The 230,686-nt window shown below is 65.6% G+C and carries 210 protein-coding genes, 6 tRNA genes, 1 pseudogene and 1 riboswitch (2 of these 218 cut by a window edge); of the genes and pseudogenes, 135 read left to right on the top strand and 82 right to left on the bottom strand.

The window, feature by feature from the left end; all coding sequences use genetic code 11:
- The 3 genes from uvrC to FB461_RS04935 form a co-directional block, all read left to right on the top strand.
- Window positions 1–1,855 carry the 3' portion of an excinuclease ABC subunit UvrC gene (gene uvrC, locus FB461_RS04945; protein ID WP_142119508.1) on the top strand. Its footprint begins 161 nt before the window's first position, so only the last 1,855 of its 2,016 coding nucleotides appear in the window; its start codon lies off the left edge, out of view; the stop codon is at window positions 1,853–1,855.
- 67 nt (window positions 1,856–1,922) lie between these two features.
- Complete coding sequence (gene rapZ / locus FB461_RS04940) at window positions 1,923–2,858, top strand: RNase adapter RapZ (protein ID WP_142119507.1); 936 nt, start codon at window positions 1,923–1,925, stop codon at window positions 2,856–2,858.
- A gap of 2 nt (window positions 2,859–2,860) precedes the next feature.
- Window positions 2,861–3,892: a gluconeogenesis factor YvcK family protein gene (locus tag FB461_RS04935; RefSeq protein WP_142119505.1), complete on the top strand. Its 1,032-nt coding sequence runs from the start codon at window positions 2,861–2,863 to the stop codon at window positions 3,890–3,892.
- Window positions 3,893–4,056: 164 nt separating this feature from the next.
- Here the strand turns inward: FB461_RS04935 and whiA are convergent, their stop codons facing one another.
- Window positions 4,057–5,037 carry a DNA-binding protein WhiA gene (gene whiA / locus FB461_RS04930; RefSeq protein ID WP_142119503.1) on the bottom strand — a complete coding sequence of 327 codons (981 nt, stop codon included), beginning with the start codon at window positions 5,035–5,037 and terminating at the stop codon, window positions 4,057–4,059.
- Between the two features lie 436 nt (window positions 5,038–5,473).
- Here whiA and gap point away from each other — a divergent pair, with 436 nt between their 5' ends.
- The 4 genes from gap to secG all read left to right on the top strand — a co-directional run bounded on the left by gap (window position 5,474) and on the right by secG (window position 9,077).
- Entirely contained in the window at window positions 5,474–6,481 is a 1,008-nt protein-coding gene (gap, locus tag FB461_RS04925; protein WP_142119501.1) for a type I glyceraldehyde-3-phosphate dehydrogenase, read from the top strand.
- Window positions 6,482–6,687: 206 nt separating this feature from the next.
- Entirely contained in the window at window positions 6,688–7,893 is a 1,206-nt protein-coding gene (locus FB461_RS04920) for a phosphoglycerate kinase (RefSeq protein WP_142119499.1), read from the top strand.
- Window positions 7,894–7,937: 44 nt separating this feature from the next.
- Window positions 7,938–8,723: a triose-phosphate isomerase gene (tpiA, locus tag FB461_RS04915; protein WP_142119497.1), complete on the top strand. Its 786-nt coding sequence runs from the start codon at window positions 7,938–7,940 to the stop codon at window positions 8,721–8,723.
- A 111-nt stretch (window positions 8,724–8,834) separates the two neighbouring features.
- A complete protein-coding gene (gene secG, locus FB461_RS04910) occupies window positions 8,835–9,077 on the top strand; it encodes a preprotein translocase subunit SecG (RefSeq protein ID WP_142119494.1) in 243 nt (80 codons plus the stop codon).
- A gap of 244 nt (window positions 9,078–9,321) precedes the next feature.
- On the opposite strand, the gene pgl is transcribed toward secG, so the two are convergent.
- The 5 genes from pgl to tkt form a co-directional block, all read right to left on the bottom strand.
- Window positions 9,322–10,068 (bottom strand): 6-phosphogluconolactonase, encoded by a 747-nt coding sequence (gene pgl, locus FB461_RS04905; RefSeq protein WP_142119492.1) that lies wholly within the window; start codon window positions 10,066–10,068, stop codon window positions 9,322–9,324.
- Window positions 10,068–11,015, bottom strand: a complete 948-nt coding sequence (locus tag FB461_RS04900; RefSeq protein ID WP_142119490.1) for a glucose-6-phosphate dehydrogenase assembly protein OpcA — start codon at window positions 11,013–11,015, stop codon at window positions 10,068–10,070. Before FB461_RS04900 ends, pgl begins: the two co-directional genes overlap by 1 nt.
- Window positions 11,012–11,158: a hypothetical protein gene (locus tag FB461_RS11970; RefSeq protein WP_170222616.1), complete on the bottom strand. Its 147-nt coding sequence runs from the start codon at window positions 11,156–11,158 to the stop codon at window positions 11,012–11,014. The genes FB461_RS04900 and FB461_RS11970 overlap by 4 nt, the downstream gene beginning before the upstream one ends.
- Window positions 11,155–12,693: a glucose-6-phosphate dehydrogenase gene (gene zwf, locus FB461_RS04895; protein WP_142119488.1), complete on the bottom strand. Its 1,539-nt coding sequence runs from the start codon at window positions 12,691–12,693 to the stop codon at window positions 11,155–11,157. The genes FB461_RS11970 and zwf overlap by 4 nt, the downstream gene beginning before the upstream one ends.
- Window positions 12,694–12,756: 63 nt before the next feature.
- Window positions 12,757–14,865, bottom strand: a complete 2,109-nt coding sequence (tkt, locus tag FB461_RS04890; protein WP_142119486.1) for a transketolase — start codon at window positions 14,863–14,865, stop codon at window positions 12,757–12,759.
- Window positions 14,866–15,313: 448 nt separating this feature from the next.
- Here tkt and FB461_RS04885 point away from each other — a divergent pair, with 448 nt between their 5' ends.
- The 13 genes from FB461_RS04885 (at window position 15,314) to FB461_RS04825 (ending at window position 26,303) form a co-directional block, all read left to right on the top strand.
- Window positions 15,314–16,273: a heme o synthase gene (locus tag FB461_RS04885; protein ID WP_142119484.1), complete on the top strand. Its 960-nt coding sequence runs from the start codon at window positions 15,314–15,316 to the stop codon at window positions 16,271–16,273.
- A complete protein-coding gene (gene xerD / locus FB461_RS04880; protein WP_142119482.1) occupies window positions 16,267–17,217 on the top strand; it encodes a site-specific tyrosine recombinase XerD in 951 nt (316 codons plus the stop codon). Before FB461_RS04885 ends, xerD begins: the two co-directional genes overlap by 7 nt.
- A gap of 101 nt (window positions 17,218–17,318) precedes the next feature.
- Entirely contained in the window at window positions 17,319–18,134 is an 816-nt protein-coding gene (locus tag FB461_RS04875) for a ParA family protein (protein ID WP_142120777.1), read from the top strand.
- Complete coding sequence (locus tag FB461_RS04870; RefSeq protein WP_142119480.1) at window positions 18,118–19,068, top strand: segregation and condensation protein A; 951 nt, start codon at window positions 18,118–18,120, stop codon at window positions 19,066–19,068. The genes FB461_RS04875 and FB461_RS04870 overlap by 17 nt, the downstream gene beginning before the upstream one ends.
- Window positions 19,065–19,763, top strand: a complete 699-nt coding sequence (scpB, locus tag FB461_RS04865) for an SMC-Scp complex subunit ScpB (RefSeq protein ID WP_142119478.1) — start codon at window positions 19,065–19,067, stop codon at window positions 19,761–19,763. The genes FB461_RS04870 and scpB overlap by 4 nt, the downstream gene beginning before the upstream one ends.
- Window positions 19,764–20,669 (top strand): pseudouridine synthase, encoded by a 906-nt coding sequence (locus FB461_RS04860; RefSeq protein ID WP_142119476.1) that lies wholly within the window; start codon window positions 19,764–19,766, stop codon window positions 20,667–20,669.
- 15 nt (window positions 20,670–20,684) lie between these two features.
- Window positions 20,685–21,047 carry a chorismate mutase gene (gene aroH / locus FB461_RS04855; RefSeq protein ID WP_142119475.1) on the top strand — a complete coding sequence of 121 codons (363 nt, stop codon included), beginning with the start codon at window positions 20,685–20,687 and terminating at the stop codon, window positions 21,045–21,047.
- A gap of 13 nt (window positions 21,048–21,060) precedes the next feature.
- Window positions 21,061–21,810: a (d)CMP kinase gene (cmk, locus tag FB461_RS04850; protein ID WP_246046019.1), complete on the top strand. Its 750-nt coding sequence runs from the start codon at window positions 21,061–21,063 to the stop codon at window positions 21,808–21,810.
- Window positions 21,807–22,514, top strand: coding sequence for a lysophospholipid acyltransferase family protein (locus FB461_RS04845; protein WP_246046018.1), 708 nt, complete (start codon window positions 21,807–21,809; stop codon window positions 22,512–22,514). Before cmk ends, FB461_RS04845 begins: the two co-directional genes overlap by 4 nt.
- Window positions 22,515–22,881: 367 nt before the next feature.
- Window positions 22,882–24,420 (top strand): ribosome biogenesis GTPase Der, encoded by a 1,539-nt coding sequence (gene der / locus FB461_RS04840; protein WP_142119471.1) that lies wholly within the window; start codon window positions 22,882–22,884, stop codon window positions 24,418–24,420.
- Between the two features lie 365 nt (window positions 24,421–24,785).
- Window positions 24,786–24,862 (top strand) — tRNA-Pro (locus tag FB461_RS04835).
- Window positions 24,863–25,038: 176 nt separating this feature from the next.
- Complete coding sequence (locus FB461_RS04830) at window positions 25,039–25,356, top strand: transposase (protein WP_142119469.1); 318 nt, start codon at window positions 25,039–25,041, stop codon at window positions 25,354–25,356.
- Complete coding sequence (locus FB461_RS04825; RefSeq protein WP_142118536.1) at window positions 25,353–26,303, top strand: integrase core domain-containing protein; 951 nt, start codon at window positions 25,353–25,355, stop codon at window positions 26,301–26,303. Before FB461_RS04830 ends, FB461_RS04825 begins: the two co-directional genes overlap by 4 nt.
- Here FB461_RS04825 and FB461_RS04820 read toward each other — a convergent pair.
- Window positions 26,296–27,225, bottom strand: coding sequence for an IS481 family transposase (locus FB461_RS04820; RefSeq protein ID WP_211349835.1), 930 nt, complete (start codon window positions 27,223–27,225; stop codon window positions 26,296–26,298). The two genes, FB461_RS04825 and FB461_RS04820, sit on opposite strands and share 8 nt — an antisense overlap.
- 346 nt (window positions 27,226–27,571) lie before the next feature.
- Between FB461_RS04820 and FB461_RS04815 the strand changes: the two genes are divergently transcribed.
- Window positions 27,572–28,138: a YdeI/OmpD-associated family protein gene (locus tag FB461_RS04815; RefSeq protein WP_142119467.1), complete on the top strand. Its 567-nt coding sequence runs from the start codon at window positions 27,572–27,574 to the stop codon at window positions 28,136–28,138.
- A 112-nt stretch (window positions 28,139–28,250) separates the two neighbouring features.
- On the opposite strand, the gene FB461_RS04810 is transcribed toward FB461_RS04815, so the two are convergent.
- Window positions 28,251–28,808 carry a hypothetical protein gene (locus FB461_RS04810; RefSeq protein WP_142119465.1) on the bottom strand — a complete coding sequence of 186 codons (558 nt, stop codon included), beginning with the start codon at window positions 28,806–28,808 and terminating at the stop codon, window positions 28,251–28,253.
- Between the two features lie 155 nt (window positions 28,809–28,963).
- Here FB461_RS04810 and FB461_RS04805 point away from each other — a divergent pair, with 155 nt between their 5' ends.
- The 26 genes from FB461_RS04805 to FB461_RS04680 all read left to right on the top strand — a co-directional run bounded on the left by FB461_RS04805 (window position 28,964) and on the right by FB461_RS04680 (window position 64,722).
- A complete protein-coding gene (locus FB461_RS04805) occupies window positions 28,964–30,340 on the top strand; it encodes a replication-associated recombination protein A (protein WP_142120774.1) in 1,377 nt (458 codons plus the stop codon).
- A 178-nt stretch (window positions 30,341–30,518) separates the two neighbouring features.
- Window positions 30,519–34,148, top strand: coding sequence for an Ig-like domain repeat protein (locus tag FB461_RS04800; RefSeq protein ID WP_142119463.1), 3,630 nt, complete (start codon window positions 30,519–30,521; stop codon window positions 34,146–34,148).
- A gap of 280 nt (window positions 34,149–34,428) precedes the next feature.
- A complete protein-coding gene (rpsD, locus tag FB461_RS04795; RefSeq protein WP_142119461.1) occupies window positions 34,429–35,055 on the top strand; it encodes a 30S ribosomal protein S4 in 627 nt (208 codons plus the stop codon).
- A 108-nt stretch (window positions 35,056–35,163) separates the two neighbouring features.
- Complete coding sequence (locus FB461_RS04790; protein WP_142119459.1) at window positions 35,164–35,535, top strand: DUF948 domain-containing protein; 372 nt, start codon at window positions 35,164–35,166, stop codon at window positions 35,533–35,535.
- The gene (locus tag FB461_RS04785; protein ID WP_142119457.1) at window positions 35,532–35,936 is read left to right on the top strand and encodes a hypothetical protein; all 405 of its coding nucleotides are present in this window, start codon (window positions 35,532–35,534) and stop codon (window positions 35,934–35,936) included. The genes FB461_RS04790 and FB461_RS04785 overlap by 4 nt, the downstream gene beginning before the upstream one ends.
- Before the next feature lie 59 nt (window positions 35,937–35,995).
- Window positions 35,996–38,683, top strand: a complete 2,688-nt coding sequence (gene alaS / locus FB461_RS04780; RefSeq protein ID WP_142119455.1) for an alanine--tRNA ligase — start codon at window positions 35,996–35,998, stop codon at window positions 38,681–38,683.
- A 115-nt stretch (window positions 38,684–38,798) separates the two neighbouring features.
- Window positions 38,799–39,320, top strand: a complete 522-nt coding sequence (gene ruvX, locus FB461_RS04775; RefSeq protein WP_246046119.1) for a Holliday junction resolvase RuvX — start codon at window positions 38,799–38,801, stop codon at window positions 39,318–39,320.
- Window positions 39,317–40,534 (top strand): endolytic transglycosylase MltG, encoded by a 1,218-nt coding sequence (gene mltG, locus FB461_RS04770; protein ID WP_142119451.1) that lies wholly within the window; start codon window positions 39,317–39,319, stop codon window positions 40,532–40,534. Before ruvX ends, mltG begins: the two co-directional genes overlap by 4 nt.
- 76 nt (window positions 40,535–40,610) lie before the next feature.
- Window positions 40,611–41,474 (top strand): shikimate dehydrogenase, encoded by an 864-nt coding sequence (locus FB461_RS04765; RefSeq protein WP_142119449.1) that lies wholly within the window; start codon window positions 40,611–40,613, stop codon window positions 41,472–41,474.
- A 71-nt stretch (window positions 41,475–41,545) separates the two neighbouring features.
- Window positions 41,546–43,219, top strand: coding sequence for a GspE/PulE family protein (locus FB461_RS04760; protein WP_142119447.1), 1,674 nt, complete (start codon window positions 41,546–41,548; stop codon window positions 43,217–43,219).
- A gap of 119 nt (window positions 43,220–43,338) precedes the next feature.
- Window positions 43,339–45,162 (top strand): PilT/PilU family type 4a pilus ATPase, encoded by a 1,824-nt coding sequence (locus FB461_RS12425; protein WP_142119445.1) that lies wholly within the window; start codon window positions 43,339–43,341, stop codon window positions 45,160–45,162.
- Window positions 45,162–46,394 carry a type II secretion system F family protein gene (locus FB461_RS04750; protein ID WP_142119443.1) on the top strand — a complete coding sequence of 411 codons (1,233 nt, stop codon included), beginning with the start codon at window positions 45,162–45,164 and terminating at the stop codon, window positions 46,392–46,394. Before FB461_RS12425 ends, FB461_RS04750 begins: the two co-directional genes overlap by 1 nt.
- 66 nt (window positions 46,395–46,460) lie before the next feature.
- The gene (locus FB461_RS04745; RefSeq protein ID WP_246046017.1) at window positions 46,461–46,961 is read left to right on the top strand and encodes a prepilin-type N-terminal cleavage/methylation domain-containing protein; all 501 of its coding nucleotides are present in this window, start codon (window positions 46,461–46,463) and stop codon (window positions 46,959–46,961) included.
- A 158-nt stretch (window positions 46,962–47,119) separates the two neighbouring features.
- Entirely contained in the window at window positions 47,120–47,566 is a 447-nt protein-coding gene (locus FB461_RS12420) for a prepilin-type N-terminal cleavage/methylation domain-containing protein (protein ID WP_142119441.1), read from the top strand.
- Window positions 47,567–47,776: 210 nt separating this feature from the next.
- Window positions 47,777–50,257, top strand: coding sequence for an Ig-like domain-containing protein (locus FB461_RS04735; protein ID WP_211349834.1), 2,481 nt, complete (start codon window positions 47,777–47,779; stop codon window positions 50,255–50,257).
- Entirely contained in the window at window positions 50,257–50,970 is a 714-nt protein-coding gene (locus FB461_RS04730) for a PulJ/GspJ family protein (protein ID WP_142119437.1), read from the top strand. The genes FB461_RS04735 and FB461_RS04730 overlap by 1 nt, the downstream gene beginning before the upstream one ends.
- Window positions 50,967–52,790: a hypothetical protein gene (locus FB461_RS04725; protein WP_142119435.1), complete on the top strand. Its 1,824-nt coding sequence runs from the start codon at window positions 50,967–50,969 to the stop codon at window positions 52,788–52,790. The genes FB461_RS04730 and FB461_RS04725 overlap by 4 nt, the downstream gene beginning before the upstream one ends.
- A complete protein-coding gene (locus FB461_RS04720) occupies window positions 52,787–53,611 on the top strand; it encodes a prepilin peptidase (RefSeq protein ID WP_246046016.1) in 825 nt (274 codons plus the stop codon). Before FB461_RS04725 ends, FB461_RS04720 begins: the two co-directional genes overlap by 4 nt.
- A 79-nt stretch (window positions 53,612–53,690) precedes the next feature.
- A complete protein-coding gene (pilM, locus tag FB461_RS04715; RefSeq protein WP_142119431.1) occupies window positions 53,691–54,752 on the top strand; it encodes a type IV pilus assembly protein PilM in 1,062 nt (353 codons plus the stop codon).
- Complete coding sequence (locus FB461_RS04710; protein ID WP_142119429.1) at window positions 54,752–55,537, top strand: PilN domain-containing protein; 786 nt, start codon at window positions 54,752–54,754, stop codon at window positions 55,535–55,537. Before pilM ends, FB461_RS04710 begins: the two co-directional genes overlap by 1 nt.
- Entirely contained in the window at window positions 55,534–56,373 is an 840-nt protein-coding gene (locus FB461_RS04705) for a hypothetical protein (RefSeq protein WP_142119427.1), read from the top strand. Before FB461_RS04710 ends, FB461_RS04705 begins: the two co-directional genes overlap by 4 nt.
- A gap of 25 nt (window positions 56,374–56,398) precedes the next feature.
- The gene (locus tag FB461_RS04700; RefSeq protein ID WP_142119425.1) at window positions 56,399–60,331 is read left to right on the top strand and encodes a fibronectin type III domain-containing protein; all 3,933 of its coding nucleotides are present in this window, start codon (window positions 56,399–56,401) and stop codon (window positions 60,329–60,331) included.
- A gap of 103 nt (window positions 60,332–60,434) precedes the next feature.
- Complete coding sequence (aroC, locus tag FB461_RS04695) at window positions 60,435–61,652, top strand: chorismate synthase (RefSeq protein WP_142119423.1); 1,218 nt, start codon at window positions 60,435–60,437, stop codon at window positions 61,650–61,652.
- Window positions 61,649–62,206 (top strand): shikimate kinase, encoded by a 558-nt coding sequence (locus FB461_RS04690; RefSeq protein ID WP_142119421.1) that lies wholly within the window; start codon window positions 61,649–61,651, stop codon window positions 62,204–62,206. The genes aroC and FB461_RS04690 overlap by 4 nt, the downstream gene beginning before the upstream one ends.
- Before the next feature lie 2 nt (window positions 62,207–62,208).
- Entirely contained in the window at window positions 62,209–63,360 is a 1,152-nt protein-coding gene (aroB, locus tag FB461_RS04685; protein WP_142119418.1) for a 3-dehydroquinate synthase, read from the top strand.
- A gap of 75 nt (window positions 63,361–63,435) precedes the next feature.
- The gene (locus FB461_RS04680) at window positions 63,436–64,722 is read left to right on the top strand and encodes a hypothetical protein (protein ID WP_142119416.1); all 1,287 of its coding nucleotides are present in this window, start codon (window positions 63,436–63,438) and stop codon (window positions 64,720–64,722) included.
- A gap of 13 nt (window positions 64,723–64,735) precedes the next feature.
- Here FB461_RS04680 and FB461_RS04675 read toward each other — a convergent pair whose 3' ends face one another.
- Together FB461_RS04675 and FB461_RS04670 are read right to left on the bottom strand one after the other, a co-directional pair.
- Complete coding sequence (locus FB461_RS04675; protein WP_142119414.1) at window positions 64,736–65,842, bottom strand: ABC transporter permease; 1,107 nt, start codon at window positions 65,840–65,842, stop codon at window positions 64,736–64,738.
- Entirely contained in the window at window positions 65,839–66,765 is a 927-nt protein-coding gene (locus tag FB461_RS04670; RefSeq protein ID WP_142119412.1) for an ABC transporter ATP-binding protein, read from the bottom strand. Before FB461_RS04670 ends, FB461_RS04675 begins: the two co-directional genes overlap by 4 nt.
- 116 nt (window positions 66,766–66,881) lie before the next feature.
- Between FB461_RS04670 and FB461_RS04665 the strand changes: the two genes are divergently transcribed.
- From FB461_RS04665 to FB461_RS04640, 6 genes are all read left to right on the top strand, one after another.
- A complete protein-coding gene (locus FB461_RS04665) occupies window positions 66,882–67,325 on the top strand; it encodes a type II 3-dehydroquinate dehydratase (protein WP_142119410.1) in 444 nt (147 codons plus the stop codon).
- Window positions 67,326–67,379: 54 nt separating this feature from the next.
- Window positions 67,380–68,099 (top strand): helix-turn-helix domain-containing protein, encoded by a 720-nt coding sequence (locus FB461_RS04660; protein ID WP_142119407.1) that lies wholly within the window; start codon window positions 67,380–67,382, stop codon window positions 68,097–68,099.
- Entirely contained in the window at window positions 68,096–68,470 is a 375-nt protein-coding gene (locus FB461_RS04655) for a hypothetical protein (RefSeq protein WP_142119405.1), read from the top strand. The genes FB461_RS04660 and FB461_RS04655 overlap by 4 nt, the downstream gene beginning before the upstream one ends.
- Window positions 68,471–68,561: 91 nt before the next feature.
- Window positions 68,562–69,125 (top strand): elongation factor P, encoded by a 564-nt coding sequence (efp, locus tag FB461_RS04650; protein WP_142119403.1) that lies wholly within the window; start codon window positions 68,562–68,564, stop codon window positions 69,123–69,125.
- Window positions 69,126–69,545, top strand: a complete 420-nt coding sequence (gene nusB, locus FB461_RS04645) for a transcription antitermination factor NusB (protein WP_142119401.1) — start codon at window positions 69,126–69,128, stop codon at window positions 69,543–69,545. It abuts the gene before it with no gap.
- A 46-nt stretch (window positions 69,546–69,591) separates the two neighbouring features.
- Window positions 69,592–71,451 (top strand): AMP-binding protein, encoded by a 1,860-nt coding sequence (locus tag FB461_RS04640; protein ID WP_142119399.1) that lies wholly within the window; start codon window positions 69,592–69,594, stop codon window positions 71,449–71,451.
- A gap of 501 nt (window positions 71,452–71,952) precedes the next feature.
- Here FB461_RS04640 and FB461_RS04635 read toward each other — a convergent pair.
- The gene (locus FB461_RS04635) at window positions 71,953–72,204 is read right to left on the bottom strand and encodes a hypothetical protein (protein ID WP_142119397.1); all 252 of its coding nucleotides are present in this window, start codon (window positions 72,202–72,204) and stop codon (window positions 71,953–71,955) included.
- A gap of 164 nt (window positions 72,205–72,368) precedes the next feature.
- Between FB461_RS04635 and pyrR the strand changes: the two genes are divergently transcribed.
- From pyrR to FB461_RS04465, 34 genes are all read left to right on the top strand, one after another.
- Entirely contained in the window at window positions 72,369–72,953 is a 585-nt protein-coding gene (pyrR, locus tag FB461_RS04630) for a bifunctional pyr operon transcriptional regulator/uracil phosphoribosyltransferase PyrR (RefSeq protein WP_142119395.1), read from the top strand.
- Window positions 72,950–73,942 carry an aspartate carbamoyltransferase catalytic subunit gene (locus FB461_RS04625; protein ID WP_142119393.1) on the top strand — a complete coding sequence of 331 codons (993 nt, stop codon included), beginning with the start codon at window positions 72,950–72,952 and terminating at the stop codon, window positions 73,940–73,942. The genes pyrR and FB461_RS04625 overlap by 4 nt, the downstream gene beginning before the upstream one ends.
- Window positions 73,943–73,983: 41 nt before the next feature.
- The gene (locus FB461_RS04620; RefSeq protein ID WP_425466903.1) at window positions 73,984–75,306 is read left to right on the top strand and encodes a dihydroorotase; all 1,323 of its coding nucleotides are present in this window, start codon (window positions 73,984–73,986) and stop codon (window positions 75,304–75,306) included.
- Window positions 75,303–75,929, top strand: coding sequence for a PH-like domain-containing protein (locus tag FB461_RS04615; RefSeq protein WP_142119391.1), 627 nt, complete (start codon window positions 75,303–75,305; stop codon window positions 75,927–75,929). Before FB461_RS04620 ends, FB461_RS04615 begins: the two co-directional genes overlap by 4 nt.
- Window positions 75,926–77,143: a glutamine-hydrolyzing carbamoyl-phosphate synthase small subunit gene (carA, locus tag FB461_RS04610; protein WP_246046014.1), complete on the top strand. Its 1,218-nt coding sequence runs from the start codon at window positions 75,926–75,928 to the stop codon at window positions 77,141–77,143. The genes FB461_RS04615 and carA overlap by 4 nt, the downstream gene beginning before the upstream one ends.
- Window positions 77,144–80,458, top strand: coding sequence for a carbamoyl-phosphate synthase large subunit (carB, locus tag FB461_RS04605; protein WP_142119389.1), 3,315 nt, complete (start codon window positions 77,144–77,146; stop codon window positions 80,456–80,458).
- Between the two features lies 1 nt (window position 80,459).
- On the top strand, window positions 80,460–81,305 hold the full coding sequence (pyrF, locus tag FB461_RS04600) for an orotidine-5'-phosphate decarboxylase (RefSeq protein ID WP_142119387.1): 846 nt from the start codon (window positions 80,460–80,462) through the stop codon (window positions 81,303–81,305).
- 128 nt (window positions 81,306–81,433) lie between these two features.
- Window positions 81,434–81,745 carry an integration host factor, actinobacterial type gene (gene mihF / locus FB461_RS04595; protein WP_142119385.1) on the top strand — a complete coding sequence of 104 codons (312 nt, stop codon included), beginning with the start codon at window positions 81,434–81,436 and terminating at the stop codon, window positions 81,743–81,745.
- Between the two features lie 11 nt (window positions 81,746–81,756).
- Window positions 81,757–82,323 carry a guanylate kinase gene (gene gmk, locus FB461_RS04590; RefSeq protein ID WP_142119383.1) on the top strand — a complete coding sequence of 189 codons (567 nt, stop codon included), beginning with the start codon at window positions 81,757–81,759 and terminating at the stop codon, window positions 82,321–82,323.
- A 56-nt stretch (window positions 82,324–82,379) separates the two neighbouring features.
- Window positions 82,380–82,736, top strand: a complete 357-nt coding sequence (gene rpoZ / locus FB461_RS04585; RefSeq protein WP_142119381.1) for a DNA-directed RNA polymerase subunit omega — start codon at window positions 82,380–82,382, stop codon at window positions 82,734–82,736.
- Window positions 82,737–82,778: 42 nt separating this feature from the next.
- On the top strand, window positions 82,779–83,984 hold the full coding sequence (gene coaBC, locus FB461_RS04580; RefSeq protein ID WP_142119379.1) for a bifunctional phosphopantothenoylcysteine decarboxylase/phosphopantothenate--cysteine ligase CoaBC: 1,206 nt from the start codon (window positions 82,779–82,781) through the stop codon (window positions 83,982–83,984).
- A 135-nt stretch (window positions 83,985–84,119) separates the two neighbouring features.
- Entirely contained in the window at window positions 84,120–85,316 is a 1,197-nt protein-coding gene (gene metK, locus FB461_RS04575; protein WP_142119377.1) for a methionine adenosyltransferase, read from the top strand.
- Window positions 85,317–85,495: 179 nt separating this feature from the next.
- A complete protein-coding gene (locus FB461_RS04570) occupies window positions 85,496–87,655 on the top strand; it encodes a primosomal protein N' family DNA-binding protein (protein WP_142119375.1) in 2,160 nt (719 codons plus the stop codon).
- A gap of 86 nt (window positions 87,656–87,741) precedes the next feature.
- Entirely contained in the window at window positions 87,742–89,385 is a 1,644-nt protein-coding gene (gene arc, locus FB461_RS04565; protein WP_142119372.1) for a proteasome ATPase, read from the top strand.
- Between the two features lie 12 nt (window positions 89,386–89,397).
- The gene (gene dop, locus FB461_RS04560) at window positions 89,398–91,041 is read left to right on the top strand and encodes a depupylase/deamidase Dop (RefSeq protein ID WP_342776109.1); all 1,644 of its coding nucleotides are present in this window, start codon (window positions 89,398–89,400) and stop codon (window positions 91,039–91,041) included.
- A 35-nt stretch (window positions 91,042–91,076) separates the two neighbouring features.
- Window positions 91,077–91,256, top strand: a complete 180-nt coding sequence (locus FB461_RS04555; RefSeq protein ID WP_142119371.1) for a ubiquitin-like protein Pup — start codon at window positions 91,077–91,079, stop codon at window positions 91,254–91,256.
- Entirely contained in the window at window positions 91,253–92,059 is an 807-nt protein-coding gene (gene prcB / locus FB461_RS04550; protein WP_142119369.1) for a proteasome subunit beta, read from the top strand. Before FB461_RS04555 ends, prcB begins: the two co-directional genes overlap by 4 nt.
- Window positions 92,056–92,733: a proteasome subunit alpha gene (gene prcA / locus FB461_RS04545; RefSeq protein WP_142119367.1), complete on the top strand. Its 678-nt coding sequence runs from the start codon at window positions 92,056–92,058 to the stop codon at window positions 92,731–92,733. Before prcB ends, prcA begins: the two co-directional genes overlap by 4 nt.
- The gene (gene pafA / locus FB461_RS04540) at window positions 92,730–94,091 is read left to right on the top strand and encodes a Pup--protein ligase (protein WP_142119365.1); all 1,362 of its coding nucleotides are present in this window, start codon (window positions 92,730–92,732) and stop codon (window positions 94,089–94,091) included. Before prcA ends, pafA begins: the two co-directional genes overlap by 4 nt.
- A complete protein-coding gene (locus FB461_RS04535) occupies window positions 94,088–95,089 on the top strand; it encodes an FKBP-type peptidyl-prolyl cis-trans isomerase (protein WP_142119363.1) in 1,002 nt (333 codons plus the stop codon). The genes pafA and FB461_RS04535 overlap by 4 nt, the downstream gene beginning before the upstream one ends.
- Complete coding sequence (hisF, locus tag FB461_RS04530; protein WP_142119361.1) at window positions 95,086–95,856, top strand: imidazole glycerol phosphate synthase subunit HisF; 771 nt, start codon at window positions 95,086–95,088, stop codon at window positions 95,854–95,856. Before FB461_RS04535 ends, hisF begins: the two co-directional genes overlap by 4 nt.
- Window positions 95,853–96,236 carry a phosphoribosyl-AMP cyclohydrolase gene (gene hisI, locus FB461_RS04525; protein WP_142119359.1) on the top strand — a complete coding sequence of 128 codons (384 nt, stop codon included), beginning with the start codon at window positions 95,853–95,855 and terminating at the stop codon, window positions 96,234–96,236. The genes hisF and hisI overlap by 4 nt, the downstream gene beginning before the upstream one ends.
- On the top strand, window positions 96,223–96,879 hold the full coding sequence (locus FB461_RS04520) for a Trp biosynthesis-associated membrane protein (RefSeq protein WP_170222614.1): 657 nt from the start codon (window positions 96,223–96,225) through the stop codon (window positions 96,877–96,879). The genes hisI and FB461_RS04520 overlap by 14 nt, the downstream gene beginning before the upstream one ends.
- Window positions 96,880–96,915: 36 nt before the next feature.
- A complete protein-coding gene (locus FB461_RS04515) occupies window positions 96,916–97,188 on the top strand; it encodes an HGxxPAAW family protein (protein ID WP_246046013.1) in 273 nt (90 codons plus the stop codon).
- A gap of 15 nt (window positions 97,189–97,203) precedes the next feature.
- Window positions 97,204–98,019, top strand: coding sequence for an indole-3-glycerol phosphate synthase TrpC (trpC, locus tag FB461_RS04510; protein ID WP_142119354.1), 816 nt, complete (start codon window positions 97,204–97,206; stop codon window positions 98,017–98,019).
- Between the two features lie 28 nt (window positions 98,020–98,047).
- Window positions 98,048–99,289, top strand: coding sequence for a tryptophan synthase subunit beta (gene trpB / locus FB461_RS04505; RefSeq protein ID WP_142119352.1), 1,242 nt, complete (start codon window positions 98,048–98,050; stop codon window positions 99,287–99,289).
- Window positions 99,290–99,291: 2 nt separating this feature from the next.
- Window positions 99,292–100,107, top strand: a complete 816-nt coding sequence (gene trpA, locus FB461_RS04500) for a tryptophan synthase subunit alpha (protein ID WP_142119350.1) — start codon at window positions 99,292–99,294, stop codon at window positions 100,105–100,107.
- A complete protein-coding gene (gene lgt, locus FB461_RS04495; protein WP_142119348.1) occupies window positions 100,104–100,940 on the top strand; it encodes a prolipoprotein diacylglyceryl transferase in 837 nt (278 codons plus the stop codon). Before trpA ends, lgt begins: the two co-directional genes overlap by 4 nt.
- A 152-nt stretch (window positions 100,941–101,092) precedes the next feature.
- Window positions 101,093–105,667 (top strand): glutamate synthase large subunit, encoded by a 4,575-nt coding sequence (gene gltB, locus FB461_RS04490; RefSeq protein WP_142119346.1) that lies wholly within the window; start codon window positions 101,093–101,095, stop codon window positions 105,665–105,667.
- On the top strand, window positions 105,660–107,126 hold the full coding sequence (locus tag FB461_RS04485) for a glutamate synthase subunit beta (RefSeq protein WP_142119344.1): 1,467 nt from the start codon (window positions 105,660–105,662) through the stop codon (window positions 107,124–107,126). The genes gltB and FB461_RS04485 overlap by 8 nt, the downstream gene beginning before the upstream one ends.
- A 132-nt stretch (window positions 107,127–107,258) precedes the next feature.
- On the top strand, window positions 107,259–108,677 hold the full coding sequence (gene pyk / locus FB461_RS04480) for a pyruvate kinase (protein ID WP_142119341.1): 1,419 nt from the start codon (window positions 107,259–107,261) through the stop codon (window positions 108,675–108,677).
- 125 nt (window positions 108,678–108,802) lie between these two features.
- Window positions 108,803–108,876: transfer RNA gene (locus FB461_RS04475), tRNA-Leu, on the top strand.
- Between the two features lie 288 nt (window positions 108,877–109,164).
- Complete coding sequence (locus FB461_RS04470) at window positions 109,165–109,863, top strand: ANTAR domain-containing response regulator (RefSeq protein WP_170222613.1); 699 nt, start codon at window positions 109,165–109,167, stop codon at window positions 109,861–109,863.
- Between the two features lie 55 nt (window positions 109,864–109,918).
- Window positions 109,919–110,533, top strand: a complete 615-nt coding sequence (locus FB461_RS04465; RefSeq protein WP_142119339.1) for a GNAT family N-acetyltransferase — start codon at window positions 109,919–109,921, stop codon at window positions 110,531–110,533.
- Window positions 110,534–110,715: 182 nt separating this feature from the next.
- On the opposite strand, the gene FB461_RS04460 is transcribed toward FB461_RS04465, so the two are convergent.
- Entirely contained in the window at window positions 110,716–111,099 is a 384-nt protein-coding gene (locus FB461_RS04460) for a PaaI family thioesterase (protein WP_142119337.1), read from the bottom strand.
- Between the two features lie 158 nt (window positions 111,100–111,257).
- On the opposite strand from FB461_RS04460, the gene FB461_RS04455 reads away from it, so the two are divergent.
- The 4 genes from FB461_RS04455 to lnt all read left to right on the top strand — a co-directional run bounded on the left by FB461_RS04455 (window position 111,258) and on the right by lnt (window position 118,876).
- Complete coding sequence (locus FB461_RS04455; RefSeq protein ID WP_142119335.1) at window positions 111,258–112,595, top strand: glycoside hydrolase family 15 protein; 1,338 nt, start codon at window positions 111,258–111,260, stop codon at window positions 112,593–112,595.
- Window positions 112,596–112,609: 14 nt separating this feature from the next.
- A complete protein-coding gene (polA, locus tag FB461_RS04450; protein WP_142119333.1) occupies window positions 112,610–115,285 on the top strand; it encodes a DNA polymerase I in 2,676 nt (891 codons plus the stop codon).
- 180 nt (window positions 115,286–115,465) lie between these two features.
- Window positions 115,466–117,025 carry an SLC13 family permease gene (locus FB461_RS04445; RefSeq protein ID WP_142119331.1) on the top strand — a complete coding sequence of 520 codons (1,560 nt, stop codon included), beginning with the start codon at window positions 115,466–115,468 and terminating at the stop codon, window positions 117,023–117,025.
- Window positions 117,026–117,067: 42 nt separating this feature from the next.
- Window positions 117,068–118,876, top strand: coding sequence for an apolipoprotein N-acyltransferase (gene lnt / locus FB461_RS04440; protein ID WP_142119329.1), 1,809 nt, complete (start codon window positions 117,068–117,070; stop codon window positions 118,874–118,876).
- A gap of 77 nt (window positions 118,877–118,953) precedes the next feature.
- Here lnt and FB461_RS04435 read toward each other — a convergent pair whose 3' ends face one another.
- Window positions 118,954–120,678: an LGFP repeat-containing protein gene (locus tag FB461_RS04435; RefSeq protein ID WP_142119327.1), complete on the bottom strand. Its 1,725-nt coding sequence runs from the start codon at window positions 120,676–120,678 to the stop codon at window positions 118,954–118,956.
- 153 nt (window positions 120,679–120,831) lie between these two features.
- On the opposite strand from FB461_RS04435, the gene FB461_RS04430 reads away from it, so the two are divergent.
- On the top strand, window positions 120,832–121,452 hold the full coding sequence (locus FB461_RS04430; protein WP_142119325.1) for an L-threonylcarbamoyladenylate synthase: 621 nt from the start codon (window positions 120,832–120,834) through the stop codon (window positions 121,450–121,452).
- Between the two features lie 132 nt (window positions 121,453–121,584).
- Here FB461_RS04430 and FB461_RS04425 read toward each other — a convergent pair whose 3' ends face one another.
- Both FB461_RS04425 and FB461_RS04420 read right to left on the bottom strand, forming a co-directional pair.
- Entirely contained in the window at window positions 121,585–124,047 is a 2,463-nt protein-coding gene (locus FB461_RS04425) for a glycogen/starch/alpha-glucan phosphorylase (RefSeq protein ID WP_142119323.1), read from the bottom strand.
- A gap of 118 nt (window positions 124,048–124,165) precedes the next feature.
- Window positions 124,166–125,248 (bottom strand): DUF3866 family protein, encoded by a 1,083-nt coding sequence (locus tag FB461_RS04420; RefSeq protein ID WP_246046011.1) that lies wholly within the window; start codon window positions 125,246–125,248, stop codon window positions 124,166–124,168.
- A 58-nt stretch (window positions 125,249–125,306) separates the two neighbouring features.
- Between FB461_RS04420 and FB461_RS04415 the strand changes: the two genes are divergently transcribed.
- The 7 genes from FB461_RS04415 to FB461_RS04385 all read left to right on the top strand — a co-directional run bounded on the left by FB461_RS04415 (window position 125,307) and on the right by FB461_RS04385 (window position 132,484).
- Window positions 125,307–126,317, top strand: a complete 1,011-nt coding sequence (locus tag FB461_RS04415; protein WP_142119319.1) for a helix-turn-helix transcriptional regulator — start codon at window positions 125,307–125,309, stop codon at window positions 126,315–126,317.
- Window positions 126,307–127,275, top strand: a complete 969-nt coding sequence (locus tag FB461_RS04410) for a helix-turn-helix transcriptional regulator (protein WP_142119317.1) — start codon at window positions 126,307–126,309, stop codon at window positions 127,273–127,275. Before FB461_RS04415 ends, FB461_RS04410 begins: the two co-directional genes overlap by 11 nt.
- A 37-nt stretch (window positions 127,276–127,312) precedes the next feature.
- The gene (locus tag FB461_RS04405; RefSeq protein WP_142119315.1) at window positions 127,313–127,624 is read left to right on the top strand and encodes a hypothetical protein; all 312 of its coding nucleotides are present in this window, start codon (window positions 127,313–127,315) and stop codon (window positions 127,622–127,624) included.
- A 73-nt stretch (window positions 127,625–127,697) separates the two neighbouring features.
- Window positions 127,698–127,892, top strand: coding sequence for a twin-arginine translocase TatA/TatE family subunit (gene tatA / locus FB461_RS04400; RefSeq protein ID WP_142119313.1), 195 nt, complete (start codon window positions 127,698–127,700; stop codon window positions 127,890–127,892).
- A 2-nt stretch (window positions 127,893–127,894) separates the two neighbouring features.
- Window positions 127,895–128,674: a twin-arginine translocase subunit TatC gene (gene tatC, locus FB461_RS04395; protein ID WP_342776108.1), complete on the top strand. Its 780-nt coding sequence runs from the start codon at window positions 127,895–127,897 to the stop codon at window positions 128,672–128,674.
- A gap of 46 nt (window positions 128,675–128,720) precedes the next feature.
- Window positions 128,721–131,576, top strand: a complete 2,856-nt coding sequence (locus FB461_RS04390; protein WP_142119311.1) for a DEAD/DEAH box helicase — start codon at window positions 128,721–128,723, stop codon at window positions 131,574–131,576.
- A 146-nt stretch (window positions 131,577–131,722) separates the two neighbouring features.
- Window positions 131,723–132,484, top strand: coding sequence for a polyprenol monophosphomannose synthase (locus FB461_RS04385; protein ID WP_142119309.1), 762 nt, complete (start codon window positions 131,723–131,725; stop codon window positions 132,482–132,484).
- A 7-nt stretch (window positions 132,485–132,491) separates the two neighbouring features.
- Here the strand turns inward: FB461_RS04385 and FB461_RS04380 are convergent, their stop codons facing one another.
- The 8 genes from FB461_RS04380 to FB461_RS04345 form a co-directional block, all read right to left on the bottom strand.
- Window positions 132,492–132,842 (bottom strand): RNA polymerase-binding protein RbpA, encoded by a 351-nt coding sequence (locus FB461_RS04380; protein ID WP_142119307.1) that lies wholly within the window; start codon window positions 132,840–132,842, stop codon window positions 132,492–132,494.
- Window positions 132,843–133,235: 393 nt separating this feature from the next.
- A complete protein-coding gene (locus tag FB461_RS04375; RefSeq protein WP_142120758.1) occupies window positions 133,236–133,775 on the bottom strand; it encodes a MerR family transcriptional regulator in 540 nt (179 codons plus the stop codon).
- A gap of 242 nt (window positions 133,776–134,017) precedes the next feature.
- Window positions 134,018–134,683 (bottom strand): transcriptional regulator FtsR, encoded by a 666-nt coding sequence (gene ftsR, locus FB461_RS04370; protein ID WP_246046009.1) that lies wholly within the window; start codon window positions 134,681–134,683, stop codon window positions 134,018–134,020.
- 116 nt (window positions 134,684–134,799) lie between these two features.
- Window positions 134,800–135,258 carry an FHA domain-containing protein gene (locus tag FB461_RS04365; RefSeq protein WP_142119303.1) on the bottom strand — a complete coding sequence of 153 codons (459 nt, stop codon included), beginning with the start codon at window positions 135,256–135,258 and terminating at the stop codon, window positions 134,800–134,802.
- Between the two features lie 81 nt (window positions 135,259–135,339).
- Complete coding sequence (locus FB461_RS04360) at window positions 135,340–136,149, bottom strand: DUF881 domain-containing protein (RefSeq protein ID WP_142119301.1); 810 nt, start codon at window positions 136,147–136,149, stop codon at window positions 135,340–135,342.
- A 3-nt stretch (window positions 136,150–136,152) separates the two neighbouring features.
- Window positions 136,153–136,485 carry a small basic family protein gene (locus FB461_RS04355; protein WP_142119299.1) on the bottom strand — a complete coding sequence of 111 codons (333 nt, stop codon included), beginning with the start codon at window positions 136,483–136,485 and terminating at the stop codon, window positions 136,153–136,155.
- A gap of 49 nt (window positions 136,486–136,534) precedes the next feature.
- Window positions 136,535–137,359: a DUF881 domain-containing protein gene (locus FB461_RS04350; RefSeq protein ID WP_170222612.1), complete on the bottom strand. Its 825-nt coding sequence runs from the start codon at window positions 137,357–137,359 to the stop codon at window positions 136,535–136,537.
- Window positions 137,360–137,368: 9 nt separating this feature from the next.
- Window positions 137,369–137,983, bottom strand: a complete 615-nt coding sequence (locus FB461_RS04345) for a CDP-alcohol phosphatidyltransferase family protein (protein WP_142119295.1) — start codon at window positions 137,981–137,983, stop codon at window positions 137,369–137,371.
- A gap of 199 nt (window positions 137,984–138,182) precedes the next feature.
- Here FB461_RS04345 and FB461_RS04340 point away from each other — a divergent pair, with 199 nt between their 5' ends.
- Window positions 138,183–140,138 (top strand): DEAD/DEAH box helicase, encoded by a 1,956-nt coding sequence (locus FB461_RS04340; RefSeq protein ID WP_246046008.1) that lies wholly within the window; start codon window positions 138,183–138,185, stop codon window positions 140,136–140,138.
- A gap of 136 nt (window positions 140,139–140,274) precedes the next feature.
- On the opposite strand, the gene hisG is transcribed toward FB461_RS04340, so the two are convergent.
- The 9 genes from hisG to fmt all read right to left on the bottom strand — a co-directional run bounded on the left by hisG (window position 140,275) and on the right by fmt (window position 148,341).
- Window positions 140,275–141,120, bottom strand: coding sequence for an ATP phosphoribosyltransferase (gene hisG, locus FB461_RS04335; protein ID WP_142119291.1), 846 nt, complete (start codon window positions 141,118–141,120; stop codon window positions 140,275–140,277).
- 9 nt (window positions 141,121–141,129) lie between these two features.
- Window positions 141,130–141,393: a phosphoribosyl-ATP diphosphatase gene (locus FB461_RS04330; RefSeq protein ID WP_142119288.1), complete on the bottom strand. Its 264-nt coding sequence runs from the start codon at window positions 141,391–141,393 to the stop codon at window positions 141,130–141,132.
- A gap of 16 nt (window positions 141,394–141,409) precedes the next feature.
- Window positions 141,410–141,892, bottom strand: a complete 483-nt coding sequence (gene ribH / locus FB461_RS04325) for a 6,7-dimethyl-8-ribityllumazine synthase (RefSeq protein ID WP_142119286.1) — start codon at window positions 141,890–141,892, stop codon at window positions 141,410–141,412.
- Window positions 141,889–143,142 carry a 3,4-dihydroxy-2-butanone-4-phosphate synthase gene (gene ribB, locus FB461_RS04320; protein WP_142119284.1) on the bottom strand — a complete coding sequence of 418 codons (1,254 nt, stop codon included), beginning with the start codon at window positions 143,140–143,142 and terminating at the stop codon, window positions 141,889–141,891. The genes ribH and ribB overlap by 4 nt, the downstream gene beginning before the upstream one ends.
- On the bottom strand, window positions 143,142–143,777 hold the full coding sequence (locus FB461_RS04315) for a riboflavin synthase (protein ID WP_142119282.1): 636 nt from the start codon (window positions 143,775–143,777) through the stop codon (window positions 143,142–143,144). The genes ribB and FB461_RS04315 overlap by 1 nt, the downstream gene beginning before the upstream one ends.
- Window positions 143,777–144,907, bottom strand: coding sequence for a bifunctional diaminohydroxyphosphoribosylaminopyrimidine deaminase/5-amino-6-(5-phosphoribosylamino)uracil reductase RibD (gene ribD / locus FB461_RS04310; protein WP_246046007.1), 1,131 nt, complete (start codon window positions 144,905–144,907; stop codon window positions 143,777–143,779). The genes FB461_RS04315 and ribD overlap by 1 nt, the downstream gene beginning before the upstream one ends.
- Window positions 144,908–144,926: 19 nt before the next feature.
- A riboswitch (FMN riboswitch) is annotated at window positions 144,927–145,051 on the bottom strand.
- Window positions 145,052–145,068: 17 nt separating this feature from the next.
- A complete protein-coding gene (rpe, locus tag FB461_RS04305) occupies window positions 145,069–145,731 on the bottom strand; it encodes a ribulose-phosphate 3-epimerase (protein ID WP_142119277.1) in 663 nt (220 codons plus the stop codon).
- A 4-nt stretch (window positions 145,732–145,735) separates the two neighbouring features.
- Window positions 145,736–147,358, bottom strand: coding sequence for an RsmB/NOP family class I SAM-dependent RNA methyltransferase (locus FB461_RS04300; RefSeq protein WP_142119275.1), 1,623 nt, complete (start codon window positions 147,356–147,358; stop codon window positions 145,736–145,738).
- Window positions 147,355–148,341, bottom strand: coding sequence for a methionyl-tRNA formyltransferase (fmt, locus tag FB461_RS04295; RefSeq protein WP_142119273.1), 987 nt, complete (start codon window positions 148,339–148,341; stop codon window positions 147,355–147,357). The genes FB461_RS04300 and fmt overlap by 4 nt, the downstream gene beginning before the upstream one ends.
- A gap of 79 nt (window positions 148,342–148,420) precedes the next feature.
- Between fmt and FB461_RS04290 the strand changes: the two genes are divergently transcribed.
- The gene (locus FB461_RS04290; protein ID WP_170222611.1) at window positions 148,421–150,196 is read left to right on the top strand and encodes an alpha/beta hydrolase; all 1,776 of its coding nucleotides are present in this window, start codon (window positions 148,421–148,423) and stop codon (window positions 150,194–150,196) included.
- Here the strand turns inward: FB461_RS04290 and FB461_RS04285 are convergent.
- The 3 genes and pseudogenes from FB461_RS04285 to FB461_RS04275 all read right to left on the bottom strand — a co-directional run.
- Window positions 150,193–150,399: pseudogene (locus FB461_RS04285) on the bottom strand (ATP-binding cassette domain-containing protein); the annotation flags it as partial. The gene FB461_RS04290 and the pseudogene FB461_RS04285 sit on opposite strands and share 4 nt — an antisense overlap.
- A gap of 43 nt (window positions 150,400–150,442) precedes the next feature.
- On the bottom strand, window positions 150,443–150,709 hold the full coding sequence (locus FB461_RS04280; RefSeq protein ID WP_142119269.1) for a DUF7218 family protein: 267 nt from the start codon (window positions 150,707–150,709) through the stop codon (window positions 150,443–150,445).
- Between the two features lie 151 nt (window positions 150,710–150,860).
- Window positions 150,861–151,976 (bottom strand): carboxylate-amine ligase, encoded by a 1,116-nt coding sequence (locus tag FB461_RS04275; protein ID WP_246046006.1) that lies wholly within the window; start codon window positions 151,974–151,976, stop codon window positions 150,861–150,863.
- A 120-nt stretch (window positions 151,977–152,096) separates the two neighbouring features.
- Here FB461_RS04275 and FB461_RS11965 point away from each other — a divergent pair, with 120 nt between their 5' ends.
- A complete protein-coding gene (locus FB461_RS11965; RefSeq protein ID WP_170222610.1) occupies window positions 152,097–152,234 on the top strand; it encodes a hypothetical protein in 138 nt (45 codons plus the stop codon).
- 107 nt (window positions 152,235–152,341) lie between these two features.
- Here the strand turns inward: FB461_RS11965 and FB461_RS04270 are convergent, their stop codons facing one another.
- Complete coding sequence (locus FB461_RS04270) at window positions 152,342–152,728, bottom strand: DUF1304 domain-containing protein (protein ID WP_142119265.1); 387 nt, start codon at window positions 152,726–152,728, stop codon at window positions 152,342–152,344.
- A 308-nt stretch (window positions 152,729–153,036) separates the two neighbouring features.
- Here FB461_RS04270 and FB461_RS04265 point away from each other — a divergent pair, with 308 nt between their 5' ends.
- On the top strand, window positions 153,037–153,951 hold the full coding sequence (locus FB461_RS04265; RefSeq protein WP_142119263.1) for a formate/nitrite transporter family protein: 915 nt from the start codon (window positions 153,037–153,039) through the stop codon (window positions 153,949–153,951).
- Window positions 153,952–154,144: 193 nt separating this feature from the next.
- On the opposite strand, the gene FB461_RS04260 is transcribed toward FB461_RS04265, so the two are convergent.
- The 4 genes from FB461_RS04260 to nirB are packed head-to-tail and all read right to left on the bottom strand — an operon-like array spanning window position 154,145 to window position 158,916.
- Window positions 154,145–154,834, bottom strand: a complete 690-nt coding sequence (locus FB461_RS04260) for a sirohydrochlorin chelatase (protein ID WP_142119261.1) — start codon at window positions 154,832–154,834, stop codon at window positions 154,145–154,147.
- Entirely contained in the window at window positions 154,831–155,964 is a 1,134-nt protein-coding gene (locus tag FB461_RS04255) for a uroporphyrinogen-III synthase (protein ID WP_425466880.1), read from the bottom strand. The genes FB461_RS04260 and FB461_RS04255 overlap by 4 nt, the downstream gene beginning before the upstream one ends.
- A gap of 46 nt (window positions 155,965–156,010) precedes the next feature.
- A complete protein-coding gene (nirD, locus tag FB461_RS04250; protein WP_142119259.1) occupies window positions 156,011–156,394 on the bottom strand; it encodes a nitrite reductase small subunit NirD in 384 nt (127 codons plus the stop codon).
- Window positions 156,391–158,916, bottom strand: a complete 2,526-nt coding sequence (gene nirB, locus FB461_RS04245; protein WP_246046113.1) for a nitrite reductase large subunit NirB — start codon at window positions 158,914–158,916, stop codon at window positions 156,391–156,393. The genes nirD and nirB overlap by 4 nt, the downstream gene beginning before the upstream one ends.
- A 313-nt stretch (window positions 158,917–159,229) precedes the next feature.
- Between nirB and FB461_RS04240 the strand changes: the two genes are divergently transcribed.
- The 5 genes from FB461_RS04240 (at window position 159,230) to FB461_RS04220 (ending at window position 162,803) form a co-directional block, all read left to right on the top strand.
- Complete coding sequence (locus FB461_RS04240; RefSeq protein ID WP_170222609.1) at window positions 159,230–159,808, top strand: TetR/AcrR family transcriptional regulator; 579 nt, start codon at window positions 159,230–159,232, stop codon at window positions 159,806–159,808.
- Entirely contained in the window at window positions 159,805–160,953 is a 1,149-nt protein-coding gene (locus FB461_RS04235) for an SGNH/GDSL hydrolase family protein (protein WP_142119255.1), read from the top strand. The genes FB461_RS04240 and FB461_RS04235 overlap by 4 nt, the downstream gene beginning before the upstream one ends.
- A gap of 99 nt (window positions 160,954–161,052) precedes the next feature.
- A complete protein-coding gene (locus tag FB461_RS04230) occupies window positions 161,053–161,580 on the top strand; it encodes a YbhB/YbcL family Raf kinase inhibitor-like protein (RefSeq protein WP_142119253.1) in 528 nt (175 codons plus the stop codon).
- A 42-nt stretch (window positions 161,581–161,622) separates the two neighbouring features.
- Window positions 161,623–162,234, top strand: a complete 612-nt coding sequence (locus FB461_RS04225) for a YbaK/EbsC family protein (protein WP_142119251.1) — start codon at window positions 161,623–161,625, stop codon at window positions 162,232–162,234.
- On the top strand, window positions 162,231–162,803 hold the full coding sequence (locus tag FB461_RS04220; RefSeq protein ID WP_170222608.1) for a GNAT family N-acetyltransferase: 573 nt from the start codon (window positions 162,231–162,233) through the stop codon (window positions 162,801–162,803). The genes FB461_RS04225 and FB461_RS04220 overlap by 4 nt, the downstream gene beginning before the upstream one ends.
- A 53-nt stretch (window positions 162,804–162,856) precedes the next feature.
- Here FB461_RS04220 and FB461_RS04215 read toward each other — a convergent pair whose 3' ends face one another.
- The 5 genes from FB461_RS04215 to glgA all read right to left on the bottom strand — a co-directional run bounded on the left by FB461_RS04215 (window position 162,857) and on the right by glgA (window position 167,620).
- The gene (locus FB461_RS04215) at window positions 162,857–163,723 is read right to left on the bottom strand and encodes a TrmH family RNA methyltransferase (RefSeq protein WP_142119247.1); all 867 of its coding nucleotides are present in this window, start codon (window positions 163,721–163,723) and stop codon (window positions 162,857–162,859) included.
- 71 nt (window positions 163,724–163,794) lie between these two features.
- Window positions 163,795–164,988: an SPFH domain-containing protein gene (locus FB461_RS04210; RefSeq protein WP_142119245.1), complete on the bottom strand. Its 1,194-nt coding sequence runs from the start codon at window positions 164,986–164,988 to the stop codon at window positions 163,795–163,797.
- 45 nt (window positions 164,989–165,033) lie between these two features.
- On the bottom strand, window positions 165,034–165,480 hold the full coding sequence (locus tag FB461_RS04205) for an NfeD family protein (RefSeq protein ID WP_142119243.1): 447 nt from the start codon (window positions 165,478–165,480) through the stop codon (window positions 165,034–165,036).
- Between the two features lie 83 nt (window positions 165,481–165,563).
- On the bottom strand, window positions 165,564–166,349 hold the full coding sequence (locus FB461_RS04200; RefSeq protein WP_142119241.1) for an ABC transporter ATP-binding protein: 786 nt from the start codon (window positions 166,347–166,349) through the stop codon (window positions 165,564–165,566).
- Between the two features lie 53 nt (window positions 166,350–166,402).
- Entirely contained in the window at window positions 166,403–167,620 is a 1,218-nt protein-coding gene (glgA, locus tag FB461_RS04195; RefSeq protein ID WP_142119238.1) for a glycogen synthase, read from the bottom strand.
- Window positions 167,621–167,762: 142 nt separating this feature from the next.
- Here glgA and glgC point away from each other — a divergent pair, with 142 nt between their 5' ends.
- Both glgC and serB read left to right on the top strand, forming a co-directional pair.
- The gene (gene glgC / locus FB461_RS04190) at window positions 167,763–169,004 is read left to right on the top strand and encodes a glucose-1-phosphate adenylyltransferase (RefSeq protein WP_142119236.1); all 1,242 of its coding nucleotides are present in this window, start codon (window positions 167,763–167,765) and stop codon (window positions 169,002–169,004) included.
- A 27-nt stretch (window positions 169,005–169,031) separates the two neighbouring features.
- Window positions 169,032–169,709, top strand: a complete 678-nt coding sequence (serB, locus tag FB461_RS04185) for a phosphoserine phosphatase SerB (protein WP_246046005.1) — start codon at window positions 169,032–169,034, stop codon at window positions 169,707–169,709.
- A gap of 122 nt (window positions 169,710–169,831) precedes the next feature.
- On the opposite strand, the gene FB461_RS04180 is transcribed toward serB, so the two are convergent.
- From FB461_RS04180 to fabG, 3 genes are all read right to left on the bottom strand, one after another.
- Window positions 169,832–170,377, bottom strand: a complete 546-nt coding sequence (locus tag FB461_RS04180) for a SixA phosphatase family protein (RefSeq protein WP_246046004.1) — start codon at window positions 170,375–170,377, stop codon at window positions 169,832–169,834.
- Window positions 170,374–171,141, bottom strand: coding sequence for an enoyl-ACP reductase FabI (gene fabI, locus FB461_RS04175; RefSeq protein WP_142119234.1), 768 nt, complete (start codon window positions 171,139–171,141; stop codon window positions 170,374–170,376). The genes FB461_RS04180 and fabI overlap by 4 nt, the downstream gene beginning before the upstream one ends.
- A gap of 145 nt (window positions 171,142–171,286) precedes the next feature.
- On the bottom strand, window positions 171,287–172,027 hold the full coding sequence (fabG, locus tag FB461_RS04170; RefSeq protein ID WP_246046003.1) for a 3-oxoacyl-ACP reductase FabG: 741 nt from the start codon (window positions 172,025–172,027) through the stop codon (window positions 171,287–171,289).
- Window positions 172,028–172,197: 170 nt separating this feature from the next.
- On the opposite strand from fabG, the gene FB461_RS04165 reads away from it, so the two are divergent.
- The 3 genes from FB461_RS04165 to FB461_RS04155 are packed head-to-tail and all read left to right on the top strand — an operon-like array spanning window position 172,198 to window position 173,661.
- Entirely contained in the window at window positions 172,198–172,572 is a 375-nt protein-coding gene (locus tag FB461_RS04165; RefSeq protein ID WP_170222607.1) for a DUF3099 domain-containing protein, read from the top strand.
- Complete coding sequence (locus FB461_RS04160) at window positions 172,569–172,784, top strand: hypothetical protein (protein ID WP_142119230.1); 216 nt, start codon at window positions 172,569–172,571, stop codon at window positions 172,782–172,784. Before FB461_RS04165 ends, FB461_RS04160 begins: the two co-directional genes overlap by 4 nt.
- The gene (locus FB461_RS04155; RefSeq protein WP_170222606.1) at window positions 172,777–173,661 is read left to right on the top strand and encodes an SURF1 family cytochrome oxidase biogenesis protein; all 885 of its coding nucleotides are present in this window, start codon (window positions 172,777–172,779) and stop codon (window positions 173,659–173,661) included. Before FB461_RS04160 ends, FB461_RS04155 begins: the two co-directional genes overlap by 8 nt.
- 54 nt (window positions 173,662–173,715) lie before the next feature.
- On the opposite strand, the gene FB461_RS04150 is transcribed toward FB461_RS04155, so the two are convergent.
- On the bottom strand, window positions 173,716–175,818 hold the full coding sequence (locus tag FB461_RS04150; protein WP_142119226.1) for a DNA gyrase/topoisomerase IV subunit B: 2,103 nt from the start codon (window positions 175,816–175,818) through the stop codon (window positions 173,716–173,718).
- Between the two features lie 141 nt (window positions 175,819–175,959).
- On the opposite strand from FB461_RS04150, the gene FB461_RS04145 reads away from it, so the two are divergent.
- Window positions 175,960–176,166: a DUF7455 domain-containing protein gene (locus tag FB461_RS04145; RefSeq protein ID WP_142119224.1), complete on the top strand. Its 207-nt coding sequence runs from the start codon at window positions 175,960–175,962 to the stop codon at window positions 176,164–176,166.
- A gap of 108 nt (window positions 176,167–176,274) precedes the next feature.
- Here FB461_RS04145 and FB461_RS04140 read toward each other — a convergent pair whose 3' ends face one another.
- Both FB461_RS04140 and FB461_RS04135 read right to left on the bottom strand, forming a co-directional pair.
- Entirely contained in the window at window positions 176,275–178,050 is a 1,776-nt protein-coding gene (locus tag FB461_RS04140) for an RNA polymerase sigma factor (protein WP_142120746.1), read from the bottom strand.
- A gap of 258 nt (window positions 178,051–178,308) precedes the next feature.
- Complete coding sequence (locus FB461_RS04135) at window positions 178,309–179,526, bottom strand: DUF4192 domain-containing protein (RefSeq protein WP_170222605.1); 1,218 nt, start codon at window positions 179,524–179,526, stop codon at window positions 178,309–178,311.
- A 110-nt stretch (window positions 179,527–179,636) separates the two neighbouring features.
- Between FB461_RS04135 and FB461_RS04130 the strand changes: the two genes are divergently transcribed.
- Window positions 179,637–180,773 (top strand): polyprenyl synthetase family protein, encoded by a 1,137-nt coding sequence (locus FB461_RS04130; RefSeq protein WP_170222604.1) that lies wholly within the window; start codon window positions 179,637–179,639, stop codon window positions 180,771–180,773.
- A 61-nt stretch (window positions 180,774–180,834) separates the two neighbouring features.
- Here FB461_RS04130 and FB461_RS04125 read toward each other — a convergent pair whose 3' ends face one another.
- Window positions 180,835–181,260: an Rv2175c family DNA-binding protein gene (locus FB461_RS04125; protein ID WP_142119217.1), complete on the bottom strand. Its 426-nt coding sequence runs from the start codon at window positions 181,258–181,260 to the stop codon at window positions 180,835–180,837.
- Between the two features lie 73 nt (window positions 181,261–181,333).
- Between FB461_RS04125 and pknB the strand changes: the two genes are divergently transcribed.
- Window positions 181,334–183,418 carry a Stk1 family PASTA domain-containing Ser/Thr kinase gene (pknB, locus tag FB461_RS04120; RefSeq protein WP_142119215.1) on the top strand — a complete coding sequence of 695 codons (2,085 nt, stop codon included), beginning with the start codon at window positions 181,334–181,336 and terminating at the stop codon, window positions 183,416–183,418.
- A gap of 188 nt (window positions 183,419–183,606) precedes the next feature.
- Here pknB and FB461_RS04115 read toward each other — a convergent pair whose 3' ends face one another.
- The 3 genes from FB461_RS04115 to FB461_RS04105 form a co-directional block, all read right to left on the bottom strand.
- On the bottom strand, window positions 183,607–184,959 hold the full coding sequence (locus FB461_RS04115; protein ID WP_142119213.1) for a class II 3-deoxy-7-phosphoheptulonate synthase: 1,353 nt from the start codon (window positions 184,957–184,959) through the stop codon (window positions 183,607–183,609).
- Between the two features lie 31 nt (window positions 184,960–184,990).
- Window positions 184,991–186,220: a pyrophosphate--fructose-6-phosphate 1-phosphotransferase gene (locus FB461_RS04110; RefSeq protein ID WP_142119211.1), complete on the bottom strand. Its 1,230-nt coding sequence runs from the start codon at window positions 186,218–186,220 to the stop codon at window positions 184,991–184,993.
- A 118-nt stretch (window positions 186,221–186,338) separates the two neighbouring features.
- Window positions 186,339–187,100 (bottom strand): lysophospholipid acyltransferase family protein, encoded by a 762-nt coding sequence (locus tag FB461_RS04105; protein WP_142119209.1) that lies wholly within the window; start codon window positions 187,098–187,100, stop codon window positions 186,339–186,341.
- A gap of 73 nt (window positions 187,101–187,173) precedes the next feature.
- Between FB461_RS04105 and FB461_RS04100 the strand changes: the two genes are divergently transcribed.
- The 3 genes from FB461_RS04100 (at window position 187,174) to FB461_RS04090 (ending at window position 191,376) form a co-directional block, all read left to right on the top strand.
- Complete coding sequence (locus FB461_RS04100) at window positions 187,174–187,725, top strand: V-type ATP synthase subunit I domain-containing protein (protein WP_142119207.1); 552 nt, start codon at window positions 187,174–187,176, stop codon at window positions 187,723–187,725.
- A gap of 104 nt (window positions 187,726–187,829) precedes the next feature.
- The gene (locus FB461_RS04095; RefSeq protein ID WP_142120744.1) at window positions 187,830–189,629 is read left to right on the top strand and encodes an AMP-dependent synthetase/ligase; all 1,800 of its coding nucleotides are present in this window, start codon (window positions 187,830–187,832) and stop codon (window positions 189,627–189,629) included.
- Window positions 189,630–189,681: 52 nt separating this feature from the next.
- Window positions 189,682–191,376, top strand: coding sequence for a DEDD exonuclease domain-containing protein (locus FB461_RS04090; RefSeq protein WP_142119205.1), 1,695 nt, complete (start codon window positions 189,682–189,684; stop codon window positions 191,374–191,376).
- A gap of 30 nt (window positions 191,377–191,406) precedes the next feature.
- On the opposite strand, the gene trpD is transcribed toward FB461_RS04090, so the two are convergent.
- Window positions 191,407–192,459, bottom strand: a complete 1,053-nt coding sequence (gene trpD / locus FB461_RS04085; RefSeq protein WP_142119203.1) for an anthranilate phosphoribosyltransferase — start codon at window positions 192,457–192,459, stop codon at window positions 191,407–191,409.
- Between the two features lie 304 nt (window positions 192,460–192,763).
- On the opposite strand from trpD, the gene ctaE reads away from it, so the two are divergent.
- The 5 genes from ctaE to FB461_RS04060 all read left to right on the top strand — a co-directional run bounded on the left by ctaE (window position 192,764) and on the right by FB461_RS04060 (window position 197,743).
- Window positions 192,764–193,405, top strand: coding sequence for an aa3-type cytochrome oxidase subunit III (gene ctaE, locus FB461_RS04080; RefSeq protein WP_246046002.1), 642 nt, complete (start codon window positions 192,764–192,766; stop codon window positions 193,403–193,405).
- 40 nt (window positions 193,406–193,445) lie between these two features.
- Window positions 193,446–194,231 (top strand): cytochrome bc1 complex diheme cytochrome c subunit, encoded by a 786-nt coding sequence (gene qcrC, locus FB461_RS04075; RefSeq protein WP_142119198.1) that lies wholly within the window; start codon window positions 193,446–193,448, stop codon window positions 194,229–194,231.
- Window positions 194,228–195,274, top strand: a complete 1,047-nt coding sequence (gene qcrA, locus FB461_RS04070) for a cytochrome bc1 complex Rieske iron-sulfur subunit (RefSeq protein ID WP_142119196.1) — start codon at window positions 194,228–194,230, stop codon at window positions 195,272–195,274. The genes qcrC and qcrA overlap by 4 nt, the downstream gene beginning before the upstream one ends.
- On the top strand, window positions 195,271–196,944 hold the full coding sequence (qcrB, locus tag FB461_RS04065; protein ID WP_246046001.1) for a cytochrome bc1 complex cytochrome b subunit: 1,674 nt from the start codon (window positions 195,271–195,273) through the stop codon (window positions 196,942–196,944). The genes qcrA and qcrB overlap by 4 nt, the downstream gene beginning before the upstream one ends.
- A gap of 175 nt (window positions 196,945–197,119) precedes the next feature.
- A complete protein-coding gene (locus FB461_RS04060; protein WP_142119194.1) occupies window positions 197,120–197,743 on the top strand; it encodes a superoxide dismutase in 624 nt (207 codons plus the stop codon).
- A gap of 422 nt (window positions 197,744–198,165) precedes the next feature.
- On the opposite strand, the gene FB461_RS04055 is transcribed toward FB461_RS04060, so the two are convergent.
- The 3 genes from FB461_RS04055 to ctaC are packed head-to-tail and all read right to left on the bottom strand — an operon-like array spanning window position 198,166 to window position 201,253.
- Window positions 198,166–198,582, bottom strand: a complete 417-nt coding sequence (locus FB461_RS04055) for a cytochrome c oxidase subunit 4 (protein WP_142119192.1) — start codon at window positions 198,580–198,582, stop codon at window positions 198,166–198,168.
- Window positions 198,582–200,336, bottom strand: a complete 1,755-nt coding sequence (gene ctaD, locus FB461_RS04050) for an aa3-type cytochrome oxidase subunit I (protein ID WP_142119190.1) — start codon at window positions 200,334–200,336, stop codon at window positions 198,582–198,584. Before ctaD ends, FB461_RS04055 begins: the two co-directional genes overlap by 1 nt.
- Window positions 200,333–201,253 (bottom strand): aa3-type cytochrome oxidase subunit II, encoded by a 921-nt coding sequence (ctaC, locus tag FB461_RS04045; protein WP_342776107.1) that lies wholly within the window; start codon window positions 201,251–201,253, stop codon window positions 200,333–200,335. The genes ctaD and ctaC overlap by 4 nt, the downstream gene beginning before the upstream one ends.
- A gap of 277 nt (window positions 201,254–201,530) precedes the next feature.
- On the opposite strand from ctaC, the gene FB461_RS04040 reads away from it, so the two are divergent.
- Entirely contained in the window at window positions 201,531–202,622 is a 1,092-nt protein-coding gene (locus FB461_RS04040; protein ID WP_170222603.1) for an aminotransferase class V-fold PLP-dependent enzyme, read from the top strand.
- Between the two features lie 14 nt (window positions 202,623–202,636).
- Here FB461_RS04040 and FB461_RS04035 read toward each other — a convergent pair whose 3' ends face one another.
- Window positions 202,637–202,987, bottom strand: coding sequence for a HesB/IscA family protein (locus tag FB461_RS04035; RefSeq protein WP_142119186.1), 351 nt, complete (start codon window positions 202,985–202,987; stop codon window positions 202,637–202,639).
- 249 nt (window positions 202,988–203,236) lie between these two features.
- Between FB461_RS04035 and rarD the strand changes: the two genes are divergently transcribed.
- Window positions 203,237–204,187 carry an EamA family transporter RarD gene (gene rarD, locus FB461_RS04030; protein ID WP_246046000.1) on the top strand — a complete coding sequence of 317 codons (951 nt, stop codon included), beginning with the start codon at window positions 203,237–203,239 and terminating at the stop codon, window positions 204,185–204,187.
- Here the strand turns inward: rarD and FB461_RS04025 are convergent.
- The 4 genes from FB461_RS04025 to FB461_RS04010 all read right to left on the bottom strand — a co-directional run bounded on the left by FB461_RS04025 (window position 204,184) and on the right by FB461_RS04010 (window position 206,944).
- Window positions 204,184–204,609, bottom strand: a complete 426-nt coding sequence (locus FB461_RS04025) for a hypothetical protein (RefSeq protein WP_142119182.1) — start codon at window positions 204,607–204,609, stop codon at window positions 204,184–204,186. The genes rarD and FB461_RS04025 overlap by 4 nt on opposite strands.
- Window positions 204,610–204,788: 179 nt before the next feature.
- A tRNA-Val gene (locus FB461_RS04020) sits at window positions 204,789–204,860 on the bottom strand.
- A 52-nt stretch (window positions 204,861–204,912) separates the two neighbouring features.
- Window positions 204,913–205,806 carry an aminotransferase class IV gene (locus FB461_RS04015; protein WP_170222602.1) on the bottom strand — a complete coding sequence of 298 codons (894 nt, stop codon included), beginning with the start codon at window positions 205,804–205,806 and terminating at the stop codon, window positions 204,913–204,915.
- A gap of 25 nt (window positions 205,807–205,831) precedes the next feature.
- The gene (locus FB461_RS04010; protein WP_142119178.1) at window positions 205,832–206,944 is read right to left on the bottom strand and encodes a chorismate-binding protein; all 1,113 of its coding nucleotides are present in this window, start codon (window positions 206,942–206,944) and stop codon (window positions 205,832–205,834) included.
- Between the two features lie 132 nt (window positions 206,945–207,076).
- On the opposite strand from FB461_RS04010, the gene FB461_RS04005 reads away from it, so the two are divergent.
- The 3 genes from FB461_RS04005 to FB461_RS03995 all read left to right on the top strand — a co-directional run bounded on the left by FB461_RS04005 (window position 207,077) and on the right by FB461_RS03995 (window position 207,357).
- Window positions 207,077–207,149 (top strand) — tRNA-Gly (locus FB461_RS04005).
- A 51-nt stretch (window positions 207,150–207,200) separates the two neighbouring features.
- Window positions 207,201–207,271: transfer RNA gene (locus FB461_RS04000), tRNA-Cys, on the top strand.
- An 11-nt stretch (window positions 207,272–207,282) separates the two neighbouring features.
- Window positions 207,283–207,357 (top strand) — tRNA-Val (locus FB461_RS03995).
- A gap of 95 nt (window positions 207,358–207,452) precedes the next feature.
- Here the strand turns inward: FB461_RS03995 and FB461_RS03990 are convergent.
- Window positions 207,453–208,184: a nucleoside/nucleotide kinase family protein gene (locus FB461_RS03990; RefSeq protein ID WP_142119176.1), complete on the bottom strand. Its 732-nt coding sequence runs from the start codon at window positions 208,182–208,184 to the stop codon at window positions 207,453–207,455.
- A 12-nt stretch (window positions 208,185–208,196) separates the two neighbouring features.
- Window positions 208,197–210,989, bottom strand: a complete 2,793-nt coding sequence (locus FB461_RS03985; protein WP_142119174.1) for a cation-translocating P-type ATPase — start codon at window positions 210,987–210,989, stop codon at window positions 208,197–208,199.
- Between the two features lie 150 nt (window positions 210,990–211,139).
- Between FB461_RS03985 and FB461_RS03980 the strand changes: the two genes are divergently transcribed.
- Window positions 211,140–211,538, top strand: a complete 399-nt coding sequence (locus FB461_RS03980; RefSeq protein WP_142119172.1) for an LbetaH domain-containing protein — start codon at window positions 211,140–211,142, stop codon at window positions 211,536–211,538.
- Window positions 211,539–211,576: 38 nt separating this feature from the next.
- Here the strand turns inward: FB461_RS03980 and FB461_RS03975 are convergent, their stop codons facing one another.
- Window positions 211,577–213,175 carry an ABC-F family ATP-binding cassette domain-containing protein gene (locus tag FB461_RS03975; RefSeq protein ID WP_142119170.1) on the bottom strand — a complete coding sequence of 533 codons (1,599 nt, stop codon included), beginning with the start codon at window positions 213,173–213,175 and terminating at the stop codon, window positions 211,577–211,579.
- A gap of 114 nt (window positions 213,176–213,289) precedes the next feature.
- Between FB461_RS03975 and FB461_RS03970 the strand changes: the two genes are divergently transcribed.
- Genes FB461_RS03970 through FB461_RS03960 form a run of 3 tightly spaced genes read left to right on the top strand, consistent with a single transcriptional unit; the run spans window position 213,290 to window position 215,341 of the window.
- The gene (locus FB461_RS03970) at window positions 213,290–213,910 is read left to right on the top strand and encodes a biotin transporter BioY (RefSeq protein WP_142119168.1); all 621 of its coding nucleotides are present in this window, start codon (window positions 213,290–213,292) and stop codon (window positions 213,908–213,910) included.
- Entirely contained in the window at window positions 213,910–214,674 is a 765-nt protein-coding gene (locus FB461_RS03965; RefSeq protein ID WP_142119165.1) for an energy-coupling factor ABC transporter ATP-binding protein, read from the top strand. Before FB461_RS03970 ends, FB461_RS03965 begins: the two co-directional genes overlap by 1 nt.
- A complete protein-coding gene (locus FB461_RS03960) occupies window positions 214,667–215,341 on the top strand; it encodes an energy-coupling factor transporter transmembrane component T family protein (protein ID WP_142119163.1) in 675 nt (224 codons plus the stop codon). Before FB461_RS03965 ends, FB461_RS03960 begins: the two co-directional genes overlap by 8 nt.
- A gap of 91 nt (window positions 215,342–215,432) precedes the next feature.
- Here FB461_RS03960 and FB461_RS03955 read toward each other — a convergent pair whose 3' ends face one another.
- From FB461_RS03955 to idi, 6 genes are read right to left on the bottom strand one after another with little or no spacing between them, the layout of a single operon-like run.
- Complete coding sequence (locus tag FB461_RS03955; protein WP_142119160.1) at window positions 215,433–216,623, bottom strand: prenyltransferase; 1,191 nt, start codon at window positions 216,621–216,623, stop codon at window positions 215,433–215,435.
- The gene (locus FB461_RS03950) at window positions 216,620–216,967 is read right to left on the bottom strand and encodes a lycopene cyclase domain-containing protein (protein WP_142119158.1); all 348 of its coding nucleotides are present in this window, start codon (window positions 216,965–216,967) and stop codon (window positions 216,620–216,622) included. Before FB461_RS03950 ends, FB461_RS03955 begins: the two co-directional genes overlap by 4 nt.
- Entirely contained in the window at window positions 216,967–218,571 is a 1,605-nt protein-coding gene (gene crtI, locus FB461_RS03945; RefSeq protein ID WP_142119156.1) for a phytoene desaturase family protein, read from the bottom strand. The genes FB461_RS03950 and crtI overlap by 1 nt, the downstream gene beginning before the upstream one ends.
- Window positions 218,568–219,479, bottom strand: a complete 912-nt coding sequence (locus FB461_RS03940; protein WP_211349832.1) for a phytoene/squalene synthase family protein — start codon at window positions 219,477–219,479, stop codon at window positions 218,568–218,570. The genes crtI and FB461_RS03940 overlap by 4 nt, the downstream gene beginning before the upstream one ends.
- Window positions 219,476–220,609 carry a polyprenyl synthetase family protein gene (locus FB461_RS03935; protein ID WP_142119154.1) on the bottom strand — a complete coding sequence of 378 codons (1,134 nt, stop codon included), beginning with the start codon at window positions 220,607–220,609 and terminating at the stop codon, window positions 219,476–219,478. The genes FB461_RS03940 and FB461_RS03935 overlap by 4 nt, the downstream gene beginning before the upstream one ends.
- The gene (gene idi / locus FB461_RS03930) at window positions 220,606–221,214 is read right to left on the bottom strand and encodes an isopentenyl-diphosphate Delta-isomerase (RefSeq protein WP_142119152.1); all 609 of its coding nucleotides are present in this window, start codon (window positions 221,212–221,214) and stop codon (window positions 220,606–220,608) included. Before idi ends, FB461_RS03935 begins: the two co-directional genes overlap by 4 nt.
- A gap of 91 nt (window positions 221,215–221,305) precedes the next feature.
- Here idi and FB461_RS03925 point away from each other — a divergent pair, with 91 nt between their 5' ends.
- Window positions 221,306–221,893: a MarR family winged helix-turn-helix transcriptional regulator gene (locus FB461_RS03925; RefSeq protein ID WP_142119150.1), complete on the top strand. Its 588-nt coding sequence runs from the start codon at window positions 221,306–221,308 to the stop codon at window positions 221,891–221,893.
- 12 nt (window positions 221,894–221,905) lie between these two features.
- On the opposite strand, the gene FB461_RS03920 is transcribed toward FB461_RS03925, so the two are convergent.
- The 9 genes from FB461_RS03920 to FB461_RS03880 form a co-directional block, all read right to left on the bottom strand.
- Window positions 221,906–222,253 carry a transposase gene (locus tag FB461_RS03920; protein WP_170222601.1) on the bottom strand — a complete coding sequence of 116 codons (348 nt, stop codon included), beginning with the start codon at window positions 222,251–222,253 and terminating at the stop codon, window positions 221,906–221,908.
- A gap of 528 nt (window positions 222,254–222,781) precedes the next feature.
- Window positions 222,782–223,123, bottom strand: coding sequence for a metal-sulfur cluster assembly factor (locus FB461_RS03915; protein WP_211349831.1), 342 nt, complete (start codon window positions 223,121–223,123; stop codon window positions 222,782–222,784).
- A complete protein-coding gene (gene sufU / locus FB461_RS03910) occupies window positions 223,113–223,598 on the bottom strand; it encodes a Fe-S cluster assembly sulfur transfer protein SufU (RefSeq protein ID WP_142119144.1) in 486 nt (161 codons plus the stop codon). Before sufU ends, FB461_RS03915 begins: the two co-directional genes overlap by 11 nt.
- The gene (locus FB461_RS03905) at window positions 223,591–224,910 is read right to left on the bottom strand and encodes a SufS family cysteine desulfurase (RefSeq protein WP_142119142.1); all 1,320 of its coding nucleotides are present in this window, start codon (window positions 224,908–224,910) and stop codon (window positions 223,591–223,593) included. The genes sufU and FB461_RS03905 overlap by 8 nt, the downstream gene beginning before the upstream one ends.
- Window positions 224,911–224,917: 7 nt before the next feature.
- Window positions 224,918–225,679, bottom strand: a complete 762-nt coding sequence (sufC, locus tag FB461_RS03900) for a Fe-S cluster assembly ATPase SufC (protein WP_142119140.1) — start codon at window positions 225,677–225,679, stop codon at window positions 224,918–224,920.
- 35 nt (window positions 225,680–225,714) lie between these two features.
- Window positions 225,715–226,047 carry a Rieske (2Fe-2S) protein gene (locus tag FB461_RS03895; protein ID WP_142119138.1) on the bottom strand — a complete coding sequence of 111 codons (333 nt, stop codon included), beginning with the start codon at window positions 226,045–226,047 and terminating at the stop codon, window positions 225,715–225,717.
- Window positions 226,044–227,261, bottom strand: a complete 1,218-nt coding sequence (gene sufD / locus FB461_RS03890; protein WP_142119136.1) for a Fe-S cluster assembly protein SufD — start codon at window positions 227,259–227,261, stop codon at window positions 226,044–226,046. Before sufD ends, FB461_RS03895 begins: the two co-directional genes overlap by 4 nt.
- A gap of 50 nt (window positions 227,262–227,311) precedes the next feature.
- Window positions 227,312–228,754: a Fe-S cluster assembly protein SufB gene (gene sufB / locus FB461_RS03885; protein ID WP_142119134.1), complete on the bottom strand. Its 1,443-nt coding sequence runs from the start codon at window positions 228,752–228,754 to the stop codon at window positions 227,312–227,314.
- Window positions 228,755–228,805: 51 nt separating this feature from the next.
- Window positions 228,806–229,486 (bottom strand): helix-turn-helix transcriptional regulator, encoded by a 681-nt coding sequence (locus FB461_RS03880; protein WP_142119132.1) that lies wholly within the window; start codon window positions 229,484–229,486, stop codon window positions 228,806–228,808.
- A gap of 247 nt (window positions 229,487–229,733) precedes the next feature.
- On the opposite strand from FB461_RS03880, the gene FB461_RS03875 reads away from it, so the two are divergent.
- Window positions 229,734–230,686, top strand: the 5' portion of a protein-coding gene (locus FB461_RS03875) for an ABC transporter ATP-binding protein (RefSeq protein WP_246045999.1). It continues 22 nt past the right edge of the window; the window shows 953 of its 975 coding nt (coding positions 1–953); its start codon is at window positions 229,734–229,736; its stop codon lies off the right edge, out of view.

Below are 230,686 nucleotides of genomic sequence, written 5' to 3'. Positions count from 1 at the left end.
CCGCCGCACCCAGCAGATGGTCACCACGGCGGCAAGCGTCGAATGGACCGTCGTGGCGACGGAGGTCGAATCACTCGCGCTGGAATACCAGTGGATCAAGGAGTACGACCCGCGATTCAACGTCAAGTATCGCGATGACAAGTCGTACCCGTACTTGGCCGTCACTATGTGGGAGAAGTTTCCTCGCGCGCAGGTGACGCGAGGAGCGAAGAAGCCGGGGACGAGGTACTTCGGTCCCTACGCGCAAGCCTGGGCCATCCGCGAAACGCTGGACCTGCTGCTCAAGCCGTTCCCCGTTCGAACGTGTTCGGCCAGCGTGTTCCGCCGGGCCGAGATGCAGGGACGCCCCTGCCTGCTGGGCTATATCGACAAGTGCTCAGCCCCGTGCATCGGCCGTATCTCGGCGGACGATCACCGCGCGCTGGCCGATGACCTGTGCGACTTCCTGGCCGGTCGCGCCTCCGGCCTCATCAGGCGCATCACCACGAAGATGAAGGACGCCGCAGCCGAACTCGACTTCGAGACGGCCGCCAGGCTGCGCGACAACCTCGAGGCGATCAACAGCGCCATGGAATCCAATGCGCTCGTCCTGTCGGACGGCACCGACGCGGACATCTACGAGATGGTCCGCGACGAACTCGAGGCGTCCGTCCAGGTCTTCTACGTCCGTGGCGGTCGAGTGCGCGGTCAGCGCGGCTGGATCGTGGAGATCCTCGAACCGCGCACCGACGCCGAACTCGTCGCCAGTTTCATCGAGCAGGCGTACGGCGAGTACGCGAGCGACGGCGAGGGCATCGAGAAACGTGACGCAGTGCCACCGGAAGTGCTCGTCCCGGAACTGCCCGCCGATCAGCGCAATCTCGAAGCATGGCTGAGTGCACTGCGGGGTGCCAGGGTCAAGATCAAGGTCCCGCAACGCGGCGAGAAGGCGCACCTCGCGCAGACTGTGAAGAAGAACGCCGACCACGCGCTGCACCTCCATAGGATGCGCCGGTCCGGCGACCTGACGACGCGAAGCCAGGCGCTCAGCGACCTGCAAGCCGCCCTCGGCATGTCTCAGGCGCCCTTGCGCATCGAGTGCTACGACGTTTCCCATACCCAGGGGAACCAGCAGATGGCCTCCATGGTCGTATTCGAGGACGGACTGCCCCGCAAGAACGAATACCGCACTTATGCCATTCGCGGCGAGGACGGCAATGGCGCACGTGACGACACCGAGGCGATCCGCGAGGTCATGCGCCGCCGGCTCGCGCGCGTCCACGAAAAGCCCGAACCAGGCGAGGCGCCTTCGCGTCGATTCGCCTACCCCCCGCAGCTCATCATCGTCGACGGCGGCGCGCCGCAGGTACGTGCGGCCTGGGAGGTGTTCGAGGAACTGGGAGTCACCGACATAGCGCTGTGCGGGCTCGCGAAGCGCCTTGAGGAAGTATGGCTGCCCGATGACGACTACCCGCTCATCCTTGAACGCAGCTCACCCGGTCTCTACCTGATGCAGCAGCTGCGCGACGAGGCACATCGCTTCGCGATCAAGGCACATCGCAAGCGCCGTTCGCAGGCCATGACCGTCTCCGCCCTGGACTCCGTCCCTGGCGTCGGTCCGGCCCGGGCCAAGGCGCTGCTCAAAGAGTTCGGGTCGGTGAAGAAGCTACGTGCGGCGAGCGTGGAGCAGATCGCGGCGGTTCCGGGCATGGGCGCGAAATCCGCCGCGGCGGTCCTGGCCTCTCTGGCTTCGCAGGCGGGCACGGGGCCCGGCACCGCCGCAGACTCGAGTGACCTCGGCGGCGACACTTCGGGGACGAGTGCTCCTGGAGCAGTCACGGTCCCGGAATCGGACGCGAAGAACTCGTCCATGTAAGTCCCGCATCGGAGACACGAACGCGCCGGACATATCCAAGGCCACCGCGACCTGGCATGCTGACATCATGAGCGAGCCACACCCCATGACCGTGCCGACCGGGATACCTGCCGTCGAGGCTGCGGCTCACCGGCCCATCGGGGACGCGGTGAACGTCCTGATTATCACCGGAATGTCGGGCGCCGGACGGACCCGCGCCGCGGCCGCCCTCGAAGACATGCAATGGTTCGTCGTGGACAACCTGCCGCCGAACCTACTGCCACCGCTCGTCGAACTCGTATCGAAAACCGGATCGTCGGTCACTCGCCTGGCAGTCGTCCTCGATGTGCGCGGCAAGGAGTTCTTCAACGATCTCGCCGGCATCGTGGAGCAGTTGCGCAACTCATCGGTGCGCTTCCAGGTGCTGTTCCTCGATGCCTCGGATGCCGCGCTGGTCAGGCGCTTCGAGCAGGTCCGCCGTCCTCATCCGCTATCGCCCGAGGGTCGCATCCTCGATGGAATCGCCGCGGAACGAAAACTGCTGGCGCCGATCAAGAGCCGCTCCGACGCGGTCATCGACACCTCCGACCTGTCCGTGAACGAGCTGGCCAGGACCGTCCGCGCCGCGGTGCAATCGGAGATCCCCACCGAACTGAACATCGTCATTGTCTCCTTCGGCTTCAAACACGGGCTTCCGCTCGACGCCGATCACGTGGCCGACGTCCGCTTCCTCGCCAATCCGTACTGGATCACTGAGTTGCGTCACCTAAACGGCAACGACATCCCCGTGCGGGACTACGTGCTCTCGCAACCCGGAGCACTGGAGTTCGTTGACCGATATGCGAACGCGCTCGAACCTGTGCTGGCCGGCTACGAGCGCGAGGAGAAGCGCCACACCACTATCGCGATCGGCTGCACGGGCGGGCAGCACCGCTCGGTGGCGATCTCGAACGCGCTGGCACGGCGATTGCGCGAGGCCGGCCACCACGTGGTCGTGACGGCGCGCGACCTGGGGAGGGAATGACGATGGATCTGCCCGCCGAGAAGGCGCTACGGCCAGCGACGGGGTCGATTCCCGCCGTATCGGCAGCCATCCCCGATCCTGCTCCTCGGCACGTCGAGGTGCGTCCCGAGGTTGTCGCCTTCGGGGGTGGTCACGGTCTTGCCGCCACGCTCGCGTCGCTGCGATTGGTGACCGACCGGATCACGGCCGTAGTGACGGTCGCCGACGACGGCGGCTCCTCGGGACGATTGCGGCAGGAGTTCGGTGCCCTACCGCCCGGCGACCTGCGCATGGCCTTGTCGGCGCTCTGCGATGACTCCGAGTGGGGGCAGACCTGGCGCGATGTCCTGCAGTACCGCTTCGACACGGCCGGGCCGCTCGACCAGCATGCGGTGGGCAACCTGCTGATCGTGGCGCTGTGGGAGCTACTGGGGGACACCGTGGGCGGGCTGGACTGGATCGCTCGCCTCCTCGGGGCGCGTGGACGAGTCCTCCCGATGGCCGCGGTACCGCTCGAGATCGAGGCCGACGTCGATCTGGGCGGAACCATGACGTCCGTCGTGGGGCAGTCGCACGTGGCGCTGGCGGCTGGCCGCATCGGGCAGATTCGCCTGACGCCGTCGGATCCGCCCGTCGCGGATGAGGTTCTCGACGCGGTCGCCAACTCCGACTGGCTCGTGTTCGGTCCCGGTTCCTGGTTCTCATCGGTCATGCCGCACCTCGTGGTTCCCCGGCTGCAGCAGGCCATCATCGAGTCGAAGGCGCACCGGTTGCTGACCCTGAACATCTCCACCGGCGACGACGAGTCCTTCGGTATGACGGCCGCCGACCAACTCGACGCACTGCACGCGCACGCGCCCGACGTGCGCTTCGATGTCATCCTCGCCGATCCGTCGCAGTTCAACTCGCCGCGCAAGATGCGCGCCGCCGCAGCGCGCCTCGGTGCGCGTCTGGTCGTCTCGGACCTGCGACGTGCCGACGGCACTGCTCGCCACGAGCGCTTCCGGCTAGCCGCGGCCTACCGCGAGATATTCGGACTCGACGAGGCCGACTAGCCCCGCCCTCCTGCGCGAGAGCACCGGTTAGGGTTGCTGAGCGCGCCGTATAGCGGGTGCTCAGCAACCACAACCGGTGTTCCCGGTGCGTAGATCCTGATTGCCGGTAGATCGTGCCCCGGCGCAGGCCCAGGCCCCGGCCCGTCGCACCCGGCCCCGACTACTCAGAGGTCGATCAGGTCGGGGGAGAGGCCCGACTCCGTGTCACCGATCCCAAGTTCCGCCGCCCGGCGATCTGCTGTCGACAGCAGTCGCCGGATGCGCCCCGCAACGGCGTCCTTGGTGAGAGGCGGATCTGCATGCTGCCCGAGTTCCTCGAGCGACGCCTCCCGGTATGCGAGCCGGAGTTCCCCGGCCTGCCGCAGATGGTCCGGCACGTTCGGCCCAAGGATCTCGAAGGCCCGCTCGACGCGGGCGCTGGCCGCGACAGCGGCCCGCGCGGATCGGCGCAGGTTCGCGTCGTCGAAGTTCGCGAGCCGGTTGGCGGTGCCGCGAGTCTCCCGATGTATCCGGCGCTCCTGCCAGGTCTTGAGGGACGAGGAAGCTCCCATCCGGCGCAGGAGTTCGGCGATGGAATCACCGTCGCGGATGACGACGCGATCGACGCCTCGAACTTCGCGGGCTTTGGCGGCGATCCCGAGCCGCCGTGCTGCACCAACGAGGGCCATGGCCGCTTCGGCTCCGGGGCACGTGACCTCGAGCGCAGTCGATCGGCCCGGTTCCGTGAGTGAGCCGTGTGCCAGGAAGGCGCCACGCCACGCAGCCTCGATGTCAGGCGTGGAACCCGTCACGACCTGCGGCGGCAGTCCTCGGACGGGCCGTCCGCGCACGTCGAGGAGTCCCGTCTGACGGGCCAGCGTTTCACCGTCGCGTACCACGCGAACGACGTAGCGTGCGGTTTTTCGGATGCCGCCGCTGGAGACGATGATCATCTCCGACGGGTGGCCGAATACCTCGGCGATCGCGTCGCGCAGACGCTGCGCCGCCCGCTCCGAATCTAACTCGGCTTCAATGACTATGCGGCCGGAGATGATGTGCAATCCACCCGAGAACCGCAACGTGGACGAGATCTCCGCCTTCCGACAGGAAACCCGATCTACGCGGATGCTTGCGAGTTCTTCCTTCACGTCTGCCGTCAAAGCCATGTGGACAATCATGACACCGACACGCCGGAGTATCGACTCGCCGGGAAGATAGGCGCACCTTCTGCGGAATGCAGTGCCTGCGATCGCCCGTCGGCCCAGTACCGTCCGGACCCGGGGTAACCATGCTGCCAGCGAGACGCAACGCGAACGAGACCGAATTGCACCATTTGATTGCGGTGCGACTAAAGTAGTGGTTGTGGCATGTTCGTCGCATATCCCAGCAGTCTTGGACGTTGGTCCCGGTGACCGATTCCGCTGCCGGTATACGCTCGAAAGCGTCATGGACACAAGGGTTGGAGACCGTAACGACATGGTCTGCGATGCTGGTCACGAGGCCTGCATGCCCTGAGTTCGACACGTCAGTGCGTGTCCTTCGCGCGCTGCTACAGATCAACCGCAAGCGTCGGTGAATCCGGCGCTCCCTGAGGAGGGCATAGTGACAGTTCGCGTCGGTATCAACGGCTTTGGCCGCATCGGCCGTAACTTCTTCCGCGCAATTGTTGCGTCGGGCGCAGACATCGAGATCGTCGGTGTCAACGACCTGACCGACAACAAGACGCTGGCGCACCTGCTGAAGTACGACACCGTACTCGGTCGGTTCCCGCTGTCTGTGGACTTCGACGACGACAACATCATCGTCGACGGCAAGAAGATCCGCGCGCTCGCTGAGCGCAACCCGGCAGACCTGCCCTGGGGTGAGCTCGGCGCCGAGATCGTCATCGAGTCGACCGGTTTCTTCACCGACGCGACCAAGGCGAAGGCCCACATCGAAGCCGGTGCCAAGAAGGTCATCATCTCCGCACCCGCGAAGAACGAGGACGGCACCTTCGTCGTCGGCGTGAACCACACCGACTACGACCCGGCAACGCAGCACGTCATCTCGAACGCATCCTGCACCACCAACTGCCTGGCTCCCGTCGCCAAGGCCCTCAACGACGCCATCGGCATCGAGAAGGGCCTCATGACCACGATCCACGCTTACACCGGTGACCAGAACCTGCAGGACGGCCCGCACCGCGACCTCCGCCGCGCCCGCGCCGCCGCGCAGAACATCGTTCCGACCTCGACCGGTGCCGCGAAGGCAGTCTCGCTGGTCCTTCCGGAGCTCAAGGGCAAGCTGGACGGCTTCGCTCTGCGCGTTCCCGTCATCACCGGCTCGGCCACGGACCTGACCTTCGAGGCCAGCAAGGACGTCACCGTCGAAGAGGTCAACGCCGCTGTCAAGGCCGCCTCCGAGGGTGCACTCAAGGGCACGCTGGAGTACACCGAGGACGAGATCGTCTCCTCGGACATCGTCTCCAACCCCCACCAGTCGATCTTCGACGCGAAGCTGACCCGTGTTTCCAACGGCAACCTCGTCAAGATCGTCTCCTGGTACGACAACGAGTGGGGCTACTCGAACAGCCTCGTCAAGCTCACCTCGTACGTGGCAGACCGCCTCTGAGCTGACTTACCGGTTTCGGTAATTCACTCGTGACAAGCACAGCGTCCGCGTGCGCCTGCGGCTAATTAGGCCAGCAGCGTATGCGGGCGCTGTGCTGTCTAGCACCACACAAAAAGATGTAACCCCGAGGGGGCGCTGGGCAAGCGCCCCTGCAAGTCTCGTCCGTGCCCCGCACTCCTGGGGCACTGCTTCGCTAGGAGAAGGCAGTGGCAGTAAAGACCATTGAATCGCTGGGTGACCTGCGCGGAAAGCGCGTGCTGGTCCGTTCTGACTTCAACGTCCCGCTTGACGGCTCGACCATCACCGACGACGGCCGTATCCGCGCGGCCTTGCCCACGATCAAGACCCTGATCGACGGCGGCGCAAAGGTCATTCTGGTCGCCCACCTGGGTCGCCCGAAGGGCGAGCCGGACCCCAAGTTCTCGCTGGCACCCGTCGCCGCACGCCTATCCGAACTGCTCGGCAAGAACGTCGCACTCGCGACCGACCTCGTAGGAGACTCGGCCAAGTCGACCGTCGCCGCGCTGGGCGATGGCGATGTAGCTCTGCTCGAGAACGTCCGGTTCGACGCCCGCGAGACGTCGAAGGTCGACTCCGAGCGTGAGGAGCTCGCGGCTGAGCTCGCGGCGCTCGCCGACGCGTACGTGTCGGACGGGTTCGGGGTTGTGCACCGCAAGCAGGCGTCCGTGTACGACATCGCGAAGCAGCTCCCTTCCGCCACCGGGCTACTCGTCCTCAAGGAAGTCGAGTCCCTGCGCAAGGCCACGGACAACCCCGCCCGCCCCTACGTCGTCGTCCTCGGCGGGTCAAAGGTCTCGGACAAGCTCGGCGTCATCTCGAACCTGCTCGACAAGGCAGACCGCCTCCTGATCGGCGGCGGAATGGCGTTCACGTTCCTCGCAGCTCAGGGCCACTCGGTCGGCAAGTCGCTGCTCGAGGCCGACCAGATCGACACCGTCAAGGGCTACCTGGAGACGGCCGCCGCGAAGGGCGTCGAGATCGTCCTGCCGGTCGACGTGGTCGTGGCCCCCGAATTCAAGGCTGACGCTCCCGCGACGGTAGTCGCCGCGGACGCCATCCCCGACGACCAGATGGGCCTGGACATCGGCCCGGACTCGCAGAAGTTGTTCGCCGAGAAGCTCTCCGACGCGAAGACGATCGTGTGGAACGGCCCCGCCGGCGTGTTCGAGTTCGACGCCTTCGCCGGCGGCACCCGCGCGATTGCCCAGGGCATCATCGACGCCACGAAGAACGGCGGATTCTCTGTCGTCGGCGGTGGGGACTCGGCGGCAGCCGTGCGCATCCTGGGCTTTGACGAGGCCGGGTTCTCCCACATCTCCACCGGCGGCGGCGCCAGCCTTGAGTTCCTTGAAGGTAAGGAACTCCCGGGTATCGCGGTCCTCGAATCCTGATCTTTTCCTCAACCGACCACCTCACAAGCAAGGAGGCCACCGCTGTGGCTACCCGTACTCCGCTCATCGCGGGCAACTGGAAGTTGAACCTCGACCACCTCGAGGCAGTTCACCAGGTCCAGAAGCTCGACTTCACCCTCAAGGACGCGAAGCACGACTACGAGGCCGTCGAGGTCGCCGTGCTCGCCCCGTTCACCGATCTGCGTTCGATCCAGACCGTGGTCGAGGCCGATGGCCTCGGCATCAAGTACGGATCCCAGGACATCTCGCAGCACATCTCGGGTGCCTACACAGGCGAGATCTCGCCCGTGTTCCTCAAGAAGCTCGGCGTGACCTACGCGGCCGTGGGACACTCGGAGCGCCGCCAGTACCACGGTGAGACCGACGAACTCGTCGCCGCCAAGTCCAAGGCCGCGCTCGACCACGGCATCGTCCCGATCATCTGCGTCGGGGAGGGGCTCGACATCCGCAAGGCGGGAAACCACGTCGAGTACACGCTCGCCCAGGTCGACGGCGCGTTCGCGGGCCTGACCGCCGACGAAGCGGCCAAGACCGTCGTCGCGTACGAGCCCGTCTGGGCCATCGGTACGGGCGAGGTTGCAACCCCGGCCGACGCGCAGGAAGTCATCGGCGCGATCCGTGGCCGCCTCGCGGAACTGTACTCGGCGGAGGTCGCCGACGCGGTTCGCGTGCTGTACGGCGGCTCGGTCAAGTCGAGCTCGATCGTCGAACTCATGGCGGAGAAGGACATCGACGGCGGGCTCGTCGGCGGTGCCAGCCTCGACGCCGACGAGTTCGCGCGCATCGCGAGCTTCTACAAGGTGGCGTGAAGCGACACGCGGTGCACGGCATCTCGTTTGATGCCGTAGACTGTATGGCGTTGTCCAACCCCGAGATCGACGCCTGATCCGGGACGAATCCAGACGAGAGTAGTTGAAACAGTGGGAATTCTGCTGATTGTGCTGCAGGTGATCTTGCTCCTCACGAGCGCATTCCTGGTGCTGCTCATCCTGATGCACAAGGGTAAGGGCGGTGGCCTCGCCGACATGTTCGGCGGCGGTATCGCGCAGTCCGCTGGTTCATCCGGCGTTGCGGAGCGAAACCTCAACCGCATCACGATCGGCTTCTCGATCGTCTGGTTCGTGTCGATCGTACTGATCGGGCTGTTGCAGAAGTACAACTGAGCGACGACACCACATTCACGAAGGAAGGGCCCCGGCACTGCGCCGGGGCCCTTCCGCTTTGCATTCCACGGGCGTGCGTTGGTTCGCACCCACATATTTCAGTCGGGGGTACGGAATACGTAGGGGTGAACTGAAATATCACGTAGTTAACGGAGGCGAGCACCCTGCGCAGAGTGTGAGGCACGGGTACCCGGCACTCGCGCCGGCCAACAGCCACTGAGCCGCGGCGGCGCGCCCGGGCAGGCTACCTGCCGACAGCGGCGGCATCCACGAGCCACAACGTGCGCTCGGTGCCGTGCACGTGGCCCGCAGGGGCCTCTTCGACCGGCGCGCCGCCCAGGGAGCGAGAGACCGCGTCCGCCTTGGCCTCGCCGGAGGCGATCAGCCACACCTCCCGAGCCGAGTTGATCGCATCGAACGTGAGCGTCACCCGCAGGGGTGGCGGCTTGGGTGAGTTCTCGATCCCCGCTGTCGTTCCCAAGGCAGACAATCCCGCGTGGTCAGGGAACAACGAAGCCACGTGCGCATCGGGACCGACCCCGAGCATCAGCACCTCGAAGCTGGGCAGCGTGCCGCCCGGAGGCGCGAATCGCGCCAGTTCGTCGGCGTACGCGGCGGCCGCCTGGTGGACGCTCACGCCGTGGGCGGCCGGGGGCGCGACGTGCAGGTTCTCGGCTGGCAGGCCCAGCGACGCAACCAGCCGATCCAGGAGCACCTCGCGCGCCTGCAGTTCATTCCGGTCGGCGTCCCCATCGGCGACGTAGCGCTCGTCCCCCCACCAGAAGTGAACGGCGGACCAGTCGATCGCGCCGACCAGAGGCGACGCGGCGACCGAGGCAAGCGAGGCGATGCCGAGCGTGCCGCCGGTGAGCACCACATGCACGGGCGTGCGCACGCTCTGAACGTCGAGGAGGCGCGTCAACAACCTCGCGGCGACCGCGTCGGACAGCACCTCGGCGGTGGGATGAACCACGACAAGTGGCGCGGACATCAGTGGTTCCCCCTCGTCGAAACCGCGTTCCAGCCGTCCAGACGGGCGAGGCCCTTGGTGAGGACCTCGGCGTACACCTCGTCGGGGTCGAGTCGACGCAGTTCCTCCGCGAGGCATTCTCGTAGCGTGCGCACCGGCAGGGAGATCGTGTGGACCGGCTGGTTCGGCTGGTGGAGCGTGGCGACGGCGCCGCTCGGCCGCGAGATCTCGATATCACCGTCGGCGCGGGTCAGTACTACTCGCGTCACGGCTTGAGCACCCTCCACGCGGCGAATCTCGACGGGGCAGCGCAGCGACTGCGCCAGCCACGCGGCCACGAGGTCGAGCGACGGGTGATCCGAGTCGCCCTCGACGATGGCGCTGGTGACCGATTCGTAGGGCGGCTGATCCAGCGTCGCGGCGAGCAGGCCGCGCCAGACGGTCGCCCGCGTCCATGCGAGGTCGGTGTGCTGCGGGCGGTGATTCTCCCGCAGTTTCTGCAGCGTCCCGAGGGGATCTGCGGATTCCACCGTGTCGGTAATGATGGCCTGCGCCAGGTCCACGATCGCCTTCTCGGCGGGAGACGTGGGGAGCTCGCGCGGCCACCACGCGACGATGGGGGTGTCGGGCAGGAGCAGCGGGATGACGAGGTTGTCGATGTGTGTCACCAGTTCGCCGTACGCGCGCAGCACCACGACCTCGGATGCTCCCGCGTCGCCGCCGACCCGGATCTGCGCATCCAGGCGAGTGTCGGTGTCGCCTTCCTCGGCGGAAAGCACGAGCACGCGGCACGGGTGCTCGCGGCTAGCAGCGTTCGCCGCCTCCACAGACGTCTCGATGTCCTCCGGGGCTGCCACGATCACGAGGGTGAGGACGCGGCCGAGCGCGACTGCGCCGCCCTCGTCGCGCAGTTTCACCAGGCGCTTGGCAATGGCCGGTGACGTTGTGTTGGCCAGGTCGACGATCATGCTGCTCTCCTGAGGGGACTTGCGGACGAGCCCTCCGCGGGCTCGAGGTTCGGCAGGCTCGCCTGGGCACTGGGCTGGTCGTCCCGGGCGGGCTCGACGCACGAGGCGTTGGCCGAGTCCGACGAGGGCGACTCGGCGCTCACGGCCGGCGCCACGAGCGGCCATCCCGGGCGAGCATCTCATCGGCGCTCTTTGGCCCCCACGTACCTGCGCGATACGGTTCCGGCTTGCCACGCGCGGCCCAGTGCTGCTCGATCGGGTCGAGGATCTCCCACGAGCGTTCCACCTCCTCGTGGCGGGGGAACAGCGGCGGATCCCCGAGCAGCACGTCCAGGATCAGGCGCTCGTAAGCCTCGGGTGAGGCCTCGGTGAAGGCGTGCCCGTAGCCGAAGTCCATCGTGACGTCGCGGACCTCCATCGCGGTCCCCGGCACCTTGGAGCCGAACTTGATCGTGACGCCCTCGTCTGGCTGCACTCGGATGACGATCGCGTTCTCGCCGAGTTCCGAGGTCGTCTCGAACGGTAGGTGCGGTGCCCGCTTGAACACGACCGCGATTTCCGTGACGCGGCGGCCGAGGCGCTTGCCGGCACGCAGGTAGAACGGAACCCCGGCCCAGCGCCGGGTGTCGATGTCCAGGCGGATGGCGGCGAAGGTCTCGGTCGTCGATTCGGGATCGATGCCCTGCTCCTCGAGGTAGCCCAGTACCTCCTCGCCGCCCTGCCAGCCTCCCTCGTACTGACCACGCGACGTGTGACGCGAGAGGTCGCGGGGGAGGCGGACAGCCGACAGCACCTTGAGCTTCTCGGCCACGAGCGCCTCGGCCGAGAAGGACACCGGCTCCTCCATCGCCGTCAGGGCGAGCAGTTGGAGCAGGTGGTTCTGGATCACGTCGCGGGCTGCGCCGATGCCGTCGTAGTAGCCGGCGCGGCCACCGATTCCGATGTCCTCGGCCATCGTGATCTGCACGTGGTCGACGTAGTGCGCGTTCCAGATGGGCTCGTACAACTGGTTGGCGAAGCGCAGGGCCAGGATGTTCTGGACCGTCTCTTTGCCGAGGTAGTGGTCGATGCGGAACACCGAGTTCGGATCGAAGACCTCGGACACGACGTCGTTGAGCTCGCGCGACGAATCGAGGTCGTGGCCGAACGGCTTCTCGATGATCACTCGGCGCCACGCGTCGCCGGTTGACTTGGAGAGCCCGGAGGCCGCGAGCTGGCGGCACACGAGAGGGAACGATGCGGGCGGCACGGAGAGGTAGAACGCGTGATTGCCGCGCGTTCCGCGGTCGCGGTCAAGTTCCTGGACCGTTTCACTGAGCCGCTCGAAGGCCGCGGGATCATCGAAGGTGCCCTGCACGAACCGGATGCCCTCTGAAAGCTGGCGCCACGTAGACTCGCGGAAGGGCGTGCGCGAATGCGCCTTGACGGCATCGTGCACGACTTCGGCGAAGTCCTGGTCCTCCCAATCGCGGCGCGCGAAGCCGGTGAGGGCGAAGCCGGGCGGCAGGAGGCCGCGATTGGCCAGGTCGTAGACCGCCGGCATGAGCTTCTTGCGGGCGAGGTCGCCCGTCACTCCGAAGATCACCAGCCCGCTCGGTCCCGCAATCCGCGGTAGGCGCAGGTCGCGAGGATCGCGCAACGGGTTGTGATCCGCACTAACTTTCACTGGCTTAGCCACCGGTGAGTACCAATCCTTACGTCATCGTGGGCGACGGCTCGGCTTCGAGTGCGCCCGCCGGGGTCAGGCGCGGGCTGCGTCGATCGACTCGCGGGCGGCGTTCGCCACGGCGTCCGCCGTGATGCCGAACTCCTCGTACAGCTTTTCGGCGGACGCGGATGCGCCATAGTGCTCGATGCTGACGGGACGGCCGTTCACGCCAAGGTACTTGTACCAGTTCTGCGCGATGCCCGCCTCGACGCTCACGCGCGCGGTGACCGCGGGCGGCAGCACCTCGTTACGGTAGTCCTCGTCCTGCTCGTCGAACCACTCGAGGCACGGAGCTGACACGACGCGGGTGCCGATGCCGGCGGCCTCGAGTTCCTCGCGGGCGGCGACGGCCAGCTGAACCTCGGAGCCGGTGCCGATCAGGATCACGTCGGGCGTTTCCGTGGACGCTTCCAGCAGGATGTACGCGCCGCGGTCCAGACCACTGGCGGGTGCGAAGCCGTCCTCACCGCGCGGGAACGTGGGCACGTTCTGCCGGGTCAGGATCAGGCCGACCGGGCCGGAGTCGCGCTTGAGGATGGACTTCCATGCCTCGGCGGTCTCGTTCGCGTCTGCGGGGCGGAGGATCGACAGTCCGGGGATGGCGCGCGTCGCCGCGAGGTGCTCGATGGGCTGGTGGGTCGGGCCGTCCTCGCCGAGCCCGATCGAGTCGTGCGTCCACACGTAGATGGCCGGGATGTTCATGAGCGAGGCCAGGCGAACGGCCCCGCGCATGTAGTCGGAGAACTGGAAGAACGTGCCGCCGTACGCGCGGGTGAGTCCGGAGAGCGTGATGCCCGACAGGATCGCGCCCATGCCGTGCTCACGGATGCCGAAGTGCAGCGTACGGCCGTACTCGGTGCCCTGGAACTCCTGCGTGGAGTAGTGCTCGGGAATGAACGACGGCTCGCCGGTCATGGTCGTGTTGTTCGAGCCTGCGAGGTCGGCGGAGCCGCCCCAGAGTTCGGGCAGCACGGGTGCAAGAGCGGTGAGGATCTTCCCCGATGCGGCGCGCGTGGCGATGGACGTCCCTGCCTCGAAGGTCGGCACGGCCTCGTCCCAGCCCTCGGGCAGGTCTCGCGCCGCGAGGCGGTCGAACAGCGCCGATTCTGCCGGGTGGGCGGAGCGCCACGCGGCGAGCTTCTCGTCCCACTCGGCGTGGGCCGCGGCGCCGCGGTCGATGAGCTTGCGAGAGTGCGCCAGGACCTCGCTCGGCACATCGAACGAGCGGTCCGGATCGAGGTCGAGCACGTGCTTGAGCCGGGCGACCTCGTCCTTACCGAGCTTGGAGCCATGCGAGGAGTGGTTGTTCTGCTTCGTGGGGGCGGGCCACGAGATGATGGTGCGAAGACCGATCAGCGATGGCTTGCCGGTCTCTGCCACGGCTGCGGCGATCGCGGCGTTGAGCGCGTCGATGTCCTCGACGTAACCGTTCTCTCCCGCGGTCCAGTCGACGATCTGGACGTGCCAGCCGTACGCCTCGTAGCGCGCGGCAACGTCCTCGGTGAACGCGATGTTGGTGTCACCCTCGATGGAGATGTGGTTGTCATCCCAGATGACCACGAGGTTCCCCAGTTCCTGGGTCCCCGCGAAGGACGAGGCCTCCGATGTGACACCCTCCTGCAGGTCGCCGTCGGACGCGAGGACGAAAACGCGGTGATCGAACGGGCTCTCGCCCTCGGGCGCGGCGGGGTCAAGGAGACCGCGGACGCGTCGCTGTGCGGCGGCGAAGCCGACGGCGGAGGCAAGTCCCTGACCCAGCGGGCCGGTGGTGATCTCAACGCCGCGGGTGTGGTGGTACTCAGGGTGACCAGGTGTCAGCGAGCCCCAGGTCCGCAGTGCCTCGATGTCGGACAGTTCGAGTCCGAAGCCGCCGAGGAATAGTTGCAGGTACTGAGTGAGCGAGGAGTGGCCGCAGGACAGGACGAAGCGGTCCCGCCCCCACCAGCCGGTGTCCGATGGGTCGTGCCGCAGCCAGTTCTGGTAGAGGAGGTACGCCACGGGGGCCAGCGAGATGGCAGTGCCGGGGTGGCCGTTGCCGACCTTTTCCACTGCGTCGGCCGCGAGCGCGCGACTGACGTTGATCGCCTTGACGTCAAGGTCGGTCCAGTTGACGGTCTTACTCAACGGTGCTGGGGCATTCACTGCGCGCCTTACCTTCCACTCATACGGATATGTGTCGCCGCCGCTCGTCGGCGGAGCCCGTCCGGATCTGCGGTTTCGTGATCTGGCTGGGTGCACGTCCCCTCACATTTCCGCTCGGGAAAAGTGAGGAGAGGCCCAGGGCATACTGCAACCGTCCTACCCTATATCGTCCCGTCCGGTTGTCCTATATTCAGACGCTTCGGTCCCATTTTCCGCGTCCGCGCTTAGTGCGACATGTCGGTTTTCGGCACGATGAAACTCGTCCACTACACTGGCATGGATAGCGCATTCGCCCCGCGCACGAACCATGCCGGGGCCAGCGAACACGGGCCGTCCAAGCCCCGTCCCACACGTGAATGGAGCGCACTTCAGCGTGCATAGCCCGGAAATCGCCTCGTCGACTAGGCAACCGCGACCGGCTGCGCGTGACTCGCACGGCCGCAGGCCGATGAAGGGCCATGCGGCAACGGCCAGCACCAACGCGGCTGTCGGCGGCGCGTCCGCCGCGGACCGGCCCTGGGACCGGTTCGTCGGCCGCGTCGGCGCGTATGTGGCGCTGACCAAGCCGCGCGTGATCGAGCTGCTCCTGGTTGCCACGATCCCGACGATGATCCTGGCAGCGGACGGCTTCCCCTCCTTCTGGCTCGTGCTCGCAACCCTGATCGGCGGCTACGCCTCGGCCGGATCATCGGGCGTGTTCAACTGCTACATCGACCGCGACATCGACTCGCAGATGAAGCGCACCAAGCGCCGCCCGCTGGCGACCGGCGAGATCTCGGGCCGCGCCGCGCTGATCTTCGGCTCGATCCTCGGCGTCTTCTCGCTCGCGTGGTTCTGGTTCGTGGTCAACCCGCTGTCGAGCATCCTGACGGCTGGCGCGATCCTGCTCTACGTCGTCGGGTATTCGCTCATCCTGAAGCGCCGCACCTCGCAGAACATCGTCTGGGGCGGCGCGGCCGGTTGCATGCCGGTGCTGATCGGCTGGGCCGCCGTCACGAACAAGGTCGAGTGGCCGGCCATCCTGCTGTTCCTCGTCATCTTCTTCTGGACGCCGCCGCACTACTGGCCGCTGTCGATCAAGTTCCGGGGCGACTATGCGGCGGCGGGCGTGCCGATGCTTCCGGTTGTCGCATCGGACCGCACGGTTGCGACGCAGATGATCGGCTACACGATCGCCATGGTGGCCGCCACGATCGTGTTGTGGCCTGTGGCGGGCCTCAGTCCTGTATACGGCGTCTCGGCCATCCTGCTCGGTGCCTGGTTCACGTGGTCGTGCATCCAGTTACTGCGCCGCGCGGGGCATCCGGAGCGCGGCAAGCTGGACGCCATGCGCGTGTTCCACGGCTCCATCACCTACCTGTCCGCGCTGTTCGTCATGATCGCGGTCGACGTGATCCTGCCGTGGTAACTGCGGGGGAGCATCCGAACGACCACGCGCTGGTCTCGGACTACCTCGACCACCTGAGCGTCGAACGCGGGCTGGCCGCCAATTCCCTGGCCGCGTACCGCCGCGACCTGACGCGATTCCTGGACTTCCTGGCCGGGCGGGGTATCGACCTGCTGTCGGCCGGTGCCAAGCAGTTCGACGATTACGTCATCGAGTTGCGCGCCGGGAGCGAGGGCCGCAGCCCTCTGTCTGCGACCTCCACGTCGCGCGCGATAGCCGCCCTGCGCGGACTGTACCGATTCGCGTTCGACGAGGGACTCGTCCAGGAGAACCCCACGCTCGACCTGCGCCGCCCCACGACGCCGTCGCGGCTGCCCAAGGCGCTTACTACCGAGGAGGTCGCCCGGCTGCTGGCGGCAACGGGCGCGGATTCGCCGACGCAACTGCGCGATGCGGCCCTCCTCGAGTTCCTGTACGGGACGGGCGCGCGCATCAGCGAGGCGATCGCCCTCGATATCGACGACCTCGATCTGACGGCAGACTTCCCTGTCGTGCGACTCGTGGGCAAGGGGGACAAGGAGCGGATCGTCCCCGTCGGGTCGTACGCGTGCGATGCGCTCGCTGCGTATGTGGTGCGCGCGCGGCCAGCGCTCATGGCTCGTGGACGAGGCACCCCGGCCGTCTTCCTCAACACCCGAGGGGCGCGCATGTCCCGCCAGCTGGCGTGGGCGGCGCTCCGGTCGGCGGCGGAAAAGGCCTTCGGCGGCGAGGTCGAGCACGTCTCGCCGCACGTGCTGCGCCACTCGTTCGCGACGCACCTGCTCCAGGGCGGCGCTGACATCCGGGTGGTGCAGGAATTGCTCGGCCACGCCTCGGTTGCGACCACGCAGTTGTATACGAAGGTGACCCCGGAACACCTGCGGGAGGTCTACACGACCTCGCACCCGCGGGCCGTCACTGGTTGAGGGCCTTGCTGCGGTAGCGTTATTCCGTGAGCACCGCATCGAATTCCGCATCCGAGACCGCCCGGACCACGTCCAGTTCCGTTGACGCTGTCGGACGGCCGATGCCCGTGTTCCCCGCTCCCAGGCCGCTGGCCGGCGTCGGGCCCGCCCGCATCATTGCCATGTGCAATCAGAAGGGCGGCGTCGGCAAGACCACGACCACCATCAACGTCGCCGCCGCGCTGGCCGAATACGGCCGCAAGGTACTCATCGTGGACTTCGACCCGCAGGGGGCCGCGAGCGTTGGGCTCGGCGTGCCGGTCCACGAGCTGGACCACACCATCTACGACCTGCTGATGGCGGCGCGCCCCGACACGAGGGGCACGATCTTCCACACCGCGGTCGACGGTCTGGACATCCTGCCGGCCAATATCGACCTGTCCGCAGCCGAGGTGCAACTCGTCGGCGAGGTCGCGCGTGAGTCGGTGCTCGCCCGCGTCCTGCGAGAGGTGGCAGACGACTACGACGTCATCCTGATCGACTGCCAGCCGTCGCTCGGCCTGCTGACCGTGAACGCGCTGACGGCCGCGCACGGCGTGCTGATTCCGCTTGAGTGCGAGTTCTTCGCGCTGCGCGGCGTGGCCCTCCTCGTGGAGACCATCGAGAAGGTCCGAGACCGGCTCAACCCGCGCCTGACGGTCGACGGCATCGTCGCCACCATGTATGACGCCCGCACGCTGCACGCACGCGAGGTCGTGGAGCGCGTCTATCAGGCCTTCGGTGACACGCTCATGCACACGGTCATCACGCGCACGGTGAAGTTTCCCGATGCCTCCGTGGCGGCCGAACCGATCACGAGCTACGCGCCCAACCACGCGGGCGCCCAGGCGTACCGTCAACTCGCTCGCGAGCTGATCGCCCGTGGCGACTCCGCCTGAGGCACGCTCGGTCCGGCCCGCACCCGAGGCGGGCGAGATCCACGCCGGGCCTGAGGCAGGCGAAGTCCAGCCCGCGCACGGCGCAGGCGAGACCCAGCCCGCACCTGAGGCAGGCGAAGTCCAGCCCGCGCACGGCGCAGGGGGATTCGAGGTACGGCTCGACAATTTCACGGGTCCCTTCGACCTGCTGCTGTCGCTGATCGCCAAGCACAAGCTGGACGTCACCGAGATCGCGCTGGCGCAGGTCACGGACGAGTTCATCGCCACCATGCGCGCGGCGGGCGACTGGGTGCTCGACACCACGAGCGAATTCCTCGTCATCGCCGCGACACTGCTCGACCTCAAGGCCGCGCGCCTGCTGCCGATCCACGGCGACGAGGATCCTGAGGACCTGGAGTTACTCGAATCCCGCGATCTGCTGTTCGCGCGGCTGCTGCAATACCGCGCCTACCGGCAGGTGGCGGACTTCCTGGGCCAGCGTTTCGAGCGGGAATCCAGGTGGGTACCTAGGTCCGTGAGCCTCGAGCCGCAATTCGCGGCGCTCCTACCCGACCTGGTGTGGTCCATCGGCCCCGAACAACTGGCCACGCTCGGGGCAGCGGCCATCAACCGGCCGCGGCTGCCCACCGAGGTGAGCATCGAGCACCTGCACGCGCCCGCCGTGTCCGTTCGCGAGCAGGCTGCCTTGATCGCCGGGCGACTGCGCGGGGGAGGCATTGCGACCTTCCGGGCGCTGGTGGCGGACGCCGAGTCGGTGCTGATCGTGGTCGGCCGTTTCCTGGCGTTACTAGAATTGTTTCGTGACGGCGCAGTGTCGTTCGAGCAGTTGTCCCCGCTCGGGGAGTTGACGGTTCGCTGGATAGGCACTGATGCGCTTGACGAGGACGAGGTTCTCGCGAGCGGGAGCACGTTCGATGACGAGGAGGACGAATGACCACGAACCCGCCTGCCCACCACGCGGGCGACGAGGCGCTGGCCGATCCCACCGAGTCCGATGTCGAGAACCCCGCCCCGGCGGCGTCGGGGTCCGAACCCGATGGAACCAATTCCCCCGTGAACGTGGACGAGCTGCCGGGCGGGCTTTTCGCGGCACTGGAGGCGGTGCTCATGATCGTCGACGAGCCCATCGACACGGAGCGGCTTGCGGCGGTCGTGATGCGGCCAGTGGACGACGTCGAGTCGGCGTTGAGCGAATTGGCAGCCGAGTACCGCGGCGAAGGCGGCGGGCGACCGCGCGGATTCGCCCTGCGCAGGGTCGCCTCCGGCTGGCGCATCTACGCCGCCGAGACGCACGCCGACCTCATCGGACGCTTCATCGTGGACGGTCAGACCGCGCGCCTCACGCAGGCCGCATTGGAAACGCTCGCCATTGTGGCGTACCGTCAACCGGTGACCCGTGGCCAAATCTCGGCCATTCGCGGAGTGAACGTCGATGGCGTGGTGCGGACCCTCAGCGCCCGTGGCCTGATCGCCGAGGTTCAGCGGGACGAGTCCAGTGGAGCGTTGCTCTACGGCACGACCCCCTACTTCCTCGAGCGCATGGGCCTTGGCTCGCTCGAGGACCTGCCACCGCTCGCACCGCAATTGCCCGATCTGGATTCGCTGGAAGCCTTAGTCAAGGAGTCGTAAATGAGTACCCCCAGGGGCGGCCGCCGCAAACCGGCCCGCCACGAGCCAACCCGCCGTAACGACCGCGCCCAGCAGGGACGAGGCGGCACGGGCGGTGCGCCCTCGCGCGGAGGCCAGCGAAGCGGCCAGGAGGGCTCGTCCTCGAAGCGCCAGCCCAAGGTCGATGTGCACGTACCCGATGGCATCCGGCTGCAGAAGGTGCTCGCCAGCGCCGGAGTGGCGTCGCGCCGCGCCTGCGAGGAACTCATCGCCGACGGGCGAGTGAGCGTCGACGGCCACGTCGTGACCGAGCTCGGCGTTCGGGTCGATCCGCTTAAGCAGGCGATCGAGGTCGATGGCATGCGCATTCACATGGACGACTCCAAGGTCACCGTAGTGCTCAACAAGCCTTGGGGCGTCGTATCGACGATGGCCCTGCAAGACTCCGAGGGGCGTCCGACCGTCGCGGAGTACGTGTACAACCGCTCGGAGCGGTTCTTCCATGTGGGCCGGCTCGACACCGACTCCGAGGGTCTGCTGCTGCTCACGAACGACGGCGAGATGGCGAATCGGCTCACGCACCCGTCGTACGAGGTTGAAAAGCGTTACCTCGTCCAGGTGGACGGCCGCATCACGCAGGCCGCGTCGCGCAAACTGCTCGCCGGCATCACGCTGGACGATGGACCCGCCGCGCTCGACTCCTACCGCTTCATCGACTTCGATGGCAAGGAGTCGCAGGTCGAGGTGACCCTGCACGAGGGGCGCAACCGCATCGTCCGCCGCATGTTCGAGCACGTCGGTTTTCCCGTCACGCGGCTGGTCAGGACTCAGTTCGGGCCGATCCGGCTGGATACGATCCGGCCCGGCAGCACGCGCGTTCTCTCCAACACCGAGGTGGGTCAGTTGCTCGCCCTCGTGGGACTGTAAGGGGTAGGCAAGGCAATGGCAGTCAGAGCGATCCGGGGCGCGACCCAACTGGAAGTCGACGAGAAGGAGCACCTGTACGAGCGCACGCGCGAACTCGTGGCGAAGGTGCTCGAGGTCAACGGCCTGTCGACCGACGACCTGATCTCGGTGATCTTCACCTCCACTCCCGACCTTGTGTCCGACTTCCCGGCTGCCGCCGCGCGCGAGATGGGACTCGGCTCCGTACCGCTCATGTGCGCCGTCGAGATCGCCGTGCCGACAGCCCTGCCGCGCGTCGTGCGGCTCATGGCGCACGTCGAGACCGCCATCGCGCGCGACGACGTGCGCCACGTGTACCTGCATGGCGCGACCGCCCTGCGCAAGGACATCGCCCAGTGAAGGATCTAGTTCTGTGACAGACACCGCCACCGACCTGCCAGTTCGCACGCCGCTAAGCATCGCCGTCGATGGGCCCTCCGGCTCTGGCAAATCGTCCGTGTCCAAGGCCGTCGCCAGGTCCCTTGGGCTGGCGTACCTGGATACCGGGGCCATGTACCGCGCCGCCACCCTCTGGGTGGTGCGCGAGGGAGTTGACTTCGACGATCAATCAGCCGTCGCCGCCGCCGTGCGCGCGATGCCGCTGGTCCAGACGCTCGACCCGGTTGACCCGGGCGTGGCGCTCGCCGGGCAGGACGTCGCCGAGGCCATTCGCAGCGAGGACGTGACGCGGGTGGTGTCGCGCGTTGCCACCAACCTGGATGTCCGCGCCGAACTGCGCCGCCGGCAGCGCGAGATCATCGACGGCGAGACGCGTCCCGGCGGCTACTCCGCGGGGCGCGGCATCGTGGCGGAGGGGCGCGACATCACCACGGTCGTGGCTCCGGACGCCGACGTGCGCATTCTGCTGACCGCCTCCGAGGAGTCGCGGCTCGCGCGCCGCTCCCTCGAAGTGCGCGGCACCGCCGACGCCGAGAGCGTGGCGGCCATGCGCGACCAGGTGCTGCGCCGGGACCGCGACGACTCGACGGTGACCGAGTTCACGGTGGCAGCCGACGGCGTGGTGACGCTCGACTCGTCCGACCTCGACTTCGACCAGACCGTGGCGGCCGCGCTCCAGATCGTCTCGCGCGCCGCGCACGTGAGGCCGGCGACCAAGGCGTGAGTTCGCCGGGCGCGGGGAGGGTGACCGCTCAGCGGCCCAAGAGGGGGCGCAGCGGCATTCCGGGGCACTGGGGTCCGCGATGGTCCGCCAAGGTGGGCTGGTTCCTCGCCCGCGTGGTGTGGCGTACCCGAGTCTTGGGTCGCGCGAATGTGCCTGCCACCGGACCTGTCATCATCGCCGGTAACCACACGGGCGTGGTCGATGGGCCGGTGTTGCTGGGGGTGTCCCCGCGCCGCCTGCACATCATGGTGAAGGAAGAGATGTTCCGCGGCGCGGTCGGGGCGATCCTGCGCGCCGCGGGCCAGATTCCCGTGGATCGCGCCAGTGGACGCGCCGCACTCGCTACCGCGCGCGCCATTCTCGCTCGCGGGGACTGCGTGGGGATCTTCCCCGAGGGATCGCGCGGGGGCGGCGGAGTGGACGAGGTCCACGGCGGTGTCGCCTGGCTCGCGCTCAACTCAGCCGCCGTCGTGGTTCCTGCAGCAGTCCTAGGCACGCGTCGCAGCGGCGAATCGGTGAGCAAGGTGCCCGGCTTCCGGCGGTGCCTCGTGGTGGAGTTCGGGAATCCGGTGAGGGTGGAGCGGCTCCCCGGGGAATCGGGGCGGGCTGCACTCGTGCGAGCCGGGGAAGTCATTCGCGTGGCGCTGGCCGACACGGTCGCCGGCGCCGCTGCGAAGCATGGGATCGCGCTGCCGCGCGACTGATCGCCCAGGGCGAGTTGCCTGGCGTGCTTTGTTGGCGTGCGTCGCCGCGCGCTGCCGCGGCCGACCCTCGCCGCGCTGCCGCGGCCGACCCTCGCCGCGCTGCCGCGGCCGACCCTCGCCGCGCTGCCGCGGCCGACCCTCGCCGCGCTGACCCTCGCGGTTCGCCCCACGTTAGTGCCGTTGACCCGCATGTATTTCATGACGCGAACTGAAATATCGTGGCGCGAACCGAGCGTTGACGCGGGCGATCTTGGCGGCCGCCTATGTCGCCAGTGGATTAAGGCGGTTGGCGCTGGCCGAGTGCCGCCAGGCGGGCTGCCGGGCACTACGCACGGAACTCGTGCGGATACCTGGGACAATGGTGGACATGACACAGACCGAACCGACCGATTTCAGCGCGTCCGCACGCGGCGAGGACGACTTCGATGAGTCGTACCCGGAGCCCGCTGCCAGCGTCGAACTCGAGGACGCCGAAGAGGAACTGCTGCGGGCCAAGGCCCTGCGCGCGGGCCTATCCGACTACGACCTCGATGATGAAGACCTGAACCTGCTCGACTCCGAGGGCGGTCCCGACGAGCGTCCCGCTCCAGTCATCCTGCCGGTGCTCGCCATCGTGGGGCGACCGAACGTCGGCAAATCGACGCTGGTCAACCGGATCATCGGCCGCCGCGAGGCAGTCGTCGAGGACAAGCCCGGAGTCACCCGCGACCGCGTCAGCTACCGCGCCGAGTGGGCCGGGCGGGACTTCACGCTGGTTGACACCGGCGGCTGGGAGGTCGATGTCGCAGGGATGGACGCCAAGGTTGCCGAACAGGCCGAGATCGCCATCGAGGAAGCGGACGCCGTGATCTTCGTGGTCGACGCGACCGTCGGCCCGACGGACACGGACGAGCAGGTCGTCAAGTTGCTGCGCCGCTCCGGTAAGCCCGTCGTGCTCGCCGCGAACAAGGTCGACAGCCCGACGCTCGAGGCCGAGGCGGCTGTGCTGTGGGGCCTCGGGTTGGGGGAGCCGATCGGCGTTTCCGCACTGCACGGCCGCGGCACCGGCGACCTGCTGGAGGCTGCGATGAACGTGCTGCCGCGGGAGTCCGCGCACGGTACCGCCCGCCCCGACGGGCCGCGCCGCGTCGCACTCGTGGGCCGCCCGAATGTGGGCAAGTCATCGCTGCTGAACAAGGTCGCGGGATCGAGCCGCGTGGTGGTCGATGAGACCGCCGGCACGACGCGCGATCCGGTGGACGAGCTGATCGAACTGCGCGGCATCCCGTGGCTGTTCGTGGACACCGCCGGTATCCGCCGCCGCGTTCACCAGACGAAGGGCGCCGATTTCTACGCCTCGCTACGCACTCAGGCGGCCATCGAGAAGTCCGAGGTCGCGGTGGTGCTGGTGGACTCGTCGGGCCCCCTGACTGAGCAGGACGTGCGCGTCATCCAGCAGGTCGTGGATGCGGGCCGCGCCCTCGTCATCGCCTACAACAAGTGGGATTTGATGGACGAGGACCGCCGCCGCTACCTGGAGCGGTCGATCGAGCGGGATCTGGTCCAGATTCAGTGGGCGCCGCGCGTCAACCTGTCCGCGCTGACCGGCTGGCACGCCGACCGGCTGGTGCCCGCCCTAGACACGGCGCTCGCGTCGTGGGAGACTCGCATCCCCACGGGCAAGCTGAACTCGTTCCTCGGCGAACTCGTATCCGCCCACCCGCACCCCGTGCGCGGCGGAAAGCAACCGCGCATCCTGTTCGCCACACAGGTGTCGTCGCGCCCGCCGCGGTTCGTCATCTTCGCGTCCGGATTCCTGGAGCCGCAGTACCGCCGCTACATCGAGCGCAAGTTGCGCGAGACGTTCGGGTTCACGGGAACGCCGATCGAGATCTCGGTCCGCGTGCGGGAGAAGCGGAAGCGCTGAGCACACGGTAGCCCTGGCGTGGCCGCCTCGCCCTTCTGTTGCTCTGGCCCGGTGCCGCTCCGTCGCTTTGTTGCACTGGCCCGGAGTCGCTCCGCTACGCGCGAGTACGGCCTTGCTTTGGCGGGCGCCCCGGTTTCCGTCGTTCGGCACCCGATATACCTCGTGTTCAGCAACCACATCCGGTGTTGGCTTGCGGAACTCATTCGTGATTTGTCGCGTCTCGTTGAAGGGAATTGAGGCACCTGCGCCGCCGACGCGCTCAAAGAACGTGAGGCACCGGCGCGATGTTCAACGGTCCCTCGCAGATGGGGTAAGATCTTTGAGGCCCTTCGGGGTGGTGGTGTGCCGAGGTTTCTTGGCAGCCGCGGGCTGTGGCGCAGCTTGGTAGCGCACTTGACTGGGGGTCAAGGGGTCGCAGGTTCAAATCCTGTCAGCCCGACCATTGTCCTGAGTCGCGACATCGTTTACAGACGGGTCGCGGCTCAGGACTTTTTTGTGGGTTCGTCGTGTTGACGGTGAACCTGGGTTGGTGAGTCGCGTCATCGTGTCGCGCGTCAGACTATGTGGCAGGGGTAGTTAGTTGCTGAGGCAACGGCCCTATCGCAAGGTTTGAGAATCATGAGTCGTCCACCGAAGATCCCGGCGGAGAAGAAGCTGCGCATCGTGTTGAGCGTGTTGCAGGGCGAGATCTCGATCGCGGAAGCGGCCCGCCGCGAGAAGGTCTCCGAGCAGGCGATCGGGAACTGGAAGCGTCAGTTCCTCGAGGGAGGCAAGGCCGGAATCGAGGCCGGCAAGTCCAAGCCCTCGACCCGAGAGCAACAGCTCGAGGATGAGGTCGCCGAACTCACCCAAGCCCTCGGCGAGGCCGCGGTCGAGATCCGCGTCTGGAAGAAATCAGCGGAGGGCAGGTTGGGCCCTTCGAGGACCTCGAGGTGATCCGCACCGAGGCGGGCATGTCGACCGCGAGGTTCTGCGAACTCATCGACATGCCCGAACGAATCTGGCGGCGCTGGCAGGCCAAGGCCCGCGCGGATCGGCCGTTGAAGGGTCCGTGGCCGCAGCCGTCTCGCGTTGCTGTCCGTGATGTCGTCGTGCAGCATGCGAAGGCGCATCCGGCGTGGGGCCACCGGAAGATTTGGGCCATGACCCGTCACGACGGGCACCCGGTATCGCAGGCGACCGTGCTGCGGCTGCTGCGCGACGAGGGCCTGATCCTGGGTGCGAATGACCAACGGGAGCGCCGCAAGCTCGCTGAGCGCCGCAAGGCCGCGTTCGCGAAAGAACCGACGGGCCCGAACCAGGTTTGGCAGCTCGACTTCTCCGAGTATGAGACCACGGCCGGCGGGGTCTGGCGGATTGCGTCGTGTCGGGACTATTGGGCGAAGTATGAGTTCGACGCGCACGTGTCGCCGACTGCGAACATGCACGACGCGGTCACCGCGGTCGAGCTCGCCCTCGCCGAATTCGAGGCGCTCCTCGGCCACCCGCTCATCGACGACTGCGAGGTCGACGAGCACACCGGGGAGATCCTGCCCACCTTGACGATCGTGACCGACAATGGCGGCCCGTTCCGGTCGTTCACGTTCGAAGCGTTCATCGCGACGCACCCCGAGCTCCGTCACGTCCGCACACGAGTGAGAACGCCGGGGCAGAACGGGTCACGCGAACGCGGCTTCGGGACGATGAAATACGAATGGCTGTTCCGCGAAGAGATCGACGACGGCCTCCAGCTCGTCGAACACGTGAACGCCTACCGGCAGGACTATAACCACGTCCGCCCGCACGAAGCGATCGCCTGGAACCGACCCGCAGAGGTCTACGCCGGCCTCGCCGACCCCACCATCCCCAACTTCGAAATCGAAGAAACCCTGCCAACTACTTGACGCGGGACATGGCTTTGGGTAGTGCGGTGTAGGCCTGGTGTGGGGTTTTGCGTCCGATGGCTCGGTGGGGCCTGGCGGTGTTGTACCAGGTTTGGAATTGGGTGAGCCAGGTGTTGAGTTCGGTGAGGTTTTGGGGGCGGGGCTTGGCTGCTAGCCAGCGTTTGAGGGTTTGGTGGAACCGTTCGATTTTGCCTTGGGTTTGCGGGTGTCCTGGTCGGCCGTTCTTTTGGGTGATGCCGTAGGTTTGCAGGAGTTTCTCGAAGCCGCCGCGAGAGCCTTTGAAGCGGGCGAATCGGGTGGTGAACACTAGGCCGTTGTCGGTCAGTGTGGATGCTGGTGGCCCGTACTGGTCGATGAGTTGGTGGAGGGTTTGCGCGACGTCAGTGCCAGTGAAGGCTGCTGCTGCGCGGATGTGGAGCAGGTATCGGGAGTGGTCATCGAGGAAATCGAGGATCTCTATGCGGGTGTGATCGGCTAGGTGCCAGTGGGTGATGTCTGATTGCCAGCATTCGTTGGGTAGGTCTGCTTCGAAACGGATGTAGGAACTGCGTGGTCGTTTCTGGGGTGCTGGTGTGACTAGGCCGGCGTCGTGCAGGATACGGCGGATAGTGGACACGGCCGGGACTTGGGCACCTTCGTTGTGTAGGTGCCAGCGGATCGTCTCTGGCCCAGCGTCCGCGCCTTGACTAGTCAGCTCACGCCGCAGCGCGAGAACAAGTTCTCTCACCTGCTCGGGGGTGCGTCCAGGACGATGGTGGGGGGCTTTTGATCGTGGGGCCAGGCCCTCAAGCCCAGCGGCTTGATACCGGGTGACCAGACGATGGACCCACTGCCTGGTGACACCATATTTTGCCGCTGCTTGCGCGTGGGACAGGCCCTGATCCAGGACTGCTTGAACGATGACAAGATTCTTCGGTTTCATACCCCCAGCATCCGAGCCGGAGAAGGGAAACGATGACCCGACTCATCGGTCAACGATCACGATGCCGCCCGTGTCAACGATGTCCCGACTCACCGGTCAACGATCACCACACAAATCCCCGCCACACAATGTAAACGATGTTGTGAATCCAGACACTGTCAGCCCGACCATGTGTGATGTCGCAGGACATCGGAATAGCCTGAACCCACGTTTTGTGGGTTCAGGCTATTTGTTTGTGGGGGTGGGCCTGGGTGGTTTGCCGGTGGGATGTCATGATGCCGCGACACGCGCCGACGCGGCACGACACCCGGTCGGCATCGAACCCGCCATCTGCAAGAATCGCCGCATGAGCGAACAGGAACTAGCGCCGTTGATCGTCGCCGACGTCGACCAATGGCGCGCATGGTTGATGGTTAATGACGAGGCCTCCGGCGGAATCTGGCTGACGCTCGCGAAGAAGGGGACGACCTCCCCGACACGACTCACCTACCAGGACGCGCTCGAGGAAGCGCTCTGCAGCGGATGGATCGACGGGCAGCGAAAAAGCCTGGACACCGGCACCTTCATGCAGCGCTTCACCCCGCGGCGCGCGCGATCGCTTTGGTCGAAGCGCAACGTCGAGATTGTCACCCGGCTCGCGGCGGAGGGCCGCCTGCGCGAGCGCGGCGCCGGCGAGGTCGAGCGTGCCAAGGCCGACGGACGATGGGATCGCGCCTACGCGGGACCCGCCACCGCGGAGGTTCCGAGCGAACTAGCTGCGGCGCTCGCGCAAGATCCCATCGCGCAAGCAGCATTCGCAAACCTCAACCGCACGGAGCGTTTCAGTGCACTGCACCCCATCCTCACCGCATCCAGCACTGCAGCAAGCGAGCGAAGGATCGCCAACCTGATTGAACGGCTCGGGCGCCAGTAGGCGCCCGAAGCGAACGTCGCGCGGGCGGTCGGGTCACCACAGCATCGCGCCTCACCAGCCACCAGCCACGAGCCGCCGCAACCGCGATCCTCGACCACGGTGTCCGGCATGTTCATTCAGCCCTGCGGCGATCCCAGTCCGGGCGCTCGGGCGCGGTCAGTCCCTCATGTCGCGGGCGGTTGTCGGGAAGAGGTGCGACGGGCGATTCGCCCGGGTGGGTGAACTTGAGCGCGATCCACGACAGATAGAGCCCGATGGCAGCGGGCATCGTTGCGAGCCAGAGTCCGGCGCCGAGAGAGGGCGGAGGATCTGCCCCGAAGGACCAGAACAGCACTCCGATCAGATAGGCCACGATCGCGATGGACCAGAACCAGATGAGAGCAGAACGGATCGCGGAGTATCGGGCCAGGCGTCGCTCATACTCGAGCCCGAGGGCGGCGTTGGTCGCCATGGCGCGCATCCGCGTCTGGGCACGTTCTCTAGCGTCTCGGGCCTGGTTGTGGAAGTCCTCCCACGATCCAGGCTCCGGTGTCGTTTCCAGCGTCTGAGAGTTCGGGTCAGTGATACGGACCTCCGCATCGGGCAGTGGGGCGAACACCCCCGGCTCGACCTTGGCGTTATCGGGGTCGGGAGCGAATCGCGCGACATCGTCGGGCTCCATGCTGCTCATGCGGCCTCCTCACACCTGCATACCCGCGACGGGGAACTCGTCCACGCGCCGTCCCGCAACTCCGCGTCCACGAACATTGTGGCAGGCGCCGCGGGCACGTGTCGCCACCCCCGTGCCGATTAATAAATGTCAGACGTCGCGGCTACGCTCGGATGGTGGATCTATTCGAGGTTGCGGGGAGCGACGAGTCGGGCAGGCCGGTGGCCGGGCCGTCCGCGCCACTCGCCGTGCGGATGCGCCCGCGCACCTTGGACGAGGTCTCGGGTCAGGAGCACCTGCTCGCGCCCGGTGCGCCGCTGACGCGACTCATCCAAGGTGCTGCGGACGCGACGTCACGCCCGTCGTCGATCATCCTCTACGGGCCCCCGGGCACCGGAAAGACCACGTTTGCCTACCTGATCGCTCAGGCGAGCGAGCGGCGCTTCGTCGAACTATCGGCCGTGACCGCTGGAGTCAAGGACGTGCGCCTGGTCATCGAGGACGCCCGTCGCCGGCTCGCAACCGGCGGAGCCGACACCGTCCTTTTCATCGACGAGGTCCACCGATTCTCCAAGACGCAGCAGGACGCGCTGTTGCCGAGCGTCGAGAACGGCTGGGTGACGCTTGTCGCGGCCACGACCGAGAATCCCAGCTTCTCAGTCATTTCCCCACTGCTGTCGCGCTCGCTGCTGGTGACGCTTCATTCACTTGAGGACGAGGACATCAGCACCCTTGTGGAGCGGGCGATCAGCGATGACCGCGGCCTCGCGGACACGGTGAGCATCTCCGAGGAGGCGGTCGAGCAGTTGGTGCGGTTCGCCGCGGGAGACGCGCGACGCGCTCTCACGATCCTGGAGGCGGCGGCCGGCGCTGCTCAAGCGGACTCTCAGACGGCTGCTCCATCCACCCGAGACACCCCGATCATCGACATCAGAACTCTCGAGACCGCCATTGATGTCGCCGCGGTGCGATACGACCGCGACGGCGACCAGCATTACGACGTGATATCCGCGTTCATCAAGTCCATGCGCGGCTCGGACGTGGACGCGGCGCTGCACTATCTCGCCCGGATGATCGTCGCGGGGGAGGATCCCCGGTTCATCGCGCGGCGGATCGTGATCGCCGCATCGGAGGACGTCGGTATGGCCGATCCTTCGGCACTGCAAACTGCCGTCGCCGCGTCGCAGGCCGTTGCCCTGATCGGCATGCCCGAGGCGCGGATCATCCTCGCCGAGGCCGTGGTCCACGTCGCCACAGCGCCCAAATCCAACGCCAGTTACCTGGGTATCGATGCCGCGATCGCCGACGTGCGCAAGGGTGGGATCGGACTCGTCCCGCCCCACTTGCGCGATGCCCACTACTCGGGAGCCAAGAAACTCGGCCACGGGCAGGGTTACAAATATGCCCACGACGAGCCGCACGGGGTGGCCGCCCAGCAGTATCTACCCGACGCACTCAAAGGTCGCCGCTACTACGATCCAACCGATCGCGGTTTCGAGCGGGCACTGGGGGAACGTCTGGAGCGGATCCGGGACATTCTCCGCGATGAGTGAAGTGCTCTCAAGAGCCCGACTCTAAACCGGTTTGCATGGTTGAAATCTCTTTTCTGTCCACGTATCGTTCATTTCAGAGTGACAGCGTTGTCAGCAGCGGCTTGGGTCCGATGTGGGTGCCCAGCGGTGTACGTCACAGCACCGAGCCAGCCGCAATGAAGCAGGAACAGGTGAATTAATGCGAACAGCACTGAGCCGTCAGCCTGAGCGATCAGGCCCGCGCCGACGGATGGGCAGGCCGCTCGTCGCGGCGTTGGCCGCTGCCAGCCTCCTAGTGGGCGGTCTCGCCGCCAGCGCGGGAGTTGCCCAGGCAGCCCCCCTCAACGTACGCGGAGACTCCGACCAGGTGCACTCCTTCGTGACCGGGGTGACCTCGAATTTCCCGAACAGCGGCAGCAGTTCCGAGAACATCGAGTCGTTGAGGGACAAGGACGCGACGACCAAGTGGTACGCCGGTACCGGTAACAAGCCGACCACAGAGTCCCCCATTTGGGCGATCTACACGCTTTCCTCCGCGCAACTGGTCACGGGGTACTCGCTAACCTCGGGAGATGACGCTCCGGAGCGCGACCCGAAGGCATGGACCGTCCTTGGCTCCAACGACGCCGCGGCCGCGACCAACGCCACGCACGCGTCGTGGGTGCAGATCGACTCGCGGTTCGATCAGGCGTTCAACGCCCGCCGGGCCAGGAACTTGTACACCACCACCGCTGCGACGGCCTACAAGTACTACCAGTTGCGAGTTACTGCGAACCTGGCAAACCACGCAACCGCGACGAACAACACCAAGTTCCAGATCTCTGACTGGACGCTGCGGACTGGGCAGGCAGGCTACTCGTCCAATATCATCACCTCGGGCACGCAGTGGCAGTACCTCGAGGACGGCACGATCGATCCGGCAAACGGCAACGCCGATCGCACCGCCTGGACACAGGTCGGAGCCAGCCTCCCGGGCACCTGGAAGACGGCCGCCGGCCCCTTCGGTGCCAAGCGAGACGGCACGGCACCGCCCAACATCGGCATCGGTGCGAACTTCCCCGTGACGACCGTGCTCAAGTACTACCTCAACGGCACGTCCAACCCCGTCGTGCCCGCCTACTTCTTCCGGTACCAGTTCGATCTGGACCAGAACGCCCTCGACTCCATCAGGGGTCTGTACGGATCGCTCGTGCATGACGACGCCGCGACCGTATACATCAATGGGGTCAACGTGGCCGATTACCCGGGTGCCAACGTTCCCACCGGCAACCTGGGCTACGGCGGCGACAACAAGGGGGACCCGCAGACTGAGACGCTGCTGTTCCCCGCGACCCCCCTGCGGCTCGGCACGAACGTGATCTCGATCGAACTGCACAACGTCAACGACACCAGCTCGGACGTCTACCTCTCGCTGAGCCTGGCGGCGACCTCCGACACGGTCGCGGTGCCGTTCACCGTAGCCGAGACGAGTGCGTCCTACGCTTCGGGTTCGGTTCCGAGCGACTTCTTCTCGACGCTGCTCACCGGATTCGACGAGGTCAAGAACGAGCCCACGATCATGGCCCCCAACTCGTCCGGCCCCAACAATGGCGCCACGCTCGCTGCGGCTAACGACCGGGTTGTCGTGGCCGTCAACAATGGCGCGACGGGTTCCGACGCTGTCAAGGTGGCCAAGCGTGCGCAGGCCATCTACGATGCGGACAACAACTCGGCCATCACGATGACCGATGCACTCGGTGCCGTGCTCGGACCGATCTACAGGGCGGCGCTGACCTCCGGTGAACTGCCCAAGACCAAGTGGATCCTGGACAATATCGAGAACAGTTCCTACGAGAACGCCAACAATGCCGCTAAGGCCCTTTGGAGCTACCAGCGACCGATGAACCGCCTCGGCTTCGTCGGGGGCGGTACCTGCTCCGGCGGTACCTTCAGCGGATCCAACGGTTGGATCGCCGTCACCTACAGCAGCCAGAGCGGCTACAACGGTTTGTGCACGCAGGGTTCATTCCCCTCCGGTCACGCGCTGCACGGCTACTCCAACGGCACGATGCTTGCATCACTCATCCCGGAACTCTCTCCGCAGATCCTCTCGCGAGCCTCCGAGTACGGTAACAACCGCTTGGTGCTCGGATTCCACTACCCGATGGATGTCATGGCTGGTCGCATCAACGGTCAGGCCGTGGCTGCGAACCGCTGGTCGGACGCGCAGTTCAGCAACCTGCTGAAGCAGTCCACCACGGAACTGCGGGCAGTCCTCGGTGCGAAGTGTGATGACGTGGCACACACGACGGACCTCGTCCAGTGCGCGAAGACGGACACGGCATTCGAGACGACCGAGCACGCACTGACGGTCTACAAGCAGCGCCTTACCTACTCGTCCTACCCGACCACCGACGGCGTCGTGCGCAACGATGGATTCCAGAAGGCTTTCCCCAGCGCCACGAACCTGCCGGTTAGGGTTCCCGCGACGGCGCCAGCGCTCCTGACCACCGTGTTCCCGACGCTCACCTCTTCCGAGCGCGCGACGGTTCTGCGCGCCACGGCGATCGAGGGCGGCTACGCGCTCGACAAGACCAAGGACGGCGGCGATTCCTGGCAGCGCCTGAACATCGCAGCGGCCATGAACGCGACCGTTTCGCACGGTGGTGGCGGTCAGTTGATCGTGAACGGCGTGGACACGTCCGTGGGTGGCGTTTCGGGCGTTACCGTTGGTGGTTCGGCGCTGTCGGGCTTCAGCCCCTCGGTGACCGACTACAGCGTCGTCCTTCCGGTCGGCACCACCACTGCGCCGCAGATCGTTGCGGGTGCGCCTACGGGCGGCGCCGGAGTGCGCGTCACACAGGCCACGACACTCCCGGGCACCGCCACCGTCACGGTGACGACCCTCGATGGGGTGGACACCACGTACTCGATCAATTTCGCCGCGGCGGATGCGATCGCGGAACTCAGCGACCTCAAGGTCAACGGTGAGACGATCACCGGCTTCGCTTCGGGAACCAGGACGTATGTGGTCGAGCTTCCCGAGGGCACCACGGCGACCCCGGTGGTTACGGCCACGGCCGCGTCGGGTGGCGTCGTGACGTACACGCAGGCGTCCTCACCGAACGGGACCGCTGAAGTCAAGGTGACCTCGTCGGACGGCTCGACTACGGCTACCTATGTGATCCAGTTCACCGTCAAGACAACGATCCCCGGACCCGGCGGCGGAGACGGCGGTGGGGGAACCACCACGGTGACCGCCTCCGTGAGCGCCACGGTGACCTCGGTTGCGTACAACACGCCTGCCAAGGTGGGCGTCACGGTGACTGCGAAGGACGTCGTGCCGGCCGGAACGGTCGTCATCACCGAGGGGAATCGTTCACTCGGATCAGCCTCGCTCTCCGCTGGCAAGACGACCGTGACTCTCCCGCGGACGCTGACGGTCGGAACGCACAAGCTGACGGTCCGTTACCTTCCCGCCGCGGGTGGCAAGGTCATCGCTCCTTCGTCACCGACCAGCGTCACGCTGGTCGTGAAGAAGGCCAAGGCCAAGAAGCCTACCGTGACCATCACAAAGGGCAAGCGCAACAAGACCACCATCAAGCGCAACGTCAAGGCGACCTTGAAGATCACGCTGAAGGCCGTTGGGGCGGCTGCTCCGACCGGAAAGGTCACGGTTAAGGTCGGCAAGAAGTCGGTCGGCTCCGCCAAGGTCCGCAAGGTCGGAAAGAAGTACGTGGCAACCGTCAAGACCAAGAAGCTCACCAAGAAGGGCAAGGTCTCGGTGGTCTACACGGGCAACAAGTCGCTCAGCAAGGCGACCTACAGCACCAAGGTCAGGGTCAAGTGATTTGATTCGGTAGAAGCCGCATCACGGTGAGGGCTCGGCGGGGGAATCAATCTCCGCCGGGCCCTCACCGCTTTGTCCGATGCAGACGATGTCGAATACGGCGGACAGGCCATGAGACTTGGGCCAGTTGTTCCAATGCGCTAGACTGTTCAGGTTGCCCACTTCACCGGGTGACCGCCTGGGGTCTTAGCCACTCGCGCATAGCGCACTAGGTCGACCCCACGTCAGTCGCAATTCCGCGACCTGGCGTGACAACAGCAACAGGAAAGTGAATCACAGTATGTCTTCAGTGACTCGTTCGCGCCGCCAGGTGCGACTGAGCCGTGCCCTTGGGCTCGCGCTGACCCCGAAGGCCGCCCGCCACTTCGAGAAGCGTCCTTACGCTCCGGGTGAGCACGGCCGCAGCCGCCGCCGCACCGAGTCGGACTACGCAGTCCGTCTCCGCGAGAAGCAGCGCCTGCGCGCCCAGTACGGCCTGCGCGAGAAGCAGCTCCGACGCGCCTACGAAGAGGCCCGCAAGGACAAGGGTCTGACCGGTGAGGCGCTCGTCGAGATCCTCGAGCACCGCCTCGACGCGCTGGTCCTGCGCGCCGGTTTCGCCCGCACCACGCTGCAGGCGCGCCAGGCCGTGACCCACCGCCACATCCTCGTCGACGGCAAGATCGTCGACCGCCCGTCGTTCAAGGTCAAGCCCGGCCAGACCATCCAGGTCAAGCCCAAGAGCCAGGCCATGACGCCGTTCCAGGTGGCAGCCGCAGGCGCCCACCGCGACGTCCTGCCCACGGTGCCGGGCTACCTCGACGTCAAGCTCGAGCAGCTCACCGCAGTGTTCACTCGCCGCCCCAAGCGCGCCGAGGTCCCCGTGACCTGCGAAGTGCAGTTGGTCGTTGAGTACTACGCTCGCTGATATCGCCTCGGCTACCTAGCCGTGAGTTGTCACCGACCACCCGGTTCCTCGGTATTATGCCGTTGGGACCGGGTGGTCGCGCATTAGAACCGATTTGAGTCTGGAGGCATGATGCTCGGAGATATCGCCGGAATCGTAGCTGCCGTGGCGTTCGTCGTGTTGGTGGCGTTCTGCGCGGTGCCGCTCATCCGCCTTGGCAAGCTCTTCGACCGCACGGCGCAGTCGGTCGGCGAGATCGCCGAGCATGCGGTGCCCATTTTGGACGAGGCCGCCAAGACGGTCTCGGGGACCAATGCCCAACTTGAGAAGGTCGACGCGATCACCACGGCGGCGTCCGAGGTTTCGCAGAACGTGTCGGCCCTGACCGGCCTGTATGCGGCGACTTTCGGCAAGCCGCTGGTGAAGGTCGCCGCGTTTACATACGGAGTGCGTCGAGCGATATCGCGTTCGTTGAGCTCGGAGTCGGAGAGTGCAAAGTGAAGCGACTTTTTTGGGTCGGCGTCGGCGTGGCCGTCGCGGTCGTGGCGACGAAGAAATGGCGCGAGTTGAAGGAACAGCCCGGCGTGACCGGAACGGCGGCTGGCTTTGCCGAGTCGGTCGCCAAGCAGGCCGGGGACAGGGCCGCCGCACTCAGTGGCGCCCTCTGGGAGCGCGCCACGCACTCAGCCAGGGAGTTCGTGGACGAGTTCCGCGTCGCCTCCGCGGAGCGCGAGCAGGAACTGCGCGAATCGCTGTTGGCTGAGACCCAGGGGAGCGAAGAGGACCTACGCCGGCGCCGCGCGGAGTCCGCCCGGCACCGCAGCGCAGCCGCGCGGAGCACGGCGGACGCGGACGAGGACGCGTTCGCGGGCGATGAGGAACATCTCGGGTACGAGTTCTAACCCGTTCCGACTCCAGGAATTAGCAATACCCTTACCTACTTAGAAGGTTCAGTATCACCATGCGCACTAGTGAAATCCGCCAGCGTTGGCTCGACTATTTCGAGCGGAATGGACACCATCTCGCGGAGTCGGCCTCGCTGATCTCGCCTGATCCGTCGCTGCTGTTCACGGTCGCCGGCATGGTGCCCTTCATCCCGTACATCATCGGCACCGAGAAGTCGCCCTATCCGCGCATCGCGAGTGTGCAGAAGTGCATCCGGACGAACGACATCGACAACGTCGGCCGCACTACGCGGCACGGCACGTTCTTCCAGATGAACGGCAACTTCTCGTTCGGCGACTACTTCAAGGAAGGCGCCATCGACCTGGCATGGGGCCTGCTGACTGCGTCGCCGGACAGCGGCGGCTACGGTTTTGACCCGGATCGCTTCTGGGTCACGCTGTGGGACCAGGACACCGAATCGTTCGACGTGCTCACCAAAAAAATCGGCGTGGACGCCCGCAAGATCGTGCGCCTACCGCGCGAGGAGAACTTCTGGGACACGGGCCAGCCCGGTCCGGCTGGCCCGTGTGCTGAGTTCCACTACGATCGCGGCCCCGAGTTCGGGCCGGAGGCGGTAGGCGGCGACGTCGATCCCGGTGGCGACCGCTATCTGGAGATCTGGAACCTGGTCTTCGACCAGTTCATGCGCGGCGAGGGCAAGGGTAAGAGCTACCCGCTGCTCCACGAGCTCGAGCAGAAGGCGATCGACACCGGCGCCGGTCTCGAGCGCATGGCCTTCCTGCTGCAGGGCAAGAACAACATGTACGAGATCGACGAGGTCTACCCCGTCATTGCAGCCACGGAACAGATCACGGGCCGCACGTACGGCCAGGGCGGCGAGCCGGATGTGCAGATGCGCGTCATCGCGGACCACGTGCGCTCGTCCCTGATGCTGATCGGCGATGGCGTCACCCCGGCTAACGAGGGCCGTGGCTACGTGCTGCGTCGCATCCTGCGCCGCGCCGTCCGCTCGCTTCGACTGCTCGGCGTGCAGGAGGCTTCGCTGCAGCACCTACTGCCGGTTTCCAAGGACGCGATGGAGGCCTCGTACCCCTATCTCGGCCAGGATTTCGCGCGAATCAGCGAGGTCGTTTACGGCGAGGAGGAGTCGTTCCTGCGCACGCTCGCGTCTGGCACGACGATTCTCGATGTCGCCGTTGCGGACGCCAAGAAGACCGCGCCGTCCCACCCGCGACTGCCCGGCGACGCGGCGTTCAAGCTCCACGACACCTACGGCTTCCCGATCGACCTGACGTTGGAGATGGCTCGCGAGCAGGGCGTCGAGGTGGACGAGTCCGCCTTCCGCACGCTCATGGCCGAGCAGAAGGCGCGCGCCCGGGCTGACGCGCTGGCGAAGAAGACCGGCCACACGGACACGGCGGCCTATGAGCAGGTGCGCTCGTCTCTAGGTGCGTCGATCGAATTCCTCGGATACACCCAGGACGAGGCCTCCGCCACGATTCTCGGCGTCCTCGTCGACGGCAAGCCAGTCCCGGCGGTGACGGGACCGGCCGATGTGGAGGTGGTCCTCGACCGCACGCCGTTCTATGCGGAGGCGGGAGGTCAGCTCGCTGACCAGGGCACCATCACGACCGACAGCGGCGCCGTCATCGACGTTTTCGACGTCCAGACGGCCGTGCCTGGGCTGCGCGTGCACCGCGGCCAGTTGGGCGCGGGCACGCTCGCGGTAGGCGACCCTGCCACGGCCAGCATCGATACGACGCGACGCGGCGCGATCAGCCGCGCCCACACCGGCACGCACCTGATCCACAAGGCGCTGCAGGAGACGTTGGGCAAGGACAAGACGCAGGCGGGCTCCGAGGACGCGCCGAACCGCATCCGGTTCGACTTCAAGGCGCAGGGTGCCCCCACGGCGAGCGCGCTCCAGGAGATCGAGGGGCGCGTCAACGAGCGCCTGCGCGACAACCTGTCGGTGACCGACAAGGTCATGGATCTCGACGCCGCCAAGGCGCTGGGCGCGATGGCCCTGTTCGGTGAGAAGTACGGCGACCGCGTGCGAGTCGTCTCGATCGGCGACGACTGGTCGCGCGAGCTCTGCGCGGGTACCCACGTCAAGCAGTCGGGCGAGCTCGGCCTGGTCACGCTCGTCGGCGAAGCGTCGATCGGCTCGGGTGTGCGCCGCGTTGAGGCGCTCGTCGGGTCGGACGCCAAGGGCTTCCACGCTCGCGAGCACGCGATCGTCGGCCAACTCAGTGGCCTGCTCGGTGCGCGAAGCGAGGAGTTGCCGGATCGCATCTCGTCCTTGCTCGCCAAGCTGAAGGACTCCGAGAAGCAGCTCGCTGCGCTACGCCAGGCTCAGTTGCTGGGATCAGTCGCCACGATTGCCGCCGGGGCGACCAGGATCGGCGATGTGTCCGTCGTTGCATACGACGCCGGGGACGTGGCCGGCGGCGATGACCTGCGCACGCTGGCGCTAGAGGTGCGTTCGCGCCTTGGTGAGAGCGCGGCGCTCGTCGTGATCGGCGGGGTGTCGAAGGGACGGCCCATCGTGGTGGCCGCCACGAATGCGGCGGCTCGCGAGGCGGGGATCAAGGCGGGGGCGGCAATAGCGTCCGTCGCTGGCGCACTCGGTGGGCGCGGCGGCGGTAAGGACGATGTCGCGCAGGGCGGCGGGACGGACCCCTCGCTGCTGGCACCGGCACTGGGCGGCGTTGAGAGCTTCGCCTCCCACCACGGGGCCTGAGCCGCGCGTGTCGGATCACTTGCCGAGTCCGCCCGCTGGTCCGAGCCAGCCGGAAGAGTCGAACCCGCGCGACGGGTCAACCGGCGCGCTCGATGAGGTCGTTCGCGGACCTCGCCTGGGGGTAGACGTGGGCCAGGTGCGTATTGGCCTGGCATCGTCCGACCCGGACGGCCTCATCGCCACGCCGGTCGAGACGGTGCTTCGTGATCAATCTGTGACCTTTTCAGAACTTTCTGGCAGAATCAGTCCGGGGGGAATGATCGCATCCTGGCCCGCTGACATCCGCCGCATCGGAGACGAGGTGGCGCAGCGCGGTGCCGAGGTCGTCTACGTTGGCCTGCCGAGGCATCTCTCCGGTGCGGAGGGCCAGGCCAGTGTGGCGGCTCGCGATTATGCCTACGTGCTGGCGGTGCACATCGCGCCGGTGCCAGTGCGACTTGTTGACGAGAGGATGACGACCGTGTCGGCTCATCGCGCCTTGAGCGCCGCTGGCCGGTCGCGGCGGAAGCACATGTCAGTTGTGGACCAGGTTGCTGCCGTGGAAATCCTTCAGGGCGCGCTTGACTTCGAGCGTTCCACGCTACGGCGTGCGGGCGAACTGGTTGACACGACCACCGCAGTGGGAGACGAATCTTGAACCACCCTACGAATGATCTGCATGACCTGTTCTCCGCGGAGCATCCACCGGCTCCCGGCGAGGAGGCACCGCACGTCACGACGCAGGAATACACCCGACGTTCGGCTCTGCGGGCGGAGCGCCGCCGCAAGGCTGCCAGGCGCCGCCGCACTATGATCGCCATCCTGGTGACGGTCGTAGTGGTGGGCGTGGGCGGATTCGTCGTCTCGTCACTGGCCGGGAACATGTTCTCCGGGTTGCTTTCGTCCGGCGATAAGTCCTCCAAGGTCTCGGACTACCCCGGGCCAGGAAGCGGCGAGGTCGAGGTCTCCATCAATCCAGGGGATACCGGAGAAGACATCGCCACCGCTCTGCGTGACGCGGACGTCATCGCGACGCGCGGAGCCTATCTGGACGTCGCGGCGGGAAACCCAGGTGCGCAGAGCATTCAACCGGGTACGTATGCGCTGAAGACGCAGATGCGCGCCGAGGACGCGCTGAGCACGCTGCTGAACCCGAACAATCGCCTGGACTACGTCATCACCATCCCTGAGGGCTGGACTTTTGAGCAGATCAGCACGAAGGTTCAGTCCGTGCTCGGCGTCACGCCCGAGGACATCTCCGAGGCCCTTTCGGACCCGTCTGCGACCGGCCTGCCGAAGGCGGCCGGAGGATCGTTTGAGGGCTGGCTCGCGCCGGGGCAGTACGTCTACGCGCGCGACGTGGCGATCGGTGACGTGTTCGCGGAGATGGTGGCTCGGCGCGTCAAGGAACTCGACGATCTCGGGGTCAAGAAGTCCGAGCGTCAGGACGTTCTGATCAAGGCGTCCATTCTGCAGCGCGAGGGTACGCCCGCTTACTACAACAAGATCGCCCGCGTCATCGAAAACCGGCTCAAGGTCGGCCAGGCACTCCAGATGGACACCACGGTCGGCTACGGCGCCGGCAAAGACGTTATGACGCTCACCAAGGCCGACTTCCAGGACACCTCGAACAAATACAACACGTACGTCCATACGGGGCTGACTCCCACTCCGATCACGAATCCCTCCATGGACGCGATCGAGGCGACTTTGAAGCCGGAGGCGGGCGATTGGATGTATTTTGTCACCGTCAATCTGAGCACGGGCGAGACCAAGTTCGCGGTGACCTTCAACGAGGCGCAGGAGTACGTCGCGGAATACCGGGCGTGGAAAGAAGAGAACTACACGCCCACTGGGGAATCCGACCAGTGATGCTCGGGATGCCCCGCCTTTCGCGAAGCGCTGAGCTTCGGCACATGCTCACCGCAGTCATGGAGTCGGGGAGAGTATGACGCGATCCGCAGCAGTGCTCGGGCATCCGATCACGCATTCGCTCTCGCCGGTCCTGCACCGCGCGGCCTATCGATCGCTCGGCCTCGACTGGACGTACGAGGCGATTGACGTGGACGAGCCCCAGTTCGCGGGATTCCTCGCCCACCTGGACGATTCCTGGGCCGGCCTCAGCCTGACCATGCCGCTCAAGAGGGAAGTCCTGACATTTTTGGACGAGCGCTCCGCGAACGTCGTTGCCACGGGTGCCGCGAACACCGTGGTATTCGATCGCAGTGGCAGTGACGTGCGCCTCGTCGGCGAGAACACCGATATACGAGGCATCGAGGTCGCGCTCGGTGAGCCGGGGATGCCCCTGGCGGATCTTGCCCATGGCGGGGGCGACGCGGTAGTGCTGGGCGCCGGCGCGACCGCAGCGTCGGCCCTCGCGGCGCTTGCGGATGCCGGATTTGCCGAAGTTCACGTGGTGGTCAGGTCGCTGGCGCGTTCGACGGCGGTGCAGGCCGCGGCGTCGGCGCTAGGCGTGCGGGCTCACTTCCACCTCACGGGCGAGTTCCTGCCTACGGTCGAGGGCGCAGGAGTGTTGATTTCCACGCTACCGGGCGGTGCCGCCGACGGGTTCGCGCGGGAACTCGCCTCCGCCGGAGTACGGGTGCGCACCGATGCACCCCTGCTCGACGTGGCCTACGATCGCCGCCCGTCGGACCTTGGTCGCGCGTGGCAGGGTGCGGGCGGCACCTACGTGTCGGGGGAGCGGATGCTGCTCCACCAGGCCGTGGAGCAGGTGGCGCTCTTCACGGGCCAGCGGCCGGATGTCGCCGTCATGGATGCAGCTTTGCGTGAGGCGATCGGCGTCCGCTAAGACTCCTCGCCAATCGTGCCGATAGGTTCTCTTGTGGAGTGCAACTGCAGCGACGGCGAGGTGGAAGTTAGATGAAGCAACTCGGTGAGATCCTGCTCGAAGAGGGACTCGTCTCGGAGGACCAACTGCTCGCTGCGCTCGATGAGCAACTCGTCCAGGGCACGTCTCTGGGGCGCGTCCTGGTCGATATGGGCGTGCTCACCGAGATGCAGCTCGTCTCGGCGTTGGCCGCGCAGCTCGGAATGCCGTTCGCGGATCTCGATGAATACCAGGTGGATCGCCAGGCGGTGGCAATGGTTCCCGGCGCAGTGCTGCGACGCTTCCAGGTGCTGCCGATTGACTTCGACGACGCGGGCAATGTGATGCTCGCGATGGCAGACCCCTCGAACGTCGTCGCGATCGATGACATCCGATCCCTGTGCGGGCGCGGGGTCGTGCCCGTAGTGACGACGCACGACAACCTGGCGCGGGCCATCGATCGGTTCGTGCGCTCCGATTCAGAGATCCAGGACCTGACGCAGGCGCTCGAGGACGAGGTGGACGAGGACGCTGTCGACCTCGCGAACCTGGGTGCGGCCGACGATGATGCGCCGATCGTCCGCTACGTGAACCTGCTGGTCACCCAGGCGATCACCGACCGCGCCTCGGATATCCACATCGAGCCTGCGGAGCATGATCTGCGCGTTCGCTACCGCATCGATGGTGTGCTGCATGAGATGCAGCGGTCGCCGAAGAACATCGCGCACGGCGTGATCTCGCGCGTGAAGATTCTGTCGGATATCGACATCGCCGAGCGTCGCAAGCCGCAGGATGGGCGCATGTCCGTCGTGCACAACGGGCGCAAGATCGACCTGCGCGTTGCGACGCTGCCTACGGTGTGGGGCGAGAAGATCGTCATGCGAATCCTCGACAACTCTACGGCCTCTCTTGCCCTGAGGGACCTGGCGTTCTCGGATCACAACTATGCGATCTACGAGAAGAGCTTCGTCAAGCCGTACGGGATGATCCTGGTGACCGGACCGACGGGTTCTGGTAAGTCCACGACCCTGTATGCCACCCTCAACGCCGTATCTCGCCCCGAGATCAACGTGATCACGGTCGAGGACCCGGTCGAGTACCGCCTGGCGGGCATCAACCAGGTGCAGGTGAACCCCAAGGCGGGCCTGACCTTCGCGAGTGCGCTGCGGTCTATTCTGCGTTCGGACCCCGATGTGGTGCTCCTGGGTGAGATCCGTGATCACGAGACGGCCCAGATCGCCATCGAGGCGTCGCTGACAGGGCACCTAGTGCTGTCCACGCTCCACACGAACGACGCGCCGTCGGCGGTGACGCGTCTTACCGAGATGGGGATCGAGCCGTTCCTGGTGGGTTCGGCTCTGGACTGCGTGGTTGCGCAGCGTCTCGCGCGCAAGCTGTGCGACAAGTGCAAGGAGGAGTACACGCCGGAGCCCAAGGAACTGCTTGCCGTGGGGTTCCCGTGGCAGGACGGTGAGCCGCTGCCGACGCTGTGCCGGCCCAAGGGTTGCGCGGCGTGCTCGCGCACCGGCTACCGCGGCCGTATTGCGCTGCACGAGATCATGGCGGTGAACGAGGAGATCGAACGTCATGCCGTCGTGGGATCGTCCAGCACCGAGATTCAGAAGTCGGCGATTGCGGGCGGCATGATGACGCTGAAGAACGACGGCTTCTACAAGGTCGCGGAGGGCAGGACGTCCCTGGAGGAGATCTTCCGCGTCGTGGCGTGAGAGGTTCCGCGGGAACTTAAGAAGAGATGCCGGCGTGCCGATACCGGTAACGTCTTCGCGGGGCCGTTCGGAAGGGCGCCGGGGAGCGATTTCAGCAACGGAGAGGGTGTGCGCACACCATGAGCGAGAACCAGGACACTGGAGGCGGCCCCGATTTCTCGTGGGCGCTGGGCCCGAAGGACGTCCCGCCCGTCAACAAGGTGCCCGCGCGCCTGCAGCAGAACGGGACCGTGCCGGGGAGTGCCGGGGGTATTCCACCGGGCTCCGGACAACCTGCGCCAGGCTCGGGTGCGGGCGGCGGACGTCCGCTTGTCGGTCAGCCCCTGCGCACGGCTCACGGCCAGGGTGCACCCGGCGCGGCGCCAGGCGGGTCGCCGATTCCTCCGTCGCAGCGAACCGCAGCGCCAGCCGGGGGACAGGCGCGGGGGTACCAGCCCGCCGGAGGTCAAGGTCCGCTGAACTCGCCATCGCAGCCAGCAGGTGCGAGTGCCCAGCAGTCGCCTCGTGCTTCGGCATCGGGCGCGCCAGCGGCTGGCACGTGGCAACCCGCCCCGGGACGAGATACGTCGCCCGCGGCCAATCCGCCCATCGCCGCCGACGTTCCGGTACCGCAGGCCGTCGCCCCCGGGACGTTCACGCCCACAGGCGCGGCGCCGGGCTTCCCCGGCCAGGCTGCCTTCACTCCCGAGCCCACGGCGCCCGCGCCAACCAAGACGGCCGTCCCCGCCGGACCCGCGCCGACCGCCAAGCGGGCTCCCGCGGGTAGTGGCGCGGGGCGTGTGGGGCTGTCCCAGGATCTACGTGACGGTGACGTGTCCCTGGACGCATTGCTGCGGGAGGTCGCGGCCGTGGGTGCCTCCGACCTGCACCTGACGAAGAACTCCCCGCCCATGGTTCGCCGCGATGGCGGACTCAAGCCGATTGAGGGCCAGGCGCCGCTCGATGGCGATTCGCTACGCCGATCGGTGTATCAGATCCTTACGCAAAAGCAGCGCGAGAAGTTCGAGGAGGAACTGGAACTCGACCTCGCCTATCAGGTCCCCGGCGGCGCGCGCTTCCGCGTCAACCTCTACCAGCAGCGCGATTCACTCGGCGCGGCCTTCCGTATCATCCCCACGGAGATCAAGCCGCTGGAAAGCCTGGGTGTGCCGGCGGTGGTCGGATCGTTCGCGAGCATTCCCCGCGGGCTCGTGCTCGTGACCGGTCCCACGGGTTCGGGAAAGTCCACGACCCTGGCGTCGATCATCGACCTCGCGAACCGCAATCGGCCCGACCACATCATGACCGTGGAGGACCCGATCGAGTTCCTGCACGAGCACAAGCGTTCCATCGTGAACCAGCGCGAGGTGGGGGAGGATACGCGGAGTTTCGCCAACGCGCTGAAGCACGTGCTTCGCCAGGACCCCGACATCATCCTGGTCGGTGAGATGCGCGACCTCGAAACCATCTCGGTGGCGCTGACCGCGGCCGAGACCGGCCACCTCGTGTTCGCGACCCTGCACACGCAGGACGCGGCGCAGACCATCGACCGCGTGATCGACGTGTTCCCGCCGAGTCAGCAGGATCAGATCCGCGTGCAGTTGGCCGCGACGATCCAGGGCGTCGTCTGTCAGACGCTGTGCAAGCGGGCCGATGGACCCGGCCGCGTCGTCGCGACGGAGATCATGGTCGCCACCCCGGCAATCCGGAACCTGATTCGCGAGGGGAAGACGCACCAGATCTACTCGGCCATGCAGGCGGGCGCGGGCGACGGCATGCACTCGATGGACCAGCACCTGGCCGATCTACTGAAGCAGGGCGTCATCAGTTACGAGACCGGCCTGGAGAAGTGCCAGAACGTTGCGGACTTCAACCGTCTCACGGGCCGGGGTGGTTCCACGGTCGGCGCGGGTATTGCGAACATGGGCATGGGCGGAAATCTTGAAGGTGGGAGCACGTACTGATGGCTAAGAGCGCATCGAAGACGTTCGACTACGAAGTTCGGGACAAGCAGGGTAGCGTCGTCAAAGGCAAGATGGAGGGCCCCTCCGAGGCGGCCGTTGCCCAGCGGCTCATGGCCAATGGCGGCAGTCCCATCAGCATCACCGAGGTCAAGACCGGCGGGCTCAACTCGGACATCACTATCCCGGGCTTGACGGACAAGGTCGGCCTCAAGGACATCGCCATCATGTCCCGCCAGTTGGCGACCATGATAAATGCCGGGCTGTCGCTCATAAGGGCGCTGACGATCCTGACCGATCAGACCGAGAACAAGACACTGCAGGGCATCCTGAATCAGGTGCGCAATGACGTCGAGACCGGTGTGTCCTTCTCGGCGGCCCTCGCAAAACACCCGAAGGTATTCCCGCCGCTCATGATCAACATGGTTAAGGCCGGGGAAACAGGCGGATTCCTGGATCAGACGCTGTTGTCGGTGGCGAAGAACTTCGAGGACGAGGTCAAGCTCAAGGGCAAGATCAAGTCCGCTATGACGTATCCCGTGGTGGTGTTCGTGGTTGCTATTCTCGCCACGGTGGGAATGCTCCTGTTCATCGTTCCCGTCTTCGCTGACATGTTTGCTTCACTTGGCGGGGCATTGCCGGCGCCGACGCAATTGCTCGTGGTGCTGTCGGGTTTCCTGAAGGTCGGAATCATTCCGCTCGTGATCATTGTCATCGTGGGCTTCATCTGGTGGAACAAGGTCAAGCACAAGAAGTCAGTCCGGGAGAAGATTGATCCGTTCAAGCTCAGGGCTCCGGTGTTCGGGAAGCTCACCCAGAAAATCGCCGTGGCGCGTTTCACCCGAAACCTTGGCGCCATGCTCCGCGCGGGCGTTCCGATCTTGCAGGCCCTCGAGATCGTGGGGGAGACCTCGGGCAACATGGTCGTGGAGAAGGCCGCCTTGGACGTCATGGACTCGGTGCGCAAGGGCAAATCCCTCACGGCTCCGCTCTCGGAACACTCCGTGTTTCCACCCATGGTTGTGCAAATGATGTCGGTCGGCGAGGACACCGGCGCGCTGGACGACATGCTGGAGAAGATCGCTGAGTTTTACGACGCTGAGGTGGAATCCACTACGGAACAACTCACGAGCCTGATCGAACCCTTGATGATTCTCGTGATTGGTGGAATCGTTGGCGGCATGGTGATCGCGCTCTATATGCCGATCTTCTCCATATTTAACCTGATCCAGTAAACGAACGGACGCGAAATCTCGGTTACTGCCGGCCTCGCGCCCGCAGCCCGAAGGAGGCGTCGCCTCATGCCCGCAACACTTCACCCGCCGCCTCTCATGGTTCCCCTTAACGACCTTGTCGAGACCCGACCGGTCGCGCCCTCGACTTGCTCGCGGGTCGGGTTGGCCGATGCCAAACGCGACAGAGGCTTCACCCTCGTTGAAATCCTGGTCGTGATCATCATCATCGGCATCCTCGCTGCCGTCGCAATCCCCGTCTTCCTCAGCCAGCGGCAGAAGGCCGCTGATGCGTCGATCAAGAGCGACCTACGAACGGTTACTGGCACCGTGCTCGCAATTGAGGCGGCGTCGACGCCTCTCACCAAACAGGCGATCATCGACGCCGGGGTCCGATTGAGCCCAGGAGTGCGCATCGATATCTACGCGCATGGTTCCGAGCATCACTGCCTGTTGGGTACCAAAATCTCTGGCGTGAACCCGACTCAGAATTGGGTATCGACAACTGATGGGGGATTTAACACTAGCCTTAGTGCTTGTGCTGGTGTTAGCCTGATCACACTGCCGTAAAGGCGCGGCGGTAATCGTTGTCACGCGGGAGCGAGATTGATCTCGAAATCGGGCTAAAGTCCGCATCGGTTCGCGCCGAAGGCAACAGTGGTAGGACCCCCGGTCCGGGGCTTCCGGACCGGATTACTGTGACTGAGAATCATAGGAAGGTGTGAATCATGATCGCACGCATCCAGAAGTCCCTGGCGGAGAAGGACAAGGGCTTTACGCTCATCGAGCTCCTCGTCGTCATCATCATCATCGGTATCCTCGCGGCCATCGCGATCCCGGTGTTCCTCAACCAGCGCAAGAAGGCCGTCGACTCGTCCATCAAGTCGGACCTCCGCACGGCAGCCAACGAGATCGAGACGTACTACACCGACGAACAGGCGTACCCCAGCGCACCGATCGTAACTGGCGGGACAGCTCCCAACAATTTCGTAATTCCGGCAGGAACTAAGGCCGCTGGCGGAACGATCGTCCTCTCGACAGGCAACATCATCACCTACACCATCAGTCCAACAGACCCGCAGGCTTACACCATTACTGGTTACAATCCCAAGGGAACCAAGGACGCTGCAGGCAACGAGTTCACGTACGACTCGGCTGCCGGAGGCCTTCAGTAAGTCGGATCGGCAGACAGGTGGAGAACCGTCTTGAGTACCAGCACCGTTGGTAAATCCGAAACATAGTTCTCCACAACGCGCAGGGTGTCGGCGATTGCCAAGGCTGTCGACGACACCCTGCCGCACATGTAGTTCGGCGATGCTGAACGAACTCGCCGTCAGCCGCAGTCAGTAGGATCTGCTAGGAGTGGGGACATGCATCGTCGTCAGATGAATTGTGGGGATGACGCTGGGCTATCCCTCGTCGAAGTCGTTGTCGCCCTCGCACTGATCGGAATCATTGGTGCGGCCGCGGCAGCCTTCTTCATCTCCGGACTGGCTTCAACGAAGAAGTTGCAGTCGGACCAGGTCGCCGCATCCGTTGCGAGCCAGGCGCTGGACGCGGCGCGCGCAGTCTCGCCGCAGCCGGCGAAATCGGGCGGCGTGTCGGGCGTACTGCGCGGCCGCTCGCAGGCGGACGTGCAGGCGGCCTTCGCCGCAAACGGCGCAGATTCCACGGACATGATCCAGACCTCCGCCTGGGACCCCGCGGGCGCCGCCGGGGTAGCGGACGACTGGGTGCCACTGACGTACTCCACTACCGTGGCCAACACGACCTATCAGGTCACCACACTTATCGGCGGTTGCTACCGCCCCGCCACGGCCTCGACGAGCGCGCAGAACTGCAACGTCGCCCGCGCCGCCGTCGACGACGTGCTGATCTATAGGGTGCGTGCCGTCGTCACATGGTCGGGCAAGAACTGCACCGCAACCTCGTGTTCCTACCGCGCCACCGCACTCATCGATCCCAGCCAGGACGTGTTCTGGAACTCCAACCTGCGTCCCTATCCCGTCGATGACACCATGCGGGTGAGCGCCGGAGATACCATCGCCACCATGAACGCGGTCATCGGCAACGATGACGTCGTCTATCAGCCGGGCGACGATCCGGTCCGGCTCTCTGGGGCGAACGGCGGCGCGGTCAAGGGAACCGTCAATCGGGTTGGTGACGGCATTGTGAGCTACCTGCCGACCGACAACAACTACTCCGGCACGGACGCATTCAAGTACACGCTCATCGACGCACAGGGACAGGTCTCTGCGAATGCGGCCACGGTGAACGTGCGCATCCTGCCGCGCGCGGTGAACGATGCCTTCACCGCGCCCATCGGCGACGAGACCACGCTCAACGTATTCGCCAACGATCAGGGTAAGGTCAACGGCCAAGGGCTCGACAAGAAGCTGTTCATCAGCATGTCGCCCACTTTGGACATCCTGAGCGCCGAACCGGACGCCACCCTTGCCGCCAGCAGGGCAGCGGACAAGACCGAACTCAACAAGTGGGGTATCGAGGCGGACGGCACGAGCATCAAGTTCAAGGCACCCTCGACCACACCGCTCGGTTCGATCGTCACCTTCTACTACTACCTGGCCGACGTCGAGGGTAGCGAGTCGGGCGCTGCCGTGTTCGCCTCAGTCGAACGAGCCGCGGTGAGGGTCACCGTCGGTGACTGCATGAACATCTCGGACCTGGTCATCGACTTGCAGTTGGACGGAACCGAGAATCCGCAGGAACTCAAAATCAACCAGTTGAACGACAACAAGTCCTCCTGCCAGATCGACATCGTCGGGATCAGCTGGGCGCCGGTCGGGACCTCCTACCAGGGGCGTCTCACCGTTGGCACCGGGGCGTACAACAGCACAAACAACAAGCGATCGAGCACAATCAAGTTCACGCCGCAAACCGACACGCCCGCGTACTTCACGATTACCTATCAGATGTACACGTCCACCGGCTTCACGACGGGCATCACCAAGACGATCGTGATCAGGGTTAACCCGGTTGCCAAGCCAGACAACTACATCGTCGCCGTTGGCGCCAGCGAGTTCAGGCCGGACAACGCAAGTGCCCGGCCAGGGTTCGACGTTTCCACGGGGAACTTCAAGAAGAACGATATTCCCGCCGGCGGAACTCAAACGAAAGTTAAGATCACCCGCCCCTTGTCTTGTGGCGAGTTTAGTGCGGGGAAGTCAGGCGACTACCTGGAGGACAACGGCGTGATCTTCAAGCCGCCGTCGACCCCAGGACAGTGCACGTTCGAGTACAAGCTCGTTCCGTGGTCGAGCGCTGCAGCGCTGGCCGCACTGGGTGTGGAGTCGAACTCCGTGGTAGTGACTTTCAACGTGGGCTATCCGAACATTCACTCGACGGTGACCAACGATGACTCCGAGACGCTGAAGACTACGTTCATCTCTGAAACGAAGTATGGCCGCATGCCCGAGGGGTCGATCCCCAACTGGAAAACGGAATCGGTTACCGAAATCACGGATAAGAACCCGGACACCAAGTGGTTTGTCGGCCTGGATCGATTCCCCAGCGGGAGCGACTTCCCCATCAACGTGATCTACAAATTGTCCAGCGCCCAGACGCTGAGCAAGTACTCGATAACGTCGGCGAACGACAGCGAGGGCCGCGATCCGAAGGCGTGGAAGCTCTACGGTTCCACGAACGCCGCGGCAGCCACGAATCCCGCACACGCGTCCTGGACGCAGATCGACACCAAGATCGACCAGACTTGGAGCGCGCGCAAGCAGGCTAGGTACTTCGATGTTGCCAACCCCGGCTCCTACAAGTTCTACATGCTGTCGTTCAGTAGCGTTCGCAATGGCGGACGCGAATTCCAGATCGCCGATTGGACGCTCGAGTTCTGATGAGTGAGGTCACTGATCACGTACGTTCGTTAGGCCCGGACCAGGGGGCAACCCGGGACGACCCTCGCGACAAGGGTATGACGCTCGTGGAACTGATCGTGGCGATGGGAATTCTGACCCTCGTTCTCGCGATCTTCATGGCCGGCGTCGTTGCCATGGTGCGGACCACCGTGCGGGCGGACTCGTCCAGTTCGGCAGGTGACCAGATGCGCACCGTTTTTCAGCGCATGGATCGCGAGATCCGCTACGCGACCGACATCAATCGGCCTGCCATCGTGGGCACTCGGCAGTACGTGGAGTACCGCTATATGGAGCCGGACAATGAGGGAGTGGCGCAGTGCGTCCAATGGCGGTATGACTCCACTTCCAAGGAACTGCAGCGCCGTAATTGGATCGATGGATCTCCGGCATCGGTCTCGGCGTGGCAGAGCTTCGTCACCAAGGGTAGGAATGACCTTTCGGTCCCGGCCCAGCGGCCCTTCACGTTCTATCGCGCGGGCGTTGATGATAGTTCCGGCGTCAGCTACACGAACCAGCGACTGCGGGTAGTCCTGGACGCAGGCCTGGGCTCATTCGGGGACGGCAGTGGCTCGCAACTCAACACCATCTTGGTGGCGCGGAACAGCAGCGACCAGTCCACGAGCAACACTGACTCCAACAACGACGGAATCACCGACTTTCCTGTATGCCTGACGGGAGTGGGAAGACCATGAACCGGCTTCAATCGCTGCGCGGCCACCGTGACGACGGCGTGGCCATGGCCACGGCCATCTTCCTCATGCTCGTCGTCCTTGGACTCAGCGCGATCCTCCTCGCACTCGTGATCATGGAGGTCAAACCCACCCTCGTCAACGCCAAGAGCACGCGCACCATAGCCGCGGCCCAGGCGGGTCTCGACGCGACCGTAAGCCAGATTCGCGCGGCCGTCGGCCCGGATCCCTCCGGTGAGACGATGGGGGATATCCACAAACTCCCTTGCTTGGTCTCCGGGAACGTCGACGGTTCGGGCACCCCGACGCGCTTTGAGGCAACCGTTAAATACTACCTCCTGGATCCGAGTGACAAGTCCGCCCAGTGGCGCAATGACGCGGCGAACCAGATCCAGTGTTCGACAGGAGGTGGGTGGAGAGGCCTGCGCGCAGTCCCGGGCTACGCACTGGTGACGTCCCAGGGAGCAGACAGCAACGACAAGATTCTCGGCGACGCGGTTGACCGGAAGATTGAGGCCGTCTACCAGTTCTCCCTCAAGGTCGTGAACACGACCGGCGGCCGCATTTACTCAGAGGGCAAGGGGTACTGCCTCGTCGCATCCAGCGTTGCCGCCGGGTCCGGGATCTTCTACCGTGACGCATCCTCCGCCGATTGCGCCGAGCCCACTGATCAGAACCGCTGGGAGTGGAAGAGTGACTACATGATCCACCTCGCCTCATCTAAGGGGGCGGGCACCGATCTTTGCATTTCCGGTCGGCCACCAGGGTCTGGCTCTGGTGAGGTCGCTACGACGCTGCAGCCGTGTACCACGACGCTGCAAGATCCCCTGGGACAACGACTCAGTTGGCGCGACGGAGGCACGTGGCAGGGGCAGAACGCCGCGAACACCGACTACGCGCAAACCAGCCTGCGGACAACGATCAGTGCGACCAACCTCGCCGGGTTGCCACTGTTGGTCGGTAACCCCGTGCGGACCGATGGCGTCGCCTGGAGCGCATTCGATCCGGAGCCCAACGTCGGCGCGGGCGCCGCCTCGCACGACACCTCGCAAATGGTCAACCTACTGCAGTTCGGCCGCTGCATGGACGTTTTCCGCGACAAGCTCTGGATGCCCTATAACATCCTCTATCCGTGCAAGCAGGACCCCGCCAGCCTGACCACGGGTACGCAGAACTTCCGCTGGAACCACAAGTGGGTCTACGCAGAACCCGACGCCGGAACGACGTCGAAGACGACGCAAATTGTCGTCAAGCCGACGATCGAGGGGACGAACGGATTCGCCTGGTATGGGACCTACATCAACACCCCCTTCTGCCTGTTGGCACCGACCACGAAGGGTTTCCCGGCTAGTGATTCATCAAAGGCGATTCCGCCGTTCAATAAGAATGGCGTTGACATGAGGACCTACTACTTCCCTCGATTCACCGATGGCAATATCTACTACAATGGGCAAGAATCCCTCCCGAGCGGATTCGGTCCCAAATGCTCCAACACCCAGCGGGCCTGGTGGTTGCGCACCACGGCAAGTGGCGATCCGATGACCAGTTGGACGTTCCGCCCCACCAGTGACCTAACTATGTGTTTGTCAGCGGCCGGCCCCGTCCACCACAGTCAGCAGCGGAACAAGGACGAGGCCAACGTGAAGAACCTCACGAGTTCCGGCGCGTACAACTACTACGTCGACTACGGGCAGGACATGAACTGGAGCACCGTCATAATCGAGAAGTGTGACGGATCGATGGCCCAGAAATGGAACGCGGACCCCAACGATCCAGGGTCACCGCTGAAGGACTTCGTCGAACTGAATCGATCGACGGGGTGATCCCGGAGCTACTGGACGGCACTTCAGCGCGCATTCTGGCTACTATTCTTGCCGGCGTCTTGGGACTCGTCATCGGATCGTTCCTGAACGTTGTCATCTGGCGCGTGCCGCGAGGCGAATCGGTGGTTTCACCTTCAAGCGCGTGCCCGCGCTGCGGGCACACCCTGAGTTGGTGGGAGAACGTTCCGCTCATCTCCTGGGTTGCCCTTCGAGCGCGTTGCCGGGCGTGCCGTCTGCCGATCAATCTTCGCTACCCACTCGTCGAACTCGCGACCGGTGTGCTCTTCGCCTTGGTGCTGTGGCACTTTGGTGTCACATTCACCGCCTTGGCTTTTGCCTACCTGGGCGCAGTGGCAATCGCGCTAGCGCTGATCGACCTCGACGTGCACCGACTCCCCGATTCGATAGTTCTGCCGTCGTATATCGTCGTGCCGGTGCTGCTAGGGGCGCAGACATTGATCGACGCGCACGCCGGCTCGAGTGAGCTGTGGCCTTTGTGGCGAGCGTTGATTGGTGCGGCATCGCTGTTCGCGTTCTATTTCGTGGCCGCGATCGTCTACCCGGGTGGAATGGGATTGGGCGACGTGAAGTTGGCCGGACTGCTGGGATTCGCGTTGTCTTGGCTCGGGTGGGGACCGTTGATCATCGGCGCATTCTCCGCCTTCCTCTTGGGCGGAGTCTTCAGCGGCGTGCTTCTCCTGACAGGTCGGGCGTCCAGGAAATCGGGCATTCCGTTCGGCCCGTGGATGCTTGCAGGCGCCATGGTCGGGGTGATGTGGGGGAGGGCGCTCTGGTCGAGTTACCTGCAGATCTTCACGTAAGGCCATGATCGATCTCAAGGACGGGGCAGGGCATGCCGATAGGTCGTAGCAATAGCGCCCGAATAAGAGAGGCAACATAGTGGCCAAGCATCGTTCGATTGGTCTCGATATCGGGACCACAGCCGTTCGCGCAGCGGAGGTGGAGTTCGGAACCGGTGGTACGGACGCCCAGTTGCGGCATTATCACGAGGTGGCGCTGCCTCTCGACGCCGTGCGTGACGGAGAGGTCGTCGATCAGAAGGTCGTGGCCAGCGCCATCAAGACGCTCTTCGCCCGCGCCGGTTTCAGCAGCAAAGAGGTGATCCTCGGGGTCGGGAACCAGCGCGTCGCGGCCCGGTCCGTCACCCTGCCGTGGGCTCCGCTGACGGAGTTGCGCAATTCCCTGTCCTACCAGGTGCAAGACCTGCTTCCCATGCCCGTTGACGAGGCACTGCTCGACTTCTACCCGATCGGTGAGGTCATGGACGCGGGTGTCAAGTCCTACGAGGGAATGCTCGTTGCCGCGTCCCGGGACACCGTAGCCGCCAACGTGAATACCGCGATCGATGCAGGACTCGCGCCGGTCGGGGTGGACCTCAACGCACTTGCGTTGCTGCGATCCATGACCCGCGGCGCGCTTGGCCGAGGCAACGTGGCCTTCGTCGACATAGGCGCCCGAATCACGACAGTGTCGATCGCTGTGGACGGGGTGCCGCTCTTCGTTCGAGCTCTGCCCTTGGGCGGTCAGAACATCACCGACGCGCTGGCGCGCGCGCAGGGAATATCACCCGAGAGCGCCGAGCAGTTCAAGCGGGAGTTCGGATTGGGCGCCTCTAAGGTACCGGACATGCACGAGGGCGCCGCGGCCATGACCGAGATCGTGACGAAGCTTGTCGAGTCCATTCGCGGAACGTTCTCCTACTTCACGACCGCCTCAGGGGGGCGACACGTGGAAGTCGTATCGCTCACGGGTGGAAGCGCGCACCTGCCCGGCCTGGGACAGTACCTGGCCAGCGCGAGCCGGCTCAACGTCGTTCTCGGCGATCCCTTCGACGGCCTCGCGATCGCGAAGAGCGCTGGCGATCCCGCAGCGCTGCGGGCGCATGCAGCGCAAACCGCGATCGTCATCGGCCTCGCATACGGAGTAGGAGTGTATGCCTGATGGACCTCAACATGACCATCGGTAAGAAGAAGGCGGCCTCGACTCCGGACTCGGCCGCTCCCGCGCGCGAACCCCAGCGCGCGAATCCCAGTGGCCTTCCGCAGATCGACCTGCTTCCGCCCGAGGTGCGCGACGGCCGGCGCCTGAGTGCGCGACGCCGAGTGCTGATCTACTGCGTGCTCGGCGTGGTCGCTGCGGTCATCCTCGCGATCGCGGGCACGTACCTGCTGAAGTTGAACGCGGACAATCGCCTCGCCGACGCGCAGGATCGGTCGACCCAGCTCGTCGCCGAGAAGAAGAAGTATTCGGAGGTCACCAACGTCATCAAGTCGATCAACGCGACGAAGAAGGTCCGCGACTTCTCCGTGGTCACCGAGGTCGGCTGGGCCGATTACATCGACGCTATCGCCGCGCAACTCCCGCCAGGAGTGACGATCGACAAGTTCGAGGTCGAGCAGGCCTCGCCCACCTCTCCCGCGCCCGACGTATCGGACCCTACGCTCGCGACCGGGCTCGGAACTATCAGTTTCTCGGCGACCTCACCTACCCTGCCCGATGCGTCGGACTGGGCCGATGCGCTGAACATCATTCCCGGCCTGCAGGACGCCACGATCCTCGACTCCACGCTCAACGAGGGTGGCACCGCCGGAGGCAAAGGCGTCGCGAACTACACCGTGAGCGTGACCGTCCAAATTAATGAGCGTGCGCTGGCGCACCGCGAATTCAAAGATCGTGAAGTCGGTGCCGACACTGCCGACGCCGCAGATTCGGGGGAGAAGAAATGAGCCCTAAGGCCGCAAGCAAGGCCAGGCTGTGGACCATTCTCGCGGTCTTCATCTCGGTGATAATCATTGTGGTCGGCGTGCTGCTGGCGGCAAAGCCGCTCCTGGATAATGCCGCGGATTCCAATTCCCAGGCCGAGGATCAGGAGTCGCGCAACGACCAGGCGCAGGCCGAGGTGAACCGACTCAAGGCCCAATTCGCGCAACTGGACGACTACAAGGGGCTCCTTAACGAGCTCCGCGTGCAGGTGCCCACGACGCTCGAGACCCAAGAGTTTCAACGTCAATTCGCAGCGATGGCCGATGAGCGAAACGTTGAGGTGACCAGCGTCTCCTTCGCTACAGCGACCAAGGTGACGGTTACGAACGCCGAGGTCGAATCGGCGGCGGTCGCGAAGGGCGCTGAGGCAGTATCCAAGCCACAGGCGGACCCGCCGGCAGACACAACAGCGGATACAGCGACTGCAGGCGAGGAAACGACGCCGACCGCGACTTCGCAGGAAGAGACCAATGCATCCAAGCCCGCCTTCAGTGACTTCTACGTGGTACCCGTCTCGATTGACGTGCAGGGATCGTACTCCGACGTCCTCGCGCTCGTCCGTACCCTCCAAATGAGTGAGCAGCGCATTCTGCTCATCTCGGGACTCTCCGGATCCGGTGGTAGCGGAGCGGGTACGGGCGACAGTGAGGCCGGTCAACTCGCGCTCACCATCGAGGGCCAGCTCTCGGTGCTGGTGGATCCGGAGGCGGCCACGACCGCAACTGATGATGAGAACATTGAGAAAGAAGAGCTCCCGACCACCAAGGGTGAGGGCAGCCCCATGACAGGAACTAACTGAGTACCGACGAGGTCAGGAGTCAGACGTGACAGTTCGAGGGCGCATCGCCGCTTTCCTCGCAATCCTATTGACGGCGTTGGCGGGCGAGTCCGCAGGCGTAGCCAACGCGGCCGGGCCCGACGCACCAACGGGATTGTCGGCTAGCGCATCGGCGGACGGGACGGTTCACTTTCAGTGGATAGCCGCGACCGGTGCGAGCGCATATCGCCTCGAATGGTCCGCTGACCCCTCCTTCGCGAGTGGATCCGTGTCGACTGTGAACACCTATGCTCTCGATTGGATTTCTCCGTATCCTCTGGTGACCGACGCTGCGACGGAACTCTATTGGCGCGTGCGCTCCTATTCGCAGGCATTCACCGGTGAAGGTCTGCCGTCGCCGACCTCCGCAGTGAGCGTCGACGGAACTCTCGCCCCGTCACTGATTGCTCCTGCTGGGAGCGGCGTCACGACTATCGCCTACCCGGCCCCCACTACTTTCCACTGGGCACCCGTCACAGGTGCAGTCGGATACGAGTTGCAGTACACCTCCGATGTCTTCGATTCGGGTAATCCTGGATTAGTCACCACGACGGTCAAAGGAACATCTTTCACACCCACCGCACCCCTGAAACGCCGCGACGATGCCAGCCAGCAGACACTCACCTGGAAGTGGCGGGTGCGCGCCGTGCTTTACAACGGCACAACGGCGGCAACCCCAACCAGGTACGGCCCCTATTCGACGGAGAGCCAATTCCAACTCGTCTGGAACCTGCCACCAACGAATCTGCGCCCCAGGGACCTGACGGACGTGCCAGGAGAAGTCCAATCGGACCTGAAGTTCTCCTGGGACGCTGTACCAGGAGCGGCTAAGTACCGACTCACGTTCGGGACGGGGCGCAACGAGGCCGACGGTTCGATTCTGGAGCCCAAGACGGTTGACGTCTTCACAACCACGTACATCCCAACGTCAACGCTGCCAAACGTGGGCCGCTTCTGGCAGGTCACTCCTCTGGATGCGGCCGGAAACACCGGAACCTCGTCGCCCGTCCTGGAGTTCAAGAAAAAATGGCAGAAGCAGGTCGGACCAAGCGCCAGCGACCCAACAGATGAGCTCGTCTACCCCGAGGCGCTCACCGGCTCTACCAACCCGGGAACGCCGCCAGAGATGTACCTAGCCGACTTCGAGTTGACCTGGGAACCACTGCCACGCGCCACGTTCTACCTGGTCACCGTGTACGGGCCGACCGGCAACGTCTACTGCCGCACTGGAGCCACGTCCGCAACGATCATCGCTTACAAGTTCGATGGCACGGGACTGAGCGACAATCTCAAGTCTCATGGGGACTGCCTTTGGGTGTCCGACGTGACGAAGCAGATCCAGCCACGTAGTGACTGGACATACAGCTGGCAGGTGCAGGCGATCGACTATGCCGGTTCGCTCTCGACCGGCTACCAATCGGGCTCATCGTCCCCAGGGACGTTCCCCGCAGACGTGCTCATTTCCAACCCGTCACCGATGCGCTACTTCACCATCAAAGATGAGGACCGCACCGCACCAAGCAGCACGGCCGTCACCTTGGACCAGTCGGCCTTCACCGCGGATAACCCGCCGACAAAGATCGGCCATCCCGCACCGCTGATGACCTGGAACCTTGCCGGAAACGGCACCGGCGGCTTCGCGCCGGGGTACCAAGTGGAACTCTTCACCGACGCGACGCGCACCAACCCCATCGCCTCCTTCCGCACGCCCAGCCGGAAACTCCGCATCAATGGTGTGTTCAAAGACAACCAGACCGCTAACCCGTACTTCGCGGCCGTTCGCCCAATTGATCCCACCCGCACCGGGTATTCATGGACGAGTTCGGCCTACTGGTTCCTGAACGACCTCAGCGTTGACGCCTTCAGTTGGACCAAGGCAAGTACGCAACTCACCGGTCTTGCAGCCATCACGCAGGAGGACGGCTCGGCTCTGCTCAGTTGGAACCCGCAGCAGGTATCAGGCCTGCAAGACGGCGGCAGCCGCGGCTACCAGATCCGGATCCTCAACGGCGGTACCCAGATCGGGGTCACTAAGAAACTCGAATACCCCTTCTACGTGGCGCAAAAACCTGCCACATCCACCGACACGACCTTCCCGTCACCCATGACCGACACCCAGTTGCCCTTCGGGAACAACTACAGTTTCGAGGTCGCGCCACTCGATGCCAACGGGAACCCCGGAAGAACCACGGCGTACGGCCCGTTCACCGTGGGAATCTCTGCCCCGACGACCAACCCGGTCACCGCAATCTCCGGCGGTTCGGCAACGCTGTCCTGGAATGTCGTGTCGGCAGCAGTCAAATACGAACTCCATTACCGGCTCGTAGGGTCATCCACCTGGACCACGGTCAACAATGTTGGGCAGGTCTCGTCCACCCTCAACGAACTCGGGCAAGGTGCCTACGAATGGGAAGTGCGCGCCATCGATTCCGGTACGAATGCAAGTAACTGGCGCACCGGGACCGGATTCACCATCGGAACCGGGACAACGACCCTGACCACGGCCGATGCCGCTGTACTGCCATCGGTCGACCGCGTTCTGCGCTGGACCTCCACTGTGGGCGGGGCCGTCCGCTATCAGGTGCAGATCGCTGACGACGCGGCGTTCACCCAGGCCATCAAGAGCTACGAGACGGTGGCGACATCGTTTGCGATACCTGACGCGCTGACTGCCGGGAAACAGTACCAGTGGCGGGTGCGCGCTCTCGCGGAACCCGTGGGCGCCGGAAGCGCACTCAAAGTGTTGAATGTGTCCGCCACCCGTGCTTTCACCGTCCGGACCGTCCCGGCCAAAGTCGCCAAGCCCGCCGTCACACTCGAAGGCACGGGCGCCAAACTCACCTGGACGGCCCTCACCGGCGCGAACGCTGGAACTGACCAGCCCTTGATCTACATAGTCGCGTACCGCGAGTACACCACCGATACCGACTGGGCGGATGCCGCCGTGCAGCAAACAACGCCCGGTGAACCCTCCATGCTGGTCACCAGTCTGTTGCCCGGCAAAAAGTACCAGTTTCGGGTTGCCGCGAAGAACACCGAGGGGATCGGCCCCTGGTCCGACGTTGCGGAAAAGGAAACGGCCACGAAGCCGATCGTCGCCCCCACACTGACGGTCACCGCGAAACTTGGCCAACTTGACCTGACCATTGGGCGACTCAGCGGTGCGAGCACCGGCGGCTCCGCCATCACCGGCTATCAACTCGCATACCGTCGTAGTGCAGACGTCACCTGGACAACTATCAACCTCCCGGCCATTACGTCCCGATACACCCTCGACCGCCTTGCGAACGCCACGTCCTACCACGTCTCGGTCGCGGCGATCAACGGGGTGGGTGTCGGCCCAGCCGAGACAGTGTCCGTAAGCACCCTGGGGACCGCCTCTGCCCCTCGGAACGTTGCGGTGAAGCGCGGTGACAGGCAGGTGACCGTCTCATGGGTCGCTCCTGCGCAACCCAATGGTGATATCACCGGCTACGTGATCGAAGTCCGCCAGGGATCCGGCGCATGGAAGGGTGCGGGTTCCGTCAAAGCGGAGGTAACCAAGACGACTGTCACTGGTCTCGCCAATGGCAAGGCCCATCAGATTCGAGTCGCTGCCCGCACCAAGGTCGGACTTGGCTCCTACTCGGCCCCGATGACAGTGACGCCAGCTGGCAAGCCCATCGCTCCAGCAAAGATCACTGCCAAGTCCAGCAAGAAGGGCAAGATCACCGTCAAGTGGAGCAAGGCGGGTGCCAACGGCGCGAAGGTCACCGCGTACACTGTGCAGTTCTCCAACAACGGCACGAAGTGGAAAAAGGTCAAGAAGCTTGCGGCCACCAAGTTGAAGCTCGTGACCACGAAGGGCAAGCGCGGAAAGTCCGTCTACTTCCGGGTGATCGCTACCAATGCGCTGGGCAATGCAGTTCCGAGCCGGGCCGTCAGCGTAGTGCGCAAGTAGTCCACTCGAAGCGCCCGTCGCCGCCGCCGATTCGATCGATCCGCAGGAGATCGCCGCATCGGTGGCGGCGATGGGCTTGCGCGGAACATGGGAAGATAGATGCATGCTTCGTTGGTTGACATCTGGTGAATCGCACGGTCCCGCCCTTGTAGGAATCATCGAGGGGGTGCCCGCCGGACTCGACCTCGTGACGGACGACATCCGCGCCGCGCTGGCGCGACGCCGCCTCGGCTATGGCCGCGGCTCGCGCCAGAAGTTCGAGCAGGACGAGGTTTCGGTACTGGCGGGCCTGCGGCACGGAGTGACGCAGGGTGGACCACTCGCAGTCACCATTGGCAACACCGAGTGGCCCAAGTGGGTCGACGTGATGGCTGCTGATCCGGTTCCACGCGAGGCGCTGCTCAAGGATGCGGGCACGGGGGACGAGCGCGAGATCGCGCGCAATCGTCCGCTCACGCGCCCCCGACCTGGACACGCCGACCTGATCGGGATGCGCAAGTACGGCTTCGATGACGCGCGCCCGGTCCTCGAACGCGCCTCGGCGCGAGAGACGGCCACGCGCGTAGCGCTCGGGACGATCGCCGCGGCACTCCTCAAGCAAGTCGCCGGCATCGAACTCGTCTCACACGTCCTCGAGATCGGTGGCATCCGCGTCCCCGACGAGAACCCGCTTCCGACCCCGGCGGACGTCGCCGCGCTCGATGCCGATCCGGCGCGCGTGCTCGACACGGAAACCTCCGCCAAGATCGTCAGCCTGATCGACCAGACGCAGAAGGACGGCGATACCCTCGGCGGTGTGGTAGAAGTCCTCGTCTACGGCGTGCCAAGCGGCATCGGCTCCTACACGCACTGGGATCGCCGTCTCGACGCGCGCCTCGCGGCCGCGATCATGGGCATTCAGGCGTTCAAGGGCGTCGAGATAGGCGACGGATTCGCGACCGCGGCCCGCAAGGGTTCGGCCGCCCACGACGAGATCGTGCGCGGCGAATCGGGCACGATCGAGCGACTCTCGAACCGCGCGGGGGGCATCGAAGGCGGAATGTCGAACGGCCAGGTGATCCGCGTACGCGGCGCCATGAAGCCGATTTCCACGGTACCCCGCGCACTGCGCACCGTCGATGTCGTCACCGGCGAACCGTCCCAGGCCCAGCACCAGCGCTCCGACGTATGCGCGGTCCAACCCGCCGCTGTCGTGGCGGAGGCAATGGTGGCGCTAACCCTCGCGGATTCTTTGCTCGAGAAGTTCGGGGGAGACTCGGTGCCCGAGACGCGCCGCAACCTGGAATCGTACCTCGCTTCCATCCCGGAAAACCTCCGGTGACCAGCGCCGATTCGCGTCCGCTCGTCGTGCTCGTCGGCCCTCCGGGGGCCGGCAAGTCCACCGTCGGATCCGCACTCGCCAAGCGCCTCGCGGCGCCCTATCAGGACCTGGACGAACACATCGTCGCCGCGGCGGGCTCGTCCATTCCGCAGATCTTCGAAAGCCACGGCGAACCGCACTTTCGTCAATTGGAGGCGGAAGCGCTCGTCCTTGCCCTGACGGCCAACGGCGGTGTACTCGCCCTCGGTGGTGGCGCGCCCATCCCCGAGCGGAACCGCGCCGCCCTCGCCGAATACGCAGAGCGCGGCGGAACGATCGTGTTCCTCGACCTGAACGTCGATGTGGCAGTGAAGCGATTGGGCAGTTCCAACACCAACCGGCCGCTGCTAGCGGGGGACACGCGCGCCAGGTTCCGCGCCCTCGCCGAGGAGCGCCGCAGTGCCTACGAGTCCGTGGCGACCGTTACTATCGACACCTCGCGTCTCACCCCGCATCAGATCGCCGAAAGAATCGCGCAGCACGTCGCTGCGCGGGAATCCGATTCCAGGAGTTAGCCATGAGCGATCCGATCGCGCCGAATCACACACCGAGCGCCCCCACCCGTATCGAAGTCAACGCCGAACGCACCTACGACGTCGTCGTAGGCCGCCACCTGCTCGGCGAACTCCCCGGACTTCTGGGCAGCAAGGTCGCCAAGGTCCTGATCATTCATCCGGAGTCCCTTGAGGCGACCGCGCAGGGGGTTCGCGAGGACCTCGTCGAGCAGGGCTACGAGGCTCTCCTCGCCGTCATCCCCGACGCGGAGACCGCCAAGAGCGCCCAGGTCCTGGAGTTCTGCTGGCAGATCCTCGGTCAAGCCGACTTCACGCGCTCAGACGCGATCGTCTCCATCGGCGGCGGCACCGCGACCGACCTCGCCGGATTCGTGGCCGCGACGTGGTTGCGCGGCATCTCGGTCATCCACATACCCACCACCCTGCTCGCCATGGTCGATGCGGCGGTCGGCGGAAAGACCGGAATCAACACGGCCGAGGGCAAGAACCTCGTCGGTGCGTTCCACCCGCCGGCAGGCGTCCTGTGCGATCTAGCCGCGCTGGAGACGCTACCCAAGTGGGATCTGATCGCCGGCCTGGCCGAGATCATCAAGATCGGCTTCATCGCCGACCCCGTCATCCTCGACCTGGTGTCCGCCAACGCTCACGGGTTCGCCAACTGGCCGAACGTTTCGGATCGTCTCTGGGACGTCGTGCGCGATCTCGTCGAACGTTCGGTCGCCGTCAAGGCACGCGTCGTGTCGGAGGATCTACGCGAATCGTCGCTCCGCGAGATCCTCAACTACGGCCACACGTTCGGCCACGCGCTAGAGCAGGTCGAACGCTACGCCTGGCGGCACGGCGCCGCCGTCTCGGTCGGCATGGTCTACGCCGCCGAGCTTGCGCGCCTCGCGGGGCGGCTTTCGGACGAGGACGTAGCCAAGCACCGCGAAATCCTGACGGCCGTCGGCCTTCCGATCACGTACCGGGGGGACAAATGGAAGCAGTTGCTCGCGGCCATGCAGCGCGACAAGAAGTCGCGCGGCTCCATGTTGCGCTTCGTCGTGCTCGACTCGATCGGATCGCCGGGCCGCCTCGAGGGCCCCGATCCGACGCTCCTGGCGGCGGCCTACGCGGAGATAGCCAGGGACGAGTCCGCCGTCGCGCTAGGCTGACGTTGCCGAGGGCGGCGCGAGGCACTCCCATCGTCGGATGAAATCGGCACCGCGGGTGGCGAACAGGAGACCGACATGACCGAGCGATCGGCGCGCACCACGACGAAGCGACGCGGCGCCGGGACGGCGTTGATCGTCCTCAGCATCCTCTTCGCTCTCACGGCGCCGCTGGCCGCACTGGCCAGCGGATTGCGCACCCATTTCGTCACCACTGACGGGTTCGTCGCCGCTCTTGCACCGCTTGCCTCCGATCCGGCACTCCAAGGCGACCTCGCGAAGCAGACCGTCGCGGTAATCGAATCGCAGGTGAGCCTCGACGACCTCGCCCGATCAGGACTCGGCGCCCTGCTGATGGGAGACCGGCTCAACTTCTCGGAAGACCAGGTTGGGCTCCTGGCTGATCTCCTCGCCGGAGCGGCGCGAGATGCGCTTGCCGGTGCAGTCGCTGACGCGTTGGCCTCTCGGCGCTTCGCCGCAGCGTGGGAGCAGGCGCTTCGACTCAGCCATACCGCCGTCGATGCGCTCCTCATGGAATCCGGCCCCGGCGTCATCAAGCTCGACGGCGACGGGACGGTGAGCATTCAACTCAAGCCGATCATCGAGTTTGTCGCCGCGCGGTTGACCGAACGCGGTTACTCCTGGGCGAGCCGCATTCGCGCCGTCGATCGCGAGATTGTCCTGGTGCAGACTGCCCATCTGACCACCGCCCGCTCGGTCTACCAGGGAATCGACAGGGCCGGACGATTCCTCCCGTGGCTCGCCGTCCTTCTCGCCGCTGCGGGGGTATCGCTGGCGGCGGGGACCGCGCGCGGCCGCACCCGCCGCCGCGCCAAGGGGGAGACTGCCGCGTCACCAGTTGAGCAGGACAGCGGGACCGCCATCTCGCTGGTGGAGCAAGACAGCGCGACCGCCACGTCACCAGTGGAGCAGGACAGCGCGACCGCCACGTCACCAGTGGAGAAGGACAGCGGGACCGCCACATCGCTGGTGGAGCAGGACAGCGAGCCCCTCCGGTTGTCCTTGCAGCGTGCCACCTGGCGCGCCGGCGCGCGCTGGTTGGCCTTCGCCGCACTCTGGGCCACGCTCGCGACCGGAATCCTCGAGATCGTCATGCATCTCGCGCGCGGTGCTGGTGCCGAAGCGCTTACCGGATCCGCCGCCATCAGCCCGCAATCGGCCGATGCCGTGCTGCGAGCCGTGACCGGCGGGCTGTCGTACGCGCTGCTGGGAGCAGGGAGCGTGCTGGCTGGCATTGCCGTCGCGGCGTTCACGGTGGCGTTCCTCGCGCCGCGCTTTAGGCGTGGCCCGCGCCGCACCTGGGACAGCCACACAGCGGATGCGGCGCGCGAAGCCGCGGACTAAGTGACAGCGTCCACTACTTCTCGGCCGTCAGCGCATCCTTGAGCTTCACGCGGGCGCCGGTGCGCAGCACCGTCCTGCTGTACACGGCCGCCGCGAGGGCGATGCCGACCCACGCGGAGCCAGCAAGTACCGCTAGGGAGATCAGTGGCTCCCACCATGCGGCAGTGCCCATGAACACGCGGACGGGCATGGCCACGGGCGCGCTGAACGGGACGTAGGACGCGATGGCCATGACCGTCTCGTTCGTCGAGAAGAACACGACGACGAAGTACGGGGCCATGGCCAGCCAAGTAACCGGAGTGAGCACCGAGCCCGTGTCCTCGATCCTGGAGACGAGCGAAGCCGACCCCGCGTACACCGCCGCCAGCATCACGAATCCGACGACGAAGAAGGCCACGAACCAGAGCATCGACACGCTGAGCACCTGCAGGATGTCGGCCTGCCCAGTCACGACCAGGCCGATCATCGCCGTGCCCACGATCAGGGCCGTCTGTCCGACCGCGAGTGCGCTGTTTCCGAGGATCTTGCCTCCCAGGAGGGAGCGGGCGGGCACCGCCGACAGGAGGATCTCGACCGTGCGCGTCTGCTTCTCGACCACCGTATTCTGGGCGATCATCGAGCCGAAGGTGAGCGCGGCCACCATGAAGACGATTCCGAAGGCGAAGGACACGAGGTAGCGCAGCCCCTCTGACGTCGTGGGTGGTTCCAGCAGTTCCACGCGCGGAGCGGCCGACAGGGCATCGATCGCGTCGATTGGCGCGTCCTGCGCGGCCACTAGATAGAAGCCGAACGGGTCCTGTGCGGAGTCCGACGATGGAAGGATCGCCGCGTCCTCGTCCCCGGCCAGGACGGCAGCCCGAGCGGCATTCTCGTCCTCGTAGACCGTGACCTCAAGTGCGGGGTTGTCGGCAACGTAGGCCTCGGTCTGCGGGATTGCGGCGACGGGGGCGCGACTGTCCCCGCCCCCAAGCAGCGCGCTGCCGACGATGGCGGCGAGGATCAGCACGAGCATGACCACCGTGGAGATGATGAACGACTTCGAGCGCAGCTGCGCGCCGATCTCGCGAGCGGCGACGAGGCGGATAGCGGTGGAACTGCGAAGCGGAGCGTGGGCGGTCATTTGCGGTCCTCCCCATCGTCGTGCCCATCACGGGGTGCGGCATCGGTCACGACCTCGCGGAAGATCTCAGTGAGGCGGGGTCGCTGCGGCGCGAACTCTCGCACGGCCCCGCGCGCCAGCGCGTCGGCCAGAACGGATTGCGCGAGCGCCTCGTCCGGGCTGTCGAACGTCACCTCGCCCGGGCCGGTCTCGATGACAGTGACGCCCGGCCGGGTCGCTGCCGATACGTCGTCCGCGCGCAGGCGATAGCGCGGGGGAGAGTGCTGCTCGCGCAGTTCGTCCTTCGAACCGGCGGCGCGGATCTGGCCGCCCGCGATGATGACGAGGTCATCGCACAGTCGCTCGACCACGTCGAGCTGGTGGGATGACAGCAACACCGGAATCCCTCGTTCCGCGGTCTCCGTGAGCACGTTCAGGACGACATCGACCGCCATGGGATCCAGCCCGGAGAAGGGCTCGTCCAGGACCAGGAAGTCGGGCTCGTGGACCAGCGCGGCCGCGACCTGCGCGCGCTGCTGGTTACCGAGTGACAGTTGCTCGACCGGGTCACCCGCGCGATGTCCGAGTTCGAGCCGCTCGATGAGCGCATCGGCATTGGCGGTCGCCACCTCCCGGGAAAGACCGTGCAGGCGAGCGAGGTAGACGAGTTGTTCGCGCACCTTCATCTTCGGATAGAGACCCCGCTCCTCTGGCATGTAGCCGAATGCACTGCGGTGCCCGGCCGCCAGGGGAGTGCCGTTCGTGAGCACCGTCCCGGAGTCCTGGGACAGCACCCCGAGGATGATGCGCATCGTGGTCGTCTTGCCTGCACCGTTCCCGCCGACGAATCCAGTGAGCCGTCCGGGAGTGACATCGAATGAGACGTTGTCCAGCGCCTTGAGTGAACCAAAACTCTTCGATATCTGCCGTACCTGAATGGTCATGCGGCCCCCTTGTCTGTGTGCCTCCACGATATCGGCTTTGCGCAGGTCCGGCCGGGTGTGGAGGCGAAGGGCGCCTGAGCGTTGGTGGGGATCACCGGCGCGGATAAGATCGGATCATGCCCCATGTACTGGTATTGAACGGTCCCAATCTCGGTCGTCTCGGCGTGCGCGAGCCCGACGTGTACGGTTCCCTGTCGCTCGCCGACCTTGCGTCGTCCGTGGACGAGTGGACCGCCGGAACAGCGCTGACGGCGGAAGTCCGCCAGACCGACGACGAGGCCGAACTGGTGGGCTGGCTACATGAGGCGGTGGACGCTCGCGCCGATGTCGTGCTCAACCCGGCGGCCTTCACGCACTACTCCTACGCTCTGCGCGACGCCGCTGCGATGGTGACCAAAGGCGGGTTACGCCTCATCGAGGTTCACATCTCCAACCCGTATGCGCGCGAGGAGTTCCGCCACCTGTCGGTGATCGGGCCCATCGCGACCGGCACGATCGCCGGCTTCGGATTTGATTCGTACCGGCTCGCACTTGCCGCGCTGACGGGCCCGGCGTCCTGAGGAAATCAATCAATTCCGGTTGATTATTACAAAACAACCGAATAGGGTTGATTCATGTTCGTGCTGACGATCGACCAGGACAGATCCAGGGAAGGCGCAGACCGCGTCCCCGAGCTGCTGGCAGTGCTGGCAGGACTTGGCGGTCCGCGGGCGGCAACTGACCCGGGAGTAGCCGCTGCCGAGTTCACCCCCGGCTGGCTACTTCCCGCGGAACGCACCGCCGGGGACGAGGTCCAGATGGTGGCGATCGATCCGGCGCTAGTCGTTGCCGCCGCACGGTCCGCACTGCGGCTCGGCGGGTGGCAGATCGGCATCGGCATCGGGCCGCTCAACGACGCGACCGCCCGCGCATCCGACACTCGAGAGGCCAGCGGTCCGGCATTCATCGCCGCGCGCGAGGCGGTCACCGCAGCCCAGAACAAGCGCACCAACGTACCCTTCGTCGTGCGATCGGTCGACCCGCAAGCGGAACCAGCGCGCTTCGAGGCGGCGGTCCAGCTCCTCGGTGTCGTCTATGACCGGCGTACCGCACGATCGTGGGAGTATATCGATGCCACCGTTCCGGCCGGCGGCCACAACCGGATCGCGCAGTGGGCGCTCGCGCGCAGCGAAATGGTGGCGCAGACTGACATTGCCCGAACATTCGGCGTCAGCGCCCAGGCGGTGTCGCGTCACCTCCGACGCGCCGCCTGGAGCGAGGAACTCGCAGTCCTGCCGCTACTCGATGAGCTCGCCGGAGAACTCGTCCTCGAAAAAACCCAAGGAGAAGCGTGACCGCAGCACTCATAGGCGCAGGAGCCCTGATCCTCGCGGTCGCCGGCGGATACTGGTTCACCGTCGGGGTCCTGGCACTCGCGAGCCGGGGCGCACGGCGATCGGGGGAGGGACAGGGACCCTCGTCCAAGCAGGCCAAGGACGCCCTGCGCGGGGGACGCTGGATCGGCTACCTGGAACGCGCGGGGGTCGCAGCTGCGATCCTCACGGGTCAGCCGAGCGCAGTCGCGATCGTCGTCGCGGTCAAGGGCCTGGGCCGGTTCGCCGAGCTGAAGGGCAACCCCGATGCCTCCGAGAGATTCGTCATCGGCACGCTCGCATCGCTGCTGTTCGCGGCCGCCTGCGGCGGACTCGGCGCCTGGCTGATCTGACCCCGCCCCGCCTGGGCGCGAGACCAGCCGCCGGTTGGCGCTAGAATTGCTGACCGGCTCACTCAACCACTTTCGACTGAAAGGCCCCATCGTGGCGACCACCAACGACATCAAGAACGGGACCGTGCTGAACATCGACGGTCAGCTCTGGAACGTTCTCGAGTTCCAGCACGTCAAGCCCGGCAAGGGTGGCGCATTCGTGCGCACCAAGCTCAAGAGCGTGCTCACCGGGAAGGTTGTCGACAAGACGTTCAACGCCGGGGCCAAGATCGAGACCGCCAACGTCGACAAGTCCGACATGGAGTACCTGTACCACGACGGCTCGGACTACATCTTCATGAACACCTCGACCTACGACCAGGTGCCGATCTCGGACGCCATCGTCGGCGACGCCAAGGACTTCCTGCTGGAGAACACCGTCGTGCAGGTCGCCTCGCACAACGACGCTCCGCTCTACATCGACCTGCCCTCGTCGGTCGTTCTTGAGATCACCTACACCGAGCCCGGCCTGCAGGGCGACCGCTCCACCGGCGGCACCAAGCCCGCCACGCTCGAGACCGGCGCTCAGATCCAGGTTCCCCTGTTCGTCGAGCAGGGCACCAAGGTCAAGGTCGACACCCGCGACCGCTCCTACCTGGGGCGCGTGAACGACTAAGTGCCAGCTCGCAGCAAAGCCCGTAGGCGGGCACTGGACATCCTCTTCGAAGCTGAGCAGCGGGGTTCTGACCCGCTCGTGGTCCTCGCCGACCGCCGCATCGAGCCGGGCCCACGCCAGACAACCCCGCCGGAGTACGCCGGGGAGATCGTCGAGGGAGTCGCGACCCACCAGGGGGAGATCGACGAGATCCTCGCAACGTACTCGCGCGGGTGGACCATCGAGCGCATGCCCGCGGTAGATCGGATCGCGCTGCGCATCGGCGTGTGGGAACTGCTCTACGGCAACGACATCCCGAGCGAGGTCGTGCTGGACGAGTCCACGTCCATGGTCCGCGAACTGTCGACCGACGAGTCGCCCAACTTCGTGAACGGCCTGCTCGGTCGCGTCGTGCAGGTGCTGCCTACGCTGAAGGCGTGACCTTAGTGCCCAGATAACTTACGGTTGCGTAGGTTACGATCTGGGCATGGGAAGCACCGCGGAAGATCTCGTGTCAGAGTCGCTCGTGACCGCGCCGGACGGCACCTACCTGGCGTGCCCCGGTGTGCCGCGCGAGGTGGAGATTCCGGACGAGTCCCTCCTCGCCGCCTTCGGCCGGGCGGTGCATCTGCATCCGACGCGAACCGCCCTTTACTTCATGGGACGCAAGACGTCCTACCGCGCGTTGGGAGAGCAGGTCGCTCGGGCGGCGACCGCACTGCGATCCCTGGGAGTGGGCAAGGGCGACCGGGTAGCACTTGCGCTACCCAACTGTCCCAGCCACGTCGTCGCGTTCCTGGGCGCGCTGCGCCTCGGTGCGGTGGTCGTCGAGCACAATCCGCTGTACTCGGTCGAGGAACTGCGCAAGCAACTACTCGACTCGGGTGCAACGGTGGTCATCGCCTGGCAGCCGACCTCGCTGCGTGTGGCCGAGGCCATCCCCGAAACGGCTGTGCGTCACCTCCTGAGCGTCGACTTGTCCCGGGATCTGCCGACGTTCAAGCGATTCGCGCTACGGCTCCCGATCAGGAAGGCGCGCGAGACGCGTGCCCAACTGATGTCCGATGTGCCCGCGCGCGCCCTCGACTGGCACGGGCTCGTTGCCCGGTCCCGGCCACTGCCGCCTTCGTTCCCCTATCCGGGCGCCGAAGACACGGCTCTGCTCCAGTACACCGGGGGCACGACCGGGGTTCCGCGCGGCGCCGTCCTGACGCACCGCAACCTCGTCGCCAACGCCATCCAGGGGGAGGCATGGACGGGCCTGAATGCCAGCGATGCCGAACCTTCGGTGATGTACGGCGTGCTGCCGCTGTTCCACGCCTACGGGATGATGCTCACGCTCGCCTTCGGGCTCCGCGTGGCCGGAACGATCGTGCTGTTCCCCAAGTTCGTTGCGAAGGAGGTCGTCGAGACCCAGCGCCGCATCCCCGGAACGTTCATGGCGGCCGTCCCGCCCATGCTGGAGCGCATCGTCGCGGCCGCCAAGAGCGAGAAGGCCGACTTCAGTAGCATGCGATACGTGCTCTCCGGGGCGATGGCGCTGCCCGGCGCGACCGCAGAGGCATGGGAGGCGCTCACCGGCGGCTACGTGATCGAGGGCTACGGGATGACCGAGTGCTCACCCGTGGCCCTCGGCAATCCGATCGGCCCGCAGCGGCGTCCCGGCTGGCTGGGACTGCCGTTCCCGTCGACGCAGATTCGCGTGGTGGATCAGGACGACCCCGAGCGCGACGTCGCCATCGGGGAGCGCGGCGAACTGCTGATCGCCGGACCCCAGGTATTCGCCGGCTACTGGGGCGCGGACGATGCGGACCAGCCGTGGGTTGAGCGCGATGGCGTGCGGTGGCTCCGGACCGGCGACGTGGTGGTCGTCGATGACCGCGGCTTCGTCAAACTCGTCGACCGCGTGAAGGAACTCATCATCACGGGTGGCTTCAAGGTGTTCCCCTCGCAGGTCGAGGCCGTGCTGAACCAGATGCCCGGCGTCCAGGAGGTGGCCGTAGTGGGGCTGCCCGGCGGGGACCTGGGGGAGCGGGTCGTGGCCGCCATCGTGCTACCCGAGGGGGCTCCGGGGCTCCCAGAGATCGACCTGCCCGAACTGCCGCACCTGGAGCTTCCGCACCTCGACCTGCCCAGCGTGGAGATCCCCAAGGTCGAACTGCCCAAGGTCGAGATCCCCAAGGTTGACCTGGACGCGGTGCGGCACTGGTGCTCCGAGCACCTCGCTCGCTACGCGATCCCCAAGGAGATCTTCATCGTCAAGGAGCTGCCGAAGTCGCAGATCGGCAAGGTCCTGCGCCGTGTGGTGCGGGATGACCTCGCCGCAGGGCCACCAAAGTCCGACTGATCGGCGCCTCACCCGTTGACCGCAGCCAGCCTCACCCGTTGGCCACATCAAAGTTCAGTTCGCGGTATGAAATTTGTAGGGGCCAACTGAACTTTGATGGGGTGAACCGTCGGTTCGTGGCAGCTAGCGCCCTTGGCCATGTTCAAAATGAGTTGCTCGGCATCCAGATGCGCCAACGTGGCCTCCAGAACGCCCGAACTGTACCTGGCGTCCTTGCGCGCGCGAAGGAGCGCGGCGTAGCGCGCATTGACATGAGGCTGCTCGAGGTCTTGGGGCTGCGCGCAGGTTCCCTCCCCGCGAGAGGCCTGTAAGCAGCGGCCCGAGGAACAGCAAGCGGACCAGCAATAGGAGGATGAGCGCAGCCACCGCCACCAGCAGCGCACGGAAGCCGTCGTCGAGTGCATCCTCAACGTCTGGGCGCGATGCCCCACCAAATGCCGATGCCAGGAACGACCCAGGTGAAGAAGAGACCAAGCACTACGGCCGAGATGATCACCAGCGTCACCGCCAAGGCGCCAATGGATGAGAACTCACGGCGGAAGGTCGCCGCGGGCATCGCCGTGGAAGCAGCCTAAAGAACAGCGTGAGTACGATCTCCGGCTCGATCTGGACGTCCGGCACGAACGGCAGCAGACTCGTCCCGATACCCAGGATGACCAGGATGAGCGGGGCCGCGATGCGAATCTTGGCAGCGATGCCCCCCGCAACCGCAATGACGGTTAATGCGAACACGGTGATGCGCAGAAAGTCCACGAATTCCTCCCGAGGTAGCGAGGGGCGCAGTTTGTCGGTGCGGCATTCGTATCATCACCGGTCGCTTGTGGAATTCGACCGCCGCAGGTGTGCGCTAGAATCCTTCCTTGGGTTCATCACTTCTTTAAGACCCGTCCTGTGAGGCGGGAAAGGAGCACACGGCCATGAGCAGTTCCGCTGCATCCAGCCAGGCGCGCGTCGTCCTATCCAGCGCCGACATCGATCGGGCGCTGACTCGCATCGCCCACGAGGTGATCGAGCGCAACAAGGGCGCCTCGGACATTCTCCTGCTCGGCATTCCCACCCGCGGCGTGCAACTCGCGAGCCGGCTCGCGGCGAAGATCCGCGCCGTCGACCCCGAGTCTCCCGAGGATCTCCTGGGCCGGCTCGACATCACGATGTACCGCGACGACCTGCATCAGGGTCCCGTGCGCGCGGTAGGTGGCACCGAGATCCCCGCGACCGGTATCGATGATCGCGTTATCGTCCTCGTTGACGACGTCCTCTTCTCCGGGCGCACCGTCCGTGCTGCGCTCGATGCGATCAAGGACCTGGGCCGCCCGCAAGCCGTTCAACTCGCCGCACTGGTCGATCGCGGTCATCGGCGCCTGCCGATCCGGCCCGACTACGTCGGCAAGAACCTCCCGACATCCATCGACGAGCGCGTGCGCGTTCAGATTGACGAGATCGACGGCGAGGATGCCGTGGTCATCGAGCAACCCGAGAGCGACGGGGAGGCGGCGCGATGAAGCATCTGCTCTCGACGCAGGACCTCAGCCGCGACGAGGCCGTGCTCATCCTCGACACGACCGCGCAGATGGCAGCCACCCAGGAGCGCGAGGTAAAGAAGCTCCCCACACTCCGCGGACGGACTGTGGTCAACCTCTTCTTCGAGGATTCGACCCGCACGCGAATCAGTTTCGAGACGGCCGCCAAGCGGCTCAGCGCCGACGTCATCAACTTCTCGGCGAAGGGCTCGTCCCTGTCCAAAGGTGAATCGCTCAAGGATACGGCGCTCACCCTCAAGGCCATGGGCGCGGACGCCGTCATCATCCGGCACCAGGCATCGGGCGCGCCGCACACGCTCGCGACCGCGGGCTGGCTGGATGCCCCCGTGATCAACGCGGGCGATGGCACCCACCAGCACCCCACGCAGGCTCTCCTGGACGCCTACACAATGCGACGCCACCTTGTCCCATCTCCGCTGGGAAAGGACCTGGCGGGGCTCAAGATCGTGATCGTCGGCGACGTACTCCACTCGCGCGTCGCACGCGCCAACGTCCACCTCCTCCACACGCTGGGCGCGCGCGTCACGCTCGTGGCCCCGCCCACGCTCCTGCCCGTGGGCATCGAGTCGTGGCCCTGCGAGATCTCCTACCATCTGGACGAGGCCATCGACGCGGTTCAGCCGGACGCGATCATGATGCTCCGGGTCCAGCGGGAGCGGATGTCCAGTTCGGGCGGCGGGTTCTTTCCTTCGCCGCTCGAATACACCCGCCTGTACGGGCTCGATGGCCGCCGGCTGGCGCGGCTCCCCGACCACGCGATAGTCCTGCATCCCGGCCCTATGAACCGCGGGCTCGAGATCAGCGCCGATGCCGCCGACTCGCCGCGCTCGGTCATAGTCGAGCAGGTCACCAACGGCGTGGCCGTGCGGATGGCCGTGCTCTACCTCCTACTGACCGGCCGCACCGACGCCGCCACGACATCGCTCAACGCCCCGAAGGAGAACTCGTGAACCCCAACCAGCAGGCACTGCCTGACGGCACCGGACTGCTACTGATCGAGGGCGCGAGCCTGCTGGGTGAGCAGGAGCGGGACATCCTCGTGCGCGGCGGCGTGATCGCTGAGATCGGGGAGCCCGGATCGTTGCGCAATACCCCTGACGCCCAGGGAGCGTACGTGGTCGATGCACGCGGGCTGATCGCCCTGCCAGGGCTGGTGGACCTGCACACGCACCTGCGCGAACCCGGCCGCGAGGACGCCGAGACGGTCGAATCCGGCACGCGCGCCGCCGCTGCGGGCGGATTTACCGCCGTTCACGCCATGGCCAACACCTCACCGGTCCAGGACACCGCCGGCGTCGTGGAGCAGGTGCTGCGCCTCGGCGAGAAGGCCGGCTGGGTGGACGTCGTGCCGATCGGTGCCGTCAGCGTGCGCCTGGAGGGGGAACAACTCGCCGAACTCGGGGCGATGGCGGATTCCGCGGCTCGGGTCCGGGTCTTCTCCGATGACGGGAAGTGCGTGTGGGACCCGGTGCTGATGCGCCGCGCGCTCGAATACGTCAAGGCGTTCGATGGTGTTATCGCGCAGCACGCGCAGGAGCCCCGGCTGACCGAGAACGCGCAGATGAACGAGGGGATCGTTTCCGCCGAGATCGGCCTCGCCGGCTGGCCCGCCGTCGCCGAGGAGGCGATCATCGCCCGCGACGTCCTGCTCGCCGAGCACGTCGGGTCGCGCCTCCATGTCTGCCACCTCTCGACCGCCGGCTCGGTGGAGATCATCCGCTGGGCCAAGTCGCGCGGCATCAACGTCACGGCCGAGGTGACCCCGCACCACCTGCTGCTCACCGACGACCTGGCGCGTACCTACGACCCGATCTACAAGGTCAACCCGCCGTTGCGAACCGCTGCGGATGTCGAGGCCGTCCGCGAAGGACTCGCCGACGGCACGATCGACATCGTCGCGACCGACCACGCCCCGCACCCGCGGGAGGACAAGGACTGCGAGTGGGCGGCGGCCGCCTTCGGCATGACTGGTCTTGAAACCGTCCTGTCCGTGGTCCAGCAGACCATGGTCGACACCGGGCGCATGACCTGGGGCGATGTAGCCCGCGTGCTCTCGGCGGCGCCGGCAAGGATCGGCCGGATCGACGAGGGACCAAGGGCCCAGGGACGACCCCTGGCCGCCGGGGAGCCGGCCAACATCACGCTCGTCGACCCGAAGGCCACGCGCGAGGTGCGGCCCGCCGATCAGCAGACCGCGTCCGAGAATTCGCCGCTGCGCGGACGCGAGCTTCCCGGTGTCGTGCGTGCCACGTTCCTGCGCGGCCGGGCCACCATCCTGGACGCCGCGCCGGTGCGGATCGAGGCAGGCGCGTGAACCTGCCCGTACCCGTCGCGGTCGGCCTCTGGGTCGTCCTCGGCCTCGTCCTGCTCCTCGCGGTATTGATCGGCTTCGCTCGCCGCCGCAAGGACGGTGGTGAGCTCGTCCCGAGCCTCTATCCGGTGCCGGGCGCGTCGGAACTCGGCACCGCGCTAGCGGGTCCGCTCCACGCCATCTACGTCTCGACCACGCCGCACGGCGACTGGCTGCGCCGGATTGGCGTGTTCGGACTCGGCAACCGGTCAGACGCTATCGTGACTGCGTACCCGGCGGGAGTCCATATCGCACGGCGGGGCGAGCAGGACATCTTCATACCGGCCGACACGCTCACGGAGCGTACCGCCGCGACGGGAATCGCCGGCAAGTACGCACCACATGAGGGCCTGGACATCATCACCTGGCGGCCGGCCGGTGGCGGCCCGCCCGTCGACAGCGGGCTACGCGTCGTCGAGCGGGGCGAGCGCGCCGCACTCGGCGACGCTGTCGACGCGCTCATCGTGCCTGTTGCGCCAGAATCGGGGGCCAAACCCGGTGCGCTGCCCGGGCCGGCCGGCACCCAGCCCTCATCGCCAACATCAACTAGCACCCCAAACCCAATGACGTCTGAGGAGTCTTCGTGACACATTCGGCTGGCGCAACGTCTGCGCTGACAAACTTCCACGCGGACAGGGCGGTGCTCGTCCTGGAGGACGGACGCGCCTTCACGGGCAGATCCTTCGGCGCCCGCGGGGTAACGGTGGGGGAGATCGTCTTCAACACCGGCATGACCGGCTATCAGGAAACCCTGACCGATCCGTCGTATCACCGCCAGATCGTCGTCATGACCGCCCCGCACATCGGGAACACCGGCATCAACGACGAGGACGATGAGTCGCGCAAGATCTGGGTCGCCGGATTCATCGTGCGCGATCCGTCGCCCCGGCCATCCAACTGGCGTTCCGAGCGCAGCCTCGAGTCCGAGCTGGAGGCGCAGGGCATCGTCGGCATCAGCGACATCGACACCCGCGCGCTGACCCGCCACCTGCGCGAGCGCGGAGTGATGCGCGCCGGCATCTTCTCCGGCGAGGAACTGATCGACCCGTCAGGCAGGGACCTGCCCGTGGCCGACCTGGTGCACAAGGTGCTCGCCGCGCCGAAGATGGCCGGCGCCGACCTCGCCCGCGAAGTCTCGACCGATCAGGCATTCACGATCGAACCGCAGGGGGAGCGGCGCGCGACGGTCGTCGCCGTGGACCTCGGCATCAAGTCGATGACACCCCTGCGCATGGCGGAACGTGGCATCCGAGTTCACGTGGTGCCCTCGTCCATCACCATCGAAGAGATCACGGCCCTCGAACCCGACGGCGTGTTCTTCTCGAACGGCCCCGGCGACCCCGGGGCCGCAACGCACGAGGTCGAGCTGCTGCGCGAGGTGCTGGATCGCAAGATCCCTTACTTCGGCATCTGCTTCGGCAACCAGATCCTCGGGCGCGCCCTCGGCTACGGCACCTACAAGTTGAACTACGGGCACCGCGGGATCAACCAGCCGGTGCTGGACCGGGAGACCAGCAAGGTGGAGGTCACCGCGCACAACCATGGCTTCGCCGTGGACGCACCCATCGACGGCGAGTCCATCGCCCCGCACGACGGCGGGCGCTACGGTCGCGTGGTCGTGTCTCATGTGGGTCTCAACGACAACGTGGTGGAGGGACTGCGCGCGCTCGACGTGCCCGCGTTCTCGGTGCAGTACCACCCGGAGGCCGCGGCCGGACCGCACGACGCCGCCTACCTGTTCGACCGCTTTATCGACCTGATGCAGAACAACGGCGTTGCCGCCGCAAACGAGGAGAAGTAAGTGCCACGCCGCGATGACATCCAGTCCGTAATGGTGATCGGCTCCGGGCCGATCGTGATCGGGCAGGCCTGCGAGTTCGACTACTCGGGTACCCAGGCCTGCCGCGTTCTCAAGGAGGAGGGCCTGCGGGTCATCCTCGTCAACTCCAACCCCGCGACGATCATGACGGACCCCGAGTTCGCCGACGCCACGTACGTGGAGCCGATCACGACCGAGGTCCTGACCTCGATCATCGCCAAGGAGCGCCCCGACGCGTTACTGCCGACCCTGGGCGGGCAGACCGCGCTGAACGCGGCGATCGGCCTCGCCGAGGCCGGCGTGCTCGACCGCTACGGCGTCGAGCTGATCGGTGCCAACATCGCCGCGATCGAGAAGGGCGAGGACCGCGAGCAGTTCAAGCAGGTCGTTGAGGTCGCCGGGGGAGAGTCGGCTCGCTCGGCGATCATCCACACCCTGGACGAGGCACTCGAGGCCGTCATCGACCTCAAGTACCCCGTCGTCGTGCGCCCGTCCTTCACCATGGGCGGTCTCGGCTCCGGCATCGCCTACGACGAGGCGGACCTGCGCCAGATTGTGGGTCAGGGTCTGCACTACTCGCCCACCACCGAGGTGCTGCTGGAGGAGTCGATCCTCGGGTGGAAGGAATACGAACTCGAACTGATGCGCGACAAGCACGACAACGTCGTGGTCGTCTGCTCGATCGAGAACGTGGACCCGGTCGGCGTGCACACGGGCGATTCCATCACCGTGGCACCGGCGCTCACGCTGACGGACCGCGAGTTCCAGCGGTTGCGCGACATCGGCATCGCGGTCATCCGCGAGGTCGGCGTGGACACCGGCGGCTGCAACATCCAGTTCGCCGTTCACCCCGACACGGGGCGCATCATCGTCATCGAAATGAACCCGCGCGTTTCGCGCTCGTCCGCGCTCGCCTCGAAGGCGACGGGCTTCCCGATCGCGAAGATCGCCGCGAAGCTCGCGGTGGGCTACACCCTGGACGAGATCCCCAACGACATCACCGAGTCGACTCCGGCGAGCTTCGAGCCGACTCTCGACTACATCGTCGTCAAGGTTCCGCGCTTCGCGTTCGAGAAGTTCCCGGCGGCCGACGACACGCTGACCACGACCATGAAGTCGGTCGGCGAGGCCATGGCGCTCGGCCGTAACTTCACCGAGGCGCTCGGCAAGGCCATGCGGTCGATCGACAAGGCGGGCTCGACCTTCCACTGGGACGGCGAGGCACCGAGCGGAGCGGAACTAACGGAACTGCTCGAACTCATCAAGCGCCCCACCGAGCAGCGCATAATCCAGGTGCAGCAGGCTTTGCGCGGCGGCGCTTCGGTGGACGAGGTCTACGCCGCCACCGGGATCGACCCTTGGTTCCTTGACCAGATCGCCCTCATCAACGACGTGGCGAACGCTGTGCGTTCGGCCGACGCGCTGGATGCCGATCTGCTGCGGTTCGCCAAGCGCCACGGGCTCTCGGACAAGCAGATCGCCTCGCTACGCGGCATCCATGGCCGCGGCGCGGCGACCGTGTTCGAGATCCGCAAGGCGCTCGGCATCCGCCCCGTGTTCAAGACGGTCGACACCTGCGCCGCAGAATTCGAGGCGCGGACGCCGTACCACTACTCGTCCTATGACGAGGAGACCGAGGTGCGCCCGCGCGAGCGCGAGGCCGTGATCATCCTCGGATCCGGACCCAACCGCATCGGCCAGGGCATCGAGTTCGACTACTCGTGCGTGCACGCAACGCTTGCCCTATCGGACCAGTACGAGACCATCATGGTCAACTGCAACCCCGAAACCGTCTCAACGGACTACGACACCTCGGACCGCCTGTACTTCGAGCCGCTCACGCTGGAGGACGTGCTCGAGGTCTACGAGGCCGAGCTAGCGGCGGGACCGATCAAGGGCGTCATAGTCCAACTCGGTGGCCAGACCCCGCTGTCCCTCGCGCAGGGACTGGCTGATTATGGCGTGCCGATCCTCGGGACATCGCCGTCCGCGATCGACGCGGCCGAGGACCGTGGGGAGTTCGGGCGCGTGCTCGAAGAGGCTGGACTTCCGGCGCCGGCATTCGGCACTGCCACGTCCGTGCAGCAGGCCATCACGGTGGCCGAACGCATCGGGTATCCGGTGCTCGTGCGCCCGTCCTACGTGCTCGGTGGCCGCGGCATGGAGATCGTGTACGGCCGCGAGCAACTCACCTCGTATGTGCAGCGCGCCCTCGACGCGGCGATCGCCACCGGCGGGCACCTTGCGCCCATCTTGATCGACCGCTTCCTGGACGATGCGATCGAGATCGACGTGGACGCGATCTACGACGGCGAGGACCTGTACCTCGGCGGCGTGATGGAGCACATCGAGGAGGCAGGCATTCACTCGGGTGATTCCGCGTGCGTGCTGCCGCCGGTAACCCTGTCCCGGCAGGAAATCGACCGCATCCGGCGTTCGACCGTGGCCCTGGCGAAGGGCATCGGCGTGCGCGGCCTCATGAACGTGCAGTACGCGCTCGTCTCGGACGTCCTCTACGTGCTCGAGGCCAACCCGCGGGCGTCGCGCACCGTCCCGTTCGTCTCCAAGGCGACCGGCGTACCGCTCGCCAAGGCGGCCGCGCGGGTCATGGCGGGTGCCACGATCGCCGAACTGCGGGCCGATGGGTCGTTGCCCGCCGATGGCGATGGCGGCTCGATCAACCCCAACGCCCCGCTGGCCGTCAAGGAGGCGGTGCTGCCGTTCAAGCGCTTCCGCACCCGTGCGGGCGTTGCGGTGGACACCGTGCTCGGTCCCGAGATGCGCTCCACGGGCGAGGTCATGGGCTTCGACGCGGATTTCCCGACCGCATTCGCGAAATCGCAGGCCGCCGCGTTCGGCGGGCTACCAACCAAGGGACGAGTATTCGTCTCGGTCGCTGATCGCGACAAGCGATTGGCGGTACTGCCTGTCAAGCGCCTCGCCGAACTCGGCTTCGAACTGCTGGCGACGGAGGGAACCGCGCTGGTGCTCAAGCGGAACGGCATCTCCTCGGTGCAGGTGCGCAAGCAGTCCGACGGCCGGGGTCCGAACGGCGAGCCGACGATCGTGGACCTGATCTCGACCGGCGAGGTCGACATGGTCATCAACACGCCGAACTCGCAGGGATCGCGCGCGGACGGCTACGAGATCCGCGCCGCCACGACCGCCGCGGACAAGGCGATCATCACGACCGTGCAGCAACTGTCGGCTGCGGTGCAGGCGATCGAGGCGCAACTGCATGGCGGGGCGTTCGACGTTCACCCGCTGCAGACCTACGTCGTCAAGCCGGGGGCCTGACATGACATTCGGAAGTCGGCTCGCGGCCGCCATGGACGCCCGCGGTCCGCTGTGCGTGGGAATCGACCCTCACGCGTCGCTGCTCGACGCGTGGGGGCTCCCGGACACCGCTGATGGGGTCGCCGCCTTCTCCCTAGCGGTGCTTCGCGCAGTGGGGGGCCTCGTCGCGGCGGTCAAGCCGCAATCGGCACTGTTCGAGCGGCACGGCTCGCGCGGCGTGGCGGTGCTGGAGGAGGTCGTCGCTACGGCGCGTGATCTGGACACGCTGTGCATCGTCGACGCCAAGCGCGGCGATATCGGATCGACGATGGCAGGATACGCCGACGCCTACCTGGGCGACTCGCCGCTGGCCGGCGACGCCGTGACGCTCTCGCCCTTCCTCGGCTTCGGGTCACTGCGGCCCGCGATCGACCAGGCGATCGCTGCGGGTCGGGGCGTCTTCGTGCTCGCGCTCACGTCGAACCCGGAGGGTGCGAGCGTGCAGCACGCGCGCAACGCGGATGGCGTGAGCGTGGCGGGGGAGATCGCCCGCTCGGCCGGTGAGATCAACTCTTCGTTTGCCGACGAGCCCTTTGGCCCAGTCGGACTCGTCGTGGGCGCCACGATCGGGGACGCGGCAGTGCGCCTCGGCGTCGATCTCGCGGGGGTTCACGGACCGTTGCTCGCCCCCGGAGTCGGTTCGCAGGGCGCAGGACCTGCGGAACTTCAATCTGTCTTTGGCGAAGCGCGTCGAGCCGTGCTGGCGTCCTCATCGAGGGGCATCCTGCGCGCAGGTCCGAACGAATCGTCGCTCCGATCAGCGGCTTTGCGTTCAAGTGAGGAAGTAGCCCGCGCATTGGGCCGCTGATCAGCACCCCGACAACGGATACTATGCGGCGGAATATAAGGCATTGGCGGTGATTTTGCCGTTGCCAATTTGGGTGGTGATGGGTAGTTTCGCCATAAGGCACTACGCTGACTCACTAGGAGACAACCATGGCTCTGCCGCAACTCACCCCCGAGCAACGCGCTGAAGCACTCGAACGTGCCGCCGCGGCGCGCGCCGTTCGGGCACAGGTGAAGCAAGATCTGAAATCCGGCAGTACGACGATCTCGAAGGTCATCGCGAAGGGCAAGTCGGACGACGCCGTCGGGAAGTTGCGCGTCAGCGCGCTGCTCGAGGCCCTTCCCGGAGTTGGTAAAGTACGAGCGCAGGTATTGCTCGAAGAGTACGGAATCGCGCAGTCCCGACGCGTTCGCGGCCTCGGTCCGCGACAGGTCGCAGCGCTTGTGGAGAGGTTTGGCTAATTTCTGAATCGGTGGAGCCCGCGCGGCTGACAGTCCTGGCCGGACCGACGGCTGTTGGCAAGGGAACCGTGTCCGCCGATCTGCGCAAACGATACCCGCAGGTGTGGCTGTCGGTGTCGGCAACGACGCGCAAGGCTCGTCCAGGGGAAATCGAAGGGGTGCACTACCACTTCGCTTCGGCGGACGAGTTCGCCAGGATGGTCGCGGATCACGAACTGCTCGAGTGGGCGGTCGTGCACGGACGCCACTGGTACGGGACCCCGCGGGCCGCGGTCGAGGAACGTCTTGCCGAGGGTGTGCCGGCCCTACTGGAAATCGATCTGGCAGGGGCACGCCAGGTCCGGGCGACGATGCCCGAGGCGCGCTTCATCTTCCTGGCTCCCCCCTCATGGGAGGAACTCGTGCGCAGGCTTGTCGGACGCGGAACCGAAGACGCCGAGGAGCGTGAACGGCGCCTCGCGACCGCGAAGGTCGAACTCGCGGCGGCCGACGAATTCGATCACGTCGTCATCAATGACGACGTTCAACGGGCGACTGACGAGATCGTTTCGCTCATGGGGATCACGCCTCACTCTTGATCGCGCCGCTGGGCGCTATAATCGTTGTTTGACCTACTATCCTCCGGAGGACATCTGTGTCTGGAATCGTTGCGAACCCCATCGGAATCACCGACCCGCCCATCGACGAGTTGCTTGAGCACGTCGATTCCAAGTACGCGCTCGTGATCTTCGCCGCCAAGCGGGCTCGCCAGATCAACTCGTACTTCTCGCAGCTGCACGACGGTCTGCTGGAGCACGTCGGTCCCCTCGTGGAGTCGCGCGTCCAGGAGAAGCCGCTGTCCATCGCCATGCGAGAGATCAACCAGGGCCTGCTCACGATGGACGAGATCGACCCGAACGCCGTGCCCTCGGAGAAGGACCTTGCGGACCTCGATGCCGAGTTCGGTTCCGCCGACGCGGGCTTCGGGGACGACAACCCCTACACGTTCTAGTAGCGACGCCGAAAGGCTAGGGGAAGACAGGGGATTACGCGCGTGCGCATCATCGTGGGCGTGTCCGGTGGTATCGCCGCGTACAAGGCAGTCCTCGTAGTGCGTGCCCTCATGGAGCGCGGGCACGAGGTGCGCGTCATCCCCACCTCGTCCGCCCTGAAATTCGTCGGCGCGCCAACCTGGGAGGCGCTGACGGGGAAGCCCGCGACGCATGAGGTGTTCGACTCGGTCACCGAGGTCGAGCACGTGGCCCTGGGACGCTGGGCCGACCTTGTGGCGGTCATTCCGGCAACCGCTGACCTTCTTGCTCGCGCCGCGGGCGGGCGCGCGGACGACCTCCTGACCACAACCCTGCTGACAACCACCGGACCGGTGCTCATGGCCCCGGCCATGCACACTGAGATGTGGCAGCACCCCGCCACCGTAGCCAACGTGGCCGTGCTCAAGGAGCGCGGCATCCTAGTAGTTGAGCCCGCGGACGGGCGCCTGACGGGCGCAGACAGTGGACCCGGTCGATTGCCGGAGCCCGTCGATCTGGTCGACGCGATCGAGGCGGCGGATCCGACTGCGAATCGGCCGCTCGCCGGTTTGCGGGTCGCCATTTCGATCGGGGGCACGCGCGAACCGCTGGACCCGGTGCGCTTTATCGGGAACCGCTCTTCAGGTAGGCAGGGTTTCGCTCTGGCCACCGAGGCGTCGAGGCGCGGCGCCGATGTCGTGGCGATCGTCGGCTCGATCGAATCGCATCCACCTCGCGGGCTGAATTCGATTCGTGTCGGAACCGCGCTGGAGTTGCGAGATGCAATGTTGTCCGAGGCGCAGCGCGCGGACATCATCATCATGGCCGCGGCCGTTGCCGACTTCCGGCCCGCGGTCGCGGGGGAGCACAAGCTCAAGAAGACCGGTCCGGATCAGGGCGAGACGGTGGAACTCGTCCAAAATCCCGATATCCTCGCCGAACTCGCGGGATCGCGCCGCGACTCCGCGCAGGTCGTCGTAGGATTCGCGGCGGAGACCGGGGACGCAAGTGCCTCGGCGATTGAGCACGCGCGGGACAAGGCTCGGCGCAAGGGCGCGGACGTCCTCGTCTTCAACGATGTCGCGACGAACGATGTGTTCGGCGCGGCGAATAACTCGGTGGTGTTCCTGGACGGCCGTGGTGCGGAACTCGGCGCGGCCACTGGTACCAAGGCCGATGTGGCTGCCGCGCTGCTGGACGTCGTGCAGACGTTGCGCTCCGCGCGCTGACGATGGCCGTGTGACACGGCACCGACCGCTATGGTCGCGCGCTCCGCTCGTCCGGCGATCACGGTTCGTGAGCGAGGCAGTCTCGCGATTAGGACACCATCCGTCCATGCCTCGGACGGGGCGTAGGCTTGTGCCATGCCCGATGACATGCGCCTTTTCACCTCGGAATCCGTCACCGAAGGCCACCCCGACAAAATCTGCGACCAGATATCGGACGCCGTCCTTGACGCCCTGATCGGGCAGGATCCGTCCTCCCGGGTGGCCGTGGAGACGATGGTCACCACTGGCCTCGTCCATGTCGCGGGCGAGGTCACGACCGAGGCCTATGTTGAGATCCCGCAGATCGTCCGCGACGTCATCCGCGATATCGGCTACACGTCCTCCGATGTCGGGTTCGACGGCAGTTCCTGCGGGGTGTCGATCTCGATCGGCCAGCAGAGTCCCGACATCGCTCAGGGTGTCGACAAGTCGCTCGAGTTGCGCACCGACGACGCGCACGTCGACCAACTCGACCAGCAGGGCGCGGGCGACCAGGGGCTGATGTTCGGCTATGCGTCGAATGAAACGGCTACGCTCCTGCCCCTGCCGATCTGGACGGCGCACCGACTTGCGGAGCGCCTCGCGGTCGTCCGCAAGGAAGGCATCATCGAGGGACTGCGCCCCGACGGCAAGACGCAGGTCACGTTCGAGTACGACGGCGATCGCCCGGTGCGACTCGACACCGTCGTACTGTCCACGCAGCACTCGCCGACGTGGCAGCAGTCTGATCTTGCCGCCGCGATCCGCGCCGAGGTCATCGACCCGGTGATCTCCGCCCTGGACATCGAGACCGGCGCTCCGAACGTCTACATCAACCCCACTGGCACGTTTGTGGTGGGCGGGCCGCAGGGAGATGCCGGGCTGACCGGACGCAAAATCATCGTCGACACCTATGGCGGCGCAGCCCGCCATGGCGGTGGCGCCTTCAGCGGCAAGGACCCGTCGAAGGTCGACCGATCGGCGGCCTATGCGACGCGGTGGGTGGCGAAGAACGTGGTTGCGGCAGGTCTAGCCGATCGCTGCGAGGTGCAGGTCGCCTACGCGATCGGCCGTGCTCACCCGGTCGGCCTCTACGTGGAGACGTTCGGGACAGCGAAGGTTCCCGAGGAGCGCATCTCGCACGCGATCCGGGAGGTCTTCGACTTACGGCCCGCGGCCATCGTGCGCGACCTCGACCTGCTGCGGCCCATCTACCGGCAGACGGCCGCCTACGGACACTTCGGTCGTGAACTCCCGGACTTCACGTGGGAACGCACCGATCGCGTCGCCGAACTGCGCGCGGCGGTCGGCTGAGGCCGGGCTGGCCTGATCGACTATCTTGCCCGCCAGCACCGGTTAGGGCTGCGCGACACCCGATATATCCGGTGACCGGCAACCCTAACGGGTGTCCGCATCGCCGGAGTGCCGGCAGAACCGGACCGATCGGCGAGCGGCTGGTCGGGCATGTCCGCGAGATGTGGTGGGATATTCCCATGGATGACGGCGACCAACTGGCACTGCCCGGTCTGCCGCGCCCGCGAAAGCGCCGCCAGGCGGCGGGAGTCCCGATAGCCGAGCGCGATCCGGTGGTGAGCGTCCTGCCGGATGCCACCACGCCGCACCTTGACCGCCCGTTCGACTACCTCGTCCCCGCGAGCATGTCCGACGACGTGCTTCCCGGCGTCAAGGTCAAGGTTCGGCTCGGCGCCCGGGACGTGGACGCCATGGTTCTGGACCGCCTGGCGACGTCGGACTTCGAGGGTGACCTCCAGCCCATACGGCGGGTGATCTCCCCGGTCGTGCTTGCTCCGGAGGCGTCGCGTGACCTCTATCAGCGCGTCGCCGCGTACTACGCCTCGAACACCTACGACGTCGTCACGGCCGCGATCCCGCCCCGCCACGCGCGCGCCGAGAATGCGGTCCTGGCCACGCCGGAGGCGGGCGCTACCAAGCCGACGGATCCCTCCGATCCGGCCCACGCGGAGACCCTGTCCGCATTCCGCGGGGTGTGGCACGACTATCACGGCGGTGCTGCCTTCCTGAGCCGCCTCAGCTCCGGGCAGTTGCTACGGGCCGTGTGGACACCGTTACCCCATGCCCAGCATCCGCTGGCGACTTGGGCTCGTGGCATCACCGCCGTCCTCGCGATGTGTCACGAGCTGGGACGCGGCGTCGTCGTCGTGGTGCCCGATGACCGGGATGTAGCGCACCTGTCGGCGGCGCTGACTTCCGCGGGCTTGGACGAGTGGACGCCCTCCAATCCAGCCGGTGCGTGGGTCCGCCTGCAGGCGAGCCAGGGACCGTCCGCGCGCTACGGCGCCTACGTGGCCGCAGCGACCGGACGGGCGCGGATCGTGATCGGCACGCGATCCGCTGCCTATGCGCCGGTACGCGAGCCAGGTCTGTTCGTGAGCTGGGACGATGAGGACTCGTCCCATATTGCCGAGCGCACCCCGCGGACCTCGACGATCGAACTCCTGCGCCTGCGCGGAGAACTCGAAGGCGTATCAACCTTGTTCGCCGGCCCATCTCGGTCACTGCGCGCGCAGCAACTGGTTCGCGACGGCTGGGCGCGCGCGATCGAAGCGGACCGTGCCACCGTGCGGCACAGGGCGCCGAGGGTCCGCGCCCTGAGCGAACTGGATCGCGAGGCCAGTGGATCGGTGGGTCACGCCCGTATACCCCCGGCCGCGTGGCGAGTTCTCACGGACGGCCTGAAGGAAGGTCCCGTGCTCGTCCAGGTTCCCCGCTCGGGCTACATCCCCGCGCTAGCATGCGACTCCTGCCGCGAGCTTGCGCACTGCCGCAACTGCCATGGTCCCCTGCGGATAGAGCGCGGGAACCTGCCGGACACGCCACGGAGTTTCCTCGGCACGGACGCGCAATGCGCATGGTGCGGCGCGCTCGCGGGGAACTGGCGCTGCCCCGAGTGCGGGGGAGTCCACCTGCGATCGGTCCGCGTGGGCTCGCAGCGAACCGCGGAGGAACTCGGCCGCGCGTTCCCTCGCGTCCCGGTTCGTATCTCCGGGTTGGGGACCGCCACTGGCGTCCTGGATTCGGTCGGTCCCCGTCCTTGCCTCGTCGTCGCGACTCCTGGCGCGGAACCACGGGCGGAGGGCGGCTTCGCGGCGGCGGCGCTACTCGATGGCGACGTCGCGATCGGTCTGCCGGGGCTAGGCGCGGAAACGAATGCACTGCACAGGTGGCTCGTGGCGGCGTCGCTTGTTCGTTCGGCCGACGACGGTGGTCAGGTAGTCCTGGTGGGTGCGAGCGGATCAGGCGCGGCGGGCGCACTGGTTCGCTGGGACCCCGTTGGATTCGCCGACCGCGAATACGACGAGCGGCTCGAGGCTGAGCTCCCGCCCGCTACCCGTATTGCCGCGCTACACGGCGCATCGAGCGCGGTCGCGGCGCTCCTGGCGGATTGCGAGTTGCCGCGCGGAGCGCTCGTCCTCGGCCCTGCGCCCTGGGAATCGGACCAATCGAAGTCGGTCGTGACCCTGGACGTCGACCATCAGGTGCGCGCATTGATCAAGGTGCCACATAGTCAAGGTGCCGAGCTGGCGGCCGTGCTGCGCGCCGCGCGCATGGTGTCCAGCACGGCCAAGCGCTACTCGTCGATTCGCGTCGAGCTGGATCCACTCGGCCTGTAGTGCTAGCCGGTCGCGTAGCTGCCCGGCGAACGCCGAGACTACGCGGGTAGGCTAGCAGGAGTGATAGCAAGGGCCGGGAGGGGAATATGAGCGAGGCAACGCCGCCGGGAAGCGCAAGCCAACAGGCGAATGAGCTTGCACTGCTGAGGATCAAGAACGAACGCCTGGTCGAGATGTTGCAAACGGCCCGCGAGAAGATCGCCGACCTGGGTCAGCAGCTCGACAAGCTTGCCTCACCGCCCGGCACCTACGCAATATTCGTCGCCGCGCACCCCGACGGCACCATCGATGCATTGAGTTCGGGCCGCCGCTACCGGCTGTCCGTGGGCCCCAAGGTCGACGTCGAGGCGCTCCGCCCCGGCCAGGAACTCGCGCTCAACGAGAACATGACGGTGATGGCTGCCGGCGGCTGGGAACTCACGGGCGAGATCGTCACGATCAAGGAATTGCTGGGGGATGGTCGCGCGCTCGTGGTGGGACGAGCCGACGACGAGCGAGTCATGCACCTCGCAGGTCCGTTGATTGACGGCCCGCTACGCGTGGGGGACACCGTAACCGCCGACACTCGATCGGGCTTCGCCTTCGAGCGCATCGCCAAGTCGGAGGTCGAGGAACTCGTGCTCGAAGAGGTACCCGAGATCCAATACAGCGACATCGGCGGCCTAGGATCGCAGATCGACCAGATTCGCGACTCGGTGGAGTTGCCGTTCGCGCATCCCGAGTTGTATCGCGAGCACGGCCTGCGGCCACCCAAGGGCATTCTGCTCTACGGCCCACCGGGATGCGGCAAGACGCTCATCGCCAAGGCTGTGGCGCGGTCGCTCTCCGATGCGGTAAATGCCAAGGGCGACAGCAAGAGGGATGCGAAGTCGTACTTCCTCAACGTCAAGGGTCCAGAACTGCTCAACAAATACGTGGGCGAGACGGAGCGACACATCCGGCTCATCTTTGCGCGTGCTCGCGAGAAGGCTTCGCTCGGCCATCCGGTGGTGGTTTTCTTCGATGAGATGGAGTCCCTGTTCCGCACGCGCGGGACCGGTCTGTCATCCGACGTCGAGACCACGGTCGTTCCGCAGCTTCTGGCCGAGATCGACGGCGTGGAGCGGCTCGACAACGTGATCGTGATCGGAGCCTCAAACCGGGAGGACATGATCGATCCCGCGATCCTGCGTCCTGGCAGGCTCGACGTCAAGATCAAGATCGAGCGACCGGACGCGGAGGCGGCCTACGAGATCCTTTCGAAGTACCTGACGGCTTCGCTACCGCTGCACGACGACGACTTGGCCCGCCACGGCGGTGACGTGCAGGCCACGCTGGAGGCGATGCGGCACCGGGTGATCGAGCGCATCTACTCCCAGGAGCGCGAGAATGAGTTCCTCGAGGTCACCTACGCGTCCGGCGACAAGGAGGTCCTGTTCTTCAAGGACTTCAGTTCCGGGGCGATGATTCAGAACATCGTCGATAGAGCCAAGAAGTCAGCGATCAAGGAACTCCTGTCGACTGGTCAGCGCGGCCTGCGTATCGAGCATCTGCTGCAGGCCTGCGTGGACGAGTTCCACGAAAACGAGGACCTGCCCAACACCACCAACCCCGACGATTGGGCGCGAATCTCTGGCAAGAAGGGCGAACGAATCGTCTTCATCCGTACCATCGTCGCCGAGAAGAAGACCGAGTTCGCTCGCGAGGACCGTCCGACGCAAACCGTGCGCGGCACGGGCCAGTACCTGTAGGAGATAAATCCGGTGAGCGTACACCGCATCATGGGAATCGAGACCGAATACGGGATCCTCAAACTCGGCGACGCCTATGCGAACCCGATGCTCATGTCGAGCCAGATCGTCCTGGCGTACCGGGATCTGGCTCGCATGCGCCGCGGCACGCGTTGGGACTATGTGGACGAGAGCCCCCTACGCGATGCGCGCGGGTTCGAGTTGTCGCGCGCATCGGCGCATCCGAGCTTGCTCACCGATGATCCGGCCAGACCGGCTCCGTCGGGCGAAACGGGCGGTGATGCCGTCAAGACGGCAGCTAGCCCCGTGCCCGATTACGGCCTGCGGGTCGTTGACGAGGTTCGCCCAGAGCGAGAGCCCTACGACGATCCCGGTGCCGCCAACGTTGTACTCACCAATGGCGCTCGTTTGTACGTTGACCACGCGCACCCGGAGTACTCCTCGCCCGAGGTGACCAATCCCCGAGACGCCGTCCTCTGGGATCGGGCGGGGGAACTGGTGATGGCTGCCGGTGCCGTCGAGGCGTCGCGCCTCACCGGCACCGAGATGGTGGTCTACAAGAACAATGTGGACGGGAAGGGGGCGAGCTACGGCACGCACGAGAACTACCTCGTGGACCGGGAAGTGCCGTTCGAGGACATCGTCGCGGCGCTAACGACATTCTTCGTGACGCGCAACATCCTTATTGGGTCCGGTCGGGTCGGGCTGGGCCCGCGCGGCGAGGAGGCGGGGTTCCAGATCTCGCAACGGGCCGACTACATGGAGGCGGAGGTGGGGCTCGAAACGACCATGCGCCGCCCCATCATCAACACGCGCGACGAGCCGCACGCTGATCGGGATCGGTGGCGCCGCCTGCACGTGATCATCGGCGACGCCAACACCTTCGACTTCGCGACATACCTCAAGCTCGGCGCCACCGCGTGCGTTCTCTGGGCGATCGAACTGAGCCAGGAGTACCCCGACTTCCAGACGCGGCTCACCTCGCTCCGCCTCGCGGATCCCGTCGCGGACGTCCAGAGGGTCAGCCGCGATGTCTCGCTGAGCGCGACCCTCGCGCTGTCCGACGGACGCAGGCTCACTGCGGCGCAGATTCAGTACGAGTACATTTCGGTCGTTCGAGATTTGTACAGTCGCGTTGGCGAGCCCGATCCGGAGTCCGAGGCGCTACTTGCCGCCTGGTCCGAGACGCTCGACGGACTGGTTCAAGATCCGTACTCGGTCGCGCACCGGGTCGAGTGGGTGGCAAAACTCCAGGTGCTTTCGCGACTCAAGGAGCGCGAGCACCTCGACTGGGACAGCCCGCGACTGGCCGCGGTGGATCTCCAGTGGTCCGATATGCGCGAGGGCCGCGGAATTTCGGCCAAACTGCGCCAGGCAGGAGCGGTCGCGACGCTGACTGACCCGGCTGAAGTCCGCCGCGCCGTCGCGGAGCCCCCGGAGGATACCCGAGCCTACTTCCGAGGACGGGTGCTGACGAAGTTCAGTGAATCGGTAGTCACCGCGTCCTGGGACACCATGACGCTCGACGTGCCGGAACTGCCAGCGCTCAGCCGCATACCCATGCTCGACCCGGCAAGGGGAACTAAAGACCTCATCGGCGCGCTCATCGAGGAGGCCGCCACTATCGGCGACCTCGTGCGCACGCTCGCCAGGTAACGTTGGAAGTCACCCGAAAGATCAGGAGGGGAAACATGGCCCGCGAACAGATTCGGCCCACCGACCCGGACGCCTCGGACGTGCCGACCCCGGCACCCGTGCCGACGAGCGCCCGGGAGCACGCTGTGGACGATTTGCTGGACGAGATCGATGACGTGCTTGAAACGAATGCCGAGGCCTTCGTGAAGGGGTTCGTGCAAAAGGGCGGACAGTGACGCATTCGCCGCTGCCCGCGGCCTATTTCGACTCCGGATCGGCCTCTTTCGTTGAGTTCGTCCGGGCTACCCACCCGCACCTGCTCGGCGACCTGCGGGCGGATATCGCCGGCGCAGGGGACGTGTCACCGCATGCGACGACGATCGTCGCGCTGGTGTTCGACGGCGGCGTGCTCATGGCAGGGGATCGCCGCGCGACGATAGGTTCGCTCATCGCCCACCGTGAGATGGAGAAGGTCTTTTCGGTCGATGACACCGCGATGATCGGCATAGCCGGCGCCGCGGGCATAGCACTCGACCTCGTGCGGGTCTTCCAGCTCGAAGTCGAGCACTTCGAGAAGATCGAGGGCGCGAACCTGTCCACGGAGGGCAAGGCGAATCGCCTCGGTAGCCTGCTACGGCAAAACCTGCCGCTCGCGCTACAGGGTCTGGCCGCGCTGCCGCTGTTCGCGGGGTTCGACGGGCATCACGCCTCGATCTTCTCCTACGACGTAACCGGCGGGCGCTATCGCGAACGCGACTACTACGCCGTCGGATCGGGCGGTAGCTTCGCTCGTAGCGCGCTGAAGAAATCGTGGCGACCCGGCCTCGCCATGCCCGAGGCCGTCGCCGCGGCGCTCGCCGCGCTGGCGGACGCCTCGGATGACGACACCGGGACGGGAGGACCGGATCTCATCAAGCGGATCTGGCCCGTGGTGGCAGTCATCGACGCCGGCGGGTATCGCCGCATCGACGATGCGACCCTATCGGCGGCCGCCCAGGAGTCGGTCGAGCGGATCGACCCAGGGGGTGACAGCGCATGACCATGCCGTTCTACGTCTCGCCCGAGCACCTGATGAAGGACCGGGCCGACTTCGCACAAAAGGGGATCTCCCGAGGCCGCCCGGTCGTCGCGGTCGCGGGCCGGGACGGCATCCTCCTGGCCTCGCACAACCCCTCGAAGGCGCTGCACAAGATCTCGGAGATCTACGATCGCATCGCCTTCGCGGCAGTGGGTAAGTACAACGAGTTCGAGACGCTACGCATCGCCGGGATCCGCTACGCGGATCTGCGTGGGTTCTCCTACGACCGTACGGACGTGTCCGCGCGAGGCCTGGCCAACGCGTACGCCCAAACGCTCGGCACGGTATTCACGACCGAGGCAAAGCCGCTCGAGGTGGAATTGATCGTCGCGGAGCTGGGGGAGGACGAGCCCTCCGACGTGATCTATCGCATCGCGTACGACGGGTCCGTTTCGGAGATTCACGGGATCGCAGTCGTCGGCGGCTCCGGCGAACGCGACACGACTCAGTGGGCGCCGGGCGCGAGCCTCGCGCAAACTCTCGTGTGGGCGCTGGGCGCGCTTCAGGGTAGCGAGTCCGAGCCGCCGCCACTGGTCGAACTCGAGGTGGGGTTACTCGATCGCCGTAGCGATCGGCGCCGCACCTTCCGGCGGATATCCGCAGAAGAACTAACTGAGGTGATCTCACAAGCATGAGCAAGCGCATCTTCGGCCTCGAAACCGAGTTCGGGATCACCTTTGCCCCGCAGGGAGAGCGGACCTATACGCCGGACGAATTGGCTCGCATGCTCTTCCGCAAGGTCGTCGCCTGGGGCAGGTCCTCGAACGTGTTCCTCGGCAACGGCTCGCGGCTCTACCTCGACGTCGGCTCGCACCCCGAATACGCCACGGCGGAATGCGACGGCGTGGAGCAGCTCATCGCGCACGACAGGGCGGGCGAGCGCGTGCTCGAGTCCTTGGTGGCTGACGCACAGGAACAGATTGCGGCCGCGGGAGTTCTGGGACGCGTGCACGTGCTGAAGAACAACACGGACTCCGCAGGAAACTCCTACGGCTGTCACGAGAACTACCTACTTCGTCGCCAGGGCGACTTCACCAGGGTCTCGGAGATCCTCGTCCCGCATCTGATCACGCGCCAGATTCTGATCGGCGCGGGCAAGATCGTCGTGACGCCGCGCGGCGCGGCCTCGTACGCGTTCTCGCAGCGAGCCGATCACATCTGGGAGACCGTCTCGAGTTCCACGACCCGGTCGCGCCCCATCATCAACACGCGCGACGAGCCCCACGCGGACGCCGAGCGCTACAGGCGGCTGCACGTGATCGTCGGAGACTCGTCCATGGCCGAGCCGACCACCCTGCTCAAGGTCGGCGCGGCGGATCTCGTCCTGCGCATGATCGAGGCGGGCGTGCCGATGCGCGACTACGCCCTTGCTAATCCCATGCGAGCGATCCGCGAGATCAGCCACGACATCTCCGGGAAGGCGCCGATCGAGTTGAGCTCAGGACGCACCATGACAGCCATCGATCTGCAGCGCGAATACCTCGGGCGCGCCAAGGCATTCATCGAGCTCAACGAGAAGCAGCCGCACGACGATGCGACCATCGAGCTGTGGGAACGGGGACTAGACGCCCTCGAAACCGGCGACCTGAGCCGGGTGGAATCCGAGCTCGACTGGGCCATCAAACTCTCGGTCATCCGCCGATACCAGGAGCGCACCGGCGCGGATCTCGCCGATCCGCGCATCGCGCGGCTTGACCTGGCCTACCACGACATCGACTCCGAGCGCGGGCTGTACTCGAAACTGGTGAAGTCCGGGCTCGTCCGCACCATGGTGTCGCCCGAGGAGATCACCGCCGCCATCGACACGCCGCCGCAGACCACGAGGGCGAGGCTACGCGGGGACTTCGTCGCGGCGGCCTCGCGGGCGCGCCGCGACTACACCGTCGACTGGATGCACCTCAAGATCAACGATCTTTCGCAGCGCACGGTTCGCTGCAGCGACCCGTTCAAGTCCGTGGACGAGCGCGTGGACAAACTCATGGAGCAGTTGTGAGCGCGCGGCGGGCCATGACAGCACTGGCCGCCGGTATAGTCCTCGCGCTACTACTGACGGGATGCTCGCTGCCCGGCCCTAAGAGGTCCGCGCCGAAGTCCTCGTCATCCGCCAGCGAAACCCAGGAGCCGGTGACGGGCACGCTGGCGAACATCCAGGTGACCGGCACGTGGGGATTCCGGCCGGAGGTTGCGTTCACCCCGCCGCTCATGATCAGCGAGCCCGACGATCGCGTTCTGATTCAGGGCGCGGGGTCCAACCTCAAAGAGGGCGGTAAGGCCCTGTTGCAGATCTACGCAGTTTCCGCCTCCAACGGGGATGTCTTGCGCGACGACTTCGCGACCGTTCCCCAGACGTACCGGGTCACGACCGCGGCGTTGGGCGAGGATCTGTATGACGTTGTGCTGGGACGACGTACGGGAAGCCGCCTCGTGCACATCACCTACGACTCGGTGCCCATCATCATGATCATCGATATCCTGCCGCTGAAGGCCAGCGGCACCAAGGTGGACCCGCCCGCGGCGACATCGAGCGACGGCGCCGCCTTGCCCACCGTCGTGGACAACAAGGTCGTCATACCGGATTCGGACCCCCCACGGGTGCTGACCACCTCCATGCTGATCCTGGGCAATGGCGTGCAGATGAGCGCCGGTCAGACTGCAGTGCTGCAATATCAGGCCGTGCGCTGGTCCAACGGGAAGGTCGTGGGAACCACCTGGGATGCCGACACCCTGCCGGTTACCGTCAAGGTTGGCTCGGATGCCCTGATCGAGGGACTGGACGCCGCACTGACCGACGTAACCGTCGGCAGCCGGATGCTGGTTATCGTCCCGCCCGGGCTGGCGTTCGGGCTGACTGACAGCCGCTGGCGCCGGGAGACTATGGTGTACCTGATCGACGTGCTCGCCGCGTCCACTGCCGACGCCGCCGAGGACCAGGGCGCCGAGACGGAGAACCCCGCGGACGCCCCGCAGACAGGAGACGAAGGAAACCTATGAGTGTTGCCGTACGGGTGATCCCATGCCTCGACGTTGACGCGGGACGCGTGGTCAAGGGCGTCAACTTCGAGAACCTCCGGGACGCTGGCGATCCCGTCGAGCTCGCCGCGAAGTATGACCTCGATGGCGCTGACGAGCTCACCTTCCTCGACGTGACGGCATCAAGCGGCAATCGCGAAACCACATTCGATGTCGTGCGCCGCACCGCGGAGCAGGTATTCATACCGCTGACCGTGGGCGGTGGGGTCCGATCCGCCGACGACGTCGACCGGTTGCTACGGGCGGGGGCCGACAAGGTTTCGGTCAATACCGCCGCAATCGCGCGCCCCGAGCTCATCTCCGATATCGCGCATCGCTTCGGCTCCCAGGTGCTTGTCCTGTCCGTGGACGCGCGCAGAGTCACGGGTGAGACCGTGACCGATTCGGGGTACGAGGTCACGACGCACGGCGGCAAGCGGGGAACCGGAATGGACGTCGTCGAATGGGCTCGCCGCGCAACGGAACTCGGCGCCGGGGAGATCCTGCTTAACTCGATGGACGCGGACGGCACGCTCGAGGGATTCGACCTCGAGATGCTCGGATCGGTCCGAGAGGTCGTGTCAGTTCCGCTCATCGCGTCCGGTGGCGCATCGAGCCCCGCCGACTTCGTAGCCGCCGCTCGGGCCGGGGCAGACGCTGTCCTGGCGGCGAGCGTGTTCCACTTCGGCAAGCTCACCATCACCCAGGTGAAGCACGCCATGGCAGAGGCGGGGGTTGACGTCAGATGACAGACCTGGACGAGGACATCCGCACTCGACTCAAGCGCGACGATGCGGGCCTGGTCGCCGCGATCATTCAGCAATGGGATACCGGTGAGGTGCTCATGCTGGGCTGGATGGACGACGAGGCCCTGGCCCGTACCCTCACCACGGGACGCGTCACGTTCTTCAGCCGCTCGCGCCAGGAATACTGGCGCAAGGGGGACACGTCGGGGCACATCCAGTACGTTCACTCAGTGGAGATTGACTGCGACGGCGACGCACTTCTCGTTCGCGTGAATCAGATCGGGGCGGCCTGCCACACGGGCGCGCCCACCTGCTTTGCGGCGGGCGGGTCGCTGGGTGCCGTCTCGGCGAGCGATAGCGACCTCGGCCGTGTCGAGCGCTGAGGCGGGGGCGACGCAGGACTCGTCCCCGCCGCGCCTGCGCGGAATCCGCGTGCGCCCACGGACGAGCAGCGCGGTCTTCGCCCTCGGCGCGGCCGCGTTCGGGGCATTGTCGGCCGTACCGTGGTTGCACGCCACGGCCGTCACGGTGCTCGGCTCCGCTAACGGAACGGCCACCGGCGCCGACGCCGTGGCGGCCTTGCCCACGGGGGCGCTGATCTGGGCGGCCGCCGCAGTTGCCAACCTGCTTGCCGGTGCATTGGCTCGGCGGATCATCGGGTCGGTAGCGGCTGCCACCGCCGCTGGGCTCGCATGGGCCACCGCGAGTTTCCTGGTGGCTCCGGCCCCTGTCGCCGTCACCTCGCTGACCGAAGTCACGGGCACGACGACCATCGACAACTACCGGCTCACCGCTTTTCCGCTCATATCGCTGGTTGCGTTGCTGGCCCTCGCTCTCGCCGCACTCGTCCTGGCGATCGTGCCGGCGCCGCGGCAGGCGCGAACTCGCTACGAACGGCGAGGCGACGTCGTAACTGACACTCCCATCAACGACGTCAGAAATCTGGACCAATGGGACGCGTTGACACGCGGGCAAGACCCGACGCTCGCCGACCAGGATGTCAGCGAACGCCCCGAGCGCGGGTAGGCTTGACATCACAAACGTCTCGAAAGGCTACTAACGATGTCAGATGCGTCGCAGAAGTCGGGAGCTTCCGCCAACCGATTCGAACTCGAGCAGCACTTTGAACTGCCCGACAAGGTTCCGCCCCACAACGAGGGACAGACCGTGGCTGCCTGGTTCGCGATGCTCGGAATCATCCTCGGAGCGATCGTGGCGACTGTAGGTATCTGCCTGGCGAGCATTCCGGTCGTCGCCGTCGGCGCCGCCGTGATCGCAGCCGGACTTCTCGGTGGGCTCTTCCTGCGCCTCGCCGGCCACGGCCAGCGGCGATAGAGAAGGAGGCTGACGGTGGGAACGGTACTCGACGACATCATCGCGGGCGTACGCGAGGACCTTGCGGTGCGTGAGGCACAAACCCCGCTGTCGGAACTCAAGGAGCGGGCTGCCAAGCAACAGACCGTCATCGACGCTCACTCGCGACTGCGCCGATCAGGCGAGGTCGCCGTCATTGCCGAGGTGAAACGCTCCAGCCCATCCAAAGGCTCCCTCGCCAGCATCACCGACCCGGCTGCCCTCGCCAGCGAGTACGAGGCGGGCGGGGCGGCCGTCGTCTCCGTACTCACCGAGCAGCGCCGGTTCGGGGGATCTCTCGCCGACCTGGCGGCGGTGCGTGCCGCGATCGACGTTCCGATCCTCCGCAAGGACTTCATCGTCACGCCGTACCAGGTTTGGGAGGCCCGCGCCTACGGCGCGGACGTCGTGCTCCTGATCGTCGCAGCCCTCGAGCAGACAGTCCTCGAATCGCTGCTGGACCGTGTGCACTCCCTCGGAATGGCCGCGCTCGTGGAGGTGCACACCGTCGAGGAGGCGGAGCGCGCAGTCGCGGCTGGCGCGCGCATCATTGGCGTCAACGTCCGCAACCTGAAGACGCTCGACGTCGACCGCGACGTGTTCGCGCGCGTGGCCCCTGCGATCCCGCATCACATCATCAGGATCGCCGAATCCGGTGTGCGTGGGCCGCACGACGTCGTCGAATACGCCCGTGCAGGTGCCGACGCTGTCCTCGTCGGCGAGGCACTCGTTCGCGATTCCGAACCGCGCCGCTCCGTGGCTGACCTGGTCGCCGCCGGCGCGCACCCCTCGCTGCGCGCGATCCGGCAGTAAGGATTTCTGCGCCGCCCGCCTAGGCGCAATGGCGCACACAACCTACGTAGGAGAAACTTTGTCTAGCAGCCTGAGCGGTTTGCAAGGACCGTATTTCGGAGACTTCGGCGGACGATACGTTCCCGAGGCCCTCGTCGCAGCCCTCGACGAACTGGAGCGCGAGTATCGCGCGGCTATCAAGGACCAGTCCTTCCTCGACGAACTGCACCGGCTCGAGCGCGACTACACCGGGCGGCCGAATCCGCTCACCGAGGTTCCGCGTTTCGCCGCGCACGGCGCGGGACGCATCTTCCTCAAGCGGGAGGACCTGAACCACACCGGATCCCACAAGATCAACAACGTGCTCGGGCAGGCGCTCCTCGTCAAGCGCATGGGCAAGAAGCGCGTGATCGCCGAGACCGGGGCTGGTCAGCACGGCGTCGCCACCGCGACCGCCGCGGCGCTCATGGATCTCGAATGCGTTGTGTATATGGGCGAGGAGGACACCCAGCGGCAGGCCCTCAACGTGGCGCGCATGCAACTGCTCGGCGCCACGGTTGTCCCAGTCAAGATCGGCTCGCGCACCCTCAAGGACGCCATCAACGAGGCACTGCGCGACTGGGTTGCGAACGTCGAGACCACCCACTACCTGCTCGGCACCGTAACTGGGCCGCACCCGTTCCCGGAAATGGTGCGCGAATTCCACAGCGTGATCGGTCGCGAGGCGCGCGAGCAGATCCTGCAAGCCGCCGGTCGTCTTCCCGATGCCGTCGCGGCCTGCGTAGGCGGCGGTTCGAACGCGATTGGAATCTTCTCCGGATTCCTCGACGACGCCGACGTCAAGTTGTACGGCTTCGAGGCCGGTGGACGCGGGATCCTCTCCGGCGAACACGCCGCCCGATTCTCGGGCGGACTGCCGGGAGTGCTGCAGGGAACGCGTTCCTACGTGCTGCAGAACGAGGACGGCCAGACGCTGCCCAGCCACTCGGTTTCGGCCGGGCTGGACTATCCGTCGGTCGGTCCGCAGCACTCGTTCCTGCACGATATCGGGCGCGTCGAATACGCCCCCATCACGGATGACGAGGCCATGGACGCGTTCGCGCTGCTGAGCCGAACGGAGGGAATCCTGCCGGCGATCGAATCGGCGCACGCCCTCGCCGGGGGCCTCAAGATCTCCCGCGAGCTGGGACCCGACTCGATCACGGTGATCAACCTGTCGGGGCGCGGTGATAAGGACGTGGCAACGGCCGCGCGCTGGTTCGGGCTAGTGGACGAGGGAGAGGAACAGTGAGCGTGCTGACGACTGCAGCGAGGCTCGATGAGATCAAGGCCTCAGGACGCAGTGCACTGATCGGCTACCTGCCAACGGGATTCCCGACGGTGGACCAGAGCATAGAGGCCGCGCGCACACTCGTCGAGAACGGGGTCGACATCCTCGAGCTCGGCATCCCCTACACGGACCCCGTCATGGACGGCCCCACCATCCAGCACGCCGTCGACCTTGCACTCACCAATGGCGTGCGCGTGGCCGATACATTTCGCGTCATGAGGGCCCTTCGCGATCTCGACGCGCCCGTCCTCGCCATGAGCTACTTCAATCCGTTACTGCAGTACGGCATCGAGCGTTTCGCGGCCGATCTCGTCGCCAGTGGTGGCGCAGGCGTAATCACGGCGGACCTGATCCCCGAAGAGGCCTCGGAGTGGATCGCGGCCGCGGACCGGCACGGGCTCGACAAGGTCTTCCTCGTGGCACCTTCGTCGACGCCGCAGCGCCTCGCAATCACCGCCGAGGCATCCCGGGGATTCGTCTACGCGGCATCCGTCATGGGCGTCACCGGTGAGCGCACGCAGGTCGGAAATGATGCGGAACGGCTCGTGCGCGACACCCGTGCCGCCGGCGCCGCCCGAGTCTGCGTCGGGCTCGGCGTCTCCACCCGCGTGCAGGCAGCTGGCATCGCCTCATACGCCGACGGCGTGATCGTCGGCTCGGCGTTCGTGCGTCCGCTGCTGGCCGACAAGCCGTGGGGCGAGCGACTCGAGGACCTGGCGGCGATCGCGGGCGAACTCGCGCGCGGCGTGGCCGAAGGCGCTCGGGACGTCGTCCCGTGACGCTCGCCGGCGCGACACTCGCGGCGATACCGAGCCCCAGCGTCAGTCAGTGGCAGCTCGGGCCGCTGACGATCCGTGCCTACGCACTCTGCCTGCTCGCGGGCATCGTCATCGCCATCTGGTGGACGGCGAGACGCTGGCAGGCACGCGGCGGCAATCCCGACACCATCTACAGCGTCTCCGTGTGGGCGGTGCCGCTCGGGATCATCGGCGGACGCCTCTATCACGTCATCACGAGTCCCGGTGCGTACTTCGGCAAGGGTGGCGACCCCGTCGCCATCCTCTACATTTGGCACGGCGGATTGGGCATCTGGGGGGCAATCGCCCTCGGAGCGGTAGGAGCGTGGATCGGCTGCAGGCGCGCGGGAATATCTTTGGCCCAGTTCGCCGATGTGGCCGCGCCCCCGGTGCTACTCGCCCAGGCGATCGGCCGGTGGGGGAACTGGTTCAACCAGGAGCTATTCGGCGGTCCCACGGACGCGCCGTGGGCACTCAAGGTGTCGGATCACGTCGCCATCGCCGCTGGATACGCGCCGGGGACCACGTTCCACCCGACCTTCCTCTACGAATCGCTTTGGTCACTTTTGGGCGTTATTGCACTGATCGCCTGCGAGCGTCGCCTTCGCCTGCGCACAGGTCAGGTATTCTGGCTCTACGTGCTGATCTACACGGCTGGCCGATTGTGGATCGAGATGCTCCGGGTTGACGAGGCCACCACGGTCCTCGGCTTGCGGTTGAATGTCTGGACATCGGCAATTGTGCTGATCGGCTCGATTGCAGCAATTATCGCGATAGGCCGGGGCCGCCCAAAGCCCGTAGCTAGCGAAGAATAGAAACTGTTGCTCGCGTCGATGGCGATGGCGAACCCTCTACCCGGAGGTTTCGTCGAGCCGTCGAGGCGAGTTAAACATGCCCCGGCCACCCCCGCCGCGGGCCAGCACGATCACCGCCTGAGGTCAGGAGGGCGGAGACGAGGACGGTGCAGATGAGCACTTCGACGCCATTCCCAGGTCCGTTTGTCACGACCGGCTACCCGAAGGCCCAGGGCCTTTATGACCCGCTTGCAGAGCACGATGCATGCGGTGTTGCCTTTGTCGCGACACTTCGGGGCACTCCGGGCAGGGATATCGTCGAAGCAGCTCTCACGGCACTGGAGAACCTCGACCACCGCGGCGCAGTCGGCGCGGAGGAGAACACGGGCGACGGCGCAGGCATCCTGACGCAGATCCCCGACGCTTTCCTGCGAGACGTTATCGATGCCGACTTGCCGGCCGCCGGACACTACGCCATCGGGATCGGGTTCCTTCCCGGCGAGCCCAAGGCGGCCGACGACGCCGCCCGCGCGATCGAGCAGATCGTCGCCGAGGTAGGCCTGCGGGTGCTCGCGTGGCGCGACGTGCCCGTCACTCCCGAGTTGGTCGGCCCGACCGCGCGCTCGACCATGCCGACATTCCGCCAGCTCGTCATCGCCGCCCCCGACTTCTCGCTCGCTGGTATCGAGCTCGACCGCAAGGCCTATCGGATCCGCAAGCGCGCCGAACGCGACCTCGGCATTTTCTTCGCGTCGCTGTCCGCCCGGACGCTGACCTACAAGGGCATGCTCACCACGGGCCAGTTGGGCCCATTCTTCCCTGACCTCCAGGACGAGCGCTACGCGTCGGAACTCGCGCTCGTGCACTCGCGCTTCTCCACCAACACGTTCCCATCCTGGCCACTGGCGCAACCGTTCCGCATGATCGCGCACAACGGGGAGATCAACACCGTTCGCGGAAACCGTAACTGGATGGCCGCACGGCAGGGCATGCTCGCGTCCGAATTGCTCGGCGACATGTCCGACCTGCTTCCCGTCAACTCGCCGGGTTCCTCGGACTCTGCCAGCTTTGATGAGGTACTCGAGCTTCTTCATCTCGCCGGGCGCGAACTGCCCCACGCAGTAATGATGATGATTCCCGAGGCCTGGGAGAACCACGAGCAGATGCCCGCCGATCTGCGGGCCTTCTACGAGTTCCACGCCAACCTGATCGAGCCCTGGGACGGCCCGGCGTGCCTCAACTTCACCGATGGCACCCTGATCGGCGCCGTGCTCGACCGCAACGGACTGCGTCCTGGCCGCTACTGGGTCACAGACGACGGTCTCGTCGTCCTTGCGAGCGAGGCCGGCGTGCTCGAACTCGACCCCGCCACTGTCGTCCGCAAGGGACGGCTGGAACCCGGCAAGATGTTTCTCGTCGACACCGCTGCGGGCCGCATCATCGAGGACGACGAGATCAAGAGTCAGCTCGCGCGCTCACGTCCTTACCGGCAGTGGATCGACGACCAAGAGGTCTACCTCGCGGACGTGCCCGAACGCGAACACGTCGCCCACTCGGCCGCCTCGGTTGCCCGTCGGCAACGGGCTTTCGGCTACACCGAGGAGGAACTCAAGATCCTCCTGACGCCCATGGCGAACACCGGCGGTGAGCCGCTCGGTGCCATGGGAACTGACACGCCGATCGCGGTGCTGTCGGATCGTCCCCGGCTCCTGTTCGATTACTTCACGCAGATGTTCGCGCAGGTCACCAACCCGCCGCTTGACTCCATCCGCGAGGAGATCGTCACCTCGCTGGGCGGCGCGATCGGCCCCGAGCCGAACCTGCTTTCCGACTCTCCCAGCCACGCGCGCAAGCTCGTCCTGCCCTTCCCGGTGCTGGACAACGACCAGTTCGCCAAGATCGTCCACATCTCGCGTTCTGAACTTGGCCGGCGATCGAACTTCCGCTCGCACATCCTTCGCGGCCTGTACGACGTCAGCGGCGGAGCCGATGCCTTGCAGAAAAGACTGAAGGAAATCTTCGCGGAGGCGGATGCGCAGATCGCGGCCGGCACCTCGTTCCTGATCCTGTCGGATCGGGACGCGGATAGTCAGTACGCCCCGATCCCGTCTTTGCTCCTGCTCAGCGCCGTGCATCAGCACCTGCTGCGGCAGCACTCGCGAACGCAGGTCTCGCTCGTCGTCGAGGCGGGGGACGTGCGCGAGGTCCACCATGTTGCGCTCCTGATCTCGTACGGCGCGGCCGCGGTCAACCCATACCTGGCCATGGAAACCGTGGAGGACCTGGCCAACCGGGGCTACCTTGACGTGCCGGCGGACAAGGCCGTTGCGAACCTGATCAAGGCGCTCGGCAAGGGTGTGCTCAAGGTGATGAGCAAGATGGGCATCTCGACCATCGCCTCGTACCGGGGAGCGCAGGTCTTCGAGGCCGTCGGCCTATCCCAGGCAGTCATCGACGAGTACTTCACGTCGACCACCTCGCGCCTGGGCGGTATCGGACTCGAAACCATCGCGGAGGAGACGAAGGCGCGTCACCTCAAGGCGTATCCACGATCCGGCAACCTCGCGCCGCACCGAGCGCTGGACATGGGCGGCGAATACAAGTGGCGCCGTGAGGGGGAGCCCCACCTGTTCGATCCCGAGACGGTTTTCCGTCTCCAGCACGCCACTCGAACCGGCCGATACGACGTCTTCCGCCAGTACACGAAGAAGATCGACGACCAGACCAAGCGACTGATGACCTTGCGCGGGCTGCTCGAGTTCAAGTCTGATCGTCCACCAGTGTCGATAGACGAGGTGGAGCCGGTCAGCGAGATCGTCAAGCGGTTCAACACCGGCGCAATGTCCTACGGATCCATCTCCCGGGAGACTCACGAGACGCTCGCCATTGCCATGAACGAACTCGGCGGGCGTTCCAACACCGGTGAGGGAGGGGAGGACTCCGAGCGCCTCCACGACCCGCGACGCCGGAGCCGCGTCAAGCAGATCGCTTCCGGTCGATTCGGCGTGACGTCGGAGTACCTGACCTTCGCGGACGATATCCAGATCAAGCTCGCCCAGGGCGCGAAGCCTGGTGAGGGCGGTCAGCTCCCAGGTGCCAAGGTGTATCCCTGGGTTGCCAAGACTCGGCACTCGACCCCGGGGGTCGGCCTGATCTCGCCTCCGCCGCACCACGACATCTACTCGATTGAGGACCTGGCCCAGCTGATTCATGACGCCAAGAACTCGAACCCGGCCGCGCGCATCCACGTCAAGCTCGTGTCCGAGTTCGGCGTGGGAACGGTCGCGGCGGGAGTCTCCAAGGCGCACGCCGATGTCGTGTTGATTTCGGGTCACGACGGGGGCACGGGCGCCAGCCCGCTCACCTCGCTCAAGCACGCGGGAACGCCGTGGGAGATCGGCCTGGCGGAAACGCAGCAGACCCTCGTGATGAACAACCTCCGCGACCGCATCACGGTGCAGGTCGACGGGCAGCTCAAGACGGGCCGCGATGTCGTGATCGCCGCGCTCCTGGGCGCCGAGGAGTTCGGCTTCGCCACCACGGCGATGGTCGTCTCCGGTTGCATCATGATGCGCGTGTGTCACCTCGACACCTGTCCCGTCGGCGTGGCGACGCAGAACCCAGAGTTGCGGTCGCGCTTCACCGGCAAACCCGAGTTCGTGATCAACTTCTTCGAGTTCATCGCGCAGGAGGTGCGCGAGCACCTCGCCGCCCTGGGGTTCCGCTCGATCGAGGAGGCCGTTGGCCAGGTGCAGAATCTCGACGCGTCGGCCGCGGTGAGCCACTGGAAGGCATCGGGGCTGAACCTCGAGCCGATCCTCGCGCAGCCGGAACTGCCAGCCGGTTCGGCACCTCGACGCGTCAAGGGCCAGGACCACGGCCTCAACCGGGCGCTGGACAACCAGATCATCGCAGCGGCCCAGCCCGCCCTGCAGGACCGCCAGCCCGTCAGCATCGATCTGCCCGTTCGCAACGTGAACCGAACGGTCGGTACGATGCTCGGCCACGAGGTGACCAAGCGCTTCTGGGACGAGCCGCTTCCCGACGACACCATCACCGTCAACCTCACCGGATCGGGCGGCCAGTCCTTCGGCGCATTCATCCCGCAGGGCATCACCATTCGCCTGTTCGGAGACGCCAACGACTACGTCGGTAAGGGCCTTTCGGGTGGGCGCATCATCGTTCGGCCGGATCGGAACTCCACGCTCTCCGGAGCGCACGACGTCATCGCCGGGAACGTGATCGGTTACGGTGCTACATCGGGCGAGATCTTCCTGCGTGGGCTTGTGGGGGAGCGGTTCGGTGTGCGCAACTCGGGCGCAACGCTCGTCGTTGAGGGAGTGGGCGACCACGGTTGCGAGTACATGACCGGCGGGACGGTACTCGTGCTCGGCCGCACCGGCCGCAACTTCGGAGCGGGAATGTCCGGGGGCATCGCCTACCTGCTGGACCTCGATGAGGCCAAGCTCAACAAGCAGGCGCGCGATGGCGAGTTGCTCGTTCACGAACTGAATGACGAGTCCGCGGCGATCGTGCGCGCGCTACTCGAGCGGCACTACACGGAGACCGGATCGCCGATCGCGGCGCAGTTGCTCGATGACTTCGAGGTCACGAGGACGCGCTTCTCGGCATTGATCCCCGCCGAGTACTACCGCATGCGCGGTGTGCTGGCACAGGCGGAGGCAGACGGCATTGACCTCGCCACACCCGGCGAGTGGGAGAAGGTTTTGGAGGTGGCTCATGGCTGATCCGCGGGGATTTCTCAAGTACCGCGAACGCGAACTGCCGGCTAACCGGCCGGTTGCGGTGCGACTGCGCGACTTCCGGGATACGCACGAGCACCGCGATGCGGCGTCGCCGTTCTTGCGCGAGCAGGCGAGCCGTTGCATGGACTGCGGCATTCCGTTCTGCAACCAGGGCTGCCCGCTCGGCAACCTCATTCCCGACTGGAACGATCTCGTGCGCACCGGCCACTGGGCAGACGCGATTGAACGGTTGCACGCCACGAACAACTTCCCGGAGTTCACTGGGCGTGTCTGCCCTGCCCCCTGCGAGGACGCGTGCGTCCTCGGGATTAACCAGCCGCCGGTGACCATCAAGAACTTTGAAGTCGAGATCATCGACGAGGCGTTCCGCCGTGGTCTGGTGCTACCGCAGGTTCCGCAGCGGTTCACCGGCAAGACCGTCGCGGTCGTCGGTTCGGGTCCCGCGGGATTGGCCGCCGCTCAGCAACTCTCGCGCGTAGGCCACACGGTGGCGGTGTACGAGCGCGACGACGAGTTGGGCGGCCTGCTCCGCTACGGCATTCCCGACTTCAAGCTGGAGAAGGAGCACATTGACCGGCGCATCGAGCAGATGCGGGCCGAGGGCACCGTGTTCCGCACCGGCGTCGAGGTCGGACGGGACGTCTCGTGGTCGCAGATGCGCGACCGCTACGATGCGATCGTCATTGCCAGCGGCGCCACCGAGCCGCGCGATCTGGCGTTGCCCGGTCGCGAACTCGGGGGCGTTCACTACGCGATGGAATACCTGGTGCGGGCAAACCGCGAATCCGCTGGTGTTGGCGTTGCCGATCCGATCAGCGCGGAGGGCAAGCACGTCATCGTCATCGGTGGCGGCGACACCGGATCCGACTGCATCGGTACCGCGCTGCGCCAGGGCGCTGCGTCGGTCACCAACCTGGCGATCGGCAAGCGCCTTCCGGACGAGCGCCCCGCGCACGAGCCCTGGCCGACGACCCCTCGGCTGTTCGAGGTCTCCTCCTCGCACGAGGAGGGCGGTGAGCGCGAGTTCCTCGCATCGACCGTCGCCTACATCGGCGACGACGATGGCAATGTTCGCGCCCTGCGGGTGGCTACGACCGAGTATCTGCCCGACGGTCGCCGCGTCCCCACGGCGGGCACGGAGCGAGACCTGCCCGCGGACCTCGTCCTTATCGCCATGGGATTCACCGGGCCGGAGACGAAGACGCAAGCGGGCCAGCTGGATCTGCCTCTGACGCAGCGCCGGACCTTCGCACGCAACGACGAGTACCGCACGCAGGTGCCGGGCGTGTTCGTTGCGGGCGACGCCGGCCGTGGTCAATCATTGATCGTGTGGGCAATTGCCGAGGGACGTGCCGCCGCAGCCTCAGTGGACGAGTACCTGCGCGGAGCGACCGAGTTGCCCGTACCCGTGGCAGCAAGCACTGCCTCACTTCGGGCGTGAGCCGTGGCCGCAAGGAGGCGCTGGAGATAGATTCGACTCTGTGAGGTCTACCGCCACTAGACCAGATAAGTAAATCCCCACATAGACCGAAGTCCCGCACTTCGGTCAGAATCCCTGACTAGGGTGGAGTTCATGCGAAAAGCCAAGATTGTTTGCACCATCGGACCGGTCACTGCTTCCCCCGAGCGTCTCCAGGAACTGGTAGACGCCGGAATGGACGTGGCTCGAATCAACCGCAGCCACGGTGAGCCAGCAGAACACGAGGCCGTGTTCCACGGCGTTCGCGCCGCAGCCGCTGCCTCGGGCCGTAACGTCGCGATCCTCGTGGACCTCCAGGGTCCCAAGATTCGCCTGGGTCGTTTCAAGAACGACGAGAAGCACTACCTCAACGAGGGCGACGTCTTCACCATCACCACTGAGGATGTCGAGGGTTCCAAGGAACTCGTCTCGACGACTCACAAGGGCCTGCCGCAGGACGCGCGCGTGGGCGACCCGCTGCTCATCGACGACGGCAAGGTCACCGTCCGCGTCACCGCGGTCGAGGGACCCCGAGTAATCACCCGCGTGGAGATTCCCGGCCCGGTCTCCAACAACAAGGGCATCAACCTGCCGGGCGTGGCCGTGTCCGTCCCGGCGCTGTCCGACAAGGACGAGGCCGACCTGCGCTGGGCGTTGCGGCTCGGAACCGACTTCATCGCGTTGTCGTTTGTGCGTTCGGCCAAGGACTTCGACGACGTCGCTCGCATCATGGCCGAAGAGGGTCGCAAGGTCCCCGTCATCGCCAAGATCGAAAAGCCGCAGGCGGTCGACAATCTCGAGGAGATCGTCAAGGCATTCGACGGCATCATGGTCGCTCGCGGCGACCTCGGTGTCGAGCTCCCTCTGGAGCAGGTGCCGCTGGTGCAGAAGCATGCCATCGAACTGGCCCGTCGCAACGCCAAGCCGGTCATCGTCGCCACGCAGGTGCTCGAGTCGATGATCTCGTCCCCGCGCCCGACTCGCGCCGAGACGTCCGACTGCGCCAACGCCGTGCTGGACGGAGCGGACGCAGTCATGCTCTCCGGTGAGACCTCCGTGGGCGACTTCCCGATCGAGGCCGTGCGGACCATGGCGAAGATCGTGGAGGCGACGGAGACCCTCGGCGCCGAGCGCATCGCGCCGTTCGGTTCTGACCCCCACACCCGGGGCGGCGTCATCACGCACGCCGCGGTCAAGATCGCCGATGAGTTGGACGTCAAGTTCATCGTGACGTTCACCCAGTCGGGCGACTCGGCTCGCCGTGTATCGCGCCTGCGCAATGCCGTGCCCTCCATCGCGCTCACGCCGAGCGAAGACGTACGCAGCCAGCTCGCGCTGTCGTGGGGAACGAACGCCATCAAGGTACCCATGGTGAGCAACACGGACGAGATGGTCGGGCAGGTCGATTCGACCGTGCGTGACCTCGGGCTCGCCGCAGACGGCGACCTGGTGGTCGTCGTATCGGGCGCCCCCGTGGGCGTTCCGGGGACGACGAACTCGATCCTAGTTCACCGCATCGGCGAAGGCCGCTGACCCGGGCCACCGGATAGTTATCAGTGGTGGGGCCGGGCGTCTATGGCGCCCGGCCCCACCGCACTACGCCGCCAGGACTGGTTTCCATCGCGCAACGGCCGTGGTGTAAAGTCGTTCAGGTCCCCGCCCCGGTAGCCCAACTGGCAGAGGCGTTCGGCTCAAACCCGATCCAGTGTGGGTTCGAATCCCACCCGGGGCACCCTGTGATGTGTCGTGACATCGTTCGTTCGATGTTGCGGCACATCACTTGTTTCCTCGCCGCGTGCGGCGTCGGACGGTTGCCTCGAACGAGGCAGCATTGGGCCTTGCCGCATTGCCGGACGGGCGCCTGCTCGTCGCGAACACCTGGATCTGCGCCACCGAGTGGCCTAATCTCTTCACCCTTTATGATGCTCAAAGTCATAAAGAAGGGGATCAATCGCGGGAAATTGTGAATCTTCGTCCTGCCAGGACTGATGAGCCCGGCTTTTGCTACTACCATTGACGTGTGACTGCTCAAGACAAGCCCGAGGACGCCCCAGAGCTCGACGTCCAAGCCCTATTCTCGCCGCAATTCGAAGCGGCTCCTGCGCCGGAACCCGAGGACCCCCCAACGAACGTACGGCCCAAGCGACGCGCAGTAGTGGCGGAGGACGAGGCGCTCATCCGCATGGATGTTGTCGAGACCCTGACGGAAGCCGGCTTCGAGATCGTTGGCGAGGCGCCCAACGGTGAGCGGGCGGTCGAACTCGCCGTGGAGCTTCGCCCCGACATCGTCGTCATGGACGTCAAGATGCCCAAGCTGGACGGCATCTCGGCCGCAGAGAAGATCGCCAAAGCGCATGCGGCCCCCGTCGTGCTCCTCACGGCCTTCTCCCAGACCGAACTCGTTGCGCGGGCCAGCGAGGCCGGCGTCATGGCGTACGTCGTCAAGCCCTTCTCGCCGGCCGACCTGATCCCCGCAGTCGATATCGCCATCGCCCGCTATTCGCAGATCCTCCTCCTGGAGACCGAGGTCGAGGACCTCGTTGAGCGGTTCGAGACGCGTAAACACGTGGACCGTGCCAAGGGATTGCTGATGTCGAAGATGGGGCTCACCGAGCCCGAGGCCTTCCGATGGATTCAGAAGACGTCCATGAATCGACGGCTGACGATGCGTGAGGTCGCGGACGCCGTCATCGACCAGGTCGGCGCCGACGAATCCTGATCCCGTACTCGATTCTTTGCGGTGAATCCGCGTCATTTTGCCAAGGAGATGAAGAGTGACCTCAGCAATAGTCATCACGAACGTCGTCGACTCCGAGATCGAGGAGGTCGCAAGTCTTTGCCTGGAGGCTCGTGAGGAATCGACGATCGGCGCCCAGTTGTGCAGCAACGAGATCGATCAACTCTCGCGACAGTTGCGCGTGTTCCAGCAGGTACCCGGCGGCGACATCGTGGCGGCGCATTCGCGCGGCGCCATGGCGGGGTTCGCGTTCTATCGGGTGCTCGATTCGGATCTGCTGCGCCCCGCCCCGAGCGTTTTCATCGAGGCGCTGTACGTGCCGCGGTCGGCGAGGCGCCAGGGGATTGGACGAGCCCTCATGGCGCACATCGCGGACGTAGCCGCGGCGCGTGACGCCGCCGACATCTTCGCCCAGCAACTTCCCGGTGCCCGCGGGACGCAGCGATTCCTCGCACGGCTCGGCTTCGCACCCGCCGGCACTCACCGAGTCGTCAATGTCACCGCGCTGCAGCGCGAACTGGCCCGGGAGACCAACTGGCATCGTCGCCCCAGCCGGACCATCGAGGACCTGATCGCGCGGCGACGCCGCAGTCGAACCGCCTCGATTCCCATTGACAGCCGCGAGGTCGAGCGCCGCCTCGAGCGACAGTAGCGACCAGCACGCAACAGTCCACCGGCGCACCCGTGGCCAGCACGTAACGCCTCGTGACGCCACGTGCCGGGCGTGCCCCGGCGCTTCGGCAGCCGCCACGTGCCGCACGTGCGCGGCATTCCGCGGCCCGGCGGGCCAGCATCAATGACGCTACCTAGGCCCGAGCAGCTAGCGCCAGCCGGCTAGGCGGCGATGATCATGCAGGTCAGTCGTGCAGTCGCCGCGAGTCGCCCTGACTCGTCCTCCACGGAGATCTCGTACGTCGCAATGCGCGATCCGAGGTGGACAGAGCGTGCGCGGGCGGTGACCAGGCCCTCACTCACCGCCCGGTGATGGCTCACCGAGAGTTCGATTCCGACCGCACGCCGACCCTCTCCTGCGTGCGCATTGGCCGCGAGCGATCCGATCGTCTCCGCGAGCGCTGCCGAGGCACCCCCGTGCAGCAATCCGTACGGCTGCGTGTTGCCGCCTACCGGCATCGTGGCGATGGCCTCGTCCGCGCGGACCTGGATCACGGTGATGCCGAGCTTGTCGGCGAGCGGCCCGAGACGGGATCTGTCAGGCATTGCAGTTCGATTCCTTCTCGCGGGGCGCGATACCCATTGCTGTTCCTTGCCAGACAACACTATCTTTCCCTGCTGGTTGTCAGCCTCAGATTCAAGGCGATGAGTGAGGGCTGGGCCCTTTGCTCGTGCCTGCACGGCTGACCGACTAGATTGGCTGGGTGATGGTGCTTCGTCCAAGACGCGATTTTGGCGCCGGACCGTGGGTTGCGAGTGCCTGGGTCATCGGTGTTGCGCTCGCGACCGTCATCCTTACCTTCCTCACGCCGGCGCCGCCCGGTCCGGTCACGGACACGTTCATACCGCTCTACTCGTCGGGAATCACGGTGCGCGACGACGGTGAGCGGGAGTCGTTGCCACCCCGTGCCAGCGCCCAGCCGAGCCCATCGGCGGCAGGGCGGGAGTGGCTCGCCCAGGGATCCGTCCCGGCTGCGGGCACGCCCAATGAGGAGATGTCCGTCCGCGCGCTGCTGGATATCGACGCACTCGCGCTCCCGGTCCGATACGGGAAAGCGGACGTGGGACCGCAGCGTTACGCGCTGATTGCCGCGTGGCAGGACAACTGGCACTATGTCTGGCCGCGAGACGCGTCGTTCGCCGCCGTCGCGCTGGCGCGATCGGGCCACCTCGACCAGGCCTGGGGCATCCTGTCCTACCTCCAGGACGTGCAATCCGGCGACGGCACGTTTCAGGCGCGCTATCTTCCCGCCGATATCGGGAGCACTCCGGACGATCGCGCTGCGCAGACGGACGGCATCGGATGGGTTCTGTGGGCCGCGCGGCAGGTGCTGGCCGAGGCACCCGCGGCTCGGCGGGGGGAGATCCGCAGCGGGCTGGACCTGTTGATCTCGCGGGCGAGCGCTGCGGCCCTGCGCCTGACGGACGACGGGCGCCGACTGCCACCCATCTCACCTGACTACTGGGAGGTGCGTGAGTATCGCCTGACGCTGGGGACGGCCGGCCCGCTCCTGATCGCCCTACAGTCGGCCGCCCATCTCGGCAGCGTGGGGGCAGCCACGGCGGCCGTACGCTATCGCGACCTGCTCGTGGCCACGTTCGGCTCGCAGGGCTATCCCCGCCAGCGCGGCTGGGTGGGGTCGCTGGGCGCCTCGGCGCCGGACACGGCTGTCAACTTCGTCCGGCGGCCGTTCGTGGACGAAGATCTGCCGGGGGCGGCCGCCGCGTGGCAGGCTTCGCAGGCCGCCATGGTGCGGCCAGGTGGTGGGCTGGCACCCGGCGGTTCCTGGCGCAACGACGGCATCTCTTGGACACCGACCACGTCGATCTACGCACTCGTGGCGGCCTGCTCCGGCGACACCGCGCAGGCCAGAACCTGGTTGGCCTGGCTCGAGGCGCATCGGACCGAAGCGGGCTCGCTTCCGGAGAAGGTCCTGAGCGACGGCACGCCCGCCTCGGTGGCGCCGTTGGCCTGGACGAGCGCCAACGTGCTCATCGCGCTGTCCTGCCTGCCCGGCCCGGACGAAGACATCGGTGGCTGACGTATCGTTGAACAGTGACGAACTCTGCGCGGTCCAAGCTCCTCCTGATCGACGGCCACTCGATGGCGTTCCGCGGCTTCTTCGCCCTGCCCGTGGAGAAGTTCGCCACCTCGACCGGCGTCGCCACGAACGCCGTCTACGGCTTCCTGTCGATGCTCATCACCCTGCTCAAGGAAGAGCAGCCTAGCCACGTCGCCGTTGCGTTCGATGCGGGCAGCCACACCTTCCGCACGGAGCAGTATCCCGAATACAAGGGCACGCGCGAGAAGACACCCGAGGAATTCAAGCACCAGATCCCGCTGATCGAAGAGGTCCTGCACTCCCTGGGAATCACGACGATGTCGAAGGACCTCATTGAGGCGGATGACATCATCGCCACGCTCTCCTTCGAGGCAAGCCAGGCGGGCATGGACGTCCTCGTGTGCTCGGGCGACCGCGACACGCTGCAGTTGGTCAACGACCGCGTGACGGTGCTCTACCCGCGCCGCGGGGTGTCCGATCTGGCGCGCATGACCCCGGAAGCCGTCTACGAGAAGTATCAGGTCACCCCGGAGCAGTATCCCGATCTCGCGGCCATGGTGGGGGAGACGAGCGACAACCTCCCCGGGGTCCCCGGAGTGGGTCCGAAAACGGCGGCGAAGTGGCTGGGACAGTACGGCGACCTCGACTCCCTGCTGGCGCACGCGGACGAGATCGGCGGAAAGGTGGGCCAGTCGCTACGTGACCACATCGACCAGGTGCGCCTGAATCGCCGGCTCGGTCAGTTGCTGCGCGATGTCGAACTGCCGGCGCCGGTCGCCGAACTCACGATCAAGCCGTGGGACCGCGCGGAGATCGATCAGGTTCTCGACTCTCTCCAGTTCCGGACGCTACGCGAACGCCTGTTCGCCCTCGACACGAACCCGGCGAACCAGGAAGCGACGACGGCAGGGGCAGGCGGGGTCGAACTGGTCGATCTGGAGCGCACTGCGCTGGCCGAGTGGCTCGCCGCCGCCAGCGAGCCACTCGGCATCGCCATCGAGGGCAATCAACTGCCGGTCGATCCTGACGTGTGGCTTCTAGCCCTCGGACGGTCCGATGGTGAGGCCGTCGTGGTCGACTTCGCGCAGTTGCGCACCGAGGATGAGGCCGTGCTCAGGGCGTGGCTCGCGGACGAGGCCGCGGCGAAGACGGGGCACGGCGTCAAGGGCCTGCTGCATGCGCTCTCGTCCCGGGACATTGAGTTGGCCGGGGTTGTGTTCGACAGCCAACTGGCGGCCTACCTGGCCCATCCGGATCAGCGCACGTACGATCTGCCGTCGCTCGCGATGCGCTACCTGGGCCTCGACCTCACCGTGACTGACAACGGCGGGCAGGGCAGCCTGGATCTGGGCGACGAGAGCCAGGCGTCGGCGCTGGGCGCCGACGCTGTGGTGCTGGCGCGACTCGAGCAGAAGCAGCGCGAGGAACTGGCCGGTATCGATTCACTCGAGCTGCTGACCGACCTCGAACTGCCGGTGACATGGCTACTCGCAGTGATGGAGCGAGACGGGATCGCCGTGGACTCGTCCTATCTCGCGGAGCTGAGCAAAGACTTCGCGGCCCACGCCGAGAACTCGGCGCAGGCCGCCTATCAGTCGATCGGGCACACCGTGAATCTTGGTTCCCCCAAGCAGTTGCAGACGGTCCTGTTCGACGAACTGGGTATGCCCAAGACCAAGAAGATCAAGACCGGCTACACCACGGACGCCGCCGCCCTGGCGGACCTCTATGCCAAGACGGGTAACGACTTCCTGGCACACCTTCTTGCATACCGGGACACGACCAAACTCAAGCAGACGGTGGACGGACTGATCCGCTCCACGGCGAGCGACGGGCGCATACACACGACCTTCCAGCAGACCGTGGCTGCCACCGGCCGGTTGTCGTCAACGGAGCCGAACCTGCAGAACATTCCCGTCCGGACCGAGGCGGGCAGGCAGATTCGGCGAGCCTTCGTGGTCGGCGAAGGATACGAAACCCTCCTCACCGCGGACTACTCGCAGATCGAGATGCGCATCATGGCACATCTCTCTGGCGACACGGGCCTCATCGAGGCATTCAACAGCGGCGAGGACCTGCACAACTTCGTCGGTTCGCGCGTATTCTCCGTGGCGCCGGCGGATGTCTCGTCGTCTATGCGCTCCAAGATCAAGGCGATGTCCTACGGCCTGGCCTACGGGCTATCTGCCTTCGGGCTGTCCAAGCAACTGAACATCGAGGTGGCCGAGGCTCGCGGTCTGATGACGGACTACTTCGAGCGGTTCGGCGGCGTCCGCGACTACCTGCACACGGTCGTGGAGGAGGCGCGGGTCACGGGATACACCGAGACGATCCTCGGTAGGCGGCGCTACCTGCCGGACCTCACCTCCGATTCACGCCAGCGCCGGGAGATGGCCGAGCGCATGGCGTTGAACGCACCGATCCAGGGGAGCGCTGCCGACATCATCAAGATCGCGATGCTACAGGTCGGCGCCGCCTTGGCCGAGGAAAAACTGGACTCCCGACTGCTCCTGCAGGTGCACGATGAACTCATCGTCGAGGTGGCCCCCGGCGAGCTGGAGCGGGTCACGGCACTGGTGCGAGGTCGCATGGCCTCGGCCGCCACGCTGAGCGTGCCACTAGAGGTCTCGGTAGGAGTCGGCGCATCCTGGCTCGCGGCCAGCCACTGACGGCGCGGCTCACTGGTGCGCATGCGCCGCGCATGACCCGATCCGCGAGGGTTGCGTTGATGTCCCCGAGCCGCTAGCGGCTACCGGAAACGGCGATTGCCGGCCAAGGGTCCTGCCCGCCGGTCGTATTGTGACGATATCGTCGGAGCAGGACATCGCAAACGACCCCAGGGGCCGCTCATGCAACCCGACCGCTCGCTCGTCATCTTCAAATCGCCCTCGGCGGCGAGCCGAAAACTGGTGGGGCGGGTGCTGCGCCGGGGCCGTCGCATCGGCAGGCAGCGTCTGGGACTGATCGTCGGCCCCGTCGCCGCGATCGCGGTGTTCGTTGCGATGCCGCAGATCCAACCCGCCGTTGCCGACTTCGCCATACCCGACGCTCCTGGCGCCGGAGTCAACGCCGCGGCGCTCACCGCGGCCGTCGTTGTCTGGATGGGCCTGTGGTGGATGTTCGAGGCGGTCCCGTTGGCCGTCACAGCGCTCCTGCCCATCGTGATCTTCACCGCACTGGGTGGCCTGGAGTCGACCGCAGTGGCTGCGCCGTACGCCAACCCCGTCGTGTTCCTGTTCCTCGGCGGCTTCGTACTCGCCATCGCCATGCAACGCTGGCAACTACACCGGCGGATCGCGCTGACCGTATTGCGGTTCTCCGGCACCCGTCCGTCGCGGCTCGTCTTGGGCTTCATGATAGCCACCGCGCTGATCTCCATGTGGGTGTCCAACACAGCGACCGCGGTGATGATGCTACCGATCGGCTCTTCCGTCCTCGCGACCCTCAGCGCGCGACGGGGCCGCACCGATCGGAAGCTATCGGCTTCCCTCATGCTCGGCATCGCCTATGCGGCGACGATCGGCTCGTTCGGCACGATCATCGCCAGCCCGCCGAACGCGCTGCTGGTCGGCTACCTGTCTGCGACCCGCGGAATCCACATCGGCTTCGCTCAGTGGATGGCCGTCGGAGTACCACTGTCCATCGTGTTTCTCGCCGTCACGTGGCTGGTGCTGACGCGCATCATATTCCGCACCTCCAACGAGCCCATTCCGGGAGAGAAGTCGCTGATCCGCGACGAACTGGATCGGCTCGGACCGATCACGCGCGCCGAGGTCAGGGTGATCGTCATTTTCGCGCTCACCGCGCTGTGCTGGGTGGTGTTGCCGCTCGTGTGGCGATCATCGCCGCTGACTGACGAGGTCATCGCCGTGCTCGCGCTGTTCGCGCTGTTCCTCACGCCATCGGGCGAGGAACGCGGCGTGCGCCTGCTCCAATGGTCCGACACCAAGGACCTGCCGTGGGGCATTCTGCTGCTCTTCGGCGGCGGCCTCGCCCTGGCCGCCCGGATCACATCTTCTGGCCTAGGGGAGTGGATCGGGGAGCGCGCCAGCGGTGCCCAGGTCCTTCCGGGATTCCTCATAATCATGGTCATCTGCGCGCTGACCCTGCTACTGACCGAGTTCATGTCCAATACCGCCGCCGCGGCGACCCTGCTGCCGATCATGGGCGGAGTAGCCATCTCGATCGGCGCCGATCCGCTCCTGTTTACCGTTCCGGTGGCACTGACGGCCGCGTGCACCTTCATGATGCCAGCGGCGACCCCGCCCAACGCGATTGCCATCTCCTCCGGATACGTCAAGGTGCCGCAGATGTTCCGAGCCGGTGCTCCGCTGAGCGCTCTCACGATTGTGCTGATTCCCCTCACCATCGCCACCCTGGGTCACCTCTTTCTGGGTATCGACCTGTAGCGCCAGCGAATTCCTCCAGGTGAAGCCACTACCGTTAGACGCGTGACCGACACTGAGTTCGTCCAGGGAGCCCCGGACACGGCCGCGCACCTGGCCGCTGGTTCGCAGCCGGACACTGCCGCGCAGCCGGGTACTGGGGCGCAGTCGGAGATCGCTGCGCACCCGGACTCGACCGCGCAGCCGGACGCTAACGATCGCAAAGCCATCCCCGCTGAGATCGCTGGCCCCGGTGAGCGCCACGAGTGGGCATTCGCCGACGGCGACCGGACGCGCCAAACATGGCGACGGATCCGAGTCGCGGCCGCCCGGCTCGCGCTCGGCGTGGCGGGCGGGTTCGTCCTCGACCTTGCCTTTCCCGCGGTCGGCTGGTGGCCGGGGGCCGTCATCGGAACGGCGATGCTGCTGGGATCCGTCTACGGCATGCGCTTCTGGCCCGGGTACGTCATCGGAGCAGCGGGGACGCTCGCCTTCTACCTGGTACACATCGAGTGGGCGACGTTGTACCTCGGCGCCATTCCCTGGCTCGCACTCTCCGCATCGCAGGCCCTGATCTTCGGGCTTTTCCTCGCGGGGTTCGGCAGTTGCGCCCGCCGCCTCGCGCGCAACCCGCAACGGTGGGTGACCTGGCTCGCGGTTCCGCTGCTGGCGGCCGCTTGGTGGGTCGCGGGGGAGACCGTGACCGCCGCGTGGCCGTACGGCGGGTTCTCGTGGGGCCGGCTCGCATTCGCGCATTCGCAGGGTCCGTTCTCCGCGGCTGCCTCCTGGATCGGCGCCAGCGGTCTCTCGATGCTGTTGGCCGCCCTCGCCGGCGTCCTCCTGCAATGCGCCGTCGCCGCTGCGCGAGCCGTAGCGACGCGCAACTTCGTGGGCGCGCTGGCAAATTCCGGACGAGGCCTCCTTCGCTTCGGGCTGGGCTGGTCGGTCGTGGTGGCCGTGGCCGCGCTGATTGCCCCGTTTCCCCAGAAGGTCGTCGGCTCCGTGACCGTGGCCGCAGTGCAAGGCGATGGTCCTGCGGGGTACTTCACGCCGCGCGCGGCGGGTGACCTCCTCGCCTCGCAGGCGGCGGCGACAGAACGATTCGTCGACGGCAACAAGGTTGATCTCATCGTGTGGCCGGAGGACGGGTCGGATCTCGACCCCACTCGCGACCTGGGAGCTCGCAAGGTGATCAGCGAACTGACCGCCCGGAATGAGGCCCCGCTCGTGTTCGGAACGATCACCAAGCGAGGTGATGAGTACTTCAACAGTTCCCTGGTTTGGCCTGCCGGGGGGAGCGCGGCTACGGCCATTTACGACAAGAAGCATCCCGTGCCATTCGGGGAGTACGTACCTCACCGGTCTTTTTACAGCAGGATCGTGCCAGGACTCATCGGACTGATCGGGCGCGACTACGTTCCAGGCACCGCCTCGAACGTGCTGCCGGTCGGTAGCGGCCGCTTCGGTTCGGCGATCTGCTTCGACATCGCCTACGACGACGTGGCGCGGTCGATCGTCGCCGACGGCGGTCAGGCCATCTTGGCGCAATCGAACAACGGCGATTTCGGCACCACCGACGAGTCAGTGCAGCAACTCGCGATAGCCAGGCTCCGAGCCATCGAAACGGGGCGCACCGTCGTCAACGTATCGACCGTCGGCACGAGCGCGATCATCGATGCCGACGGCACCACGCTCGCCGAACTGTCCACGTTCCAGCCCGGGGCAATGATCCAGCAGATCCAACTGCGGGAGGGAACCACGCTCGGGATCCGCCTAGGACCGGTTCTCGCGTGGTCGTCGGTGCTGGTGTCCGGCGCGGGAGCCCTCGTCCTCATCGGCCTGCGCCTGCGTGAGCGCCGCCGCGGGCGTGAATGAGTCGCCGACCGCCCTCGCTCGCACACCCCACATCAGCCGTGGGAGCGGGGGAGGGCGATGGCCGGGTAGCCCTGCCGTCAGCGCTTCTTGACGATTACCTTGCCGTTGTAGTCCACCGTGATCTTCGCCTTGGCGAAAGTCTGCGTGAACTTCGTCTTTCCGTGCTTCCTCACGCTCTTGGTGTTGCCGACGGGGTAGCCGGCCTTCTTGGCGTACTTGCGCCACGCACTGGCCATCGCGCCGTTGACGTAGCGGGTCTTGCCGGTGCTCTGCGCGACAAGCCAGCCCTTGGCGAACTTCTGCTTGCAGACGGTTATCTTCTTCGCCTTCTTGCCCTTGCCGGTCGTGGCGCCGGAGCAGGAGCGGTTCCCAGTCGGCAACCCGACCGCGCTACGAACCGAAGCCTTTGCCCACGCGGTTGCGAGTGATTGGAGGACGAGGCGCGCCTTGCCGTTCTTCTGGATCACGATGAATCCGCCCGCGAAGCGCTGACGAGTGTGGGTCGACTTGACGACCGCGTTCTTGATCGGAGCCCCGAGCGCGCCATTAACATGCTTCTTCGCCCGCCACGCAGTCGCGATCTTGGCCGGGACGATGCGCAGTGCTTTGCCCGGCTTAGCGGCCAGTTCGCCACCGGTGAACCGCTGACGGCAGCCCTTGGAGTTGCAGGCGGCCTTCGAATACGGCCAGCCCAGGGTCCCCGCCGTGCTACCGGTGGCCACCCACTTCGTCACGAAGGCGGTGTTTGCGAGAGCGAATCCGGTGGCAGATCGCGAGGCGAGGTAGCCACCGGCGAAACGCTGAACGCAGTATGTGCCCGTGGCATTGCACTTGGGAACGGTGCTGGGTCGCCCGTACTTACCCGCGTGGGAACTGTTAGCAATCCATACCTTCTGGATTGCTCCCCGCACCGGGCGCTGGGTCGATCCGAACCAGTCGTTAAAGATGCGGAAGAAGTTGCGGTTGCCGTAGGACGAGCAACTATCGCCAGTGGAGTACATGTGCTCGAGGGCGGCGGCATTGGGGACATAGGGGGTGTAGTAGTACAAACCCAGGGTGGCCTGGTTTTGCACGTTCACGGTCGCGCTTCCGCAGGATGCCTTGGGGTTGTAGCCAATGTTGTTCTTGCCGATCGAGCGCCAGGAGAAGAACGGGTCCTTGGCGTAGCGCTGGTATTGACGTGCACCGTAGTAAAGCTGATAGAAGATTCCCGAGTACTTCGGATCGCATGGCGCGGTGTCCGGGCACGCGAATCCGGTGGCGTGCAGGTACTTGTAATCGGTCGGCATGTTGAGCGTGGTCGATCCGGATGTGACCAGCGACTGTTCCTTCTCCAGCAGCACGAGCAGTGCTTTCTGGGAAACGCCGCACGCCTTGCCGACCTTGTAGATGATGCGCGCCGCAGACTCGTTCGAGGAACCTGCATACTTCTTGCAGTAGGCGTCGGCCGCGATGCTGGGGGTCGACTGCTTGTAGTCGCGCAGGCACGTGGGCCCCGAGGCAGACTTGTTGCACTTCGGCACTCGGGCCTTGAGAAACGCCTGAACCTGAGCGGCCGAGAGCGCTGCGCCGTCGAAGAACACGGCGTTCGAGACGATATTGCCGGGATCGAACTCCGAGGCCTTCGCCACCGGCTTGATGGCCGTTGCGTGGGCAACCGGAGCGACTGCAATCGGCGTCACGGCCAGCGATGCCGCCCCCGCAGTGGCAAGTACTGCGGTCAACGCGAACGAGGCGAGACGGAGGCCACGGCGGCGCGGCAGGTCGGAAGTGTTTTCTAGCGTTTCGTATGTCCTAAGCATCGCGTCGATTCTCGCACAGGACCCACCACCTTTCCAGGCAAAGCATCGCCCATAGCGCACTGTGGGAGTCTGCTGAATATGCGGTCGATGGGCACTGAACAACGTCGTACCGCGCGCTGGGCGGGCGGCGCTCAAGCGGGCTAACGTGGAGCCATGGCACTCTATTTGGACGTTCATCCCGTGAATCCGCAAGCGCGCACGATGCAGAAGGTCGCCGAGAGCCTTCGGGCGGGCGGCCTCGTGGCGTATCCCACGGATTCGGGCTACGCACTTGGGGCAGCGCTCGACAACCCCGCCGCGCTGGATCGCATTCGGGCCATCCGGAAACTTGATGACAGGCACCACTTCACGCTCGTATGCCGGAACTTCGCGCAACTGGGGCAGTTCGTCTATCTCGACAACGCGGAGTTCCGCGCCATCAAGTCGGCGACGCCCGGGCCCTACACCTTCATCCTGCGCGCAACGAGCGAGGTGCCGCGCAGGATGGCACACCCTAAAAAGAAGACTGTCGGCGTTCGTATCCCGGACACTGCGCTGGTCCAGGCGCTTCTCGAGGAGATGGGGGAGCCGATCCTGTCCTCGACCCTGATACTGCCGGGCCATACTGACGTCCTCACGGACGGCTGGACCGTCAAGGAGGAACTCGACCACGCCGTTGACATCGTGCTCGATTCTGGCGAATGCGGCACCGAACCGACGACCGTGGTCGACTGGACCTCGGGATCGCCCGAGGTCGTCCGAGTGGGGTCGGGAGACCCCGAACGCTTCAACTGACGCCGCTGCGGTGAACCCGGCGACGGCGAACCCGGCGACCGACTGACGTGCAAATATATGCGCCGGGGCTGGCATTCGGCGGGTGTTGCCGAATGCCAGCCCCGAGCCGCGAGCGACCGAGCGCAGTGCCTCTCAGCGCAGGGGGACCGCTGGCGCGTGCCAGATCCTGTCGAGGTAGTCGCGGATAGAACGGTCGGAGGAGAAGAAGCCGGAGCGCGCGACGTTCAGGACGGCCGCGCGCGACCACGCGTCCTGGTCCGCATACGCGGACTCAAGCGTGCTCTGCGCCTCGATGTAAGACTCGAAGTCGGCCAGCACCAGGAAGCGGTCATGCCAGAGCAGGTCCGACACCACTCGCTCGAACGCACTGCGATCTCCGTTCGAGAACGCGCCGGACGCTATCAAGTCGATGGCGCCGCGCAGGGCGGGGTTCGACTCGTAGTACTTGGCGCTCTGGTAGCCGGCGGACTGTAGTTGTTCGACCTCCGGTTCGGTGAGGCCGAACAGGAAGAAGTTGTCCTCGCCCACCAACTCGCGAATCTCGACGTTGGCGCCGTCGAGCGTGCCGATCGTCAGCGCGCCGTTCAAGGCGAACTTCATGTTGCCGGTTCCCGACGCCTCCTTGCCTGCCAGCGAGATCTGCTCAGACACATCGGCTGCCGGAATGAGCTTCTCGGCGAGCGTCACGTTGTAGTTCGCCGGGAAGGCGATACGCAGACGCCCGTCGAGTCGCGGATCAGAATTGATCGTCTTGCCCACCGCGTTGATGAGGGCGATGATCTCCTTGGCCATCAAGTAGCCGGGAGCGGCCTTGGCGCCGAACAGCACGACCCTCTTGGTCAGCGTCGTCGGGTCGAAGTCGCCCTTCAGCACTCGGTCATAGAGGCTGACCACGTGCAGGAGCTTGAGCATCTGCCGCTTGTACTCGTGTAGCCGCTTGACCATCACATCGAAAATGGCGTCGGGGGAGACCTCAATGCCATCGCGTTCCTGCAGGACCTTGGCGAAGCGCACCTTGTTTGCGTACTTCACGTCGCGGAATCGCGCCCGGAACTCGGCATCTTCCGCCAGCGGTTCGAGCTGCCTCAGTTCGCTTAGGTCCTTCACCCAGCCGGTGCCGATGGCCTCGTCGATCAGGGAGGAGAGCCCGGGGTTAGCGAGCTTTACGAACCGGCGCGGGGTGACACCGTTGGTGACGTTGGTGAACTTGCCCGGCCATAGGTTCGAGAAGTCCACGAGGACCTTGTCCTTGAGCAGTTCGGAGTGCAGAGCGGCGACGCCGTTGACCTTCGTCGAGCCGATCGTCGCGAGGTGGGCCATCCGGACGGCTCGCAGTGGCTGCTCCTGGATGATCGACATGCGGCGCACCAGTAGCTCGTCGTGCGGGCGCTGCTCACGCAATTCCGCGATGAAGTCGTCGTTGATGCGGAAGATGATCTCCATGTGGCGCGGCAATAGGCGTCCCAGCAATTCGACGGGCCAGACCTCCAGCGCTTCCGGAAGGAGAGTGTGGCACGTGTAGTTGAACACGCTGCGGGTGATGTCCCACGCCTCGTCCCACGCAACGGAATACTCGTCCACCAGCAACCGCATGAGTTCGGGGATCGCGATCACCGGGTGCGTGTCGTTGAGCTGGAACACGACACGCTCGGGCAGCGTGCGCAGGGCGTCGAGCGAAGTCCCCACCTGCTCGATCATGTCGCGCAGCGACGCGGCAACGAAGAAGTACTGCTGCTGGAGACGAAGCTCCTTGCCCTGCGGGGTGGAATCCTCCGGGTAAAGAACTTGGGAGATGTTCTCGGCGAACGTTTGCGCGCGCACGGCCGCCTCGTAGTCGCCGGAGTTGAAGATCTGCAGGTCGAATGACTGCGTGGCACGAGCGCTCCAGAGTCGCAGTGAGTTCACATTGGCCGTGCCGTAGCCGGGAACGAGGTAGTTATAGGGAACCGCCTCAACTTCCCACGAGGGCGTCCAGGTGGCCACGTCCTCACCCGTCGCGCTCGTCGCGTGGGCCACGGAACCGCCGAAGCGGACGGTGACGGAGGCCTCCGGGTGCGGGAGCTCCCATGGGGATCCCAGTTCGAGCCAGTTGTCGGGCTGCTCCGCCTGGCGGCCATCGACGAAGGTCTGGCGGAAGATGCCGTGCTGATAGCGGATCCCGTAGCCGATAGCTGGAATGTCCAGCGTCGCCAGGGAGTCCACGAAGCAGGCGGCCAATCGGCCAAGGCCACCGTTGCCCAGTCCTGGCTCGACCTCGACGCTCGCGAGCTTGTCGAAATCGAGACCCAGCGACGCCATCGCATCACGCGCCGTCTGCTCAAGGCCCGAGGCGAGCAGCATGTTGTTCAGTTGCGCACCTAGCAGGTACTCGGCGGACAGGTAGGCCACGACCTTGGCCTTCTGCGCGGCCTGCGTCTTCTTGGTCTCGAGCCAGCGGTCGATGAGGTTCTTGCGAACTGTCCAGGCCAGAGCGCTGTAAAGGTCATTCTGGCTGGCGGTCTCGAGATCGACTCCGCGGGAATGCCGCAGCCGAGCAATGAAGTCGGAACTGAAGGTCTCGACGGTCACGGGGGGGAGGTCCAGTGGTCTGTTCACGAGACTTAGGTTACCTGGACGGGATTGCGTGTCGATACGACGGCTTGTAACAAGTTGATGTCGTCCAGTCACCTCCGGAACATCCCCGTTCGGGTGTAGGCGGGCGCCGCGCTCGGCCTCAGGCTGTCAGTTCCGCCGCATGACAGCCGGCCGCGGCGGCGGCCGTGAAGGCGAGTTCGTCCTCCACGAGGCCTCGCCCCATCGTCGACAGTGGCACCGGCACGGATCGCAGGATTTCAACGAGATCGCCGTCGCTGCGGAGGTGTAGACGATGGCCGGCGCAACCGGCGAGTATCTCCGCCACGCGCTCGCTCACGCACTCCGCCCACCACGCTGGCCGCGGGCGCGGCTCGGGCGGTAGGACGAGGTCCGCAGCCGCGAGCGCGACCCTCCCATAGGCGGTGACTGAGTGATGCGACACACCGAGGTGCCGCCACCGCGAATCGGCCTGCGACATGCGCAGCACTCCTACGCCACGACCCCGCAGCGCCGCCACGGCGTTGAGCGCGTCTCCCGCGCTCACGCCAGAAAAACCCCACCGAGTATCGGTGCCAAGATTGCCCGGCCCCTGGGCCACGACCGCCACGTCTGCCTCGACAACGATGCGCGCGGCAAGTAGCGCCGTGTGCAGGGTCACGGACTCGTAGTCACCGCCGAATGCCTGCCCGCACGTGATCGACGCCTGCAACCAGCCGGCGAGCCGCAGCCCACTGATCGTCCGCGAGAACCAGGCGGGTAGCGCACCGCCGTCGGTCATGATGTAGACGACGCGGGGGGCTCGTCCATGAATGGCCGTGAAGCGCGCGCGGATGCCCGCGAGGATGGCGGGCACCGACGAATGGAGGTCGGCCACCACAACCGGTAGCCCCGCGACGGTGTCCGCGTCGCGCAGCGCGGCGTGATGCTCGGAGCCCTGTTCGTCCACGGACAGGACCATCGACTGCATCGGCGTATACCGCGCCTTGACCAAGTGACCGCTCGTAGGGGCAGGGGGAGCGTCTGACTCGAGGTTCGCCACGATGAACGCGAATCCGCCCGTGCCGAGCCCGCGATCGAGCGCAGAGCTGTTCATCAGGACGTGCGCGCCAGTCGCGACCGGTCCCGTGAGTTGCGGGTAGTTCAGTGCGCGGACAGATCCGCCGTCGTCGAGGTCGACGATGGCCACCTCGGCTCCCACCCATTGGTCGACGACTGATTGCACGATGCCACGCCGCCACTGAATCACGTGTTCAACGGTACTCCAGGGCTACCGTTGATCCGTGGCAGAAACCATCGACAAGACCGAGCGGATCCTCCAGCTCGCGATCGCGCTCCTCAATTCCCGCACGGGGATGACCAAGGCGCAGATCCTGGGATCGGTCAGCGGGTACGACTCCGAAGCGAATCCCGATACGGCGTCGAAGATGTTCGAGCGGGACAAGCGAGACCTGCGCGATCTGGGTTTCGAACTCGTCACCATCGGAACGGACGGCGCGGCCGATGAGGTCCGCTACCGAATCGAAGCCCCTGCCGCCGCCCAGTACGCGGCCTGGTTTACGCCGTCGCAGTTGAAGATCCTCACGCTCGCCGCGACCCTGTGGCACACCGCTGCCCCCGAGCGGGACATCATCACCGCGCGGATGCGCCTACGCGCCCTCGGTGCGGAGCCGGGCGCGACATCCGACCTGCTCGGCGATGCGCTGCTTCCCGAGTCGGTGAATCTCACGATGAACAACGAGACAGTGCACGAGGCCATGACGGAGGCCCTGGCAACGCGCCGCCTGCTCGGATTCACCTATCGCTCCGCTGGAACCGGCGCGACCACCAGGCGCAAGGTCGAACCCTGGCGCATCGTCGCCCGGCCAACCGGCTGGTACCTGGTGGCGCGCGATGTCAAGGTGGGGGAGCCGCGCGTATTCCACCTTGATCGCGTTATCGGCAGGCCTTCCATCGATGGCCGGGAGGGAGCCTACGAGATCCCGCCCGCCGCGCAGATTGATGAGGCCGCCAGCCTGCTTTCACTCGCGCCTCGCTACGAGGCGAGGCTACGGATCGATCGCGGAAAGGGGCAGTCCCTGCGGGCGCGTGCCAACTCGATCGCGGCGTCGGACGGCGCAGAACGCGACGAAGTGACCATCCCATATCGGCAAGACCTGGCATTCGCGCGGGAGATCGCTGGGTACGGCCCCGCGGTACTCGTCATCGAACCCGATTCGCTGCGCGAGAAGGTCATTGAGATTCTGGTTGCGGCAAGCAAACTCGGCAAGGGAGTGGCGGCGCATGGTGAATAAGACGACGGAACGGCTGGTCCGCCTGCTCAGCCTCGTGGCCTACCTCGAATACCACGACAGGGTTCCCGTCGCCGAACTGGCGGAACGGTTCAACACCACCCCCACCAAGATCAGGGAGGACGTGAACCTGCTCTGGATCGCTGGCCTTCCCGGTGGGATGCCCGGGGATCTCATCGATTTCGACGCCTTCGACTTCGAGGATGACCTCATCACGCTCAGCAACTCGCAGGGCGTACACCGATCCTTCGGCCTTTCGGACCGGGAGGCGATCGCCCTCAGCGCGGCGCTTCAGGCCATGCGCGCCACGGTGAGTCAGTTGGGCATCGACGAGTCCGTCCGGGACCTTATCGACGACACGCTGGAGGCGCTCACCGCGACCGAACCCGCTGCGTACGGGAGCATCGACATCGCCTGGACCGAAACCGTCGCGCCAGGCGTGTACGCGGTCGTCGAGCAAGGACTCATCAACCGCCGGCGTCTTTCCATCGACTACTCGACGGCCACCGACGAGCGCGATGATCGTGTCGTGGAGCCGATTCGCCTAACGCAGCATCAGGGGCACGGATATCTCGACGCATGGTGCACGAGGGCGAATGAGGTGAGAAGATTCCGCCTCGACCGCATCCACTCGGCTACGCTGCTCGCCGAGCCTAGCAGCCAGGAGATCGCCGCATCCGATCTGCCCGATGGGCGCTTCGATGCCGCCGACGGCGCGGCCGCGAGCGTTCGAGTCACTTTTGGTCCCGCCGCGCGCGCCGTCGCCGAGACGGTGCCGTACTCCGGACTCGAGGAACTCGAAGGCGGCTCGTTCGCGATCGAGTTGAACGTCGTCAACGACCCATGGTTCCGGCAACTGCTACTGAGTTACGCCGACCAGGTGCGGGACGTCTCGCCGGGCCACTGGGGCGACGAGGCGAGGGAATCCGCTGCTCGAGCTCTCGCTCAGTACGGCTCCTAGCGGCGCTCCTGCCCGTCCAGTGCTCTAGCCTGGTGGAGTGTGGTTCTGGATCTGGCTTGCTCTCGTCGTCGCCGCCCTCGCGTTCATGGTCGGGGTGCTGTGGTGGCTGTGGCAGCGCGGTCGTCACCTCGCCGAGGTCATGGGGGAGGCCTCGTCCGTGCTCGGGGAGGCGTTCGATCAGGATTTTGCGGACGAGTTCACCACCGCCCGGCCGGTGACCGCGCTCGGCGACGTGCAGGCCGCTCGCGAGTATCGCGAGGAGCGCCGCGCGGCCAAGTTCGCGCGCCGGCGCGCGAAGTTCGACCGCCACCGCGAACGCTGGCGCTCCTGGCTGCGCTTTAACGAATAGGACAGGCACGTCCACTAGACTTGAGGCCGGATCACACAATGCAGGGCGTCAACCCACCTATTAGGAGTATGCAATGCCAGGCTTGAGGGAACCGAGTCATTGGCTCGTGCTCATCATCGTCCTCGTGCTGGTCTTCGGCGCCGCGCGGCTGCCGATGATCGCGAAGAATATCGGTCAGTCGATGAAGATCTTCCGCAAGGAGATGAAGGACGCCACCGCGCCCGACCCGAACAACGGCGACGCGCCAGACGACACCAACGCGAAGTAGCGGTGGCTGCTCGCAAGAACTCGGAGCGGATGCCGCTCGGTGCGCACCTCGCCGAGTTGCGCCGCCGGTTGCTGCTGGCGGTGCTGGGCGTCCTGATCGGTGCCGTGGTGGGCTGGTTTCTCTACACGCCCGTCTTCAAGGCGCTGCAGGAGCCGCTGCTGACGGCCGCCGCGCGCGATGGCACGATCATCAACATCAACTTCACGGGCATGACCTCGGCCTTCGATGTCCGGCTGAAGGTGTCCGCCTTCATCGGTCTGATCGTCACCTCGCCGTGGTGGCTCTATCAGGTGTGGGCCTTCGTGACGCCCGGCCTGAAGAAGACCGAGCGGCGATACGCGCTCGGCTTCGTGTTCACGGCGGTGCCGATGTTTCTGATCGGCGCCGGGCTCGGGTGGCTGCTGCTCCCGCGGGCGGTGCTCGTGCTGACGGAGTTCGTGCCACACGGCGCGACCAACCTCACGGACGCCCAGATGTATCTGTCCTTCGTGATGCGGCTCATGCTCGCTTTCGGAATCGCCTTCGTCCTGCCGGTCCTGATGGTCGTGCTGAACATGGCGAGCGTAGTGCGCGCCAGGACATGGGCGAAGGGCTGGCGCTGGGCGATCGTCATAGCATTCACGTTCGCCGCCGTCATGACCCCGACGCCGGATGCCTGGACCATGGTGCTCGTTGCCCTGCCGATCTGCCTGCTCTACGTCATCGCTCTGGGCCTGTGCATCCTGCACGATCGCCGCTACGACCGCCGCCAGGAGAGCCTGATAGCGGCGGCACTCGGGTAGCCCGGAGCAAGTGCTCGACCAACGGGCCTCATGGAAGGTGGGCAAGATGGAAGATCTGTCACCCGCAGAGCGGTATCAGCGGGATCGCATCAGGCGCGCCTTCAATAAGTCGGCTGCCGGCCAGTTCGCCGCCACCCTGGCCTATGCGCTGGATGACTTCCAGCGCGCAGGGTGTGCCAGCGTCGAACGCGGCGCTTCCGTCCTCGTGGCGGCCCCCACGGGTGCGGGAAAGACCGTGGTGGGTGAGTTCGCTATCTTCCTCGCCCTGCGCCAGGGTAAGCGCGCCTTCTACACCACCCCCATCAAGGCACTGAGCAACCAGAAGTACCGCGACCTCGTGGACCAGCACGGCGAGGCGAGCGTGGGACTGCTCACGGGCGACACCACGATCAACGGCGATGCCCCGATCGTGGTGATGACCACCGAGGTCCTGCGCAACATGCTGTACGCGGGTTCGAGTGCTCTGGACACCCTCGGCTTCGTCGTGATGGACGAGGTGCACTACCTGGCCGATCGATTCCGCGGTCCGGTATGGGAGGAGGTCATTCTTCACCTTTCGCAGACTGTCCAGCTGGTGTGCCTCTCGGCAACCGTCTCGAACGTCGAGGAGTTCGGAGCGTGGCTCACCGAGGTCCGCGGCGAGACCGACCTGGTGGTTTCGGATCACCGCCCCGTGCCCTTGTGGCAGCACGTGGTGACCGCCCGACGCGGCGACGATGTCGAACGCGGGGGAGGAGTCCGGCAGCGCGTACGGCTGATCGATCTGTATGCCTATGGCAATGGCTCCGAGGCGGATGCGGACGAGGACTCACCGCCGACCGCGTTTACCCGGGGGGCCGCGCCTCACTCGCTGACGAACGGACGCGAACTGCCGATCAATCCGGAGCTTCGAGCGACGATTCGCGTTCCGCACGCGCCCGCGCGCGGCGGCCGCGGAGGGCCGCCACCGAGCGCCCGGCGGCGCCAGTCGGTGCCGCGATTCGCGACAGTCGACCTGCTCGATTCCGAGGATCTGCTGCCCGCTATCTACTTCATCTTCTCGCGCAACGGCTGCCAGATCGCCGTCGAGCAGTGCCTCGCAGCAGGGCTCGCGTTGACGAGCGACGCCGAGGCCGCGCAGATTCGACGGATTGTGGACGAGCGCACCGCCGGCGTCCCGCCAGCGGACCTGGCCATCCTCGACTACGGCACGTGGTCGCTTGCACTCGAACGTGGAATCGCCGCGCACCATGCTGGACTTCTGCCGCTGTTCAAGGAGATCGTGGAACAGCTCTTCGTCCTCGGACTCGTCAAGGTGGTCTTCGCCACCGAGACGCTCGCGCTCGGCATCAACATGCCCGCGAGAACCGTTGTCCTGGAGAAGTTGGACAAGTGGGATGGCTCGGCGCATGTTGACATCAGCCCGGGGGAGTATACGCAGCTCACCGGGCGCGCAGGCCGGCGCGGCATCGACGTCGAGGGCCATGCCGTCATCGTCGACCATCCAGGTCTGGACCCCGAGGCGTTGGCCGGGCTCGCCTCAACGCGCACCTATCCCCTTCGGTCGAGTTTCCGTCCCACCTACAACATGGCCGCGAACCTGGTCTCCACCGTTGGCGTGCAGCGCACTCGGGACGTCCTCGAGATGTCCTTCGCCCAGTTTCAGGCGGATCGCTCGGTCGTGGGTCTGGCACGCCAGGCGGCGGAGCAGCAGCAAGCGATGGCGGGATACGAACGAGCCATGACCTGCGATCGCGGTGATGCGCGCGAATACTTCGCCCTGCGCGATCGCATCTCCCTCCTCGAGAAGGAAAGCAAACGCGAACGAGGCGCAACGAAACGGACGGCGATTTCGCGGCAGATCGAGCAGTTGCGGCGCGGGGATGTCATCGAGGTTTTCGCGCGGCGGCGCAGTAGCTTTGCGGTGGTCCTCGAGCGCCCGGAACCCGGTTTCGAGGGTTCGCGGGTCGCGGTCTTCGCCGATGGACGCATCAAGCAGTTCTCGGTGACCGATGCGCCGGAAGGGCTCGCGATCGTTGGCCGGGCTCGCATTCCCAAGGGATTCAATGCGCGCAACACCGCCGCCAAGCAGGAACTCGCCAAGGTCGTGAAGTCCGTGACCAGGGGAGCGAAGGAACGTCCCACCGACTCCGGTGGACGGAACCCGGGTGGGGCGGCCGCGCCGAAGGAGGCGCAGATCCGGGAGTTGCGCCAGGCGCTTCGCGCCCATCCCTGCCACAGTTGCCCGGATCTCGCCGATCACGAGCGGTGGGCGAACCGCTGGCGTGACCTGAACGCACAGCACGAGCGCCTGCTGCGCAGGATCGAGGGCCGCACGGGTACGATCGCGATCCGATTCGACAAAATATGCGCAGTACTGCAGAAGCTGGGGTACCTCGTCCCTGAGGGCGAGGGCCTGGCGCTGACGGAAGCGGGGGCTACACTGCGACGACTCTACAGTGAGAAGGACTTGCTGATCGCCCAGTGCCTGCGAGCCGGGATCTGGGACGAGTTGACCGCGCCCGGACTCGCCTCGGTCGTGGCCGCGACAATCTACGAGGGGCGGCGGGAGACCGCGGGAGCGCAGGCAATACCGGGCGGGCCGCAGGGCAAGGTCGCGGATTCGCTGGACGGTACGTTCCGGGTGTGGTCAAAGCTGGCGGACGTGGAATCCGCGGCTGGTCTTGAACCGACGCTCCGGCCCGATTTCGGGATCGTGGGGCCCGTCCATCGCTGGGCGGCGGGTCGCAACCTCGATGCGGCTCTGCGCGATACGGAGTTGGCCGCGGGCGACTTCGTTCGGTGGTGCAAGCAGGTGATCGACGTGCTAGATCAGATAGCGGGTGTGGCGCCCACATCGCGGCTACGCGCAACCGCGCGGACGGCACTGGACGCGCTACGCAGGGGAGTGGTCGCCTACTAGGCAACTGTCGCGCGGCTTCTCAGGACAGGCATGGCTGATCCAACGGCGAGCGAGCGGCGCCGCCGTTCGCGGGACGGGCGGTCCGCGACGGTGCGACGGGCGATAGGATGTCAGCACACGTCAGCTATTCGAAGGGGACAGGCACGATGACCAGGGCCGATCGGCGAACACTCGTCATCATGCCGACCTACAACGAGGCCACGACAATTCCGGTGGCCCTGGAACGAGTGCTCGCCGAGGCACCCGATCTGAACGTGCTCGTGGTCGACGACAATAGCCCCGACGGAACCGGAGCGATCGTCGATCGGATCGCCGCCGACGACGACCGGATCGCCGCACTGCACCGAAGCGGAAAACTCGGACTCGGAACCGCCTACGTGGCGGGCTTTCGCTGGGCATTGGAGCGAGGGTACGACGTCATCGTGGAAATGGATGCCGACGGCTCGCACCGCCCGGAGGATCTGCCGAAGATACTTCGCGTCCTCGACGCCTATCCAGACGCCGCAGTGGTCTTGGGTTCGCGATGGATCAGCGGGGGAAAGACGGAGAACTGGGCGAAGTCGAGGCAACTCATCTCGCGGTTCGGGAACGCCTACGTGCATCTGGCGCTCGGCCTGCCAGTGGGTGATGCGACCGGAGGATTCCGGGCGTACCGCGCCGAGAAACTCGCCGAACTGGAACTAGACGATATCGCGTCGCAGGGTTACTGCTTCCAGGTAGATGTCCTGTGGCGATTGCATCAGCGCGGCGAGTTGATCGTCGAAGCCCCGATCACATTCGTTGAGCGCCGAGCCGGCACGTCAAAGATGAGCGGCGCGATCGCGCGCGAGGCGCTGGTCAACATCACCGTGTGGGGGACACGCCATCGGGCGCGCCAACTCAAGCGGGTTGTGACAGGCAAGAACTAGCGAGCCGTCAGCCGCGGCGGAGTTTGCCGGCGCGCAGAAGTTCGAGGCGCTCGTCCAGCAGCTCCTTGAGCTCCTCCTCGGAGCGACGCTCAAGCAGCATGTCCCAGTGGGTACGGACTGGCTTGACCGGCTTCTCGTCCGATTCGGCGGCGATATCCGGTCCGCGCAACTTGGCCTCGGCGCCGCAGCGGCACTCCCAGGCTCCGGGCAACTCGGCCTCGACGGAGAACGGAAGGACTATCGTGTGACCGTTCGGGCAGTCATAGGTGGCTTCCTGGCGCGGGGCAAAGTCAACACCCTCGTCGGACTCCATCGACTTCGAACCGATGGACATGCCCCTGAGTGAACGATCAGCCATATGTTGCCTCCGTAAGAAATGAATACCGATTGGCTCAACAACATCCGCGACGGAATTGTTCCCGGCGGACGACCCAGCACAACATTCTAGTCGGGATAATTCCGCCGAGCGTCAACGCTGTCTTTCGGAGCAACGTGACGGTTGGTGGCGTTCCGTACAACATCAGGCGCTGACGGCCCGACTGTAACCGCAATCGTGAAACGCCGATAATGTACGTTATGTCAAATGGCAACGGACCGTGACCGTTTCGTGACCATGCCTAACGGTCGCGTCCATTCGTGGATGCGTCGCGCTACGCGCACGTGTCCTTGGGCCCTACGCCCCCAGTCCGCGGGAACGATTCCGCAGGATGCCGTGCAACGAACGTCGATCACGCAGTGATCGATGGCGGAATCAACCCGCCTGGCGCCGCTTGCGGCGGGCGGAAAGCTCGTCCACCTCGTCGGTGTCGTCATCAAGGCGCTCGGTGGGAAGCTCGGCAAGCGTGCCCTCGATCTCCCGCCATACCTTGCCCACGGCGATTCCGAACACTCCCTGGCCACCTTGGACGAGGTCGATGACCTCATCAGCCGAGGTGCACTCGTAGACCGACGCCCCATCCGACATGAGCGTGATCTGGGCGAGATCGTCCACTCCCCGCTCGCGTAGATGCTCCACCGCGGCCCGAATCTGCTGCAACGACACGCCTGTATCCAGGAGTCGCTTCACGACCTTGAGCACCAGGATGTCGCGGAAACTGTAGAGGCGGTGCGTTCCGGAGCCGGTTGCGGAACGCACGGTAGGCTCCACGAGCCCCGTGCGAGCCCAGTAGTCGAGCTGGCGATACGTGATTCCCGCTGCACGGCACGCGATGGGACCGCGGTATCCCTCGGCGTTGTCGAGGTTTGCCAAGTCCTCATCGAACAGCAACCCCTGAGTGCGCACCTCGCGCATGGCGCCGGGCTTTTGTCCGTTCGGCGGGTTCTGGCTCACGGGGTCCTCCGATATCGCTGGTCTTAGCACCATCATGCCACCGCTGGGGTGGCTTCGGGCGCCATCGTCGAGTGTCGCGTCGGAATCCCTTGGCGATGTCCCAAACTTACGGTCCCAGCGACCGCGATACAACGACCACAACCGGCGTGTCGCCTCGGCGTGTCCTAACCCTCTACTTCAAGGTTAGGTTTCGCGGCCGCGACTCAGCCCAGTTCCACTATCCCCTGGCGCAGCATCGCCGTGTACGCCTTGGCGCACATCTCCCCCAGGTCGACCGCCATGCTCGAACGCTTGGCCTGCGCCGCAGGGGAATGCGTGCGGCCCACCGCCCGCACCAGTTGGTCGATGACGTCGATCTGCCGGTTGGCGGCCGCGCGAATCGCTCGAAGCTGACGGGCATCGAGACCCTGCTGCTGCAATGCGGCGCACGCCGTGATCACCGGCTCGTCCCAGGCGTTGATGCGGCCGTCGGCGTCCACCGTGATCACGGCGTTGTCCACGAGTTCCTGCAGGGCACCCACGCTGATGCCGCTGCGCTGAGCGACCGCATCGAGGTGCATAGATCGCGAGGATGCCTCCGAAACCCCGTCACGCGTGACTAGATGGGGAATCAGCGGCTGATCGTGAGCCGCCGCACCGGCGTCCAACTCGGCCAACTTGTCCTTGATCACCTTGAGCGGAAGATAGCGGTCGCGCTGCTCCACGAGAACGAAACGGATGCGCTCGATGTCGGCAGGGCTGTATTGCCGATACCCCGAGGCCGTGCGGACCGGCTCGACGAGGCCCTGCTCCTCGAGGAAGCGCAACTTAGAGTGGCTAACCGCGGGAAACTCGGCCTTCAGGGCAGCGAGAACGTCCGAAATCCTCATCGAGGCGCGCCGGGATATGCCCCGTGGCCACGCTTCGGCTTGCGGCGCGGTCGACTCGTTGATCCGCCCAGGTTCCCCAGGGCTCGCCAGGGGCGCCCGTTGGTGAACTGGCCCCATCAGGAATGGCCCGCGCCATCGGCGATGCTGGCGTAGTAGGTAAGCCGGAACTTGCCGATCTGGACCTCATCGCCAGTGCGGAGGTTCGTTCGCTCGATGCGCTCGAGGTTCACGTACGTGCCGTTCAGGGAGCCCACATCGCGGACCTCGTAGCCGCCAGCGACTTTGCTGAACAGAGCATGCTTGCGCGAAACGGTGGCATCGTCCAGGAGAATATCCGCCTTCTCGCTGCGCCCCACGGACACCTCGTCCGTGTCGAGCAGGAATCGTGATCCAGCCGCCGGTCCCTGGTGGGAAATGAGAATGCCAGCGCCATCGGGAAGCGCCGCCACAAGAGCCGATTCCTGCGGCGACAAGCCGATACGCGGCCGCGATGTGTCGGCCGTTTCCGGATAGCCCAACGACAGTGTGGTATCGACGTTTGACGGCGGCTGCTCACCGGAATCCAACGGCGTCATAGTCTCCCCTGTGTGTGTCTCGCAGAGATTGCGTCCTGACTTACAACCTTACCGCGAACGACCTGGGCGCGGAGAGGTGCACTATTGGTCCGGGGCCTCCACAGCGAAATCAGGAGTGGCCAGCGTCGCCGTAGCCAGGATCTCGATTTCGTCGAACGATTCGATCGAGACCTCGGCACCATCGCCACGTAGCGAGGCGAGCGCCCCCCCCGGAATTTCCAGCGCAGGCTGGAGCGTCGCCGGGTCGCCTATCGCACGCCACACGAGCGGCTGATCCAACACCTCGTTGTCTACCAGCAGTTGACGGTCACGCTGAGTGAACGACGTCGACACGACAACGCGGTGATCGTTGATGGAGATCGCCTCGGCGCCCGCATTGCGCAGTTCCTGGAGCATGTTCACCAGCGTTCCGGCATCCACCGGGCCCCTCGAGCGGACGATTACACCCGGTCCTTTCACCGCAGTGGCGCCTGTCAGCACGTCCTGCAGGAGCTGCGCCTCGCGTGCCGCCTCGCGTGCCGCTTGATCCGCGCTCGAACTCTCCTGCAGGCGACTTACCTGACTCTCCAGTTCGCGGCGCTCCGCGTCGAGAGCCTCGCCGCGCTGAGAAACTTCATCAAGAAGCCGCACCAGATCGGCCTGGCGAAGGTTGTCGAGGCCGTCGGTCTGAGTCTGATTTACCTGCACTGCGACAGCGAAGCCGACGACGGCGCACAGCAGAGCGGCGAGTAGTTGCGCTCGCGTTCCGCGCGGTGACATCGCCCGCCAGAAGCTGACTCCCTTGGCGCGCCGCGTCGGGAGATCCACGTCCGTAGCGACCTCGTCGGTCGCGGGCGCCTTGGAGTGACGCGCGCGGCGTGACGTATCGGGATGGGAGTACCTGTCCGGCATGGTTCAGGCCTTGAACAGGTGCCGTCGGATCGCCGCGGCGTTGGAGAAGATGCGGATGCCGAGGACGACCACGACGCCGGTGGACAACTGCGTCCCCACGCCGAGCTGGTCCCCTAGGAACACGATGAACGCCGCAATGGTGACATTGGACAGGAATGACACGAGGAAGACGCGGTCATTGAACATGCCGTCGAGAACGGCTCGCAAGCCGCCGAACAGTGCGTCCAGCGCCGCGACGACGGCAATCGGCAGGTAAGGCTGCAAGGCCGCCGGCACGCTCGGCTGGAGAACCAATCCGAGTACCACCCCGACAACGAGGCCGAGTACTGGGATCATGGCGTCCTCCCCAATGAGTAATCGTGCCGTATGGCACTTGGTGTCCTTCTCACTTTGACACAGCCTTGCTGTATCGCAACGTCGGCACACCCACGGCCGGCAGATCGAGGGTGGATTCGCCGCTCGCCTTGAACGTTATGCCGTACGTGGCGTTGAGGCGGCTGAGGTGGTCGGCGGTGCTCGACCGTGCGAGTTCCACCTGAAGCGCGTTCGACTGACCGATGGCCGAGATCTCATAGGGCGGCGTGAGTCCTACGAAGTCGACGAGCACCGCTCCCCCGGCGCCGCGTATCGCCGAGGTCGGACCCAGGCGTACCCCGTTTATGGCTATGGCCTCGGCTCCCGCGCTCCACAGCGTGTTGACCACCAACTGGATGTCCAGATCCTGCACTCGAGCGGCGTCGAGTTGGGCGGCTTCTGGGCCATCGTTGAGGGCGACCGAAACGCCCGGCCCCGACACGGGCGTCGACGCCATGGCAAGAAGGCTCGCCGCCGAGGCCTCAGTCGACGGGGAACGCGGGCCGTAGAGCACGTCGTTGCTCAGCCGGGCGATTTCGCTGTGAAGTTCCTCGTTGCGCTGGGCAAGGCCCTCCACCTCGTCGCGCTTGGCGGTGATCTGCTCGGCGAGCAACGCCCTCGCCTGCACACTCGCCGTGCGAGGGATACGAAGGTAAACGACTGCCGCGGCGATGCTGATACCGGCCAGCACGGCGATCAGCGTCCACGTGACGACGCCGAGCGGTGAGGTGCGCCTATGCGATCTGCGCTTCTTCGCCTCCACATAGCCCGGATCGAGTGGGTGGTCCATGACCTCGAGTAGCAGATTCATCGAGGCAGACCGGGACCGCGACTCCCCCGGTGCGATCTCGTCCATGTCCGGCATTCAGGTCGCCGCCCCGCTCGGCGTAGCCGGTGCGCGCAGGATTCTCAGACCGTGGCGGACGTAAGACAGGCCGGCCACCCAGTAGACGATCACACCCCAGTACATGAACGCCCATCCCGCGATCCAAGCGGCGGTCCCGATCGCGCCGTTCACGTTGGCGAGCAGAAGGATCGGGAAGGCGACCATCAGCAGGAACGTCCCGGCCTTACCGGCAAGAGTGACCGCGAAGGGTCCCCGACCGATCCGCCTAAGACCCATGAGCACCGCAGCGAGCATGACCTCGCGCACGAGTACCGTGATCACGAGCCACCATGGCACCAGATCGCGGTAGCCCATCGCCAGTAGCGCGACGAAAATGAGCAGGCGATCGGCGATTGGGTCGAGCGTCTGCCCGAGTTTCGAAACCTGGTCGAGTTTGCGTGCCAGGGCTCCGTCAGCCCAGTCAGAGAACCCCGCGATGGCGAGAATCACCACGGCGGCGATGTGCTCGCCCTGCGCGACAAGGACGCCGAACACGACGACGAGCACGAGGCGTGCCGCGCTGATCGCGTTCGGCAGGGTGACGATTCGATCGCTCGCGGCGGCGAAGCGTTCGGCGTCCTCGGGTGCACTCATGATTCAAGATTGTGTCACGAGCGAGGCAAGAACACGGTGCGACGTGGGCACAATCACACGAATCCCTCTCCAATGGCTGGGCAATTACGCGTATGATGTCCTGGACTACACTGCGCCGCCGGTCCGTTTGCCGGCGTTCGCCGCGACGACTCGGTCGCCATTTCTCACTTTGCTCTCCCATCGAAAGCGGTCCTTTTTCGTGACTTCCGCCGTGCCCAACTCCGACACCGAACCGGCGTTCGCTGACCTCGACCTCCCCAGCGCGCTACTCGACGCGGTGACGACCCTCGGCTTCACCACCCCGACGCAGATTCAGGCAGCGGCGATTCCGGCCCTGCTCGCCGGCCGAGACATCACGGGCATCGCTCAGACGGGCACCGGAAAGACCGCCGCCTTCGGCCTTCCCCTGATCAGCGGGATCGACGCTGACGGACGCTACCTCCAGGCCGTCGTTCTCACGCCAACGCGCGAGCTCGCCATTCAGGTCGGCGATGCGCTTCAGAGCTTCGCCCAGCACGTGGCCGACGTCTCGGTGGCCACCGTCTACGGCGGCGCCCCGTACGGCCCGCAGATCAGGGCGCTAGAGAACGGTGCGCAGATTCTCGTGGGGACGCCTGGGCGAGTCATCGATCACCTCGAGCGCGGTACCGCTGACTTCAGCCACGTGGGAATGCTCGTCCTGGACGAGGCGGACGAGATGCTGCGGATGGGCTTCGCCGAGGACGTCGACACGATCTTCGCGAAGGCGCCGCGCGAGCGCCAGGTCGCCCTGTTCTCCGCCACCATGCCTCCTGGGATTCGACGGGTCGCGCGCGAGCACTTGAAAGACCCAGTCGAAATAGCCGTGGCCCGGCAGTCGACCACCGTCAGCGCGGTGACGCAGCAGTTCGCCATGGTTCCCTTGCGGCACAAGATCGGCGCACTGTCACGCGTCCTCATCACGTCCGAGGCCGACGCCGCTATCGTATTCTGTCGCACCCGCGCGGCTGCCGAAGAGGTCGGCATCGAGCTCGCGTCGCGCGGACTGATCGCCGCAACCATCAGCGGCGACGTCGCGCAGCGTGACCGCGAGAAGATCGTCGATCGCCTGCGCTCCGGTGCCATCGATGTGCTCGTCGCCACCGACGTGGCTGCGAGAGGCCTCGATGTGGAGCGCATCGGCCTGGTCGTCAACTACGACCTGCCTCGCGAGTCCGAGGCCTACGTGCACCGTATCGGCCGCACCGGTCGGGCGGGCCGCGCCGGCACGGCGCTGACCTTCATCTCCCCCCGTGAGCGCGGCAAGCTGCGAAACATCGAACGGGCGATCAGGACCGATCTCACCGAGATTCAGATCCCTTCTCCCCTGGACGTGTCTGCGCACCGCACGCGCAAGCTCCTGGAGCGGGTCGACAGCCGCCTCGAAGCGGGTCGACTCGGCCTCTACAAGGAACTTCTGGGCGAATACCTGGCCGGCCATGGCGACAAGCAGGTCGAGGACGTACTCTCCGCAGTGCTGGCCCTTGGGGTAGGAGACAGCGGGCCAAGCGCCCAGCGTGCACAGGAGCAGGCCGAGCACGAGGAACTCGTCGCCGCCGCCCGCCCTCCCAAGACGCGAGCCCGAGACGACTACGAGGGTTCTGCGCGTCGCGATCGGTTCCAGGGTGAGGCCGGCGGACGCGGCCCGCGCAGGCACTTCAACGACGATGCCGCGCCCGTGCACCGGTCGCGTCCTTCCACCACCCCGGGTGCTACCAAGTACCGTGTGTCGGTGGGCTTCGACACGGGCGCAGAACCGCGCGGAATCGTCGGTGCCCTCACGAACGAGGGGGGACTGCGCGGCTCGGATATCGGGAAGATCGCCATGTTCGGTTCGTTCGCTCTGGTCGAGATCGGACCGGCACTCGACGCCAACCAGATGAAGCGGCTTTCGCGTGCCAAGGTCGGCGGTCGACCCCTGCGGCTGCAGGTGGACGATGGCCCTCGCCCCCGCACTGACCGTCCACGATCGGAGCGGGGAGAGCGCGGCGGCTACGACCAGGGATCTCGTGAGCGGGGCAACTACGACCGGCGTGATCGCGGTGAGCGCGGTGGCGATCGGTTCCGCGGTGGGGACCAGGGCAAGGGGCGCAGCCCTTACGCGGGTGGAAAGCCGAATCGGGGCCGTTCCTACTGATCCGCGCTGACGGTAAGCCGGAGGGCTTCTCGTCGAATCTTGCCCGCCGACTTGATCCGGCGCGGCACGCGGGGGTGTTGACCGGTTGTCGGTCAACACCCCCGATCTCGTATATGTCCTGCCAGGGACCCAGCGGCTAGATGCGGCTCGCGATGATCTGGGTGACGAGCACTGCGCGGGCACCCAGGTCGTACAGGCGGTCCATGATCACGTTCGTCTCGTCGCGGGGCACCATGACCCGCACTGCCTTCCAGCCCGAGTCGTGCATGTCGGACACAGTGGGCGACTCGAAACCGGGGGTGATCTTCGCAGCCTCGTCGATGAGCGCCGAAGGCACGTCGTAGTCCATCAGCACGAATCTGCGCGCCGTGAGAACCCCCTGGAGGCGGCGCGTCACCACCGCGAGAGCGCCTTGGTCGGTGTCGGGCTGGCGAATGAGCACCGCCTCGGACGACAGCAAGGGCTCGCCGAACACCTCGAGCCCCGCAGCGCGCAGGGTGGAACCTGTTTCGACGACGTCCGCGATGACGTCGGCCACGCCGAGCCGGATCGCGGTCTCAACGGCTCCGTCGAGGCGAACGACCTCGGCGGGGGTGATCCCCTGGTCCCGCAGGAAGTTCAGTACCAGCAGGGGGTAGGAGGTCGCGATGCGCTTGCCGTCCAATTGCGCGATCGACTGGTATTCGGCCACAGGGGCCGCGAACCTGAACGTGGAGCGCGCAAAGCCCAGCGGCAGATGCTCGATCGCCTTCGCACCCGAATCGAGCAGCAGGTCCCGGCCGGTGAATCCGGCATCAACAGTTCCCGATCCCACGTAGACGGCGATGTCCCGCGGGCGCAGGAAGAAGAACTCCACGTCATTTGCCTCGTCCACCAGGACGAGTTCGCGGGAGTCACGGCGCTGACGGTATCCGGCCTCGCGCAGCATCTGGCTCGCTGGCTCGGAAAGGGAACCCTTATTGGGTACGGCGATACGGAGCACGAACGTTCCTTACAGGTAGCGGTACACGTCTTGGAGGGTGAGGCCGCGCGCGAGCAGCAGCACCTGGAGGTGATACAGGAGTTGGGAGACTTCCTCGGCCACCTGCTCATCGTCCTGGTACTCAGCGGCGATCCACACCTCGCCGGCCTCTTCGATGATCTTCTTGCCGATCGTATGGATTCCGGCGTCCAACTCCGCGACGGTGCCCGATCCTTCGGGTCGCTCAATGGCCCTAGCGGCTAGCTCTGCGAACAGGTCCTCGAAACTTTTCACCGTGTAAGCCTAGTCGCTACTTCGACACGGCCGGAAACCCGGCCAGCACTCGCGCTGTGGCAAGTGCCGCTTCGACGGCTTCGGCACCCTTGTCCTCATCACTGCCCGGGAGACCCGCCCGGTCCAGCGCCTGCCGCTCGGTGTCGACCGTCAGCACGCCGAAACCCACCGGAACGCCGGTCCTCGACGACACTTCGGTGAGGCCTGCGGTCGCAGCCTGACAGACGTACTCGAAGTGAGGAGTTCCGCCCCGCACGACGACGCCCAGCGCCACGATGGCATCGGGCCGGCTCGCGGCGACTCGCGCCGCTGCGACGGGCAGTTCGAAGGCGCCCGGCACCCGCAGCACGGTCGCATCGGTCACCCCGGCGGACGTCAGCGCCCGGCGCGCACCCGCGAGGAGCGCATCCATGATCTCGGTGTGCCATTGCGCGGCGATGACGACCACCCGCATGCCCGATCCATCCACGGTCAGCTTCGGCGATCCTTGTCCACTCATGATTGTCCGTCCTCGGGGTGCGGGGTCAGCAGGTGCCCCATCTGGGCGCGCTTGGTTTCCAGGTACTTGGCGTTGAAGGCGTTGCGTCCGACTTCGATCGGCACGATCTGCGTCACGTCGATCCCGTGAGCGCGCAGGCCATCGGCCTTCGCAGGATTGTTGGTGAGCAACCGGATCCGGGTGAGCCCCAAGTCGAGCAGGATAGCGGCCGCTCCCCCGAACTCGCGGCGATCGGCAGGCAGACCCTGTTCGAGGTTCGCCTGCACCGTATCGCGCCCGCGATCCTGCAGCGCGTACGCTCGCACCTTGGCGAGGAGTCCGATGCCGCGGCCCTCGTGACCTCGCAGATACACGACCGCGCCGCCCTCAGCCGTGACACGGTCCATCGCCGAGTGCAACTGCGGACCGCAATCGCAGCGCAGTGACCCGAACGCGTCGCCCGTCAGGCATTCCGAGTGCAGTCGGACCAGCGGCACGTCGGCGACTTGGGCGGGTTCCTTGGGTACCAGGGCGACGTGCCCGGCGCCCGTGCGCAGGTCGCGGTACCCGTGCATCGTGAACATGCCATGCGATGTCGGCAGGTCGGCCACCGCGTCGCGATGGACTCGTTCGGTCTGGGGGTCGGAGTCGATGGCGCGGTCGATGGGATCGTGAGCCCGCCGCCAGGCGATCAGATCCGCGATGGTGATGAGGACGAGGCCTTCGGCTGCGGCGAATTCCTCCGCCTGCGTCAGGCGCATCATGGTGCCGTCGTCGCGCACGAGTTCGGCGATCCCCGCCACCTCCCCCACCCCGGCGAGGCGACACAGATCCACTGCGGCCTCGGTGTGACCGGGACGGTGCAGCACGCCGCCGGCGGCGGCCCGCAGCGGAAGCACGTGTCCCGGACGGATGAGGTCGGTCGATGTCGACCGCGCATCCGCGAGCACCTGGAGCGTGCGGTGGCGATCCGCGGCCGAGATCCCGGTGGTCACGCCCTGCGCCGCATCGACGGTGACGGTGTAGGCGGTGCGCCGCGGGTCCTGCGAATTCGGCACCATGAGCGGTAGCGCGAGCCGGTCCGCACGGTGCGCGGGCATGGGTGCGCACAGGTATCCGGAGGAATGCCGGATCGTCCAGGCGACCCATTCGGTGGACACGCGATCTGCCGAGAAGATGACGTCCGCCTCGTTCTCGCGATCGGGCGAGTCTGCAACGAGGACCGGCCTGCCCTCCCGCAGCGCCGCGATGGCCTCTTCGATCGTTCCCATCACTCGCGTACTCCCCTGTCGATTTCGGTGGGTTGATTCTCGAACTCCCGCAGCCTCGCCACGTGCCGAGCCAGGACGTCGGTTTCCACGTTCACCCGCTGACCGGGCTCGAGGCGCCCGAGAGTGGTGTGCGCGAGCGTCGTTGGGATCAGCGAGACGGAGAACTCGTCCTCCCCCACCGAGCTGACGGTCAGCGAGACGCCGTCGAGCGTGATCGAGCCCTTGTGCGCAATCAACGGGGCGAGGTCGGCCGGCAGCGCGAACGTCAGGACGTCCCAGCGTTCTCCCGGCGTGCGCGAGCGCAGGGCCGCCGTTCCGTCGACGTGCCCCTGCACGATGTGACCCCCCAGCCGCTTGCCTACCGCCATGGCGCGCTCCAGGTTGACTGGATCGCCCGGGGCCAGCGCGCCGAGCGCGGACTGCGCGATCGTCTCCGGCATCACATCGGCGCTGAAGGAATCGCCGTCGATGGTGGTGACGGTCAGGCACACGCCGCTGACGGCGATCGAGTCGCCGAGCCCCGCGTCGGAGACCGCCAGGGTGCCGCGTACGACGAAGCGGGCGTCGGTGCGGCCGTCACCCGGCCAGTCGATGGCGACTATCTCGCCTATTTCCTCGATGATTCCGGTGAACATCAACGGTCCTTCCCGTGAAAGGTCTCGGGCCTGGCCCGGGCCGTGAGCAGCACGTCCTCCCCGAGCATGCGTGGGGACAGGAACGCGAATTCGGCGGCGTCCGCCAGTGTCGCGACGCCGAAATCGGCGATTGCAGATAGCCCGCCCCCGAGGAGCTTCGGCGCGATGTACGCCGTGATCTCGTCCGCCAGCCCGGCGCGCAGGAAGGCGGCGCTCACCTGCGCCCCGCCCTCGACGAGCGCGTGCGTCACGCCGGCGTCCGCGAGCGTCCGCAGAGCGGCGCGGGGATCACGGCTGCGGATGTGGACGAGTTCTCCGCCCGGGCCGCGCAGGCGCGCCTGCGCGGGCACGTCCCTCAGACCCAGCACGACGCGCAATGGCTGATGCTCGGCAAGCCCGCCTTCGGCGGTGCGCGCCGTCAGAGTCGGGTCATCGGCTGCCACCGTACCGCTGCCGACGACGATCGCGCCCACCTCGGCACGGACCTCGTGGGCGTTAGCGCGTGCAGCCGCGCCGGTGATCCACTGGCTGGTACCGTCCGGGGCCGCGATGCGCGCATCCAGCGTGGTCGCAATCTTGAGCGTGACGTACGGGCGGCCGAGCGCCATCGAGGACAGCCACGCGTGAACGAGTTCTCGTGCGGAATCGAGGGCTATCTCATCGAACTCGCCGGGTTCGAACCGGCGCGGACCGCGCACGTCGACTGCGTGACCGGCGAGATATGCGTCGCTGCCGGCACGGTCCGCTGCAGGATCCTCAACTGCGTAGCGCACGCGGGCGATGCCCGCCGACGCCAGGGCGTGCGCGCACGGTCCGGTGCGTCCCGTCGAGTTGCAGGGCTGCAGGGTGACGATCGCGGTCGCGCCGGTGAGGTTCACGGCCGGGTCCGCGGTCCGGGCCGCAGCTATCGCGGCCACCTCGGCGTGCGGCGTGCCCGCTCCCCTGTGCCAGCCGACGCCGAGCACCGATCGGGGCGATGCCGGATCGCCGGGTGCGAGGATGACACAGCCCACGCGCGGATTCGCGCCGCCCCCGGGTCCGCGGCGAGCAACCGAGACGGCGAGGGCCAGAGCTTCGCGCTCCGTAAGCCGATTCGCCACGTCCGTCACGGCCGACCCCTTCCTGGACACGCCTGGGGTCGCCGCCTAGCGGCGTACTCTTTCCATCCGGACTTTAACCGTCGGCCTCGGATTTCCACCGAGTCAACCGCGCGGATGCGCGGGTCGCGGGCTTTAACCGCCGGTTCGGGATTTCACCGACCCCAGAGCACTCGTTAGTTATCTTGACACATCTAGTGCACGTGGTCGGACGCCAGCGCGCGCAATTCGCTCACAGCGGAGGCCGCATGCTCGGCACCGTACACCGCGGATCCGGCGACGAAGGTATCGGCGCCTGCTGCGGCGGCCCGCTCGATCGTGCTGGCCGAAATACCACCGTCCACCTGAAGCCAGATGGGTAGCCCAGCCGCGTCGATCGCCGCGCGCGCTCGTTCAATCTTCGGCAGCGTTGCCTCGATGAACGACTGGCCCCCGAAACCGGGTTCGACGGTCATGATCAACAGCATGTCGAGTTCGGGCAATAGGTCGATGAACGGCTCGATGCTCGTGGCCGGGCGCAGCGCCAGACCCGCGCGCGAGCCCAGCCGGCGCAGTTCGCGAGCCAGGCGCACCGGCGCCGTCGCCGCCTCGGCGTGGAACGTCACCGACTGGGCCCCCGCCTCGGCGTACGCGGGCGCCCAGCGGTCTGGATCGGCGATCATCAGGTGCGCGTCGACGGGGATCGGCGATACCTGCACAACGCGTTCCACGATTGGCAGCCCGAGCGTGAGATTGGGCACGAAGTGGTTGTCCATGACATCGACGTGGACGAGGTCCGCGCCCGAGATCGCGCGAAGTTCGCTTTCCAGGTTGACGAAATCGGCGGACAGGATGGACGGGCATATCCGTGGCGTCATGGCGCTAGCCTATCCGCCGCAGGAGCGTCAAGTGCATGGCATCCGTGCCGTGGGCGTGCGGCCACAATTGGGCATGTGGCCCGTCGCCTAGCTCAAGGTCGGCCCCTGTCGCAACCACGCGCTGCAAGGCCGCGGGTGCATCCATGAGCTCGAAGTCGTCGCGCCCGCGGAGGGCGTCCTCGACGACGAGCCGTGTCTCGGCGTGGTGGGGCGAGCACGTGACGTAGGCGACCACGCCGCCCACTCGTACCGCGGCGAGCGCGGACGCCAGGAGATCTCCTTGCAGGGCCGTCAACTCCGGCAGGTCGCTCACCTTCTTGCGCCAGCGCGACTCGGGCCGACGGCGCAGCGCACCGAGCCCGGTGCACGGCGCGTCGACGAGGATCCGATCGAACGACGCCGGCTCGTCCTCACCGATCAGCCGGCCATCGCCGGTCACGACCGCTTCGATCGCCACCGGGTCGACGGCGCTGAGATTGCGCCGTACGAGCTCCGTTCGATGCGCCTGCGCCTCATTGGCGAGAACGCGAGCACCTCGCTCAGCAGCGATCGCGGCGAGAAGCGCCGTCTTACCGCCCGGTCCAGCGCACATGTCGAGCCAGCGTTCGTCAGGCCCGTCGATGGGCGCGGCGGCGAGGGCCAGCGCAACGAGCTGGCTACCCTCGTCCTGGACGCCGGCCGCCCCTCGGCGGACGGAGCGCACGTCGCTGGGAGACACGCCCGTCGCCGTGACACCCACGGGCGAGAATCGGGTGGTCTTTCCACGCGGCACGTCCGCCAGCAATTCGTCGGTCGTCAGCAGGCCCGGACGCGCCACGAACGTCACGGCGGGCGCCTCGTTGTCCGCAGCAAGCAGGTCGGGCAGTTCCGCCGCTGTGCGGCCGTCGACGATGAGGGCGCCGCGCAGCGCCCGCACGATCCACGCCGGATGGGAGTACTCGAGCGAGAGCCTGACCACATCGTCCTCGGCCTCCGCCAGCAATTCCGCGAGCCATTCATCGCGTTCCTTGGCGGAGACCTTGCGCAGAACGGCGTTCACGAGCTGCCCCGGACCCGCTCCGATCCGTTCCCGGGCAAGCGCTACTGTCTGGGAGACCGCGGCGTGCGGGGGGACGCGCATGCCGAGCAACTGATGGGCGCCGAGCCGGAGCACAACGAGCAGCGCCGGATCGACTGTCCGCAGGTCACGATCGACGCACCTGGCGAGGATCGCATCGTAGAGGCCCTGCTGACGCAGGGTCCCATAGGTGAGTTCGGTCGCGAAGCCGGCGTCGCGTCCGTGCAGGCGCGCCCTGTCCAGCCTGACCGGCAGTGAGAGGTTGGCGTAGGCGTCGTTCGTCTCGACCTGCTCAAGCACGTCGAAGGCGACGAGACGCGCAGGGTCGGTCGAACGGCGGCGCTCACTGGGGGCGAGATTGGTCCGGCTGGCGTCCCCGCGGAGGCGAGCTGCGCCGCGGTGCCTCCCGGCTGCGTCCCGTCCCTCGTCTGACGCACCGTGGCTTCCCTTGCCCAGCCGCTCGGACCCGCGCCCCTGTCGGCCACCGGACTGGTCGCGACCGCGACCCGCCCCGCCGCGGCGGTCCCCGTCACGTGAATGGTCGCCGTCGCGCCGATCGTCGTTGCTCACTGTTCTCCCAATTCTGGCTGTTCCTGCGGGCCCGATGCCGTTCCCAACGTTGCACCGGCGCTTGGACGGGCGCCTCGCGCCCAATCGGCGGCGGGCATGAATTTCTTCCCTTGCGGCTGCACGTCGCTGAGGCGTACCGGGGCGGATCCGGTGCCCACGAAAACAGCCTTCTTCGTCACGAGCATCTCCCCGGGGGCCAGATCGTCCCCCTGCAGTGCGGGCTCGTCAGGGGAGGTGGGCTCCACCGGACCAATGCCCAGGCGAACGCCCTCGTAGCTTGTCCATGCCCCAGGATCCGGGGTGAAGCCGCGGATCAGGCGATCGATGTGCTGCGCGGGGGCCGTCCACGGCACCTCGCCCTGCGCCACGGAGAGTTTCGCCGCATAGCTCACGCCATCGCGGCTCTGGCGAACCGGCGACGCCTTCCCATCGGCGATGGCATCGAACGTTGCGACGAGCAATTGCGAGCCCGATTCGCCTAGAACCTCGAGCAGTTCACCCGCCGTCATCCGCGGTCCGATGCGTTGCGTGGTGACGCCGATAACCGGACCGGAATCAAGGTCTGCCTCGATGACGAAGGTGGAGGCGCCGGTGAATTCGTCCCCGGCGATGATCGCGCGCTGAACCGGCGCCGCTCCGCGCCACGAAGGCAGTACGGAGAAGTGCAGATTGATCCAGCCGAAATCGAGGGCGTCCAGTGTCTCCTGTCGCAGGATCTCGCCGTACGCGACGACGGCCGCACCCTCCGCGCCCGTCTCGCGAAGCCAGGCGAGGAACTCGTCCCCGACTGGTTTGGCAGTGCTCACCGGTATGCCCAGTTCCTGCGCACGCTTCTTGACAGGTGACGCTTCAAGCGACCGCCCGCGACCGCTGCGCGCGTCGGCTCGCGTGAGCACGGCGACGACGTCGTGGAGCGGCGATGCGTGGAGCGCCTCAAGGGCGGGAACTGCCACGGCGGGGGTCCCCGCGAAGATGATGCGCATGTTGTTTGAGCCTAGTGGGCGCCGGCCCGCTAGCCAACTCGCGCCCCGCCGGTGGGTGGCCATCGCATATCGTCGAGGTATGCCGAAATCGCAAACGCCTGGCGCGGAACCGACCCCGGGCAGGACCGCCGCTGCCGGGCAGCCGGATCGCCCAGCCATCCTGCGGCGCCTTTCTACTGGAATCTCGCGCCAGTGGCACAAGTACAACCGCGTCGGTTTGCTGATCGGGGTGCTGTTCTTCTGCCTCGCTCAGACGCCCTCGCTCATCCCTCGCGACGGCCTGTATCAGGCGCTGCTCACTGGCATTGCGGTGGCGATCGGTTACGCGGTTGGCGTGGTCGGCGCCTGGCTGTACCGGAAACTCGGCTTTGCGGTCACGTGGAGTCACGCGACGCGACGCAGGTTCACGATCGCGGTGCTTGCGCTTGCCGTGCTTTCCATTCCCGCATCCCTGATTGCCGGCGAGTACTGGCAGCGCCAGTTGCGCGCCCTGTTCGGAATCGAGAGCGGTCCCCCGCTACGCCTCATCATGGTGCTCTCCGTCGCATTCGTCATCACCGTCCTGCTCATCCAGGTCGGCCGCGGGCTCGCCTGGATCGTGCGCTGGCTCACGGGCGTGTTCGACCGTTTCGTTCCCCTACCGGTCTCGCGCACGCTCGCCTTCGCGGTCGTGGCCGTGCTCACCGTCCTGACGGTCAACGGCGCGATCGTGGATGGCACGCTCAGCCTGCTGCGATCGGTGTACGGCCAGGTGGACACGACGACGGACGAGGGCGTGACCGCGCCGACGGCGGCCGAGCGGTCCGGTTCGCCCGCTTCGCTCGTGAAGTGGGACGATCTCGGCCGGCAGGGCCGCAACTTCGTCGCTGGCGGACCCACGCTCGAACAGTTGCAGGAGTTCGCGTCGTCCACGACCGCGCTCAAAGACCGAACCGTGATGGAACCGATCCGCGTCTACGCCGGACTTCGATCGGCCGCGTCACCGGACCAACTCGCATCCCAAGTCGTCGACGAACTCGATAGGACGGGGGCGTGGGACCGCGAGGTTCTCGCTGTCGCCACGGCAACGGGCACCGGCTGGATAGACCCGTCGTTCTCGATGGCGTTGGAGTATCAACACGCGGGCAACAGTGCCATCGCGACCATGCAGTACTCGTTCCTTCCGAGCTGGATTGGATTCGTCTCTGATCGTCAGACCCCGCTGGCGGCGGGCAAAGCGCTGTTCGACGCGGTGTACGAAAAATGGTCGTCGTTGGATGAGGATTCGCGCCCCTACCTGCTGGTCTACGGGCTGTCCCTCGGCTCGTACGGGGCGCAGAGCGCGTTCTCCGGCCAGCAGGACCTGGCGGCGCGGACCGATGGCGCGCTCTTCATGGGCACGCCGAACTTCACCGCCCTGTGGGGCGATCTGACCAACCAGCGCGACCGGGGCTCGCTGGAGTACAGCCCGGTGCTGGACGATGGCGCCCAGGTGCGCTGGCTGACGCAAACGACCCCGGCGGATACCCTGTGGCGCTTGCAGGACGAGTGGGCGCCGCAGCGCACGGTCTATGCGCAACACGCGTCAGATGCTGTCGTGTGGTGGAGCCCGGATCTCGCCTGGAACAAGCCGGACTGGCTTTCGGAGCCCGCCGGGCCGGATCGTTCCACGTCGATGCACTGGATCCCGCTGGTCACGTTCTGGCAGGTGTCGTTCGACCTCTTCGTGGCCGGCGACGTGCCTATTGGGCACGGCCACGCGTACCACCTGGAGTATCCGATCGCGCTCGAAGCCCTAGGGGCACCGGCCGAGTGGACCAGCGCCGACACATCGGCACTGGTCGACCTCATGCGCACGATCCCCTCGGAGAACTAGGCGCCCACGTACTGCGCCAGGTGGCGGCCCGTGAGGGTCGAGCGTGCCGCCACCAGCTCGGCCGGGGTACCCGTGAACACGATCCGTCCGCCTTCCGAACCAGCCCCGGGGCCGAGGTCGACGATCCAGTCCGCGTGCGCCATGACCGCCTGGTGGTGCTCGATCACGATGACCGATTTCCCGGCATCCACGAGCCGATCCAGGTCCTCGCGCAGGCGCGACTGGCCGCGAATACCCAACGATCGGTCAGTGATTTCTGAGTTTGTCGATCAGTTCTGACTTCCTCAACTTCGAATAGCCGGTTATCCCCAGTTCCTTTGCTCGCTTCTTCAGTTCCTTGACAGTGCGATCGTCGTAGGTCTCTGCATGCCCGCCTCTGCGACCGACTTTCGAGCGGCCATCGCGCGCGGCGGCGTTCGAGATCCGGGCCGCCTTTTCCTCCGAGGCGCCATCCTCCCGGAGACGGTCGTACAGCTCGGGATCCTTCAGTTGCGGTGTCTGATTGCGCGGCATCACTACCCCCTGCGGACGTGGCCGCGGTGCTCCTGGAGGGCTACCGTCCCAACCCGCGGCGTCTGGTCATTCCAACGTACTTCGCTCCCCCGCGACTCGCAGAAGATGCCTCTGCCTGGCTGGCGCGCGTCCCGGGCACCTCTACCTGCCCTCACGCGGCCTCGGTTCCGGCCTCCCGATAAAGCTCCAACAACGCGGGCAGGTGATGGCTTCCGCTATACGCCTTGCGCTGCTGCCTCGCCGGACCACCGTCGAGGCTAAGCCGCGCGACGTAGGCGCGAACCCGTTCCAGGTCCCCCGAATATTCGAGTTGCGGCTCGATGTACGCCACGAGCTCGGCGATCATCTCCGCCGCAGGTAGCGCCGCGCCACTGACGGGATTCAAGATCGTGCCCGAGATCCCGTCCCGCGCCGCGATCCACATTCCCGCGTTCGTGATGGCTGTGCGCGCCACCCCGGATTCGCGCCCGTCCTCCAGGTCGACAAGCGATCGCTCCACGAGCGCGCGGACGATGAGCGCGAAGTCCACCGCGTCGGCCGCCCTCAACTGGGCGTCGGCGAGGCGAAGCTCGACTGTCGGGAATCGCTCGGAGAGCCGGCACGCCCAGGTAAGCATCGCCCTATCCACGATGACACCGCCGTGTGCCAGCGCATCGAGCGCCTCGTCGTAGTCGTGCGACGTGTCGAAGGAAGGCGGGTAACCGGGCGCGGGCCAAGACAGGCCGATGATGTGCCGCCAGCTCGCGAAACCCGAATCCTCACCGAGCCACAACGGCGAGTTGGCCGTCATTCCTACGAGCACGGGCGCCCACCGTGCGAGCGAACTGATGACCCGCACCCCCAGATCCCGCGACGGCACGGCCACGTGGACGTGCGTTCCGGTCGAGTACTGATGCGCCCCGGCTCCCCTCAGCAACTCGCTTATGGCCCGGTATCGGTCGCGCGGCGTTACCGTCCCAACGATGTCCCCGCCGACCGGGGGAAGACCGGTTCCAGCCACGATCGTTCCGAACTCCGCCGCGACGGCAGCCGCTCGCTGACGGAAGGAGGTGAGGTACTCAAGCGCGGTCGCCGACGACGTGCACACCGGCGTCGCGGTCTCGATCTGGCTGGAGAAGAACTCCCGTTCGGCATCCGTTCGCATCTCCGGCGCAGCGCGAATGATCTCCGCGGCCCGGTTGACGGGCTCGCCGGTTCTCCCGTCGAGCAGGAGATACTCCTCCTCGACCCCAAAACTTCGATGAATGCTGCTCGACTCTTGGCTCACGTGGTTATCTCCTGACTCGGCGGCGCCGGTCAAGTCCCTGGCACCGCCGGTTCGCGATGCGCTCTGCATCTTCTTCGAAGATAGGCGCGATCACCGAAGGGCGCGCGACCAAGCCGAATTGTGATCATCCTGTCGCCCATCTGGAGCGCAGTCCTGCTGTGGTGGCTGGTCGGTGTGTCGCTCGTGGTTCTCGGCGCGATTCAGATCGGCCGCGCTCTCACGCTGAAGAAGTCGGTGGAGGCCCTGCCCGCCGCCTAGTACGATCCTCCGAGCGGAAAGCCGCGAGGCGGCGCGTGGGACTTCATCGCCCACGCGCCGCCGCGCGCGCGTTCGAAACCTGCAATTCCCAATCGATCGCCCAGCCCTTAGATCGCGAGCACGATCACGAGCTGGATCACACCGAGCAGCGGCGTCACGCCTTGAATCATTGCCGCTCCCGCCTTGGACGGACTCGACAGCACTAGTACCGCGGCGGCGGCCACCATGCTTCCAGCTCCGGCAAGCGCCAGCGCGATACCGATCGTCTGCAATCCGCCAGCCACCAGTCCCACGCCTGTCAGCACGATGACGGCGAGGAACAGGTTGTAGAAGCCCTGGTTGAACGCCAGTTCCTTCGTGGCGGAGGCCTCGTCCGGCGTAAGCCCGAAGGTCCGCCGGCCGCGCTCGGTGGTCCACGCGAAGGCCTCGAGATAGAAGATGTAGACGTGAATCAGCGCTGCGAGGCTCACCAGAATAAGTCCGATTGCGATCATGTGCACTCCCCTCGGCGTTCCCTGGGCTGCGGTGCGCACCAGCGTGTTCTCAGCATAGTGCTGGCGATATGAGGACGAGTTCTCCGCCGCGCTCCGAGCCGGATTGCCGGACTCGACGGCGACGCTCCATCACCGCCCGCCGCGTTCGGCGACTCACTTTCGCGACTCGACGAAGTGAGCGAATCGCTCCAGAGGCGTAACGCATCGGGCCAACGTCCGAAATGCCCCATTGCGACGCTTAATTCGAGCGCAGCATCTGTGCTCTCGTGTCAGATCAGCGCTTTTCATCGCATCTGGGAGGTTGCCCTGTGTCTTACGTCAAACCCGCCAAACTAGTCACCCGTCTTGTCGATGCGGGTGCCTACAAGCTCCAACTGTCCACCAAAGACATCCTGATCCGCTCCTACATGGGCGGCGCACTGCTGACCCTGGCCGCGGCATTCGCGGTCACCGTGTCCACCAATACCGGTCAGCCGTTGCTCGGCGCCGTGCTCTTCCCCGTCGGCTTCGTCCTGCTCTATCTGCTGGGGTACGACCTGCTGACGGGCGTGTTCACCCTCGGACCTCTCGCGCTCCTGGACAGGCGTCCCGGCGCGACCAGGAAGGCGCTAGGGCGCAACTGGGGGTTGGTCTTCGTAGGTAACTTCGCCGGCGCGTTCACGGTGGCAGTGCTTATGGCCATCTACTTCACCTACGGCTTTTCGACCGAGCCGAGCGCTGTGGGCCACGCGATCGGCGAAATCGGTCACGGTCGCACGGTCGGATACGCAGAGCACGGCGCAGGCGGCATGCTGACGCTGTTCATCCGTGGCGTCCTGTGCAACTGGATGGTCTCGACCGGGGTGATCGGCGCCTTCATGTCGAAGAACGTGCTGGGCAAAATCGTCGCCATGTGGCTACCAATCATGCTCTTCTTCTACATGGGCTTCGAGCACTCGATCGTCAACATGTTCCTGTTCCCCTCGGGACTCCTCCTCGGTGCCGATTTCACGCTGTGGGACTACCTGCTCTGGAACGAGATCCCCACCGTGGTCGGGAACTTGGTCGGCGGACTGGTGTTCGCCGGCCTGCCGCTGTACTTCACCTACGGGCCGCCCGCCAAGCGCCGCGCGGCGAAGAAGGAAGCGATGCTGGCCGCCGCCCGCGATACCCAGGTGGCCCAGATCGCCGAGGACATCAATGAGGTCCCGGCACGCGACAGGGAACCGGTGCCCGTCGCCTGAGCAAGCCGCCAGCGGCTGACTGTGGCCGGTCGAGCAGACGCTCGACCGGCCACAGTCGTGGGAGCCGCGAGCGGGCCGCGTGGATGCGAAGTGGATGCGGCGAGGATGACTCGTAGTGCAAATGGCGCACATCTCCACCCGGCGGTGCCCGCCCGGTCACCGGAAACCCGACGGGCCCCGATCTCGCCGGGAATCAGCGACTGCGCAGGACGGTCGTGAAGCGATCGGCAATGACCGCAGCAAGCCGCTCATCGGGCGCCAGCGGGAGCGATACGACGTCCCCGCCCGCCTGCCTGACCAGCCCGGCGAAGTAACCAGGTGCCAGCACGTAGCTCGCCACGATGACACGCTCGGCGCCGTTGCCGCGCGCGGCTGTCACTGCCTCCGCGATCCTCGGTGTGTTGGCGGATGCGTAACCGATCGTCACGGGGACCGGCACGGCCTGCCGCAGCCTGTCGGCCACTACCTCGACATCGGCCACAGCGGCGGGGTTGCTGGAACCAGCAGCCGCGAGCACGACATGGTCGCCCCGCCGCCAGCCTTCGGGTAGGGCGGCCAGTAGCCTATCCAGCACGACCTCCGCAACGAGGGGATGAGTACCGAGCGGCGGAGCCTGCGATGCGCGATGGTGCGCGGCGACGGCCCGAGTGATGTCGACGTTGGTGTGATATCCCGTGGACAACAGCAGCGGTACCACGACTGCGCCCTGCTTCGCGGTGACGTCCTTCAGGACATCCACGAGATCCGGCGATTCGACGTCCACGAAGGCCTGAGCGATCTGGGTGCCCGGCAGTGCGGCCCGCGCTTGCTCGACGAGCGCGCGAATCGCGATGCGCCCCTCCTCGTCGTTCGTGCCGTGCGAGCACGCGATGAGCGCTGTCATTCTTCGACCTCCACTGCGAGCCGGTATCCCCGCTTCACGACCGTTTTGACGATGTCAGCATGTCCCAGCGCCTCACGGACGCGAGCGACAGCAACCTCCACGGCGTGGCTGTTCTGACCGGCGCGTGGCAGGGCCGGGGCGAGCTCGTCGCGGGAAAGGACTCGTCCGTTGGCGTCGAACAGCGCGCCGAGCAGGCTCGCACCCGCCCGCGAGAGTGGGATGAACGCCCCGTTCAGCACCACGCCGCCACTGCGCAACGAGATGTCGCCCGCCTCGGTTCGCAACGTCGGCACGTCACCCGACGCACCGAAGTACCCCGTGACGGTGGGCACCAGTGAGCCAAGTCGGCCCCGTTCAGCGATTGTCGTACGCAGGCGCGCCCGTTGCAGGGGCTTGGCCGTGATGGGCCCCACGGCGGCGAGCAGCAGCCGCCCACTCGCGGCGCGACTGCGGATCTTGTCTAGCGAGTCACCATCGTGCGCAGCCTTGAGCCACTCCGAGGCCCCCGGCGCGGATGTGAAGACGACGGCGTCGACCTCGCCGCACGCCGCCTGCGCCACGGAGCGCTTCACAATGTCCTGATCTGGCGGCGGTCCCCAGCGGTACACCGTAAGGCTCACCACGTCGGCGCCTCGCTCCGCAAGGAGGTGATCCAGATCGTCGGCGCCAGCGCCGTGGTGCTGGATGGCGATCCGCTTGTCGTCGAGTCTCGTGCTAAGGAGGTACTCACCCACCTCGGCGGCGGTCTCGGACTCCGCCACCCAATCGGCCGTGAACCCTGCCTGTTGTATCGCCCCGCGCGCCTTGGGTCCGCGGGCAATGAACTGGCTCGCGCAGAGCGCATCGTGCAGCGAGCCGGACAGGTCGTTCTCGTCGGCGGCCTCCATCCACCCGCGAAAGCCGACGCCCGTGGTGACGAGCACGATGTCCGGCGGCGAATCGATCAGTTCCCGGGTGCGGCGCTGCAATTCCTCGTCGTCGGGGCTCGGCACGATAGTCAGCGCCGGCGCGCGGTAGACCTGCGCGCCGTGCCGCTCCAGCGCGCTGGCCAGATCGCCGGCGCGGCGATCCGCCGCTACGACGATGGTGCAGCCGGCCAGCGCCGCATCGAGAAGCTTTCGCGTTGTCACGTACAGAATTCTCCCATTGGCCGGGCGCTTGCCCACGGTCGTGTCGTCATGCGGCCGCGCTCGAACCCATGGACGACGCGGCGGGAAGCAGATGAATCACATCGCCGTAGCGGCACACTCGCCAGACCGAGAGCGCCAGGGCGGGCTTTCCCTGGGTTTCAAGGCACGCCCCAGTACGCAGGTCGAAAATCTGCTTATGCAGTGGGGAGGCGATGGTGGGGGCGTCACCCCGCGATCCGACGATCCCCCGCGAGATCACGTTGGCCCCGCTGTAGGGATCGAGGTTCGATACGGCGTGCACGCTGCCGTCAGCGAGCAGAAAGAGCGCGACCTGCTCGTCGCCCAGCAGTGCGGCACGCCCGCGCTCCACCTCCAGGTCCTGCACCGTGCAGACCCGTATTCCGATCTTCTCCGTGATTGCGATGCTCATTGTCTTACCTCCAGTGTCGTTCCTGCGATCAGGACTCGCTCGCGTTTCTCCTCGGGTGTCGCCGGTCGAACCTGTCCGCGCTGGGCGACGTAGGCGAGTGAGGGGTCCGGGGTATCCGCGGCGTTGACGAATGAGTGGAACCGGCGCAGCTTCTCGGGATCGCGCAGCGTGGCGGCCCACTCGTCCTCATAATTGGCGACGTGCCTCGCCATAGCGGTATCGAGATCCGCGCAGATGCCGAGGCTGTCCTCGAAGATGACTCGCTTGAGCCCTTCGATTCCGCCCTCCATCTCCTCGCACCAGGGGGCGGTCCGCTGAAGCCTGTCGGCGGTTCGGATGTAGAACATGAAGAACCGATCGATGGCCTGGATCAGTGCCTCATCATCGAGATCGCTGGCGAACAACTGAGCGTGCCGAGGGGAGAATCCGCCGTTGCCGCCGACGTACATGTTCCAGCCGGTCTCGGTCGCGATGACTCCGACGTCCTTGGACCGGGCTTCTGCGCATTCGCGTGCGCAGCCGGACACGCCGACCTTGAGCTTGTGGGGAGCCCGCAGACCGCGATATCGCAGTTCCAGCTTGACGGCCATCCCGACTGAGTCCAGCACCCCGTATCGGCACCACGTCGATCCGACGCATGACTTGACCGTGCGCAACGACTTTCCATATGCGTGCCCCGACTCGAATCCTTCGTCGACGAGGCGTTGCCAAATCAGCGGCAGTTGCTCCAGCCGGGCACCGAACATATCGATGCGCTGGCCGCCGGTGATCTTCGTATAAAGACCGAAGTCGCGCGCGATGGTGCCGATGACCACCAGCCCGTCGGGCGTCACCTCACCGCCGGGCATGCGCGGCACAACTGAGTAGGTGCCGTCCTTCTGCATGTTCGCCATGACGTGATCATTGGTGTCCTGCAGACTGGCATTCTCGCCATCGAGCACGTGCGCCCCCACGAGAACAGACAAGATGCTGGCCAGCGCCGGCTTGCAGATGTCACACCCGCGTCCGGTCCCGAAGCGTGCGATCACCGAGCTGAAGGTCGTGAGCCCGGATACCCGGACCGCGTCGAACAACTGTCGCCGCGACAAGGTGAAGTGCTCACACAGGGCGTTCGAGACTGTCTCGCCCAGCTTCGTGAGCTCCTGGCCGACCACCTTCTTGACCGTGAGGATGCAGGATCCGCATGTCGCTCCCGCCTTGGTGCAACCCTTGACCGCCGCCGCATCACGGCAGCCCTCGTCGTGGACCGCGCTGCGAATCCGCCCGGCGGTGACATTGGAGCAGGAGCAGATCACTGCCTCGTCCGGCAGTTCCCCGCCCGGGGCCTCGATCCCGCCTTCGGGCAACAGAAATGCGGCAGGGTCGGCGCCGAGCAGAGTCCCCACGAGCGGTCGAAGCGTCCCATACGCGGATGCGTCGCCCACCAGGATGCCGCCGAGCAGCGTCTGCGCGTCGTCGGACACGACCAGTTTCTTGTAAACACCGGCCACCGGATCGGAGTACACGACGTCGAGGGCGTTGGGCGTTCTCGCCATGGCATCGCCGAAACTGGCGACGTCGACACCCGAGAGCTTCAACTTGGCTGACTCGTCGAAGCCCGGGAACGTCGCCTCGCGACCGCAGATTCGTGCTGCCGCGACCTCAGCCATTGCGTAGCCCGGAGCGACGAGTCCCACGGCCTTGCCGCCGAAGTTCGCGACCTCGCCTATCGCAAGGATCTGCGGGTCGCTGGTGACGCACCGATCGTCAATCAAGACACCACCGCGGTCATGGACCGCCAGTGCCGAATTCCTCGCCAGTTCGTCGCGCGGCCGCACTCCCACGGTGAACACTACGATGTCAGCAGCGATCAACGAACCGTCCTCGAACTTCAGACCGGTGACAAAATCCAAAGCATCCGTGCTGATCTGTGACGTGCGCGCGTTCGTCCGCACCGCTATGCCGCGGGACTCGATGAGCCGGCCGAGCATCGCGCCGCCCGCGAAGTCGAGTTGCGCCGACATGAGGCGGTCTGAGGATTGCACGACCGTGCACTCCACATCGAGTCCCTGCAGTGCGCCGGCTGCCTCCAGACCAAGTAGCCCGCCTCCGATCACCGCGCCACGTAGCGGCCTTGCCAATCGTTCGCGTCGTTGATTGACGAATCGCTGCATACCCTGCACATCCGACAACGTTCGGTAGACGAAGCAGCCGGACGAATCCGCTCCTGCGACCTCGACGCGAGCCGCGTAGGAGCCAGTCGCGAGCACGAGCCGGTCGTACACATACGTCGCCCCGGATTGCGTGGCGACGCAGTTATTCGCGCGGTCCACGTGGACTACCCGATCTCCGGGGATCAGCGTCACGCGATCATCGGCCAGTGCCGCGTCATCCAACACGAGGTCGTCGGGTGTCGCCCCGGAGAAATATCTGGTCAGCCCGACCCGGTCGTACGGCGCCCGATTCTCGTCCCCAATCACCGTCACGCGGACCGAACCATCGGCGCCGCTTAGCAGGCTCTCGACGAAACGGTGGGCGACCATGCCAGCGCCGACGACGACGATCTCGCTCGGCGCACCTTCGGTCTGGTTCACTACGGCTCCCTACTCTTGTGGCGGCGTGCTTCCGACACTAGGAGGGCCGTGTTTCGCAAACGGGGCGGTAAGCGTTAACCATTGCGAACGCCTTTCTCACATGGGCGGCGCGCACATGTGAGATGGACGTCGACGCGACGGGGCGGATTCGGGTCCGCCGCGAGTGAATTCTTCGATGGACCCTCTGGGTCGCCGTGACAAGGCCGAATCACCCTCTCCTACAGGCTTTAGGTTTTTACCTATAGTGTGGAGGCTTGGGGTTATGCCGAGAATGAACCTGACCGAGCCGGCCGTCATCGCCGCCGCGGCCGAACTAGCGGACGAAGCGGGATTCGAGGCCCTGTCCGTGTCGGCCGTCGCTCGACGGCTCGAAGTTCAGCCAGCGAGTCTCTACTCGCATGTGCGCGACCGAAGCGCGCTGCTGTCCGGGGTTCAGCGGCTGGCCCTCGGCGAACTCGGCGGCCGTGTCTCCCAGGCCGTGGCTGGGCGCGCGGGAAGTGCTGCCCTACGCGCCCTGGCCGACGCGCATCGCGACTATGCGATCCAGCGTCCCGGGGCCTGGTCGGCGTTGCAGTATCCCGCCGACGAGCACACAGTCGCCTCGCCCGAGGCGGCGCGGATCGCCACACTCTCAATCGCGGTCATGCGCGGATACCGGATACCACCGGACGACGCCGTACACGCCGTTCGCCTCGTCGCCGCCACGATCAACGGGTTCCTCGCACTTGACCGCGGCCAAGCGTTCGCACATCGGAATGAGTCAGCACACCAGTCCTGGCTTGCAGCAATTGCCGCCCTGGATCGCGCCCTGTCCACCTGGCCGCAAGGAAGTGGAAAATGATCACCACACCTCTCACCGCGGCGCTCGTTCACGGGGCGGCCGAGCTCGAGCAGACTGATCACGGGCTCATAGTGCACCGGCTGCCCGCCTGGGCCAGGCGCCAATGCCCCGACCCTGGTCTCATGGACGCTCAGGCCAAGCCTTCCGGAGTCAGAGTCGGGTTCAGCACGACCAGCGCAATAATCCAGTTGATCACCCACCCACTGCCCACAGAATACGTGCAGGCGCGCCGCCCACGCGGCCGCATTGACGTGTTCGTCGACGGGGAACTGCGACTCAGCGACGAATTGACCGGCGGTGATGAAACCCGGATCGACCTTGTCGACGGGACGATGTCGAGCCGTTCCGGTCCCCATCACGTCACTACAATCGCGGATCTGGACGGCGGAGAACATCTCATTGAACTGTGGCTCCCCCACAACGAGTCACTGCGACTCATTGAGATGCGCTCCGATGCACCCCTACGTCCGGTAGTCGACGTCCGCCCGCGGTGGATCCACTACGGCAGCTCGATCAGCCAGGGCTCCAACGCGACAGCCCCGAGCGACATCTGGCCCGCTATCGCCGCCCGGCAAGCGAACGTGTCGCTGCGCAACCTGGGCTTGGGCGGCAACGCACTCGTCGATCCGTTCGTGGCGCGCTTCATTCGCGACACCCCGGCCGATTTCATCAGCCTGGCAATCGGCATCAACGTCGCCAACCTCGATGGCATGCACATGCGGGTGTTCTCCCCAGCCGTGCACGGCTTCCTGGACACGATCCGCGACGGTCATCCGGATACCCCCCTGCTATTGATCTCGCCGCTCTACTGCGGCATCCATGAGAACACCCCTGGACCGGGCGCCTTCGACCCGGCCACGTTCGGCACGGATCAGATCCGCTTCATCGCAACGGGCGATCCCAAGGATGCCACGCGCGGCCGCCCGACCCTGGTCACCATGCGCGCCGCGATGCAGGAGATCGTTGCGGCTCGCGACTCCGATCCAGCGCTCCACTACCTGGACGGCCTGCAACTCTTCGGCGCCGGTGACGCCGAGGCGTTCCCGCTACCCGACGCACTACACCCTGACCCGGAGGCGCATCGCATCATCGGGCAGCGGTTCGGCGAACTCGCCTTCGGCGAACGAGGCGCCTTCGCGACTTAGCCTGTCTGAAGGCCAGCAATCAAGCCCGGCGCGACGCTGTGGCGCATGCGAACTCGCTTGTCGGATGCGCCGCGGCTTAGACCCGAGCATGATGGTCGTATGAACCTCGACCGCCCTCAGGCACCCGCCCCGTATTCGATCCTGCCCACTGCGGCGCCCTTTGGCGTGCGTAGCGACGATTTCGCAGACGGCGAAAGGCTGGACCGCGTCCACAGTGGAGACGGCGAGAACCTCTCACCCCACCTCGCCTGGTGGGGATTCCCGCCCGAGACGTTGTCCTTCTACATCACCGCCTTCGATCCTGACGCCCCCGTCCCGGCGGGCTGGTGGCACTGGACGGTCATCGACATCGCGCCAGAGACGACTGAACTGCCCCGCGGCGCGGGGCAGAGCGATCTCGAACTGCCCGGGGCCTCATTCCATCTGCGGAACGACGGCGGCGGTCACGCGTACTCCGGCCCCACGCCGCCCGCAGGCGATCGCGCGCATCGCTACTACTTTGCCATCAACGCGCTTAATGTGGACACGCTAGATCTGGACGACGATGCCACGGCGACTCTAGCCGCCTTCACCGCCCTCGAGCACACGATCGCCCGCGCCGTGATCATGGGCACCTACACCCGCTAAGCGACCTGAAATCCCGGGCGATGCTGCGCTAACCTGCTGTGCATGACCTCCTCGAATCCCGCGAGCACCAGAGCCGGCATCGTGCGGCCCACGGAACCCCCACCCGGGTCCGGCTTGACGTGGGAGCGAGCGGTTGACCATCCCGAACTCCTCGCCGAACCGACCCGGGCCTTCCTCGACGGCTGGCAGCAGCGCACCCCTCAGATCGCCGATCTCGTGCTCGTGGCGCACATCAACCCCTTGGTTTCCGACACTGCGGCAATGTCCGACGCATACCGCATAGACATGCATGTGTCGGTCAATTGCGTGCTGGTCTCGGGACGTCGCGAGGGCATCGAGCGCACTGCCGCGATCGCGGTACGGGCATCGACCAGGGCTGACATCAACGGGGCCGTTCGACGACTGCTGTCGGTGCGCAAGGCTTCGTTCGTGCCCGTCGATCGCGCCGTGACCGAGAGCCGCATGGAGTACGGCGGAATCACGCCGATAGGACTCGGCCCGCAGTGGCCGCTGCTGCTCGAGCACGAGGTCGCGACGGATGAAGCCTGGATCGTGATCGGTTCGGGGGTCCGCAAGTCCAAACTCGCGCTGCCCGGCACGGCGCTGACCGACCTGCCGGACGCTCACGCAATCGCTGGCCTGGCCCTCAAGTGACCGCCGACCGACCGTCGGTCGTGCGCGTGGCCCGCGAGCACGACGCTGCGGCGATCGCCGGCCTTGCCGCGCGCACATTCGTCTTGGCTTGCCCGCCGGGAACCGGGGAGGCCGACGTGGACGAGTTCGTCGCCGCGAATCTCACCGAGTCGCATTTCGCGGCGCACGTACGCGATCCCGCAGCCACGGTGCTCATCGCCGAATCGGCGCGCGACGGGGGTGACCCCGTCGGATACGCATTGCTACAACGTTCGTCACTGACGCCGGACGTCAAACTTGCGAACGCGGGTCGGGACTCGTCGAGCTTCGCGACCGCCGCGCTCCTCAGCAAGTTCTACGTCGACCCAGCGTTCCACGGCGGCGGTGTGGCCGTCGAGTTGATGGCTTCGGTGCTCAAGTCCGCCGCCAGCATGTCCTCGCGGACTATCTGGCTGGGTGTCAACGATCGGAATCAGCGCGCGATCCGCTTCTATTCGAAACACGGTTTCGACGTCGTGGGAACGCGCGTCTTCGCGGTGGGAGCAAAGTTGCATGGCGACCTCGTGATGGCCCGACCGCTACGCGCGTAGGAGCGTCCGAGGCACTCGGATGAGCACGGTAGCCGCCGCGCGCGAGAGGTGGGCTAGCGAGGACGAGTCGCCCAGAACGCGACGGCCGCAGCGGCGGCGACGTTGAGCGAATCGACCTTGCCAGCCATGGGAATCTTGACGACGATGTCGCTGGCAGCGATCGTGCCCGCGCTGAGCCCTGCGCCCTCCGTCCCGAGAATGACCGCCAGCCTGTCCGGGGGGTTGGCTTCCAGTTGCGAGAGGTCGATCGTGTTCTCGTTCAGCGCAAGCGCGGCGCACGTGAACCCGTGTTGGCGCAGGATGTCCATTCCGCCCGGGATATCCGGCTTCGACTTGCGTGACAACGGCCAGGCGTCGAGCCGGGTCCACGGCACCTGAAAGACGGTACCCATCGAGACGCGCACCGAGCGGCGGTACAACGGGTCCGCGCACCGCGGCGTGATCAGGACGGCGTCGACGCCTAACGCGGCCGCGCTTCGGAATGCCGCCCCGAGGTTAGTGTGGTCCACGAGGTCCTCTAGGACGGCGACCCGGGCCGCCCGGCCTGGCGGGCAATGACGGTTAAGAAGGTCCGGGACCTGCGGCAATTCGGGCCGATGCATTGCCGCGATCGCACCGCGATGAAGGTGGAAGCCCGTGATCGATTCGAGGACTGCCTCCTCGGTGACGTAGACCGGGACGTCATCAGGAAGCGACGCGATGACGTCCGCCATCGATTCGAGGTAACGCGGCGCCATCAGCATCGAGCGCATCCGGTGATTCGCCGCCAGGGCTCGGCGGATGACGTTGCTGCTCTCGGCGATGTACAGGCCGCCCTCGGGTTCGAACTTCGTCCGTAAGGCCACGTCCGTCAGCTTGATGTAGTCCCCCAGATCGGGACCCGCCGGGTCATCGAGGGAGTCAATGCGAATGATGGTCACTGTGAAAGATGCCCTGTCTCACGACAGTGCGCCGCCGCGAGGACTGTCGCGGCGGCGCACTGGTCGACTTACTACTGAGTCGGCTCGCCGGGGCGAGGCTCGTACGGGGAGACAGGCGGCGGAACCGGTGCGGACGGCTCCTGGCCGGCCTGGACCTCCTGCGAGAAGGGCTGTCCCGAGCGTGTGCCGGCCGTCGTGGCGTCCGCAACGGCGGCCTCGGCTTGACGCTGCGCCTCGGCCAGCGCGTCGGCGGGATTGGACATGATCTTCGCCGATTGCTCCATGCGACGGGCGCGACGGGCGCGCGCCTCGGGCGAGTTCACGGAACCGCCGTCGCCATCGCCAGGTCCGTCGGCCGGCGCCGAACTGGGAGCACCGCCGGTGCCATTGAATCCGCCCGAGATGGACTGAAGTGCCGCCGTCAGCTCGGTAGGCACGATCCACATCTTGGAGGATGCGCTGTTGGCGATCTGGGGCAGCGTCTGCAGGTATTGGTACGCGAGCAACTTCGGATCAGCGTCGCCCTCGTGGATGGCGTCGAAGACCTGCAGGATCGCGCGCGCCTCACCCTCTGCGGTCAGGACCCTGGCCTGTGCCTGTCCCTCGGCCTTCAGGATCGCCGATTGCTTCTCGCCCTCCGCGGTCAGGATCTGCGACTGCTTGACACCCTCGGCCTGGAGGATCGTGGCACGCCGGTCGCGCTCTGCGCGCATCTGCTGCTCCATGGACCCCTGGATGGACGCGGGCGGATCGATGGACTTCAACTCGACGCGGGAGACGCGCACTCCCCACTTGCCAGTGGCCTCGTCCAGCACGCCGCGGAGCTGGCCATTGATCTGATCACGGCTCGTCAGCGTCTGCTCTAGGTCCATCGAGCCGACGACGTTACGCAGCGTCGTCACGGTGAGCTGCTCGATCGCGGTGATGTAGTTGGCGATCTCGTATACCGCGAGGCGCGGGTCCGTGACCTGGAAGTAAATGACCGAATCAATGCTCACGACGAGGTTGTCCGAGGTAATCACCGGCTGCGGCGGGAAGGAGACAACCTGCTCGCGAAGGTCCACCCCCGCGCGAACGCGGTCGATGAACGGCACCAGGAAGTGCATACCCGCATCCAGCGTGCGCGAATACCGGCCCAGCCGCTCGACGATGAGCGAAACGGTCTGCGGCACGATTCGCACGGACTTCGCGATGGTGGTGATCACGAAGATCAGGACGAGCACGCCGATGATCACGCCGATCACGGTGCTTGCGTCGCTACCCATAATTCATTCTCCTCAATACCTCTGCAGCCAACCCGGAGGGTGCTGCTACGTGGTGATCTGCGATGAGACGACAGCGGTCGCCCCGTCGATCTTGGTCACGATTACTTGCGCGCCGGGCGGGATGGTCTGACTGTCGTCGGTTCGTGCGGTCCAAACCTCGCCGAGTAGTTTCACGCGCCCGCCGCTAGCATCCACGGGGGTTACCGCCGTGGCGGGTTTTCCGGCGTAGGCGTGCACGTTGGTGTCCTGGAGTTGTACGCGACCGCGTAGGTGGACCAGGAGCCATGGTCGCAGGGTGAGCAGCAGGACGGCCGAGACGGCTATAAAGACGGCGATCTGCGCCCACCAGGGCGCACCAAGCGCCTGCGCGAGGCCGGCGGATGCCGCTCCCCCCGCGAACATCAGCAGCACCAGATCGAGCGAGATGACCTCGACAAGGGCCAGGATGATGGCTGCCGAAACCCACCACACCCACAAGTCGATGTGTCCCATGTCGGCCCTCCTGCTCTCTTTGCTCCCGCCCCTCGGGGCGGACGATCGGAACTTTACCGGCAACCGCCCGTAGCGGCGACCGCTTACTGCGTTGCGTGGGCGCTGAAGCGCTGCCCGTGCCTGGATATCTCCAGCTGAAGGCCGAACGCCTCCGACAGATTCTCGCTCGTCATAACGTCGTCTAGCCTGCCGGTCGCGCTCACGTGGCCATCTTTGATGAGCAGGCCGTGCGTGAAGCCCTCTGGGATCTCCTCGACGTGATGGGTGACCAGGACGATGGCCGGCGACTTGGGATCGCGTGCGATCTCGGTCAGCGCCGCTAGCAGTTCCTCACGTGCGCCGAGATCCAGGCCTGCGGACGGCTCGTCCAGCAGCAGCAACTCCGGATCCGCCATCAGCGCCCGCGAGATCTGTACGCGCTTTCGCTCCCCCTCGCTCAGCGTGCCGTAGACGCGATCCGCGAGATGGTCGATCTCGAACAGGTTCATGAGGTCTTGCGCTCGCGCGATGTCGACCTCGTCGTATTCCTCGCGCCAGCGACCGGTGACGGCGTACGCGGCCGTGAGGATCACGTCGCGCGCCTTTTCGTAGTCGGGGATCCGCGCAGATAGCGCGGCCGAGCACAGTCCGATCCGCGGGCGCAACTCGAAGACATCGACTCGTCCGAGTTGTTCGCCGAGAATACGAGCTGTCCCCCTGCTGGGGAACATGAGACCGCCCGCTATCTGCAAGAGCGTGGTCTTCCCTGCCCCATTGCGACCGAGCAGAACCCATCGCTCGTCCGCCTGGGCGCGCCAATTTACACTGTCGAGGATTTGCTTTGACCCACGGTTGACCGAAACGTTGTCGAATTCAATGACTGAAGTCATAAGTCGACCCTACCGGTTTCCAGCGCTGGTCAGGTACACGCACACGCGCTTCGCTAGGCCTTTTCGAGAACGCCGCAATACACCTCGAGCGTGCGCGCGCCGATCGCGAGCCAGGAGAAGTGGTCCTCGACCCGCTGTCGCGCAGCTCGTCCCATCCGCTCGGCACGATCAGGGTCGAGCGCCAGCGATTCGATGGCACGGGCGAGATCAGCCACGAAGCGATCCGGGTCCGTCGGGGTGCCAGTGCCGTCCGTCACCTGCTCCAATTGGACGAGCAGACCGGTGACACCGTCGTCGACGACCTCGGGGATGCCGCCCGTGGCACTTGCCACGACGGGCAGACCCACCGCCATCGCCTCCAGATTCACGATACCGAGCGGCTCGTAGATCGACGGACAGACGAATACGGTACAACTCGACAGGACAGCGATCAGGTCGTTGCGCGGGAGCATGTCGGAGATCCACACCACCCCGTCGCGCTCGGCCTGTAACTCGACGACCGCGGACTCCACTTCCTGAGCGATCTCGGGCGTGTCCGGAGCGCCCGCGCACAGCACCACCTGGATGTCGGGGTTCAGTTCCCGGACCGCGCGCAGCAGGTACGGCAGACCCTTCTGCCGAGTGATCCGCCCGACGAACACAATCGCCGGTCGATCCGGATCGATTCCGCGCGACCGCGCGAAATCGTGTGCCACAGCCACCTCATCCTGCGCGGGACGCGTCCACGCGTTCAGGTCGATACCGTTGTGCACCACATGCACCCTCGCCGGATCCACGGCCGGATAACTCCGCAGTATGTCCTCGCGCATGCCGTGGCTCACCGCGATGACGCCCGACGCCGACTCGTACGCCGTGCGTTCCGCCCAACTCGACAACCGGTAGCCGCCCCCGAGCTGTTCCGCCTTCCAGGGGCGCAAGGGCTCGAGCGAGTGCGCCGACAGCACGTGCGGAATGCCGTGGAGCAGTCCTGCGAGGTGGCCGGCCATGTTGGCGTACCAGGTGTGCGAATGCACGAGAGCGGCCCCGGCGACTGCCTGCGCGATTTGCAGATCGACACCGAGGGTCTGTAGCGCCGGATTCGCGTCCCCCAATTCGGCGGGAACGTTGTATCCAAAGACGCCGGGATACTCGTCCGCCGCCCGCGGCCCGTCAAAGCAATGCACGGACACGTCGATGTATTGCCGTAGCACCTTCGTCAGTTCCGCGACGTGAACTCCCGCACCGCCATAGATGTGAGGCGGATACTCCCTTGTAACCAGATCAACTCGCACTAGTTCACCTTATCCATATTCGGCGAGCGCGTGGGACGCGATGTGGGACAAATCGCCTGGCAATCCTCCATTCGCGTATCAATTCGCCGCAAACGGGCCGTAGCCGTTCACACGAACCGAATTTTTGTCCTATGGTCATGTCATGCCAAAGTCGCCAAATGTCCTAGCCATCGTCCTCGCGGGGGGCGAAGGCCGCCGGCTGATGCCCCTCACGTCCCACCGCGCCAAGCCCGCGGTGCCGTTCGGCGGCATCTTCAGACTCGTCGACTTTGCGCTTTCGAATCTGGCGAACTCGAACTACCTCCACATGGTGGTTCTGACGCAGTACAAGTCACACTCGCTCGACCGGCACATCGCCAAGACCTGGCGCATGTCGCCGCTGCTGGGTAACTTCGTGGCACCAGTGCCCGCCCAGCAACGCGTGGGCAAGCACTGGTACCTGGGTAGCGCGGACGCGATTTACCAGTGCTTGAACATCATCGAGGACGAACGCCCGGACATCGTCGTGGTCGTCGGCGCAGACCACGTGTACCGCATGGACTTCTCCCAGATGGTGGACGCACATATCGCATCCGGGGCGGAACTGACAGTCGCCGGCATCCGCCAGCCGATCTCAATGGCCAGCGAGTTCGGTGTCATCGACATCGACCCCGGCTCGCGCGATCGCATCCGAGCGTTCCTTGAGAAGCCGCAGAACCCCGAGGGCCTCCCGGATTCACCCGACGAGATCCTCGCGTCGATGGGCAACTACGTCTTCAACGCCGACGCCTTGGTCGAGGCCGTTACCCGCGACGCCGATGACCCGGGGTCCGCCCACGACATGGGCGGCGACATCGTCCCCTACTTCGTTGAGCGCGGCTCGGCCGGCTTCTACGACTTCAAGGACAACGTGGTTCCGGGCTCGAACGACCGCGACCGCGCCTACTGGCGCGATGTCGGGACGCTGGACGCGTACTACGACGCCAACAAGGACCTCATCGAGATCACGCCCGTGTTCAATCTGTACAACTACCACTGGCCAATGCACACGGGGAACACAGGCATGCCCCCGGCCAAGTTCGTCCACGCCGGCCCTGGCCGACTTGGGCACGCTGCGGACTCGATCGTCTCCCCTGGCGTGCTCATCTCCGGTGCAATGGCCATGGGCTCGGTACTGTCCCCCGGCGTCCACCTGCACTCGTGGGCCTCGGTCAACGACTCCGTGCTCTTCGACAACGTCGAAGTGCACCGGCACGCCCAGGTCCACCGGGCGATCATCGACAAGAACGTGATCGTCACGGAGCGAGCCCGCATCGGACTGGACGTCGAGGAGGATCTCGCCCGCGGCTTCACGGTCACGGAGTCCGGGCTGACGATTGTTCCGCGCGGCATGGTCGTGAAGTAGGCCTCGCAGCGCCTATCCTTTTGATACGTGAGCTCAGACCACCCCTCTGTCCGCGTGCCCGCCCGGCCGCGTCGCCTCGTCGTCATGGATGTCGATTCCACCCTCATCAACGAGGAAGTCATCGAACTCCTGGCACAGCATGCAGGAAGCGAGCGTGAAGTCGCGGAGGTGACCCACCGCGCCATGAACGGTGAGATCGATTTCAGCGAGTCCCTCCGGCAGCGCGTCAGCACCCTTCGAGGACTTCCGAGGTCCGTGTTCGCCGAGGTCGCGAAAGCTGCCACGCTCACCGCAGGTGCGGTGGCGTTCGTGGAAGAGTGCCGCAGCCGCGGCTGGCCCGTGGCCCTGGTTTCGGGCGGATTCCACGAGGTCGTCGACGTACTCGCGGCCGGACTCGGAATCACCCACGTGGTCGCGAACAGGCTCGAGGTGGACGCAGAGGGGCTCACCGGCCGGACATACGGACCCGTCATCGACGCCGCGGCCAAGGCATCAGCACTCCATCGGTTCGCGGCGGAGCTCGACGTCGACGGCCGGCACACCATCGCCATCGGCGACGGCGCGAATGACTTGGAGATGCTCGATCAGGCAGGCATCGGGATCGCATTCTGCGCCAAACCCACGGTGCACGCCCGCGCCCCGTTCCGCGTCACGGAACGCGACCTGACTCGCATATTTGATGTCGTAGACGCCGTGGCGGGCTGACTCCGACTGGGCAGAACAGCGGCGCCGCGACTAGACCGAACAACGGCGCCGCGCATCCCCTCGGATGCGCGGCGCTCTCGACTGGCTACCTGCCGACGCTATCGGCCCTCGGTGCCCCCTTCTCAGATCGCGGGTCGGAACACCTTCTCAAGCACGGCGGAAGATCGAGACAGTCCAGACCACTCCTGGCCGACGCGCAGTATGCACGCCGTGCCGGTGGGCACACCGACTCGAACCTGCGCCGCTGCGGCGGATTCGGATCCGGCACCCGCCAGGGAATCAGCCGCCATCGAGATCGTCGGCTCGTGCCCCACGACGAAGACGATCGAAGCGTCGCCACCGTGTTCCTGAACCAGGCCGATGAGATCCTTGCTCGAGGCGCTGTACAGGTCGTCCGTCACAAGCACCTGCGGCCCCGAGTGGCTCCCGGACACCGCCTGCAGCAGCGTCCCCGAGACGAGTTCCCAAGTCTGGCGGGTACGCAGCGCGCTCGAGCAGAGCACCACCTGCGGGATCAACGACTGTGCAGCGAGATCGCGCCCGAGTTGGCTTGCCTGGGATCGTCCCTTGAGCGCGAGTGGACGCACGTGATCGGACTCGGCGCCGAGCTGCGACTCAGCCTTGGCGTGCCGGATCAGGACGAGCGTGCGCGAAGGCTTCACACTCACACACCCATGATGTGGACGCCACCGTCCACATGGACGATCTCTCCGGTGGTCGCGGGGAACCAGTCGGACAGCAGCGCGGCGACGCCACGGGCGGCGGGTTCGGCGGTTGTCTGATCCCAACCGAGCGGCGCACGGTTCGGCCAGCCGTCCTCCATCTGCGAGAACCCGGGAATCGACTTCGCCGCCGTCGTGCGGATCGGGCCGGCCGACACGAGATTGATGCGGACGCCGTGCGGGCCCAGATCGCGTGCCAGGTAGCGAGCCGTCGATTCGAATGCGGCCTTCGCCACGCCCATCCAGTCGTAGACCGGCCAGGCGAACTGGCCGTCGAAGGTCAGGCCCACGATGGCCCCGCCATTGGTCATGAGCGGCAGCGCCGCCACCGACAGCGACTTCAGAGAGAACGCCGAAACCTCGAGCGCGGTAGCGACGTCAGCCCACTCGCCCTTGAGGAAGTTCCCGCCCATGACGGATTGCGGCGCGAAACCGATCGAGTGGACGACCCCGTCGATGGAGTCGACGTGCTGCCGAACCGCGTCGGCGAGGTTCGCGAGGTCGGCATCGTCGGTAACGTCCAACTGAACGACGGGTGCCTCCCGCGGCAGACGACGCGCAAACGTCTCCGTCAGCTTGAACTGCCGACCGAACGAGGTGAGAACGACCTCCGCGCCTTCCTCCTGCGCCAGTCGCGCCGTGTGAAAGGCGATGGAGGAGTCCGTGAGAACTCCAGTGATCAGGAGCTTCTTGCCTTCAAGCAGTCCCATTGTTTTGTCTTTCCCTCTCCTCAATCGACGTACGCGATTCACGCACGTTGGGCTCGTCCGTCACGACGAATCGGTGAGTCACCGCAGCCGCAAGGGAGCCGATCAATAGTCTCACACGCGTCCCCGGCCGCGAGGCCGATGGTCGCTAGTGCCCCATACCCAGCCCGCCATCGACGGGGATGACCGCACCGGAAATGTATCCCGCGTCATCGCCCGCCACGAACGCCACGGCCGCGGCGACCTCGGCCGGCTCGGCGAAGCGGCCGGCGGGTATGGCGGCCTTGTATTCCGCTTGCTTGGCATCGGGAAGGGCAGCGGTCATATCGGTGTTGATGAAACCCGGGGCGACGACGTTGGCCGTAATCCCCCGCGAGCCGATCTCGCGCGTCACCGAGCGCGCGAAGCCGACGAGCCCGGCCTTAGACGCCGAATAGTTGGTCTGGCCAGCACCACCGTAGAGGCCCACGACGGACGAGATCAGCACGATGCGCCCGTAGCGAGCACGGATCATGCCCTTCGACGCGCGGCGGACGCAGCGGAAGGCACCCGTGAGATTGACATTGATCACCTGGTCGAAGTCCTCGTCGGACATGCGCATCAGCAGCTGGTCGCGCGTGATCCCGGCATTGGCGACGAGCACCTCGACCGGACCGAGTTCAGCCTCGATCTCGGCGAATGCCCCGTCCACAGAAGCGGTATCGCTCACGTCACCGATCGCACCGAATACGCCATCGGGCAGGTCGCCGGACCGATAGATCGTCGCCACGCGGTCGCCATCGGCCACGAACCGCTGCGCTATGGACCGGCCGATGCCGCGGTTGGCTCCGGTGACCACGACCACCCGGGAACGTCGCTCCGGCAGGACCGTCTTCGATTCTTCGCTCACGTCGGCGGATCTCCTTTGATGCGATTGCTACGCAATAGTGTTGACAGGCCGCGCAAACCACGGGGCGCGCGGCTCTCATAGGCTATCGGTTCCAGGCGGAATCCACGAACAAGCCCCTCCCGCCGGCGCACCAGGCAGTTACCCCAAGGCGAACTCGATACACTTGAATCGTGTCCGACCGCGAGCTGCAGCGCCCCGAGGTGACGCGGCCGGGCGAGGGTCCGGAGCTGCGGATCACCAATGTTCCCGAGCCGCTTTCCGTAGACCAGCAGCGTCGCATGCGCAGTTACCTCATCAAGATGACGGTTCGCGTCGTGAGTTTCATCATGGCGTTCATCTCCTGGCGCCTCGGCTGGCCCGTAGCCGTTACTTTCATCCTGATGTCTGCGGCAGCCGTGCTGCCGTATTTCGCGGTGATCAGCGTCAACACCGGGCGTGACGGTCGCGATACGGACACCTCGTTTCGGTACACGCACCCGGTCCAGCGGCTGACGGCCGGCGAGGCTCCGGAGACCCCCGATGAGGAAGGCGCCCCGCAGACATGACCGACGCCATCGACGAACCTCAGATCTGCAACTCCAAGCGCTGCACCGAGCCTGCGGAGTTCGCCGTTCGATGGAACAACCCCAAGGTCCACACTCCCGATCGTCGAAAGATCTGGGCGGCCTGTCCTGGCCACGTCGATCACCTGCAACGATTCCTGGAACTCCGCGGCTTCTGGCTCGACACGGTGCCGCTGGTCGATGCGGATGACTGACGCGCAGACCGAATTCGGCGGTAAGCCGGACAGCCTGTCGGCCGGCTCGTGGGCAATCTTGGCTGCCCTGACCCTCATCGTCGCCACGGCTTGTGTCAGTCTTGGATTCTGGCAGTGGGGCAGGCACGAGGCGCGGGGGGCGCGCAACGCCGTCGTGGAAGCGTCATACGACCAGGCACCCGCGCCATTGTCCACTATCCTCACGACCGCGAGGGGCGACGTCGACGCCGTGCAGTGGCGTCCGGTCACGCTCACGGGCACCTACGTCGGGGAGCCCGTCCTCGTGCGCAACCGCCCTATTGGGCTCGGGTCAGGCTTTCACGTGCTCGGGGTGCTCGCCGTACCCGATGGCTCGCTGATCGTCGTGAACCGCGGATACCTCGCTACGTCCCTTCCAGTCGAGCAGATCGACCCGCCTCTGCCGCCGGCAGGCGAGGTCACGGTCGTGGGCCGCATCCGCCCCGCCGAGCCGGACCACAACCGCGCGGTGACCGGCCACCAGGTATACACGTTCACGCCGGCACAGGTTACGCTCGCCGCAGGCGTGGGCAACAGCGACGGCGTCATGGAGGCCTCGTTCTACGTCGTCGCGGATCCGTCGCTGGGCCCGAACGACTCGAACGAGTTGAGCGCAATCCCCCGTCCCGAGACCGACCAGGGGCCGCACCTTTCCTATGCCTTCCAGTGGTGGACGTTCGCGGCCGGGATACTGGGCGCTTTCATCGTGCTCTTCGTCCGGGAGCGTCGTCCCGCCCGGGTGACGCTCAACGATCTGCTCGATCCGAATGCGACGCAAGGCACGTCCCGGAGTGCCGCGCGCACCAAGGGGCTTGACGAGTCAGCGGAGGACGAGGAGATAAGCCACCAGTTGCGCTGATCCGCCGTCAGTGGCGGTGCGGTCGTCGATAGCGAGAGCCAGATGAGACGGGGCTCAGGCGTCGATTTTCGTGGCGTCGACGCCCGCCGCGTTATCGATGATGAACTCCTTGCGGGGTGCGACGTCGCTACCCATGAGGAGTTCGAAAACCCGTTCGGCGGCCGCCGCGTCCTCGATGGAGACGCGACGCAGCGTGCGGTGTCGCGGATCCATCGTGGTCTCAGCGAGTTGATCGGCGTCCATTTCACCCAGCCCTTTGTAACGCTGGATATCGTCGTTGAACTTCTTTCCGGCCTTGGTCAGTTGCTTGAGCGTGGTAGCGAGTTCCGCCTCGGAGTACGTGTACACATACTCGCGCCCGCGCCGCGCAGACACCTCGATGCGGTGCAGGGGCGGGACGGCCGCGAACACCCGCCCGGCGTCGACCAGCGGGCGCATGTACCGGAAGAAGAGGGTGAGCAGCAGCGTGCGGATGTGCGCGCCGTCCACATCCGCGTCCGTCATGAGGACGATTTTTCCGTAGCGGGCCGATTCCAGGTCGAAGCTGCGCCCCGATCCCGCGCCCAGCACTTGGATGATGGCGGCGCACTCGGCATTCTTGAGCATGTCGGAGATCGACGCCTTTTGAACGTTAAGGATCTTGCCGCGAATAGGTAGCAGCGCCTGATAGTCCGACGATCGCGCGAGCTTGGCGGTGCCCAGGGCGGAGTCCCCCTCCACAATGAAGAGCTCCGATCGAGACACGTCGTCGGTGCGGCAGTCGGCCAGCTTCGCGGGCAGGGAGCTGGTCTCCAGCGCGTTCTTGCGCCGCGATATCTCCTTCTGCTTGCGGGCCGAGATGCGCGCGCGCATCTCGTTGACCACCTTTTCCAGGAGCAGCGAGCTCTGCGATCGATCGTCGCGCTTGGTGGATGTCAGCACCGCGCCGAGTTCCTTCTCCACGACCTTGCTCACGATGCTGCGCACGGGGGCCGTACCGAGCACCTCCTTCGTCTGCCCTTCGAACTGTGGCTCGGCGAGGCGCACTGTGACGACCGCCGTGAGCCCGGCGAGCACGTCCTCCTTGTCGATCCGCGAGGACGAGTCCTTCGTGGAAACCTTCAGTTTGCGCGCGTTGGCCTCGACCGATTTGCGGATCGTCTTCGTCAATCCCGCCTCGAAGCCGGCCAGGTGTGAGCCGCCCTTGGGGGTGGCGATGATGTTGACGAACGAGCGCACGACTGTGTCATAGCCGGTGCCCCAGCGCAGGGCGATGTCGACGTCGCATTCGCGCTCGACCTCCTGCGGGCTCATATGACCGCGCGAATCGAGCACCGGCACGGTCTCGGTGAAGGACCCTCGGCCCCGCAATACCCAGGTTCCGGTCACCGCGGCGTCGGGCGCCAGGAAGTCGGCGAAGTCGCTGGTGCCGCCGGTGTGGAGGAATACCTCGCTCACCTCACCGTGTTCGCCCGGCGTGCCGGGCAGCCCGCGGCGGTCGCGAATGATGATCTCGAGCCCGGGGACGAGGAAACTCGTCTGGCGCGCACGCGCGAGCAACTCGTCGTAGGCGAACTTGGAGCTCTCTGGGAAGATCTGGCGATCGGCCCAATAACGCACCCTGGTTCCCGTGACACCGCGCTTGGCCTTGCCGACCACGGGAAGTGCGGCCGAGGTAGCGGGGGTGAACGGCGCCTCCGCGCCGAGTTCGCCCGCGAACGTGCCCGTCTCCCCGCGCCGGAAGCTCATACGGTAGGTCTTCGACGAACGGTCGACTTCGACGTCGAGGCGTGCCGAGAGTGCGTTCACGACCGAAGCGCCGACGCCGTGGAGCCCGCCCGACGCACTGTAGGAGCCGCCGCCGAACTTGCCACCGGCGTGCAGTTTGGTGAATACGACCTCAACACCGGAGAGGCCCGTCTTAGGCTCCACATCCACCGGGATGCCGCGGCCGTTGTCGTTGACGGACACGGAACCATCCTCGTGCAGGATCACCTCAATGCGGGTGCAGTGCCCGCCCAGCGCCTCGTCCACCGAGTTGTCGATGATCTCCCAGAGACAGTGCATGAGTCCGCGCGAGTCCGTGGACCCGATGTACATGCCCGGTCGCTTGCGTACCGCCTCGAGTCCTTCGAGGACGGTGAGATGGTGCGCGGTGTAGTCGGCTGGTGAAGTCATCGGCGCCACCATACCGCGCGTCGGCTGAGGAGCGCCGCAGGCGCACCGCCGACGGGTGCGACCGCGCTCCTACCGCTACGCGGTGAGCGAACCCGGGGAAATTCGGGCATTGTTTTCACTCCTTGATGGTTTGATTAATACGTGACTACTACAACCAGCTTCGAGCCAGCAGAATTGACCGCCGCCGATCGCTGCGATCGCTGCGGAGCCCGTGCCTATGTGCGGGTGATGCTACCCGTCGGCGAGTTGCTCTTCTGCGCTCATCACGCGCGGGAGCACGCGGACAGCTACCGCGAGATCGCCACGCACATCCAGGACGAGACCGCCAAGCTGTACAGCGAGAACTGACCGCGGGCTGTCGTCTGCGGTACAGCGTGCGGAAAATCAGGAGGCTCCCCGGCCGTTGGCCGGGGAGCCTCCTCTTCGTTGTCTCGCTCACTTAAGGGAGCGGGCTGATCAGTCCAGGTAGTCGCGTAGCACCTGCGAGCGGCTGGGGTGGCGGAGTTTCGACATGGTCTTCGACTCGATCTGGCGGATCCGCTCGCGCGTGACACCGTATACTTTGCCGATGTCATCAAGGGTGCGCGGCTGACCGTCCTGCAGTCCGAATCTCATGGAGACCACCCCTGATTCGCGGTCGGATAGCGTGTCGAGCACTTGGCGCAGTTGCTCCTGCAAGAGGGTGAAACTTACTGCGTCCGCCGGAACGATCGCCTCTGAGTCCTCGATGAGGTCACCGAACTCGCTGTCGCCGTCCTCGCCAAGCGGGGTGTGCAGCGAAATGGGCTCGCGGCCGTACTTCTGGACCTCGACGACCTTCTCGGGGGTCATGTCGAGTTCGATGGCGAGTTCCTCGGGCGTGGGCTCGCGGCCGAGGTCCTGCAGCATCTGCCGCTGGACGCGGGCGAGCTTGTTGATGACCTCGACCATGTGCACCGGGATGCGGATCGTTCTTGCCTGGTCGGCCATGGCACGCGTGATCGCCTGACGGATCCACCATGTGGCGTAGGTCGAGAACTTATAGCCCTTGGTGTAGTCGAATTTCTCGACGGCGCGGATCAGACCGAGGTTTCCCTCCTGAATGAGATCCAGGAAGAGCATGCCGCGCCCTGTGTAGCGCTTGGCGAGCGACACCACCAGCCGGAGGTTCGCCTCGAGTAGGTGATTCTTGGCGCGCCGCCCATCCTTGGTGATCCACTCGAACTCGCGCCGTTCCTTGCCCTCAAGTTCCTGGGTCTTGAGGATCTGCTCGGCGTAGAGTCCGGCTTCGATTCGCTTCGCGAGTTCGACTTCCTGCTCCGCGTTGAGGAGCGCGACCTTTCCGATCTGCTTCAGGTAGTCCTTCACCGGATCGGCGGTAGCGCCTGCGGTCACGACCTGCTGGGCAGGAGCGTCGTCGTCATCCGCGTCGGACACGACGAATCCGGTGCTCTCCTCGGTTTCCTCCGCCTCGACGGGCTTGGAGGATGTCGCGTCGGCGTTCGCGGTGGAGGTCGATTCCTCCTTGTCGGTCACCTCGGGCTCGAGGTCCACCGAGATGTCTTCGATGATCTCCGACTCGTCGATCTGCGCGGGCTCAGTGATCGCGTCGCCTTCTGCGGCAGCCGCCTTGGCCTTCGTGCTGGTCTTCCGTGCCGGCGCCTTCTTGGTGGGAGCTGCCTTCGTGGCGGACTTCCTCGCCGCCGGCTTCTTCACCGCAGCCTTGGTCGCCGACTCTTCCTCGGTAGCGACACTCGCAGCCGGAACTGCATCAGTCGGCTCCGCCTTCTTACTGCGGCTTGTGGTTGCCTTCTTCGTGGTGACGGGCTTGGCCCCATCCGTGCTCTCTGCCTTGACAGCGGTGGCGCGCGTCTTCCTCGTCGTTGCCTTCGCTTCGGTCACACGATCCTCCTCAGCGGTCTCAGCGCTCGACGCGGAGGTCGAGGCGGACTTTGACTTCGTGGTAGCCCCAACCTTGCTCGACGCGGCTCGCTTCGCTGCGGGTGCCTTGACGCCGCCGCTTCGCGAACTCGCCGCCGCGGCGACCATGCTGGCGGATCCGAGGTCGACGATGGCCACGTTGGAACCCGTCAGGGCATCCAGAACGGCCCGAAGAGAAGAGGCGTCGTTGATCTCCGCCGCATCGCAGGCAGCACGCACGTCGGCTGCCGATACCTCGCCGTTCTTGCGTCCATCCTCGAACAGTCGGCGTAGTGCCTCGTGCTGAAAATGGGCAACATACGAGTTCTTCATCTGGGAGTTCGCCACAAAGGACCCTTCGGCAGAGTATTGGGGGAAAGACACCGCCGGGCAACCCGGCTCGTCTATATTGTACCTGGACGAGGCCCCCGAGCCGCCCACTTTCTGCGTCGCACCAAAGCCGGTGCCGTCGGGAACTTCACGGGATACAACCACCGCACTGGGCCGCCTATTCCCTGCCCGTCCCGCTGGCGACGCACGAACTACTGACCGCCGAGTCGGAAGAATGTCGTGCAACCGCGTTCGCCCAACTCATTCGCGCATCGCCTCACTGAACCGCGAATCCCGATTCGCCACCCAGCCCGGCGGCAAACCGATGTCGAGCATGTGGCGAACCAGGACCGCGAGTCTATGCTTCCGATCGATCCTCAGCGCCGTATCGCAGTGCTCCGCGGCCTTTGCGCCCGATCCCTCCCACCAGGCAAGCAACGCGAGCACGGCGTGCCCGTCCGATCGGTGCTTGTGCCGCGTGGCGGCCGTTGCGTACGCCACGGCCTCGGACAAGCCCTGGAGCAGTGCGGTATCCGGCACCGTCGAACCCGTAGGCGCGAACAACTCACTGAAGTCAGCGCCGTCTCCTGTTCCGCTCGACGGTGCCGAATCGGCGTCCGACCCGCCCTCGAGAGACATACCGACAATCCGTGCCAGGACGCGGTCTCGCACGCCTTTGTGGTTCAGCGCGACACCCAACCGCGCCCAGGTGAGAGGCGGCAGTTCCGGCCTCCCGGTGATCCCGTTGAAACTGCGCGCCGCGGAGGCGTCGAGAGCGGCGTCCCACAACTCTCCCGAACGCGCGAGCCACTGCCTGCCCTGCGCGGAATCGGCGGCGTCCAGCGGCGGCTTGAACAATCTGCGGTAGCGATCGCCTGCACGCCACAAGCGGTGCTCCAATTCCGGCGACATCCGCGGCAGTCGAGCGAGTTCAGCTCGATTCCCCGCCACGACATGCCCGTGCACGACCATCGTTGCGCTCACCTGAGTCGTCGAAAGATCGCCGATGGGCAACGGCTCGTCCCAGCTCAGGCCGGACGCTCCGAGTGCCGATTCTGGCGCGTTTGCGGATTTCTCACTCACCGCCTGAGCGGCCTCGAGATCATGGCGTCCGATCCGAAGGTCGGTGCCGTTCACCCACCAGGCGGTGACGGGCATTCGCCGGACCGCGAGGCGTTCGATGCGGTCAACGGCCTCGTTCAGCCACGGCGCTACCGAGCCGTCATCGCAGTCGGCATACACAATGGCGATGGCCTTGGTCGCGCCGTCTCGTGCCAGGAAGTCCATTATCGACCCGAGCAGGCTCTTGCCACTGGGTTGAACGAGGTCTCGACCGTCGGCACGAGCCATGACGCCCAGCCGTTGCCGCTCCCCGCGCAGAGCAACGAACACGACCGACTCGCGCGGCGTGTAGCCCAACTGAAACGGCACCAGTGCCAGTACCTCTCGCGCATCGGCGACTCTGATTACTTGATTCATGATCGTGACTCTGCCGACTCGGGCGCACGTGCGCGCGCTGACGGGCCGCATGTGGAAAACAACTCGTCGCGGTTCGCGAATTCGCCCTTGGGCCACCTAGGCTGATGCTCATGGCCGCCAATGCCCAGCCCTCCCCCGCCACTGCTGAACACAGCGAGTTCCTCACCCGACTCGACGCGCAGCTGCACGAACGGATTGCGGCCATTGACTCCGCCGCGGTAGGCGCGGGGGCGGACGCGGCAATCCTCGCCCAACTCATCGGAGTCCTCATGCAGGGGGGGAAACGCATGCGCGCTCGCCTGGCCTTCTCTGCCTGGGGCGGCTACCTGCAGGCACCTGCGAGCGAGCCCGCGGCCACCGTACTGGCGCTCGGTGCCGGACTGGAACTCTTCCAGGCCGCCGCGCTCCTGCACGACGACATCATCGATCGATCGGAAACGCGCCGCGGCGCGGCTTCCGCGCACGTGGTCCTCAGCGCCGCCCATCGCAATCAGCAGGGCACCGGTGATTCCGCTCACTTCGGCACCGCCGGAGCCATCCTGGCGGGTGATCTCGCGCTGATCGCCGCCGACGACGCAGCGGCTGAGGCTCGCGAACTCGCGGCGCAATCCCCCCACGCCGACCGCATCGTCCCCCGTCTGCGTGAATTGTGGCGCGAGATGGCCATCGGCGTGACCGCCGGACAGTACCTGGATCTATATTCGCAATCACTCCCGGACTGGGGCGAGAACACTGATCGCGATCGCGCACGTTCGCTGGAGGTGGTTCTAGCGAAATCTGCCCGCTACTCGGTCGAGTTCCCCCTCGTACTGGGCGCCACGCTTGCGGGCGCCAGCCCTGATGAGGCCGCCCGGCTGGCCGGATTCGGCCGGCCCCTGGGCGAGGCGTTCCAATTGCGCGACGACGTTCTGGGAGTCTTCGGCGATCCCGCGGTAACGGGCAAGCCCGCCGGCGACGACATTCGCGAAGGCAAGCGCACCGCCCTGCTCACCGAGACGCTCGTACTGGCTGACCCCCGCGACGGTGTCAGGCTGACGCGCCTCGTGCGAGCCGGCGAATTGCCCGCGAAGGAGGTGGCGTGGATCACCAGGCTCATGGCATCGACTGGCGCCCTGGAACGCGTCGAGGCGATGATCGCGATGCGGCTTGAAGCGTCCCTATCGGCGCTCGCCGAATGCTCGCTGCGCCCAGATGCTGCCGAGGGCCTTCGTCAGCTCGCTATCGCGAACGTCACCAGAAGCGCTTGACCTCGAGCCCGACCTCGAACCCGTCGATGCGACGCGCAAAGCCAGCGCGGAGCACTCGTCCTCACGAATCGATCAACTGAGCCGCTCGGCGAACCGCGCTCTTATTGCCCCGGCGCAGGGCCTCGATGGGCGTAGTCCCCAGGTCATCGTGGTGGGAGAGCAGCCACTCGGTCTGCTCGTCGTCGCTCAAGCCCTGGTCCACGAGCACGATGATCGTCCCGCGTAGCGACGGGAGGATGATCTCCTGGATGACGCCATCGGCCGGTGCCGGCTTGGGCGCCGCGGCATTGGCCAGGTGCGCGGGCACCAGGAACACGTCCGGTATCTTCACTCCGACGTCGTGCGATTCCTTCACGCCCACGATCCGATGATCCTTCAATGCGCCGCGAACGGATGCGGGGCTAGTGCCCAGTCGATCGGCGAACTCGGGAACGGACAACCACTGAATGGCGGGATACTCGTGCGTCACGGCGCTGTCAACTGGCATGCGCTAAGCCTAATTGCACTCCTAGCGGTAGGTCGAACGCCGACTTGGGAGGTGTGACAGATAAAATCCGGCTGTGACCACTCCTCAGGCGGACCGACTCATCGGTATCACGATCGACGGGCGCTACCGCGTCGTACGCCGGCTCGCCAGTGGCGGGATGGCCACGGTCTACATCGCCGTGGACGAGCGTCTCGACCGCGACGTGGCGCTCAAGGTCATGCATCCCCACCTCGCCCAGGCACCCGGCGGCGCAGATTTCGTCGCCCGCTTCCGACGCGAAGCCAAGGCTGCCGCTCGCCTCGCACATCCCAACCTGGTCGCCGTGCACGATCAAGGTATAGATGGCGGAGTCTCGTACCTCGTCATGGAACTCGTCTCCGGAACCAATCTGCGGGCTCGGGTGAACGAGTTGCCGCCGCTGCGCGTACGCGAGGCACTCGCGATCATCGAGGACGTGCTCTCGGCGGTCGCCACGGTGCATCACGCCGGTCTCGTCCATCGTGATATCAAGCCGGAGAACATCCTCCTCAGTGCCGATGGCCGCGTTAAGGTCGCCGATTTCGGGCTCGCACGCGCCGTGACGGAGGTCACGGCAGCGAGCACGGGAACCATCTTCGGCACCGTCGCATACCTGGCGCCCGAGCTGATCGACCGGGGGTATGCGGATGCGCGCACGGATATCTACGCGATAGGGGCGACGTTCTACGAGGTGCTCACCGGAAAGCCGCTGTTCGGCGGCAGCACGGCCATTCAGATCGCGTTGCAGCACCTCAATGCACCCAGTCCTCTGGTGCGCGAGTCACTGCCGTGGCTTCCCACGGAGGTCGAGCAACTGCTGGCCGGAATGATCGCCCGCGACCCAGACGACCGCTTCACCGACGCCACCGCCGCGAAGACGAGCCTGCGCCAGGTTCGCGCGCAACTCTCCGAGCAGGTTCTCGATATGCCGGTCCTCACGCCCGCTGCCCTTGAGGACGAGCCCACCGACGAGATCGGTTCACGTTCCTCCCTGGACCAGGCGAGCGCGGACCACGACTCCGAGCCTGCCATCGATTCAGGCGAGATCGCCAGCGCGGATGCGCACCCGAACGAAGTCAGCGACCTGGCATCGCCGCCGACCGAATCCACGGGGGCGGTAGCGAACGCTGGAGTTGCCCACACCCTGGCGATCGACATGCAGCGCACGTTGCCGCACCGCCTCTTGCAAACCGAAGATTCCTCGCCCGCCGTCAGCGATCCGGGGCGCGCTGGGCGCCGACGTAGCAGGTTCGCGACCCGGCTCGTCATCGGCTTGGTAATCGTCCTAGCCATCGCTGGCGGTGGCTACTTCGTGTACAACGGCGTGGGCCCCGGCGCGTACCGCATGGTTCCTCAGGCGGGCACCGTGGGTGCGGCCGACAGTGCCGAACAGGCGCTGATCGCTGCGGGGTTCGACACGAGTCGCACCAGCGAGTACTCGGACACGGTGCGCGCCGGCCAGCTCATCACGACTGATCCCGAGGCGGGCACACGTGTTCGCAAAGGGAGCACCGTCGAGTTGGTGGTGTCCCTGGGCGTTCAGCACTTCGAGGTACCCACCAAGCTCATCGGCAGCAGGAAGGCTGCGGCGATAACGGCGATCAAGGAGGCGGGATTCGCCGAGCCCACCATCACGACCGCGTACTACGACGACGTCGACAAAGGTGCCGTGACCGCAGTATCGGTTCCCGAGGGCTCGCAGCAGCCACACGACACACTGATCGCGCTGACGGTCTCAGGCGGCAAGCAGCCCGTGCAGATCCCGAACGTTGTAGGGCACCCCCAAAAGGACGCGAAGAAGGATGTCGAGGCGCTCCGCTTGACCTGGCACAAGGCGGATTCTCAGTACAGCGACACCGTTCCGCGTGGATCCGTGATCAGTCAGGACCCGGTGGCCGGAACCTCGGGGCACGTCCTCGATACCGTGACGGTGGTCGTCTCGCGCGGGCCCGAACTAGTGGTGGTGCCCGATGTGCGGGGGTTGAGCGAGGACGGTGCCGTCACCGAACTGCTGAATGCCGGCCTCAAGTTCGAGGTGAATCGCTATCTCGGCGCCTACTTCGACAAGGTTCGATTCCAGAGCGAGGAACCGAACAGCGAGGTTCCCAAGGGGACGAAGGTGACCATTACCGTCTGGTAGCGGCGGTGTCCCTGCGCCGCGAGCCGCCGCCTCGTTCGCGGGCGGAGACGACGATGCTGGTCATCACGCGACGCCCCATCGTCCCGGAGCAGAGCTAGAACTCGGCACTGCGGGACTGCGGGCTGCGCTGTGGGCGGCACTACGGGCTGCGCAGACCGGCGAACGCTCTTTGAGCGAGGCGGGACACGCTAGCCGGTCACCAGCATCTCCGCGACCAGGAATGCGAGTTCCAGTGACTGCTGATGATTGAGGCGCGGATCGACGAGTGTTTCGTAGCGCGCGGCGAGGCCCTCGTCGTCGATCTCCTCCGAGCCGCCGAGCACTTCGGTGACATCGTCGCCGGTCAGTTCCATGTGCAAGCCGCCAGGGATGGTGCCCACGCTGCGATGCACCTCGAAGAATCCGACGACCTCATCCATCACATCGGAGAATCGGCGTGTCTTGTACCCCGTGGCCGAGGTAATGGTATTGCCGTGCATGGGGTCGGTTGCCCATGCCGCAACCAGTCCTTCGCGCTTGGCAGCTGTCGTCAGAACCGGCAGTACCTCGCGGATCCTGCTGGCTCCCATGCGCGTGATGAAGGTGAGTCGTCCCGGCACGCGGTCGGGATCTATCCGTTCCGCCAGAGCCATCATCTGATCCGGCGTTGTCGTAGGCCCCAGCTTGATGCCGATGGGGTTGGCGACCTTGGACAGGAATTCCACATGGGCGCCGTCGAGTTGCCGGGTGCGCTCCCCTATCCAGAGGAAATGCGCGGACGTGTCGTACGCGTTGCCGGTGCGCGAGTCGATCCGGGTGAGGGAACGCTCATAGTCCAGCAACAGCGCCTCGTGACCGACGAAGAAATCCGTGGTACGCAGCGCTGAGAAGTCGACACCGCATGCGGCCATGAACCTGATCGCTCGATCGATCTCCTTGGCAGTGCGTTCGTAGCGCTTATAGGCGGGATTCTTCAGGAATCCGGCGTTCCATTCGTGAACGCGGCGCAGATCGGCGAAGCCACCCTGCGTGAAGGCCCGGGCGAGGTTGAGGGTTGCCGCGGAGATGCGGTAACCCTCAACCATCCGCATGGGATCGGGAATCCGAGACTCGGCCGTGAATTCGAAGCCGTTGACCATGTCACCGCGGTAGGCGGGGAGTTCCACGCCGTCCCTGATCTCCGTGTCGGAGCTGCGCGGCTTGGCGAACTGGCCAGCCATGCGCCCCATCTTGACGACAGGCATCGACGCGCCGTGCGTCAGCACGACCGCCATTTGCAGGATCGTCCGGATCTTGTTCCCGATGCGGGCGGAATCCGCTTCAGCGAACGATTCGGCGCAGTCTCCGCCCTGCAGGAGGAATGCCTCGCCGCGCGCCACTCTCGCGAGATTGTCCCGAAGCTGGTCCGCCCCCGCAGGGACGACTATGGGCGCATTCTCCGACAGGATCGACCGCGCTCGATCGAGCCGCTCAGCGTCCGGCCAAGTCGGTTGCTGCAGTGCGGTCAGCGAGCGGAACGAGTCGAGGTCATTCGACTGGTTGACATTGGATTCGATAGTCACGTGTGGGCCGGCCCCTCATCCAGCCTGGCGATCAGTGAGCCGCGACGGCCGCGTCGGGATCGAACGGCTGGCCGATGGCTCCGAGCAGCTCGCCGAACCACTCCTGCTTGACGTCGAACGGCTTGCCGCCGGCGATGCGCGGGAACTCGATGGCGCGCAGGCGATCGCCGTTCTCCTCGTCGTGACCGATCACGCCGGGCGTACCCGCAAGTGCTGCCTCGACCGCAAGGTCGGTCATCGACTTGATGAGGCGCAGGTCCTCGGGGTTCGCGGCCGCGGCTCGGGAGTAGTAGCCCGACTTTTGAACCATGACCTTTTCGGCGCCCAGCTTCTCGGCGAACTGCTTCGCGAACCACTGTCCGGGGTTAACGGTGTCGAGCTTGACGTGACCGAAGGGATCGCGCTGGACCTCCTCGCCGGCCGCCTCGAGTTGCGCGACGATCTCCGAGACGCCCGCGCCCTCCGACAGGAAGATGTTGACGTTTCCAACCTCGTCCATGACCGTCTTCAGGCGCGCCGCCTCGGCGTCGATGTCCACGCTTAGTTCGGGAACGAAGACGGCGTGCACGTCCCAGCGCTCCTGGGACAGCCCGAGTGAGGGAACCCACTTCTGCGTGGTCACCCACTCGCGATACTTGGCTGCCGCAGCGGCGGTCAGCCAGCCGCAGTGGCGACCCATGACCTCGTGCACGATGAGCATGCGCGGACCGCTACGGTGCTCGCCGATGATGTTCTTGGCGAAGTGCGCCGCCTCTTCCGCGGCCGTCCAGGCACCGAGCGACTGCCGGATGGGCACGACATCGTTGTCGATGGTCTTGGGCAGCCCCACGACGGTGAGCTCGTAGTCGTTCTCGTGCAGGTAGGCCGCCAGGTCGGCCGCCGTCGTGTTCGTGTCGTCGCCACCGATGGTGTGCAGTACATCGACTCCGTCGGCCTTCAACTGGTCCGCAGCGACGGTGAGGGGGTTCTCGCCCTCCTTGACCAGCCCGCGCTTGACGCAGTCAGCAGCGTTCGTGAGCTTGACGCGGGAGTTTCCGATCGGCGATCCGCCGAACTTGTGGAGTTCACCGGCCGCCTTGCGGGCGGTCTCGTCCACGATGATCTTGTTGCCGAGCAGCAGTCCGTGATAGCCGTGCTGGTACGCGATGATCTCGATCGTGGGGTCGATTTCGGTGTAGCGCTCGATGAGGCCGCCGACCGCGGACGACAGACAGGGAGCGAATCCACCCGCGGTGAGCAGAGCGACGCGACGAACGGTCATGAGAACAGGTACCTCTCGTGAGAATGTGACAGTTGTTGGAACGGTGATGCTGGCATGCCAGGCAGGGTGATCGGCTCTCGCCGCCCGGCATGCGGGCCTTGCTAAGTCTACGGCGCTCCTACTTGGGCCGGACTGGGACCGAAAGACCCGCAGGAACCGGCAATCCGCCGGGCGACGATGGCTCATCGACTGACTCCGGCAGATCCAGGGGCTTACCGGCCGCCAATCGGGCCTTCACGGTTGCCGCGTACGAGTCGACGTACTCCTGTCCGGAAGCGAGCATGATGCCGTGCATGATCTCATCGGTCACCTTGCGCAGGACGAATCGGTCCTCGTGTGCGCCGCGGTATTCCGTGAAGTTGAGCGGCTCGCCGAAAGCGATGCCGATTCGCGTTGGTCGCGGCAGTCGCTTGCCGATGGGCTGAGCCTTGTTCGTCCCGATCATGGCAACGGGCACCACAGTGGCACCCGACTCGATCGCGAGGCGCGCTACGCCTGTCTTCCCGCGGTACAGGCGGCCATCTGGGCTGCGCGTTCCCTCGGGATAGATCCCGAAAATCCCGCCGGACTGGAGGTAGCGCAAGCCTGTGTGCAGAGCCGCCTCGGACGCCCGGCCGCCGGTGCGGTCAACCGGAATCGTGCCGACGCCCTTCATGAAGCCCGCCGTGATCCGCCCGCCGACGCCGCGACCCGAGAAGTACTCGGCTTTTCCGATGAACACGATCTTGCGCTTGAGGACGAGCGGAAGAATGAACGAATCGAGCACGGAAAGGTGATTCGAAGCCATGATGACCGGCCCGGATTCGGGGACGTTCTCGGCTCCGATCACCCAGGGACGAAACGCCAAGCGCAGCAGCGGACCGGCCAGAATCCGCTTCATGAGCCAATAGAACAACGAGCCTCCTCGTGGTCGGTTGCGTGTGCACCGCCGCAGGTAACCCTACAGTGGAGGCATGTCATCAAGCCATCTCACCCCGCCGGAACCGCCGGACGATGACCCGCGTAGCGAGGGCGACGATCTTCCAGCGCAACCTGAACAGACTAGCGCTTCAGGCGGTGTCAATCCCAATGCCACGGATCCGCAGGAACCGGCGATATCTGCCGGCGAGGACTCGGCGTTCGACATCGACGCCGAATTCGCCAAGCTTGCCGCGGAACTGGATGACATCCCGGGTTTCCGCAACCTGCAGCCCATGCCCGGGCCCGCAACCGGAGGCCCACTCGGCCCCCGGGATTGGGAGCCCGGACCCGATGATCCCGGTGAGGACGAGTTCATCGCACCCGATCCCGAGGTGCGGCTCGACGGCGATCCCTCCCGCGTCCTGGGCTGGGCGGTGCTTCTCACCGGTATCGTCACCGTGCTCGTGTGCATCGTCCTGCTCCGGGTGATTCCGGGCATCGTACTGACGATCGGCTCGGTCATGATCCTGGTGGGCGCCGCCATTCTGTTGTGGCGGTTGCCGCGAAACAGGGATGACGAGTGGGACACCGGCGCGCGCGTGTGAGCCCCGCGCCGGGGCGCTGACGCGAATCCCGTACCCTTGTCCCTAATGCCATCGGCCCGCAAAGACCCGCGTCCCGAGCCAGCAAAGGAGCAACCGTGGCCTCACTGACGGAGTACCACACGCCGCTACTCGTCGAGGTAGATCCGATCTCGAACATCAACGATCTCCTGCGCGATCGTGTCGCCTCGGCGGCCAACCAGCCACTGGTCGAGTTCAAGTCCGCAACGGGCTCGTGGAAGACGCTGACCGCGGCTGAGTTCGAGGCCGAGGTCATCGCCGTCGCCAAGGGCTTCATAGCCCGGGGCGTCAAGCCCGGCGACCGCATCGGCATTATGGCGCACACGTCGGTGTCGTGGGAGTTGCTCGATTGGGGGGCCTGGACCGCTGGCGCCATACCCGTTCCCCTATACGAGACATCCAGCGGCGAGCAGGTCGAATGGATCGCTCGCGATTCGGGCCTTAGCCTGCTCTTCGTTGAGAATGCCGACTTCGTAAGCGTGGTCGACGAGGCGCGGCGGCTAGGCACCGCTCCGCCGCCAGGTGCCGTCCACGTGATCTCCGAGGGCGCAGTGGAGTCCCTCAAGCTCACCGGCTCGAGTATCACGGACGACGAGCTCGAGCAGCGCCGCGCGGCTGCCACGGCTGCGGATGTAGCGACGATCATCTACACCTCGGGCACCACTGGCCGTCCCAAGGGCGTCGAGCTCACCCACGGGAACTTCGTATCGCTGGCGCGTAATTCGGCCGCTGAGTTCCCCGAGATCGTGGCCGCTCCCGGCGCCCGGGTGCTGCTGTTCCTTCCACTGGCCCATGTATTCGCTCGGTTCATCTCCGTCCTCGGCATAGCGAGCGGTTCGGTCGTGGGCTACGTGAGCGACATCGCCACACTGATACCGGATCTCGCCCACTTCCGACCCACGTGGCTGCTCGCAGTGCCACGAGTATTTGAGAAGGTCTACAACGGAGCCGATCAGAAGGCCGCCATCGAGGGGAAGCAGAAGATCTTCCGCTGGGCCGCCAAGGCCTCTATCGCCTATTCACGGGCATTGGACACCCCGAGCGGGCCCGCACTCGGCCTGCGGATCCAGCACGCGCTGGCGGATCGGCTGGTACTCAAGAAGATCCGCACGCTACTGGGAGGCCAGGCGAAGTACGCAATCTCCGGCGGAGCGGCACTCGGCGAACGACTGGGGCACTTCTATCGTGGGGCGGGATTACTAGTCCTGGAGGGCTACGGGTTGACGGAGACGACTGCGCCGATCGCCGTGAACCTGCCAGGAAATATCAAGATCGCCACGGTCGGCAGGCCGTTCCCCGGCTGTTCGGTGCGGATCGCCGCCGACGGCGAGGTCCTGTTGCGCGGGCCCAACGTATTCCAGCGCTATCACAACAACCCTGCGGCGACTGAGGAGGTCATCCGAGACGGGTGGTTCCACTCAGGGGATCTCGGTTCCCTCGATTCGGACGGTTACATCAAGATCACCGGTCGGAAGAAAGAACTGATCGTCACCGCCGGGGGCAAGAATGTCGCGCCCGCGATCCTCGAGGATCGCCTGCGGGGTCACCCCCTCGTGAGCCAGTGCGTCGTCGTCGGTGACGCAAAGCCGTTCGTGGGTGCCTTGATCACCCTCGACGCCGATGCGCTTCCGGGCTGGCTGAAGGCGCACGGCAAGTCGGAGATGAGCGTGGCCGAGGCAAAGAGCGACGCGGACGTGATCGCGTCCCTCGATCAGGCCGTGGCTCGCACCAACCGTGCCGTGTCGCGGGCAGAATCGATCCGCAAGTACCGCATTCTAGATGGCGACTTCACGGTGGCCAATGGTTACCTCACGCCCTCGCTCAAGGTGAAGCGCAGCCTCGTCCTCCAAGACTTCGCCCGCGACGTGGCGGCCATCTACGAGTGATCCGCGGCGTGGCCGGCCCCTTGGTGTCCGCGGTCCGGCCTAGGGTGGGCCCATGCCCGTTGTGCCGACCGTGACTGCCATACAGGATTCATTCGAGGATCTCGGGGAATCCCTGTTCGAGACGACGTTCGTCGTCGTTGACCTCGAGACGACGGGCGGTTCGCCGCGCACTGCGGCAATCACCGAGATCGGCGCCGTCAAGGTTCGCGGCGGGGTGGTCCTGGGCGAGTTCCAAACCCTGGTCAACGCCGGCGTAGACGTGCCGCCGTTCATCGCCGCGTTGACCGGCATCACGAGCGAGATGCTGCGCGATCAGCCGTCGCTCGGGCAAGCGCTCGCCTCATTCCTCGAATTCGCCCGCGGCGGCGTGCTCGTCGCGCACAACGCGCCGTTCGACATCGGATTCCTCAAGCGGTCATGCGATCGGCTCGGATACGTGTGGCCAGGCTTCGAGGTCGTCGACACGGTCCCGCTCGCCAGGGCTGTGGTGCCGAAGGACGAGGTTCCCAACCACAAATTGGAAACCCTAGCTCGCCACTTCCGCGCAACAGTGACGCCGGAACACCGGGCACTGGCGGACGCCCGCGCGACCGTGGATGTCCTCCACGCTCTGCTGGAACGCCATGCCTCCCGCGGCGTCACTCATCGAGGCGATCTCGCCACCGCCTGCGCGCGAGTCCCGGACCAAGTCCGCCGCCGTCGCACGCTGGCTGACGACCTCACGACGGGAGCCGGCGTATACATTTTCCGCTCGGCCGAGGGACTTCCGCTGTATGTAGGCCGTTCGGGGAATGTCCGAGCGCGGGTCCGGCAGTACTTCACCGCTGGGGAGCGGCGCGGGCGGATCGCAGAGATGGTCAGGCTAGCCGGCCGCGTCGACGAAGTGCCCTGCGCCTCGGGTCTGGAGGCCCGCGTGCGCGAGTTGCGGCTGATCGCCGAGCTCGAACCGCCGTACAACCGGAAGTCCACGAGGCAGTTCCACCAGCACTGGGTCACGATGAGCGCGGAGGCCCATCCGCGCCTGATCGTGACGAGGAAGCCGCCGCCAGCGCCTGCTATAGGACCGTTCACGAGCGCCGCGCGAGCCCGCGAGGTCGTCGAGGCCATCCAGGAGGCGTTCGACATCCGGACCTGCACCACGCGACTCCCCCTGTCGCCGAAGCCGGGCGCGAAGTCCTGCGCCAGGCACGAGATCGGCCGCTGCAGCGCGCCGTGCATTCTCGCGTCCCCTGCCGAGACGCCGGACGTACGGGCGGTCCAAGCGCTGCTCGCCGGCAGCGTTGGAGAACTCGTCCGCCGGTACCTCGCCCGCATTCAGGAACTCGCTGCCGCGCAGCGATACGAGGGTGCCGCGTGGGCACGGGACCGACTACGGAAAGTCCTGAGCCACATCGATCACTCCGTATGGCACGACTACCTGCGATCCGCGGAATCGCTAGAGATCGCCTCCCCTGTGCGAGATTCCCAGGATGTCGAGATCGATGTGGCGGTTCGGGGTCGCCACGTCGGATCCGCACGCGTACCCCGCGATGGGATCCACCGTGCCCTTGAGGCTATCCGTCTGACCGCGGACCTACGGCCACCCGACCTGGCATCAGCCGAAGAGGTAGCCATGCTGGCCGAACAACTGCGCAGCCCCGGCGTTCGGCTGCTCACCGCCGGCACTGTCCCGCCATTCGGCAATGAGGCGAGGCAGGCCCTGGACGCCATCTTCCCCGCAGATTCCGGCGCGACGATCAGCGCTTAACTGCGCAACCACCGCTGAGCGGCGCAGCGCTCAGACGGTGGCCGCAATCCAACGGTCCAGGAGTCGGGCGGCAGCACCGGAATCGATCGCCGTTGCTGCGTGGTCGATCCCGCGCCGTAGCCGATCGATGACCGTGCCATCCGCTGGTGACGTGCCCGCCATCGAGCCGTCAGCAACGAGGCCCGCTGCGGCATTGAGCAGGACCGTGTCGCGCACCGGACCCGGCTCGCCGGCGACGAGATCCCGGAAGACCTGCGCATTGTGCGCGGCGTCGCCGCCTCGTAGGTCGTCGCGGGAAATCGGCAGCATGTCAAGATCGCGAACCGGATCGACAGTCAAGTAATCGACGCTGCCGTCGTGTACGTGCCAGATATCCGCGACGCCCGTCGCCGCCAGTTCATCCAGGCCGTCTCCGGACCGGAAGACCAGCGCCGAGACGCCGCGGCCCGCGAGTACGCCTGCCATGAGCGGCGCCATGCGTAGGTCGGCTACGCCGAGCGCAATGGCCCGCGGACGTCCAGGATTCGTGAGCGGACCTAGGAAGTTGAAAGCCGTCGGAACCCCGAGTTCGCGCCGGGTCTGGCCGGCAAAGCGCATGGCGGGATGGAAGGTCGCGGCGAAGCAGAAAGTGATGCCAACCTCGCGGGCGATCTCCCCCACGCGCTCGGCGGTTAGGTCCAGGCGGATACCCAGCGCTTCGAGGACGTCCGCCGACCCCGAGGACGATGAGGCCGCCCGGTTTCCGTGCTTGACCACCAGCGGTCCAGCGGCAGCGATCACCACTGCTGACATCGTCGAGATATTGACAGTGTGCGCGCGGTCGCCCCCCGTGCCGACGATGTCCACTGCGGCAGTCTCGACATCTATGGGAAGTGCGTGTGCCAACATGCCTTCCGCGAGGCCGACGATCTCCGCCACCGTCTCGCCCTTCGCCCGCAGCCCGACCAGGAAGCCGCCCAATTGCACCGGAGTAGCCTGTCCCGACATCACCGAGTCCATCGCCCACTTCGTCTGCTCCGCAGAGAGATCCTCTCCGCGGATGAGGGCGGCAGTCAGGTCGGACCACGAATAGGTGGCAGTCACGAGGATCTCCTTAGTTCGAGCTCGAATGTGATCGCTGCACGAGATGGCAGGCGCTGACGCGCGCTCTGGCAATCTTTCCACCGATCAGGGTTGAAGTCCTACTCCAGGGAGGCAAGCCGCGCCTAACGACGACCCGCATCCCCACCGGGCAGAGGAGATGCGCAGCCCCTTTGGTGACAGTTGTCTAGCAATCGTCACCAGGAGGCGCTGAAAGTCGCTAAAACCGGCAACAACTTCGCAAATCATCGCGACTCGCATGGGCCCAACGGCCCACGCATGGCCTCCCTTCAGCAATAATGGCTATGTGTCAACTGCGTCTGTAGCCGAGCCCACTCAGCACCAGGTCCACGTGAACCGCCCCAACCCGGTTTCCGTGGGAACCATCGTGTGGCTAGCGAGTGAACTGATGTTCTTCGCTGGCCTGTTCGCGATGTACTTCACCGTACGAGCCGTCCTGCCAGCCGAGGAATGGGCGAAAGGGCCCGAACACCTCAATGTGCCGCAGGCACTGTTCATTACCACGGTCCTGGTTTTGTCCTCCGTGACCTGCCAGTTCGGCGTCCTTGCTGCCGAACGTTTCCAGCCCCGTCGCACGGGCTCCATGTGGGAAGTGGGCAAGTGGGGCCTGCAGGAGTGGACGACGCTCACATACATCCTCGGCGCGGTGTTCATTGCCGGTCAGGTACTCGAGTACGCCGAACTCGTGGAGCACGGCCTGACGATCTCCTCGTCACCGTACGGCTCCGTTTTCTATCTCGCGACGGGTTTCCACGGACTGCACGTACTCGGTGGCCTGATCGCGTTCCTGTTCGTTCTTGGCCGGACCTTCTCCGCCAAGCGTTTTGGGCATCACGAGGCAACGACAGCGGTCGTGGTGTCGTATTACTGGCACTTCGTCGATGTGGTGTGGATCGCGCTGTTCGGCGTGATCTACTTCCTCCGCTAGCCGCGGGCCCCATCCCCCTAAGAAGACAAGGATCATTGACGTGAAGGCAATCGCCGCCCGACGACACCATCGGTTCGCACCGCTGGTATTAGTCATGTTGGCTCTGCTGCTCACTGGTGCGTTGTATGCCGCGTTCGCGCCGTCCGGCGCGCAGGCGGAGGAGCCTGGCACGAATGCCGACGACATCGCAGCGGGAGCTCAACTATTCCAGGCGAACTGTGCGACCTGCCACGGCGTCGACGCGAGCGGCCGCGAAGGCATTCCGTCACTGATCGGCGTGGGCGCCGCCGCCGTGGACTTCCAGGTGAGCACCGGACGCATGCCGATGCAGAGCAACTCGGTTCAGGCACCGGTCAAGCCGGTGCAGTTCGATGAGACCCAGATCCGTCAGCTCGCGGCGTTCGTCGCGTCCCTCGGCCCTGGCCCTGAGGTTCCGTCAGACGACGCCATCGATCCGGAAAAGGGCAACCCCGCGCTGGGCGCCGAGATCTTCCGGACCAACTGCGCCATGTGCCACAACGCGGTTGGTGCTGGCGGTGCCCTGTCTGAGGGCAAGTACGCCCCCGACCTCTGGGACACGACACCGAGGCAGATCTACGAGGCCATGGTCACCGGCCCGCAGTCGATGCCCGTCTTCAACGAGCACAACATCACGCCCGAGGAGAAGCGCGACCTCATCTCCTACGTCGTGGCACAGCGCGAGGGCAGCCCGGGAGGAAACACCCTCGGCTCGCTCGGACCCGTCTCTGAGGGGCTCTGGGCTTTCGTTCTTGGTATTGGCGCACTGATCGGTGCAGCCGTGTGGGTAGGAGCTAAGTCGTCGTGACCGATTCGCAAGTAGTCTCCGGATCTGAGACAAGTCACTCGGGGGAAGTCGCGGAATCCTTCCAGGATCCCGGCATTCCCGCGCACGTCCCGCGGCTCGGCGATTCGGACCCCAAGGCGGCAAAGCGCTCTGAGCGCATAGTCGTGGCCCTGTTCGCGCTCTCGGTGATCGGCACGATCGGAACACTCGTTGCCTTCTTCACCCTCCCTGACGACACCTCCATCGCGGGCGTGCGCACGCAGAACGTGACCCTCGGCCTCGGCCTGGCTTTTGCCCTTCTGGGCATCGGCCTCGGCGCTATCCACTGGGCCAAGACGCTCATGTCTGACCATGAAGTCGTCGAGGACCGGCATGCGACGGCCAGTTCTCCCGAGGTGCGCGAGATCGCCATCCAGCACCTGAAGGACGGCGCGAAGGACTCCGGCATTGAGCGTCGAGGTGTCCTCAAGGGCGCGGTGGTCTCCGCCCTCGCGCTCTTCCCGCTCGCGCTGGCCGTTCCGCTGATCGGCGAAGTGGGAAGCGACTGGAACATCGGTAAGTTCCGCCACACAATATGGCGCCGCGGCGTCCGATTGGCGACCGACCCGACAGGGCGCCTCATCAAGGCGGCGGACGTGACGATCGGCTCGGCATATCACGTCATTCCGTACGCCGAGGACATCGCTGAAGAGGTTCGTCCCGGCACGCACAGTTGGATCGATGAGAAGTCCAAGGCCATTGTTCTGATGGTCCGCATGGACCCGCGTGAACTCACTGAGTCCGAGGAGCGCAAGGACTGGTCCCACAACGGAATCGTGGCCTACTCGAAGGTCTGCACGCACGTGGGTTGCCCCGTCGCGCTATACGAGCGTCAGACGCACCACCTGCTGTGCCCCTGCCACCAATCGACATTCGACATGGCTGATGGCGCGAAGGTCGTGTTCGGACCCGCGAAGCGACCCCTGCCGCAGTTGCCCATCACCGTTGACGACGATGGATACCTCGTCGCCCAAAGCGATTTTCATGAGCCCGTCGGCCCGAGTTTCTGGGAGCGCCTGAAGTGAGCACCGCAACGACTACGCAACCCGACAACGGCCCCACCACCAAGGCTGGCAAGGCGGCGGACTTCCTCGACCAGCGCACCGGCATCGGTGTCGCCGTAAAGGAATTTGCTCGCAAGGTGTTCCCGGACCACTGGTCCTTCATGCTTGGCGAGATCGCCCTCTACTCGTTCATCGTGTTGATCATCACCGGTATCTTCCTCACGATGTTCTTCGTGCCGTCCATGGGGCTAACGACGTATCACGGTCCGGTCGAGACAATGCACGGACTGGAGATGTCCGAGGCTTTCGCCTCCACGCTGCGACTCTCGTTCGAAGTGCGCGGCGGACTGCTGATCCGGCAGATCCACCACTGGGCGGCGCTGATCTTCGTCGCCGCAATGGTCGTGCACATGATGCGCATCTTCTTCACCGGGGCATTCCGTAAGCCTCGCGAGATCAACTGGATGATCGGCTTCCTGCTGCTGGTCCTCGGCCTGCTCGCTGGCTTCTCCGGTTACTCGCTTCCGGACGATGTCCTGTCGGGCAACGGCCTGCGCATCACTGACGGCGTGGTCAAGTCGATCCCGCTCATCGGGTCGTACATGTCATACATGATCTTCGGCGGCGAGTTTCCCGGCCACGACATCATCCCCCGACTCTTCACCGTGCACGTGCTTCTGATTCCCGGGCTGATCCTCGCGCTTGTAGCAGTTCACCTCGTGCTGGTCGTGGTGCACAAGCACACGCAATACCCCGGTGGTGGCCGCACGGACAACAACGTCGTCGGATTCCCACTCTTCCCGGTCTACACGGCGAAGGCGGGCGGGTTCTTCTTCGTCGTCTTCGGTGTCCTGTCGCTAATGGGCGCCCTCCTGGCCATCAACAATGTCTGGAACTACGGGCCATACGATCCGTCGCCGGTATCCGCTGGAGCCCAGCCGGACTGGTACATGCTGTTCCTGGAGGGCTCATTGCGCCTGATGCCAGGACAAGCCGAGGTCGTGATCGGCGGCTACACGCTGTCTCTCAACGTGCTTGTGCCCGCAGCGATCATTCCGGCTCTGCTGCTCGGTTTCATTGCGATGTACCCGTTCATCGAGTCTTGGGTGACCAAGGACAACCGGCCGCACTCGGTTCTCGACCGGCCCCGCAACGTCCCCACCCGCACTGGGCTGGGCGTGGCGTTCCTCACCGCGTTCGGAATCCTCGTCCTTGCTGGGTCCAATGACCTCATCGCCACCCACTTCGAGTTATCACTCAACGCGATCACGTGGGTGTTCAGATTCGCGTTCTTCCTTCTCCCGGTCATCACCTTCTGGGTGACGAAGCGAATCTGTCTGAGCCTTCAGCGCAAGGATCGCGAGCTCGTGCTCCACGGACACGAGCACGGCCGCATCATCCGCACCGAGGAAGGCGAATACTTCGAGGTTCACAAGCCGCTCAACGACGAGGAGCGCTGGCTGCGCGTTAACTACCGCGCCCACGCCCCGCTCATTCTCGAGGAGCAGCCCTACGATGAAAAGGGCAAGCGGAACAAGGGCTACCGACGCGCAAAGTTCCGGGCGCGCGTCTCGCGCTTCTTCTACGAGGATCGGATTGAGCCTGTCACTCCAGCCGAATTGGCGGCCGCGCACGGCGATGACCACAGTCATTCGATCGCGCCGGATGCCGACCGGCCCGCCATTCATTAGTTGAAGCACCTCGTCAATGCGGCCACAGCGTGGAGTGACCATTCCACACTGTGGCCGCATTGTTCGCCCGGTGGACCCCGGGGACAAGTTGTAGCAGAGTGGATGTAGTCGGGCCCAGCCCGATCGCCCGGTGCTACGACATCGCACAACGAACCACATCAGGAGGATGAACAGCATGGCTGTTTACACGCTGCCCGACCTTACGTACGACTACAGTGAGTTGGCGCCGCACATCTCGGCGCGGATCATGGAGTTGCACCACTCGAAGCACCACGCGGCATATGTCTCCGGAGCAAACACCGCTCTGGAGCAACTCGAAGAGGCCCGCGCCACAGGCAACTTCGCCACAGTCAACCAGCTTGAGAAGAACCTGGCGTTCAACCTTGGTGGTCACGTCAACCACTCAGCGTTCTGGACCAACCTCTCGCCGAATGGTGGCGGCGAGCCAACCGGCGATCTCGCTGAGGCCATTGGCGAGAACTTCGGTTCGTTCGATGCGTTCCAGAAGCACTTCGCCGCAACGGCAGCCGGCGTACAGGGATCAGGATGGGCCATCCTCGCGTGGGACTCGATCGGCCAGAAGCTCGTGATCGTTCAGCTCTACGACCAGCAGGGCAACATTGCCCTCGGCCTCACGCCGATCGTGCTGCTCGATGTCTGGGAGCACGCGTACTACCTGGACTACGCCAACGTTCGGGCCGACTACGTCAAGGCCTGGTGGAACATCGTCAACTGGGATGACGCAGCAGCCCGCCTCGCGCGAGCAAAGACTCAGACCGCCGGACTCATCGTTCCGTAGCACCCCACGAGCAAGGGAGGGCCTGCGTCCACAGTGGCGCAGGCCCTCCCTTGTTTGCGTCGCCTTCACCGATGCTCAATGACCCAGGGCATCGCTGGTAGTGACTCGGTCGCAATCTGAATAGTCTGATTCGTTCGGGAATCCCGCAGGCACCAAGACCCCGCCGCGACTGTGCTCAACCATCGTCAACGGCACGGGATGGTCGCCGCAATCGCATGCCGCGGGAACGGCGTGCGGCGCAGAGGTTCGTGATCTCTTCAACCCCTGCTCGTGGCCACCGGACATCGATTCCGGATGCAAGGAACCGCCCGGCCATGAAAGAGGCCGGGCGGTTCTCGTTGGCGAAATGAAGCCTGGTCGAGCGGTGCAGAATCTTCGTGATGCGAGGTTCGGCGGCCGATCAGATGGCTGGTTCGCAGCGGTCAGTGCGAGTGCTGCCCGCGGGAGAACTCGAAGACCCATCCCACAAGCGCCACGACGCCGATCAGGGCGCCGATGATGAACACCCACCAGCCAACAGCAAGGCCGAGGAAGCAGAGTGCCGCAGAGCCCGCCAGCGCGAGGGGCCACCAGCTCCACGGGGCGAAGGCGCCCTGGTCGCCGGGAAGGTCGCTGATCTGGCCGGCTGGATCGTCCTCGGGTCGTGGGTCGATGCGGCGTGCCGTGAGGCGCAGGTACACGCCGATCATCAGCGACAGGCCGGCGACGAGAACCAGTGCCGCCGTGCCTACGGGTTCGAGCCCGCCGTGACCCCATTTCCACGTGGAGAAGCCATATGCGAGGGCAGACAGCGCGAAGAAGTAGCCAGTCCATTCAAAGAGGCGAGTTTCAGCCTTCATCAGGCGTTATCTCCTTCCATGGGCTTGTCGTTGGGACCGCTGTCACGCAGGTCCGCCTGTCCGACGAGGTGAGCCAGAGGGCTTTCCTTCTTGACCGTTTCGTCAAGAGCGGCAAGGTTCGGATAGTGCGCGTCGAGGGCCGGGCGCTCCGAACGGATGCGCGGGATGGCGTTGAAGTTGTGTCGCGGTGGAGGGCACGACGTCGCCCATTCGAGCGATGCGCCGAATCCCCACGGATCGTCGACGCCGACCAGCGGAGCTTTGCGCCATGTGATGTAGACATTCCAAAGGAAGGGCAGCACCGAGATCCCGAGAATGATGGATCCCACCGTAGAGATCTGGTTGAAGGTCGTGAAACCATCCGCTTGCAGATAGTCGGCATAGCGTCGAGGCATTCCCATGACTCCGAGCCAATGCTGGATCAAGAACGTCATGTGGAAGCCGACGAAGGTGAGCCAGAAGTGGATGTGTCCCAACTTCTCGTTCAGCATGCGGCCGGTGAACTTGGGCCACCAGAAGTAGAAGCCGGCGAACATCGCGAACGTGACGGTACCGAAGATCACGTAGTGGAAGTGGGCGACGACAAAGTAGCTGTCCGAGATGTGGAAGTCGAGCACCGGGCTAGACAGGATGATGCCCGTCAGGCCACCGAAGAGGAACGTGACGAGGAATCCGATGGACCAAACCATGGGCGTCTTGAAGGAAATCTTCCCTCGCCACATCGTTCCGATCCAGTTGTAGAACTTCACGCCGGTGGGAACCGCGATCAGCATCGTCATGAACGCGAAGAACGGCAGTAGCACGGCGCCGGTGACGTACATGTGGTGCGCCCAAACCGTTACGGAGAGCGCTGCGATCGAGATCGTGGCGTAGACGAGACCCTTGTAGCCGAAGATCGGCTTGCGGCTGAACACCGGGAAGATCTCCGAAACCACGCCGAAGAATGGCAGCGCCAGGATGTAGACCTCAGGGTGCCCGAAGAACCAGAAGAGGTGCTGCCAGAGGATTGCCCCTCCGTTCTCCGGATTGAACACCTGCGCGCCGAGTACGCGATCGGCCCCGAGGGCGAACAGCGCCGCGGCCAGCGGCGGGAAGGCCATCAGGACGAGCATCGAGGTGATGAGGGTGTTCCAGGTGAAGATGGGCATCCGGAACATGGTCATTCCCGGAGCACGCATCGTCAGGATCGTGGTGATGAAGTTCACCGCACCCAGAATCGTTCCGAAGCCACCTAGTGCCAGGCCGAATACCCACAGGTTTCCGCCAAGGCCGGGGCTGAATGTCGAACTCGACAGCGGCGCGTACGCGAACCAGCCGAACGATGCCGCGCCGTCGCGAGTGAAGAAACCCGCCGAGGCGATGAGTCCGCCGAACAGGTACAGCCAGTAGGCGAACATGTTGAGTCGCGGGAACGCGACGTCGGGCGCACCGATCTGCAGTGGCATGAGCACGTTGGCGAAACCGGCGAACAATGGCGTTGCGAACAGCAGCAGCATGATCGTGCCGTGCATGGTGAACAACTGGTTGTACTGCTCGGCACTCTGCACGAACTGCAGGCCCGGCTCGAACAACTCGGCGCGGATGACGAGGGCCATCACGCCGCCGATGCAGAAGAAGATGAACGACGTGATCAGGTACAGGTACCCGATCGTCTTGTGGTCAGTGGAGGTGATCCACTTGACGACAGTCCTGCCGAGCGTCTGACGCCTAGGGCTCAGGCCCGGGACGCTTTGCGCACCTGCTGCCGCGCTCATGAGTGCTCCTTCGTACGGGTAGTCTGCCCGCCATCCTGCAGGCGGTTCAGGTCTAGGCCGAGACGGCCGCTGTGGTCCTCGCGTTGCTCGGCGGCCCACGCATCGAACTCGTCCTGAGTTACGACCTTCACGTTGAACAGCATGCCTGAGTGGTACTCGCCGCAGAGCTCAGCGCACTTTCCGGCGTAGGTGCCGACTCGAGTCGGCGTGACCTGCCAGGTGTTCGCCCGGCCCGGGACCATGTCCATCTTGTCGAGGAACGCGGGTATCCAGAAGGAGTGAATGACATCGCGCGAGTAAATGTTGAACTGGACGACTTTGTCGACGGGAAGCACAAGGGTCGGCAGACTCTCGTCCGTGCCCGGGATGACCTCTCCCGCGGAGTCGTGCAACGGATCGTTCAACGTTCCCACGCTCTGCGCCTGGATCCCCGATACGTAGAAGTCGCCCGTGACTTGGTCGTCGGCATCGAGGCTCGCCGCGGCGCGCGGCGCGTCCTCGAGATAGTTGAAGTCCCAGCTCCATTGCTTGCCGATGACCTCGACGGTGAGGTCAGCATCCGCGGATATGTCGCGGACCTCCATCTGGTCCCGAACCGTGAAGTAGTAGAGGCCGCCGATCATGACGAGCGGCACGATCACGTACATCATCTCGAGCGGAACATGGTAGCGGGTCTGCGTCGGCAACTTGTTGTCACCCTTGCGCTTGCGATACGCGATGACGCACCAGATCATCAGGCCCCAGGTGATGATGCCGACGATCAGCGCCGAGATCCAGGATCCGACCCAGAGGTGAGTGATGCGCTCCGTCTGGTTCGTGACGTGCCCGTCTTCGAAGCCGGGAAGGTAGCCACGTTTCTCCAGCGGAGTACACCCCGCTAGGGCGACCAGGCAGACTGCGAGCACCAACATGCTCATCGGCCTGCGCCAACGCCGGGGGGAAGCTGTCTGCGCGTGCAAGGGATGGGCCTTTCACTTTATGGGGCCGCGTCATCGTCTTCATGACAAGCCTGACGACGCGGGACCTTCGTCCTCTTCAAAGTAGAGCCTATCGCGCGCGGAGCCCTGCGAGAGGCCAAACACTCGGGCGTATTGCCGCAGATGACCGTCGATACGGATGAATCCGACATGTTCACTACACATCGATGTTGACTGTCAGTTAGTTTCCGATAGTCATGCGCGATACCTTCGAAGCATGCACTTTCTCGATGCCGCCGGCGCCGCTCGTCCACGTGAGGTCGCCCGCGTGGCGTTGCAACGCGCCATGGCCAGCGCGTGGGGAAATCCGCACCGCGATTCTGGCCGGGCCGGGGCGCGCGCGCTGGAGGCGGCGCGCGAGGCGGTCGCCCGCGCGACGAACGCGCGTCGCGAGGATGTCATCGTCACGTCATCGCTTACGCAGGCGATTCACACGGGGCTCAGCGCAATGGTTGCCGCACGCGCGGGACGGTTCTCACCTCGAGTCCTCGCGTCCGCCAGTTCTCGAACGACCGTGCTGCACGCCGCCGATCACTTCGGTCAGCGTACGGAAGTTCGCGTCGACTCGGATGGCGTCATAGACGTGGAGGCTCTACGCGGATTGCTTGCCGAGGAAACCACCGGTGTCGTGACGGCGGAACTAGCGAACGTGGAACTCGGCACCGTCCAGCCCGCGGCTGCCGTCCTTTCTGCGAGCCATGACGTGCAAGTGCCCGTGCTCCTAGACGCGTCGGTGGGCTTGGGGCGAACCCCCCTACCCGACGACTGGGACGCTCTCGTCCTGGACGGCTCCGAGTGGGGCTGCGGTTTCGACATCGGATTCGTGGTTACGCGGTCTCGTGTGAGGCTCCGCCCCTCCTGGCCGGAGGATGCCGACGCGTGGTTCCCCGGGGGCGTCTCCCCCATGTGGGCGTATACCGCGGCCGTAGCGCTGGAGGAATTCCTGAGCAGTGCCGAGGACGAGCGCTCCCGGGCTCTGGAGATCAGCGACTATCTACGTGACCGATTGCCGTCAATACCGGGCGTCGCCATCCTGGCCCAGGGCGCAACCGAGCGCGTCGCGACGATTGTGGCAGTTTCCCTGACCCACATCGACGGCGAGGCCGCGGCACGAGCGCTTCTCGAACGCGGCGTGGCGGTGGGAACCGGTTCGGCGTGTTCATCCAGCACTATCGAGCCGAATCATGTGCTGCGCGCGATGGGTGCCACGTTCGACGGCCACCTGCGGATCACCATCGATCATGCATCGAGCATGGACGACGCGAGCGCACTCGTCAGCGCACTCCGCGGGATCATGATCGATCTGTAGGGCGTTGACCTGACTCAGGCGAACGATCCGCCACAGGCGCAACTCTCACCGGCGTTGGGGTTGTCAATGGTGAAGCCCTGGCGCTCGATCGAGTCGGCGAAGTCGACGGTCGCGCCTTCGAGATAGGGCACGGACATCTTGTCGACGACGACCTCGACCCCGTCGTAGTCCTTCAGCGCGTCGCCATCGAGGATCCGCTCGTCGAAGTAGAGCTGGTAAATCAGGCCGGAGCAACCGCCCGGTTGCACGGCGAGGCGCAGGCGCAGGTCGTCGCGACCCTCCTGCTCGAGCAGCGTGCGGATCTTGTCCGCCGCGGCGTCCGTGAGGACAACGCCATGCGTTGCAATGTCTGTGGTCTCGCTCATCATGTGCTCCATAGGTTCACTCGGCACTGTTGTGCCTGCTGCCGCCGCCTTCGCATTGCGCGAACCGGCGACCTTCCATCTACAAGTGTGCCAACGCTGATTCCCGGAAGGCTATTCCCGCGGCGCTACGTGATGCATTCCACACTACGCCCACCGTCGCCCGCGGTTGGAACGGCCGCTGGTGAAATCGTCCACGAGGCGCCGTCCCGCCGACACACGCGAGAAATGTGGCCCTGCTACGTTCGCATTGTGCCCAGTCCTCAAGTCTCGACCTCCAATTCGTCGGCTTTGCTAGCGGGTGCAGGCAGTTACGTGCTGTGGGGCGTGTTCCCGCTGTATTTTCATCTGCTGAATCCAGCTGGCGCATTCGAGGTCATCGTGCACCGCGCGTGGTGGGGAATGTTGACGTGCATCGCCGCGATCCTCCTGCTGAAGCAATGGCGAGCTTTCAAGGCGACGGTGCGCGATCGCAGTGCCGTGTGGCGCCTTGCGATCGCTGGCGGACTCATAGCCGTGAACTGGACCGTGTACGTGTACGCGGTGCAATCCGGCCATACGGTCGATGCGGCTCTCGGGTATTTCATCAATCCGCTCGTGACGGTGGCCCTGGGACGAGTCGTCCTGGGCGAGCGCCTCACGAGGCTACGCGCGTGCGCCGTGGCACTCGGCCTCGTCGCGATAGTCGTGCTCGTCATCGGCATGGGCCGCTTGCCGTGGGTTTCGCTCGTGCTTGCGCTGTCGTTCGGGCTCTACTCCCTGGCGAAGAAGGATGTCGCTTCACGCGTGGCGCCGTTGTCGGGCATGGCTATCGAAACCGCGGTCATTACGCCCGTACTCCTGGTCTACTACGGCTGGCTAGTGGCCCACGGTGCGGCATCGTGGCAGGACTACAGCTCCGGCAATGACGTCGCCGTGTGGGCCCATCTGCTGCTGCTGATCGGGTCCGGACCACTGACGGTGTTGCCGCTGTACTGCTTCGCGTGGGCCGCCCGCGGGTTGCCGCTCAGCGTGATGGGGCTATTGCAATACATCACGCCGGTTATGCAGTTGCTCATCGGCGTCCTAGTTTTCCACGAGCCGATGGCCACCGCGCGCTGGATCGGCACGGCCATCGTATGGCTGGCGCTCATCGTCCTCACCATTGACCTCTACCGATCGCTCCGCGCTCAGCCGGAGGCAGTCCGAACAGGGAAGACTTAGTCGGCTCCGCCTTCTCGTATCTCGGTCTCGCCGGTCGACTGGTTGCGCGGCACCTCGCCGCCCTGGTGGACGCCTGCGCGTTCCCAGGTTGCTGCGTTGCCCGCGGCGTCCTGAGCCCGTATCCACTGATACCACTGGCACACCGAGGTACTAGCTCCCCCGTGCGGGTGGATGGGGTCGGCGATCTCGTCATCGACGTAGCACGCGGCCTGTGTTCGCTGGCGACCCACAGCCTCCGGCATCACGACAATTCTGTACGTTACGACGTCCCCATTGGGCGATAGCCCTGTGACCGTCCAGCCAGAACCGGACTCATCCACGAATGCCGTGAAATCCGTCGGTCCCAGGTGGCTACCTGAGGGTTGGTCCGTCTCTTCATCGAGGTGAAAATCGATTCCTCTGACCCGCACTTCGTCTTCCATCAGGGCTCCTTCCGCCGTTGCGACGACCGTAAACCTGCCCTCTGACAAAGCATGCCTGCAAGTTGCGCGTTCCGGAAGGGTCCCTGGGGAATTTTGGTAATCAACTACTGAGGCTTGTCCACTGTCCATAGAAAAAGCACCCCCTGAGGTAGCAGGGGGTGCAAGCATTGAATTGAGGGTGGGCGATACTGGGTTCGAACCAGTGACCTCTTCGGTGTGAACGAAGCGCGCTACCACTGCGCCAATCGCCCCAATCGTTGTTGTGCAACGGTGCAACATCGTAGCCGTTCACCACGCCGAACGCTAATCCCGCGCGCGGAGGGCCACGACGCGCGAATGATCGCCCACAATTTGCTGCCACAGTTCTTGCAGCCTTTTCCCCAGCGGCAAGCGGCTCAGTACAACTCCGTCCAGTTCGTCGACTTGCACGACGCCACGCACCGCGCTGCTGAGGAGCAGTCCGGCGGTTCCGGACCGCACGCGATCGAGGATGTCACCGGGAACGCGCTCCTCGACCAACGGAATTTTCGACGCGGGAGCATGTTGTAGCAACAGCTTGCGGGCGATTCCGGGAAGGCAGCCGGATGCCAGATTCGGGGTGACTATGCGATCGGCCTGCACCACATACACGTTGGCCGTTGCCGTTTCGCACAGGTCTCCCCTGGTGTTGAGCCAGATCGCCTCATTCGCACCACTGCCGCGAACCTCGCGGGCGGCAATAATGTCCTCGCCCTTGGACACGGACTTGATTCCGGCCAATGCGCCCCACTCATTGCGCGGCCACGGGGCGATGCTCGCCCTGACCGGATCGCCGGAACCTCTAGGCAGCGGCATGGCACTGACACAGAGCACCGGTCGCCCTCCCCGCGCCAGACCGCTAGGTCCGTCGCCGGACGATACGGTGATCCGGACTCTGAGCGGATGCGACGGGTCCAGTCGATCCGCTAGGTAGATCGCCACCTCAGCAACGGATCGTTCGAGTTCACCATTCGGTGGGACAAGGATCCCGAGCCGTTCGAGCGACTCCATCAATCTTTCGAGATGGTCATCGAACCCCACCACGCGGCCACCGCGCCAGAGGAACGTTTCGAACACGCCGTCGCCCAGCAGGAATGCATGGTCAGCCGTGCTGACCGAGGCCGGGCCCATTTGGACTACACCGTCGATCCAGGTTGCGTACATCACTCGATCAACCATGGGCATTCCTCTCCCGCTATGGCATTCACGACGCCGCCTCCTGGTCGCCGTGGGCAGAGGCGAGCGCCACGAGCCGCGCGGCCTTCAGTTCGGTTTCCTGCCATTCCGACTCCGGATCGGAGTCATACGTGATGCCGGCGCCCGTTCCAAACCTAAGCGTTCCCGCTTCCTCCCCCGGTTCCCACCAGAAGGAACGTATTCCGACGGCCAGCACACTTCGCCCGGGATGACTCCGCACGATCCCAAGGCCGCCACAGTAGGGGCCGCGCTGCGCGGATTCCAACTTCCGGATGATCGTAAGGGCCGCTTCCTTGGGGGCACCCGACACCGATCCGGGCGGAAAGGTCGCGGCGAAGATGCTGGCCCAGTCCGGCTCGGCCCGGGCCAGAGTCCCGCGAACGGTGGATACGAGGTGCACCAGCCCCGGGTGCTGTTCGATGTCGAGGATCGGTTCGACGGCTATGGAACCGGGCACGCTCACGCGCTGCAGGTCGTTGCGCACCAGGTCCGTGATCATGACGTTCTCGGCGCGATCCTTCTCGCTCAGCCCGCTCGCATCGGCTGCAGTGCCCTTGATGGGCATGGAACGAATCTCGCCATCAGAGACGCTCAGGTATAGCTCAGGCGAAGCCGAGACAACCCAAATGGGCGCGATCGAATCACCATCAACGCCGGTCAATCCAGCGGGAACGTGAATATGGCTAGCGAACGGGGCCGGGTTGCCGCCTGCCAGGATCTCCGCCAGAGCAGCCGCATTCGGCTCACTATCGGTTCCCAGCGGCGCGCTCAGTATTCGGCAGATGTTTGCCTGATAGACCTCCCCCACCCGAATGCGGGCACGCACCTGCTCGACCGCATGCCGGTACCGTTCCCGCGACATGGACGATTGCCACGTCGCCGCGGTTGGGCCTCGCCAGTTGGCCGCATGGCGCTCGCGGGGAGCGGATTGGCCATCGTCCGGCGCACTGTGGGCGAACTGCCATCCCGTGATCCGACCCTCGAACGTGGCAACCACGAACCAGGTGCCGTGCGCCAGTAGTTCAGGGTGCGCGCCGACGTCCTCGCTACGCACCACGCAGCACAGGCGCTCGCCGTCACAGACGGCGTATCCCGCGTCGTAATGAGGCTGATCAGGCACGTTCCAAGGTTACCTTTCGTTGATATTTCCAGGGTGCGGACACCCCTTGAAGGGCCAATTGGACTACTGCCCGAAACATCCGCTAGAGTATCCAAGGCGCCGCGAGATCGGGAACGATCGACCGGAACGCATGCGGACGTGGCTCAGTTGGTAGAGCATCACCTTGCCAAGGTGAGGGTCGCGGGTTCGAATCCCGTCGTCCGCTCGGTGGCACACTCCCTTGGCTTGCGCCTGCGCTGGCCAGCGAGGGTCTCACGGTGGAGTGGCCGAGAGGCGAGGCAGCGGCCTGCAAAGCCGTATACACGGGTTCGAATCCCGTCTCCACCTCGCACGACCTTGGGCGATTGGCGCAGCGGTAGCGCACTTCCCTGACACGGAAGGGGTCACTGGTTCGATCCCAGTATCGCCCACCAGCAAGTTTGCTCCGAAAGGCGCTTCCTCCGATCAGGAGGAAGCGCCTTTCGCGTCGCGCGGCGACTTGGTCATCCTGGTCTGTGGCGACCTTACTCTAGGCCGTTTTGTCGCCTGCGCACCTCAGATGCCGCAACTCGCCGGCCAGCGCCTCCGCGTCGACCCGGACCGTCGCGCGAACCGCGCTCGCCTCGATGAGCAGGGCATTTGGCTCGTCTACGGACTCAACCCAATCGGCGGCCTGCTGCGGAGTGCGGCCGAAGGACACGTGCCGCGCCTGAAGCCGGGCACGGCGCAACTCCCCGGGCACATCGAGGAAGATCGAGACGTCGAAAGCCCGCGTAACCTCCGCCCATCGACCGCCGTCCAGCAGGAGGTAGTTTCCCTCGACGAGGACAATTCCGCTGCCCGGCGGAATCGCGAACCGGGCCGCTACCGGCTCGTGCAGGTCACGATCGTAATCCGGAGCGTAGATGGTGCCCGGTTCCCCGGATCGTACGCGGCGGAGCAGCGACGCCAGGCCGGCGGGATCGAACGTTTCGGGGGCGCCCTTCTTGGAACGCAGGCCGAGGGAATCGAGCGCACTGTTCGACAGGTGGTACCCGTCCATCGCCATGCAGGCGGTCTCGCCGAGTTCCGCGAACTGCTGCAGGCACTCACCCAGCGCCGCGCTCACGTAAGACTTCCCGGCGCCCGGGGCGCCGACGAGCGCGACGAGCACTGGCGTGGCCGGATCGCGGCCGCCACGGGTCGAACGGTGACGCGCCGCCGCGTGGACGGAGGCGACAATCCTGGCGAATTCCGGGGCGGCAGATTCGAGTTCCGTCAATTCACTCCCCTGTCATGAGCCTGCCGTAGCGCGCGACGCGATGCTTCGGCGCTGCGTCAAGCGGCCGAGCGCCTTCCACACCTCTACTGCGAGGAAGATGCCTATAGCCGCGATGAGCGGCGAGACCCAGCCGCGCACGCCGAGGGCGGACGAGTGGAAGAGGGTGTGCATCGGCGGGAAGTAGATGAAGACCAACTGCAGCGCTATGAGTGCCCCAAGTGAGATCCACAGCACCCGGTTGCCCTCGAACACCGACAGCCTGATCGAGCTGGCGTAGCGGTATCGGCAGTTGAACAGGTAGGCGACCTGGCCGAACGTCAGCGTGTTGACGGCGACGGTCTGGGCCACGGCGTTGTCCAGGCCGGCATCGGTCGCGAGCTTGAACGCGGCCAGCGTGGCGGCTCCAATCAGAACCGACACGAAGGCGATCTGGCGCATGGCCCGGCCATCGACCAGCGATCCCCCGACCTTGCGGGGCGGGCGAGCCATGATGCCATCCTCGGCTGGCTCGTACGCGAGCGTGAGCGAGAGCGTCACGGCGGTGACCATGTTCACCCACAGGATCTGGACGGGATCGAGGGGCAGCGCCCAGCCCATCAGCACGGCGATGAGCATCACGAGTGCCTGTGCGCCATTGGTCGGAAGAAGGAACAGAACCGACTTCAGGATGTTGTCGTAGATCCGCCGGCCTTCCTCGACGGCACCTTCGATGGTCGCGAAATTGTCGTCCGCGAGGACAATATCCGCGGCCTCCTTGGTGGCCTCGGTGCCCTTGATTCCCATGGCGACACCGACATCTGCGCGCGTGAGCGCTGGGGCATCGTTGACGCCGTCACCCGTCATCGAGACGACCTGACCACCGGCCTGCAGTGCTCGCACGATGCGGATCTTGTGCTCGGGACTGGTTCGGGCATACACGTCGACCTGCGGTGCAAGTTTCTCCAGCCGGCCCTGGGGCATCGCCTCGAGCTCGGCCCCCGTGAGGACCTGCACGGCGTCGTCGCTGCCGACGATCCCCATCTCCTCGGCGATCGCGCGGGCCGTACCGACGTGGTCGCCGGTGATCATCTTGACGGCGATTCCCGCCTCGTGGCACGTCTTGATCGCCGCTATTGCTTCCGGACGCGGGGGGTCCACGATCCCGATGATGCCGATCAGCGTGAGCTCGGTTCCGATCGTGTCGGCGGAGACCTCGTCCTCCCCCTGATCGGCCGGTCGGCTGGCAGCGGCGAGGACGCGAAGGCCCTGGCCGCTGAGGTGGTCGATGACCGCCGTCCAGCGCTCGGCATCGAGCGGTTCCGCGGCGCCGCCTGCCCCGCGTTGCGTGACGCAGCGGTCCAGCACTCGGTCCGGCGCGCCCTTGACGAGCAGCCGGGCCCCGTTCCCGGATGGCGTAAGGACAGGGGCATCGCGGACGATGACCGCCATGTACTTATGCTCGGAGGAGAACGGGAACGTCGCGACGCGCTCGCCGGCGAGGTCAATGCCCGCCTTCAGCGCGAGCGCGGCGACGGCGCCCTCGGTCGGCTCGCCTATCAGGGTCCAGCGCGGCTGTCCGCCGTCCACGGCGACTTCGCGGACGATCGCGTCGTTGCAGAGCGCGAACGTGGCGATCGCCTCGGTGAGCTGATCGCCCACGGCCTCGGCCCCGTCTATGGTGATGGCCCCGGCCGGGTCGTACCCGGTTCCGCTCACGTCGTAGCTCGCGCCCGCGACCTCGATGGCGCGGACCGTCATCTCGTTCTTGGTGAGCGTTCCCGTCTTGTCGGAGCAGATCGTCGTGACGGCGCCGAGCGTCTCGACCGATGGCAGGTTGCGCGTGATCGCCTTGCGGCGCGCCATCTGCTGCACGCCGAGCGCGAGGGTGATGGTGACGAGCGCCGGCAGGCCCTCGGGAATCGCCGCCACCGCGAAGCCGATGGCCGCGGAGATCAGGTCCTCGCGGGGAAAGTCATGGACCAGTCGCCCCACGATCAGCTGGACGGCGGCGACGATCAGGATGATGATCGACAGCAGCTTGCCGAACGCGGCGAGCTGGCGGCCCAGCGGGGTTTCGAGCGACTCTCCGCCGGCCTGCGCGACCATAGACTGGATGCGGCCGATCTGGGTGCTCGCACCCGTCTCCGTCACCACCCCGACACCTTGTCCAGCCGCGACGATCGTGCCGGAGAAGATCATCGAGTCGCGATCGCCCACCCCCGCGTCAGCGTCGACCGGGTCAGATGACTTCTCGGCGGCAACCGATTCCCCCGTGAGCGCCGCTTCATCGACGCGAAGATTGGCCTCGTCCACGAGCCTAATGTCGGCCGGAACGCGATCGCCCGCCCCGACGCGCACGATGTCACCGGGGACGAGTTCAGCCGCATCGATGGATTCCCACTGGCCGTCGCGCTGCACCTGCGCGCCCACGGTCATCATTCCGCGGATCGCGTCGAGCGCCGATGCGGCCTTACCTTCTTGGACGAACCCGATGATGGCATTGATGATGGCCACGGCGAGGACGACCGAGGCATCCACCCAGTCGCCCATGATCGCCTTGAGGACTCCGGCCGCGAGCAGGATGTAGATCAGTACGTCGTCGAAGTGCTTGAGGAACAGCCGCCAGGCGGGCTGCGGCTTCGGGGCTGGGATCTCGTTTCGGCCGGCCGTCAGCCTGCGTTCGGCTTCGACCTTGGCGAGTCCCGCAGTGGACGAGTCCAACGCCGCCATGACTTCGGTCACATCCAGCGCGAAGGCACCGGCGATGCGCGGATCGGGTTCAGATCCGATATCCGCAGGTGTGAGCGTGTCTGTGGGCAGATTCATGCGGGGGCCTTCCGACTGGACACACTGGCCGCATGGGCGGCCTGCGACGAGCGGGAATCAATCCGTCCCACCTATTGTTCTAGGTTACGGATCAATTGACCGAGCTGGCACCACAATGCCCAGCACAAGGCGACTACTCGGAGGAGAAACATGCCCCGCAAGTCCATGCGCGAAGAATTCGAAACCGATGACGGTCGCGTTGTCCGCTATGTGCGCCACCCGCACGGCGGCGGATTTGTCTCACCCAAGGCAAAGGTAGCACCCGACGCATGGATCGCTAAGAGCGCCTACGTCGAAGAGAACGCCGTCGTCGCCCCAGGGGCACGCGTAGGCGAGAACAGCTGGATCGAATCGGGCGCGATCGTGGAGCCCGAGGCGATCGTGGGCATCGCCGTGCACCTCGGGGCAGGCGCCCGGATCGGCGCGCGAGCCCGCGTGGGGCGCGGCGCACGCATCGGCTCCGAGGCCATCCTCCCGGCCGGTGTGAAGCTTCCCGCCGACACCATCGTGGCCGCAGGTACCAAAGTGTCAGGGCGCATCGCGGCGTAGGTTGCTTGGCCCCGCCCGGTCCTAAAGGGCACGGTCCTTTAGGCGAGCGCCACCAGGTCGCGGTAGTCCTCGTTCCAGAGGTCTTCGTCGCCATCGGGCAGGAGCAGGACCCGCTCGGGATCGAGGGCATCGACCGCGCCGACATCGTGCGTGACCATCACGACCGATCCCTCGTAACTCTTGAGCGCGCCCAGGATCTCGGCGCGCGAAGCCGGGTCCAGGTTGTTTGTGGGCTCGTCCAGGAGCAGCACGTTCGCCGCTGACACGACGAGCGTGGCCAGGGCAAGGCGTGTCTTTTCGCCACCCGAGAGCACGTGCGTCGGCTTGTCCGCGTCGTCGCCCGAGAAGAGAAACGAGCCCAGCACCGAGCGGACCTCGGTATCGGTGAGGTCGGGGGCGGCATGCCGCAGGTTTTCGACGACCGTCACATCGGGGTCCAGCGTCTCGTGCTCCTGGGCGTAGTAGCCGATCTTGAGTCCGTGCCCCGGAACGACCTTTCCCGTGTCCGGTTCCTGAACGCCCGCCAGGATGCGCAGTAGCGTCGTCTTGCCCGCACCGTTGAGGCCGAGGATCACGACTCGCGACCCGCGGTCGATCGCCAGGTCGACTCCGGCGAAGACCTCCATCGACCCGTACGACTTCGACAGGTGCTCCGCGGTCATTGGCGTGCGGCCGCACGGCGCTGGCTTCGGGAAGCGCAGTTTCGCCACCTTGTCCTGCGCCCGCTCCCCCTCCACGGAGGAGCGAAGCTGCTCGGCGCGGCGCAGCATCTGCTGGGCGGCGACGGCTTTGGACGCCTTGGCCCGCATCTTCTCGCCCTGCGCGGTGAGCACCGCCGCCTTCTTCTCGGCGTTCTGTCGCTCCTTGCGGCGGCGGCGCTCGTCCTGCTCGCGCTGCTTCAGGTACAGGTCCCACCCGAGGTTGTACTGGTCGATCTCTCCCCGGTTCGCGTCCAGGTGGTAGACCTTGTTCACGACCACGCGAAGCAGGTCCACGTCGTGACTGATCACGACCAGACCCCCTGAATACGTTTTCAGATAGTCACGCAGCCACAGGATCGAGTCGTGGTCAAGGTGGTTGGTGGGCTCGTCCAACAGGAGCGTTTCCGCGCCCGAGAACAAAATGCGCGCCAGATCCACGCGACGGCGCTGACCGCCGGAGAGCGCCGACATCGGCTTGGATAGGACCGACTCGTCGAGGCCGAGGTTGGCCGCGATGCGCTGCGCCTCGGATTCGGCGGCATAGCCTCCGGCCGCGACGAAGCGGGCCTCGAGTTTCGGGTAGCGCTCCATGCCGCGCTCGTGAACGGCCTCGTCCGTGCTCGCCATATCCGCCTCGGCCTGGCGCATCTTCGCGGTGATCGCGTCGAGGCCACGCGCCGACAGGACGCGGGACATCGCCAGTTCCGCCAACTCACCGTGGCGCGAGTCCTGCGGTAGGTACCCCACTGAGCCGCGGCTCGAAATGGTGCCCGCGGTGGGCTGCGTGTCCCCCGCCAGCGTCTTGGTCAACGTGGTCTTGCCAGCGCCATTGCGCCCGACCAGGCCGATCCTGTCCCCCGCCGCGATCTGAAAGCTCGTGGGGTGCAGCAGGGTACGAGCGCCGACTCGTAGTTCGACTTGGCTCGCGTTGATCACGTAGCTGAATCCTTTAGTGGTGAGGGCAAAACTTGTACTGTGCGCACAAACGCCTGCAAGTCTAGCGGTCGATAAGGTGGCGTTGGTAGCGAAATACTATGGAGGGATATGTCAATGACCACAAAACTGGAAGGTAGCGAGCAGGTGGCCGGAGCAGAAGCATCGGGCCCTCACCGGCTGTCGGCGACGGGCCGCGCCACCGATCTGGCACTCATCGCCACATTCGCGGCGCTGATCGCCGTCTGCTCGCTTCTCACAGGGCCAGCAGTCAGTGGCGTCCCCATCACGCTGCAGACCTTCGCGGTGCTGCTCGCGGGCATCGTCCTCGGGCCGTGGCGCGGCGCGGGAGCCGTCGCCCTCTACATCGTGGTGGGCCTGGCGGGCTTGCCGATCTTCGCCGGCGGCAAGGCGGGTCTGGCCGTACTGTCCGGGCCGTCCGTCGGCTATCTGCTGTCGTTCCCGCTCGCCGCGGCGATCGCCGGCGCCTGGCTGCGATTCGCGCGGAAGAGTGGCCCCAGTGTCGTTCTGGTGCACGGATCGATCGGTGTGGTGCTGGCTACTCTTGCCATCTATGCCGTAGGAATCCCGGTCATGGCGGCGCGGTTGGGAATCCCATTCTCGAAGGCGTTAGTGGGTAACCTCGCCTTCGTGCCGTTCGATGCGATCAAGGCGGCTCTGGCCGTCGCGGTGGGCGCGATGGTTCTGCGCGCATACCCCCAGTTGACCCGCCGCTGATGGACTCGGCGCGCCGCCACGACGACCCGGGGATTGATTTCCGCGGCATTGATTTCCGCGGTGCCGCCGTGGATGTCGAGGATTCCCACGGCGGCGCGCCGATCCGCATCCTTGGGCCGATCACGGCGTCGCTGACGCACCATCGCATCGCGGTGCTCGGCGCGAACGGATCGGGCAAGACGACGGCGGCTCGGCTCATCAACGGACTGACGCTACCGACCTTCGGCACCGTGAAGGTCGGGGATCTGGACACGCGCAGGAACACCAAGGAGATCATGCGCTCGGTCGGGTTCCTGTTCGCCGATCCCGATGCGCAGATCATCCTGCCGACCGCTGTCGAGGATGTCTCCCTGTCGCTTCGCCGCCGGGGCGTGCCGGCCAAGCAGCGAACCGAGCAAGCGCTGGATCTGCTCGGCGAGTACGGGCTGCGCGAGGCGGCGTTCCAACCGGTCCAGACGCTTTCCGGCGGGCAGCGCCAGTTGCTCGCCCTGGCCGGCGTCCTTGCGACCGAGCCGCAGATCCTCGTCTGCGACGAGCCGACGACCCGCCTCGATCTGGGCTGGCGCGGGGAGATCATCGATCGCCTGCTTGCTCTGGAGCAGCAACTCGTCGTGGTGACGCACGACCTGGAGTTCGCCGCCCTGATGGATCACGCTCTCGTCTTCGATAGTGGGCGGGTAGTGTTCGAGGGCTCGCCTACCGCCGCCATCGACCGCTATCGCGAGCTCGCCGCGCGGGCCAGGAGCGCTGGCCGTCATGCGTAGTGCTGCGCGGACGGGTCGCCGCGCCCGCGCCGAGAAGTCGCGGCCTCTGCGCTCTGCCTATGGCGGAGTGTTGGGTGCCTACGTCGCCCGCGACTCCGTCCTTCACCGAGCGCCCGTTCTGCTGAAGCTGGCTCTCCTGGCTTTCATCAGCGGTTCGCTTGCCCTCATCGCTTCGCCGTGGTTGGCCCTTGCCGGGGTGCTGGTTGGCATGGGCGCGGGGCTCATAGCGGGGATCAGGTGGCGGCGCGTCCTGTTCGGCGCCGTTCGCGGAATGCTCGCGCTGCTGCCGCTGGCGTTACTCGTCGCCTGGCAGCGCGGCCCACTCGCGGCAGCCGAGGTCACCGGCGACATCCTCGCCGCCATCCTGCTGGCGCTGGCGTTCACCGCGTCAACGCGCGCCGATCATCTGCTCGACTCCATCGTGCGCACGCTGGAGCCCTTGCGCCGCTTCGGCGTGAACCCCGAACGCGCATCGCTGCTCGTCGGGCTCATGGTGCGCACCATTCCGGTCCTGGTGACCGTCGGAGTCGAGGTACGCGACGCCGCACGTGCCCGTGGCCTCAGCCGATCCCCGCGCACGTTCGCCGGGCCTTTCGCGGTACGCGCGGTCGGCTACGCGTTCAGCGTCGGCGATGCGATCGCAGCCCGGGCAATCGAGGACGAGTAGCCCGCGGTTTTCTCACGCAGCAGCGCAAACTGAGCGTCGGTGGGGATGTCTTCGCCGGTGACCAGGAGACGATCGTGGAATGTTCTCCGAATCATTTGTGGGTTGCTGCGAAGATGAGCAGGAGGGTGGCCAGGAACCCGCAGAGGTAGTTGAGCGCGATGAAGCGCCGCCACGCGCGGTTGGTGGTTCCCGAGTTCTCATCGGTGACAAACCAAAATGGTGCACAGATGAACACATACGGCAGGGCAAGGAGGGCGCCGAGCGGCCCGGGCCAGTCCGTGCCGAGCATCAGCAGGCCTGCGGTGACCCATAGCGTCAGCGCGGCGCGAACCGTCGCGCGGGCACCGATGGCTGTCGCAATCGAGCGGATACCGGCCTCACGATCCGGAACAATGTCTTGTACCGCGCCGAAGGCGTGCGCCGCCATCCCCCAAAAGAAAAAGGCTGTGAGCAGCAGAACAAGCGAGCCGTCGATGTGCGCACCGGCGAGGAGAAGGCCAATGACAGCGGGGCTGACGAAGTGGATGCTCGATGTGACTGAATCGAGAAACGGCCGCTCTTTAAAGCGCAGGCCGGGCGCAGAGTAGGCAACAACGGCAAAGGCGCTGAGCGCAAGTGCCGTCCATGATGCAGGCCCCCCGAACGCGGCCAGTAGCAGGAGGAACGGGATGTTAGTCAGCGCTGCCACGCGCAGGGTAGTTCGATGTAGTCGACGTGGAAGGAGGGCTCCTTCTATGCCACCCTTCCTGGGATTGGCAAGGTCTGATGCATAGTCGAAGACGTCGTTGATGCCGTACATCGCCACGTTGTAAGGGACCAGGAAGTAGAGCACCCCCAGCACCAGCACTGCGTCAATCTCACGCGCGGTGAGAAGGTACGCGGCTCCGAAAGGAAACGCGGTATTGATCCAACTGATAGGCCGTGAGGTCAAGAAGAGCTGCGCGAAGTCCTTTCGCCACTGATTACTCCCATCTGCCAGAGCAATCCACAGGGCGGGCAGAAAGAGCGCGCCGGCGATCGGATAGGAAAAGTCCTCTATTGGTGCTCGGCCAACGCTGATCCCGAGCAGGCTCTCCGGAGCATAGTGGAAGAGTTCGGCAGCGATCATGAAGTTGTCAAAGGCCGCTGTCAATGCAACCAGAACGACTGTGGTGATCGCTATGGCCGAGAAATAGCGCGAGCCCGACATCCTGCGGTTTCTCCGGAAACCTACAGCAGTGAGGGCAGCGAACCCGGCGACAGCGACGACGAGGCCAAGCAGGGCCAGTAGCGGATAGTTCATGGACGGTCCTCTTCCTGCCCATCCTCGGTTCTGCGGTGGTGGAGGATCTTCGCAGCGCCTGTGAAGACCACCATCGTGCAGAGCACGAGGAAGATCAGGAACACGATCTCCTCCAGTGGGAACTCTGGTGCGAGAACGATGCCAGTAGCCGCGCCGCTATCGCCGAGCAAGAAGACCCCTGCGGCGATCCCGGCGACGTCCCACACCACGAAGAGTCCCGTACCCAAGGCGGTTACGAGTAACGCGACCACCGGATCATGCCAGAAGAAGAGCCGGAAACGGCGATCTAGCAGTAGCATGCACCCGATGCCACATAGCAGCAGCAGTAGATAGACGATCCCCATCAGCGGTCCGCCCGCGCGGGCGCCGGCAGCGGCCCGGCGCTATGGTCACGCCGGATGCGTTTTAGAACCAGTTCTGCACTAATGAGGCACATGGGAACGCCGACTCCGGGTGCGGTCGTGGCACCCGCGTAGTAGAGGCCTGCCACCTTCTTCGACGCGTTCTGAGCACGGAACATCGCGCTCTGGCTGAGAGTGTGGGCTGGTCCGAGCATGCCGCCCTGCCACGAGAAATAGTCGTCCACGAAATCTGCAGGTCCGAGGGATTCGCGCACAACGATACGCGATCGCAGATCGGGTATCCCGGCCCACAGCGCAATCTGGTCGATCGCCGTGTCGACCGCAGCATCCACGCTTGCCGACGGCTTTGCGCTGATACTGCCCTTTCCGATACCCGGATCGGCGGGAACGGGGACTAGGACGAACAGATTCTCATGACCGGCGGGGGCAACTGTCGCATCTGTTGCACTTGGCTTGCACACGTAGATCGAAGCAGGTTCCGGAACGCGTGAGTCCTCTCCGAAGATGGCGGCGAAGTTCGCTGCCCAGTCCTTCGTGAAGAAGAGAGAGTGATGCGGCAAGTTGGGAAGTTCGCCCCGCACACCCAGCATGGCGATGACCGCACCCGGACCACTCGTACGCCTCGACCACCAGCGCTCGGGGTAGCTTTGGTCGCTTGATGCCACCAATCGTGTTTCAGTGTGATGTAAGTCGGCGCCAGAGACGACGATGTCCGCGACCTCGTATCGTTCGGCTCCACCGTCCTCACGCACGGTGACTCCGGTGACCTGCCGTCGTTGACGAACTCTGGGGATGCCCATCCGCCTGTCGGTGTGGATCGCGAGCACCTCCGCATTGGTCTCTATGCGCGCCCCGGCCTCGCGCGCGAGAGCTTCGAAACGCTCCATGAGTGTCCAGAAGCCCCCCATCGGGTACTGGACGCCCTCGTCTAGATCGAGAGCACTCATGAGATGATACATCGCCGGTGCATCAGCTGGGTTGGTGCCCAGGAACACTGCGGGGTACCCCAGCACCTGTCGCAACACGGGATCCGAAAATCGCTTCGCCACATACGATTCGAGCGAGGTTGTCAGCAGTCTCGCCAACTCGGGAACGCCTGCAATCACCTCTTTGCGCAGGAGTGAGGCGGGACGGGTGAATGGGTTGTAGAGGAAGTAGCGTTCAGCGATCTTTTCCGTGCGTCGCGCCGAGTCGAGGTAGGCCTGGATGGCGGACGTGCTGTCCGGTTCGATGCGCCAGAAGGCCTCGATAACCTGATCCCGTCCCAGGGGAATGTCTAGGGGATCGCGGCGTGATCCGTCGGGCTGCGGCTCGCTGAAGACACGGTAGCCGGGTTGGACGAACCGCAGGTCGACTTGTTCTTCGGTCGAGGTTCCCAGCATCTCGAAAAAGTGGTCGAAGACCCGGGGCATCAAATACCAGGACGGGCCGGTATCGAAGCGGAAGCCGGCTCGCATGAGGGTTCCCGATCGCCCTCCCACGCGATCGTTCTTCTCTAGCACGACGACGTCGTGCCCCTCCCGCGCGAGAAGAGCTGCGGCGGCTAGCCCGGCTACGCCCGCCCCGATAATCACCGTTCGCGTCATCGTCGTCTCTCTCTTAGTGTCTTGAAGATCGCGGAGCACGCGAGGACGGCCTTAATCGGGTCAGGGACGCGAATGCGCGTGCCAGAGAGTTCCTTGGCAGGGGTCTGGGCGATCCTCTCGGTGAGATTCGCGAAGAGCGCGAGTGCGCTGCGCACCGCTGCCCGGGCATCGTGCGGGAGGAGAGGGATCGCTGCGGCCGCATCGGAGAGTTGAGAGCGGATCTCGCCAATCCAGTAGCGCAGTTGTTCCTCAGTCAGCGCGCCGCTGGCGCCCAGGTAGCTGCGACCGAGCCTTCCTGTATCATCGCCAAGGTCTCGGAGGAAGTTGATGTTTTGGAACGCAGCACCCAGACGTCGGGCGCCATGTTCAAGGATATGACGCTCAGCGTCATTGAGGGTGCTTTCCCTCGTGAAAACCCGCAGGCACATCAGCCCCACGACTTCGGCGGAGCCGTAGACATATGCGGAATGCTGTGCACGATCGAAAACGACGTGATTTTCGCCGCCGCCTCCGAGGTCGGCTCGCATGGATGCAAAGAACGGTGTGGTGAGGTCTTCATTGATGCCCGCCTGCCGAGCTGTTTGCGCGAAGGCGTGGACCACCAGATCGCTGCTGTAGCCGGTGCCCAAAGCGATGTGAGTCTGGGTCATGTATCGGTCGAGAGCATCCTGTTGCTCGGAAAGGCTCAGACCGGCCTGACTCGCCACCCCGTCTACGATTTCATCTGCGACCCGGACAAGTGCGTAAATATTTCGCACATGACTCCGATGCCGTGTTCCGAGCAGGCGGGTGGCTAGTCCGAACGAGGTGGAATAGGTGCGGATTACCTCCTGAGAGGCGGCTTCCGCGGTCCTCGTGAACTGCGCGATCGAGGTGCCCGGCGCGGAAGGTACGCGTTTCCGACTCACGATTGCCGCCCGTCGATGCGCGCAAGCAACCCGAACAGGACATCTTGAACGGTTCTCGGCACGCTCTCCTCCGAATCGGGTGCGCAGAGCACAAGCGAAAATGCTTCCACCTGTTCGCGAATCAGGCCTCGCACAAAGTCCTCGGCCCCGCAATCCCTCAGACAGTCGCTCAGGTACTTCGCCGCTTCGATGGACATGTCCGGGTTGCCAAAATCCGATTCGATGAGTGGCCAGGAGCCGCTCATGCGAGCAAAACAGATGATAGCCGTCTGCTTTCCCTCTCGAAGGTCCGAATAGAGATCCTTGCCGTGAACGCTAGCATCTCCGAAGGTCGAGTTCAGGTCATCCTGTAGCTGGTATGCGAGTCCCAAATGCAATCCGGCGGCGCTTAGCTTGTTCTCTAGAGCGCGCGAGCCGTCGGCAAGGATGACAGCAGCTCGCAGGGGTAGCTCGAAGGTATAACTCGCCGTCTTCCGCCCGGTCATCTCAAGCACTGTGCCGAGGTCCGCGCTGAATACACCGTCGCTGAGGCCCACATCTATAAACTCTCCGGCCGTCGTCTCGAAGACTGTGTGTTCGAGAACATCGAGTAGCCGCAACTTCAACTCTGCGGGTAACTTAGCGCGTGCGAACACCTGATGCGCACACGAGAGCAGTAGATTGCCGGAGAGGATACCGCCCGTCTGAGCCCAATGACGGGCTCCGCCGGGGCGGGCTTCATCCCGCGATGCCTCAGCGAGTTCCCCAATGAGATTCGGACGCCCGCGGCGAAAGAAATCCCCATCAATCACATCGTCGTGCAAGAGGAAAGCGAAGTGCAGCGCCTCGACTGCGGCAGCGATCCGAACGACCTCAGAACGCGCATGGGCGCCCCGCGGCTGAGAAGTAGAGCGGGAGTTGGGGATCGAATCCGCAGAGCGGCGCAGCGCGTCGTAGGTCTCCAGGAGCAGGAGAGGGCGTACGAACTTGCCACCCCGCACGCGGCGCGAAGCAAGGTTCCAGAGGCGTGAGAAATGCGGTCCGTAAGCTTCAGCCGTGGCTTGGGACCGCGAAAATATCGCCTGGAGTTCGCCTTCCACCTCGGAACGCAGATATGCACGCCCGGCTTGCGTGCCTGCAAGTTGCCTCATGTTCCGGGCGATCTGAAGTTGTTGGCTAGGCCTCCGCCGCCGCCCGTGGCTGTGGTCGACATGAGTGAGGGCATCTGCAAGACCATCCACGGGCTGAATGCGAAGGGCGTCAATGTCGTTGCCTTGGAGAGCGCTGCCGGATGTGTCCATGTCCAGTCCATGACCTCGTGCGCGTTGGCCGAGATTTCGCCAGATACGGTCGCCCGGTACACCGGGCATACCTCGTTCTCCACGATCCCGCTGGAGTCCGATGCGCGATATCGGAAATCGGCATCCACGACTCGAAGATCCTCGAGGGCAACTCCCAGTTCCTGGCCGCCCCTTCGACGCACCGCGTCTTCGATGGCCTCACCGGGCTGCGGATGTCCGCAGAAGCTGTTTGTCCAAGTGCCAGGCCACGTTGCCTTCGACAGTGCGCGCCGAGTCACGAGAACATTGCCGTCGTGATCGAAGAGGTAGCAGGAGAACGCGAGATGCAGACGGGTGCAAGTATCGTGAACCAGGAGCTTGTCGGCAGTTCCGATAGCCCTAGCCGACTCGTCCAACAACACCACTCTCTCGTCAGGCGCCTCATCTTGGCTGCGGGGTGCGCTTGATGCGGTCATCAACGACTACCTCCAGTCTCTATCCCTAATTAATGCTAACCTAGATAGTAAATAGATACGTTGATAAAGACAATTTAGGTAGAATGTAAGGATGTCGAAGAAGGATGCGGACGCAACTGCTGTTTCGTCAGGCCTATACGACGTGGAGAAGAACGACCCCGACTCTTTACTTGTGGACCGATCCCAACTGTCATCCGAGGATATTCAGGGGGTCACGATGGTCATGGCGGCTCTTGGCCGCCTGCGGGAGGCTGAGCAACTTCTCTCCGAAGCCTCGCAGCGGTATATGAAGCTTGGGCGGTCCGATATGCGTGCTCTGCACTTCTTGATCGTCGCCCAGCACACAAATGCAGTCGTGACGCCTAGCGCGATCGCATCGCATCTCGGTATATCCAGCGCCTCCACCACGAAACTCCTCGACAGGCTCGAACACGGTGGCCACATTGTGCGTTCTCCTCACCCCACCGACCGTCGAGCACTCGCTATCACCATCACCAGTGAGACACGTGAAGCAGCCATGCAGACCGTCGGGCGGCTTCAAGCGAAGCGCTTTCACGCCGCTGTGCGACTCACTCCACAGGAGAGGGAAGTCGTCGTTCGATTCCTTCAGGACATGACGGACCAGATAGATGTAAGGACCGAGGAGTGGACTAGCGAATCCAGGCCGGATCGTTTATAGCGCTGGGATGTGTCAAGTTCTGTAGAGAGTCCTCACATAGGTGAAGTCCGCAACCCAGCGGAGGTTCGGGGCGTCGGCGAAGAAAACCGCCGCGTCCCGCAGGGTCGCGTTCGCGTCACGCAACTCACGGTTCTTCCGCTCAAGACGCCGGATCCGCTCCGACTCGCTGGCCGTCAGACCTTGACGGTCGCCAGCATCGACCTGCGCCTGCCGCACCCACCGGCGCAAAGACTCGGCACCGAACCCCAACCGCTTCGAGATCGTCTCGCAAGCGGCCGTCAGGTTCGGATACTCATCGAGGTGATCAAGCATGAGCCTGACTGCACGCTGCTTCGTCTCCTCCGGAATCCTCTTCGGCATGATCTCTATTTTCTTTCCAGACTCGAAAGGAAACGGCATCGCCGGTGACGGTTCACCCTCTATGGCAGAGGCACGATGCCAACGCTTCAGCGAGACGAACTGCCTCAACTACGCCGGATTCGTCGTTCTCGAGACGATGGATCGCGCTCTGAAGTAGGACCTGCACCTCTGCAGGCGTGCGTTTTCCCGCCTCCAGATCTGAAATCGCTGAGAGTACGCTTCGGGCGGCTGTTGCGTTGTTCTCGTTCAGAGTCATCGCGTGATCACCGTGATCACGATGTTGTTCTCGGTAATGACTTGCTCGGTTCCATGCGTGAACGATAGCCGAGCTTCGCCGTTCGGGTCTCTGACGGGCGAACCCTTAGTGGCGCGTAGAACGTTCTCTACGAAGTTGGGTGAGATGCTCCCATCCGCTCGGGTAACGGTCCTTGCTTCACGTCGAGCCAGGGGGTGAGCCCCACGGCCAGTCGAGTGGGTCTCGACAAACTCGACCGACAGCGGGAGAAAAGTTCGCGCCGCAACAGCGGACTAAACGTTGAACCCCAGCGCGCGCAGTTGGTCGCGGCCATCGGGCGTGATCTTCTCCGGGCCCCACGGCGGCATCCAGACCCAGTTGATCTCGAGGTCGGATACGACCTCGGACAGCGCGGTCCGAGCCTGATCTTCGATGACGTCCGTCAGCGGGCAGGCGGCCGAGGTGAGCGTCATGTCGATCAGCGCGCGGTTGTCCTCGTCCACGTCGAGCCCGTAGAGAAGGCCGAGGTCAACGACGTTGATACCGAGTTCGGGGTCGATGACGTCCTTGAGCGCCTCTTCGATGTCAACGAGTGAGGCCTTCTTGACCGGTGCGGTCGAGTCTTCAGTCGTCACTGTCTTCTCCTGTCGTCGGGGCTGCCAGAAGCATAGCTTCGCGCAGGGCAGCCCACCCTAGCAGCGCGCACTTGATGCGCGCAGGAAACTTTGACACGCCGGCGAAGGCCGCACCGTCGCCCAGTGCCTCGACCACGTCGGGCTCGGGATCGCGCCCCCGCGAATCCATGAGCCCGCGGAACTGCCCGGCCAGCCGGGAGACCTCGTCCAACGAACGCCCCTCCACGAGTTCGGCCATCACGGAAGCAGAGGCCTGGGAGATCGAGCATCCCTGTCCCTCCCAGGACAGCGCGGCAATCGCCGCTTCATCGTCGGTGAGCCGGACGCGCAGCGTGATCTCGTCCCCGCACGTCGGATTGACCTGGTGGGACTGCCCCGTGTGATCCTCGTGCAAATCGCCGACGAGCCCGCGGTTCTGCGGGTCACGCGCATGGTCGAGGATGATCGCGCGGTACAGGTCCTGCAGGTCAGGCATGGGAGTCCACCCCGAAGAAGGACCGCACGCGACCCAGCGCATCGCCGAGCGCATCGATGTCCTCGAAGCTCGTGTAAATCGACGCCGAGGCACGCGAGGTCGCGGCGATGCCGAACTTGCGATGGAGTGGCTGCGCGCAGTGGTGCCCGACGCGGACGAGCACTCCGTGATCGTCCAGGTACTGCCCCACATCGTGGGCGTGCACGCCATCGACCACGAACGACACCACCGCGATGCGATCCGCGGGATCGGTGGGTCCGATGATCCGGACGCCCTCGATGCCGCCAATGACCTCCAGCAGCCGGACGGCGAGCTGCCGCTCGTACTCGGCGACCTGTCGCATGCCCAGTTCACCGAGGTACCGCGCGGCCGTGCCGAAGGCGACGGCCTGCGCCACTGCCTGCGTGCCCGCCTCGAATCGCTGGGGCGGCGGCGCGTAGGTCGTCTCGGTCATTCGAACGACCTCGACCATGGAGCCACCGGTCGTGACCGGGGGCATCGCCTCAAGCAGTTCCCGCCTGGCCCACAGCGCACCGATGCCGGTCGGTCCCAGCATCTTGTGCGCGGAGAAGACCAGGAAGTCGGCGCCGATCTCGGTCACGTCGACCGGCAGGTGCGGCACCGACTGGCAGCCGTCCACGAGGACGAGGGCTCCGACGTCGTGGGCGCGGGCAATGATCGGCGCCAAGGGAGTGATCGCGCCGGTGACGTTCGACACCTGGGTCATCGCAACGATCCGCGTGCGATCCGTGATCACCTCACCGGCCTGATCCACCCGGATGCGTCCGGCCTCATCGACCTCGAACCAGCGCAGGACCGCGCCCGTGCGCGCGGCGAGTTCCTGCCACGGCACGAGGTTCGAGTGGTGCTCGGCCTCGCTGACGACGATCTCGTCCCCCGGCCGCAGAGCGAACCGCTGAGCGGCCTGCCCACCCCGGCCAGCGGTCGCATTCGAGAACGCGTATGCGACCAGGTTGATGGCGGCCGTGGCCCCGGACGTCCACACGAGTTCGTCCGACGGCGCCCCGATGAACGCCGCGACGTGCTCGCGTGCCTCTTCGAACGCCACCGTCGCCTCATGCGCCAGTTGATGCGCCCCGCGGTGAACCGCGGCGTTGCGCATGATGTAGAAATCCTGTTCCGCGTCCAGGACGGGGTCGGGCTTCTGCGACGTCGCGCCGGAGTCGAGGTAGACGACCCGGCGGCCGCCTGGCAGCGGTCGCGCAAGCAGGGGGAAGTCGGCGCGCACGCGCTCCAGCTCCCCCTCGCTCATCGCGAAGGCCGCGGTATCCGTCTCGACTCCGGCGCTCATGTCAGTCTCAGGCGGAGGTGCCGGTGAGGAAGCGGTCGTATCCCTCGGCCTCAAGGCGCTCGGCGAGTTCGGAGCCGCCCTCTTCTGCGACCTTGCCGGCCACGAAGACATGCACGAAGTCGGGCTTGATGTAGCGCAGGATGCGCGTGTAGTGCGTGATCAGCAGCAGGCCGAGTCCGGTGTTGTCCTTGGCCCGGTTCACGCCCTCCGACACGATGCGCAGTGCATCGACGTCCAGGCCTGAGTCAGTCTCATCCAGGACGGCGATCTTCGGCTTGAGGAGCTCGAGTTGCAGGATCTCGTTGCGCTTCTTCTCGCCACCGGAGAATCCCTCGTTCACGCTGCGCTCGGCGAAGGACTCGTCCATGCGCAGGTTGGACATCGACTCCTTGACGTCCTTGACCCAGGTGCGGAGCTTGGGAGCCTCGCCATCGATGGCGGTCTTGGCGGAACGCAGGAAGTTCGACACCGAGACACCCGGAACCTCTACCGGGTACTGCATGGCAAGGAACAGGCCGGCGCGGGCGCGGGCGTCCACGGACATCTCCAGGACATCCTCGCCGTCGAGCGTGACCGAGCCCGAGGTGACCTCGTACTTCGGGTGGCCCGCGAGCGAGTAGGCAAGCGTGGACTTACCCGAGCCGTTGGGGCCCATGATGGCGTGCGTTTCGCCGCTGTTCACGGTGAGGTCGACCCCGCGCAGAATCTGCTTCGGGCCTTCCTTGGTTTCGACCTGGACGTGGAGGTCGCGGATTTCCAGGGTGGACATGTGTGCTCCTTAACGAGAATTTCTGAAATGTGAAGTTAGTTGCCGTCGACGTCGACGAGTACCTGCTCGCCGGATATCGTCACGGGATAGACGTCCACTGGGCTGGACGCGGGGGGCGTCGTGGGCTCGCCGCTGTTCAGATCGAACGTCGAGCCATGCAGCCAGCATTCGATGAGGCAGCCCTCGACCTCCCCGTCGGAGAGGTTGACCGCGCCGTGCGTGCACACGTCGTTGATCGCGTGCCAGCCACCCTCGGAGTCGCGCACAACAGCGACCTCGACCACGGACCCGTCAGCGGCGGTCAAATCGATCGCCTTCACCTCTTCGGGGCCGAGGTCCGAGACGTCGCAGGCGTACTGAGCGGTCACTGCTGGTCGTCTCCCGTACTCTTTCCGACGGCCACGGCTAGTTCCGCTTCGATCGACTCGAGCAGTCGCGCCTCGATGGACGGGATGCCGATCTCGCGCACGAGCTCGGCGAAGAATCCGTGGACGACGAGGCGGCGGGCCTCGGCCTCGGGAATGCCGCGAGCCTGCAGGTAGAACAGTTGCTCGTCATCGAACCGGCCGGTCGCCGATGCGTGCCCGGCACCCTCGATCTCGCCGGTCTCGATTTCGAGGTTCGGCACGGAGTCGGCGCGCGCGCCCTCGGTGAGCAGCAGGTTGCGGTTCAACTCGTAGGTGTCGGTGCCCTCGGCGACCGCGCGGATCAGTACGTCACCGACCCACACGGAGTGGGCGCCCTCACCCTGGAGCGCGCCCTTGTAGGTGGCCCGCGAGCGGGCGCGGGGTACCGCGTGATCGACGAACAGGCGGTGTTCCTGATGCTGCCCGGCATCCGTGAAGTAGGCACCGATCAGTTCGAGGTTCGCGCCCTCGCCGACGAGCTGGGCGTTCACGCCGATGCGCACGATCTCGCCGCCGAACGTCATGACGACGTGCTTGAGGGTTGCGTCCTTCGCCACGCGCAGAGCGTTCTCCGCCAGGTGAATCGCCGTGGCATCCCAGTCCTGAACGGACACGAACGTGAGGTTAGCGCCGTCCGCGACATCGACCGACACGTACGCGCTGTAGGTCGCCGTGCCCGAATGCGTGAGCACAACCGATGCTTGCGCGTTCGCCCCCACCTGAACGAGGATCTGGCCCCACACCACGTCCTCGCCGGCCCCCGCCAGGTCAACGATCACCGGATCCGCGGCGGAAAACTCGTCCGGAATGGTGATGAGAATCGCGCCCTCGCTGAGCGAGGTCGCGGCAGCCGACGTGCGATCACCGGGGGCGAATACGGACTTGTCGCGCGCCTCCGCGGCCGAGATCTCCTCCACGGTGACGCCGGCGGGCAGCTCAGTGGTCCAGCCCAGGTGCGCGGACGAGCCCTCCGCCGCGAAGATGCGGGCGAGCTTCTTGATGGGCGTGAAGCGCCATTCCTCCTCGCGGCCATTCGGCACGGCGAAATCGGCCACGTCGAACGACGTCGCGCGCTCGGCGCGGTCGGACTGCGGAATGACCGCGCCGTCGCTTTGCGGGCCGTGGCTGTGCGCGCCGTCGACCTCGGCGCGCGAGTGATCAGTGGTAAGACTCACTTCTTTGCTCACATTCGGTTGATTCGTAAGGGGAAACGTCTGCGGCCGGATCAGCCGACCGAGTTCTCCATCTGAAGTTCGATCAGGCGGTTCAGCTCTAGCGCGTACTCCATCGGTAGTTCGCGGGCGATCGGCTCGACGAATCCGCGCACGATCATCGCCATGGCCTCGGTCTCTTCCAGCCCGCGGCTCATCAGGTAGAACAACTGGTCCTCGGACACCTTCGACACGGTCGCCTCGTGACCCATCTCCACGTCGTCAACGCGCACGTCGACGTAGGGGTAGGTGTCGGAGCGGGAGATCGTGTCGACCAGCAGCGCGTCACACAGCACGTTGGACTTGGAGTGATGCGCGTTCTCGTTCACCTGGACGAGCCCTCGGTACGACGAGCGTCCGCCGCCTCGGGACACCGACTTCGACATGATCGAGGAGGACGTGTACGGCGCGAGGTGAACCATCTTCGAGCCGGTGTCCTGGTGCTGACCCTCGCCGGCGAACGCGATGGAGAGCGTCTCGCCCTTGGCGTGCGCGCCCATCAGGTAAACGGCCGGGTACTTCATGGTCACCTTGGAGCCGATGTTGCCGTCGATCCACTCCATGGTGCCGCCCTCGGCGACCGTGGCGCGCTTGGTGACGAGGTTGTACACGTTGTTCGACCAGTTCTGGATCGTCGTGTAGCGGACCTTGGCGTCCTTCTTCACGATGATCTCGACGACGGCGGAGTGCAGCGAGTCGGACTTGTAGATCGGCGCCGTGCAGCCCTCGACGTAGTGAACCGAGGAGCCCTCGTCCGCAATGATCAGTGTGCGCTCGAACTGCCCCATGTTCTCGGTGTTGATGCGGAAGTACGCCTGGAGCGGGATCTCGACGTGCACGCCCGGCGGGACGTAGACGAACGAGCCGCCGGACCACACCGCGGTGTTCAGCGCGGCGAACTTGTTGTCGCCCGACGGGATGACCGAGCCGAAGTACTGCTCGAAGATCTCCGGGTGCTCGCGCAGGCCGGTGTCGGTGTCGAGGAAGAGAACGCCCTGGCTCTCAAGGTCCTCGCGGATCTGGTGATAGACGACCTCGGACTCGTACTGCGCGGCGACCCCGGCGACGAGGCGCTGCTTCTCGGCCTCGGGGATGCCGAGGCGGTCGTACGTGGCCTTGATGTCCTCCGGCAGGTCCTCCCAGCTCTTGGCCTGGCCCTCGGTCGAGCGCACGAAGTACTTGATGTTGTCGAAGTCGATGCCCGACAGGTCAGCGCCCCAGTGCGGCATGGGCTTCTTGTCGAAGAGTTTGAGGGCCTTGAGGCGGGTGTTCAGCATCCAGTCCGACTCATTCTTGAGTTCGGAGATGTTGCGGACCACGTCCTCGTTCAGACCTCGGCGGGCCTGCTGACCCGCGACGTCGGAGTCGTGCCAGCCGTAGCCGTATGCGCCGATCGACGCGATGATCTCATCGTCCGAGCGGGGTCCGATCTCGGTGGTGTCAGTGGGAGCCGTCATGATGGTCCTTCCTAGGGGGCGGGCGTGAAAAGCTTTTGGAGAAGCAGGGAGCTAAGTCTGGGGCGTCGCGGGCGCTGGCATGCCTAGCGGAACTGTCGTGGTGCACACGTGACCGCCATTAGCGAGGGTCACGAGCCGCTGCGTATGTGAGCCGAGCAGCCTCGAGATCGCGTGCGCCTCGGCTTCGCAGAACTGTGGGAACTCCGAGGCGATCGACTGCATGGGGCAATGCCCCTGGCAGAGTTGGAGCGTGGTCGAGCCGGGAACGGAGCGAACAGAGGCGACGTAGCCGTCCTGCGTCAGGAGATTTGCTAGTTGCTCGGCGCGCCCGGCCACATCGGCGGCGGTGATCCGAGAGACGTACCGTTCCTCGAATTCGGCAAGGCGGGTTCTTGCGAACTCCTCGACCGCCGCGCTTCCCGCGGTGTGCGCGAGGAAGTGCAGCGCCTGCGCGGCGAGATCCGGATAGGCATCGGGCAGTTCGGCCTGACCCTGCTTGGTGGCGACGTAGTGCCGGGCGGGCCGGCCCCGTTTGCGTGATTTGGGTAGCAGGTCGCGCGCTTGGACCCGGCCGGACGCCTCGAGGGATGCAATATGGCGGCGAATCGCCGCTGTGGTCAGCCCGAGTTCCGAGGCTAGTGCGGCAACCGTCACGGGGCCGCCCGCGATGACGAGTTCCAGCACGCGCGCGTGCGTTGAGGCATCGGATTCGACCAGATCGTTTTCGGTCATCACTCCCCCTCATCTCGTGACTTATTCCTGATCCGGCTTGGCGGCTCGCTTCGGCATTTTCTCGTCAACGATCCCCGCGAAACGCGCAACTGTACGCGCGTTCATATAGACAACATCGTTGTTCACTAATTCATGCTTTGCAAGCAAGGTTTGCCTCACCTGAGGTTGTTTGTGAGCAGACTCACCGCTCAGGGCGCACTTCCGGCGCCGACACTCCGACACTCCGCCGTCTAGGTAGACTTCTCGCGTGCCCCAGCCCGCGCCGCCGCAAGCCGCTCCTGCCCTCGACATCGTGTCGCTTCGCAAGTCCTACGGCGGCAAGGCAGTTCTTGCCGGCATGACCTTCCGAGCTGAGCGCGGTGAATTGACGGCAGTCCTGGGACCGAACGGCGCGGGGAAGACGACGACGATCGAGTGCGCCGAGAATCTCCGGCAACCGGACAGCGGTGACATCCGGGTGTTGGGACACCTACCGTCGGACCCGTCCTTGCGCTACCACGTCGGTGTCATGCTGCAGGACGGCGGCCTGCCCACGGGCGTGAAGTCGCTCGAACTCCTTCGACACGTCGCGGCCATGTACCCGAATCCGCGTCCCGTCGGCGATCTCGCGGATCGCCTCGGCATCCACTCCTTCGCCACGACATCGGTGCGTCGCCTGTCGGGCGGGCAGCGCCAACGGCTCGCGCTCGCGGCCGCTCTCGTGGGCAGCCCACAGTTGGTGTTCTTGGACGAGCCCTCCGCCGGCCTCGATCCCCAGTCGCGCCAAGCGGTGTGGTCGCTGATTCGGGAACTGCGCGACGAGTCGGTTTCGTTCGTCCTGACCACGCACCTCATGGACGAGGCGGCTTCCCTCGCTGATCACGTCGTCATCGTGGATCACGGGCGGGTGATCGCGTCCGGGTCGGTCGCGGAACTCACCGGCAGTCCCGGCCCCGGCGCCGGGCACTCGACGATCAGGTGGGAAACCACGCCTGGCCTCGACCTCACCGGACTCGATGTGACCCTCGGCAATGCTGACCGCGCTCACGGCGCCGGAGATGCTTGGGAACTCTGCGAAACCCGGCCTGGGTGTTACGTAGCGACCGGCCCCGTCACTCCGGCAACACTGACCGCGCTCACGGCATGGCTGGAGCGGCGAGAGTCGCTACTCGGCAATCTCAGCGTCAACAGACGCGGCCTGGAGGACGTATTCCTCGACCT

It is taken from the genome of Rarobacter faecitabidus, assembly GCF_006716265.1.
GTDB classification, from domain to species: Bacteria; Actinomycetota; Actinomycetes; order Actinomycetales; family Cellulomonadaceae; genus Rarobacter; species Rarobacter faecitabidus.
The sequence above is the reverse complement of the archived record's forward strand: the minus strand, read 5'-3'. Positions and strand labels throughout refer to the sequence as shown.

Excerpts from the sequence above, each read along its gene's own strand:
- sufC (WP_142119140.1), bottom strand. The coding sequence starts at position 225,679 with ATGTCCACCCTGGAAATCCGCGACCTCCACGTCCAGGTCGAAACCAAG.
- FB461_RS03970 (WP_142119168.1), top strand. The coding sequence starts at position 213,290 with ATGACCACAAAACTGGAAGGTAGCGAGCAGGTGGCCGGAGCAGAAGCA.
- FB461_RS04390 (WP_142119311.1), top strand. The coding sequence starts at position 128,721 with ATGGAAGATCTGTCACCCGCAGAGCGGTATCAGCGGGATCGCATCAGG.
- whiA (WP_142119503.1), bottom strand. The coding sequence starts at position 5,037 with ATGGCTTTGACGGCAGACGTGAAGGAAGAACTCGCAAGCATCCGCGTA.
- FB461_RS03955 (WP_142119160.1), bottom strand. The coding sequence starts at position 216,623 with ATGAACTATCCGCTACTGGCCCTGCTTGGCCTCGTCGTCGCTGTCGCC.
- FB461_RS04515 (WP_246046013.1), top strand. The coding sequence starts at position 96,916 with ATGTCAGATGCGTCGCAGAAGTCGGGAGCTTCCGCCAACCGATTCGAA.
- FB461_RS04130 (WP_170222604.1), top strand. The coding sequence starts at position 179,637 with ATGGCCGCCAATGCCCAGCCCTCCCCCGCCACTGCTGAACACAGCGAG.
- FB461_RS04830 (WP_142119469.1), top strand. The coding sequence starts at position 25,039 with ATGAGTCGTCCACCGAAGATCCCGGCGGAGAAGAAGCTGCGCATCGTG.
- FB461_RS04280 (WP_142119269.1), bottom strand. The coding sequence starts at position 150,709 with ATGCCGCGCAATCAGACACCGCAACTGAAGGATCCCGAGCTGTACGAC.
- aroC (WP_142119423.1), top strand. The coding sequence starts at position 60,435 with ATGCTTCGTTGGTTGACATCTGGTGAATCGCACGGTCCCGCCCTTGTA.
- ctaD (WP_142119190.1), bottom strand. The coding sequence starts at position 200,336 with ATGAGCGCGGCAGCAGGTGCGCAAAGCGTCCCGGGCCTGAGCCCTAGG.
- FB461_RS04460 (WP_142119337.1), bottom strand. The coding sequence starts at position 111,099 with ATGCCTGACAGATCCCGTCTCGGGCCGCTCGCCGACAAGCTCGGCATC.
- gltB (WP_142119346.1), top strand. The coding sequence starts at position 101,093 with ATGAGCACTTCGACGCCATTCCCAGGTCCGTTTGTCACGACCGGCTAC.
- FB461_RS04730 (WP_142119437.1), top strand. The coding sequence starts at position 50,257 with ATGAGTGAGGTCACTGATCACGTACGTTCGTTAGGCCCGGACCAGGGG.
- FB461_RS04815 (WP_142119467.1), top strand. The coding sequence starts at position 27,572 with ATGAGCGAACAGGAACTAGCGCCGTTGATCGTCGCCGACGTCGACCAA.
- FB461_RS04015 (WP_170222602.1), bottom strand. The coding sequence starts at position 205,806 with ATGGTTGATCGAGTGATGTACGCAACCTGGATCGACGGTGTAGTCCAA.
- rapZ (WP_142119507.1), top strand. The coding sequence starts at position 1,923 with ATGAGCGAGCCACACCCCATGACCGTGCCGACCGGGATACCTGCCGTC.
- nirD (WP_142119259.1), bottom strand. The coding sequence starts at position 156,394 with ATGAGCATCGCAATCACGGAGAAGATCGGAATACGGGTCTGCACGGTG.
- FB461_RS04680 (WP_142119416.1), top strand. The coding sequence starts at position 63,436 with ATGACCGAGCGATCGGCGCGCACCACGACGAAGCGACGCGGCGCCGGG.
- hisI (WP_142119359.1), top strand. The coding sequence starts at position 95,853 with ATGACAGACCTGGACGAGGACATCCGCACTCGACTCAAGCGCGACGAT.
- prcA (WP_142119367.1), top strand. The coding sequence starts at position 92,056 with ATGACCATGCCGTTCTACGTCTCGCCCGAGCACCTGATGAAGGACCGG.
- FB461_RS04270 (WP_142119265.1), bottom strand. The coding sequence starts at position 152,728 with ATGATCGCAATCGGACTTATTCTGGTGAGCCTCGCAGCGCTGATTCAC.
- FB461_RS04345 (WP_142119295.1), bottom strand. The coding sequence starts at position 137,983 with ATGAGTGCACCCGAGGACGCCGAACGCTTCGCCGCCGCGAGCGATCGA.
- FB461_RS03960 (WP_142119163.1), top strand. The coding sequence starts at position 214,667 with ATGCGTAGTGCTGCGCGGACGGGTCGCCGCGCCCGCGCCGAGAAGTCG.
- aroB (WP_142119418.1), top strand. The coding sequence starts at position 62,209 with ATGAGCGATCCGATCGCGCCGAATCACACACCGAGCGCCCCCACCCGT.
- FB461_RS04445 (WP_142119331.1), top strand. The coding sequence starts at position 115,466 with ATGCAACCCGACCGCTCGCTCGTCATCTTCAAATCGCCCTCGGCGGCG.
- der (WP_142119471.1), top strand. The coding sequence starts at position 22,882 with ATGACACAGACCGAACCGACCGATTTCAGCGCGTCCGCACGCGGCGAG.
- FB461_RS04800 (WP_142119463.1), top strand. The coding sequence starts at position 30,519 with ATGCGAACAGCACTGAGCCGTCAGCCTGAGCGATCAGGCCCGCGCCGA.
- rpe (WP_142119277.1), bottom strand. The coding sequence starts at position 145,731 with ATGACGCCACGGATATGCCCGTCCATCCTGTCCGCCGATTTCGTCAAC.
- FB461_RS04360 (WP_142119301.1), bottom strand. The coding sequence starts at position 136,149 with ATGCCGGACAGGTACTCCCATCCCGATACGTCACGCCGCGCGCGTCAC.
- sufU (WP_142119144.1), bottom strand. The coding sequence starts at position 223,598 with ATGCCTGACCTGCAGGACCTGTACCGCGCGATCATCCTCGACCATGCG.
- FB461_RS04790 (WP_142119459.1), top strand. The coding sequence starts at position 35,164 with ATGATGCTCGGAGATATCGCCGGAATCGTAGCTGCCGTGGCGTTCGTC.
- FB461_RS04100 (WP_142119207.1), top strand. The coding sequence starts at position 187,174 with ATGTCATCAAGCCATCTCACCCCGCCGGAACCGCCGGACGATGACCCG.
- FB461_RS04290 (WP_170222611.1), top strand. The coding sequence starts at position 148,421 with ATGCCGAAATCGCAAACGCCTGGCGCGGAACCGACCCCGGGCAGGACC.
- FB461_RS04315 (WP_142119282.1), bottom strand. The coding sequence starts at position 143,777 with ATGTTCACCGGAATCATCGAGGAAATAGGCGAGATAGTCGCCATCGAC.
- nirB (WP_246046113.1), bottom strand. The coding sequence starts at position 158,916 with ATGGTCGCCCACCGTTTCGTCGAGAGCCTGCTAAGCGGCGCCGATGGT.
- arc (WP_142119372.1), top strand. The coding sequence starts at position 87,742 with ATGAGCGAGGCAACGCCGCCGGGAAGCGCAAGCCAACAGGCGAATGAG.
- FB461_RS04205 (WP_142119243.1), bottom strand. The coding sequence starts at position 165,480 with ATGGGACACATCGACTTGTGGGTGTGGTGGGTTTCGGCAGCCATCATC.
- FB461_RS04375 (WP_142120758.1), bottom strand. The coding sequence starts at position 133,775 with ATGCGCGAGGTGCGCACTCAGGGGTTGCTGTTCGATGAGGACTTGGCA.
- metK (WP_142119377.1), top strand. The coding sequence starts at position 84,120 with ATGCCCGATGACATGCGCCTTTTCACCTCGGAATCCGTCACCGAAGGC.
- FB461_RS04555 (WP_142119371.1), top strand. The coding sequence starts at position 91,077 with ATGGCCCGCGAACAGATTCGGCCCACCGACCCGGACGCCTCGGACGTG.
- FB461_RS04705 (WP_142119427.1), top strand. The coding sequence starts at position 55,534 with ATGAGCCCTAAGGCCGCAAGCAAGGCCAGGCTGTGGACCATTCTCGCG.
- pyrF (WP_142119387.1), top strand. The coding sequence starts at position 80,460 with ATGACATTCGGAAGTCGGCTCGCGGCCGCCATGGACGCCCGCGGTCCG.
- ribH (WP_142119286.1), bottom strand. The coding sequence starts at position 141,892 with ATGAGTGGACAAGGATCGCCGAAGCTGACCGTGGATGGATCGGGCATG.
- FB461_RS04485 (WP_142119344.1), top strand. The coding sequence starts at position 105,660 with ATGGCTGATCCGCGGGGATTTCTCAAGTACCGCGAACGCGAACTGCCG.
- FB461_RS04675 (WP_142119414.1), bottom strand. The coding sequence starts at position 65,842 with ATGACCGCCCACGCTCCGCTTCGCAGTTCCACCGCTATCCGCCTCGTC.
- FB461_RS03935 (WP_142119154.1), bottom strand. The coding sequence starts at position 220,609 with ATGAGGCAACTTGCAGGCACGCAAGCCGGGCGTGCATATCTGCGTTCC.
- FB461_RS04025 (WP_142119182.1), bottom strand. The coding sequence starts at position 204,609 with ATGGAAGACGAAGTGCGGGTCAGAGGAATCGATTTTCACCTCGATGAA.
- FB461_RS04350 (WP_170222612.1), bottom strand. The coding sequence starts at position 137,359 with ATGGACGAGATCGCACCGGGGGAGTCGCGGTCCCGGTCTGCCTCGATG.
- FB461_RS04750 (WP_142119443.1), top strand. The coding sequence starts at position 45,162 with ATGGCTAAGAGCGCATCGAAGACGTTCGACTACGAAGTTCGGGACAAG.
- glgC (WP_142119236.1), top strand. The coding sequence starts at position 167,763 with ATGCCAAAGTCGCCAAATGTCCTAGCCATCGTCCTCGCGGGGGGCGAA.
- FB461_RS04355 (WP_142119299.1), bottom strand. The coding sequence starts at position 136,485 with ATGATCCCAGTACTCGGCCTCGTTGTCGGGGTGGTACTCGGATTGGTT.
- pafA (WP_142119365.1), top strand. The coding sequence starts at position 92,730 with ATGAGCAAGCGCATCTTCGGCCTCGAAACCGAGTTCGGGATCACCTTT.
- FB461_RS03985 (WP_142119174.1), bottom strand. The coding sequence starts at position 210,989 with ATGAATCTGCCCACAGACACGCTCACACCTGCGGATATCGGATCTGAA.
- FB461_RS04410 (WP_142119317.1), top strand. The coding sequence starts at position 126,307 with ATGGTGAATAAGACGACGGAACGGCTGGTCCGCCTGCTCAGCCTCGTG.
- alaS (WP_142119455.1), top strand. The coding sequence starts at position 35,996 with ATGCGCACTAGTGAAATCCGCCAGCGTTGGCTCGACTATTTCGAGCGG.
- scpB (WP_142119478.1), top strand. The coding sequence starts at position 19,065 with ATGACCACGAACCCGCCTGCCCACCACGCGGGCGACGAGGCGCTGGCC.
- FB461_RS03920 (WP_170222601.1), bottom strand. The coding sequence starts at position 222,253 with ATGCCGAAGAGGATTCCGGAGGAGACGAAGCAGCGTGCAGTCAGGCTC.
- FB461_RS04640 (WP_142119399.1), top strand. The coding sequence starts at position 69,592 with ATGGGAAGCACCGCGGAAGATCTCGTGTCAGAGTCGCTCGTGACCGCG.
- FB461_RS04125 (WP_142119217.1), bottom strand. The coding sequence starts at position 181,260 with ATGCCAGTTGACAGCGCCGTGACGCACGAGTATCCCGCCATTCAGTGG.
- FB461_RS03980 (WP_142119172.1), top strand. The coding sequence starts at position 211,140 with ATGCCCCGCAAGTCCATGCGCGAAGAATTCGAAACCGATGACGGTCGC.
- FB461_RS04760 (WP_142119447.1), top strand. The coding sequence starts at position 41,546 with ATGAAGCAACTCGGTGAGATCCTGCTCGAAGAGGGACTCGTCTCGGAG.
- idi (WP_142119152.1), bottom strand. The coding sequence starts at position 221,214 with ATGACCGCATCAAGCGCACCCCGCAGCCAAGATGAGGCGCCTGACGAG.
- FB461_RS04135 (WP_170222605.1), bottom strand. The coding sequence starts at position 179,526 with ATGAATCAAGTAATCAGAGTCGCCGATGCGCGAGAGGTACTGGCACTG.
- FB461_RS04260 (WP_142119261.1), bottom strand. The coding sequence starts at position 154,834 with ATGACAGCGCTCATCGCGTGCTCGCACGGCACGAACGACGAGGAGGGG.
- trpB (WP_142119352.1), top strand. The coding sequence starts at position 98,048 with ATGGCGCACACAACCTACGTAGGAGAAACTTTGTCTAGCAGCCTGAGC.
- FB461_RS04875 (WP_142120777.1), top strand. The coding sequence starts at position 17,319 with ATGCCCGTGTTCCCCGCTCCCAGGCCGCTGGCCGGCGTCGGGCCCGCC.
- pgl (WP_142119492.1), bottom strand. The coding sequence starts at position 10,068 with ATGTCCGCGCCACTTGTCGTGGTTCATCCCACCGCCGAGGTGCTGTCC.
- pyk (WP_142119341.1), top strand. The coding sequence starts at position 107,259 with ATGCGAAAAGCCAAGATTGTTTGCACCATCGGACCGGTCACTGCTTCC.
- FB461_RS04090 (WP_142119205.1), top strand. The coding sequence starts at position 189,682 with ATGCCCGTTGTGCCGACCGTGACTGCCATACAGGATTCATTCGAGGAT.
- FB461_RS03880 (WP_142119132.1), bottom strand. The coding sequence starts at position 229,486 with ATGACCGAAAACGATCTGGTCGAATCCGATGCCTCAACGCACGCGCGC.
- FB461_RS04140 (WP_142120746.1), bottom strand. The coding sequence starts at position 178,050 with ATGAAGAACTCGTATGTTGCCCATTTTCAGCACGAGGCACTACGCCGA.
- FB461_RS03925 (WP_142119150.1), top strand. The coding sequence starts at position 221,306 with ATGTCGAAGAAGGATGCGGACGCAACTGCTGTTTCGTCAGGCCTATAC.
- FB461_RS03905 (WP_142119142.1), bottom strand. The coding sequence starts at position 224,910 with ATGAGCGCCGGAGTCGAGACGGATACCGCGGCCTTCGCGATGAGCGAG.
- mihF (WP_142119385.1), top strand. The coding sequence starts at position 81,434 with ATGGCTCTGCCGCAACTCACCCCCGAGCAACGCGCTGAAGCACTCGAA.
- FB461_RS04570 (WP_142119375.1), top strand. The coding sequence starts at position 85,496 with ATGGATGACGGCGACCAACTGGCACTGCCCGGTCTGCCGCGCCCGCGA.
- FB461_RS04230 (WP_142119253.1), top strand. The coding sequence starts at position 161,053 with ATGAACCTCGACCGCCCTCAGGCACCCGCCCCGTATTCGATCCTGCCC.
- FB461_RS04210 (WP_142119245.1), bottom strand. The coding sequence starts at position 164,988 with ATGGGTAGCGACGCAAGCACCGTGATCGGCGTGATCATCGGCGTGCTC.
- FB461_RS04625 (WP_142119393.1), top strand. The coding sequence starts at position 72,950 with ATGAAGCATCTGCTCTCGACGCAGGACCTCAGCCGCGACGAGGCCGTG.
- FB461_RS04765 (WP_142119449.1), top strand. The coding sequence starts at position 40,611 with ATGACGCGATCCGCAGCAGTGCTCGGGCATCCGATCACGCATTCGCTC.
- FB461_RS04725 (WP_142119435.1), top strand. The coding sequence starts at position 50,967 with ATGAACCGGCTTCAATCGCTGCGCGGCCACCGTGACGACGGCGTGGCC.
- FB461_RS04385 (WP_142119309.1), top strand. The coding sequence starts at position 131,723 with ATGACCAGGGCCGATCGGCGAACACTCGTCATCATGCCGACCTACAAC.
- FB461_RS04820 (WP_211349835.1), bottom strand. The coding sequence starts at position 27,225 with ATGAAACCGAAGAATCTTGTCATCGTTCAAGCAGTCCTGGATCAGGGC.
- FB461_RS04155 (WP_170222606.1), top strand. The coding sequence starts at position 172,777 with ATGACTGACGCGCAGACCGAATTCGGCGGTAAGCCGGACAGCCTGTCG.
- FB461_RS04060 (WP_142119194.1), top strand. The coding sequence starts at position 197,120 with ATGGCTGTTTACACGCTGCCCGACCTTACGTACGACTACAGTGAGTTG.
- FB461_RS04055 (WP_142119192.1), bottom strand. The coding sequence starts at position 198,582 with ATGAAGGCTGAAACTCGCCTCTTTGAATGGACTGGCTACTTCTTCGCG.
- FB461_RS04105 (WP_142119209.1), bottom strand. The coding sequence starts at position 187,100 with ATGAAGCGGATTCTGGCCGGTCCGCTGCTGCGCTTGGCGTTTCGTCCC.
- FB461_RS04660 (WP_142119407.1), top strand. The coding sequence starts at position 67,380 with ATGTTCGTGCTGACGATCGACCAGGACAGATCCAGGGAAGGCGCAGAC.
- FB461_RS04935 (WP_142119505.1), top strand. The coding sequence starts at position 2,861 with ATGGATCTGCCCGCCGAGAAGGCGCTACGGCCAGCGACGGGGTCGATT.
- tatA (WP_142119313.1), top strand. The coding sequence starts at position 127,698 with ATGCCAGGCTTGAGGGAACCGAGTCATTGGCTCGTGCTCATCATCGTC.
- FB461_RS04040 (WP_170222603.1), top strand. The coding sequence starts at position 201,531 with ATGCACTTTCTCGATGCCGCCGGCGCCGCTCGTCCACGTGAGGTCGCC.
- fmt (WP_142119273.1), bottom strand. The coding sequence starts at position 148,341 with ATGCGCATCATCTTCGCGGGGACCCCCGCCGTGGCAGTTCCCGCCCTT.
- ribB (WP_142119284.1), bottom strand. The coding sequence starts at position 143,142 with ATGGGAACGATCGAAGAGGCCATCGCGGCGCTGCGGGAGGGCAGGCCG.
- crtI (WP_142119156.1), bottom strand. The coding sequence starts at position 218,571 with ATGACGCGAACGGTGATTATCGGGGCGGGCGTAGCCGGGCTAGCCGCC.
- FB461_RS04900 (WP_142119490.1), bottom strand. The coding sequence starts at position 11,015 with ATGATCGTCGACCTGGCCAACACAACGTCACCGGCCATTGCCAAGCGC.
- FB461_RS04235 (WP_142119255.1), top strand. The coding sequence starts at position 159,805 with ATGATCACCACACCTCTCACCGCGGCGCTCGTTCACGGGGCGGCCGAG.
- ftsR (WP_246046009.1), bottom strand. The coding sequence starts at position 134,683 with ATGAGGATTTCGGACGTTCTCGCTGCCCTGAAGGCCGAGTTTCCCGCG.
- hisF (WP_142119361.1), top strand. The coding sequence starts at position 95,086 with ATGAGTGTTGCCGTACGGGTGATCCCATGCCTCGACGTTGACGCGGGA.
- FB461_RS04885 (WP_142119484.1), top strand. The coding sequence starts at position 15,314 with ATGAAGGGCCATGCGGCAACGGCCAGCACCAACGCGGCTGTCGGCGGC.
- FB461_RS12420 (WP_142119441.1), top strand. The coding sequence starts at position 47,120 with ATGATCGCACGCATCCAGAAGTCCCTGGCGGAGAAGGACAAGGGCTTT.
- FB461_RS04380 (WP_142119307.1), bottom strand. The coding sequence starts at position 132,842 with ATGGCTGATCGTTCACTCAGGGGCATGTCCATCGGTTCGAAGTCGATG.
- sufB (WP_142119134.1), bottom strand. The coding sequence starts at position 228,754 with ATGACGGCTCCCACTGACACCACCGAGATCGGACCCCGCTCGGACGAT.
- FB461_RS04430 (WP_142119325.1), top strand. The coding sequence starts at position 120,832 with ATGGCACTCTATTTGGACGTTCATCCCGTGAATCCGCAAGCGCGCACG.
- FB461_RS04710 (WP_142119429.1), top strand. The coding sequence starts at position 54,752 with ATGGACCTCAACATGACCATCGGTAAGAAGAAGGCGGCCTCGACTCCG.
- FB461_RS03950 (WP_142119158.1), bottom strand. The coding sequence starts at position 216,967 with ATGGGGATCGTCTATCTACTGCTGCTGCTATGTGGCATCGGGTGCATG.
- ctaC (WP_342776107.1), bottom strand. The coding sequence starts at position 201,253 with ATGAGCATGTTGGTGCTCGCAGTCTGCCTGGTCGCCCTAGCGGGGTGT.
- fabI (WP_142119234.1), bottom strand. The coding sequence starts at position 171,141 with ATGGGACTGCTTGAAGGCAAGAAGCTCCTGATCACTGGAGTTCTCACG.
- FB461_RS04745 (WP_246046017.1), top strand. The coding sequence starts at position 46,461 with ATGCCCGCAACACTTCACCCGCCGCCTCTCATGGTTCCCCTTAACGAC.
- FB461_RS04735 (WP_211349834.1), top strand. The coding sequence starts at position 47,777 with ATGAATTGTGGGGATGACGCTGGGCTATCCCTCGTCGAAGTCGTTGTC.
- FB461_RS04035 (WP_142119186.1), bottom strand. The coding sequence starts at position 202,987 with ATGAGCGAGACCACAGACATTGCAACGCATGGCGTTGTCCTCACGGAC.
- FB461_RS03965 (WP_142119165.1), top strand. The coding sequence starts at position 213,910 with ATGGACTCGGCGCGCCGCCACGACGACCCGGGGATTGATTTCCGCGGC.
- FB461_RS04240 (WP_170222609.1), top strand. The coding sequence starts at position 159,230 with ATGCCGAGAATGAACCTGACCGAGCCGGCCGTCATCGCCGCCGCGGCC.
- rpsD (WP_142119461.1), top strand. The coding sequence starts at position 34,429 with ATGTCTTCAGTGACTCGTTCGCGCCGCCAGGTGCGACTGAGCCGTGCC.
- FB461_RS04225 (WP_142119251.1), top strand. The coding sequence starts at position 161,623 with ATGACCTCCTCGAATCCCGCGAGCACCAGAGCCGGCATCGTGCGGCCC.
- FB461_RS04670 (WP_142119412.1), bottom strand. The coding sequence starts at position 66,765 with ATGACCATTCAGGTACGGCAGATATCGAAGAGTTTTGGTTCACTCAAG.
- pyrR (WP_142119395.1), top strand. The coding sequence starts at position 72,369 with ATGAGCAGTTCCGCTGCATCCAGCCAGGCGCGCGTCGTCCTATCCAGC.
- FB461_RS04860 (WP_142119476.1), top strand. The coding sequence starts at position 19,764 with ATGAGTACCCCCAGGGGCGGCCGCCGCAAACCGGCCCGCCACGAGCCA.
- FB461_RS04665 (WP_142119410.1), top strand. The coding sequence starts at position 66,882 with ATGCCCCATGTACTGGTATTGAACGGTCCCAATCTCGGTCGTCTCGGC.
- FB461_RS04110 (WP_142119211.1), bottom strand. The coding sequence starts at position 186,220 with ATGACCGTTCGTCGCGTCGCTCTGCTCACCGCGGGTGGATTCGCTCCC.
- aroH (WP_142119475.1), top strand. The coding sequence starts at position 20,685 with ATGGCAGTCAGAGCGATCCGGGGCGCGACCCAACTGGAAGTCGACGAG.
- FB461_RS04810 (WP_142119465.1), bottom strand. The coding sequence starts at position 28,808 with ATGAGCAGCATGGAGCCCGACGATGTCGCGCGATTCGCTCCCGACCCC.
- FB461_RS04150 (WP_142119226.1), bottom strand. The coding sequence starts at position 175,818 with ATGACTTCACCAGCCGACTACACCGCGCACCATCTCACCGTCCTCGAA.
- FB461_RS04200 (WP_142119241.1), bottom strand. The coding sequence starts at position 166,349 with ATGACTTCAGTCATTGAATTCGACAACGTTTCGGTCAACCGTGGGTCA.
- FB461_RS04160 (WP_142119230.1), top strand. The coding sequence starts at position 172,569 with ATGACCGACGCCATCGACGAACCTCAGATCTGCAACTCCAAGCGCTGC.
- FB461_RS04365 (WP_142119303.1), bottom strand. The coding sequence starts at position 135,258 with ATGACGCCGTTGGATTCCGGTGAGCAGCCGCCGTCAAACGTCGATACC.
- FB461_RS04435 (WP_142119327.1), bottom strand. The coding sequence starts at position 120,678 with ATGCTTAGGACATACGAAACGCTAGAAAACACTTCCGACCTGCCGCGC.
- FB461_RS12425 (WP_142119445.1), top strand. The coding sequence starts at position 43,339 with ATGAGCGAGAACCAGGACACTGGAGGCGGCCCCGATTTCTCGTGGGCG.